This window comes from Blautia difficilis (assembly GCF_014297245.1).
Classification (GTDB): domain Bacteria; phylum Bacillota; class Clostridia; order Lachnospirales; family Lachnospiraceae; genus Blautia_A; species Blautia_A difficilis.
Window position 1 is genome coordinate 1 of sequence record NZ_JACOQG010000003.1, and the last position, 206,219, is coordinate 206,219.

160 protein-coding genes, 1 tRNA gene, 1 other RNA gene, 5 pseudogenes, 3 riboswitches and 2 other annotated features are annotated in these 206,219 nt (G+C 42.2%); of the genes and pseudogenes, 14 read left to right on the forward strand and 153 right to left on the reverse strand.

The features are described 5' to 3' along the window. Nucleotides 1-259: 259 nt before the first annotated feature. From H8Z82_RS03010 to H8Z82_RS03135, 26 genes and pseudogenes are all read right to left on the reverse strand, one after another. Nucleotides 260-586: an HAD family hydrolase gene (locus H8Z82_RS03010; RefSeq protein WP_243176381.1), complete on the reverse strand. Its 327-nt coding sequence runs from the start codon at nt 584-586 to the stop codon at nt 260-262. 191 nt (nt 587-777) lie between these two features. Then, a complete protein-coding gene (locus tag H8Z82_RS03015; RefSeq protein ID WP_207724610.1) occupies nt 778-1,371 on the reverse strand; it encodes an acetyltransferase in 594 nt (197 codons plus the stop codon). After that, on the reverse strand, nt 1,365-2,003 hold the full coding sequence (locus H8Z82_RS03020; protein ID WP_186994192.1) for a sugar transferase: 639 nt from the start codon (nt 2,001-2,003) through the stop codon (nt 1,365-1,367). The genes H8Z82_RS03015 and H8Z82_RS03020 overlap by 7 nt, the downstream gene beginning before the upstream one ends. A gap of 26 nt (nt 2,004-2,029) precedes the next feature. Continuing rightward, nucleotides 2,030-3,313, reverse strand: coding sequence for a DegT/DnrJ/EryC1/StrS family aminotransferase (locus H8Z82_RS03025; RefSeq protein WP_186994193.1), 1,284 nt, complete (start codon nt 3,311-3,313; stop codon nt 2,030-2,032). A 69-nt stretch (nt 3,314-3,382) separates the two neighbouring features. Beyond that, nucleotides 3,383-5,353 (reverse strand): polysaccharide biosynthesis protein, encoded by a 1,971-nt coding sequence (locus H8Z82_RS03030; RefSeq protein WP_243176382.1) that lies wholly within the window; start codon nt 5,351-5,353, stop codon nt 3,383-3,385. Between the two features lie 187 nt (nt 5,354-5,540). Then, the gene (gene loaP / locus H8Z82_RS03035; protein ID WP_243176383.1) at nt 5,541-6,158 is read right to left on the reverse strand and encodes an antiterminator LoaP; all 618 of its coding nucleotides are present in this window, start codon (nt 6,156-6,158) and stop codon (nt 5,541-5,543) included. A gap of 178 nt (nt 6,159-6,336) precedes the next feature. Further along, on the reverse strand, nt 6,337-7,059 hold the full coding sequence (locus H8Z82_RS03040) for a hypothetical protein (protein WP_186994195.1): 723 nt from the start codon (nt 7,057-7,059) through the stop codon (nt 6,337-6,339). Beyond that, nucleotides 7,034-8,440: an AAA family ATPase gene (locus tag H8Z82_RS03045; protein ID WP_186994196.1), complete on the reverse strand. Its 1,407-nt coding sequence runs from the start codon at nt 8,438-8,440 to the stop codon at nt 7,034-7,036. The genes H8Z82_RS03040 and H8Z82_RS03045 overlap by 26 nt, the downstream gene beginning before the upstream one ends. A gap of 169 nt (nt 8,441-8,609) precedes the next feature. Next, on the reverse strand, nt 8,610-10,451 hold the full coding sequence (gene glmS, locus H8Z82_RS03050; RefSeq protein WP_186994197.1) for a glutamine--fructose-6-phosphate transaminase (isomerizing): 1,842 nt from the start codon (nt 10,449-10,451) through the stop codon (nt 8,610-8,612). Between the two features lie 229 nt (nt 10,452-10,680). Continuing rightward, nucleotides 10,681-11,793: an ABC transporter ATP-binding protein gene (locus H8Z82_RS03055; RefSeq protein ID WP_186994198.1), complete on the reverse strand. Its 1,113-nt coding sequence runs from the start codon at nt 11,791-11,793 to the stop codon at nt 10,681-10,683. A gap of 4 nt (nt 11,794-11,797) precedes the next feature. Beyond that, nucleotides 11,798-12,817, reverse strand: coding sequence for a FecCD family ABC transporter permease (locus tag H8Z82_RS03060; RefSeq protein ID WP_186994199.1), 1,020 nt, complete (start codon nt 12,815-12,817; stop codon nt 11,798-11,800). Between the two features lie 19 nt (nt 12,818-12,836). Then, complete coding sequence (locus H8Z82_RS03065; protein ID WP_186994200.1) at nt 12,837-13,985, reverse strand: ABC transporter substrate-binding protein; 1,149 nt, start codon at nt 13,983-13,985, stop codon at nt 12,837-12,839. A 42-nt stretch (nt 13,986-14,027) separates the two neighbouring features. Then, nucleotides 14,028-14,972, reverse strand: coding sequence for a hypothetical protein (locus H8Z82_RS03070; RefSeq protein WP_186994201.1), 945 nt, complete (start codon nt 14,970-14,972; stop codon nt 14,028-14,030). 326 nt (nt 14,973-15,298) lie between these two features. After that, nucleotides 15,299-16,732, reverse strand: a complete 1,434-nt coding sequence (locus H8Z82_RS03075) for a sirohydrochlorin cobaltochelatase (RefSeq protein WP_186994202.1) — start codon at nt 16,730-16,732, stop codon at nt 15,299-15,301. A gap of 201 nt (nt 16,733-16,933) precedes the next feature. Beyond that, nucleotides 16,934-17,109: riboswitch (cobalamin riboswitch) on the reverse strand. Between the two features lie 146 nt (nt 17,110-17,255). Further along, nucleotides 17,256-17,570: pseudogene (hisI, locus tag H8Z82_RS03080) on the reverse strand (phosphoribosyl-AMP cyclohydrolase); the annotation flags it as partial. 62 nt (nt 17,571-17,632) lie between these two features. After that, nucleotides 17,633-18,223, reverse strand: coding sequence for an imidazoleglycerol-phosphate dehydratase HisB (gene hisB / locus H8Z82_RS03085; protein ID WP_186994204.1), 591 nt, complete (start codon nt 18,221-18,223; stop codon nt 17,633-17,635). A 17-nt stretch (nt 18,224-18,240) separates the two neighbouring features. After that, nucleotides 18,241-19,542: a histidinol dehydrogenase gene (gene hisD, locus H8Z82_RS03090; RefSeq protein WP_186994205.1), complete on the reverse strand. Its 1,302-nt coding sequence runs from the start codon at nt 19,540-19,542 to the stop codon at nt 18,241-18,243. Beyond that, on the reverse strand, nt 19,535-20,191 hold the full coding sequence (hisG, locus tag H8Z82_RS03095) for an ATP phosphoribosyltransferase (protein ID WP_019161778.1): 657 nt from the start codon (nt 20,189-20,191) through the stop codon (nt 19,535-19,537). The genes hisD and hisG overlap by 8 nt, the downstream gene beginning before the upstream one ends. Next, complete coding sequence (gene hisZ / locus H8Z82_RS03100) at nt 20,192-21,310, reverse strand: ATP phosphoribosyltransferase regulatory subunit (protein WP_186994206.1); 1,119 nt, start codon at nt 21,308-21,310, stop codon at nt 20,192-20,194. A 194-nt stretch (nt 21,311-21,504) separates the two neighbouring features. Continuing rightward, nucleotides 21,505-22,038, reverse strand: a complete 534-nt coding sequence (locus H8Z82_RS03105; RefSeq protein ID WP_173742359.1) for a Holliday junction resolvase RecU — start codon at nt 22,036-22,038, stop codon at nt 21,505-21,507. Nucleotides 22,039-22,056: 18 nt separating this feature from the next. Next, nucleotides 22,057-22,638 carry a signal peptidase I gene (gene lepB / locus H8Z82_RS03110; RefSeq protein ID WP_186994207.1) on the reverse strand — a complete coding sequence of 194 codons (582 nt, stop codon included), beginning with the start codon at nt 22,636-22,638 and terminating at the stop codon, nt 22,057-22,059. Further along, entirely contained in the window at nt 22,562-23,587 is a 1,026-nt protein-coding gene (locus tag H8Z82_RS03115) for an RluA family pseudouridine synthase (protein WP_186994208.1), read from the reverse strand. The genes lepB (H8Z82_RS03110) and H8Z82_RS03115 overlap by 77 nt, the downstream gene beginning before the upstream one ends. A gap of 83 nt (nt 23,588-23,670) precedes the next feature. Continuing rightward, the gene (locus H8Z82_RS03120) at nt 23,671-24,312 is read right to left on the reverse strand and encodes a hypothetical protein (RefSeq protein WP_186994209.1); all 642 of its coding nucleotides are present in this window, start codon (nt 24,310-24,312) and stop codon (nt 23,671-23,673) included. After that, a complete protein-coding gene (locus tag H8Z82_RS03125) occupies nt 24,309-26,282 on the reverse strand; it encodes a YgiQ family radical SAM protein (RefSeq protein ID WP_186994210.1) in 1,974 nt (657 codons plus the stop codon). The genes H8Z82_RS03120 and H8Z82_RS03125 overlap by 4 nt, the downstream gene beginning before the upstream one ends. Before the next feature lie 55 nt (nt 26,283-26,337). After that, nucleotides 26,338-27,150, reverse strand: coding sequence for a GTP pyrophosphokinase (locus tag H8Z82_RS03130; RefSeq protein WP_019161785.1), 813 nt, complete (start codon nt 27,148-27,150; stop codon nt 26,338-26,340). 909 nt (nt 27,151-28,059) lie between these two features. After that, nucleotides 28,060-29,511 carry an aminoacyl-histidine dipeptidase gene (locus H8Z82_RS03135; protein ID WP_186994211.1) on the reverse strand — a complete coding sequence of 484 codons (1,452 nt, stop codon included), beginning with the start codon at nt 29,509-29,511 and terminating at the stop codon, nt 28,060-28,062. A 76-nt stretch (nt 29,512-29,587) separates the two neighbouring features. Here H8Z82_RS03135 and H8Z82_RS03140 point away from each other — a divergent pair, with 76 nt between their 5' ends. Then, complete coding sequence (locus tag H8Z82_RS03140) at nt 29,588-30,544, forward strand: nucleoside recognition domain-containing protein (protein ID WP_186994212.1); 957 nt, start codon at nt 29,588-29,590, stop codon at nt 30,542-30,544. Here the strand turns inward: H8Z82_RS03140 and H8Z82_RS03145 are convergent. From H8Z82_RS03145 to H8Z82_RS03160, 4 genes are all read right to left on the reverse strand, one after another. Continuing rightward, on the reverse strand, nt 30,541-31,167 hold the full coding sequence (locus tag H8Z82_RS03145; protein ID WP_186994213.1) for an ATPase: 627 nt from the start codon (nt 31,165-31,167) through the stop codon (nt 30,541-30,543). The genes H8Z82_RS03140 and H8Z82_RS03145 overlap by 4 nt on opposite strands. A gap of 21 nt (nt 31,168-31,188) precedes the next feature. Further along, a complete protein-coding gene (gene coaD, locus H8Z82_RS03150) occupies nt 31,189-31,674 on the reverse strand; it encodes a pantetheine-phosphate adenylyltransferase (RefSeq protein WP_026076975.1) in 486 nt (161 codons plus the stop codon). Nucleotides 31,675-31,737: 63 nt separating this feature from the next. Next, nucleotides 31,738-32,289 (reverse strand): 16S rRNA (guanine(966)-N(2))-methyltransferase RsmD, encoded by a 552-nt coding sequence (rsmD, locus tag H8Z82_RS03155; protein ID WP_186994307.1) that lies wholly within the window; start codon nt 32,287-32,289, stop codon nt 31,738-31,740. Then, nucleotides 32,286-32,681: a methylglyoxal synthase gene (locus tag H8Z82_RS03160; RefSeq protein WP_019161792.1), complete on the reverse strand. Its 396-nt coding sequence runs from the start codon at nt 32,679-32,681 to the stop codon at nt 32,286-32,288. The genes rsmD and H8Z82_RS03160 overlap by 4 nt, the downstream gene beginning before the upstream one ends. Before the next feature lie 240 nt (nt 32,682-32,921). Here H8Z82_RS03160 and H8Z82_RS17880 point away from each other — a divergent pair, with 240 nt between their 5' ends. Then, entirely contained in the window at nt 32,922-33,194 is a 273-nt protein-coding gene (locus H8Z82_RS17880; RefSeq protein ID WP_243176384.1) for a small, acid-soluble spore protein, alpha/beta type, read from the forward strand. On the opposite strand, the pseudogene H8Z82_RS03170 reads toward H8Z82_RS17880, so the two are convergent. The 13 genes and pseudogenes from H8Z82_RS03170 to H8Z82_RS03230 form a co-directional block, all read right to left on the reverse strand. Further along, nucleotides 33,142-35,712: pseudogene (locus tag H8Z82_RS03170) on the reverse strand (YfhO family protein); the annotation flags it as partial. The gene H8Z82_RS17880 and the pseudogene H8Z82_RS03170 sit on opposite strands and share 53 nt — an antisense overlap. Nucleotides 35,713-35,875: 163 nt before the next feature. Next, nucleotides 35,876-37,207 (reverse strand): threonine/serine exporter family protein, encoded by a 1,332-nt coding sequence (locus H8Z82_RS03175; RefSeq protein ID WP_019161796.1) that lies wholly within the window; start codon nt 37,205-37,207, stop codon nt 35,876-35,878. A gap of 19 nt (nt 37,208-37,226) precedes the next feature. Then, nucleotides 37,227-38,027, reverse strand: a complete 801-nt coding sequence (locus H8Z82_RS03180; RefSeq protein WP_186994215.1) for a DUF4866 domain-containing protein — start codon at nt 38,025-38,027, stop codon at nt 37,227-37,229. Nucleotides 38,028-38,264: 237 nt separating this feature from the next. Further along, nucleotides 38,265-39,446, reverse strand: a complete 1,182-nt coding sequence (locus H8Z82_RS03185) for an iron-containing alcohol dehydrogenase (RefSeq protein ID WP_019161798.1) — start codon at nt 39,444-39,446, stop codon at nt 38,265-38,267. 354 nt (nt 39,447-39,800) lie between these two features. Continuing rightward, nucleotides 39,801-40,331, reverse strand: a complete 531-nt coding sequence (locus tag H8Z82_RS03190) for an O-acetyl-ADP-ribose deacetylase (protein ID WP_186994216.1) — start codon at nt 40,329-40,331, stop codon at nt 39,801-39,803. Between the two features lie 151 nt (nt 40,332-40,482). Next, on the reverse strand, nt 40,483-42,168 hold the full coding sequence (locus H8Z82_RS03195) for a recombinase family protein (protein WP_186994217.1): 1,686 nt from the start codon (nt 42,166-42,168) through the stop codon (nt 40,483-40,485). A 61-nt stretch (nt 42,169-42,229) separates the two neighbouring features. Continuing rightward, nucleotides 42,230-42,415, reverse strand: a complete 186-nt coding sequence (locus H8Z82_RS03200; RefSeq protein ID WP_019161803.1) for a hypothetical protein — start codon at nt 42,413-42,415, stop codon at nt 42,230-42,232. Nucleotides 42,416-42,705: 290 nt separating this feature from the next. Next, nucleotides 42,706-43,515: a hypothetical protein gene (locus H8Z82_RS03205; protein ID WP_019161804.1), complete on the reverse strand. Its 810-nt coding sequence runs from the start codon at nt 43,513-43,515 to the stop codon at nt 42,706-42,708. 178 nt (nt 43,516-43,693) lie between these two features. Next, a complete protein-coding gene (locus H8Z82_RS03210) occupies nt 43,694-46,645 on the reverse strand; it encodes a response regulator (protein ID WP_186994218.1) in 2,952 nt (983 codons plus the stop codon). A 5-nt stretch (nt 46,646-46,650) separates the two neighbouring features. Beyond that, a complete protein-coding gene (locus tag H8Z82_RS03215) occupies nt 46,651-48,501 on the reverse strand; it encodes an ABC transporter substrate-binding protein (RefSeq protein WP_186994219.1) in 1,851 nt (616 codons plus the stop codon). Beyond that, a complete protein-coding gene (locus H8Z82_RS03220) occupies nt 48,501-50,684 on the reverse strand; it encodes an ATP-binding response regulator (protein WP_186994220.1) in 2,184 nt (727 codons plus the stop codon). Before H8Z82_RS03220 ends, H8Z82_RS03215 begins: the two co-directional genes overlap by 1 nt. Continuing rightward, nucleotides 50,668-51,483 carry a substrate-binding periplasmic protein gene (locus H8Z82_RS03225; RefSeq protein ID WP_186994221.1) on the reverse strand — a complete coding sequence of 272 codons (816 nt, stop codon included), beginning with the start codon at nt 51,481-51,483 and terminating at the stop codon, nt 50,668-50,670. The genes H8Z82_RS03220 and H8Z82_RS03225 overlap by 17 nt, the downstream gene beginning before the upstream one ends. Nucleotides 51,484-51,655: 172 nt before the next feature. Then, a riboswitch (cyclic di-GMP riboswitch) is annotated at nt 51,656-51,749 on the reverse strand. Nucleotides 51,750-51,824: 75 nt separating this feature from the next. Next, a complete protein-coding gene (locus H8Z82_RS03230) occupies nt 51,825-53,168 on the reverse strand; it encodes an MATE family efflux transporter (RefSeq protein WP_186994222.1) in 1,344 nt (447 codons plus the stop codon). Nucleotides 53,169-53,380: 212 nt separating this feature from the next. Between H8Z82_RS03230 and H8Z82_RS03235 the strand changes: the two genes are divergently transcribed. Beyond that, a complete protein-coding gene (locus H8Z82_RS03235) occupies nt 53,381-53,839 on the forward strand; it encodes an Lrp/AsnC family transcriptional regulator (RefSeq protein ID WP_186994223.1) in 459 nt (152 codons plus the stop codon). Between the two features lie 39 nt (nt 53,840-53,878). Here the strand turns inward: H8Z82_RS03235 and H8Z82_RS03240 are convergent, their stop codons facing one another. The 13 genes and pseudogenes from H8Z82_RS03240 to H8Z82_RS03300 form a co-directional block, all read right to left on the reverse strand. Further along, on the reverse strand, nt 53,879-55,177 hold the full coding sequence (locus H8Z82_RS03240) for an SANT/Myb-like DNA-binding domain-containing protein (RefSeq protein WP_186994224.1): 1,299 nt from the start codon (nt 55,175-55,177) through the stop codon (nt 53,879-53,881). Nucleotides 55,178-55,237: 60 nt separating this feature from the next. Continuing rightward, entirely contained in the window at nt 55,238-55,393 is a 156-nt protein-coding gene (locus H8Z82_RS03245) for a hypothetical protein (protein ID WP_019161812.1), read from the reverse strand. A gap of 371 nt (nt 55,394-55,764) precedes the next feature. Next, nucleotides 55,765-58,263: a hybrid sensor histidine kinase/response regulator gene (locus H8Z82_RS03250; RefSeq protein ID WP_186994225.1), complete on the reverse strand. Its 2,499-nt coding sequence runs from the start codon at nt 58,261-58,263 to the stop codon at nt 55,765-55,767. Nucleotides 58,264-58,408: 145 nt separating this feature from the next. Then, nucleotides 58,409-58,663: pseudogene (locus H8Z82_RS03255) on the reverse strand (response regulator); the annotation flags it as partial. Nucleotides 58,664-58,691: 28 nt separating this feature from the next. Then, nucleotides 58,692-60,191, reverse strand: coding sequence for an HD domain-containing phosphohydrolase (locus H8Z82_RS03260; protein ID WP_186994227.1), 1,500 nt, complete (start codon nt 60,189-60,191; stop codon nt 58,692-58,694). Nucleotides 60,192-60,424: 233 nt separating this feature from the next. Beyond that, nucleotides 60,425-63,253 carry a transporter substrate-binding domain-containing protein gene (locus H8Z82_RS03265; RefSeq protein WP_186994228.1) on the reverse strand — a complete coding sequence of 943 codons (2,829 nt, stop codon included), beginning with the start codon at nt 63,251-63,253 and terminating at the stop codon, nt 60,425-60,427. A gap of 104 nt (nt 63,254-63,357) precedes the next feature. Next, entirely contained in the window at nt 63,358-65,502 is a 2,145-nt protein-coding gene (locus H8Z82_RS03270) for an ATP-binding protein (protein ID WP_186994229.1), read from the reverse strand. Nucleotides 65,503-65,648: 146 nt separating this feature from the next. Then, on the reverse strand, nt 65,649-67,493 hold the full coding sequence (locus H8Z82_RS03275) for an ABC transporter substrate-binding protein (RefSeq protein WP_186994230.1): 1,845 nt from the start codon (nt 67,491-67,493) through the stop codon (nt 65,649-65,651). 235 nt (nt 67,494-67,728) lie between these two features. Beyond that, a riboswitch (cyclic di-GMP riboswitch) is annotated at nt 67,729-67,804 on the reverse strand. An 832-nt stretch (nt 67,805-68,636) separates the two neighbouring features. Beyond that, entirely contained in the window at nt 68,637-69,284 is a 648-nt protein-coding gene (locus H8Z82_RS03280) for an esterase (protein WP_186994231.1), read from the reverse strand. Nucleotides 69,285-69,738: 454 nt separating this feature from the next. Beyond that, on the reverse strand, nt 69,739-70,587 hold the full coding sequence (rhaD, locus tag H8Z82_RS03285; protein WP_019161823.1) for a rhamnulose-1-phosphate aldolase: 849 nt from the start codon (nt 70,585-70,587) through the stop codon (nt 69,739-69,741). 305 nt (nt 70,588-70,892) lie between these two features. Then, nucleotides 70,893-71,693, reverse strand: a complete 801-nt coding sequence (gene thiD / locus H8Z82_RS03290) for a bifunctional hydroxymethylpyrimidine kinase/phosphomethylpyrimidine kinase (RefSeq protein WP_019161824.1) — start codon at nt 71,691-71,693, stop codon at nt 70,893-70,895. A 17-nt stretch (nt 71,694-71,710) separates the two neighbouring features. Beyond that, nucleotides 71,711-72,388 carry a thiamine phosphate synthase gene (gene thiE / locus H8Z82_RS03295; protein ID WP_186994232.1) on the reverse strand — a complete coding sequence of 226 codons (678 nt, stop codon included), beginning with the start codon at nt 72,386-72,388 and terminating at the stop codon, nt 71,711-71,713. Nucleotides 72,389-72,401: 13 nt separating this feature from the next. Then, nucleotides 72,402-73,097: a DNA alkylation repair protein gene (locus tag H8Z82_RS03300; protein ID WP_243176385.1), complete on the reverse strand. Its 696-nt coding sequence runs from the start codon at nt 73,095-73,097 to the stop codon at nt 72,402-72,404. Nucleotides 73,098-73,303: 206 nt separating this feature from the next. Between H8Z82_RS03300 and H8Z82_RS03305 the strand changes: the two genes are divergently transcribed. Then, a complete protein-coding gene (locus tag H8Z82_RS03305; protein WP_186994234.1) occupies nt 73,304-73,891 on the forward strand; it encodes a cytidylate kinase-like family protein in 588 nt (195 codons plus the stop codon). Nucleotides 73,892-74,030: 139 nt separating this feature from the next. Here the strand turns inward: H8Z82_RS03305 and H8Z82_RS03310 are convergent, their stop codons facing one another. The 14 genes from H8Z82_RS03310 to H8Z82_RS03375 all read right to left on the reverse strand — a co-directional run bounded on the left by H8Z82_RS03310 (nt 74,031) and on the right by H8Z82_RS03375 (nt 89,327). Next, the gene (locus H8Z82_RS03310; protein WP_186994235.1) at nt 74,031-74,786 is read right to left on the reverse strand and encodes a glucosaminidase domain-containing protein; all 756 of its coding nucleotides are present in this window, start codon (nt 74,784-74,786) and stop codon (nt 74,031-74,033) included. A 1-nt stretch (nt 74,787) separates the two neighbouring features. Next, nucleotides 74,788-75,642: a bifunctional 5,10-methylenetetrahydrofolate dehydrogenase/5,10-methenyltetrahydrofolate cyclohydrolase gene (locus H8Z82_RS03315; RefSeq protein WP_019161829.1), complete on the reverse strand. Its 855-nt coding sequence runs from the start codon at nt 75,640-75,642 to the stop codon at nt 74,788-74,790. A 41-nt stretch (nt 75,643-75,683) separates the two neighbouring features. After that, entirely contained in the window at nt 75,684-76,313 is a 630-nt protein-coding gene (locus tag H8Z82_RS03320; RefSeq protein ID WP_019161830.1) for a cyclodeaminase/cyclohydrolase family protein, read from the reverse strand. Between the two features lie 88 nt (nt 76,314-76,401). Next, a complete protein-coding gene (locus tag H8Z82_RS03325) occupies nt 76,402-77,070 on the reverse strand; it encodes a DUF3786 domain-containing protein (protein WP_186994236.1) in 669 nt (222 codons plus the stop codon). A gap of 120 nt (nt 77,071-77,190) precedes the next feature. Then, a complete protein-coding gene (acsV, locus tag H8Z82_RS03330; RefSeq protein WP_186994237.1) occupies nt 77,191-79,131 on the reverse strand; it encodes a corrinoid activation/regeneration protein AcsV in 1,941 nt (646 codons plus the stop codon). 118 nt (nt 79,132-79,249) lie between these two features. After that, on the reverse strand, nt 79,250-80,035 hold the full coding sequence (gene acsE / locus H8Z82_RS03335) for a carbon monoxide dehydrogenase/acetyl-CoA synthase methytransferase subunit (RefSeq protein ID WP_019161833.1): 786 nt from the start codon (nt 80,033-80,035) through the stop codon (nt 79,250-79,252). A 100-nt stretch (nt 80,036-80,135) separates the two neighbouring features. Next, on the reverse strand, nt 80,136-81,494 hold the full coding sequence (gene acsC / locus H8Z82_RS03340) for an acetyl-CoA decarbonylase/synthase complex subunit gamma (protein ID WP_019161834.1): 1,359 nt from the start codon (nt 81,492-81,494) through the stop codon (nt 80,136-80,138). A 22-nt stretch (nt 81,495-81,516) separates the two neighbouring features. Continuing rightward, nucleotides 81,517-82,461, reverse strand: coding sequence for an acetyl-CoA decarbonylase/synthase complex subunit delta (gene acsD, locus H8Z82_RS03345; RefSeq protein WP_019161835.1), 945 nt, complete (start codon nt 82,459-82,461; stop codon nt 81,517-81,519). A gap of 407 nt (nt 82,462-82,868) precedes the next feature. Continuing rightward, nucleotides 82,869-84,995, reverse strand: coding sequence for an acetyl-CoA decarbonylase/synthase complex subunit alpha/beta (gene acsB / locus H8Z82_RS03350; protein WP_186994238.1), 2,127 nt, complete (start codon nt 84,993-84,995; stop codon nt 82,869-82,871). 26 nt (nt 84,996-85,021) lie between these two features. Beyond that, complete coding sequence (locus H8Z82_RS03355; protein ID WP_019161837.1) at nt 85,022-85,786, reverse strand: ATP-binding protein; 765 nt, start codon at nt 85,784-85,786, stop codon at nt 85,022-85,024. Between the two features lie 43 nt (nt 85,787-85,829). Further along, a complete protein-coding gene (gene cooS / locus H8Z82_RS03360; protein WP_019161838.1) occupies nt 85,830-87,722 on the reverse strand; it encodes an anaerobic carbon-monoxide dehydrogenase catalytic subunit in 1,893 nt (630 codons plus the stop codon). Between the two features lie 176 nt (nt 87,723-87,898). Next, on the reverse strand, nt 87,899-88,669 hold the full coding sequence (locus H8Z82_RS03365; protein ID WP_019161840.1) for an ATP-binding protein: 771 nt from the start codon (nt 88,667-88,669) through the stop codon (nt 87,899-87,901). 66 nt (nt 88,670-88,735) lie between these two features. Continuing rightward, nucleotides 88,736-88,918, reverse strand: a complete 183-nt coding sequence (locus H8Z82_RS03370) for a CooT family nickel-binding protein (protein WP_019161841.1) — start codon at nt 88,916-88,918, stop codon at nt 88,736-88,738. Nucleotides 88,919-88,931: 13 nt separating this feature from the next. Continuing rightward, nucleotides 88,932-89,327, reverse strand: a complete 396-nt coding sequence (locus H8Z82_RS03375) for a hypothetical protein (RefSeq protein WP_019161842.1) — start codon at nt 89,325-89,327, stop codon at nt 88,932-88,934. Nucleotides 89,328-89,664: 337 nt separating this feature from the next. Here H8Z82_RS03375 and H8Z82_RS03380 point away from each other — a divergent pair, with 337 nt between their 5' ends. Continuing rightward, nucleotides 89,665-90,492, forward strand: coding sequence for an aldo/keto reductase (locus tag H8Z82_RS03380; protein ID WP_019161843.1), 828 nt, complete (start codon nt 89,665-89,667; stop codon nt 90,490-90,492). Nucleotides 90,493-90,553: 61 nt separating this feature from the next. On the opposite strand, the gene H8Z82_RS03385 is transcribed toward H8Z82_RS03380, so the two are convergent. From H8Z82_RS03385 to H8Z82_RS03400, 4 genes are read right to left on the reverse strand one after another with little or no spacing between them, the layout of a single operon-like run. Continuing rightward, nucleotides 90,554-91,576 (reverse strand): NAD(P)H-dependent glycerol-3-phosphate dehydrogenase, encoded by a 1,023-nt coding sequence (locus H8Z82_RS03385; protein WP_186994239.1) that lies wholly within the window; start codon nt 91,574-91,576, stop codon nt 90,554-90,556. 34 nt (nt 91,577-91,610) lie between these two features. Further along, a complete protein-coding gene (gene plsY / locus H8Z82_RS03390) occupies nt 91,611-92,261 on the reverse strand; it encodes a glycerol-3-phosphate 1-O-acyltransferase PlsY (RefSeq protein ID WP_019161845.1) in 651 nt (216 codons plus the stop codon). A 2-nt stretch (nt 92,262-92,263) separates the two neighbouring features. Continuing rightward, on the reverse strand, nt 92,264-93,589 hold the full coding sequence (gene der, locus H8Z82_RS03395) for a ribosome biogenesis GTPase Der (RefSeq protein WP_019161846.1): 1,326 nt from the start codon (nt 93,587-93,589) through the stop codon (nt 92,264-92,266). After that, nucleotides 93,552-94,934 (reverse strand): DUF512 domain-containing protein, encoded by a 1,383-nt coding sequence (locus H8Z82_RS03400; RefSeq protein WP_186994240.1) that lies wholly within the window; start codon nt 94,932-94,934, stop codon nt 93,552-93,554. Before H8Z82_RS03400 ends, der begins: the two co-directional genes overlap by 38 nt. A 176-nt stretch (nt 94,935-95,110) precedes the next feature. Here H8Z82_RS03400 and H8Z82_RS03405 point away from each other — a divergent pair, with 176 nt between their 5' ends. Next, nucleotides 95,111-96,280 (forward strand): ribose-phosphate pyrophosphokinase, encoded by a 1,170-nt coding sequence (locus tag H8Z82_RS03405; RefSeq protein WP_019161848.1) that lies wholly within the window; start codon nt 95,111-95,113, stop codon nt 96,278-96,280. Between the two features lie 45 nt (nt 96,281-96,325). Here the strand turns inward: H8Z82_RS03405 and pgeF are convergent, their stop codons facing one another. The 21 genes from pgeF to H8Z82_RS03510 form a co-directional block, all read right to left on the reverse strand. Beyond that, nucleotides 96,326-97,189 carry a peptidoglycan editing factor PgeF gene (gene pgeF / locus H8Z82_RS03410; protein WP_019161849.1) on the reverse strand — a complete coding sequence of 288 codons (864 nt, stop codon included), beginning with the start codon at nt 97,187-97,189 and terminating at the stop codon, nt 96,326-96,328. A gap of 50 nt (nt 97,190-97,239) precedes the next feature. Beyond that, a complete protein-coding gene (locus H8Z82_RS03415) occupies nt 97,240-97,596 on the reverse strand; it encodes a YraN family protein (RefSeq protein WP_019161850.1) in 357 nt (118 codons plus the stop codon). Between the two features lie 49 nt (nt 97,597-97,645). Next, complete coding sequence (locus H8Z82_RS03420; protein ID WP_186994241.1) at nt 97,646-98,401, reverse strand: ribonuclease HII; 756 nt, start codon at nt 98,399-98,401, stop codon at nt 97,646-97,648. Then, nucleotides 98,385-99,242, reverse strand: a complete 858-nt coding sequence (ylqF, locus tag H8Z82_RS03425) for a ribosome biogenesis GTPase YlqF (RefSeq protein WP_019161852.1) — start codon at nt 99,240-99,242, stop codon at nt 98,385-98,387. The genes H8Z82_RS03420 and ylqF overlap by 17 nt, the downstream gene beginning before the upstream one ends. Before the next feature lie 7 nt (nt 99,243-99,249). Further along, entirely contained in the window at nt 99,250-99,852 is a 603-nt protein-coding gene (gene lepB / locus H8Z82_RS03430; RefSeq protein ID WP_186994242.1) for a signal peptidase I, read from the reverse strand. 132 nt (nt 99,853-99,984) lie between these two features. Beyond that, nucleotides 99,985-100,332, reverse strand: a complete 348-nt coding sequence (rplS, locus tag H8Z82_RS03435) for a 50S ribosomal protein L19 (protein ID WP_019161854.1) — start codon at nt 100,330-100,332, stop codon at nt 99,985-99,987. A gap of 125 nt (nt 100,333-100,457) precedes the next feature. Continuing rightward, on the reverse strand, nt 100,458-101,333 hold the full coding sequence (locus H8Z82_RS03440) for a methionyl aminopeptidase (RefSeq protein WP_186994243.1): 876 nt from the start codon (nt 101,331-101,333) through the stop codon (nt 100,458-100,460). A gap of 22 nt (nt 101,334-101,355) precedes the next feature. Next, nucleotides 101,356-102,348 carry an OmpA family protein gene (locus tag H8Z82_RS03445; RefSeq protein WP_186994244.1) on the reverse strand — a complete coding sequence of 331 codons (993 nt, stop codon included), beginning with the start codon at nt 102,346-102,348 and terminating at the stop codon, nt 101,356-101,358. 15 nt (nt 102,349-102,363) lie between these two features. After that, on the reverse strand, nt 102,364-104,016 hold the full coding sequence (locus H8Z82_RS03450; protein WP_186994245.1) for a MotA/TolQ/ExbB proton channel family protein: 1,653 nt from the start codon (nt 104,014-104,016) through the stop codon (nt 102,364-102,366). A gap of 208 nt (nt 104,017-104,224) precedes the next feature. Further along, complete coding sequence (locus tag H8Z82_RS03455; RefSeq protein ID WP_186994246.1) at nt 104,225-104,833, reverse strand: histidine phosphatase family protein; 609 nt, start codon at nt 104,831-104,833, stop codon at nt 104,225-104,227. Continuing rightward, nucleotides 104,833-107,250 carry a phenylalanine--tRNA ligase subunit beta gene (gene pheT / locus H8Z82_RS03460; RefSeq protein ID WP_186994247.1) on the reverse strand — a complete coding sequence of 806 codons (2,418 nt, stop codon included), beginning with the start codon at nt 107,248-107,250 and terminating at the stop codon, nt 104,833-104,835. Before pheT ends, H8Z82_RS03455 begins: the two co-directional genes overlap by 1 nt. A gap of 82 nt (nt 107,251-107,332) precedes the next feature. Further along, nucleotides 107,333-108,352: a phenylalanine--tRNA ligase subunit alpha gene (pheS, locus tag H8Z82_RS03465; RefSeq protein ID WP_026076981.1), complete on the reverse strand. Its 1,020-nt coding sequence runs from the start codon at nt 108,350-108,352 to the stop codon at nt 107,333-107,335. A gap of 228 nt (nt 108,353-108,580) precedes the next feature. Continuing rightward, nucleotides 108,581-108,833 (reverse strand) — a binding site (T-box leader). 41 nt (nt 108,834-108,874) lie between these two features. Beyond that, complete coding sequence (locus tag H8Z82_RS03470) at nt 108,875-109,816, reverse strand: YihY/virulence factor BrkB family protein (protein WP_186994248.1); 942 nt, start codon at nt 109,814-109,816, stop codon at nt 108,875-108,877. A gap of 66 nt (nt 109,817-109,882) precedes the next feature. Further along, nucleotides 109,883-110,944, reverse strand: a complete 1,062-nt coding sequence (locus tag H8Z82_RS03475; RefSeq protein WP_019161862.1) for an aldose epimerase family protein — start codon at nt 110,942-110,944, stop codon at nt 109,883-109,885. A gap of 97 nt (nt 110,945-111,041) precedes the next feature. Next, nucleotides 111,042-111,223: non-coding RNA, 6S RNA (gene ssrS, locus H8Z82_RS03480), on the reverse strand. Nucleotides 111,224-111,279: 56 nt separating this feature from the next. Beyond that, nucleotides 111,280-112,770: a threonine synthase gene (thrC, locus tag H8Z82_RS03485; RefSeq protein WP_186994249.1), complete on the reverse strand. Its 1,491-nt coding sequence runs from the start codon at nt 112,768-112,770 to the stop codon at nt 111,280-111,282. A 182-nt stretch (nt 112,771-112,952) separates the two neighbouring features. Further along, nucleotides 112,953-113,861, reverse strand: coding sequence for a cell wall hydrolase (locus H8Z82_RS03490; RefSeq protein WP_186994250.1), 909 nt, complete (start codon nt 113,859-113,861; stop codon nt 112,953-112,955). A gap of 302 nt (nt 113,862-114,163) precedes the next feature. After that, on the reverse strand, nt 114,164-116,614 hold the full coding sequence (locus tag H8Z82_RS03495; RefSeq protein WP_186994251.1) for a methyltransferase domain-containing protein: 2,451 nt from the start codon (nt 116,612-116,614) through the stop codon (nt 114,164-114,166). 148 nt (nt 116,615-116,762) lie between these two features. Beyond that, nucleotides 116,763-117,488 (reverse strand): pyruvate formate-lyase-activating protein, encoded by a 726-nt coding sequence (gene pflA, locus H8Z82_RS03500; protein WP_019161867.1) that lies wholly within the window; start codon nt 117,486-117,488, stop codon nt 116,763-116,765. A 5-nt stretch (nt 117,489-117,493) separates the two neighbouring features. Continuing rightward, on the reverse strand, nt 117,494-119,749 hold the full coding sequence (pflB, locus tag H8Z82_RS03505; RefSeq protein WP_019161868.1) for a formate C-acetyltransferase: 2,256 nt from the start codon (nt 119,747-119,749) through the stop codon (nt 117,494-117,496). Between the two features lie 275 nt (nt 119,750-120,024). Continuing rightward, nucleotides 120,025-121,680 carry a 2-isopropylmalate synthase gene (locus H8Z82_RS03510; protein WP_186994252.1) on the reverse strand — a complete coding sequence of 552 codons (1,656 nt, stop codon included), beginning with the start codon at nt 121,678-121,680 and terminating at the stop codon, nt 120,025-120,027. An 89-nt stretch (nt 121,681-121,769) separates the two neighbouring features. Further along, nucleotides 121,770-122,028, reverse strand: a binding site (T-box leader). Between the two features lie 146 nt (nt 122,029-122,174). Here H8Z82_RS03510 and H8Z82_RS03515 point away from each other — a divergent pair. Continuing rightward, a tRNA-Pro gene (locus H8Z82_RS03515) sits at nt 122,175-122,248 on the forward strand. A 119-nt stretch (nt 122,249-122,367) separates the two neighbouring features. On the opposite strand, the gene H8Z82_RS03520 is transcribed toward H8Z82_RS03515, so the two are convergent. The 14 genes from H8Z82_RS03520 to H8Z82_RS03585 form a co-directional block, all read right to left on the reverse strand. After that, the gene (locus H8Z82_RS03520) at nt 122,368-123,609 is read right to left on the reverse strand and encodes a DUF1015 domain-containing protein (RefSeq protein ID WP_186994253.1); all 1,242 of its coding nucleotides are present in this window, start codon (nt 123,607-123,609) and stop codon (nt 122,368-122,370) included. Between the two features lie 77 nt (nt 123,610-123,686). After that, nucleotides 123,687-124,274 carry a nucleotidyltransferase family protein gene (locus H8Z82_RS03525; RefSeq protein WP_186994254.1) on the reverse strand — a complete coding sequence of 196 codons (588 nt, stop codon included), beginning with the start codon at nt 124,272-124,274 and terminating at the stop codon, nt 123,687-123,689. Then, a complete protein-coding gene (yqeC, locus tag H8Z82_RS03530) occupies nt 124,271-125,041 on the reverse strand; it encodes a selenium cofactor biosynthesis protein YqeC (RefSeq protein ID WP_186994255.1) in 771 nt (256 codons plus the stop codon). Before yqeC ends, H8Z82_RS03525 begins: the two co-directional genes overlap by 4 nt. Further along, the gene (yqeB, locus tag H8Z82_RS03535; protein WP_186994256.1) at nt 125,031-125,834 is read right to left on the reverse strand and encodes a selenium-dependent molybdenum cofactor biosynthesis protein YqeB; all 804 of its coding nucleotides are present in this window, start codon (nt 125,832-125,834) and stop codon (nt 125,031-125,033) included. Before yqeB ends, yqeC begins: the two co-directional genes overlap by 11 nt. 1 nt (nt 125,835) lies before the next feature. Continuing rightward, nucleotides 125,836-126,435, reverse strand: coding sequence for a histidine phosphatase family protein (locus H8Z82_RS03540; RefSeq protein WP_186994257.1), 600 nt, complete (start codon nt 126,433-126,435; stop codon nt 125,836-125,838). Continuing rightward, complete coding sequence (locus tag H8Z82_RS03545) at nt 126,428-126,808, reverse strand: bifunctional adenosylcobinamide kinase/adenosylcobinamide-phosphate guanylyltransferase (RefSeq protein ID WP_186994258.1); 381 nt, start codon at nt 126,806-126,808, stop codon at nt 126,428-126,430. Before H8Z82_RS03545 ends, H8Z82_RS03540 begins: the two co-directional genes overlap by 8 nt. A 22-nt stretch (nt 126,809-126,830) precedes the next feature. Further along, complete coding sequence (locus H8Z82_RS03550) at nt 126,831-127,604, reverse strand: adenosylcobinamide-GDP ribazoletransferase (RefSeq protein WP_186994259.1); 774 nt, start codon at nt 127,602-127,604, stop codon at nt 126,831-126,833. 19 nt (nt 127,605-127,623) lie between these two features. Next, nucleotides 127,624-128,154 carry a bifunctional adenosylcobinamide kinase/adenosylcobinamide-phosphate guanylyltransferase gene (locus H8Z82_RS03555; protein WP_186994260.1) on the reverse strand — a complete coding sequence of 177 codons (531 nt, stop codon included), beginning with the start codon at nt 128,152-128,154 and terminating at the stop codon, nt 127,624-127,626. After that, the gene (cobT, locus tag H8Z82_RS03560; RefSeq protein ID WP_186994261.1) at nt 128,154-129,218 is read right to left on the reverse strand and encodes a nicotinate-nucleotide--dimethylbenzimidazole phosphoribosyltransferase; all 1,065 of its coding nucleotides are present in this window, start codon (nt 129,216-129,218) and stop codon (nt 128,154-128,156) included. The genes H8Z82_RS03555 and cobT overlap by 1 nt, the downstream gene beginning before the upstream one ends. A 4-nt stretch (nt 129,219-129,222) precedes the next feature. Then, on the reverse strand, nt 129,223-129,651 hold the full coding sequence (locus H8Z82_RS03565; protein WP_019161880.1) for a GtrA family protein: 429 nt from the start codon (nt 129,649-129,651) through the stop codon (nt 129,223-129,225). Continuing rightward, nucleotides 129,652-130,599 carry a glycosyltransferase family 2 protein gene (locus H8Z82_RS03570; RefSeq protein ID WP_186994262.1) on the reverse strand — a complete coding sequence of 316 codons (948 nt, stop codon included), beginning with the start codon at nt 130,597-130,599 and terminating at the stop codon, nt 129,652-129,654. A gap of 60 nt (nt 130,600-130,659) precedes the next feature. Next, nucleotides 130,660-133,410, reverse strand: a complete 2,751-nt coding sequence (locus H8Z82_RS03575) for a YfhO family protein (protein ID WP_186994263.1) — start codon at nt 133,408-133,410, stop codon at nt 130,660-130,662. Between the two features lie 314 nt (nt 133,411-133,724). Beyond that, nucleotides 133,725-137,261 (reverse strand): pyruvate:ferredoxin (flavodoxin) oxidoreductase, encoded by a 3,537-nt coding sequence (gene nifJ, locus H8Z82_RS03580; protein WP_019161883.1) that lies wholly within the window; start codon nt 137,259-137,261, stop codon nt 133,725-133,727. 199 nt (nt 137,262-137,460) lie between these two features. Beyond that, entirely contained in the window at nt 137,461-137,868 is a 408-nt protein-coding gene (locus H8Z82_RS03585) for an RrF2 family transcriptional regulator (protein WP_186994264.1), read from the reverse strand. Nucleotides 137,869-138,087: 219 nt separating this feature from the next. Here H8Z82_RS03585 and H8Z82_RS03590 point away from each other — a divergent pair, with 219 nt between their 5' ends. Next, entirely contained in the window at nt 138,088-139,728 is a 1,641-nt protein-coding gene (locus H8Z82_RS03590) for an ABC-F family ATP-binding cassette domain-containing protein (RefSeq protein ID WP_019161885.1), read from the forward strand. Nucleotides 139,729-139,857: 129 nt separating this feature from the next. On the opposite strand, the gene ybaK is transcribed toward H8Z82_RS03590, so the two are convergent. The 7 genes from ybaK to H8Z82_RS03625 all read right to left on the reverse strand — a co-directional run bounded on the left by ybaK (nt 139,858) and on the right by H8Z82_RS03625 (nt 154,619). Further along, the gene (ybaK, locus tag H8Z82_RS03595; protein WP_186994265.1) at nt 139,858-140,346 is read right to left on the reverse strand and encodes a Cys-tRNA(Pro) deacylase; all 489 of its coding nucleotides are present in this window, start codon (nt 140,344-140,346) and stop codon (nt 139,858-139,860) included. 78 nt (nt 140,347-140,424) lie between these two features. Then, nucleotides 140,425-143,466 carry a putative bifunctional diguanylate cyclase/phosphodiesterase gene (locus tag H8Z82_RS03600; protein WP_243176388.1) on the reverse strand — a complete coding sequence of 1,014 codons (3,042 nt, stop codon included), beginning with the start codon at nt 143,464-143,466 and terminating at the stop codon, nt 140,425-140,427. 83 nt (nt 143,467-143,549) lie between these two features. Continuing rightward, nucleotides 143,550-144,290 (reverse strand): TM7S3/TM198-like domain-containing protein, encoded by a 741-nt coding sequence (locus H8Z82_RS03605; protein WP_186994267.1) that lies wholly within the window; start codon nt 144,288-144,290, stop codon nt 143,550-143,552. A gap of 83 nt (nt 144,291-144,373) precedes the next feature. Then, nucleotides 144,374-145,552, reverse strand: a complete 1,179-nt coding sequence (locus H8Z82_RS03610; RefSeq protein WP_186994268.1) for a transglutaminase domain-containing protein — start codon at nt 145,550-145,552, stop codon at nt 144,374-144,376. 438 nt (nt 145,553-145,990) lie between these two features. Next, nucleotides 145,991-146,845 (reverse strand): RpnC/YadD family protein, encoded by an 855-nt coding sequence (locus H8Z82_RS03615; RefSeq protein ID WP_186994269.1) that lies wholly within the window; start codon nt 146,843-146,845, stop codon nt 145,991-145,993. Nucleotides 146,846-147,149: 304 nt separating this feature from the next. Then, on the reverse strand, nt 147,150-153,437 hold the full coding sequence (locus H8Z82_RS03620; RefSeq protein WP_186994270.1) for a DUF5057 domain-containing protein: 6,288 nt from the start codon (nt 153,435-153,437) through the stop codon (nt 147,150-147,152). 30 nt (nt 153,438-153,467) lie between these two features. Next, nucleotides 153,468-154,619, reverse strand: a complete 1,152-nt coding sequence (locus H8Z82_RS03625; protein ID WP_186994271.1) for an AI-2E family transporter — start codon at nt 154,617-154,619, stop codon at nt 153,468-153,470. A gap of 510 nt (nt 154,620-155,129) precedes the next feature. On the opposite strand from H8Z82_RS03625, the gene H8Z82_RS03630 reads away from it, so the two are divergent. Next, nucleotides 155,130-156,068: a type IV pilin protein gene (locus H8Z82_RS03630; protein WP_186994272.1), complete on the forward strand. Its 939-nt coding sequence runs from the start codon at nt 155,130-155,132 to the stop codon at nt 156,066-156,068. A 79-nt stretch (nt 156,069-156,147) separates the two neighbouring features. Here H8Z82_RS03630 and H8Z82_RS03635 read toward each other — a convergent pair whose 3' ends face one another. The 4 genes from H8Z82_RS03635 to H8Z82_RS03650 form a co-directional block, all read right to left on the reverse strand. Beyond that, nucleotides 156,148-157,203 carry a PLP-dependent aminotransferase family protein gene (locus tag H8Z82_RS03635; protein WP_186994273.1) on the reverse strand — a complete coding sequence of 352 codons (1,056 nt, stop codon included), beginning with the start codon at nt 157,201-157,203 and terminating at the stop codon, nt 156,148-156,150. A 206-nt stretch (nt 157,204-157,409) separates the two neighbouring features. Beyond that, entirely contained in the window at nt 157,410-158,423 is a 1,014-nt protein-coding gene (locus tag H8Z82_RS03640; protein ID WP_186994274.1) for an SGNH/GDSL hydrolase family protein, read from the reverse strand. Between the two features lie 233 nt (nt 158,424-158,656). Continuing rightward, nucleotides 158,657-159,802 carry a lactaldehyde reductase gene (fucO, locus tag H8Z82_RS03645; RefSeq protein ID WP_186994275.1) on the reverse strand — a complete coding sequence of 382 codons (1,146 nt, stop codon included), beginning with the start codon at nt 159,800-159,802 and terminating at the stop codon, nt 158,657-158,659. Nucleotides 159,803-160,001: 199 nt separating this feature from the next. Beyond that, nucleotides 160,002-160,580, reverse strand: a complete 579-nt coding sequence (locus tag H8Z82_RS03650) for a TetR/AcrR family transcriptional regulator (protein ID WP_118246922.1) — start codon at nt 160,578-160,580, stop codon at nt 160,002-160,004. Nucleotides 160,581-160,907: 327 nt separating this feature from the next. Here H8Z82_RS03650 and H8Z82_RS03655 point away from each other — a divergent pair, with 327 nt between their 5' ends. Continuing rightward, nucleotides 160,908-163,634 carry an ATP-binding protein gene (locus H8Z82_RS03655; protein ID WP_186994276.1) on the forward strand — a complete coding sequence of 909 codons (2,727 nt, stop codon included), beginning with the start codon at nt 160,908-160,910 and terminating at the stop codon, nt 163,632-163,634. Between the two features lie 115 nt (nt 163,635-163,749). On the opposite strand, the gene H8Z82_RS03660 is transcribed toward H8Z82_RS03655, so the two are convergent. After that, nucleotides 163,750-165,498, reverse strand: a complete 1,749-nt coding sequence (locus H8Z82_RS03660) for an ABC transporter ATP-binding protein (RefSeq protein WP_119243028.1) — start codon at nt 165,496-165,498, stop codon at nt 163,750-163,752. 247 nt (nt 165,499-165,745) lie between these two features. Between H8Z82_RS03660 and H8Z82_RS03665 the strand changes: the two genes are divergently transcribed. Beyond that, a complete protein-coding gene (locus H8Z82_RS03665) occupies nt 165,746-167,413 on the forward strand; it encodes a flavodoxin family protein (protein ID WP_186994277.1) in 1,668 nt (555 codons plus the stop codon). Here the strand turns inward: H8Z82_RS03665 and H8Z82_RS03670 are convergent. The 11 genes and pseudogenes from H8Z82_RS03670 to H8Z82_RS03720 all read right to left on the reverse strand — a co-directional run bounded on the left by H8Z82_RS03670 (nt 167,312) and on the right by H8Z82_RS03720 (nt 176,776). Then, nucleotides 167,312-167,995, reverse strand: a complete 684-nt coding sequence (locus tag H8Z82_RS03670; RefSeq protein ID WP_186994278.1) for a hypothetical protein — start codon at nt 167,993-167,995, stop codon at nt 167,312-167,314. The two genes, H8Z82_RS03665 and H8Z82_RS03670, sit on opposite strands and share 102 nt — an antisense overlap. A gap of 247 nt (nt 167,996-168,242) precedes the next feature. Beyond that, nucleotides 168,243-169,406 (reverse strand): RNA-guided endonuclease InsQ/TnpB family protein, encoded by a 1,164-nt coding sequence (locus tag H8Z82_RS03675; RefSeq protein ID WP_186994279.1) that lies wholly within the window; start codon nt 169,404-169,406, stop codon nt 168,243-168,245. Beyond that, nucleotides 169,354-169,768: pseudogene (locus H8Z82_RS03680) on the reverse strand (IS607 family transposase). The gene H8Z82_RS03675 and the pseudogene H8Z82_RS03680 overlap by 53 nt, the downstream one beginning before the upstream one ends. Before the next feature lie 88 nt (nt 169,769-169,856). Next, the gene (locus tag H8Z82_RS03685) at nt 169,857-170,123 is read right to left on the reverse strand and encodes a hypothetical protein (RefSeq protein ID WP_186994280.1); all 267 of its coding nucleotides are present in this window, start codon (nt 170,121-170,123) and stop codon (nt 169,857-169,859) included. 17 nt (nt 170,124-170,140) lie between these two features. Continuing rightward, nucleotides 170,141-170,416 carry a hypothetical protein gene (locus tag H8Z82_RS03690; RefSeq protein ID WP_019161905.1) on the reverse strand — a complete coding sequence of 92 codons (276 nt, stop codon included), beginning with the start codon at nt 170,414-170,416 and terminating at the stop codon, nt 170,141-170,143. Between the two features lie 164 nt (nt 170,417-170,580). Next, nucleotides 170,581-171,411, reverse strand: coding sequence for a 3-isopropylmalate dehydrogenase (locus tag H8Z82_RS03695; protein ID WP_207724611.1), 831 nt, complete (start codon nt 171,409-171,411; stop codon nt 170,581-170,583). A gap of 896 nt (nt 171,412-172,307) precedes the next feature. Beyond that, complete coding sequence (locus tag H8Z82_RS03700) at nt 172,308-172,535, reverse strand: hypothetical protein (RefSeq protein WP_019161909.1); 228 nt, start codon at nt 172,533-172,535, stop codon at nt 172,308-172,310. After that, nucleotides 172,528-173,217: a DUF3990 domain-containing protein gene (locus tag H8Z82_RS03705; RefSeq protein WP_186994282.1), complete on the reverse strand. Its 690-nt coding sequence runs from the start codon at nt 173,215-173,217 to the stop codon at nt 172,528-172,530. Before H8Z82_RS03705 ends, H8Z82_RS03700 begins: the two co-directional genes overlap by 8 nt. A gap of 502 nt (nt 173,218-173,719) precedes the next feature. Next, nucleotides 173,720-174,478 (reverse strand): SDR family oxidoreductase, encoded by a 759-nt coding sequence (locus H8Z82_RS03710; protein ID WP_186994283.1) that lies wholly within the window; start codon nt 174,476-174,478, stop codon nt 173,720-173,722. Between the two features lie 14 nt (nt 174,479-174,492). Next, nucleotides 174,493-175,509 carry an aminomethyltransferase family protein gene (locus H8Z82_RS03715; RefSeq protein WP_186994284.1) on the reverse strand — a complete coding sequence of 339 codons (1,017 nt, stop codon included), beginning with the start codon at nt 175,507-175,509 and terminating at the stop codon, nt 174,493-174,495. Between the two features lie 28 nt (nt 175,510-175,537). After that, nucleotides 175,538-176,776: a hypothetical protein gene (locus H8Z82_RS03720; RefSeq protein WP_186994285.1), complete on the reverse strand. Its 1,239-nt coding sequence runs from the start codon at nt 176,774-176,776 to the stop codon at nt 175,538-175,540. Between the two features lie 340 nt (nt 176,777-177,116). On the opposite strand from H8Z82_RS03720, the gene H8Z82_RS03725 reads away from it, so the two are divergent. The 3 genes and pseudogenes from H8Z82_RS03725 to H8Z82_RS03740 all read left to right on the forward strand — a co-directional run bounded on the left by H8Z82_RS03725 (nt 177,117) and on the right by H8Z82_RS03740 (nt 180,667). Continuing rightward, nucleotides 177,117-178,610 carry a helix-turn-helix domain-containing protein gene (locus H8Z82_RS03725; protein ID WP_186994286.1) on the forward strand — a complete coding sequence of 498 codons (1,494 nt, stop codon included), beginning with the start codon at nt 177,117-177,119 and terminating at the stop codon, nt 178,608-178,610. Between the two features lie 395 nt (nt 178,611-179,005). Beyond that, a pseudogene (locus H8Z82_RS17300) lies at nt 179,006-179,790 on the forward strand (cation:dicarboxylate symporter family transporter). A gap of 211 nt (nt 179,791-180,001) precedes the next feature. Continuing rightward, complete coding sequence (locus tag H8Z82_RS03740) at nt 180,002-180,667, forward strand: energy-coupled thiamine transporter ThiT (RefSeq protein ID WP_186994288.1); 666 nt, start codon at nt 180,002-180,004, stop codon at nt 180,665-180,667. A 153-nt stretch (nt 180,668-180,820) separates the two neighbouring features. Here H8Z82_RS03740 and H8Z82_RS03745 read toward each other — a convergent pair whose 3' ends face one another. The 21 genes from H8Z82_RS03745 to H8Z82_RS18030 all read right to left on the reverse strand — a co-directional run bounded on the left by H8Z82_RS03745 (nt 180,821) and on the right by H8Z82_RS18030 (nt 206,214). Next, complete coding sequence (locus tag H8Z82_RS03745; RefSeq protein WP_186994289.1) at nt 180,821-181,258, reverse strand: hypothetical protein; 438 nt, start codon at nt 181,256-181,258, stop codon at nt 180,821-180,823. Nucleotides 181,259-181,395: 137 nt separating this feature from the next. After that, nucleotides 181,396-181,617: a hypothetical protein gene (locus tag H8Z82_RS03750; RefSeq protein WP_186994290.1), complete on the reverse strand. Its 222-nt coding sequence runs from the start codon at nt 181,615-181,617 to the stop codon at nt 181,396-181,398. A 396-nt stretch (nt 181,618-182,013) separates the two neighbouring features. Further along, nucleotides 182,014-183,810 carry a PilW family protein gene (locus H8Z82_RS03755; RefSeq protein ID WP_186994291.1) on the reverse strand — a complete coding sequence of 599 codons (1,797 nt, stop codon included), beginning with the start codon at nt 183,808-183,810 and terminating at the stop codon, nt 182,014-182,016. An 84-nt stretch (nt 183,811-183,894) separates the two neighbouring features. Continuing rightward, entirely contained in the window at nt 183,895-184,536 is a 642-nt protein-coding gene (locus tag H8Z82_RS03760; RefSeq protein WP_186994292.1) for a pilus assembly FimT family protein, read from the reverse strand. Nucleotides 184,537-184,576: 40 nt separating this feature from the next. Then, on the reverse strand, nt 184,577-187,108 hold the full coding sequence (locus tag H8Z82_RS03765) for a hypothetical protein (RefSeq protein ID WP_186994293.1): 2,532 nt from the start codon (nt 187,106-187,108) through the stop codon (nt 184,577-184,579). A 17-nt stretch (nt 187,109-187,125) separates the two neighbouring features. Continuing rightward, a complete protein-coding gene (locus H8Z82_RS03770; RefSeq protein ID WP_207724612.1) occupies nt 187,126-188,607 on the reverse strand; it encodes a type IV pilus modification PilV family protein in 1,482 nt (493 codons plus the stop codon). Nucleotides 188,608-188,753: 146 nt separating this feature from the next. After that, nucleotides 188,754-189,686 (reverse strand): hypothetical protein, encoded by a 933-nt coding sequence (locus tag H8Z82_RS03775; RefSeq protein WP_186994294.1) that lies wholly within the window; start codon nt 189,684-189,686, stop codon nt 188,754-188,756. 15 nt (nt 189,687-189,701) lie between these two features. Next, nucleotides 189,702-191,333 (reverse strand): pilus assembly protein PilM, encoded by a 1,632-nt coding sequence (pilM, locus tag H8Z82_RS03780; RefSeq protein ID WP_186994295.1) that lies wholly within the window; start codon nt 191,331-191,333, stop codon nt 189,702-189,704. 160 nt (nt 191,334-191,493) lie between these two features. Beyond that, nucleotides 191,494-192,231, reverse strand: a complete 738-nt coding sequence (locus tag H8Z82_RS03785; RefSeq protein ID WP_330607834.1) for a prepilin peptidase — start codon at nt 192,229-192,231, stop codon at nt 191,494-191,496. Nucleotides 192,232-192,347: 116 nt separating this feature from the next. Beyond that, nucleotides 192,348-192,821: a type IV pilin protein gene (locus H8Z82_RS03790; protein WP_186994297.1), complete on the reverse strand. Its 474-nt coding sequence runs from the start codon at nt 192,819-192,821 to the stop codon at nt 192,348-192,350. A 90-nt stretch (nt 192,822-192,911) separates the two neighbouring features. Next, complete coding sequence (locus H8Z82_RS03795; RefSeq protein WP_186994298.1) at nt 192,912-193,460, reverse strand: type II secretion system protein; 549 nt, start codon at nt 193,458-193,460, stop codon at nt 192,912-192,914. A 1,315-nt stretch (nt 193,461-194,775) separates the two neighbouring features. Beyond that, the gene (locus H8Z82_RS03800) at nt 194,776-195,990 is read right to left on the reverse strand and encodes a type II secretion system F family protein (RefSeq protein ID WP_186994299.1); all 1,215 of its coding nucleotides are present in this window, start codon (nt 195,988-195,990) and stop codon (nt 194,776-194,778) included. Nucleotides 195,991-196,057: 67 nt separating this feature from the next. Further along, nucleotides 196,058-197,161, reverse strand: a complete 1,104-nt coding sequence (locus tag H8Z82_RS03805; protein ID WP_019161923.1) for a type IV pilus twitching motility protein PilT — start codon at nt 197,159-197,161, stop codon at nt 196,058-196,060. A 49-nt stretch (nt 197,162-197,210) separates the two neighbouring features. Then, nucleotides 197,211-198,905, reverse strand: a complete 1,695-nt coding sequence (locus H8Z82_RS03810) for a GspE/PulE family protein (RefSeq protein ID WP_186994300.1) — start codon at nt 198,903-198,905, stop codon at nt 197,211-197,213. 306 nt (nt 198,906-199,211) lie between these two features. Beyond that, nucleotides 199,212-201,119, reverse strand: a complete 1,908-nt coding sequence (locus H8Z82_RS03815) for a C40 family peptidase (RefSeq protein ID WP_243176386.1) — start codon at nt 201,117-201,119, stop codon at nt 199,212-199,214. 296 nt (nt 201,120-201,415) lie between these two features. Continuing rightward, nucleotides 201,416-201,991 carry a zinc dependent phospholipase C family protein gene (locus H8Z82_RS03820; protein WP_019161927.1) on the reverse strand — a complete coding sequence of 192 codons (576 nt, stop codon included), beginning with the start codon at nt 201,989-201,991 and terminating at the stop codon, nt 201,416-201,418. Between the two features lie 261 nt (nt 201,992-202,252). Further along, complete coding sequence (locus H8Z82_RS03825) at nt 202,253-202,483, reverse strand: hypothetical protein (protein WP_044997246.1); 231 nt, start codon at nt 202,481-202,483, stop codon at nt 202,253-202,255. A 55-nt stretch (nt 202,484-202,538) separates the two neighbouring features. Further along, complete coding sequence (locus tag H8Z82_RS03830) at nt 202,539-202,796, reverse strand: hypothetical protein (RefSeq protein ID WP_186994302.1); 258 nt, start codon at nt 202,794-202,796, stop codon at nt 202,539-202,541. A gap of 224 nt (nt 202,797-203,020) precedes the next feature. Next, nucleotides 203,021-204,433 carry an amidophosphoribosyltransferase gene (locus H8Z82_RS03835; RefSeq protein ID WP_186994303.1) on the reverse strand — a complete coding sequence of 471 codons (1,413 nt, stop codon included), beginning with the start codon at nt 204,431-204,433 and terminating at the stop codon, nt 203,021-203,023. A 338-nt stretch (nt 204,434-204,771) separates the two neighbouring features. Further along, a complete protein-coding gene (locus tag H8Z82_RS03840; protein ID WP_186994304.1) occupies nt 204,772-206,001 on the reverse strand; it encodes a tyrosine-type recombinase/integrase in 1,230 nt (409 codons plus the stop codon). A gap of 99 nt (nt 206,002-206,100) precedes the next feature. Next, entirely contained in the window at nt 206,101-206,214 is a 114-nt protein-coding gene (locus tag H8Z82_RS18030) for an excisionase (protein ID WP_408609999.1), read from the reverse strand. Nucleotides 206,215-206,219 lie beyond the last annotated feature (5 nt).

The window sequence follows — 206,219 nt, forward strand, 5'->3', positions numbered from 1 at the left end:
TGCTTTATCAGTTTCTAACAACCTTGTTTCTTGCCTTTTTCTTCTTTCGACAGGTGATATCACATATAGTTTATGACCATGCTTTGCAAACTCACGCAAAAGATCAGTATAAATATTATGTTCTTCTATTGAACCAAAATCTAACAATGTGAGAAACAAAACATTCATAACAGTATTCTCCTAAAACTTTATTTCTGAAATTTTATTAATTTCATCTAACTGTTTAAAATTAGAATTAGAATATAATCCTTTTTTGTTCTTAAAATATAATCATCTCATTCCTAGTTGTCTTGGTGCCAAAAAAATCCTTATTAGGATTTTCTCCAACATAAACAAGTTGCTCGAAGGGAGTTCTCCAACGATTCTGCATAATACGGAACGCTATATCATTTGGTTTACGAAATTGAGTTCCACCTAACTCATCTGTAATAATAATGTCATCAACCAAATCATCTAAGCCTAATGCAATAATTTTATTATGCTGTCCTTCTGGTCTTCCATCAGTAATAATTCCAACTTTAATGCCCTTCTTTTTTAGGTTTAGAATTAAATTTCTGACGCCATCATACAATTCTATTTCTGGCATTTGCTCTATATAAGCTTTCTTGTATATTTCTCCAATTTCTTCTAAATAGCAATCTATAGCAGGCTTTCCACATTCAAAAAAATGCCATAATCTTTGTACCGCATCACTTTTTCCTAAATATTCGCTAAGGTAACAACTTATTATCTTTAGCCTGGTGGGATTCTACCCTCCCCCATATTTTTTCACTCTACTCATTTTTTCTCCGCAGGAACTCCTATATAAATTCCTATATTTTTAATATTTTTTATAACTACAGCACCTGCACCTATCATACAATCAGCACAAATATTAATATTATTACTAATAGTTGCACCTGCACCTATCCAAGTGCCATTACCAATCGAACAAGTTCCCGCCACATGAGCGCCCACTGAAACATGAATAAAATTGCCCAAGTTACAGTCATGATCTATAGATGCACCTGTATTAATAATGCATCCCCTTCCAATATGTACATCAGAATTAATAACTGTACCAGCCATCACAACAGTTCCTTCACCAATCTCAACGCGTCTACTTATAACTGCATCTGGATGTATTAATGAAACTGTTTTAACCTTATGCATCATCCTTTCACGAATCTTAGCATCTCCGATTGCAATAATCTTATCACCACTAATTCTACTAGCATCTGATGTTTTTCCAACAACTTTAAATCCAGCACATTCCTTTATGCTTTCATTATCATCTAGAAAAACAATTTCTTCATATCCGTTTCTAACTGCAATATCTGCTATAACTTTTCCGTGACCACTTGCGCCAATTATTACAAGCCTTTTCACCATGGAGCCCTCCATGTACATTCTGCTTCTTTCGGTGTCCCCATAAACTCTTCCATAGTTGCAGAAGTCTCTGAACTAATCCCTTCATGTTTCAATACAGATTTGAGCGTATCAATAATTATCATAATATCGCCTACAAAAGTAATATGTGTCGTATACCACACATCCATCGCAAACTTGTCTTCCCAAGACACTGCATTTCTTCCATGGGCCTGCGCATATCCAGTAAGTCCTGGCCTTACGTCATGCCGATGGCGCTGTTCTTCATTGTATCTGTCAAGATATCTCACAAGCAACGGGCGTGGACCAATGATTGCCATATCACCTTTCAAAATATTAATAAGTTCTGGCAATTCGTCTAATGAAGATGCACGTAAAAACTTGCCATATTTATTCAACCGAAATTCGTCAGGAAGAAGATTTCCGTCTTTATCTTTTTTATTGCTCATTGTCCTAAATTTAATTAATTTAAAAATCTTTTCATCTTTTCCAGGGCGTTCCTGTGTAAAGAATGGGTTTCCGCTCATAAACACAGTCCCCAATATTATAAGTACCAAAAGAACTGGTGAAAGAACAATCAGCGCGCATAAACTTAAAATAAAGTCAATCCCTCGTTTAAAATATTTTGCGTACACTTTTGATGCTCCATTTTTTATTTAGTTTATTCAAAGCAAGCACGAATCACAGAAATAATCTCATTCTGCTGCTCTTCTGTCATCTTATTATCACTTGGTAAGCAGACGCCTCTCTGGAAAATATCAGCCCCTACATCCATAACAGTTCCGGTAATATACGCATTTGTTTTGGCTCTCATGGAGCCAACTCTTCCAATGCACTCATGCATTCTGTACATTGGCTGCATATGCATTGGTTTCCAGATAGGTCTTCCTTCAGCATTAATACTGCTAATTGCCTCTAATATTTCAGTAGGGCAGCTTTTACCCTTTTCAGGAATATAGAGTACGTCGCATTCCCCTCTTACCTGTTTGCACATATAGTATGGATTGATGGTAAATGCAGATAACCAATAATTTGGTTCACACCCCTCTACGATAGGATTCATTTCAATTGGAAGGTCTTTTAACCCTTTTGTATATCTCTCATAAATAACTTTTTTCTGAGAGATATGCTCTTCCAAATAGTTATACTGTCCTCGAATTACACCTGCAATTACATTAGACATGCGATAGTTATATCCAACCTCTTCATGCTGGTACCATGTGGCATTTTCTCTTGCTTGTGTACTCCACTTGCGCGCTTTATTAGCAACTTCCAGATCATTTGTCAGTAAACAACCTCCTGAGCTTCCTGTAATAATTTTGTTTCCGTTGTAGCTTACTGCAGCGTAGTCTCCAAAGGATCCGCACTGTTGCCCATCCCAGGTTGCTCCCATGGCTTCAGCGGCATCCTCAATAAGAAGTGCTCCATGTTTCTCACAGATTTCTTTAATTTTTTTGATATCTCCTGAAAATCCATATAACTCTGCTGCCACTACCAGCTTTACTTCTGGATACATTTCGAAAGCTTTTTCCAATGCAACAGGGTCCATATTCCAGGAATCTCGTTCTGTATCTATGAATACAGGGATTCCTCCCTCATATACAACTGGATTCAGTGTCGCATCAAAAGTCATATCACTGCAGAAAACTCTTTTTCCTTCCACAGCACCATGACCAATGGCGGGTTTTCCATACAATTTTTCTCCCGCAAATTTTACGCAAAGATGAAGTGCTGCTGTACAGCAGGATAAAGCTACTGCATATTTCACACCTGCTTTTTCAGCTGCAATTTTCTCTATTTCGTTAATATTTTCTCCAACCGTGGACATCCAGTTTGTGTCATATGCTTCCTGTACATATTTCATTTCTGCACCATTATGCATAGTTGGTGATGCAAGCCATACTTTATTTTTAAATGGTTCAAAGTCTTTTTTTCTGCTAAACATTTTTCCGCCTTTTTGATTTCCTCTTTAATTTTGTTCTATATATCAGATACCAGAATTTCTTTGTTATATTTATTGTGCCGGATGATAAGTATTAACTACTTCCTGCACTTTGTCTCTGACATCCTCCCGATTCTTATAAGCCACCTCCATCAACCCATCCAGCTGTCTAAGAAACGTATCCACATCAAACGGTATTGGACATCCGATATGTATCAAATCATTCTCTGTCTTCTTCAGCCCTTCTTCCGCCATCAGCTTCTCCTCAAACAATTTCTCCCCAGGCCTCAATCCTGTATAGGTCAACTTAATATCCACATCCGGTGTAAACCCAGACAGTCTGATCATATTCCGAGCCAATGTATCAATCTTTACAGGTTCACCCATATCCAACACAAAGATCTCTCCACCCTTAGCATAAGTTCCCGCAAGAAGCACTAAACTCACTGCCTCCGGAATGGTCATGAAGTATCGGATGATGTCCGGATGGGTGACGGTCACCGGGCCGCCTGCTTCTATCTGTTTTTTAAAGAGGGGGATGACCGAGCCGTTGCTTCCCAGTACATTACCGAAGCGTACTGCCACAAATTCTGTCTGGGTGGTTTTTAATGCCTCTACGATTTCCGGTGAGGTGATGACCTCCTTCATTCCGTGTGTGAACAGCTGTGGGATTTCGTAGGCTTTTCCTGCTTTTATCTTGGCGTCAAAGGCCTGGATAACCATTTCGCACAGTCGCTTGGAGGCTCCCATGATGTTGGTGGGGTTTACTGCTTTGTCTGTGCTGATCAGTACGAAGCGCTTGCAGCCATGGGCCATTGCGGCGTAGGCTGTTTTGTAGGTTCCCATGGCGTTGTTTTTGATGGATTCGCAGGGGCTGTCTTCCATTAATGGCACATGCTTGTGTGCTGCTGCATGGTATACGATTTCCGGTCTGTATTTCTCAAAGACCTGAAACATTTTTCTGCTGTCGCGGACAGAGCCGATCAGGGTGTCTAGTTTTAATTCCGGATATTTTTTCTTAAGTTCCAGCTGAATGTCATAGGCGTTGTTTTCATAGACATCAAATAGGATCAGATGCTTGGGCTGGTGGGAGGCAATCTGTCTGGCTAATTCGGATCCGATGGAGCCTACTCCGGTGATGAGGACTACTTTGCCTCTGATATAATCGAATACCTCTTCCATATCAGGACGGATGGGATCTCTCCCCAGCAGGTCTTCGATCTGGACGGTTTTCATCTTGCTGACGGTTACTTCACCAGTATAGAGCTGGTACATTCCGGGCAGGTTCAGTAATTCGCAGGAGGTCTCATTGCAGACCCGGAGAATGTCGCGTTTATCCTCTGGAGCTGCGCTTGGGATGGCTACATATATTTTTGTGATCCCCAATTTGTCTACTGCCTCCAGGATCCGGTCTCTGCCACCGAATACGGGAACATTGTCTATGTATCTGCCCCATTTGTTGGGATTGTCATCAATAAAGCAGGCTACTTTTTCGTTGGTTTCCCGGGCGCTTTTAATATCCCGGAAGATCATCTGGCCTGCTGCCCCTGCTCCTATGAGCATTACTTTCTTCTCATTTATTCCTTTGTTTGTTCTTCCTCTCAGAAGCAGGACAAAGCGATAGGAAAAACGGATTCCCAGGGTCAGGCAGAACTGAATGGAAATGCCGATCAGGTAGTAGGAAACTGGCATCCTCCCTACACAGGTTGCCATTCCTGTGATGTAAACAGCTCCGGTGAGCAGGGTTGCTGCTACTACTCTCAGCAACTCTGAATAGCTGGCAAAGCGCCAGATGCTTTTGTATAGGCGCAGAAACCAGAACACAACAACGCAGAATAGTCCATAGATTAGGATGCTTTTGCCATAGGCCTGTAAATATCTTGCTTCTATTCTGCTGAATTTGCAGTCAAACCGTATCCATAGGGCCAGACAATAGGATAATGCTACTGCCGTAAAATCATAAAGCATCAATAATAGTGTAACTACCTGCCAGTGTTCTAGTTTCCTGGTCTTGTTTTTCATACGTGTATCTTTCTCCTTCATAGTAATTTCACTTTTATATGCAGTTTCGAATAACTATAGCTATACGATATGAAAGTATTAACGAAACTACAAATAAAAATTTTTCTCTTTCTTACGTCTTTCCTTCCTCCCCGCTTATGCGGAATATTTGTTGCCTGAATTGTCTGTTCTCTGAATTTATTGCATGACAAAAGGCACCCCCGCAGGATTAAATTTCCTGCAGGCATGCCTCTGTGTTTTTCTCTTTATTTTTTTCAATAATCTCCAGCCCTACCTTCATATCCACCGTCCTCCCGAACATATCCAGTGACAGCACTGCGATCCGCTTGTGTCTGTCAATTTTCCGGATGGCTCCTTCCATTCCCTGGAGGGGGCCGCTTATGATATGTACCTGGTCACCTTCGATGATTCCCTGGGAGAGTCGTACCAGCTGTTCTTTGTCTCCGCCCATGCGGATGAGCAGCTCCACTTCCTGATCTGTAAGTGGGACGATGGTCTCTCCTGTGCCGATAATTCGGGTCATGCCTATGACATGTTTCAGGTTTTCCATAAGGGGTTCCAGATTTTCGGCAATTAAAAAGACATATCCGGGAAAGAGGATTCTTTCCTGAATATGCCATTGGCCTTGAAATCGTTTTTTCTGTTGATAGTAGGGGATAAAACAGCGCTCTAGAATGCGTCTGTCTATGGTCCGCTGACATTGACAGCGGATGTTTTCTTCGGTGCCTGTGCGCACCTGCATCACATACCACATAAACAGTTTTCCTCCATTTTGGGTATGCTTCGCCATTTCGTCTGCCAGAGGGCAGGCGAATCTTTTGTTCAAGATATGTCCATCCATACCTTTAAACGCGGCAAAGCGACGATTTAAAGAACATAGATTTCAGGATATGGACAGGAATCTTTTCAAAACGATTCCTGTCATTTCATGTTGTATTATAATCATATTTGTATGATAATGCAACCTTTTGTGGGAAATTTGTGAACTTTTGTAGAAATTCTTCTTAAATATTTATAGTTACAGTAGCAGAATATACACTCTCGCTGCTTTTTTCTAAAATGATAACCATCAGAGGATATGGTTTTTCATTGATAATCAGCATTTTGTCTGCAAAGTTTCGGATTTTTTCTATTTCACCTATGTAAGGTTTTAATATTGTCTGCATTTTCAGTTTGACCAGAGGTGGTAATTCTATGGAAGAGTCCTTGAAAATGGATTCAAGAAAATCTGCTACAGCCAGAAATTTTTTACACTCAAAATTTTTTGTAGCAATAGCAACCTCTTCCTGTTCCCGGAAACCATCATCCAGATAATACAACATAAAGCTTTTTTTATGTAATAATGCAGCATGTATTTGTTCAATAAAATCTCTGATTTCTTTAATTGCAGTAAGTGCAGCGCTTTCCTTTGTCAGATCATCACTAAAGGATGAAATATTGGATTTAACATCAAAAACCAGAGATTTTATTTCTTTTCGTTTATCGTCTACAACACAGGCAAGAACATCTGCTTTTTTACATCCTTGTTTGTTTATACAGGGATTTTTGTATTCGTTTGCATATATTCCATATTGAGATTCCTGCAGCTGATAATTAAGGTTAACTACCTCTTTTCCATTGGCATGGATTTCTTCAAATGGAACTGTCATGGATTCTGGTATTTTATAAAGTGTACTCTTTTGTAGTTTTCCTTCTTTATAATCACTCAGTGCAACGTTCATGCTCATTATTAATGATCTCCTGGATTTGAGTAGCTTCATTGTATAGTTTCAATGCGGAATCTGTAAATAGATCAAACTGATATCCAAGTTTATCATTAAAAGGTACTTCTCTTACAACACTTTTGCCATTTTCTTTATTTACAAATTCATATACGCATAGATTATCTGCACATACCAAATCAGATTCCTCCAGATGTAGTTTCTTCAGTGCAGCTTTATCACCGGTTCTCTTTGTATATTCTGCCATGAGGCATAGATTGTTGAGCTTTGATACAAAAGTATCACTATGAGTGCTGATAATAAATTCAAATTTCAGGTTATATAATCTGTTCAGGAAACGTACTAACTCCATTTGTTTTTCAGGATGGAGGCTTGATTCTATTTCATCTATGATCAGTCGTCTGAACCGGTCTCTGGAAGAAGTAATGGCCAGGTACAGCGGAGCTATCTCATTGATCATTGACGAAGCAAGGTACATGGGAACATTTATTTTACTGTCTTTTACAGAATAAACCATATTTCCTTGTTCATTGATACTGATATGCCCTTCAATAATATTGTTCTCATAAAAATGCAGATCATTTTTTAAATATTCTACAAGTTTTGAGCTGTTAAGATCTGGAGGTGTAACTGTTTGAAGAAACCGCAGGAACTTGTACACAGGCTTTGTTAATCCTAAAATACGAGGTTGCTGCTCCTCTGCTACTCCATCAATAAACTGTACGGATATAGAGTCATCTGTTTTATGGGCAAAAAACTCTCTGTATAACAGCATTAGACCAGTTCTGGATGCTGGCATGAAAAGACTTTTGCATGTCAGCAGGTGAAGTAATGCTTCTTCGATATAATAATTGCTGCTGCTTTTATTTCCAATTAATGCCCATATAATCTTTTCTTTTTCCTGCATTTTTTTTAATATTATAACATGTCTATCTTTAGGAACTTTAAAAATGTTTTTAAGGAAATCATTATCCGGATGTTTTGTTCCTACTTCCATCCCTTCAAAATATTGTATAATCTGATATTTTTCGTCTGGGTCAACTTCAATCCGAAGATATATTCGATCAACTGGTATATTTTGCCCTAAGGTATCTATAATAATGCTTTCTTTTATTCTGTCCAGCCTTAAATTAATCCGTTCTGTTAAAGTATCTAGGCTATCTTGAGTAAGAGTATAGATATTACAGTTTGAATCTTGTTCTTCTTTTAAAAACTGCAAATCATTTTCATGGATAATAGTCTCCATTTTTTCATTGATGCCTTCAGCAAGCTGCATCAGGAAGGTTTTTCCACTATTATTAGGGCCTACCAGTAATGTATACTGGTTGATGCAGATTTCAGCATATTCAATTTTGGCAAAATTTTCTACGCCCATATATATACGCATATAATAAGTCTCCCTCATACATCCAAACATTTATTTTTATTATCTATCATTTTACCAGATATTTTATAAAAAATACAGCAAATCTAGCATAATATCATTCAAAAAAATAGAGAGTAATCATCTTATGATTTTTACTCTCTATCTGTTAATCAAGAAATATAAGTCTGAATTACTCCACAGTCACACTCTTAGCCAGGTTTCTTGGCTTGTCTACATCCAGGCCTTTGGCTACGCTGACGTAGTAGCCCAGGAGCTGTAAAGGAATCACTGCCAGTGAGGTGGCGAAGTGTTCGTCTGTTTTGGGGATGTATACGGTGAAGTCTGCGGTGTCTTCGATGTTGTAGTGGCCGAAGGTGGTCAGGCCCATAAGGTAGGCACCGCGGCTTTTGCATTCTACCATGTTGGAGATGGTTTTTTCATACAGGTGGTTCTGGGTCAAGATGCCGATTACCAGGGTTCCCTCCTCAATGAGGGAGATGGTTCCGTGCTTCAGCTCTCCTGCTGCATAGGCCTCTGTATGTACATAGCTGACTTCCTTCATTTTCAGACTGCCTTCCATACTGATGGCATAGTCAATGCCTCGGCCGATGAAAAAGGCATCCTTTGCATTAGCCTGTTTGGCTGCAAACCACTGGATCCGCTCTCTGTCATCCTCCAGGATCTTGCTGATTTTGTCCGGGATGGTCTGTAATTCTGTGATCAGTTCCTGATATTTTTCCTCGTCAAGCTCTCCTCTTACCTTACCGAACTGGATAGCCAGTGCGTAGGCTGCAATCAGCTGGGTGCTGTAGGCCTTGGTGGTGGCTACGGAGATTTCCGGGCCTGCCAGAGTGTAGAATACGTTATCTGCCTCTCTGGCGATGGAGGAACCTACTACGTTGACAATTCCCAGGGTGCGCAGACCGTGTTTTTTGGATTCGCGAAGTGCTGCCAGGCTGTCTGCAGTTTCTCCGGACTGGCTGACAATGATCACCAGGCCGTTAGGGTCCAGAATGGGATTTCTGTAGCGGAATTCGGATGCCAGCTCTACACGTACCGGGATTCTGGCCAGGTCTTCGATTACATACTGAGCTGCCATTCCCACATGATAGGCAGAACCACAGGCTACAATATAAATCTGGCTGATCTTCTGGATATCCTCATCTGTAAGGCCCACCTCTGACAGATCGATAGCTCCGTCTTTTAATACGGAGTTCAGGGTATCCCGGACTGCCTTGGGCTGTTCGTGGATCTCCTTCATCATGAAATGCTCAAAGCCTGCCTTTTCTGCTGCCTCTGCATCCCACTCAATGGTCTTTTTTTCCTTTTGGATCTCATCTCCGTCCAGATTGTAGAAGGTGATGTTACCTTTCTGTACACGGGCCATTTCCATGTTTCCGATATAATATACGTTTCTGGTGTATTTCAGGATGGCCGGCACATCGGAGGCGATGTAGGAGGCTCCCTCCTCCACACCCAGGATCATAGGGCTGTCCTTACGTGCCACATAGATTTCCCCAGGATAGTCCCTGAACATAATAGCCAGTGCGTAGGAGCCGCGGATGCGGACCATAGCGTGGTTGATGGCATCTACCGGTGTGCCCAGATATTTTTTGTAATAATAGTCTACCAGCTTGACTGCTACCTCTGTGTCTGTAGAGGAATAGAACTCATAGCCCTTGCGAATAAGCTTATCCTTCAGCTCCTGGTAGTTCTCGATGATTCCGTTGTGGACAGCTACTACATTGCCATCATCACTCATATGGGGATGGGCGTTGATCTCAGAGGGTTCTCCGTGGGTGGCCCATCTGGTATGTCCGATTCCACAGGTACCGGGTACGGATTCTCCATCGTTGGTTTTCTCTGCCAGAACCTTCAGTCTGCCCTTTGCTTTGATGATTTCTGTATTTTTGTCGCCGTCACGGACTGCTATTCCTGCTGAGTCATAGCCTCTGTACTCCAGTCTGGAGAGACCATGGAGCAGAATTGGCGCTGCCTGACTGTTACCTGTATATCCTACAATTCCACACATTTTTTATTCCTCCCTGTCTAAATTGGAGCGTGTTTGTAAAATCATTCCCACAAATTGTGACGCACATCTTGTGGAAAGCATTTTTCAAACATACTCTAGTCGAATTTATCTCGTTATTCGTATTCTAATTCTACACCGGATCAGATATTTACGATTTGTCCGATGGAAATATCGGAATTTATTCTATCACGTTGAAGTACAAATAGCAAGAAAAAAGCTCCGGAGTCCTTCAGGATTCCCGGAGCTTACCTGTTTCTTTGGCTTTTGCAAGCAGTTTTTTGTTCTTTTCATTCATTGTTCCGAAGTCTGTAAGTGGACAGAGTACTGCCTCACATTCTCCCATGATCTGCAGGGCCTTTTCAAAGTTTTCATCAGAAATGATCTCAAAAGGATTCTCTGCCACTACGGTTCCTGCCAATGCGCTGGCTACCTGATAGTCTGCATCGTTAGTATGAAGTACTCCTGCTGCAAATGGGATTCCTAGACGCTGCAGTCTGCGGTATACGGGGATGCCGCTGCCATTTCCTCCAATGACAAATACCTGTGGTTTACCTGTAGGTGGTTCCATTTCCACACAGCCGAAGGAGGCATTGTAGCTTCCCTTAGTGATTCCGTAGAGTCTGCGGATATATTCGGAAGTGAAAATTTCTTCAGGTGTACCGTATTTTTCTATATATTCTCCGTGTACACAGATCACTTTGTCGGAGATTTTCTGAGCCAGATCCAGTTCATGGAGGGACATGATCACAGTAAGCTGGTTTTCCAGTACCATTTTTTTCAGGATGGTGAGAAGCTCCAGCTTGTGGCGGATGTCCAGGAAGGAAGTGGGTTCATCCAGTACAATGATCTCCGGCTCCTGGCAGATTGCCCTGGCCAGAAGGATCCTCTGACGCTGGCCGTCGCTGATGGCTGTGAAATCCCTGTCCTTCAGATCCCAGGCATGGACGGTCTCCATAGCTGCTCTGACCTTCTCTTTATCTGAGGCAGAAAGAATTCCCAGAGTGCCTGTATAAGGATAACGTCCGGTTGCAACAATATCCTCGCAGGTCATAAGCTCCGGCCGCATGCGTTCCGTGAGAACTACAGCCAGCTTTCTGGATACTTCTTTGTTGGACATGCGGGCCATTTGCTGCTGTTCCAGATAGACAGTACCGCTGATGGTTGCCAGCTGTCTGGTAATACTTTTGAGGATAGTAGATTTGCCGGCACCGTTAGGACCTATGAGTGTAAGGATTTCCCCTTTGTTCAGCTGGATATTGATCTCTCTGATCAGAGGCTTGCCCTCATAGCCTACAGTAAGCTGGTCTGTATGAAAAAAATAGGATTTATTTGTATTTTCCATAGTCTTATATCCTCTTCTGTCTGTGAATCATAATGTAAATAACCACCGGTGCGCCGAACACTGCGGTTACGGAGCTGATGCTGAGCTCTGTAGGTGCAAATACTGTTCTGGCGATCAGGTCACAGAACAGGCAGAATACTGCACCGCCCATAAAGCATGCAGGGATCACTAACAACGGTTTGGCTGTTTTTAGCAGGCTTTTCACAATATGGGGTACTGCAATTCCCACAAAGGAAATAGGGCCTGCAAAAGCTGTGACACAGGCGGACAGCACACTGGATAAAAGGATCAGTCCAATGCGGAAAAGCTTGATATTTACTCCCATATTCTGGGCATAGACTTCCCCCAGCTGATAAGCGCTAATGGGCTTTGACATGAAAAATACGATGATCATGGCCAGGAGCACTACTGCCGCCATAACTTTCACATTTCCCCAGGACATACCGGAGAAGCTTCCCAGTGACCAGTTATGGAGATTGACAATATTGGAGTCATCTGCAAAGGTGACCACAAAATCCGTGATGGCAGAACAGATGTATCCGATCATAACACCGCTGATGACCAGCATGGACATATTGTGGACCTTTTTTGCCACCAGCAGGACAAAGCCCATGGAGATCATGGAGCCGATAAAGGCTGCAACGATCATGGATGCGGATCCCATGGAAATGCCTCTGCTAAGGAAAAAGATCATAAGCATTGCCACTACCAGCTTGGCTCCTGAGGAGATTCCCAGTACAAAGGGGCCGGCTATGGGGTTATTGAAAAAGGTCTGCAGGAGAAATCCAGATACGGACAGGGCTCCTCCCAGGATGATGACAGCCAGGATCCTGGGCAGACGGATTTCCCATATAATATTGTAAGCGGTATCTGTTCCCTGATGCCTGAATATAATATTCAGGATATCTCCCACTGACAGGGGGATGCTGCCGGCATTTACATTCCATATAAAAAGGATTACCAGCAGCACTGCCAGGATAATAAAGGCAAAGCCGTACCGGGCTGTGCGTTTTCTATCGTTCATAGGTTTCTTACTCCTGCAATTATTTAAGTTTATGTATATAGTTTAATTCATCCAGTGAATCATCCTCTGTGGTGAGAATGGTGTGAATGTCCTCGATCATGGTTCCCAGCCCTGTGGTTTCCTGGAAAAGGTTTTTGCCGGTACACCATACATTGCCATCTTTCACTGCTTTGAAGTCTGCCAGCAGCTCACTTTTTGCCAGCAGCTCACTGATAGAGGTCAGTTCTCCGTCAATGGTGCTGTTGTAGATAATATAATCTGCATCCTTTGCCTTGGCGTAAAATTCTTCCATCTGCATGTTCATAGTGGACAGGGCATTGTCACTTTCACCGGTATCAGGTACATAGGTGCCTCCGGCCAGATGGATCATCTCAGATACATAGTCATTGCTTTTGCGCACATTGACTGCACCTGTGGAGTTGATGTAAAAGAAGGCTACGGTTTTGCCTGTGTCCTTGTCATCGGAGGAGAGAACCTTGTCCAGCTTGTCCGTCTGCTCCCTGAAGGCTTTTTCTGCCACATCTTCCTTGCCCAGAAGCACTGCGTAAAGCTTCATCCATTCTGTTCTGCCCAGAGGGTGGGGCTCATAGCTGGAGCGCTCTACCATTACAGGGATGCCGAACTGTTCCAGCTTCTCCTGTACTTCCGGGTTGTGATGAATCATGGTGGACTCAATGGCCAGATCGCAGCCTTCGTTCAGGATCAGTTCGTAATCCGGGGCATTGTATTTGCCTGCGTAGATCATATGGCCGGCTTCCATGGCATCTTTGGCTTCCTGGATATACCAGCCATTTTCCTTGGTGCCTGAAAGACGAATATTGTCGATGCCGTCAATAGCCCGGAAAAGATCCATGGCTGAGGTTGCTACCAGATAAATATTATCCAGTGGCTGCTGCAGTACTGTAATGTTTTTGTCCAGTCCCTCAGGAGCTTCTTTGCCCTCGGGTACCAGCAGGTACTGTCCCTCATCCGCAATGGTGATCAGTGTATATCCGTCGTTATAATAGTCTACACTGAATTCCTGGGCATAGCTAAGTTCCATACTGTGGTCATAGGTCAGACCCGGGAGCTCTGCCGGGGCCTTGTCCTCTGCTGCAGCCTGTACGGTGAAGGTACAGGCACAGAGCAGGGTAATGGCTGTGAATAGGTATAGTAGATATTTTTTCATAATTATTCTGTATTTCTTGCTTTCGTTTATTTTTGATGATTTTTACTTTTCTGCTTCCTTTAATGTAGAGGAATCAAAGTTCAGGGTATAGTCGATCTCATGAGGGGTGCTCATGGCTGTGGTATCGGCAGTTACTGCCAGTTCTGTATCGAAAGCACTTACCGGGATCTCGAAGGTGGAATTGCCGTCCTTGTTTACAGGCTCGTATTTCTGGTCATCCACTATCATATAGTCATAGTTCGGGCTGCTCCATACGATGGTAGCTGTAGCCTTGTCGCCCTTGATGGTGATGGCTGCAGGAGAATCCACGGTGGCTCTGCCGGAACCGCCTGTGAGAGTTACCTCTGCAGTATAGTCTCCGTCCTCAACACCAAGATCTGCTATTTTCTTACCTGCATCCTCTTTTTTGGAATCCTCGGCATCGCTGCTTTCTGCAGAGTCATCCTTTACAGGATCTTTGACGCTGACCTTGTGATCATACCATTTTCCTTTTTCTCCAAGAATGGCAACGTCAAACTCCTCATCAATGGCAGGTACAGGGATATCGAAGCCGTATACTTCTTCTGTCGTTCCGTCACTGTATTTTACAGTATCTGTGGTAGGATCAAGGATTTCGGCTCCGTCTTTGGCAGCATCTTCTGCAGTTCCTGCAAAGAGGTTGACGATCTTTTTGGATACCAGGCTCACATGGATGGTCATTTTGCCGTCTTTTACAGTAAGGGTTCCCTTTTTGTCATTGGCCTCGTTTACATGGAACATGCTGCTGTCTGTATCAAACTCAGCTGTGTAAACCCCATCCTCCAGAGCTGCGGAGTCTGCAGTATCCTTAGCATCACTGTCCTTGGTATCTGCGTCTTTGGCATCTGCATTCTTGCTGTCCGCTGCTTCTGTGGTTTCTTTTGTTTCTGCCAGTACAGGGCTGGTACCGATTAAAGCGGCTGACATGGTCAGCGCAGATAAAAATAATACGAATGAACGTCTTTTCATAATAATGTCTTCCTTTCTGTTACCTGTCTGTTACATAAAATGTCTGGGTAAAATGTATGTTACTGTTCACTTCGTTCCCAGCAACACGCTTCGCGATGCACAGAATTTATGCTAATCGCATAAATTCGCGCGGTATGTCTCGGGTTTTCTGTGACCTTCGCTCACAAAAAACACCTCGCGGGATATTACCAGTGAACAGTAACGAAATGTATCTATTCCAGACTTAATATCTACATAATACATCTGCCCGGAAACTATTGCAAGTATCCGGGCAGATTCTGTTGCCTGTACCGGTTATCCGGCAGGCCTGATTTTATTTAATTTGATTATTCAGCATCTGCTTCTTCTGTTGCTGTTTCATCTGCTGCTGCATTATCTGTTGCAGTTTCATCTGTTGCTTCATTTTCTGATGCAGTTTCATCATCTGCTGCTTCAGCGTTCTCATCTGCAGCTGCATCATCTGTTGCTCCCAGGGAGTCGATTGCTGCTTTTGTATGAGCTACATACAGATCTTCTACTGCTGCAATTCTTCCAAGTCCTTCGATCTGGCAGTCAACACTGTCGAAATCTCCAGATGCTACAAACTGGCTCTTCCAGGAATCTTCATCATCGCCGGCCATATCGTTGTTTGCATGGTCACCTGCAACAACCATCAGAGGACGAATGATTACATTCTTGAATCCTGCTTCTTTTACCTTTTCGATTACTTTATCGCATGCGGTATCTTCCGGTTCACCTTCAACAGTACCGATGAAAGCGTTTGTGAATCCAAGATCATTCATCTGTGTCTGCATCTGGTCGTAGGTTACGTTTGCTGTATGGGAAGTACCATGTCCCATGAATACAAATGCTGTACCAGCATCTGCGGCTGCCTTCATATCATCGAATCCGGCTACCTTGCAAGCTTCATCTGTAATTGCCTGGGCAACTGCTTTTTTGTCATCGTTGATCACAGTAGCGTCATCACCAACCTCACCAAGCATTGGTTCAGCGATTGCTACAGATTCAAATTTATCTTTGTATTCATCAATTGCTTCTGTCATTTCATCATATTCAGCACCATGCATCAGATGAGTAGGCTGTACAACCAGGTTCTTAACGCCGTTAGCTACTGCACGGTCCAGTGCCTGCTGCATGTTGTCGATCACTTCGTTATCTCTTGCCTGTACATGGTTGATGATGATCTGTGCTGTGAAAGCTCTTCTTACAGACCAGTCCGGATATGCTGCTGCCAGAGCATCTTCAATGCCTTTGACATCCTCTGCACGGCTGTCGTTAAAGGAGGTACCAAAGCTTACTACTAAAAGCTCGTTTTCACCGATTTCATCCTGGTTGCGAGGATCATCTTTGGAAGCATCTCCTGTGTCACGTCCGAAGTAGTCAGGATCTGCATTTTCACCTGTTACCAGTTCCTTCTGGGCATCTGTCAGCTTATCCCATGCTTCTTTGGCTGCCTTACAGTCATCATCTGTTGTGTCTGTTCTTTCCTGAACATAGATTTTATCGATCAGTGCGCCAACCTCATCAGCTGCCTTCTGATCATCGGAAGAAGCATCAGCATCTGCGGAAGCGTCATCTGTAGCTTCTGCATCTTCTGCTGCTGTATCCTCTGTAGCTGCTGCGTCATCTGTAGCAGCTGCGTCATCGGCGGATTCTTCTGTAGCTGCGTCCTCTGCAAATGCAACTGTGCCGGTAGCTGCTGTCATAGAGCAAGTCATTGATACTGCTAACAATAAGGCTAACATAGATTTTCTTTTCATGGTGTTTATCCTCTTTTAATAATTAAATATTTCCGGACGGATGTATGCAAAGAAAAACAGCCACATCTCCGCAGCTGTTACTTTTCTCATTATACACGGTTTGTATCGGATTTCGTAAATACCGCATCTAACATAAGGATCCGGCAGGATACGATAAGAACTATGTAAGTCATGAGAACAAAGGTACTGTAAACCGCAGACCTCAAATTCCACGCTAAGGCAGATCTCCTGACTTCGTTCATCGCTGCTTCTCCCTTCCCGGTAAACCAGTGGTTCTGAAAAACAGCTCCCTTACACAGTGACGGTATCGTTCCGGATTCTCACCGGATTCCCTTTTGCACATCCATTAGGATGCAACCTTAACGTTATAACTCTTGCACATATTCAATTCGGATACTCTTTTTTTACCACAAATTTTAAAGATTGTCAAGAATAAGACGAAAATTAGCAAAAATCGTTTTGTATTTTTCAGACATTTTTCCGGATATTGGGAGTATAATGTCGAAAATCTTCAGAAAGCTTACCTTTGGTACAGTGGTTTGAAAAAGCAGGTTCTGTTTCCGGTGTGACAGGCGGCTCCCACCTGCTCCACCCTGGCCAGGATAGTGTCGTTGTCGCAGTCCAGGGTAAGGGATTTCACATATTGGAGATGTCCGGAGGTCAGACCCTTGGTCCACAGTTCATTGCGGCTTCTGCTCCAGTAGGTCATTTTTCCTGTCTCCACAGTGGTATTGTAGGCCTCTTCATTCATATAGGCCAACATCAGTACTTCACCAGTCTCATAGTCCTGTGCTATTACAGGTACCATTCCGTCACTGTTTAACTTAAAGTCTGCCCAGGTGAAGGTTTTTTCCCCGGACTGCTGTACAGGGGTAATTTTTTTATTCATATATGCCTCCTTTATGCCAGACTTCCCTTTGTGGAAAGTACGTCTGTGATCCGTGGGTCATAGGAGGTAGCTGCGTCCAGTGCCTTGGCGAAGCTTTTGAACATGGCTTCTGCCACATGGTGATTGTTGCCGCCGCTTAAGACCTTGATGTGCAGGTTCATGCCGCAGGAATAGGAAATAGCATAGAAAAACTCCTTCACCATTTCTGTAGACATATCTCCGATCCGGTCAGCGGTAAACTCTGCATCCCAGGCAAAATAGGGTCTGCCGGACAGGTCAATGGCACAGAGCACCAGGGATTCATCCATAGGAAGGATGCAGCTTCCGTAGCGTTTTATGCCCTTTTTGTCACCGATTGCCTCTTTTAATGCTGTTCCCAGTACAATTCCGGTGTCCTCAATGGTGTGGTGGTCATCTACCTGCAGATCTCCCTTTACTTTTACGTTCAGGTCAAAAAGTCCGTGTCTGGTAAAGCCGTCCAGCATGTGGTCAAAAAATCCTACGCCTGTCTCAATATGAGAACATCCGGTTCCGTCCAGGCTGATCGTTAATTTAATTTGTGTTTCTTTTGTATTTCTTTCTACCGAAGCTTCTCTGGCCATTGTATGTCTCCTTCTGATTAGTTCTCTTCTTCCTCAAAACGTACTGCAATGGAGTTTGCATGTGCAGTCAGCTGTTCAGATGTTGCAAACTGGACAATATCCTTGTGGATGTCCCTCAGTGCAGCTTTGGAATAATAGACAATGCTGGATTTTTTGATAAAGTCATCTACAGAAAGGGCGGAGAAGAATTTGGCAGTTCCGTTGGTGGGAAGTACGTGGTTTGGTCCTGCAAAATAATCTCCCAGAGGTTCAGAGCTGTATTCTCCGATAAAAATAGCTCCTGCATTCTTAACCTTCATCATATCCTCAAAGGGGTTGGCTGTAACAATCTCCATATGTTCCGGTGCAATTTCATTGGCTGCCTCAATAGCCTCATCCATGTCCTCTGCAATCAGGATGTAGCCGAAATTATCCAGGGACTTCTGGATGATCTCTTTTCTGGAGAGAACTTCTACAAAGCCCTTTACTTCCTGGTCCACCTTATCTGCAAATTCCCGGCTGGTAGTGATCAGGATGGCGCAGGCCAGTTCGTCATGCTCAGCCTGGGAAAGAAGGTCTGCTGCCACATAGCGTGGGTTGGCAGTTTCATCGGCCAATACCAGGATCTCACTTGGACCTGCAATAGAGTCAATGCTTACATAGCCATATACTGCTTTCTTTGCCAAAGCTACGAAAATATTTCCAGGGCCTACAATTTTGTCTACCTTTGGAATGCTTTCTGTACCATAAGCCAGAGCTCCCACTGCCTGGGCTCCGCCTACCTTGTAGATCTCATCTGCTCCGGCCTCTCTTGCTGCTACCAGTGTGGAAGCACATACTTTGCCGTCCTTTCCCGGAGGGGTGGTCATTACAATATGGGGTACTCCTGCAACCTTGGCAGGCACAATATTCATAAGTACAGAGGAAGGATAAACTGCCTTTCCGCCTGGAACATAGACACCTACGCGGTTTAAGGGAGTTACCTTCTGTCCCAGCATGGTTCCGTTTGTGGTACTTGTAAACCAGCTGTTCTGGATCTGTTTTTCATGGTAGGTACGGATATTTACCAGTGCCTTGCGGATCACATCCAGCAGTGCAGGATCAATGGTGTCATAAGCTTCCTTGATCTCTTCTTCTGTAACGCGGATGGTGTCCTTATTGATTTCTACTTTGTCAAACTGCTTTGTATAGGCGAAAAGGGCTTCGTCCCCTTCACTTTTTACCTTTGCCAGAATTTCTGCTACTGCAGATTCAAATTTTCCGTAATTATTAGGGCTTCTTTTCAGCAGATTTCCCAGAATATCTCTGGTAGATTCTTTGGTTAATGTTACTTTACGCATTTTTATTTTCCTCCTGCAGGACTTTACGCAAGTCGTGGATCAGCTTGCGGATTCTCTCATTTTCCATTTTCATGCTTACCTGGTTTACTACCATTCTGGCTGACAGAGGGCATACCTCCTCCAGCACCTTCAGGCCGTTTTCCCTGAGGGTGCTTCCTGTCTCTACAATGTCTACGATCACTTCGGACAGGCCTACGATAGGTGCCAGCTCAATAGAACCATTTAATTTGATAATGTCTACCGTCTGGTGCTTCTTATTATAGAAGTAATCCTTGGCAATGTTTGGGTATTTGGTTGCCACACGGATCAGCTGGTTATTCTCCAGTACCTCTCTGGCGCTTTCCGGACCGCAGACACACATTCTGCATTTGCCAAAGCCCAGATCCATAACCTCATACAGCTTGCGGCCTTCCTCCAGAAGGGTATCCTTTCCCACAATTCCGATGTCAGCTGCACCGTACTCTACATAGGTAGGTACATCCGGACCCTTAGCCAGGAAAAATTTCATTTTCAGTTCTTCGTTTACAAAGATCAGCTTACGGGTATCCTTGTCCCGGATCTCCTCACAGGTAATTCCGGCTTTCTCAAGTACATCCATTGTTTTATTGGCAAGTCTGCCCTTTGTAAGGGCAAATGTCAGGTATCTCATTTATCTGGCCTCCTTTTTCAAGCGTAATGCCACGCTGTGTCCCTCTGTACGGAGCTTCTGGGCTTTTGCAATGGCTTCGGTCCGGTCTGCCGGTCCATATTGGATCACTGACCGTTTTTCTTCTTTTTCGGAAATGATCTTCTGGCTGGAAAGAGCCAGAAGCAGGTTGTCTACCTCAATGGCAAAGCCAATGGATGCGGCAGGTTTTCCAAAATGCTTCATCAGCCCGTTGTAACGTCCACCCTTGATCATAGGCTCTCCGGTTCCATAGGTATAGGCCTGGAAAATAATACCTGTATAATACTGATACTTGCTCAGCATGCCGAAATCAAAGGAAACATATTTTTCATATCCGTAAATCTTCAGAATTTCATAAATCTCACGGAGTCTGGCTACTGCCTCCAGAGCCCTTGCATTGTTGGTCAGCTTTCTGGCTTTATCCAGAACCTCTGTGGAACCAAACATCTGTGGGATCTCCACAAAAGCCTTCGCTATGCTTTCCTTTAATTTCTGTTCTTCTACAAACTCCTCCACACCAAAGGCATTTTTCTGGGAGATCAGGGAACGGAGACGTTCCTCGGCCTCTGCATTAAGCTCTGCCTCCTTCAGAAGGGATTTGAAATAATCCACCTGTCCCACACTGATCTGAAACTCAGTCAGACCTGCAGCCAGCAGGCACTCCACTGTCATTGCCAGAAGCTCTGCATCTGCATCTGCAGATTCATCACCAATACGCTCCACACCCATCTGGGTGGTTTCCTTTAATCTGCCTCTGTAGCTGGAATTATTAATAAAGGTATTGCCTGTATAGCACAAGCTTACCGGCTCCTGGTCCGGTGAAAAGTAAGTGGCACAGGCTCTGGATACGGAAGGGGTAAAGTCCGGTCTCAGCACCAGGGTATTGCCCTCCCTGTCAAAAAATTTATACAGCTCTCTGGATGGAATAGTTCCCACCTCCCGGCTGAAAACCTCAAAATATTCAAAGGTAGGTGTCTCTATATCTTCGTAGCCATACTGATGGAAAACACGGTGGATCCTCTCCTGTACCTTCCTCTTCTGGCTGCATTCGCCATTGTAAATATCCCTTACACCCTCTGGTGTATGAAAAATACGCTCCATTGCGTGGTCCTCCTTGTCTTCCATTCTACTTTAGTATGCTACCATGTTACTACGATGATGCATAAACTAGATAAGATTATACTGGTTTATTCTGAAAATGTCAATCCTGTATTTTGTTATTACTATTTTCTATATTATTATTTTCTTATGGTCAGTCAGTCTGTTACTGTTCACTCCGTTCACAGTAACGTCAATCAGTCTCTGTGATCCAGATCTTTCTGCAGGCCCTCCAGATAGGGAACCAGAAATCCCCCTCTTTTTTCCAGATAATATTCCGGGGATAATTCTTCTCTGCGGAAGCTTTTCCTGCCCCCATCCTCCATCCTCTGCCAGAAAACCATCAGATCCCGCAGGGGCAGATAATAGAAAAGATTTTCATGACTGAAAAAGATAAGAAAAAAGGCCACCCCTCCCTGCTTCTCAAAGCTCTCCATGAACTCTACCTGATGAGAATGGATATTTGCCAGCGGAAAGGTATCCGTACAGCATTCCTTGGCATCAAAGCAGACAGGGATTCCCTGTACTGCTCCAATATAATCCACGGTACTGCGCTGTTCAAAATATGCCAGGGTGATGTGCCTGTTTTCCTTGTCCATGCGGACAGGGGTAATGGGAGTAGGGATTTTCTGGATCAGTGCCAGTCCCTTTTCCCTGTATTGTTCATTTGTCCGGTTTACCAGCTCCTCCAAAGTAGAGCCGCGCAAGCCTCTGCTGTTCCAGGTTGCCAATGGTTTTTCCTCGTGATCTTATGTATTTTTTTCTGCAGGTTTCCCAAGAACCTTCAGGGAAGGATAATAACGGAAAAATGCCTTTCCCACAAGTTCATCCCAGGTTACATAGTTGCTGGTTTTCCAGAGCCGAGAATCCTTGGAATGATTCCGGTTGTCCCCCAGGACAAAATAGCTGTTCTCCGGTACCTGATATGGTCCGAAATCTCCCTTGGGTGTTTCCGGTACAAAGCTGTCATCCAGCGGTGTCCGGGAATCGTTAATATATACCTTTCCATCCAGGATCTGTACCTTTTCCCCGGGCAGACCGATCACCCTCTTGATGTAAAGCTTGCTCTCATCATCGGGATACTTAAAGATCACGATGTCAAATCTTTCCGGATCCCTGAATTTCTTTGTATAGTTATGTCCAAAGAAATCTATATTGATACCATAGGCCAGGCGGAAGCCAAAGATCCTGTCACCGGTCATAATGGTTTTCTCCATAGAAGGTGATGGAATTTTGGCATTGATCAGAACTACATTATTGACCACAGTTACGATCACCACTACTAGGATGATCATCCTGGCATACTCCCACACTAATTTCCAGATTTTCATAATAGCTCCCCTCTAAATGCTCCTCATTTAATATGTTTTCAAACAGCTGTGGTACTTTTGCCAAAAAGGTTTGTCCTGTCTGTGGTATTTCCAGCTTGTATGCATGGAGCAGCTGATTTCTGACTCCAAATTTTGTGTAAGCTCTGTTAAAATCTCTGTCCCCGTATTTGGCATCTCCCAAAAGGGGATGTCCGATACTTCCCAGGTGGGCACGGATTTGATGAGTTCTTCCTGTGATCAGTTCTACTTCCAGCAGGGTTACCCGTCCGTTACTCCCCAAAGGACGGTACCCTGTCTCTATAGGCAGAGAATCCTCAAACTGTTTTTCTGACACTGTCACTTTATTTGTTTTTTTGTTTTTATGCAGATAGCCTTTAATATGTTCCCCTTTTTCAAGTCTGCCCTTTACCAGGCAGAGATAATATTTATGGAGACTTCTGTCATGAAAAATCCCGGAAAGAAACTGAAGACCTGCCAGGCTTTTGCCGGCGCACACCAGCCCACTGGTATTGCGGTCCAGCCTGTTGCACACAGATGGGCGGAAGGTCTTTAACTGTTCCTCAGTAAGCTCTCCCTTTTTCAGCAGATAGCCGGTCACATATTCTACCAGTGAAGGCTGTCCGTCATCTGCAGGCTGGGACAGCATACCTGCAGGTTTGTTGATGATAATAATGTCCTTGTCCTCATATACTACATCCAGATGGCAATAGGCCCTGGGCACCTGGGTATTCCCTGCAAATTTCTCAAAGGTTTCATCACTGAGAAAAAATTTAACAGTATCCCCCTCCAGAAGCTTTTCATTTCCGGTAGCCTTTTTGCCGTTCAGGGTGATATTTTTCTTACGGAGCATTTTGTAAAAAAAGCTTTTGGGTGCTTCCTTCAGCACCTTTGCCAGATATTTGTCAAAGCGCTGTCCGGCTTCGTTTTCCTTTATAATTAATTCTTTCATATATAATAACTTTCTTCTTATACAATTATAATCAATTCTATTATGCTGAATTATATGATGGAAGATCTTCCTGTTTCTGTTTTTTACAGACAAAGTGCAAGGATGGTCTGTCGGATCAGTTCATTTCTGGAAAGCTCAGGATATTTCTCATCCGGAGTAAATTTGATTCCCTCTTCCAGGGTATCCTTATGTGCATTCATAGAATCCAGTCTTTCCAAAAAAGGTCTGAAATCTGTGAAAATCTTTACCGTAGCCTTGTATCCGTTTTTACGAACCACCTTCTGACAATTTTCCTCCATATAGGATGCATGGATCTTTGGGTCACTGCTGTAGGCAACTACTGTATTTCCGCAGACTGCCAGTGCATCAATATAGGCACTTTTTTCATAAAAGGTCATATACATCTCATAGGCCATGTCCAGCTCTCCCTGGTGTTCCCGGATCTGTTCATAAAGCGTTCTGTCCATAGGTCTGCATTTCAGGATCATAATCAGCCCTACCAGAGATTTACAGGCAGGGAGACATCCCACTACCGTAACCACTGTCCAGATGGTCATTCTGGTTTTGAAATAGATCCATGATGTAAAAAAGATAAAAAGAGGTACAGCAAAAAGAATAGCTGTAATGATCAGCTTTCGCTTCTTTTCACTTTGAAAATATCCGAAATCTCCTTTTTTCACTTTTTTTTCTGAGGTATTCTGTCTGCCTTTTGTATTTTGAGTCATCTCCTGCCTCCCCTGTTTTTCTTTTTTTCTGCAGTGTTCTTTCTAGTGTTGGTTTGTGTTCTGACATTGGCTTGTTTCCCACCGCTTCTGTTCTTTCTGTCTGCAGTCTTGGTTTTTCCGGAAGATCTGCGGTTTTTATCAGAACGGCTTTCGGAAGATGTATTTTTACTATGTTCACGGATGGGACGTATCAGACATTTCGGTCCGTAGCCTACCAGATCCATTCTGCCTGCTATTTTCAATCCTTCCAGCACCAGTTCCCTGTTCTCAGGATTTTTGTACTGCATGAGAGCCCTCTGTATGGCTTTCTCATGAGGATTTCTGGGTACATAAACCTTCTCCCCTGTGAGAGGATGGATCCCTGTGTAATACATACAGGTAGAAAGGGTGGATGGGGTTGGATAAAAATCCTGTACCTGCTCCGGTGTAAATCCCAGATCTCTCACATATTCTGCCAGCTTCACAGCTTCCTTCATGGTACAGCCCGGGTGGGAAGACATAAAATAGGGAACTGCGTACTGCTGTTTTCCGGTCTTTTTATTGGCTGCATTATATTCATGAAGAAATTTCTCATAGACGCTGTGGCTGGGCTTTCCCATATATTTCAGCACCTGGTCGGAAACATGTTCCGGTGCCACTCTCAGCTGGCCGCTTACATGATGCTCTACCAGCTCTCTCAGGAAGGTCTTATCCCTGTCTGCCACTACATAATCAAAACGTACTCCAGAACGGATAAATACTTTCTTTACTCCGGAAAGCTTTCGCAGCTTACGGAGAAGTGAAACATAATCCGAATGATCCACGGTAAGGTTTTTGCAGGGTTCAGGGAAAAGACACTGTTTATTTTTGCACACGCCCTTTGTCAGCTGTTTCTGGCAGGAGGTCTGGCGAAAATCTGCAGTAGGACCTCCCACATCATGGATATATCCCTTAAATTCCGGATCCTTTGTCATTCTCTCGGCTTCCCGGATCAGTGACTCATGGCTTCGGGTCTGGAGAATCCGTCCCTGATGAAAGGTAAGAGCACAGAAATTACAGCCTCCGAAGCATCCTCTGTTGCTTGTCAGGCTGAATTTAATCTCCTCCAGAGCAGGAATACCGCCCAGTTTTTCATACATAGGATGAATCCGCTCTGTGTAGGGAAGGGCATATACATCATCCATCTCTGTCTGGGTCAGAGGCTTTGCCGGAGGATTCTGCACAATATAGCCTCTGCTTCCATAAAATTCTGCCAGTGGTCTGGCTGTGAAAGGATCTGTATTTTCATACTGGACAGCAAAACTTTCTGCATAGATTTTCTTATCCTCCTTTACTTCATCAAAGGAAGGAAGCAGAATAGGTTCATACACTCTGTCCAGATCCTTGCATTTAAACACAGTTCCTGGAATATAGGTAATCTCCTCTACAGGAATTCCGCTTTCCAGGGAATCTGCGATCTCCACAATAGAGTGCTCTCCCATTCCATAGGAAATCAGATCAGCACCTGAATCCAGAAGTACGCTGTGTTTAACCTTGTTTTCCCAGTAATCATAGTGGGCAAGCCTGCGCAGGCTTGCTTCAATACCGCCCAGGATAATGGGCGTTTTTTTGTAGGTCTGACGGATCAGATTGCTGTAAACGATCACAGCACGATCCGGTCTCAGCCCCATCTTACCTCCAGGTGAGTAAGAATCCTTCTGTCTGTGCTTTTTGGATACCGTATAATGGTTCACCATGGAATCCATATTTCCGGCAGAAACCAGAAATCCCAGCCTGGGTTCCCCAAAAACCTGGATACTTTCCTTTTTTCTCCAGTCCGGCTGACTGATGATCCCTACCTTATATCCCCTGCTTTCCAATAGCCGGCTGATAATTGCCGTACCGAAAGAAGGATGGTCCACGTAGGCATCCCCTGTCACATAGACAAAGTCTGCCTGTTCCCATCCTCTCTCTTTCATTTCTTTCCTTGTTACGGGTAAAAAATCCTGCATTTATATTTCCTCGTATGTATACTTATGATTTTATCTGATCTGCCCTGAGAACGGTTTATACATGATGATAAACTGCCTGTGCCCTGTAACCCTCAGAAATAATATCCAGCTGCCTATGGAAACGCTCCAGCTGTTGCAGATCCTTGGTACGGAACACTCGCAGGAACTCATCCTGAATCTTCATGATTTCCCGCTTATTAGCAATCTTATACAAGTTCTCAATATTGATCAGAATATCCTTCACCAGATTGGACTGTAGCTGAGATGAATTCTGGGCATCCATAATCTCATTACGCACAGAAGACATCTCCCGGTCCAGGGCGTTGATAGCATCTGCAGCCTTGCTCAGACGCTCTGCCACATGCTCCGGCATATCCCCTTTATATTTATATTGCAGGGAATGCTCAATGGTAGCCCAGAAATTCATAGCCATTGTACGGATCTGAATCTCAGCCTGTAGCTTCTTTGGACCCTTTACCGTATCAACGGTATAATAAATGATCAGATGATAGCTCCGGTATCCACTCTGTTTAATATGCTTCAGATAATTCTTCTCACTCTTTATGGTCATATCGCTGCGCTTCTGGATCAGAGAGGCTACTGTCTCAATATCCTCCTCAAACTGACAGATAATACGCACACCGGCAATATCCTCAACTTCCTCTTCCATGCGTTCCATAGGAATCTGCTTACGCTGCATTTTCTCCAGAATACTGCTGACACTCTTCACCCTGCCCTCAACCTGCTCAATGGGACAGTAGATATCATTTTCCTTGCATTCATCAATAATATGGTTAAATTTCACTTCCAGCTCTCTCACAGCCAGCTCATAAGGGCATAAAATGCTTCTCCATAACTGTATTTCCATCTTAAATCGCTCCTTGCATTTCATACATTTTTTTATTATAACATAGAATTTCAAAAATATCTTCTGAATCTGAATAGTTTATAATTTTTTTCGAAAAGCCTTTGGTACCAGGTGGGGCATTCTGATATATACTATGCAGATTCATGCTAGGATAGAACTATATTTGTTATTTTAACGGACGCAGGAGAAACATAGGGTGGGGGACTCGGTTTCCGGACGCTAAGTGATACTAGGTTTGGGAAAATCAGCTAAATACGTTCAAAATTGGGCCAAACTCGCTTCGCTCAGACAGTGTCCCAATTTTGAACAACGCCGATTTCCCCGAACCAAGTATCACTAAGCAGTTACTGTTCACTCCGTGCCCAGTAACACGCTTCGCGATGCACAGAATTTATGCTAATCGCATAAATTCGCGCGGTATGTCTCGGGTTTTCTGTGACCTTCGCTCACAAAAAACACCTCGCGGGATATTACCAGTGAACAGTAACACTAAGCATCCTCCAAAATCGTCCCCCACCCTATGTTTCTCCTGCTGGCACTTCAAGACGGGAACTGGAAATGTGTGTTTATAGTATTCTCTAATTATTGGCACAGTGCATTTATATTTGCTACTGGCATATTATGCTTCATTGTTTGCACAGCATGAACCTCAGAAACTCTTCTGGCGATTTTTGGAGGGAGCGTAGTAACTCTTAGTTTCGGGAAATACGCGTTATGAGCAAATTGCCGCACTGTTTGAGCGTCAGCGAGTTTGCGCAATTTGCGAATGGTTTTAGCGGATTTTCCGGGACTTAGAGTTACTTGCTCCCGGAAACTGAGCCAGAAGAGTTTCTGCGGTTCATGCGTCCCCATACCCGCAAAAAAGCACCCTGCCATCACCAACATGTGACAGCAGGATGCCCCTTACAATCAGTCTTTCAGTGCCTCCAGCACCTTTATCAGATAGTTCCATACTCTCCGTGTAGAAGAAATACCCAGCTTCTCCTCAGAAGTATGAATATCAATAATATCCGGTCCCAGGGATACACAGTCCAGTCCTTCCATCTTTTTATAGAAGAGTCCGCACTCCAGCCCTGCATGGATTGCCACCACCTTCGGCTTCTCCCCATACATCTGCTTATAAACCTCTACCATTTTATCGCGGAGAGGAGAATCCTTACGGTACTCCCATGCAGGATATGCACCCTTGATCTCATATTCTCCACCCAGAAATTCTGTCAGATATTCCAGTTTATCAGAAAGATTCTTTCCGGCAGCCTCCACAGAACTGCGGATACTGGAGCTTGCAGTTACTTCATCTTCAGAAGTAACTAAAATTCCTATATTAGAGGAAGTCTCCACCAGTCCGGAGATGGTTCCGCTCATCTTCTGAATACCAAAAGGAACATTCATCAGATAGAATACAACCTTTTCCCTGCTGGTGGGATGAAGAACTCTTGCCTCCTGTGCTCCTTCATCTGTAAGGAGTACTGTAATTCCTTCATCTGTTCCGGTATATTCTTCACGCCATGCTTTTTGGAGCTCTGCAGCAAAGGCCTTTACATTCTCCAGTTCCTCAGCTTCGATCAGAAGCTTTGCTTCCGCTTCTCTTGTAATGGCATTATCCTTCTGTCCTCCCTGTACGGAGATCAGTTCATAATCTGTTGTTTTTCTCAGGCTATAGAGGAAAGTTCCCAGTAATTTATTGGCATTGGCACGGTTTTTGTCAATTTCTGCACCTGAGTGCCCGCCCATAAGTCCGGTAATTTTCACTGCAATTTTCTCACCCTTGGCATCAACTCTGGCAACCGGAAGGTGACTGATCCCGGACATTCCGCCTGCGCAGCTGATCCACAGACTTCCCTCAGCTTCAGAATCCAGATTAATGAATCTGCGGCCTTTCAGCACACTACAGTCAAATCCCACTGCTCCCAGCAGGCCGATTTCTTCATCTACAGTGATAAATACTTCCAGAGGCGGATGGGCAATAGTATCACTGTCCAGAATTGCCAGTCCATATGCCACAGCAACACCGTCATCTCCACCCAGGGTAGTTCCGTTTGCAGAGATATAATCGCCCTCTACAGAAAGCTTAAGGGCATCCTTTGTAAAGTCATGGACTACATCCGGACGTTTTTCACAGACCATATCCATATGACCCTGGAGAATTACAGTAGGAGCATTCTCATATCCCGGGGTTCCGGGTTTGTAGATCACCACATTATTCATTTCATCCTGGATATACTTCAGTCCACGATCCTTTGCGAACTGTACCAGATAATCACTGATCTGTTTTGTGTTCCCTGAGCCATGGGGAATCTTGCAGATTTCTTCAAAATAATGAAATACGTTTTTAGGCTCACAGTTTTCTAATATTGCCATAATATTACCTCCAAATTTTCCTGATGTGAATTTTTTATTATTGTACAGCATATGTTTTACAAAAAAAGGTTTGCTTATGAGATCAATTCTACTTACCGCCGGAACCGGGCTCCTCCTTGTGTTTCTACTGCTTCATCCCGGAGAGGGGCTGGCTTCTGCCAGAGCAGGAATGACTTTGTGGCTGAACACTCTGCTTCCTACCCTTCTTCCCTTTATGATTCTGACAGGTGTACTGATCCATACAAAGGGAATCGAAAAAATCCTATCACCTCTGAAACCTGTATTCCGTTTCTTCCTGGGAACAGATGTCTACGGTGGCTATGTTTTTATCCTTGGAATGGTCTGCGGTTATCCAATGGCTGCCAAGCTTGCTTCTGATCTGTATGAGACCGGCAGGATCAGCAGAATAGAGGCACTCTATCTTACAACTTTTTGCAGTAGTGCAAGTCCTGTATTTATCATCACCTATCTGGGACATTTATGCCTGAATAACAGGATTCCTGTTCCTGTACTTTTTTTCATTTTGTTTTCCGGGAATATGGCAGCTATGGTTATTTTTCGGTTTGCAGTTTTCCGGAATCATAAAATTTTTCCTTCCAATGTCACAAAAAAAGCCAAGCCAGACACCTGTTATGAAAAAAAAGAGACATCCGAAGCCGACTCACCGGGAGTCATTCTTGATGTCTCTATTATGAACGGATTTGAAACAATTACCCGCCTGGGCGGTTATATTCTTCTGTTTTCTATTCTCACAGGATGTATCCGATATTACAGACCTTTTCCGGCCCTGATCCAATACATACTTCTGGGAATTACGGAAATCACCACAGGCCTCTCTCTGTTTGCTTCCGCTGATATCCCCTGGACTTTACGCTGTGTCCTGTCTGTCACAGCCACAGGTTTTGGCGGACTGTGCATTCTGGCTCAGACCAGAAGCATTCTCCATAAGGATCTGAGTCTGATCCCTTACCTTTCAGCAAAATGTATCAGTGGATTGCTTTCCGGAATTCTTATGCTTTGCTATCTGAATTAGTTCTCTCCCAAATCGTCTAACAGAACGTCATCATCCTTGTCATTATCATCATGATAAGAACCTGTGATTGCTGCTGCCTGTGCGGTCTGCGGTGCCAGCTCCTGACGGTTGTGGTTTACAACTTCCAGACAGCTCTGCAGAGCATCGATAAAGGATTTATATTTTGCACCGGCATCCTCAAGTGTTGTGTTGAGTACGCTGCCGATATTTGCCATCATATCATCTGTATAAGTGATCGCACTGAGACGAATGCTGTTTGCATCCTGTGTAGCAGAATCCAGAATCTCCTGAGCCTGTTTGTTAGCTGCATTGATGGTATCATTTGCCTGGGCATATGCTTTCTGCATGATCTCATGCTGTGTTACAAGCTCCTGAGCCTTTGCCTGGGCATCTGCAATCAGTGCATCTGCTTTGCTCTGTGCGTCTTCAAGAATGGCATCCTTGTTATTGATGATCTTCTGATAACGTTTGATCTCATCAGGTGTTTTCAGGCGGAGTTCTCTCAAAAGCTCCTCAATTTCTTCTTTATTTACTACGATCTTGGTAGTGGATAATGGCTGGAATTTACAGCTGTCCACATATTCCTCGATCTCACCGATAATCTGTTCAATTCTGCTGCTCATTGTACTCTCTCCTTATTTTCTCTATTTGTCTGCAAGAAGCTTCTTCTTGACTGCATCCGTTATTTCCTTAGGTGCAAATTTACTCAGATCGCCATTAAAATATGCCACTTCTTTCATAATAGTAGAACTTAAATATGCATATTCCAGGCTGGTAGTCAGAAACACTGTGTCAACATCCGGAGCAAGTACACGATTGGTCTGAGCCATCTGAAGTTCATATTCAAAATCAGTTACCGCCCGAAGCCCACGGATGATCACCTGAGCATGGTTTTCTCTGGCGAAATTAACAGAAAGACCCTCAAATGCTTTTATTTCAACATTAGGGATATCTTTTGTCGCCTTTTCTAATATATTAACACGTTCTTCCACAGAAAACAACGGACTTTTTGAAGAATTATGCAAAACGCCCACGATTACTCTGTCAAAAGAGAGGGCTGCACGCTGGATTACATCCAGATGGCCGTAGGTGGCCGGATCAAAGCTGCCCGGATATACTGCTGTCTTCATGTATTTTACACTCACTTTCCTCCGCACAGAATGTATGAAAACCATACATCCTCCGGAGCATATTTACACACGCTCCAGAAATACATGCTTGTTTGTTTTATATTCTTTGGAACGAAGCTGCCTGTATCCAAGAGATTCCAGATAAGCAAAATCTGTGTGCAGATCTGCTTCCACAATAATCAGTGTATTCTCATCCGCAACAGTACTGTCACGCAGATATTCAAGTACCTGACGCTCAAGCTCCTGATTATAAGGGGGATCCATGAAAATAATATCAAAAGCGCCCTTACCCTCAAGAGAACGAAGTGCCTGCAGCACGTCCATGTTCAGCAGTTTACCATTTTCAGCAAGTTTTGTAAATGAAAGATTTTCCCTGATGCAGGAACAGGCTTTGGGATTTTTCTCCACAAACACTGCATAAGAGGATCCCCGGCTCAATGCCTCAATGCCTATTCCTCCGCTTCCGGAAAATAAATCCAGAAACCGGCAGTCCAAAAGCTGGGGCTGTAAAATATTAAATAAGGTTTCCTTGATCCGGTCTGTGGTTGGTCTGGTATCCATTCCCGGAACTGTTTTTAAATTTAATCTTCTGGCTTTCCCTGCGATCACTCTCATTTCAGATTTAGTCTCCAATCCAGGTCTCCACGGGCAAGTCCTAAAATAAGAAGCTCTGCTGTAGCAATGTTGGTAGCTACAGGAATATTATACTGGTCGCATCTTTTGACGATACTCATAATGTCCGGTTCTTTGGGGTCAATCATTACAGGATTGTAGAACAGGATTACCATGTCCAGATCCTGTCTTTCTACCATTTCCATAAACTGTTTATCTCCACCTATGCTGCCGGCTAGGAATTTATGCACATGAAGGCTTGTCGCTTCTTCAATTCTTCGACCAGTGGTACCAGTTGCATAGACTTCATGTTTGGCAAGTATATTCTTATACGCAATGCAAAAATCTTCGATCAGTACTTTTTTGCTGTTATGTGCGATTATACCTAAGTTCATAGTCTCTCCTCTCCGTTTCTTTTATTAATTTCTACATGCATTATAACAAATTACTAAATAGAGTTCAATTAAAACTTCAAAAATATACAAAATTCATGATTTATTAATAAATCAACGATTTTTATAGAGTTTTCCATAGAATTCCACCATATACGAAAACTTCCAGAGTATTATTTCTCCGTCGTCATATACTAACATCGTAACACTAAACAAGCAATAACAACCAAGGAGGAAATGAATATGTCAAACACAAAATCTTCTAACCAGGCAGCTGTACCGGAAGCAAAGGGTGCATTAGACCGTTTCAAATTCGAGGTTGCAAACGAACTGGGTGTACCGCTTACTGATGGCTACAACGGAAACCTCACTTCCAAACAGAACGGCAGTGTTGGCGGATATATGGTGAAGAAAATAGTATCAGAACAACCAGCAATCCCAACACAGAGGCTGTACATCCGGCTTTCATGCCAGGGGAGAAATATTTTAATTCTATCTGATGCTGTCCTTTGCTGATCCTTGCACCCAGAAACATTCTGTTGGCTTTATTTGTCTCCTGTTTTTTGCCATCTACATACAAAGTCCAGCCATTGCTGTAGGGAATAGAAAATACTACTTCTTTATCTTCCTTCAGATTTATACTGCAGGTAATATTTCCTCCATCCACCTTTAGATCTTTCGGTGAATCTTCGCTTCTTTCTTGAGACAGTTCTGTAATCCCATCCATTGCCTGAGTGTAAATATCTATATTGTCTATCTTATATTTGCCTGGGACTGTGAACTCAAGAGTAATCTCATTTAAGGCATCTTCATTATATAGAAGATTTGCTCCATAATTGCTTCTTCCGCTGCCAAAGTTGTTTTTGGAAGAAAGTAATTGCAGTTTCTGTTCTTCTGTTTCACCATTATGAGCATAGTATATCTCTATTTGTCCTGTGGTTATATCTTTTTGTTCCAGGATTGTTCTGTATTTTTCATTAATCCCCCGGTATTTAAGGTTAGAAAAAGCAACGTATGTTTCACAGTTTTTCTTTCCCTTAAAGGTGAGTACACATTTTGCATTTTTGCCGGCCTCAATTACCCCATTTTCCCAGGTCATATTCTGCATATCTTTTATTTCGTAATCAAGTTTATTTACATGGAGCTTTAATTTCTCTGGGTTCATTCCCTTTGCATCATTTTCCTCCAGTACACATCCCTGAAGCATGGCTTCCTGCCGTTCCACAGGATTCATTCGTTCGTATTGTGTAACAGGAATATAACTGTCATAGGTATATACAAGGGGCAGGGAATTTTCATCCTTATAAATATATCTATCTTTCCTGCCTGTTATTTTCATTTCTTTCCTGAAATGATAGGGTGCAATCCCTTCCTTTGATACATAATATTTGACAGAAAATAATTTTAACAGCCAGCTTCTGCCATTTAAATTGTAAACGGCCTGATCCATGAAATTGCTCATATAGATTTCATCAAAAAAATTGCCTAAATCTTCCGGGGCAATAGAAAACTGATATTTTCCCCCATTCAGGTCATTTAAACAGGAGGTGTTGCTGATCATACCCATGTATTTCTGGTCAAAGCGAACCAAGGAACTATCTTCCAGAGATTTCAGGGCTTTTTCTACATTGGTATGGCATTTGGGATATGCCCGCCCTTTATTCACATAAGTAGAAATCACTGATTGGTCTTTAAATCTGTCACGTCCGTTTTCTGCGTAATAAAACCAGATATTACTTCCCACGCTTAAAACAATAAAACACATAGAAAACGCAGCCAAATACCAGCGGTTCTTAGTTAGAAGCTGATATCCTCCGATAAAAGTCAATCCAAGGAGCAGCAGAAGTAATCCGGCTGCCACATTATTGTTCTGATTAACAGTTGGATTAAAAATTAAAAATGCCGCATATATCAGGATGATTGCAACAATCAGCAGTTTTTTCTTTACAGACAGATGAAAGAATTCAGGAAACATTTTTACAAAAATATAGGCCAAAAGCATGGGAACTGCCCATGTCCATCTGTTTGTAGTATATGAGAAACCATTCATGATCCTGCCAAATATTGGAAAACATACCATAACTGTAAGTAATATCACACCCAGTTTAAGACTGAGATATTTCTTTCTCTGCATAAATAATACGATCAACGCAATCACACATATAGAAGCAACACCTATGTAAGAAAAGCGGGTCTTATTATTTCTTCCGATCAAAGAAGCCAGGAGCATCTGATAAAAGCGTTTGCTGTAGAGAATAGGCATATATCTTTCTGCTGTCATTCTGGAGTTCGTAAACATTGTTTTCAGCATAGGAAACAGAATCACTCCAGAAATCATCAGGGACAGAACTGTATAGACAAAAAATCTTCCAAAGACAGGTGTAAATTCCTTTAACCGAAAGCCTTTGAATTTGGTGAAATATCGAAATACTGCATAGATAACTGTAAAAATCCCAAGCATATAAAAGAAATAGAAGTTACTTACTCCTGCCAGAGTCAGAGCTCCAATATAGGTCCATGGCTTTTTTCCATCAAATATTTTGTCCGCTCCAAGCATGATCAATGGTAAATAGATACAGGGATTTATAAAATACGGATGATCCAGTCCTGTCACAATCATCCACTGGGAATAGACATAAATCAGGCTTCCCAATAAAACCGGGATTTTTTCGTTTTTATTATAAAAGCAATACCATGAGAATGTAATTCCTGCCAGATAATATCTGAAGAAGCATAGAAAATCATACAAGTATTCCGTATATCTTACAGGAACAAAGGCAGCACATAGATTTAGCGGATCTCCTATTACATAATAATGTAAGGTTGTCACAATATCTGAGCCAAATCCAATATGCAGATCCCATGTAGGAATTCTTAATCTGTGATGGATCAAAAGTTCTTTTATAATCTGGCGTAAATATTTTCCCCAGTATTCCAGCGTAATATAATGCTGTCGCAGACCATCTCCGTCACGCACAAAAGATTTTCCGTTCTTCCAGAATATGAACAGAATGATCATAAAAATTCCTGTCATTGCCGCAGAGTAAGCTATATAGTATGAACTTTTTCTTTTTAGTTTTTCCACTGAATTCTCCTTTGTTCATGTTCTTTTCCAACGTTAATTCGTTTTTATATCTTACTCTTGCAGTATTACATTGTCAATCAATATAAAAAATTTCTGGTATATTCGTAGCTTATCAAGTACAGTATCTGAACCCCTTGTCTGTCAGAATACGTGCAAAAATCAGTCCCAGCGGCAGTGCGGCAATAATAAGGATTGCAGATGCAAACCAGGATGCAGCTGCTGATAACGACATGATTCCAAGATTGTAAAATCCTCTGTACAAATACAGACCCGGAACCATGATGACGATTGACGGAACTGTTACAGATATCCTGGGATATCCAACTCTATTCTTCAGCAGAGATGCCAGAAGTCCCGCAGTAAGTGCACCAATAAATGCGGCTGCTGCAGGCGGGATATTTGCAAGATCCACCAGTTCCAGTCTTAGGGTATTGGCCACTGCTCCTATCTCGGCTGCTGCAACTGCCAGATGCACCGGGCTGTTAAACATAATGGAGAATCCAAATACTCCGCAAAAGCTGGCAAGGATCCGGAATAAGATCCACTGTTCTGTAGATAATGACAGTTTCATAAAATCTACTGGTTTCAGATGCAGGATCAGGGCCATGATCCACGCTGACATAGTTGCTACCAGAATGACGATCAAAGCATACATCAGACGTTCCATTCCGGAACGCATATCCAGTTTGGCAAGGTCAATACCACTGGTAATGAATGGAAATCCCGGTATGATGAACAGCATGGCACAGATATATCCGGCCTCATGCTGAACAGAAATCCCAAACAGTATTTCTCCAAGTTTGAGCATACCTGCATATGCAAAACACGCCAGGGATACCGAGGATACAATACATAAGAATAATGTAAAATGATGTTTTGTCAGTTTACAGCGCAGGTAGTTTCCGATCCCTGCACCCACAAATGCACAGAACATCTCGATGGGACCGCCTCCCAGCAGAAAGGTAAATCCACAGCATGCGATTGCTGCTGCAAGTCCCAATGCAGGCGGGGAATAGAGACCATGTGTTTTTTCAATATTATCAAGGAAAGTATGCAGTTGTTCTCCTGACATTTGTTTTCCTTCTGTTTCAAAGTTCCGGATAAAGTGTTCCAAACGGTTTAACTTTAAGGTATTTACTCCGGTATTGGTCAGGCACAGTGACTGGGTAAAGCCTTCTTCTCCGTCATAGCATGTATATTCAATAGACATCAGACCAATATCTGCTGTACATGTAATGCCAAGTGCTTCTGCTAATGCGTTCATGGAACTTCTTACTCTCCAGGCACCGGTACCACATGAGAGAAACATAATCCCCACACGTCCGATAATAGATGCTTTCTCTGCAATACTGGCATCTGAAACAGGTATATTTTCTCCATTTTCATCCGTGTATTCATGCCAGGCAACATCCATATGATTTTTTTTGATCACTTCCTGCGGCATTTTACTCACTTCCTTATTTTTAGAGCAGCAGACTGTCATTTCCTGCTTTTTCCATCATTTTTTCTCTGCATGCCAGTACGATTCCGTCAATCTCGTCTAAATGCTGCAGCATTTTTTTCTCAAATTCATGGATAGGAAGAAGAATTCCAATTTCATCATAGGGTTTATCCGGATTCTCTTTCTTCAGACCTGTTTCCTGTCCGTAGTATACCATGGCTCTTGGGGCTTCTTCCTGAATCTTCTGGAAAGCATCCCATACAACGGCATATGCCTGTGCTTCTGTCAGACCCAGTTTACAGGTATCGGGAAGTGCATAAAGAGCCAGGACACCACGTTTACGGTTATCTTTTTCTTCTGTAATGTTCAGACCTTCTGTATAGGTACGGACAAGATCATAACCATCTGCAAGATACAGCGCAGATCTGGGGGCACATTCATGATGTTCATATGTTTCCTTGAATTTTGCATATTCTCTGGCTGAAACCTTTTCCCCGGGAAGAAGTTCTCCGGCTGCATCTGTAAGGAGCACCGGGTTCTCTCCTGCTTTTCCGTGGAATTTCTTCGGGATCAGATAAGCCTCCCTTAACAGGTCAAACATACTTCTGCCGCATAATTCCAACAGCAGTGCACTGATATCACCGTTCTGGTACGCATGAAACAATACCTGCAGGAAATGATCTCTGTCATTATCTGTCAGACGATGGTCGTCATCTATGTGGTCATAAAAAACTCCGCTTAATCGTCCGGATGCTTCCGGCGAAGCCAAAATTTTAGAAAAAATTGTTTCTACTGCTTCTTCTCTTGGCAAAACTGTACTCATAATTAACTTCCCCTTTCCAATCGTGTCAGATTCTTTTTTCGGTTTTCATTATAGTCTTGCTTTTAGTAATGTCAACATAAAAAGAGGGAATTTTCTGATATCAATTTTACATAGATGCAAGCTAAAAATTATATAAAAAATAAGTGTGTGATTTTGATGGCAAAAAGACATTCCATCCTTCTGACAGGACAAAATGTCTTTTCTGTAACTTTTTGTATTTTCTTTATTAATTAAAAATTAAAAATCAACCTCTGTTCCATAATAAGTGCATGTAAGAAGTTTCTCCATATTTGCAGGATCAATTGCCCTTGGGTTAGAACCTGTGCATGCATCACCAACTGCAAGTTCTGCAATTTTGGCAACTTTTTCTTTAAATTCTTCTTCCTGGATTCCAAAGTCTTTCAGTGTTTTTGGAATATTCAATCTTACATTAAACTCGTCAATCTTCTCGCAGAGACTATTGATCAGAGCCTGCTGGCAGGTTCCTTCCAGTCCCATTCTTCTTGCAATCTCAGCATAACGTTCTGCTGCTGCAGGATTTTTTGCATTGTATCTGATCACATAAGGAAGATAAATTGCATTTGCACATCCATGGGGAATATGTCCAGTGGAGAATGCTGCACCTGTCTTATGTGCCATAGAATGAACAATACCAAGTAGAGCATTGGAAAATGCCATTCCTGCCAGACACTGTGCATAGTGCATCTGCTCACGTGCTGCCATGTTCTTATTATAAGATGCCGGCAGATATGCCAGAACCATCTCAATGGCCTGCAGTGCAAGCGGATCTGTATATGGACAGTGGAGTGTAGAAACATATGCTTCAATTGCATGTGTTAATGCATCCATACCTGTATATGCTACCTGTTTTACCGGAAGTCCCTCAACCAGTTCCGGATCAACAATTGCTACGTCCGGAGTGATATTAAAATCTGCCAGAGGATATTTAATTCCTGTATTATAGTCTGTGATTACTGAAAAAGCTGTAACTTCTGTAGCTGTTCCTGATGTAGACGGAATTGCTGCAAATTTTGCTTTCTGTCGTAATTCAGGAAAACCAAATGGTGTGATAATATCTTCAAATTTTGTATTCGGATATTCATAGAATGTCCACATTGCTTTCGCTGCATCAATTGGGGATCCACCGCCCATAGCTACGATCCAGTCCGGCTGGAATTCCTGCATTACTTTTGCGCCTTTCATTACAGTTTCTACTGATGGATCAGGTTCCACACCTTCGATCAGCTGAACTTCCATTCCGCCTTCTTTTAAATAATTAATTGCCTTATCCAGAAATCCCTGACGTTTCATTGAGCCGCCGCCCACAACAAGAACTGCTTTCGTTCCTTTTAAATTCTTTAATTCTTCGAGGCATCCTTTTCCATGATAAATGTCTCTTGGTAATGTAAATCTTGCCATTGCGTTATCTCCTTTATAAATTATGTCTGTTTACATGTTACTGCAGAAGGCACTCATCTCTTCTGTTCGCTTGCATTATATCATTGTTAAATTTATAACGCAATAGTTTTTTATATCTTTTTGTATTTTGGTGTATTTTATTATTTATTCCTATATTATTTACTGTTTTTCTATATATATTTATTGTTTTTTATTATTTTACTTATATTTTATGTTATTAATTTAACATTATATGTCAGAAGATATTATAAGCTTCCTGCAAAACCAGACACTCCGATAAAATTACAGTACCTTCATTTTTAAACAATAAAAAAAGTTCCAGACTTATCATCTGAAACTCTTTTTGACTATTTTTCATTTACATAGTTTCTTTATCCGTTCCACCTCAGCCTCATAAACCGATTCCGTGTGAGAATCAAAAAGCACCCATTCTACTAGGTCAAATTTATCCAGATGATCCTGCAAAAATTTATTTACGGTATTTACCGCTATCTTTGCTGCCAGTTCGACCGGAAATCTGTATACGCCTGTTGATATGGAAGGGAATGCAATAGACCTGATTCCATTCTCACTTGCCAATTTCATGGAGTTAAAATAACAGCTTGAAAAAAGTTCTTCTTCCCTGTTTTTACCACCATTCCATATAGGTCCTACAGTATGGATCACATACTTACAGGGCAGATGATATGCCTTTGTAATCTTTGCTTCTCCAGTCTCACATCCGTGGAGTGTTCGGCATTCGGCAAGCAGCTTTGGACCAGCGGCTCTGTGAATTGCACCGTCTACGCCACCACCTCCGAGAAGCGAATTGTTTGCAGCATTTACGATTGCCTGTACGTCTGTTATTTTTGTTATGTCATTTTTTATTGTCTTTATCAAATACATTTTTCTTACCTGCTTTCTAACTGAAAAATCAGTATTTTTTCCCTTATGCATAATTGTATCATTTGGAAAAATGATTATCAAGGCAATATAAAAGCCACGCCTTTTTCTTTATTTTTTTAGTATTCGCCATATTTTACACCTGCTACATTATTTACATAATAATTCCTGAATGCATAACATACTCATACCCAGTCTCGGTAATATAAGCTTTTTCCTGTCCCAGTGCCGGAATGACAGCATCAGAGCTATGCAGACTTCCGCTTTTAAATACGATCAACACCTCTGCTTTCTTTTCATTTATGGGAGTGATTTCTATCTTATGAATGGTGTTTTCAATCATAGATCTGGTTATATCCTTGGTTTTTACGTAAGAATATTCTTTTGCATAATCTAATATCTTATCCATCTGATCCAGCAATTCTGCTTTAGATAAGGGCTTTGTGTTTTTCAGTTGTTCCAGATCCTCCTTTTTTTTCGCAATCTGTTGTGTAAAAACCTGGTTTCTGCTGAGAAATTCTGCATCTGAAATATAGCCGCCCATATTGTAATCCAACAACTTATCTCTCTTCTGTTCCAGTGCTGTTATTTCATGCTGCAGGCTGTGTATTTTTTCTTCTGTTCCTTCTGATTTGTTAAGCTCTTTCTCATAAAGCTCCAGATATTTGTGCAGTATATTTTTATTGCTTTGAGCCATATCATTATAAACATCCGATATCATTTTAAGTAGGAGCTCCTCTTTTATCGGTTTGGATTTACAGGAAATTGCCCCATGTTTTATACGATGACTGCATACCCATGTCTTTGCATCTTTTTCACGGACAGTTCTGACTTTCAGCCAATATGCAGCCCCATCTTCGGTACAATGGATAAGCCCTGTAAAAAGGTTGTTCTGCTTATAGGAAGTTTTTTTTGATTTAATATTTTTACTTCTTTCTTCCAAAATCCTGTTGGCATTTTCCCACAGTTTTTCATCTACGATTGCCGGGACATGGGTGCCATCGTCTTTATACATTATCCATTCATTTTCAGGCAGAAACTTCTGCTTCTTAGTAAAAAGGTCAACTATTTTTACTTTTCCGCCAACATAATATCCCTTATATTTAGGGTTTCGGATAATATTGGCAATCACATGGCTGTTAATTCTTCCTCCTTTGTAATTTCTGTAACCGCATTCCCATAAAAATTGTTCCAGCGAATGGGTAGACCAGTTTCCCAGGGCATATTTTTCAAAAATAAGCTGAACCATTTTTGCTTCTTCAGGATTTAAAAACAATTTCCCATTTCGTTTGTCCCATCCGTAAATATGGGAATTGCCAAGAACCACACCATTCTGTATGGATCTGGCATGACCAAAACGTACTCGGCTTGAAAGCTTTCTGCTTTCTTCCTGTGCAATACCAGACATGATTGACAGTCTGAGTTCAGAATCCTCATCCAATGTATTGATGTTGTCGTTCTGAAACCATACGGCTGTTCCGCAGTCCAGCAGTTCTCTTGTATATCGTATACTATCTAATACATTTCGGGCAAAACGGGTAATCTCTTTGGTAATGATGAGGTCAATTTTTCCATCCTTTGCATCCTGGAGCATTCTCTGAAATTCTTCTCTGTGGGTTACAGTAATGCCGGAGATTCCTTCATCTATATAACCATCTATAAATTTCCAATTTTTTACCCCCGAAATTAACTGCTCAAAAAAAGTCCACTGATGCTCAATAGAGGTTTTCTGTTCCTCCTTGTCCGTACTGACACGTGCATAATACGCAACCTTCAGTTCCAGATCAAAGATGCTTTTCTGCCGTAATTTCAGTTCCTCGCGGGTTGCATAGATGTCCATTTTGTTCCTTTCCAAGTCAATCGGATATTCGCAATTGAAGCAGGGGACTTACTTGATTCGATTAACTGATTCGTTCATGGTATTGGTATGAACTGTTTATCTGTTCTTCCCTCTTCATGGCTGCAGTGTCAGATGCAAGCAAAGAAAAGATGTCCTTCTGAATACTGCTGTGCAGTTTTTCGGAAATCTGTCCATTATCCAGCATTTTGTCATTAATCATTGTCAGGACAACCTGTTCCAAGGTCATAAGACTACCTCCTTTCCTATATGCTATCCTTTGCAATTTTGAATGGAACTATTCAAAATTTATAATCTGCATTCCCGCAAATAGCGAAGCGGATTGCGAATATCCGCTTGACTTATTTTTGAGTATTCACAAACAATTCTGGAGTGATACCAATATACAGAGAAACTATTATTAAATAATATTATACAAAGAAGGCGTAAATCCGAATATGAATTTACGCCTTCTTTTTTCTGCTCGAGTCAAGCGGATGAAATATCACAGCCAAACCTTTTGGCAATGAATGGGGGGTATTACTGGAATATTAATGAATTATAATTATGCAGAGGTGACTCCACCTGTCCAAACCACTTAGAAGGAGCTTTGTAGTTAACAGGTTTCTTAGTCGTATGATAAGATACGGAAATCTGGTCGCAAGATGTAAGGTTAACTGTGGAGCCATTTTTGATTTTCTTGTTTGTATATTTTCCATTTTTAGAAGAAACCATATTTATGGAATCTAATACATACCCAGGAGCCATTTTAACATATATTTTTTTCTTGCCCTTTATTTGTTTTTCCTGAATATACATATATCCGTTAAAATAAGATGCGTAATTTTTGGATCCAACCGTAAATTTAGAAAACGGAGATTTTTTCTCAGCTACTTTAATCTTACAGGACAGCTTATACTGCTTTCCATTCTGGGTTACCCGGAATGAAATTGTGGAAGAAGCTCCGGCAAGATCAGTCTCATCAAAAGGCATAAGAGTAGAAGAAAGTTCCAGAGCATTTAAACCTTCTCTTTTGGTTGCCCTAATTTTTTTGTTGGAAGATTTGATATTTGTTATTTTGGCATTAGAACTCAGGTTTCTAATGAAGATATAGCATTCCGGAATATCCAAAATAGTTTTCGCTCCACCATTTCCGTTAGGTCCTCCAAAAGCCCCCACTACACGTACTGTTTGTTTGGCTGCACAGGTGGGTACCTTTGCTTTTGTGGCAGCCTGTACCTCAACAACTGAGTTTATTGGTGTGGGAATCCCTGTTGGACAAAAGCCTGCAACAACCAGAGAGGCAACCAGTATCTTTGCAAAACGTTTCATTTTCTTCTTCATGTTCATGATGAAAATCCTCCTTTGTATTCATCTGATTTTGCTTTCGGTTCTACGAAAACATTATATATTGATATAATCAGAATACTACTCATTTTCGGACTTTTCAATGGCCGCTTAGAAATTTCTTAAAAAAATAAAAACCTGCTAAAAAGTTTTTAACTTTTCTTAGCAGGTTTTTGTTTTACTAATCCGTCAGAATATTTTGCAAGGTATTGATCAATTCCTCTATAACTATTGGCTTGGATAAAAATCCATTCATACCACATGCCAGTGCTTTCTTTCTGTCTTCGTCAAAAGCATTGGCAGTCATGGCAAGGATCGTGATTCCCGCCAGTGAAGGATCATCCAGTGAACGGATCTGCTCAGTAGCCTCATATCCATTCATTACAGGCATCTGCACATCCATAAGCACCAGGTCATAATCACCTTGTGTTGAATTCTTAACTTTCTCCACAGCCTCTGCTCCATCTTCCGCTGTATCAACCCGAAAACCATATTCACTAAGGAGCGCTACTGCAATTTCACTGTTCAGTTCATTATCTTCCACAAGCAGTATGCGCCTGCCTCTGAAATCTGAATCTGCTGCCGGAAGAACATTATCCTCTGCCTCAGCCTGCTTCTGGCCGATTGCAGCCATCAGAGTCTCTCTGATATCTGACATAAACATAGGTTTTGCACAGAATGCAGTCACCCCTGCTGCCCTGGCTTCCACTTCAATATCTGACCAGTCATAAGCAGTCAGGATAATGATCGGCGTATCGTCACCAAGACTACGGATCTGACGGGTAACTTCAATGCCGTTCATATCCGGCAAACGCCAGTCGATGATATAAGCGTGGAATGCATCCCCCATTTCCACAGACTGCCGTGCACGGAGAACAGCCTCCTTACCGGAAAGTGTCCATTCCGAACGCATTCCAACCTTTACAAGCATCTTAGTCACACTGTCACAGGTATTAAAATCATCGTCTACGACCAATGCCTTCAGACCTTCCAGTTCTGCGATTTTCTCTATACGGTGACTCTCAGGCTGGATCCGCAATGGCAGACGGATAATAAATTCAGTACCTTTTCCCTGTTCTGTCTGAACCTCAATGGTTCCGCCCATCATATCCACGATGTTTTTGGTAATGGCCATGCCCAGCCCAGTACCCTGAGTCCTGCTTACAGTGGAAGTCCGCTCTCTCTCAAAAGGAGAAAAGATCTTCTGTACAAATTTCTGACTCATGCCGATTCCGTTATCCTTTACCCGGATTTCGTACAGTTCACAGCCTCTCTGCGTCCCCGGATACTCTCTCAGCCGGACAGAAACGGTTCCGCCTGCAGGAGTAAACTTGATCGCATTGGACAAAAGATTCAGCAGTACCTGATTCAGTCGTGTCTTGTCACAATAAACATCCTCATTGGTAACATCCATGACATCCATGTAAAGTTCCAGCTGTTTCGCATGGATCTGTCCGCTGATAATAGTTTTCAGATCATGAAGAACCTCTGACAGACTGACTTCCGTTTCTTCCAGATGAATCTTTCCGCTCTCAATACGGCTCATATCCAGGATATCATTGATCAGTGAGAGCAGATGATTACTGGAGGAAAGAATCTTACCCAGATAATCCCGTACCCTTTCTTTATCATCAATGTTGCTTACAGCCAGTGTGGTAAAACCAATGATCGCATTCATTGGTGTCCGGATATCGTGAGACATATTGGAAAGGAAGGTGCTCTTTGCCTTGTTTGCAGTCTCCGCAGCGCGGACCGCCTCAGAAAGCGCCTGATTCATTTTTCTGTCAGAGGTACGATCTGACATAACCAGGATATATTTCTTTTTCCCGTTTACCTCGCTGCCCATTGCAACATTATGAAACCAGCGGTGTTCTCCTGTTTTCTGATGAACATATTCAAAATCCCATTCCTGCTGCTCATGAACCTGGATTTCTTCCAGATAATTCTTCTCCGGATCTTCAACATCCCCGGGATGCAGTTTTCCCAGGACACAAATATCTTTACGGATCTGTTCTACTGTAATACCCAGCAATTTTTCCACATTGGGACTGACGTAATCTGCTTTATATGTTTTGGCATCCAGCATCAGGAAAACATCATCCACACTCATTGACAGCTTTTGAAACAGCTCGTCCCTGTAAAGGATCTCCGTATCCTTTCTCTTCAGGTTTACCCTGTTTTTCCAGAGAATAATTCCAATAAAAAGACCGGCAATACACACCGCTACTGCACTTACAAGCAGCATCGTGCTACGCTGCAGAACATTCATACTGGCATTAACGATATCAGCCTGGACAAGTCCCAGAAAGATCCAGTCCTGAGGTTTGGATTTCTCATAGACCAGATAGTAATCCTTTCCATCCAGATTTATCAGCATTGCATCTGTATGTCCTTCCTTAAACTCTTCTGAAAGTTTAAGGATCTCTTTTTCAGACATATTGGAATGCTCTCTCAGAATCCCAAAGAAATTATAAACCTCTCCCCATGACTCAGAGGAATGATCCACAACAACACGACCATCCGGATGAACCACATAACTCTGGGCATTTCCATTAAAAGCAGAAATATTCAGCACATTTACGATATCAGAGTTTTCATAGGCAATGGCAATTGCATCATATTCAAAGCCCTGATAATTTCCATGAGGCTTGGGAGTGGCAAAAACAAGGAGCTGGGATTTTCCGGGAACTGTTGCATTGGTTATCACATCATTTCCCTGCCGGATCTCATCTTCAATATTTTCCTGTAATCCCAGATAGCCGGTTTTACCTGTTACCATCTTATAGTTCCCGTCCGCTGACAGGAAATAAAAATCTAAAAAGCCTGCATCTTCCTGTGCTTTCTCTATATACTCACGAATTTCACTTTCATCGGAAGTGTTCTGCAGATATTCTCCCCATATATGGAGATAAGTCAGATTCTTATTTGTCAGCTCACTTAGCATATTATCAGACTGATGAAAAATTTCTGTCAGGTGAGAAACACTTTCCTCATAAACAGTCTTCGATACAAACCCCAAATATTGGAAAACAGTCAAAAGGATTCCAACAAATAGGGCAATAAGAACTGCTGCATTCCATCGTTTTCTCACAACCCGTTTCTTTCTGTTTGTATTATGATTCTTAACATCCATTCTTCTCACCTCAGAGTAATGTAGTCTTCAGGCTCTGCAAGAATGGCATTACCATCTGAAACATATGTTGTCCAGGTATCTTCCACAGAGGTATCCCCTCCGTCAAATGCAATATTTTCCTCTGCCGCATAAGCTTCCATATATTGTGGTGCTGCAAGGCAGGTCACAGTAAAAGCATCCTTGTCCTGAATCTGTTTTCCATTCTTTGTAACTTTACTCAATGTATAACCATCATCCGTTTCCGTGACTTCTACAGAAATACCACTGAACACAGGCAGAGAGCCGCGGTTAAAGGGGATAAAGCCTCCCTGGCAGCCTTCTACGAAGTTTCTGACCGTTTCCTTCAGTTCTGCCCCACTCATTTCGCTGCTGTAAGCGAAAAGCTCGTTTGGCATAATCATGTTGCCCGCCATTTTTTCTGTATAACCGGCCTTCAGTACATTTCCCGTAAAGCTGTTTCCTGTTGCAATCAGCACATCCGTCCCATAAATACCGCGCAAAGTGTTTGCCATAACAGAATAGGCTTCATTGCCTCCGCTGGTATGGAAACGATTGGAATAAGTTTTCTTTGAATCCAACACAATATCCTCAGAAGTGGATTTTTCTTCAAGAAGCTGGGAATTAAATGACTGATAAGCCTGCTCTGCATTATATTCTCCTGAGAGCATCTTAGACACCACATCCCTGGAAATGGAAAAAAAGTCATTTGACGCAATACGGATATACATATGGTTTTCTTCAATCACAGGTTTCACATCCTTCAGATATTCCGTAAGCCGGAAATCCACATCCTGGCTATAGCTTAACAGATCCTGCCCATCATAAATGATCCGGTTCTGCGCATCCTCTGAAAGCATTGTGCTCAGTACCTTCATTGCTTTCTGCCGACGTGTTTCATCCTTTGTCAGGTCACGGTTTAAAGCTATCTGGAAATATGGTGTAGTCATCAGCCACTTTTCGCCGTTCTGCTGAAAGAATGGCAGGAATGTTGTGTTAATGCCCTGATCCTGGAACATTTTTACACCGGCAGAACTGCCGAAATACATGGCAAGCTTACCACTTTTGTACATCTCAACCACATCATCATAATTCATATCCAGATCATCCTGGCTCAGCCCTGTATCCTGAATAAACTGCTCCATACGTTCAAAAGCCTCCGGCCAGACGGTACTGTCCAGACCTTCTCTCTTTGTATTATCAGGGTCACTGTAGATGGTACGCCACTTACGTCCATCCACAGAAGACAGCTCTGATGCAGACAGACCCTGCAGTGTTTCCATACAGGTATAATCATAGTAATAGTCTGCAGTAAACCCACGGATACCCACCTCATCAAATGCCTGGCAGGCAGAAATGAAGCTTTCATAATCCGTTGGAAGAGGAATATCATACTTTTCAAAAAGATCTTTGTTTACTACAAAGCCATGGGCATCTGCACACACAGGAAGCCAGTTTACGCTGCCATCCTGATTTCTGAAACTGTTAAGGTATGTATCATAGACAGCACCTGCAGCATTGGTTGTGGAAAGATCCATCAGACTGTCTTTCAGAGGACTTGCATCATGCAGGGAAAACCTGCAGCAGGTTATAATATCCGGCAATCCGCCATTTTCATTTAGAAAACGATAGAAATCCAGATCATTATTGCCTACTACAAATTCAACGTTGATATCCGAAAGCTGTTCCTGGATGTATGGCGCATATTTTTCATACAGCTTTGTAGTCCATAAATACACGGTGATGGTTTCTGCATCTTCTTTTTCCGCACTTTTCCCGCCACAGCCAGACAGAAGTGACATAACCGTCACCATCACCAAAAGTACAGAAACTAACCTGTTCCATTTTTTCTTTTTCATTATAACTGCTCCCTCTGATTGTGTTTTACTAACTCATTGATTACTTTTACTAATAATTTCCTATCAACAGGCTTGGCAATATGTTCATCCATTCCCGCTTCCTTTGCTCTCATTCTGTCCTCAATGAACGCATTTGCTGTCATTGCAATGATCGGTATCACTTTTGCATCCTCTCTGTCCAGAGAGCGGATCATCTTTGCTGCTTCATATCCATTCATGACAGGCATCATAATATCCATAAGAATGACATCAAATTCTCCAGAACTGCTTTTTCTGAATATGTCAACAGCCTCCTGCCCATTCCATGCTTTGGTCACCACAGTGCCTTCATTCTGAAGCACAAATTCTGCAATCTCCATATTCAGCTCATTATCCTCTGTCAGAAGAACATGGAGCCCCTGGATAGATGTTTCCGTTTTTTCTTCCGTTTCAGTCCTGTCCTTCCTATCTGTGTCAATCCGGAATGGAATCCGGATCACAAATGTAGTCCCTGTGCCTTCTTTACTTTCAAAGGAAATGGTTCCGCCCATTTTCTCTACCAGTTTTTTTGTGATTGGCATTCCCAGTCCTGTTCCGGCGAATTTTGTGCGGCTTCCTGCATGTTCCTGTGCAAATGGTTCAAAAATGCGTTTCTGGAATGCCTCTGTCATTCCAATTCCGGTATCTCTGCAGACAAATTCCAATGTGGTCATTGCTGTCTGTTCCGATGGGATTTCCCGACAGCTGATATAGACATATCCGTTTTCTTTGTTATATTTCACCGCATTGGACAGAATATTCATCAGGATCCGCTTCACATGCACCGGACTTCCGATAAGATTCCAGTGTGTAACTTCTTTTTCTTCCCAAAGGATCCGGATATTCTGCTCTGCAGCCATCTGTTCAATCACACCCAGTATTTCCTCAGAAATACTGTTCAGATTAAATGGGATTTCTTCCAGAATCACTTCATCTGACTCCAGTTTGCTCATGTCCAGAACCTCGTTTATCAGTTCCAACAACAGATGGGATGCCTCTTTGATCTTTGCCCTGCATTCCGTCTGTTTCTTCATATCCTCTGCATAATGGTCTGCCACATCGATCATGCCGCAGATTCCATTGATCGGTGTCCGGATATCATGGCTCATTCGCTGTAGAAACTCGGTTTTTGCCTCATTGGCTGCTTCTGCTTTTTTTGCTGCTCTCAGAAGTTCTGCTTTATATTTTTCATCTTTTTCCTGTTCATGTTTCCGGTGTGCCAGATCCGCTCTGTATCCCCAGAAGCAGAATATACCGAATATGAGTAAATAAAGAAAAACGACAGCTGTTACACTTAGCGGCAGGTTACGGAATACTTCTGTATCCGGAAGATATGCGTAGATATAATAATCACGCTGCTTAAGCATGATTCCATAACATCCGGTTCCTTCCTTCCTCAAATGATAGATATGCTGACTGTCTGTATGCTTTTTCATTGCCTGAACAACTTCGTTGTCGGCTGTATTCTGCCCCAGCAGACTCTCATCATTGCTGGCAACAACAATCCCATCGTCTGCAACAATAACCGTTCCATCTTTCTGGATACTATAACCATTTAAAAGCCCTTGTATCGTCAGTGTATAGTTTCTGGCAAATTCAGGAGGTGTGTAATAGTAGATTGCCACAATACCCGGTGCATCTTTTCTGGCACAGGCTGCAATATCAATATAGGATCCGTCTTCCCTGGTAAACCGTTCCGAATAAGATCTTTCTTCATATCCGGCAAAATCCATGATAATGTCCTTTTGCAGATATGCCGTAATCTCACCGGTCAGAGACTCATCCATGCTGTATTCGCAGTCCGTCTTTCCAACTGCATCCAGCACAAGGATACCATCCACCCAGAGAGTCTGAAGATTTTCTTTTAGGAACTCCTGGCTCAGATGACCGCCGTTTTCTATTTCCATATCGATATTCGTACTCATCTGTCTGGCACTTTCAATCGCACGGAGGAGACTTTTGGATTCCGAAGATTCATTATAATGGGTGTAGGTGGAACACTGCACTTTGACATAATTTACAATCTCTACCATTCTTTTCTCTGCTTCCGCTTTCTCCGCATGAAAGAAATAAAACAGAGAAACTAATGCCACACAGATTCCAATCAGACCACCGAACAGCTGGATTCGTTTTTCTTTTTTCTTTCTCTTAATATCCAAGATCATCCACCTCCAGATACTTCTGGGGATCATCCAGATATTTTTTAATAATTTTCAGGGAGGTGCCATCCTGACGCATTTCTTCCAGCGTCTGATCCATCTGCTCACAGATTCCCCTGTCATCCTCTTTTGCAAAAGCAACACCTATCCCGACGACCATCAGTGGCTCTTCCAGGATACGGAAGCTTGCGTCATAATCTTTCATGTACTGGACAATGGATTCCTCATGTGCAGCAACTGCATCCACATATCCTTTCCCCAGAAAGGTATAGATCAGTTCCCTGTGCCCAAGACTGATCAGATTGCCCAGTTTGGGGATTCTCTCATCTGTCCGGTTCAGAAAGATGCCCTCCGGTTTGGTTGTGGACTGGACGGCAAGGTTCTTTCCCTCCAGGTCACTTAGTTTATAGATATCACTGCTCTCATTTACAGCAACTACCTGGCGGCTTGCTATGTAGGGCCCTGCCCAGCGGTAATCGTCAAGGCGTCCTTCCATGGAAAAGCAGCCCATAATACAGTCAATCTCTCCGCTTTCTACCAGCTCTTTTTTCTTCTCCCAGTTGATCTGGACAACCTCCACCTGATATCCCATTCTTCTGAAAGCTTCTGTAGCCAGTTCCACATCAATTCCTGTGGGGATTCCATCTTCATTCAGATAATTGTATGGCGGATAACTGTCACTGCCCAGGGTGATAACGGGCTTTTCTCTTTCTTTTTTAGTGGTATTTGTGTTTTTGCACCCTGCCAGGGATGCCGCTATAATTCCCACAAGCAGAATGCCTGCAATCACTTTTTTTCCTTTCATCTTGTCTCCATTCCTGCTGTTCTTTTCTATTGTCCCTTAAACCAAATCAGGTAAATCCACTGCGGAGGTTATGAATATCCGCTTGAAGCAAAAAAAAGTTCCTTGTAAAAAATTTTACAGGAACTTTTTCCATAATACCATTTAACATTTACCTTTTATTATTACTGAGGCATGATGCAACCGGCTGGCATGGCCAGATTTCAGTCTGACTTTAGCTCCTTCTGGCTTTGTGTCCCGACTTTTCAACCGGTTTACCAATAAATGCCATAAAAAAATCTTTTTTTATTATAGCACTCATACTATATCATGTCTATAAGAAAATATACCTCTTACCGGGATTATTACCGGGATGGAACTTCTTCATCAACCGGCCATGATTTTCTAAGTGCCCCATAGGAGATCAGAAAATTCGCAAGCCAGCCGGCCGGTACAGCAAGCCAGACAAATGCAATCCCGTAACGCGGCGCAAAGATCAAAGCCACTGACAGACGTATTGCAAGGTTTACCATATTGGCAATAAGAAACGGGCGCATGATTCCAAGCCCACGGAGAACTCCATCTGTTGCCATCTTAATACCCATAAAAATAAAGAAATATCCCAGCCATTTCATATAATCCCCGGACACCTGATATGCCAGAGCAGTTCCATCTTTTCCAAGGAATAAGGAAGAAATTGGGGTGTGCAGTGTTTCAATGACTATGAAAGCAAGGACTGCGAAACACAGGTCCAACACCAGTGCAGCATGGTATCCTTTTTTGATACGTTCAATTTTCTTTGCTCCAAGATTCTGGGAAACATAGGGCGAAACCGCATTGCCAATGGATACAAATATCAGTGAAAAAACATTCTCTACTCTCATGGTTGCCGCATAACCTGCCAGTGCCTGTGTACCGAATGGATTTACAACTGCCTGTACGATCATCATACCAATCGACACTGTAGACTGCTGAAGAACCGATGGTACTGCAATCCGAAGCATGGAATGTAACTCCTGCCTGTCAAACCAGTTGAAACGGCTTTTATATCGACGCATCCGGCTAAAGAAAATCAAAAGCGAAAACACTGCGGAAATTCCCTGCGCAATGAGAGTTGCGAGGGCAGCACCGAACACCCCCAGCCCTAAACCAGCCACCATCCAAAGATCCATAACAATATTCAAAACAGAAGAAAATATCAAAAGCCCCAGCGGAATCTTAGATTCACCGATGGAGTTGAACATTGTTGAAAGGATATTGTACATAAACAGAAAGGGAAATCCCACAAAATAAACACGCAGATACAGTACTGCTTCATCCAGTATGTCAGCAGGTGTTTGTAATAAGCTCATCATAAAATGAGAAAAGCCAAAGCCCAAAAACCCCAGAAGTATACTCAGAATCAGAAAACTAATCAATGATGTTGACACAATTGTTTTCATTTTGCTATAATTTTGGGCTCCAAAATAGCGGCTCACAAGTACACCGGCTCCTACACCGGCACCCAATGCTACACAGATAAAAACATTCGTCAAAGCTGCACAGGCTCCAACTGCCGCAAGTGCAGAGGATCCCACAAACTGACCAACAATGATAGAATCCGCCATATTATATACTTGTTGAAAAAAACTTCCGAGAATCATCGGCATTGCAAAAACAGTCAGTGCTTTAAGAGGGGCATCTGTGATTAAATATTCATCTTTTGACATTCTCATTTTCCTCCATAAATTTCTGCTTTTTATCCGAAATCACAATCGCATTTTCAAAACGTAAGTTTTAGATTTCGTTACGCAACAATTATATGCAGTTACAGTAAATAAGTCAAGCAGCTGTTTACTTTTAGTAATATAAATGATATGATATTTAAGAAAATCTGCTACCAGACGGATATTATTTTATATTATTTTACAGGAGGGAACTTATGTATCTGGACGGTTTAGATGAAATGGATCAGAAAATTATCCGGCTGCTTATAGAAAATGCACGTATCTCCTACTCTGATATTGGTGAAGAAACCGGTATTTCCAGAGTGGCAGTAAAAGCCCGTATCCAGGCTTTGGAGAAAAGAGGCGTAATCGAAGAATATACAACAATTATTAATCCGCAAAAAATCAGTGGGGCTGTATCATGCTATTTTGAAATTGAAACAAAACCGGAGTACCTGTCGCAGGTAACAGATATATTGTACAAAAATGATACAGTTACTCAGATTTACCGTGTCACAGGAAGAGACAAGCTTCATGTACATGCAGTTGCTTCCTCAGGTGATGAAATGGAACAGTTCCTGCACAATGTCATTGATACACTGCCCGGCATTATCAGCTGCAGCTGCAATATAATTTTATCACGCATTAAAGATATTAAAGGTTTGAGACTATAGAGGTATCTCAGAATCACACAGTAAAAATAATCGTGCATTCTATCGTCTGTTTTCTTTGCTTTCATAAAAATGCAGGAAATAAATCAGGTAACATCCTGCTATCAGTCTGAAAATATCGTCTTCTATCTCTTTTTCGCTGCTGTCTAAAGTAATTTTGTTTCTTTCTATCTGAAGCCCCATTGTATCCGCAAGATTCTCAATCTGCTGTCTGTCATATTCTTTTTCATCCAAAAGAACAGAATCCTCATAAACCCTGAATTTCCCGGTTTCATCACATTCCAGTGTCAGATGCAGTTCAGGGAGTTTTCCGGGTTTAAAGGTTATCTCACTATATGTCATAGATTGCCTTACTTTTGTGATCCCCTGTTTCACTGCCAGTATGATCCATTCATCCAATACAGGTCCTTTATACATAGGCAGTCCATATTGCAGATGTAATTGGGCGGCCTTGCTGATGCAGGCATTTCTGGTACGGTTATTCAGACGTTTATAAACATTGCCGCCCTCAACCGGGTAGTATTTCTTCAATATCTTCTCTTCGGCTTTTGTCCATGGATCAATGGTTTTCCTGCTTAATCCCAGAATCATTGCTCTGTATTTGCATGCCTGAAGAGATCTTTCAGGCATGAGAGTATGCACATATCCGGCACCTTTTTCTTCATAATATCGGGTAATGATCGCATCCTCTTCCTGTGTCCACGGAAGTCTGTTATTCTCTGATCTGACATTTAAGTACTTAGCTCTGGACTGACAGGCAGTCAGAGTTCTCCCTTCCAATCGTTCTGCTACTTTCCTGCCTTCCGCTTTGTAATATGTTCTTATAATTTCATCTTCTTCTGCAGTCCATTCTTTTCTTCCCTGTATGCAGAGACCTAATTTGGCAGCTCTTTTACTACATGCCTCTTTGGATCTTCCCTCCAGTCTTTTCTGAACTTCAGCACCTTCTGTCGGATAATAATTCCTCAGAATTTCATCTTCGCTGCTGCTCCATTTTCTGTTTGCCCCGGAATAAGTAAGTCCTAATGCAGCAGCTCTTCCTCTGCAGGATTCTGCAGATCTCTGATTTAAGCGATAACGTACCTTACTGCCCTCCACAGCATAATACTCCCTCAGTATTTTATCCTCTGCTTCTGTCCATAATCTGACATATTTAACATCATTCTGTACGATTGCTGAAGAAGAAATGTTTTTGGATATTTCCATTTTTGATGCCTGGACCCTGCAACTTTTTGCAGTTCTTCCGGATAATCTTTCACAGACCTGATCTCCTTCTGTGGGATAGTACTTTCTTAATATTTCGATTTCATCGGCTGTCCATCTTTTTTTCGTATTTGCCATGTCTTACACCTGTTTTATATATTATGTAAAGCGGACATTCGCAATCCGCTTCGCTACTTCTTACTTTTCGTAACCTTCGCAGAAGAATTTTGCAGTATTGGATGTACTCAGAGTTACAATATCTTTCTGGATATTACCGTGCAGTTTTGGGGAAATCCGTCCATGATCCAGCATCTTGTCATTAATCATTGTCAATACAACCTGTTCCAATGTCATAAGCATGCCTCCTGTTCTATTTGTTATAATGTGCAATTTGACATAGAACTATCCAGCGGTAATATGGTGAATTTTATAAAATTATTATAACTGATTCAAAGATAACTGTTTTTGAGACGAAAAAAGCCAGCTATCACAAAGCAGCAGCGAAAAAAAAGACACCCACAGTTAATTTCGAACCCTGTGAGTGTCCAAAAGCGAAAGGAATAATGATAATATCAAGAAGCCTGAATAAAAAACGCAAAAAAGCCTACCGAATCTTATTTTTTATCTGTCATTATTCCCGCAACCGATACTGCAATAGATGTCCAGGTGATTGCAATTTCAATGAAAAATGCCTGAATAGAACAGGAAATAGAAATACATATTTATTATCCATTTATGCTGTTGTTCTTCCCATTCTGTAAGCTTTCCTGTTTTTCCAATACAGAAAGAATGACCGCTTCCATTTTCTCAATATCAATGGGTTTTGCAATGTGTCCATTCATGCCGGCATCAAATGCTCTTTTCCTGTCTTCTGCAAAGGCATTTGCTGTCATGGCAATGATCGGGATTTCTGCCTTCGTCTTATCATTTAAATGCCGGATACACTGTGCTGCCTGATAGCCATCCATATTTGGCATCTGGATATCCATAAGTATCAGATCATAAGTTCCCGGTGACATCTGCGCTACCTTGTTCACGCACTGAATTCCATCTTCCACACGCTCGATAATAATCCCAGTTTCTTCCAGAATCGTCACTGCAATTTCCGCATTCAGATCATTATCCTCCGCCAGCAGAACATGCTTTCCGCGCAGGTTTTCTCCCATATCAGATTCATCTGCTGTTTCTGTCTTCTCATTGTAATATTTTTGGTCAGCTATTTTATGCATCAGCGTAAACGTAAATACGGTCCCTTTTCCCAGTTCGCTTTCCACTTCAATACTGCCGCCCATCAGATCGACCATTCGCTTCACGATTGGCATTCCAAGACCGGTTCCTCCGACTTTTCCAGTGGTTGTATTATGTTCACGGCTGAATGGTTCAAATAACGTTGGAAGATATTCTTTGCTCATGCCAATACCGGTATCTTTTATCTCAACTTTTACCTTTACATATCCTTCTTTTTCACATGGCAATTCTTCTACTGTGATCGTTACATTCCCACCTCTGGGCGTATATTTCATAGCATTACTGACAAGATTCACATAGATTTCCCTGATTTTCGTACTGTCACACAGGATATTTCTATGTGTAACCTGCATGCTGGCACTTAGATGAATTCCTCTTTCTTCCGCTTCAGATGCAAATGTACTTATGATTTCGTCTACTACCTCGCCGACAATTTCATAATTTTCATCTACTTTCATCTTGCCGCTTTCAATCCGGGCCATATCAAGTACATTATTGATGATGGACAATAGCAGTTTCCCGGATTGTTCAATTTTTTTCTGATAATCCAGTTGCTTCGGTTCTGTCAGCAGCGGTTTCATCAGCTGGTTATATCCCAGGATCACATTCATTGGCGTACGGATGTCATGGGACATATTATTCAGAAATTCCGTTTTAGCTTTATTTGCATTTTCTGCGGCAGCATATGCTTTTTTCAGCTTTTCCTCCTGCATACGCTCTTTTTTTATGAGACTGTCAATATTTCTTGTTCCGACTACAGCCACCCTTGCTCCGTCTTTTTTCTTTACGTATGTCACTCTTACCTGATGATAATTGATCTCCGTTTCCGACTTAAACTCGTATGTCATGGAATAATCCTCTTCCTGTGAACGCAGAGTTTCCAGACCCAGCTGCTTTTCAAATTCTCCGTTAGTGTTATTAGATACCATCGTCTCGGCATAAGAAGGAATTATTTTTGACCATCTGTTATCACATTTTCTGCAAAAATCTGAAATAATCTTTCCATTTTCTTCAGACTCGCGATAAGAAAATACCCGATCTTTATCCAGTTCTACTGCCAGAACAGAAAAATATTCTTTTCCAAGACCTTCGATGATCTCTCTTTGAAGCTCTATCTCCTGTTCTTTTTTAATGATTTCATCTACAGAACGGAAACCGAGGATGATCTTAAAATGATCTTCCTCATTGGATAAACGTACTGCGTTTGCCAAAAAATGTCTGGAACCACTCCCATTTGGTATGGTCTTATAATAAATCTCTATACTGTCCTTCTCTTTTAGTTCTTCCATAAGATACTCCGGCAAAAGTTTTTCCAGATACCCCGGAGCAGAATCTTTAATCAGGATATTTTCAAAAAAATACCGGACTCTCTCTGAATAGCAGTTACTTCCACGAACTAACTTTTGCTTTTCTTCAGGGTCATTGTGCGTAAAGGTATCCCCTTTTACAACTTCAAATGTATCCTGCTTTAAATCGCACAAAAGTATCGTTGGATAATCTCTGGATAAAGCTGATAATATCCGGTTACGTTCGTTCAGAATCTTGTTGCTGTCTTCCAGTTTCTTATGCCGTTCCACGAAAGATGTCATATCTTGGCAGACACTGATAATAGCCAGTTTCCCATCCTCTGTCCGTATGACTTTTCCTTTATCAACCGTCCAGAACCAGGAGCCGTCTTTTCGCGGCATACGATATGTGGTCTCATAGGTTAATCCCTCATAATACTCATCCCCGATATCCTTTATGACCTGTTCTCTGTCATCGGGATGAATCGTATTAATCACTTTTCCGTCAATTGCTTCAACCATTTCTTCCACTGCATCGTAACCAAGCATCCGTGCCATTTCTTCATTGGCATAGTAAACCGGAAACTCATTCTCACAATATCCACCGATCAGTCCCCTGGTTTTCCCCATGATCATAAAATCTGTCAGCATCTCTTTTTGTACCTTGTCTGGTATTATTAACTGTTTCATATTCCTCAACCCTGTATCCTTCAGCTTAATTTTTTGTGCAGATGTAGTAATCTATAGCAATCCTCGTAAATAATGCATTTAAGACAGTTCAGCAGGATTTCACACTCTGATGGGCTGGATTAAGATGCATTATTTTAGAGGATTGCTATAATACCGCCACATAACAGAGGATTCTTCTTCTCTCATGGATTGGTATCTCTTTTGTATCTTTACGGTTCAATGTCCTTATCTGTCTGGTTGCTTCTAATCCATCCATTACCGGCATCATAATATCCATAAAAATAAAATCAAATCTGCCCGGAACTGACTGGGAAACAATATCCACAGCCTCCTCGCCATTTTCTGCCGTAGTCACAACCATCTTTTCATCTTCCAGCAGCATTTTTGCAATTTCCAGATTTAGCTCATTATCCTAAATTTGCATTTTTCTATTTTACAGTATCAAAATATCCAATAATTCCAATATAGCCATCTTTTTTTAATGGAGTCCACAATGTGTGCAGTTTCAGATTATACATTTGTCTTTTGTTTTCAAGCCTTGCTTTTATCTGTAATGAAATTTCTTTATTCTTTATCGAGGTCTGTTCCAACAAATCTATGATATTTTGAATATCTTCTTCACTCACTTCAAACACTTTGAATACATCAATTCCCGAATCATCTCTCTGGTATATTATCTTCTGTTTTTCATTTATTATAGTTAATTGGCCCGAACTTGCATTGTAATCAATCGAATTTATGCCACTGTTCGATTTAAAGAAATCAATTTTCTCCTGCATGACCTTGACAAGACTCTGTGTATAAATCTGGTTCGGTAAGGATTTATCACTGAGTATTTCATTCGAAAGTCTCTGTGCTTCATGATAATATTTATTATCATCCATCTCTTTACCAAGCATTTTTGAAAGCTGAGTACTCAGTTCTTTCAAACACTTAAGGAGGATGGGATTAAACTGACCGCATTGCCCATCCAGGATCATTTGAATCGCTGTATCATGATCAAATGCTTTCTTGTAACACCTTTCACTGGTGAGTGCATCATAAACATCAACAATCGATACCACCTGCGCGGAGATTGGTATTTCTTCACCTTTTAAGCCATCCGGATAGCCCTTTCCGTCCCATCTTTCATGGTGCCACCTGCAGATTTCCCATGCGGTATGTACCAGTGGATGATTTTGCGGAAAGTCCATATCCTTAATTATAGCTGCACCAAGCTCACTATGGGTTTTCATAATCTTAAATTCTTCATCTGTAAGTCTGCCTGGTTTATTCAATATTCCTTCCGGAATACGAATCTTACCAATATCATGAAGGGAAGAAACAGTTGTAATCAAAGCAATATCTGCCTCTGTCAAAGGATAAGCATCTGTTACTTTTACCAGTTGTCTCAGCATCATCTCCGTTGCTGTTTTAATATGCAGGATGTGTTCTCTGCTCTCGCTGTTACGGGATCCCAATATATTACTCATAATCCGGATCATGATATTATTATTTTCTTCTTTTTCGTAAACCTGATTATAAACCACATTTATCAGATGCTTTTGGTTCATATAGAGGCCCAAAGTATTCTGAACTCTTTTCTTTACAATCACAGAATCAAACGGTCGTGTGATATAATCTGTGATTCCCAGCTCATATGCTTTACGCATAGTATCAACAGCATCTTCAGAAGATATCATGATTACAGGAGTTTCAGCAATACACTGGCTTCTTTTCACTATTTTCAAGACTTCAAAACCATTCATCTGTGGCATATTGATATCCAAAAGCATCAGATCAATTCCAATATTTTCTCCTATCATCTGGATTGCCTGATTACCATTTTCAGCTTCCAGATAGTTATAAGCATCTCCAAGAATCTCCTTCAATATGTCCCTGTTTAATTTTGAATCATCTACAATCAGGATTTTTTGTCTTTTATCCATATTTTTTATTACCTTTATCCACTCGTTTTTTATGATGTTCCAAGCACTTGATCCAAGACAGAAAGTTATGTCGCATCACTTAATGCTACAGTCCCTTCTTTATTCTTTCAATCGTCATCTCATATACTTCTGGTACTTTTTCCAATGTCTGTTTTAACTGTATATAACTCTCGCATTGTCATATTTTAGTCCTCCTGTCAATTGTATTCCACTAATTCATGAACCTCTGCTAATCAATTATATACATACCTTATAATCGTTTTTATAACTTCATCAATCACAATCGGCTTTGACAAATGTGCGTTCATTCCTGCATCCAGTGATGCCTGAACATCTTCTGCAAATGAATTAGCTGTCATTGCTATAATAGGAATGTTTTTTCCATCCGGTCTGTCATTCATTGCCCTGATTGCTTTTGTCGCTTCATAACCATTCATTTCAGGCATCATGACATCCATCAGGATTACATCAAATGTACCTTTCGGATGATTTCTGAAAATCTCAACAGCATTCTTTCCATCCACAGCTCTTTCTACATTCATCCCGAACTCTTCCAACTGCACGGCAGCAATCTCTGCATTTAGTTCATTATCCTCTGCAAGAAGGACATTCACACCTGTAAGATTCACCTTTTCAGAAATACCTGTGTCTGACTTATTACATTCCTTATCTGTAATTTCCAAAGGAATATCCACAGTAAATGTGGTTCCCTCATGCTTTTTACTCTGCACGGAAATGGTTCCACCCATCATATCTACATACTTCTTTACGATAGCCATCCCCAGTCCAACTCCATGGTACTGCGTTCTCACACCGGAATCTTCCTGTGCAAATTCCTCAAAAACTTCTTTTGTAAATTCCTCACTCATGCCAATACCAGTATCCGAAATGCGGTAACGCATATTTATATATCCATCCCCGCCCTTTTCCTGACACCGGGCTTCAAATGTAATCGTCCCTCCATCCGGAGTGAATTTCACGGCATTGCTCAGAATATTGACCAGCACATCACGCAGGCGTGCAGGATCCACAAGTACATTTGGAATCTTTGCTTCTTCACGCTGAATCTTAAAGTTGATATCCCTGTTCGTAAGAAAACCTTTTGTAATATCCAATGCAGAATCTGTAATGTTTTTCACATCCGCCGGTACCGGATTGTAATTCACTTTTCCACTTTCGATGCGGGTCAGATCTAATATATCATTGATCAGCGACAGTAAATGCTCTGAGCTTTCGTCAATCTTTTCCAGACAATTTTTCACTTTGTCTGACGGATTGTTTTTCATTGCAATACCGGCAAATCCTATGATTGCATTCATCGGTGTCCTCATATCATGGGACATATGTGACAGAAATGCTGTTTTTGCCTTGTCTGCAGCCTGTGCATGCTCTGCCAATTCCGCCATTTTCTCAGCTTTCTCCTGGGCCGCCTTCTGAGCTTTTTTTCTTGCACTGAGACGCCCCATTGTCACAGCCATAGTAGTCAGCAGCCATCCAAAAATAAGAAGAACCCAAACAGTAACAACAGGATGCAGACGTATCCAGTCAACTAATGTCAGCTCTGTTGCTTTGTATGTGGTATACTGTACTGCAAGATCTTCAACAAGATTTTGGGGCATGGCATACATTGCTTTCGTCAGAATACCAGCCAGCGCATGGTTCTCAGTTGATGAAATTACCATGCGGTAGGTGAATGTAGGCTGTTCCAGCAGAGTATATGTCATGGTGCCCGTAGTGTCACTGTTCACAAACGCCTGTGCCATGTAATAGTAGACGAAGGCAGCATCTACTTTACCCTCACGGACAGCTTCCATCATTTCCTGTCGGGTACTGCACATCAGTTTTTCTGCACCGGGTGCCATTGCATCTTCAATTGAATTAGATGCTGTCTGGTCAACAGTAGCAACAACATTAATTTTTCCATCAAAGTCACGCCGTGTCACCCTTGCCAGTTGCATCGTAATGAAAGGTGCAGTAATCCCCCATTTTTTCGTCTCAGCATAGTTATCTGTTTCCAGGCGCGCATCGATGCTCATATCTGTGGTTTCCTTATTTTTCTGATAAGCAATATACTCATCTCTGGTGGCAGGTGTAAGAAACTCATAGGAAATCCCGGCATAGTCTGCAATTTTCCGGAAGTAATCCGGGATAATACCCTTCATCTCACCATTTTCATTATAAGAATATGGATAACGGGTCGGATCACACAGAACATGCAGCGGGTTGTCCTTGGAATACTGTGAAATAATACTTTTTTCTTTCTCCGTATATTCCAGATTCTTAGTTTCTATGCTTTCATAATTTTTATTAGAAAGTGTCGTTTTCCAGTCACCCTCAACTGCATTCATCTGGTCGATTGCATAATTGATCTCATTCAGCAATTCTGTATTACCTTTTTTAACAATGACATAGAAATCGCTGCTGTCAAATTTATCCACGATACGCTCATTGTTTGTTTTTCTCATAGAAGTGGCAGCAATAGCATCAACATTTCCGCTCTGAAGAGCTTCCTCCATCTCTGCTGTCGTATCAAAATAAAATGGATCATATGTAAATCCTTTATTGCCTGCAAAATCCGCAAACTCTTTATCTCGTGTGCTTCCGTTCAAAAGTGCCACACGCATACCGTTGTAAGTACTGTAATTGCCATCCACAATCGTGCTGTTGTCACTGCGGACGGTCAGAATCCCATTATTGGTTCCGATCGGACGTGAAAAATCAAACTTTTCTTCTCTTTCCGGTGTTTTGCGGGGAGATGTTACCATATCAATCTCGCCATTTTCAAGCATCTGCTGCATATCATCCCAGCTCTTATCATATCCGACATATTCGTAATCTACATCCCAATAACGGGCCATCAGCCGAAGAAAATCATAGCCATACCCGCTGCGGTTGCCTTCTTCATCCATCACATGATAACCATCCATGGCAAAGAAACCGACTTTGACAGTTTCATGCTGCGAACTGTCCTCGGCTGCATATGCAGTCTGGGGAGAAAATATCATACACACGCATACAAAAGCCAGTAATACTGCTACATATTTCTTTGCTCTCGAAATCATATTAAATCTCCTGTCTGTCTGTCAAATATATTTCTCTATACATCTCCTTGTCAACCTCCTGGTTTAATAAAATTGACTGCCGCATCAAATCCATTTGTCACTGTTCAATGACCTGCGGTTCGGTACCCCCCCCCACCAGATTTTATGCTTCTGATCATCTTTTTCAGCACCTTCATCTCAACCGGTTTTGAAACATGCGCATTCATACCGGCTGCCAGAGAATGCTGAATGTCCTCTGAAAATGCATTGGCAGTCATGGCAATGATAGGAATCGTCTTTGCCAGTTTATGGGAACTTCTGCGGATTGCTTTCGTTGCCTCATAACCATTCATAACAGGCATCTGCACATCCATCAGGATCATGTCATAATCCCCTGGAGCAGACTGTTCAAATGCTTTCAAAATCTCTTCGCCATTTTCACAGATAGTACATTCCGCACCTTCAATCTTTAACAGTTCTGTCAGGATCTCTGCGTTCAGCTCATTATCCTCTGCACACAGGAATCTCATTCCCTGAAGGATATTTCCATCCTGCTCATCTGTTTCTTCTTGTGCTGCCAGAGCGGCCGTTCTATCCTCTGCAATTTTCAGATCCATGAGAATCTCAAAACAGCTTCCCTGTCCCAGTTCACTTTCCACATCAATGGTACCTCCCATTGCCTCAACCAGGTTCTTAGTAATCGCCATTCCAAGTCCGGTTCCCTGTATTTTGTTTGTAAGGGAACTTTCCGCACGGGTAAACGCATCAAAAATTGTATCCTTGAAATCTGACGACATTCCCATACCATTGTCACAGACTAAAAAGCGGTACTTTGCATAGACAGATGACTTTGTCTCACATTCTTCTACAAAGAACTGAATTTTCCCACCTTCCTGGGTATACTTCACTGCATTGGAAAGCAGGTTGCTGAAAATCTGCATCAGGTGAACCTGATCCCCATTCACCCACTCATGCTGAATATTTTCTTTTATGATTGTAAGGGTCTGCTGCTTTTCATATATTTGAGAATGAAATATAGTGTCGAGTTCCTGCATAAAATCCAGAATAGAAAAGTCAGAATACTTGAAGACTGTTTTTCCTGCCTCAATCTTACTCATATCCAAAACATCATTAATAATTCCTAACAGATGCTGTGATGAAATATCTATTTTATCTGCATACTCTATAACTTTTGCTTTATTACCTGCATCATGTCTGATCAAAGATGTAATACCAATGATTGCATTCATAGGTGTACGAATATCATGTGACATATTAGACAGGAAATCCGTTTTCGCCTTATTTGCATTTTCAGCTGTCTGTAAAGCCTCTGTTGCAACGTTCTTTGCCTTTTTCAGTTTTTGATTGACTACTTCCATTTCCTTCATTGTTTGTAAATGAAGTTCATTATTTCTTTTTTCATATTCTGCTTTTTGATCTGCAAGACTAAGTCTGGAAATACTGTAGAATAATCCGGCAAAAAGCAAAAATATAAAACCTGCCATGAGTATTGTTGTAAACAACACCGTTTTCTGGTAATCCCTCAGCACATTGTCAACAACTCCCTTTGCCACAATGCATACCAAAATGGTGTTGTTGCTTTCTATCGGGCAATACCCCAGATAATAGGGGTTCTGTTTTCCCAAAAGTGCAACTCCGGATTCTCTGTTATCAAACTTCTTTTTGAACAAATCAGCCTCTTCTTCTGTAATAGCCTGTTCCCCTTTTAAATGTTTTAACAAAGAATAATTACGCAGGTATTTATCACCACCCTGGTTCGTATACGTAATATTTCCGTCATTATCCAGCATGAACAAATATGCTTTCCCATCATAACCTTTCAGTTTTAACATGGAATCCAGTTTCGAATGATCGTACACCGTTCCAATTGCCGTATAAGTTTTCCCATCGATAGTGTATTCCTGACATGGAATCGCAACCAGATAACCGTCTTTTTTCTTCTGATCATAATCAAGACGCACCAGTTTTCCAATATTGTATCCATTCTTTAAGTCCAGCAGAAGTTTACTGGGCATATCAATCCGCATTTTTGTTCCACCTGCTGATATTGCCTGACCATTTTCCTGAAGGAATATAAGGGTACTTTCCGATTCTTTTTCCCATGCTTCAAAGAAACTTTTGTTCACATCCGTTTCAAGAGACAGCTCCCTTTCATGAAGTAAAAATTCCTCAACCAACTGTAGCTGGCTGTAGTATCCACTCACTTGAAGATCATAGGTCTGCTGTATCTGTTCAACAACAGCTCTCATACTGCTTTTTCCATTTTCGCTGATATACTTGCTAGACTTACTTATAAAATACTTTATACAAACTAAGCTTAAAAGAATAATAAGTAGTATAAGCAACAGCCTTGTTATTTTTTTTCTTTTATTTACCGTTTGTTCTATCTCCACTTTTACTGTTCAACCTCTATATAATCTTCCGGTGCTGACGGCTGCTGTCCTTTTGACATTGCTTCGATCCATGCACTTGATAATGTTGTATCTTTAAGCTGCTCAATCTCACATTCCGGATTTATTTTTTTCAAAACAGACATTGTGGTGTCTGTAAGAAGAATCGAGTATTCCTTTTCTTTGTCTATTTTCTTATCATTAACTGTCAAGTCCTTTAACGAAAATCCACTTTCCTCTTGACTGACGATCATTTTCATACCGGATGCAATTGGTAATTCGTATTTATTGGTTACATAAAAATTCTCATCCGCATCGGCGAGATAATTTTCCACGAGTTCATAAACCTGTTTACCATTGATTTTTGCAACATATAATGCTGTATCCGAACTCTTCGCAGTCATCATGCCAACCCGGCTACTGGTGCATTCTCCTTTGTACATAGAAGAAGTGAAATAATAATATGGTGCCAGAGCCAGCTGTGCATCATTTTCTTCTCTGATCGTAGTTAAAATGGAAGATGCTGCATCACGGCTATTTCTATCGTTCAGTGAAATGGAATATTCATTTTCAAAATTCACCGTTGCTTTTTCTTCTGGATCTTTACGATTCATTACACTGCGAAAAGTGTCATAAGCCTGTGTTTCATCCATTTCCCCTGACAGTAATCCGTGAACAGCCTCAAGACTTGCATCAAATGATTTTTGAGCGGAATATCGGATATAAACAGCATTATTTTTAATTTCATCTTCCAGTCCAGGCACATCCTGCATCATGGTTGGAACATCTGTATTCAATGAAATAACACCGCTTCCATCCGCAATCAGCTTTTGCCCCTCTTCTGAAATCATACAATCCAGCACATCCAGCGCAGTATCCAGTTTCTCCCGGTCTTTTTCCAGGTTTTTGTTAAATGCAATGTTTAATGACGGAGTCATGTACACATAGGATTCATCCGATGTCTGTGAAAAGTAAGGAATACGGATCAGCTCCGCATCCATCTGTTTCTGCAGCTGCTGCATAACCGTCGGATGTCCATGAAACATTGCTGATTTTCCCTCCGCAAACATCTGGGTTCCTGTATTGATGTCAATATTGATATCTTCTTTACCAAAGTACGAGTCTTTAAGAAACTGACTGGTTTCTGAAAAAATACGTTTCCATAATGCATCATCAAACTTTACTTCATCCACTGCAGTTTCTGCACCGTTTCGCCATTCAATACCATCCAGGCTTGTAAACTCACCGATTGCCGCCGCCTGGATGATTTCATTATTAGACCAGTCTTCACCAAGATCCATGGAATACGGTTTTATGCCATTATCATAAAACTGCTGACAGGCCTGTACATATTCCGCATAATTTTCTGGGATCTTTACGCCATACTGATCAAACAGTGTTTTGTTGGCAATGATCGTCTGCGGAATACCACAGATTGGCAGCCACTGAATTTCATCCTCCTCATTCTTATAATATTGCACCGCATAAGAATAGTACTTGGAAACAACATCATAAGAAGCAAAATCCATAAGATAAGGCTGTAAGTCCTGTGCATCTGTTCCAGAGAATCGACGTACTGTTATGATATCCGGTAATTCATCATGTTCTTTAAAATAACTGTATAAATCGGTATCATTGTTACCAATAATAAATTCAATATCCTGATCAGGAAACTGTTCATGGATATAGGGTGCAATATTTTTCATCAAACGATTTTCCCACAGATAAACGGTAAGATGATCATCATTTTTAGATACTTCTTTCTTTGACTGTCCACATCCAGACAAGACAGCAGTTGCTACAAGTACACCTGACACCACTGCAATCAGACAATGTTTTGCCTTTTTCATACTTTTGTTTTCCTCATTCTTTCCTGATAAAGTCATTATTGTTACGTCTATGAAATAACACCACAAGAAAGAATCCTGCAAGCAGGATTCTTTCTTGCGATGGGTCGCTTCAGCGACATAATTCCTCTCCGTCGCAGTGCGATCCTGCCCGGAGGGCTTTTTTATGTTATAGGAACATTACGGAGTAATTTCCTATAACATAAAAAACACTGTCAAACAGACAGTGCACCTCATTTCATGCAACTGGCTGCCATTTTAAAGGCCCTGTAGCTTTGCGTCCCAGACTTTCATCTGGTTTGCCGATTTCCTTATTATAGCTTTTAAACTTATGCCAAAAACTGGTTTTATTATACTATAGCGCTCTACTGTACACAAGAAAAACATTACCGTTTTAATGCCCGAAAACAAAAAAAGAACAGCCGATATATACATCGAACCGTTCTCCTACTTCCGAAGTCCACGCAACATTGACATCACTAATACTAATTATCAATTTGGCAAACATACAATTCCATCAAAAAACATATTTGTAAATAAAAAATGAAGATACTTTCGTTTCCGCAAAAGTCATTTTCGATTATATTATTTTCATGATATCACAGTCAATAGTATCTGTCACATAAAAGTCATGAATTTTTTCATATGACTGGTTATAAAAGCATGGAGGAACTATTCAGACTTACTCAAAAAGGTTCCACAATCTGATCCGCAAAGATGAGCAGCAACAGATAGAAACAAGCATCTGGAAACAGATCGACAGCGGCAATGAAAATGACTATATTCACTTTCATCTTCGAAAAGCTGACGGAACTTACCTTTCTGTACTTGACCATGGAAGAATCGTAGAAAGCCAGCAATACGGAAGAGTATTTTATGTATTGTTCATGGATTGGGAAGATATGCATATTCGTTACAGTGATAAATTTTCTGAATAATAAATATTACAAAAAAGAAAATCCGGTTCATATTTTTAATCCGAATAGAATTATTTTATCTACAAAAGGCACCAGCCAGCTTATCGACTGATGCCTTTATATTTTGCATGTGATCAACACTTAAGCAAGCGTCCTCACTTCGATCAGATTTCCATTACGTTCATAGTCCCCTGTGAATAGACTTTCTCGAATCGATCATTTTTCCCATTTAAACACCCTCCGGTTTTAAATTATATTTTTTCTCCTGATTTAATATCCAGGCAAATGCTTTTGCTGTTCTCATATCCGGCTCCCGGTAATGATTACCCGAATTCCATTCCAATGTACAATCTACGCCGCATTTCTTAAGCCAATCATACCCGCTCCGGATGCAGTTTCCGACCTGTGCCATAACCGGATTTCTCGTCTTTTCCTCTTTGTCACCCAGACTCAGATAAACAGTTTTGCTCTTAATTTCATGTTCCCTCATATAATCAATAAATCCAGGAAACCAGACGGACGGAGATATCGCAGCAATTCCTGTAAACACATCGGTTTGGTATGCTGTCCATAAGGAAAACAGTCCTGCCAAAGAATAACCGCCAATATAGTATTTTTTCTTATCTGAACAAAGCGTCAGTATTTTCTCCAGCGTTTTAACTGCTCCTCCACCAAAACCGCCATCCTTAAATACAGCCGGTGCCTTCCACGGCGAAAGCTCATCGTTCCAGTCATCAATTTCCACCGCAATATATTTGAAATCCGCGGAAGTTAACCTATGTATTTCCCTTACCTCGTTTTCTACCCATGAAAGTTCGTGTTTTCCGACAGGTTGGATCAGAACAGTGTCCGATTTTCCAAATTCATATGTTTTCATCCATGCCTCCATCACACTTTAATTGATATCTACAGTATATCATTTTGCAGTATTACAATCAATGCATGAAACGCAATACCTACATGTTTGTCAGCAGGATTATGGTTTTTACTCCGCGGATGAACTGCTCCCCGTCTCTTTTCTGTCTCTTTTTTAAACCTTGTATTTTCAGGGTTTCTGTACTATAATGAAGATCAGAAAGAGATTATTACATCAAAATACTACTATAATTTTCTGTTGAAAAATCAAATCATCTCCCATCAACCTGGAAATTCAGGGAGAGTTGTTCTGATAATATTATGAAAAAGATGATCGAAGCCCAGGAAAGACAGATGTCCAGTGGTTCTCAGGGTGGACAGTACTAATCAGATAAGAACCTCATAGTTGAGGAACTGACGAAAGAAAACCGATGGTGATGATTGAAAAACAACAGTCAAAGCCATCGGTTTTATTTTTAGGCATTTATTTTATTTGTGTCTTTTTCATACAGAAATTCTTCCGGTAATGTAACCTTAAAGTCCCTGGCCAGTGCACGGAAATTATCAGGTGTGATAGTCTGGAGTTTTGTTGGTGACATGGACAAAATCTTTACCAGGATCTCTGCAGATTTCTCTACTGTATGAAGCAGACCAAAGGTAAGATCAAAGTCCTCACCGGAACAGAACATTCCATGATGTGCCCAGATAACAACATCATATTTCTTCATTAACTCAGCTGTCTTTACCGCAATCTCCCGTCCGCCCGGTACCATCCATCCTACTACACCTACACCATCAGGAAATACTACCGGACACTCTGTGGCAGATTCCCACAGTTCTCTGGTAAATACTTTATCATCCAGAGGCAGCACAAAAGTCAGGGCAATAGTATTCGTTGTATGGGCATGATAGATAACACGATGTCTGCCGTTTGTCAGTTTCTTTTTCACCTCATGATTCATCAGATGGGTAGGTAACTCACTGGTAGGCCTGCCGCCTTCTACCAGTCCCCAGCGTACTCTGTAATTAACACCTTTATCATCCAGTTCAATAATAGCCAGGCATACCTCCGGATCCTCGATAATATTTCGGAAATATTTGCCGCTTCCCGTTACCAGGAAAAACTCTCCTGCCAGTCCCGGTACTTCTGTTCCAATAGGTTTCCATTCTCCGCTCTCATTTAGACGGGGACGAATCATCTCAACTTCCTCCGGTTTCAGACGATAACTCAGATTACCACCATTTCTCTCATGCCAGCCCTGCAGGTAGCCATCGTTTGCCATTTTAATAAATCCCCGTACAAATTTTGAATCTAAAATTTTCATGATCGTTTCCTCCGCTCTTCATCCATCATATAATAATTGACCTGTTTTGATGTTGTTGTTTTTTGCCGTTATTTAAATGTGGTTTTGTTTGGTTTTACTAGGTATAAATTGTTTTTTTCTTGCTTACAAGCTTATTATATATGGTTTTATGTGGTTTGTAAAGCATTTATTTTAAAAAACACCTCATAATCCCACATCTATCGCAGAAGCATTTTTTGTGCATAATGCATACTCATATCATTTATATATTATGCAGATTGCGGGAATGAGTTTTTTATAGAAAAAACAGCAGCCACAGGAATTCATCACTGTACGTATTTGCCTGTAATTGCAAAGCCATGATCCATAGGTCCGCTTCCGGCACCCAGATCCAGCATGGCAGACAGAGCACCTGAAATGTAGTCCTTTGCCCGTTCTACAGAGGTTGGCAGATCATAACCCTTAGCCAGATTGGCTGCAATAGCGGAGGAAAGGGTACATCCGGTTCCATGTGTATTGGGATTATCAATACGTTTTCCCTCAAACCAACGATAGCCGTCTTTAAAGTACAGCAGATCATTGGCATCATTTAGCTGATGCCCACCTTTACATAAAACAGCACACTGATACTGCTGTGCAATCTGCCTGGCTGCTTCAATCATATCTTCCCCAGTACAGATTTTCATGCCGGTGAGCACTTCTGCCTCCGGGATATTCGGAGTCAGAACAGCAGCCAGGGGAAATAGCTCCTGTTTTAGAGTATCAACCGCATCCTCACTGATCAGTCTTGCCCCACTGGTTGCTACCATAACAGGGTCTACTACAATATTCCGAGCCTGATACTCTTTCAATTTCCGGGCTATTACAGAAATCAGTTCACGATCTGATACCATTCCGATTTTCACTGCATCAGGAAAAATATCTGTAAACACACTGTCCAGCTCCTGTTCCAGAAACTCCGGTGTTGCATTGAAAATAGCAGATACACCTGTGGTATTCTGAGCTGTCAGTGCAGTAATCGCACTCATGGCATAGACACCGTTTGCCATCATGGTCTTAATATCTGCCTGGATACCGGCACCTCCGCTGGAATCACTTCCTGCAATTGTTAAAGCTGTTTTTCTCATTTTTATCTTTCCTGCCTTTAATTATTCTTCTCTTCTGTTATCTCTGCTGCAAGCATCCTGCAGGTTTCATTTTTCAGGTTTTCTGCTGCTTTTTTAATATCTCTCTGGGCGTAAATAGCACTGATCACCGCAATTCCACAGATGCCGCTTCCTGCCAGTTCTCTTACATTTTCCTCAGTGATGCCGCCAATGGCAATAACCGGAATGGAAACCGCCTTGCAGATATCCTTCAATGTATCAAAAGATATTTCCTTGGCATCTGCCTTGGAATCTGTGTGAAATACAGCTCCTACTCCCAGGTAATCGGCGCCTCGCTCCTGGGCAAGAACTGCCTGCTCTACGGTCTTGGCTGTAACCCCGATAATTTTATTCGGCCCCAGCTTGGCCCGTACATCACCTGCCTCCATATCGCTCTGTCCCACGTGAACACCATCTGCGTTGATGGCAGCAGCAATATCCACATTATCATTTATTACAAAGGGAACCTGATATTCCCTGCAAAGCTTCTGCAGTTCTCTGGCTTCTTCCAGAAAATGTTCTTCATCCAGTTCTTTTTCCCGAAGCTGTAAAAAGGTTACACCGCCTTCCAGACTTTCTTTTACTACGGAATACAGGGTGCGTCCATTTAACCAGTGGCTGTCTGTAATAGCATACAGCTGCAGATTTTTTCTGTCTGCGTTTGTTTTTCTTTCCAAAATAATGATCTCCTTATAATTTTATTTTCAAATTTCTCAGATACTCTTTTTTTTCAGGCGAAATTCTCCTGCTCTCCAGTGCTTTCTGGATTGCTTTATTATGGGTCCATGGCTCCAGGATCTGCTTTTGTATGTAAGGAAGCGTTACCTCATACTGCTTCACCAACGCAATGCTGAAATACCATGCAGCTGCCATTTTTACATAAAATTTTTCAGACTCTATGTTTGCAACAAGTGAAAGCATTTCCGGGTCAAATGCATCATCCAGATAGAAACCAAGTAAAGTCACGATTCCAAATCGGACGGTATATTCATGGTCACTTTGAAGCCATTTTTTTATCCTTTCATATATATAAGGCAAATGTTTTCTGAAGATTTTAGGGGACAGCATATCACAGGTTGCCCAGTTATCTACATAGGGCAAAAAACGCTCCAACTCTGCCAAAAAAGTCTCTATATCTTCAGGATAAAGCAAAGACAACAAAGCACCATGAAGGTTATTTTCTTCATAATAATCATGAGGAAGTTTTTGTATAAATTCTTTTGCTTCCGGCATTTGAAATATTTTTTTGGCATAACTTCGCAGATCTGGGGTGCGTACGCCGATGATCCTGTCACAGGAAATATTGGGCATCAATTTTGCCTGGAATACCCGATAGCCCTCATCCTGTAATTCAAATAATCCACTGGTAATCATACTGTCATTCATATTTATTCCTGCCTTCACAAACATTTATTTCATATTACCTGATACATTATACCTTACTGTCATAAAAATAGCCAGTCCCATTTTTTGTGTATTATATACAAATATTCAGAAATAATCATTTGATATTTATATATTATACTGGAAATTTTCAGATAGTAGTGTTATAATATTCACATGAAAAAAACTTCACAAAGGAGGGTTTGACTATGAGTAAACGTGTGATTACTATCAACAGAATGCTTGGCAGTAATGGTCGACTGATCGGCAGGGCTTTAGCAGATGAGCTGGGATTTGCTTTTTATGATAGAGAGCTGATCGATATTGCTGCAAAAAAAGAAAATATCCCCCACGACCTGCTTGAAAAGGTGGATGAAAAAAGGGGCAGCCAATGGCGTTTTCCTATTGACCATGAACTGCAGCTGGACAGTGAATTTCATTTTGTTCCCATGAATGATGTACTCTTTGATCTGCAGCGTAAGATCATCCTGGAGGCAGCCCAGAAGGAGGATTGTGTCATTGTAGGCAGATGTGCCAATCATATCCTGCAGGATAATTGTCTCAGTGTATTTATTTATGCTCCTTATGATTACCGTGTCCAGACCGTAATAGAACGTACAGGCCGTGAAGAAAAAAGTGTTCAGAAGCTGGTCAAGAAAGTAGACAAGGAACGTCGCACCTACTATGAATATTTTACTGACAGAAAATGGACAGATCTGTCCCAGTATCATCTTTCCATTGACAGCAGTAAATTTGATCAGGATACTATTGTAAAAATGATCAAGCTTGGTCTGTAAATGCCAGCTGACAGCATTTTACATTCCATAGCCAAAATAAAACAGGCAGAAGGAATTTCCGGTAAGGAAATTCCTTCTGCCTGTTTTTATACTTATAATCATTCTTCTGTTGTTTCTATTTATCATAGCATTATGTTTATCACATTTCACTTACAGAAGACAGTATTTTTCTTAATTTACTGCCATAATCCTTTCCTGCTGCCCAACCGCCGCCATAGGGATTTTCCTGAATCCCCAGCCACTCCACATAAGGAGCAGTTTCTCTGGTTACATAGTCAAAGCGCTCATCTACGCATTCCTGATTTAAAGCTTCGGAGGATGCATAAGCCTTCAGATGCTGTACCTGTGCCCGCAGTCCTGTACGGACATCAGGGAAAGAATTTCCCTTCACTCCGTCTCCGGTTGTTCCCAGTCCTGCAAAATTAAACTGGGTAATCTCAGAATCACCACCATAAGACAGCCATCCGGTTTCCAGCATGGATTGTGCAAATACCACCTCACCACGGACATTTTCAGCATTGGCTTCCTCAATGATAATATTACAGAAAGTTTCAATATCCGGTGCCCCACCTGCTCCCAGTGCCTCCGCAGGATAAGGAATACCCTGCTCATTATACAGAGAACACATGGCATTTACTGTTACAGTGGTTCCACCCATAATCGTATAATACCCATAGGTGTTATCTGTGGGATCCTCATTGGAAATCACTGCATCTGAGGATTCTGCCAGATATTCAGGCTTTGATATCTGTCCTTCCCCTGAATGATCCGGTTCCTGACTGTTATCCGATAGTGTCTGATCCTGCCCGGCACTTACGAAAGCAGGTGCCCCGAACATCAGGGCACCTGTCATTGTCATAAGCAGCCAGAAATATTTTCCCGGCACTTTTTTCATCTTATGCGTTTACCTTTCTCATTGCAGCTTCTACTACATGACCAACCAGTACAGAAGTTGTAACACTTCCAACACCGCCAGGTACAGGTGTAATAGCATCTACGATAGGCTCTACTGCTGCGTAGTCAACATCACCACAGAGTTTGCCTTCTGCATTTACGTTGATACCTACATCGATGATTGTCTGGCCTTCTTTTACATATTCAGCACCAACAACACCTGCACGGCCTGCTGCTACAATAATGATATCTGCTTCACGTGCTACAGACGGCATATCTACAGTTCTTGTATGGCAGATTGTAACAGTTGCGTTTTTCTTAACCAGCATCATTGCTGCAGGTTTACCAACAACAAGGCTTCTTCCGATTACTACTGCCTTTTTGCCTGTGCAGTCGATTCCGTAATGATCAAGAATTTCCATACAAGCCTGTGGTGTACATGGCGGGAAACCGATCTTTTTGCCTGTGAATACACCGGACATGGAAAGGTCTGTCATACAGTCAACGTCTTTTTCAGGAGCAAGTGCATTCTCGATCACTGCCTGATCCAGATGTTTTGGAAGCGGACGGAATAATAATACGCCGTGAATGCTGTCATCTTTGTTTACTTTATCGATAGTTGCAAGAAGCTCTTCCTGGGCAACGTCCTCCGGAAGTAAGATTTTCTCACATGCAACACCTAAAGTTTCGCAACGTTTTGTTGCTCCTCTTTCATAGGAGATATCGCTTGGGTTCTCACCAACACGGATGATGCAGAGGGTAGGATTTACTCCTTTTCCCTGAAGCTCTGCTACATTTGCTTTGATTTTTTCGTTTAATGCTGCTGTTACTTCTTTACCTAATAACTGCTTAGCCATTGATTGTTTCCTCCCAAATTGCACTCATTTTTCAAAAACTATTATTTCAGTCTGCCAAGTACGCTGTTAAATGTGTCATCTGCGATCTTTGTATATTTCTCAAGCATGGCATCTGCTTTTCTGTTTAATTCTTCTGCATACTCTCTGTCAGCCATGGATTTTGTGTTGATGTATACATTCAGGCTGGCACCCTGTAATGCTGCCTTACAGAAAGCTGCACCAACACCAGCATCACTGATAGCAAGCTTGGAGCCCTTTGCGCCGAATTCTACGATCAGCTCGATTGCTTCACAGCATTTCTCCATGATTTCCATAGGAACGGAGCAAGCATCTTTTAATACAATCTCCATGACTCTTGCTTTCTCAGCTTTTTCTTCCTCTGTCTCTTTTGGCATTCCATATGCTTTGGATAATGGTTCGAATACTTCAGCATCACGTTCGATCAGACGAAGGAAATCCTTCTGAAGCTGATCACATTTTGCCTTTAATTCATACATTTCTTCTTCTACATCTGCATATTTCTTCTTGCCTACAGTAAGGCTTCCTACCATATTGCCAAGAGCTGTTCCTACAGCACCAACCAGTGCAGATGCACCGCCGCCGCCCGGAACCGGAGCCTTAGATGCCAGAACTTCAACGAATTCTGTACATGTACTTGTTGAAAATCCCATTTTTTTCTCCCTCTTTCTGTTTATATTTATTTATTTGACTCTGATATTTGTGGATTATTCGCAGTTTCCATAATCCTGATATCATTTGTCATTTCTGAACGCATTTCAGATATGCTTTCAGAGAACCAATGATCACATCTCCCATAACTGCCATATCCTCTGCCTGGAAAGAAACAGGAAAATTATCTGAAAAAAGGATCTGTGAGGAAGGTGGAAATTCCTCATCCCCTTCCCAGAGGATCATCTGTATTTTATACTCCGGGAAAATTTCCAGCTCATAGGCAATATCTCCATGTTTCACTGAAACAGCTTTGATATGCTCCATGATCGCTTTAAAATCTCCCAGACGATTTCCATAGGAAAATGCCAGACGTTTGATGCATCTGCCGTCAAACTGCCTTAAATATACTTCTCCCCATGGCATCTCACGGTATGTCTTAAATTTTCCGGAGCTTTCAGATTTCACACCGTTTAAAAGAAAACGGATAGTCAGGATTCTGGCATAGATCATGTCCTCCAGCGGATAAAAGCCCTTATCATCCGGCGTATGTGTTACTTCAAAATCCGGCCATGTAATCTGATACTGTGTTCCAAGAAAAGTTAAAGTCAGTTTTTTTGTTTCTTCATCGTAAGGAATAGACAGTCTGGAAGCAATTTCCTTCGGATCTGCAGCTGCAAACTCCTGAGTATAATGCTCCCATGGCATTCTTTCCTTACTGTCTTTTTCATAATTTAAGTCATTTAAGCTAAAAGCCATTCTAAGTCTCCACAGACAGGACAGACAAAATGTACTTGCCTGCCCTGTTACTTTTTATTCATTCAAGCGCGGCAATCGTTACGGTTCACTCCCGGTAACCTGCCGTATGCCGTATAAATATCAGCGGTTCTGAATCTCTTCCATTACTGTCGGGAACATACTGGTATCTGTATGAGGAATGAAACATGCACCTACAAATTCATCCATATAAATCGGCACTGTAGAAAGTTCCATATATGTCATATTGGAAGCAAGTTCATAAGTCTTCTTCTCTGCCGGTGTTGACAGAAGCATCAGATAGGCACCTGTCAGAGAGGAGTTACCAATGTAGTGGAATTTCTCAATGGGGATATCCGGGAACATACCGATGTTGACTGCATTCTGCATGTTGATACCGCTTCCGATACCGCCTGCAACATATACGTCATCGATCATGCTCACATCGAAATCCAGAGAAGTAAGCATTGTACGGATTGCTGAGAAGATGGCACCTTTGGCACGGATAAAGTTGTCAATATCAACTTCTGTAATCTCAACATCTTTTACAGAACCTGCCTCTTCCTCAAATGCAAGGATATAGCTGCCCATTCCGTATTTGTCATGTTTGATTCTCTTTCCTTCACGGATAAATTTACCCTTGGGGTTGATGATTCCGCAGATATAAAGTTCACTGATCACATCGATGATACCGGATCCACATAAACCTACAGGTTTGGTTCCCGGATCACCTACGATCTTGTAGGTGGGCTCCATAGTCTCTTTGTCAATGGTACATGCTTCGATGGCTCCATCTGTGGCACGCATACCACAGCTAATGTCACCACCTTCAAAGGCAGGACCTGCAGAACATGCACAGCTCATCATAAAGTCTGAGTTTCCAAATACAAGCTCTCCGTTTGTACCAAGGTCGATAAACAGTGAAAACTCCGGCCTGTTCCAGATCTGGCTGACCAGGGTTCCGGCTGTAATATCGCCGCCTACATAGCTTCCGATATTCGGCGCCATAATAATATGAGCGTCTTTATTAATATCAATTCCCACATCAGAAGCAAAGAGGGAATTGGTCTTAAAGAATGCAGGGATATATGGTTCTGTACGTAATGGATCAGAATTAATTCCTGCAAACAGATGATTCATAGTTGTATTAGATGCCACGCACATTCTGTATATGCGGTTTTTCGGGAATTTTGCACTTTTGCACATCTCGTTGATCATCGGATTGATAGTTTCTTTGATCACAGCATCCTGCAGCTTTTGCTGGCCGCCTGGTTTCTGTGATTCTACAATTCGGTTAATAACGTCTGCACCAAAACGGATCTGTCCGTTTCCGGCAGAACTCTTTGCCAGAATCTCACCATTCTCCATATTGATCAGTACAGCGGAAACAGTTGTTGTACCAATATCGATTGCCAGACCACCGATTACTACATCTTCGTCTTTACCGAAGATATCATACACAAACATATCGTCAGAAGTAGCGCGGATCACACATTTTACTGAAAAATTACTCTCTCTCAATACATCCGGAAGTTTTTTCAGAACTGTATAAGGGATTCTGACTCTGCTGATATTCAGATACTTCCGCAGTGCCCTTGTAAGTCTCTCGTTATCCGGCATTGTGTCATCCAGAGACGGAGGATCCATTGTGACATCCACAACTTCCAGACTGTTCTTCAATTCGATGCCTGCAAGCTCTACATCTCTTTTGGCATTTTCAAAAATGGCTATTTCCTCTTTAGAGCTTAAATCAGCTACTTTCATTCTGCTCTTATAGGCAGATGCAATATCAGGTACCAGCACATCCACATCAGCACTGATTTTGCTGCAGCAGGCAAGGCGCCATCCTTCCTGATATTCCTCATCAGAAATATGTAATGTCTTTTTGCTTTCCAGTTCTCCGCTCTTTAACTGGACACGGCATTTTCCGCAGGCTCCGTTTCCGGAACAGGGTGCATCGATGGCCACATTGGCTCCACGAGCTACCTCAAGTAAATTATCCCCCGCATTGGCAAACGCTTCTACCACACTGCCATCTTCGAATGAAAATGTTACCTTAAACATTCGGCAACCACCTTTCTCATAGTCGTTAATAGCCTGTAATAAAACAAGGGCTGAAGACCGAAGCCTTCAGCCCCCATAATTATGTATTCAATTAAATACGCTTTTCAGATAATACTGATTAGATTTCCAGATAGGAATCTGCATACAGTGTATTACCTTTGAATACATCACAGGATTTAATAGTTTCCATCAGACGAAGATCGTTAGGGTTAACGATCGCAGATGTAAGACCATTCATCATAGCCATTGCTACAAGAGCAGAGTCCATGATCGGACGGATATGTTTTGGCATACCGTTACTGTTGTTAGAAAGACCACCTGTGGAGTTCAGTCCCATTTCAGAGAACATTTTGATTGCTTCAAGAACTTCCATCTGTTTTTCCTGCATTCCTTTTACAACCAGGAATAACGGGTCAAACCAGAGATCTTCAGCTTCCATACCAAGAGACATACCTCTTTCAAGCATGTTCTGGCAATGCATCATACGTTCATCATTGTCTGCTGCTACCATACCGGAAGAGCAAAGTGCGATACAGATGGCATCGTTTGCTGCTGCAAGGTCGATGTTTGTGATTCTGTCACCAGCATCAGCAGAGTTAACGATCGGTTTTCCTTTTGCTCTGTTGTATACAGAGATACCAGCTTCAATAGCTTTCTTGTTTGTTGTATCCAGTGCAAGCGGAACATTGTCAAACTCTGACTGAAGGAGCTGTACTGCCCATTTCATCAGATCTTCTCCATCGTTCTCAGCAGGTCCGATGTTTACATCAAGGTAAGTAGCACCAGCATCAAGCTGCTGTTTTGCTCTTTTGATGATCGGCTCTGGATCTCTTTCTGTAAATGCTTTGTTTACTGCAGGTGCAGTAGTGGAAAGTCTTTCTCCGATTGTTACAAATTTTGCCATAACCGTGTTCTCCTTTTTATTTATTTACACAGGATATAACCTGTATGCTTCTTATTAAATGCCAGACCGGATCCATGACCGGTCCGGCATCTCACACCGATTAGATCTGACCGTCTGCCTGCATATCCTTTAAGAATTTAACAAGCTGTACAGCTTCTCTTGGTCCAACGATGATTTCCCATCCAGGAAGTTTTGCTTCAAGGTCACCCTTAAGAACTGCTACCTTACCTGGGATAATAAGCTTTCTGGATTTCACCTTAGGCTCAACATTTTCTTTGATGTAAGAAGAAATGCTGTTGCCGGAGAATTTACCAGCTGCCCAGGATGTCAGTACGGAAAGTCCGCCTGCATCATTGATTACCAGGTTAAGCGGAACACCGGAACGCTCCAGCTCGCCGGATACAACGAAATATGTAAGAGCGAAGTCTACAGTAGTAACTACTACAGAATTCTCATCAGCACCATTTAACGGATAGATGCCTGGCTCAACTTTCATTGGCTTCTGTGGGTCAGTGTAAACGTTCTGACGCAGGCCATATAACGGAAGAGCTTCTGCATATGTCATCTGCTCCATAACGATGATGGAACCATATTTCATTGTAAACATAGATGCTAAAGCTGCCTGTAAGTGAAGGTCACCTTTTGCGATCTTAACAAGGTTTACGATAGATGGATAACCAAATGTTCTGTCCTGATCTTTCAGAGCTGCACGACGAACCTGTACAGTGTTTGCAAAGGTTTCTTTAATGTCAGCGCCTGTTGTATCAAGAACAAGGTTCTTGTTTCCAAGTTTTTCAAGAGCTGCTGTTGTATCATATAATTCATTTAAGTCTTTTCCGGATACACCGAGAACAACACCTGCTTCTGTAGCAACTGCGTTCATTGCTTCATAGTTGGAAGCATCTGCACCGTTTAAGACCGGTTTGCTGTCTTTGCATACTGCAAGAGCGGCTTTAGCAATTTCAGGATCTTTGCATTCAAGAACTAAAGTTCTTCCAAGACCTGCTGCTTTTTCTACAAGTGCTGTATATTTAGCTGCATCTGCACCCTCGCCACAGTTTACATATACAAGTTCAGCATACATTCTTTCACCGATACGGTCATAATCTACCTTCGGGATCTCTGCAAGTTTCGCCTCTACTGTAGCATCATCCATGCATGTGCACAGAGCTACTGCATATCTTGGCTTGCTTACAAATGTTTTTTCATGTCTGAATAATACTGTTTCTCCACCCAGAGTGTGCTCTTCTGCACCAGTACCAATTTTGATTGTCTTCATTGGCGGAGCAGTTGCCTCGGAAAGAGATGCTAAAGCATCCTCAGACATATGCGGACATTGTTCGATTTTCATAGCGCCCTGAGCAACCTTCATAGAGAAAGCCATACATGTTGGGCATCCGCATTCCTTACAGTTTTTCTTTGGTGTTAATTTAAAGATCTGAATACCATTCAGTGCCATTTTATTTGTTCCTCCTATTCAATTACGCAAGTGCTTTGATCATTCTGGAAATAGTTGCAACAGCTTCCGGATGTCTTAAGATGACTGCATCAGATCCGGCTGCAAGGTCAGCAGCAGCTGTCATAACTTCCATATCGATTCCACGCTCTTCTTCCGGTCCCCATTCAGGCATGTCAGCTTCAGAAGCTGTAGCTTCTTTTACGCCCCATGTCTCAGCGGATACCGGTGTAATGATAGGCATCTGCAGCATGTTATCATTCTGAGATAAAGCTGCACCTTTGATACGGTCCATTGTAGATACAACGTACTCATATCCATATCCGGCAGCAGCACTGCCGATATTCATAACGATCTTCTGTGCGTTAACGCCTAACTGAGTAGTTACAACGTTAAGCTGTTTAGCAAGGTTGATATCTACGGCAGATTCTGCACCTACGATCTGATCGTAAGCAAGTCCTGCTGCAGCACCGATTGCTTTGTAGTTTTCTTCTTTTTCAGAAAGGATCAATACATTTCTTCCCTGAAGAGCTTCAGCTACTTTTGGAAGAAGTTCAGCGTCTTTTTCTACGTTCTTGCATCCTTCTACTACTAATGGTGTATCAATGGAATCTGCAACGTCTTTTACAACTGCAATAAGTTCATCAACAGATTTGTTTACACCGTTCGGATCTCCGCCTTCAAGGATAAGCGCTACAAAATCAGCACCTTCCATAGCTGCTGCTTTTTTAGCCATTTCTCCAATTGTGGAAGCTCCGTCATAGTATGCTTTGATACCTTCGGATACAACATTCTCAAGACCCATATCAGAGATCTCCACACCGATTTTAGGTGTGTTTTCTGATGGTGCATCAAAAGAATAAAATGGATAAGTAGAATCTCCGCCGATTGTTACAGTCTTATCTCCGCTGCCAATGGTGACTGTATTAATCTTTGCATTGAATTTCTGAAGTTTCTGATTAAACGGCATTTTTTTGGCCTCCTTAAAAAATTACTGTGTGTATGTATCTTTTCGCAGACTTACACATTATGTCGAATGTAGTATACAACATTATCATACTTATTGACAAGAGCAGGATGTTATGTTTTGTTAAAAATGCAACAATCTTTATACTGCATCTATAAATACAGCAGCTGATCATACATTTATCGCTGACCGGTCATACACTCCGCACATATTACCGGGCAGCATATATTACATCCATACCTTATCTTTACGAAATATAAGTGCTGTACTTTCACAGGATCACAATATTGTCCGTCTTTGAACATAATATACTATGGTTTTTATATATACGCTGTTTAGCGTTTAAACCCGGAGGCTTATATCAAGCCTCCGCATGACTCGCATAAAACCTCCGGGGAAACCACCAGACTTTACATCATCGGATCAAGAGCTAATGCCGGATGGCCTTTTTCTGTAAGGAAACCAACCAGTGTTTCCGGATCAGTAGCAATTGTTTCATCACCGATCATATCTGTAAAGTTGTCAATTCCATAGAGTTCTTTTGCTGTGTTGTTAAGACGTTCAGCAACAAACTCTTTCAGTTCTTTTGGCATCCATACGATACGTTCAATACCACCTTCTGCCTTCATGAACTTCTTGGAGCTGATGAAATGTTTACCATGTCCCATGAAACCAGGTGTCTGAACACCACCACCTGTCATGGATGCCATTTCTGAGAATGTCATTCCAAGAGGTGTCATGCCTGCATACTCACGGTTAGCGATAACAACACCATTGGAGAATGGCTCGATACCGCAGATACACTCGAAGCATCCGCATGATGTCATAGGATCCTGCATGATAGAGTACAGTGTAACGTGCTCTAATGCACCCTGGGAGAATTTCTTAACAGCTTCATCTACATCTTCATAAGAACCAAGGTTCTCATCAATAGGTCTTTCTTTTGTGATTACCTGGCAAGGTCCGTTTGGATCCAGCTCGTTGGTAGCTTTTGCATCCAGCCATGAAACGGCACCGCAAAGTCCAAGTCTCTCAGGTGTAACAACACATACGTGAGACGGGGAGAATGCCTGGCAGAGGATACAGCTGTAATATACATCTACAGATTCGTCTGTCAGAGTATTCAGACGGTCATCACGTTTCTCGAAGATCGGGATAGCAACTTCATGACGGATTCTTGTACACTCAGCAGGATCTGTATAAATAATAACTTCACATTTATCAACAACTGCGTCAAATTCGTTCTTAACCTGTGTATAGAGAACTTCACCGATATGTTTGATCTTGAATCCTGCAGCAAATGCGTCCTTACTGATACGGATTCTCTGCATATCTCTCTGTCCTGTATGGTATACACCTTCAATACAGTTGATGTAGTTATGGAACTTACGCTCGATAACCGGTTCAAAGTCAGGCTGCATGTTCTTGCCGGCAACTTTAACAACATATGCAATGCTGTTCTTGCTGCCAAGTTCCATATCGTCTACTTCCGGACCAACAACAGTAATCTTGTGGTCTTCTACTTCGCTCGGTTCACATGTATGTACAAGCTCTGCACAGTCTACACGGGAACCATCAAATTCAACCTGCATATCTTTACGACGGATGATCTCACCTTCGAATGCAGATGCGAAAGCAACAGGGATATCAATGTTTGTAATTTTGATCTTGATGTCACGAGCTTCCAGAGAAGTTGCATTCCATTTGGAGATGTCTTTCTGGCAGATAAGGCTCTTCGGTACTCTTGCAACATCTTCCTGATTTGTGATAACCGGGAATCCAAGAGCGATAGCGCCTGCACCACAAGCTACGATCACATCATTTAATGGTGCAAATGCATTAACAAATGCAGGTACACGTTTCATTGTGTAATCCATCAGAGTTGCAGCATCACCTGGTTTCACGTTACCGAAGATAAGAGCTGCACGAAGTGCTACAGATACTACATGGATAACTGCTGTAACATCTTTTCCAAGCGGGATAACACGTACGTTAGCACCTGTCTTGTATCCAACTTCCTCTAACTGGTCAATAACGTCACCAACCAGAGTAATCAGGATACCCTGAGACTGATAGGATTTAACAAGGTCTGCTGCTTCCTGAGCGGAAGGAGCTTTTCCAAGGATAACTGCTACACCAGGGATATCGCCTGTTACAAGCGGTACACCAAGTTCACGGATCACTGCATCAGCAAGATGTCCGTAGCAAGGAGCTTCATAAGGAACTGCTCCGTCGATATATTTCAGAACTTCGATAAATTCTGCGCAGAGAGCTGTAGCAACACCTGACATAAATACGTCATTTGTTCTCTTCTCTCTTGTCATAAGAGTTTTTACTACTGCAAGAGCATCTTTTAACTCTGCAAGAGTTCCAACCTTTGTTCCTGTTACTGCATAGTAGCATGGTAAGGAATATGCTGTATCAGGGAAGCTGACTGCTTTGTCAGCGCCGTATTTCTCAATTGCCTGGTTAATGGCACCCTCTGTCAGTCCATAAACCGCGTCATTTCCCGCAAAAACACTTTCAAATAAAGTCACTTTTGTTTACCTCCTAATATATGAGATTATTGACGATCTATTTTTTCTTTTATCTTAATGATCTCATCGGTAACTGTTTTGCTGAAATCATAGGGGGACTTGCCCTGTCTGTCCGCATCAATTACCTCTGTATTGTAATGAATCATTCCTAAAAGATCTTCCTGTGGAATCCGTTCTCTGATAAAGTTCTCATCATCCTCGTTGCGCACTTTATTTGCAACAACCTTTACCTGAGATACTCCCAGATCCTTTGCCAGACGTTTCACATTCTTGTATGTCTGAACGCTTCTTGCACCCGGTTCGATCACTACGATAAATGCGTCAACCCCTTCTGTGGTTCCTCTGCCGAGATGTTCCAGACCGGCTTCCATATCAAGAATTACTACATCTTCTCTTCTCAGTACCAGATTGTTAATAATACGTTTCAGCATTACATGCTCCGGACATACACATCCGCCGCCGCCTGTCTCGACAGTTCCCAGGACAAGGAGCCGTACGCCATTACAGACCTTACCATATTTCTCCGGAATATCGTCTACTTTCGGATTCAGATGATAGAACTGATTTCCTGCTGTAGCACCTGTACGTTCTTCCACCAGCTTACGCATCTTTGAAATCGGTACAATAGAATCCAGAGTTTCTTCATCAAAACCCAAAGCCAGACCAAGATTCGCATCCGGATCCACGTCTGCTGCAAGAACCGGTCTGCCCTCTGCTGCATACAACCTGGCCAGCGTTGCTGCAAAAGTGGTTTTGCCTACGCCGCCTTTTCCTGTAACTGCTATTTTCATTTTACGTCATCCACCTTTTATTTCGTTTTCAGATCACAGCAGATCAGATTCCTAATGCTGTTCTCTTTTCTTCAATTCTCTCGATCATAAGATCAACTAATTTATCAATGTCTTTTTCTACTGTATAAGCAGCACCGGTCCATTTTCTGGTTCCTTCTGTAAGAAGTTCGCACATTTCTGAAGAACCGGAAACATATGGATCAACACCAAGGAATGTATCAATACCGGTACCTACTACATAGTTACCAATGGATACAGCTTTTTCAGACATCCACTCAGGAGCACATCCAACTACAGGAAGCTGATTGATCTGAAGACCTGAATCTTTTGCAAGTTCAGCAGCAAGAATCATCATACGGGAAATATCTACGCATGATCCCATATGGAGTACCGGTGGGATATCAGCCAGTTCACATACACGTTTCAGACCTGCACCGCAGAGATCTTTGGCAGATTTGTCCATAAGACCTGCTTTTGCGGCTGCCTGTGCTGAACATCCTGATGCAATGATAACGATATCGTTGGCGATACATTTCTTCATCAATTCAATATGTGCATAGTCAGGACGGATCCTAGGATTGTTACATCCGACCATAGCAACAGCACCACGGATAACACCGGAAGTGATGCACTCAAGTAATGGTTTGGTTGTTCCTGTCTCATCAACCTGAGAGTTTGTAACACTGTCAAGAACCTTAACGATTGCTTCTACGGAATATCCAACTGTAGCTTTCTGTTTCAGCTGTGGGATATGTACAAGTTCAGGCTTTCTGTTCTTGAAGTTATCAATAGCCATCTTAACGATCGCTTTCGCATTCTCTCCTGCTGTCTCAGCATTGAATCTGATAAATTCAGCATCCGGCATCTGAGCAATCGGAGAAGTTGTGATAAATTTAGTATGGAAGCATTTGCTTAAAGGTCCTAATGCAGGGAAGATACACTGAACGTCTACTACGATTGCTTCGCAGGCACCTGTCAGTACTACATTCTCCTGCTGCAGGAAGTTACCAGCCATCGGAACACCGCGACGCATAGCTACTTCGTTTGAAGTACAGCATACACCGGAAACAGTGATTCCTTTTGCTCCTACAGATTTTGCATAATCGATCATTTCCTTACTGTCTGCATATTCACAGATCATCTCAGAAAGGCTCGGATCATGTCCGTGTACAACGATATTTACGTTCTCTTCAACCATTACACCAAGGTTAGCTTCAGTGTCAATTGGTTTCGGAGTTCCGAATAATACGTCAGAAAACTCTGTTCCCATCATGGAACCGCCCCATCCATCAGCAAGACCGCAGCGGATAGACTGTTTTACAAGAGCTTCCGGAAGAGAAGAACATCCCATATGAGCCATATGTAAAGAAGTAGAAACCTCACGGTCGATCGCACGTGGTGCAATTTCATTTTCAATCAGTTTCTCTTTCTGTCCTGCTGGCATTCTGTCAAGGAATCTCTGATATCCAAATGGTTTACCATATTCCATCAATCCTGTCTCAGCCATTTCATGAGCCAGATCATAGATATCTTTCCCTTCTGTCTCTACGCCCCATTCTTTGGCAATACGGATCAGTTTTTCAGGATCTTTTACCTGATAGTTTCCACCGTCTTTTGCACAATATAATGTGTGGCAGATTTCACGACCGTGATCAGAGTGAGTAGCTGCACCGCCTGCTGTAAATTTCAGGAAGTTTCTTCCTACGATACCATGGGCGTCACATCCACAGACACCTCTTGGTGCTTTAGGGGTAATACGACATGGTCCCATAGAACAGATACGACAGCAGACACCCTGCTCACCGAATTTACAATGTGGAGTCTGGTTCTTTACACGGAACTGCCATGCGTCAGCTCCAACCTTTGCACCTGTCTCCAAAAGTCTGGCAGTAGCCTCTTCAAACTCTTCCACTGTAGTTAATTTGAATTCACTCATTATAGACCTCCTTTAATTCTGGTTTGCGCATTTTATATGCACGTAATATATTTTTAATAATCCCATTGGCAGGAACCCATCCCCACCCATGGGTTATTTTAACATAAAAAAATTCAAAGCAGTAATACGCTGACAGCCCCTGACTGTACATTTCCGCACAGCCAGGAGCATATTTCCTATAAATCCAGTTTGTCAACTATGGCTCTCAGTGCCTTCTTGACAGGATTGTCTTCCGGAAGCATACTTGTAGGACGGCCTTCGCAGTCATATTCATATACTGCTTCATCCTGAGGAACTACTCCCAGGAGTGTAAGTCCCTGTTTCTGGATTTCCTCTTTGATTCCCTCATTCAGTTCTCCCTTGGGAGCTCTGTTGATAATCAATCCTACAGTCTTCGGATGCATATCACATTCTTTGATCAATTCTGCAATTCTGCCAACTGCCTGTACACCTCTCCGTGAACAGTCACTGACAAGGATTGCTGTCTGCATGCTGGGAAGGACACCTCTACTGATATGTTCCATTCCCGCCTCATTATCTACTACAAAGTAAGGATAATTATTCTGATATTTGGCCAGCTGGGTCTGTAAAAGGCCATTTACATAGCAATAACAACCCTTTCCCTGAGTCCTGCCCATTACCAGAAGATCAAAATCATCATCCTCTACCAGGGCATCCTCGAAGCGCATCTCCGCATAATCTGCCTTAGACATTCCCTTTGGGATCGGACTTTCCTTTGCAAGCTCTGCACGAGCGATTTCCTCACGTACGTCGCCCAAAGTAGTTTTAACCTCTACTCCCAGAACCTCATTCAGATTTGAATTTGCATCAGCGTCCACTGCCAGAATCGGTCCCTTACCCATTTCACACAGATATTGGATCAGCATTCCGCATAATGTTGTTTTTCCTACGCCGCCTTTTCCTGCGACGGCAATAACATGTGCCATAAAACCAGGTGCCTCCTAAATTCTTCTTTAATACTTTTAATCAGATTCTGTACTGTTCTCAAAAGCCTAGTCACATTTCAGCTTTACAATACTGTTTGCAAGATCAACCATAAGGATGCTTCCCTCTACAACTCTCTCATCCCCCATAATATCACGGAGAATCAGTTTGTTTCCGTCCACATCGATCCTTGCTACGTTTTTGAAAATAACAGAATCATCACTTTCCTTGAATACTGTTGCTAAACACATATGCTGTCGCCTCCTATTTCATCTCATCTTTAACAAGTGTCAGAGCAAGTCCAAGACGCATATTGCCTTTCTGGAAATCAGACACCGCTTCCTTGATTGTCTTACATGCAGCGTCCATTCCCATCTTTGCCAGATTATCAGCCATCTGATCCAGTTCCTGAGCATGATGCTCATTATGCTGAAGCATGTAGGTTAGCAGTGCAAGTGTTTCATTCTTGCAGTCTCCCTCCTGACAGCTTCCGCAATGTCCTGTCTCACAGCCATGATCTGTATGTGTATGTCCATGGTCATGTCCCTCTCCATGTGAATGCTCATGAGTATGGGTAGTTCCATCTGCATGAGTATGCTCATGGGTATGTCCGTGTCCATGCTGGACAAGATTACCATTCTCATCTTTGATTAAATGCATATAAATGCCCCTTTCTATACTGAAAACTCTCCTGTTCCTCCATTTACGGGCACTTCAGGGCAGTCTTCATGACAATAAATTATCAATTTAATGTCATTATACATCTTTCCGGTAGTTTTAGCAAGATATTTGACGTAAATAATTACTAAAAAATTCTGAATTCAATGCTTATATATGGTCTATTTTACAAAGTGTGTTAACGCTTTAACCAACATGTTATCTTGTTAACAATGTAAAACGCGAAAATATCATAAAAACAATGTACATATTCTATAAATATATGGTATAATTAATCAGATTGTTGTGTTAAGTATATAGAAGAATTGGAGGAATCATTTTGGAAAATACAGTTTTTCTGAATACCAACAGAGAAATGCCTTTATTAGGGCTTGGCGTATATAAGGCAACAGGAGAAAACGAAGCAGAAAATTCGATTATTTCTGCAGTAGAAAGCGGTTATCGATTGATTGATACTGCTTCGGCATACAAAAATGAAGAAAATGTAGGCCGCGGCATTGCCAGATGCGGAGTTTCCAGAGGAGAGCTTTTCGTAACCACTAAGGTCTGGAATACTGCCCAGCGCATCGGAGATATCCAGGGAGCCTTCGACAGAAGTCTGGAGCGGCTGAAACTGGATTATGTGGATCTTTATCTGATACACTGGCCAGTTCCAGGCTGTTACCTGAGCACCTGGAAAGAACTGGAAAAAATCCAGCAGTCCGGCAGGGCGCTTTCCATCGGTGTCAGCAATTTTGAGATCCGCCACCTGGAGGAGCTGGCAAAAATTTCCGATGTTGTTCCTGCAGTGAACCAGATTGAGTGTCACCCTTTATGCTATCCCAAAGAACTGATTGATTACTGCCAGAGCAGAGGCATTCAGATTCAGGCATATGCCCCCCTTGCAAGAGGAGCTTATCTGGATAACGATGTCATGTGTGTCCTGGGTACCAAGTACGGCAGAACTCCTGCACAGATCGGACTTCGCTGGGCAGTACAAAAAGGTATCTCTGTGATCCCCAAATCCAGTCACCCTGACAGGATCCAAAGTAACAGCCAGATTTTTGATTTTACTATTGAGCAGGAAGATATGGATATTCTGGACACTCTCAACCAGGATTTTCACAGTTCCCATATCCCGGAAGACCTTAGAGATGTAATCTTTTAATCTGAACAATTCTATTAAAAAAGTTCCTGAAATCTGTTTTGGATTTCAGGAACTCTTTTATTTATTCTGTTTCATCATTCCAGGGAAGCATAGGAGTCTCAACCTTTTTATCGCGGACCATCAGATCGATCACTGCTTCAGAGGCGGATTTTCCTTCAAACAGTACTTTGTTGACCTCTGCAATGATAGGCATTTCCACTTCATATTTCTCTGCCAGTTCTTTACCGGCTTTTGCGGAATAAACGCCTTCTACGATCATCTGTACCTCAGTCATGGCTTCTTCCATGGAATATCCCTTTCCTATCAGATACCCGGCTTTGCGGTTACGGCTGTGAACACTTGCACAGGTAACAATCAGATCACCGATTCCGGACAGGCCGTAAAAGGTCTCCATTCTGGCACCCATTTTTACTCCAAGCCTTGCAATCTCTGCAATCCCTCTTGTGATCAGAGCTGCCTTTGTGTTATCTCCATATCCAAGTCCATCTGCAGTGCCTGCAGCAAGGGCAATTACATTTTTCAAGGCTGCACCAAGCTCTACACCAAGCATATCCGGTGTTGTATATACACGAAAGACCGGACTCATGAAAATACCCTGGAGGTATTCTGCTGTCTCTCTCCTGCGGGAACTTACCACACAGGTAGTAGGAAGCCCTTTGCCCACTTCCTCCGCATGGCTGGGTCCGGAAAGCACAGATACCTCTGCCCCGGGAAGCTCCTGTTCAATGATCTCGCTGAGAGTCATCAGTGTTTTCTCCTCCACACCCTTTGCAACATTTACAATTCTCTGTCCCTTTTTCATATAAGGAGCCATCCGTTTACAGGTACTCCTGATATAAGGAGAGGGAACTGCAAGAACCGCCACATCTGCATCTCGCAGACTCCGTTCCAGATCTGTGGTAATATCAATTGCCTCTGGTATCTTTACTCCCGGAAGTTTGCTTACATTCTCCCGCTTTTCTCTCAGAACATCAATTTCCTCTCCCAGGGCAGACCATAAGATCACCTCATGCCCATTATTATGAAGAAGTAACGCCAGTGCTGTTCCCCAGCTTCCCGCACCTAATACACTGATTCTAGCCATAAATACACCTCTTTTTCCTTCCCTTACTCAGGAATTATTGATTCTTTTTCTTTTTTCCCAGATAAATCTGACTTTCTGTTCCGTCCAGAAGCCGTTGGATATTCTTTTTATGACGGAAAAGCGCCAGAACTGTCAAAAACGCCATTACCACATAAAGCTCCAGCATGTGGCTCTGATCCATGTGATAATCTCCTCTCTGCCCGAATACTACCATCAAAATAAAGGCAGTCACATAAGCACTGATAGAGCAGAGTGAAACATAATGTGTGGTAAAAAATAATGTAAAAAACACAACGGCACAAATGAGCAGAAGCCGCCAGTCAAAGGCAGCCAGCAGACCTACAGAGGCAGCAATTCCTTTTCCTCCTTTAAAATTAAGGTAAAAAGGAAAATTATGCCCCAGAATACATCCTGCTGCCGCATACAGGCTCAACAGAGGCAGAATCTCTGCATATCTGTCCCCAAACAGCGCCCGGACAATAAGGATCGCAGCCACACATTTCAGACAGTCACAAAGCAGATTCAGGGCTCCCGCTTTTTTGCCCAGGGTACGCATTACATTGGTGGATCCCAGATTACCGCTTCCCTGCTTGCGAATATCTGTATGATAAATCTTTCCCATAATATACGCTGTTTGAAAAAGTCCACACGCATATCCAATCAGTAAACAGATGATACGTTCCATATCTATTCCTTTTCACCCCGTTCGCGGACAATAAATTTCAGCGATGTTCCTGCAAATCCAAAAGCGTCACGGATTTTATTCTCCAGATATCTTGTATATGAAAAATGCATCAGTTCCTTGTCATTGACAAAAATCACAAAGGTAGGCGGTTTGACAGCCACCTGGGTCATGTAGTAGATCTTCAGACGTTTGCCCTTGTCTGAAGGCGGCTGCTGCATAGCCACTGCCTCAGAAAGGATTTCATTGAGAACACCAGTCTGAATACGCAGGGTCTGATTTTCAATAACCGCATCAATAGTCTCAAACATTCTGGAAATTCTGAGCCCTGTTTTTGCAGAAATAAATACAAGCTCCGCATAAGGCATATATGCCAGAACCTCCCGGATACGGTTGGTATGTTTATAAATGGTCTTGTCATTTTTTTCAATAGCATCCCACTTGTTCACTGCAATGATCACACCCTTACCCCGCTCATGGGCAATTCCGGCAATTTTGGCATCCTGCTCGGTAACTCCCTCAGAAGCATCGATCATAACAATGACCACATCTGCCCGCTCCACTGCAGTAACTGTACGGATCACACTGTAACGCTCAATCTCCTCTTTCACCTTACCCTTACGGCGAAGTCCGGCAGTATCAATAAAGATATAATCCTTTCCCTGCCACTTCACTCTGGTATCTACCGCATCTCTGGTAGTACCGGCAATATCTGAAACGATTACCCTGTCCTCGCCCAACAGTTTATTCACCAGCGATGATTTTCCTACATTTGGTTTTCCTACAATGGCAATTTTCGGAATATCCTCATCCTGTTCTGTATCCGCATCCTCTGGGAAATCCTTAATCACTTCATCCAGCATATCTCCCAGACCCATACGGTTCGCCGCAGAAATAGGGATCGGTTCTCCGATTCCCAGATTATAAAACTCGTATACATCCATCATAAATTTCTGTACACTGTCCACCTTATTTACCACAAGTACTACCGGCTTACCGCTTCTGCGGAGCATATCCGCTACCTTGGCATCTGCATCCACCAGTCCCTGATGCACATCTGTGATAAAAATTATTACATCCGCCGTATCAATGGCAATCTGTGCCTGCTCTCTCATCTGAGAAAGGATAATGTCACTGCTGTCCGGCTCAATACCACCGGTATCGATCATGGTAAAGGTTTTGTCCAGCCAGGTTACATCTGCATAAATCCTGTCTCTGGTTACACCCGGTGTATCCTTTACAATGGAAATCTTCTCACCTGCCAGTGCATTAAACAGGGTGGATTTACCTACATTAGGCCTTCCCACTATTGCTACTACTGGTTTGCTCATATATTTGTCTCCTTTTTATTTTTTTATGGTCAGGGGGATTGATCACGCAATCCACAAGATCTGCTCCCGGTTCGTCTACTACCACCAGCTCTGTTCCCAAAGCTTCCCTTATGTCATCCACTGTCAGGTCATCCAGAAAAACATCTTCACCGCTTCTGAGCATATTACAGGGGATCAGGACTTTCTCTCCCAGTTCCCTGTCCTTCAGCTGTTCTCTCAGATCTGTACCGGTGATCAGTCCTGAAACTGTAATTCTTTCACCAAAAAAATCATTCCTGATAGTGTAAACATTTACTTTTATATTAGGAAATTTTTCCTGTATCAGTTTCATATATTGTTGAATAAAGGGAGCCGCAAGCTTTCCTGTTGCCACAGAAGCTGTAAACTCTCTGTTATCCCCCTCCAGTCCAGCCAGTCTCTCCTTCACTTCTGTTTCCAGAAGGCGCATCATACCCACACCGTTTTCCAACTGCAGATATCCGTCATAGCGGGTCTCCTCAGGAAGTTTTTTCCCTGCCAGGATATACCACTCATCTGAAGCGTGGATAAAATGGATTCCATGGCGCTCCATCATGATCTTCTGCCAACGCTCCACCTGTTCGATCAGGTACTCTGCATCTTCCCTGCCAAAGGGCTCCAGCGGATAAAGGCCATCCCTGTATTTTGAAAGTCCCACAGGCACTATCGATACGCTCTGAAGAACCGGTGCATATTCAGAAAGCTTCTCCAGGCTGTATTCCAGTTCATCCCTGTCATTGACCCCCTTGCACAACACGATCTGTCCATTCATGATCACACCGCCCTGGTACAGCTTGTCTACCTTTTTCAGTGCATCTCCGGCAAAACGATTGTGGAGCATCTTACATCTGAGCTCCGGGTTCATGGTCTGAAAAGACACATTGATAGGGGAAAGATGAAACTTTATAATACGATCCAGGTCATATTCGCTCATATTAGTAAGGGTCACATAATTCCCCTGCAAAAAAGAAAGTCTGGAATCATCATCCTTGAAATATAAAGTTTCCCGCATATTGGGCGGCATCTGATCGATAAAGCAGAAAATACAATGGTTGGAACAGGAGCGGTAATCATCCATAAGACTGTTCTCAAATTCTACTCCCAGATCATCCTCATAATCCTTCTCAACCTCAAGCTCCCATTCCTCACCGTTTTTTTTGCGGATCAGAAGCTCTACCATCTCATCATTCATCAGATATCTATAATCAAAAACATCCTCCACCGGCTGGCCATTAATGGATACCAGCATATCCCCTGGTACCAGTTCCAGTTCCTCCCCGATACTTCCGGGCAGTACTCTGGAAATCACATGCATATTTTTTTTCATTAATATTACTCCAATACTACTCCATAAATATCAAAATTGATATACACGATTATACCGCTACATTATCATAACAATTTTATAAGAAAAAATCAATAAATTCCTTGACTGGATTTAGGTCAAATGTTATAAATTATATTGGAATCAAATATTTTTTCAAACTACTTAGGAGGAATATTATGCCAAACATAGAATTATTGGAAAAATCCATGCCTGTAGCACCTATTCGTATTGCTGCCCTTGGCTGCCCGGAGCTTGCCCAGGAGGTAGACAGAAAACTGGTGAAATTCCGTAAGGAACTGATCGCAAAAAAACAGCTCAGTATTATTCCCCAGGGCTACAGCGAGGAATCTTTCATGGTTGAATGTGAGTGTCCCCGTTTCGGAACCGGCGAGGGCAAAGGCTATATTAAGGAATCCGTCCGTGGTACCGACCTTTTCATTATGGTGGATGTTACCAATTACAGTGAAACCTATACTGTATGTGGACATGAGAATCATATGTCACCGGATAATCATTTCCAGGACCTGAAGAGGATCATCTCTGCAGCCACAGGTAAAGCACACCGTATTAATGTTATTATGCCATTTCTCTATGAGGGACGCCAGCACAGACGTACCAAGAGAGAATCCCTGGACTGTGCACTTGCACTGAAGGAATTAAGCGACATGGGTGTATCCAACATCATCACCTTTGATGCCCACGATCCCCGTGTACAGAACTCCATCCCTCTGAATGGATTTGATAATTTCTTCCCTACCTACCAGTTCCTGAAGGCGCTGATCAAAGGCGTGCCGGATCTGAAGGTAGACAATGATCATCTGATGATCATCAGCCCGGATGAGGGCGCTATGTCCCGTGCTGTATATTTTTCAAATATCCTGGGCGTGGATATGGGCATGTTCTACAAGAGAAGAGATTACTCCGTTATTGTTAACGGCAAGAACCCTATTGTTGCCCACGAATTCCTTGGTGACTCTGTTGAGGGCAAGGATGTGGTAGTCATCGATGATATGATTTCCTCCGGCGGAAGTATGCTGGATGTGGCCAAGCAGTTAAAAGAGCGCCATGCAAAACGTGTTTTTGTGTGCACCACCTATGGCCTTTTCACTGACGGACTTGCAAAATTCGATGAATATTACGAAAAAGGCTGGATGGACCGTGTGATCACCACCAACCTGAATTACCGCATTCCGGAACTTCTGGATAGACCTTACTACATTGAAGCAAATATGAGTAAATATCTGGCAAGTATTATGGATATCATCAATCATGATGTATCTGTAGAAAAAGTACGTTCCAGCAATGAGAAAATCATGTCTCTTATGGAAAAGATAAATGCAAAATAAAAATAACGGCAGCAAACATTTTTTTACGGTTTGCTGCCGTTACTTTTATTTCTTCAATCCCAAAAAGGCTCCCAGATTTCCTCTTTTTCCATGAGAGGCTCTGTGGGAAAAAAGCAGTTCCGGATTGCAGCAGGTACAAAGATTCGGCATGGATATATGCTCCGGCCGAATCCCAGACTCCAGAAAGACAATACGATTAGCCTCCCAGAGATTTAACTGGTATTTCCCATCTGCCTTTCCATAGAACAATATATCCCAGTACTTTCTGTCAAAAGCATCCTTCACACGTTCTATTACATCTTCACTTACCTCATAACAATCCTGACAGATGGAAGGCCCCACTGCCGCCAGGATATCTTCAGGATCACATCCGTACTCCTCTGTCATTTTCCTGACTGTCACATTTCCGATTTTCTGGACAGTTCCTCTCCATCCGGAATGGGAAAGCCCCACTACTCTCCGTTTGGGATCTACAAAATACAGGGGAACACAGTCTGCATAAAAGGTGGCCAGTATCAATCCCGGCACATCTGTGATCATACCGTCCACATCTGTATAATCTCTGGGTCCGGTAATTCCCTTTCCTCTGTCTTCAGCTGTAACCTTTCGCACATTGGCTGTATGAGTCTGATCAGAAGTTACAATATCTTCTGCGCAAAAGCCTATGGCAGCAGCCAGTCTGTCATAATTTTCTCTGACTGCCTTTTCCTCATCTCCCCGGGTAAAGCTTAAATTCATAGAGGTGTAAATCCCCTGGCTTACCCCTCCCAATCTGGTACTGAATCCATGAATGATTTCCTCCTGAGAGTCAAGAGCCGGATAGGTCAGATATACTACACCATTCTTATTATGTACCGTCATTTTCTGTGCATTTTTATCATGCCATTTTATTTCAACCATTTTATCCATCTGTTTTTCTCCTAAATTCCGTCCACAGCCGGCAACCGGCAGTATTTCCTTCAACTCCAGCAGTCAAAAGCATTTTTGACCCAGGTAAACTGGTTTCCGTCAATTCCTATCACATCAAAACGGCAGAGCAAATCCACACTATGATATTCCACTGTAAGAAAGTACTCTGCCACCCTGCTGATCACCCGCTGTTTGGCAGGAGTTACAGCAGTCAGTGCGCTTCCCGAAACTGCGGTATTCCGATATTTTACCTCTATAAACACAAGATACCTGCCATCCCTGGCGATCAGATCAATTTCACCTGATCTGCAGCGATAATTCTTGCACAGGATCACAAGTCCCTGCTTCTCCAGATAAGCAGCTGCTGCTGCCTCATAGCAGCCACCTGTTCTTCTCTTATTCTGCATGTAAAACTCCCGGTCTCTTTTTTGTAGGTATCTTTTGTATCAGGCAATATTATACAAAATGAGTAATAAAGGTTCTTCTGTGGATAGGACAGGGACCATATTTTTTCAGAGCCTCAATGTGTACCTGCGCCCCATAGCCTTTGTTGGATGCAAATCCATACTCCGGAAAAACTTTATCATATTCTTCCATCATCCGGTCCCTGGTCACCTTAGCCACAATGCTGGCCGCAGCAATAGACACACTTTTTGCATCCCCTTTAATGATCGGCACCTGGGGAATCTGAATCTCCGGAATCGTAACGGCATCATTCAGCAACAGCTGAGGCATTACCGAAAGCTTTCCCACAGCTTCCCGCATAGCTTCATAGGTTGCCTGAAGGATGTTGATCTGATCAATCCTTTCCGGATCAGCCATTCCAAGGCCTACTGCAACAGCCTCCCGCATGATCACCTCATACAGCTCCTCTCTTTTGGCTGCTGTAAGTTTTTTGGAATCATTCAGATAGAGAATCTGACTATCTGTGGGCAGGATCACCGCAGCAGCCACCACCGGACCTGCCAGAGGTCCTCTTCCTACTTCATCAATCCCGCAAAGCCAGCCCAGATGCTCATATTTATGCTCATAATACTTCATGGCTTCTGTCCGCTGTTTCTCAGCTTCCAGGGCTGCCTCTTTTTTATGGCACTGCTCTATCAGTTTTTTTATGCCGCTTCTGGAATCCTCTTCATACCTTTGGTATAAAGACGGATATTCACTGATATCTGCCGCAGCAAACTCAGCCTTTATTTCACTGATCGTTTTCATTTTTCACCCACTCCAAGGTAATCCGTCCCAGTTTACCGGAACGGAAATCATCAAAAAGAAGAAGTGCTGCTTTTGCATAATCCAGTTCTTCCTGTTTTTTCAGGCATCCTCTGGCTTTTGCAATCTGCTCCAGGACTTCCACAGAAGTTCCCTGCTCTGTGATCTGATATCTCTCTGTGAGAGTTCCCTGATAGTTCTCTCTCAAGTGATCGATCAGCCAAAGGGAAAGTTCCTCCATATTCAAAATATCATCCTTGATAGAACCCACACAGGCAAGGCGCATTCCCACCTGTTGGTCTTCAAATTTGGGCCAAAGAATCCCCGGAGTATCCAGAAGCTCCACTCCCTTATTCAGGCGGATCCACTGTTTTCCTTTGGTAACTCCAGGTTTGTTTCCTGTTTTTGCACAGGCCTTTCCTGCAAAAGTATTAATAAAAGTAGACTTGCCTACATTTGGAATTCCTACCACCATGGCACGGATCGGACGGTTTTTAATCCCGCGTCTCCGGTCTCTCTCTGTTTTCTCTTTACACGCCTCCAGGATCACGTTCTGAATTGCCTTCATGCCGGAACCCTTTCTGGAGTCTATCTTTACCACAAAAAAGCCCTTACTCTGAAAATAAGCCTTCCAGGCCTCATTCTGCCTTTCATCCGCCAGATCCGCTTTATTCAGCAAAATCAGTCGGGCTTTATTTTTTCCAAGTTCATCAATATCCGGGTTTCTGCTAGAAAGAGGCACACGGGCATCAACCAGCTCAATGATCAGATCGATCAGCTTGATATCTTCCTGCATCTGCCTTTTAGCTTTGGTCATATGACCAGGATACCACTGTACGTTCATAACTTACCTAACCTTTCAAAAATCCAATTTTACTTCTGGGGGAAATGGTAAACCACAACTTACCCACAATATATTTTTTCTTTACATTTCCGATATCAGCATACCGGCTGTCTTCACTGTTGTTCCTGTTGTCACCCAGCACAAAATATTCACCGCTTTCCAGCGAAACCGCACTGGAAGCAAGTCCCCCATTGCTGATCTCAGGAAAATCACCGTCATTTTCATAGACAGCACCATTGATCAGGATTTTTCCTCCTGAAATCTGTACTGTCTCGCCGGGAAGCCCGATCACACGGCTGATATGAAGAGCTGCATCGTCACTTCCATTGGTTTTAAAAACAATAATATCACCTCTTTGGGGAGAAGATATTTTATAAATCCCTTTATTGACCAAAAAACGTTCTCCTACAGACAGAGTTGGTTCCATGGCGCTTTCCTGCATAGTGACAGACTGAAACATCATGATTCCCACTACAATGGCAAAAAACAGAGTTACCAGGATTTCAAATATCCATGTGAAAATCCTGCGGGTTCTGGCATTTTCCAGTCTGACCTCCAACTTATCTTCTGCCTTATCCTTAAATCTGGATTCTTTTTTCCAATTTTTCATATTTATTGAAATCTCCTGACCGTTCCCTTGCATTCACAACGATACCACTCTCAGAGGGGCATATATGTTCAGCATCGAAAAAGAGGGACAATACACAAGTTATTGTCCCTTCTTTCAAATTAATTCATGAAATTATTTAACAAGCTCTTTAACCTTAGCAGCTTTACCTACACGGTCTCTTAAGTAGTTCAGTTTCGCACGACGTACTTTACCACGACGGATAACTTCTACTTTAACAACATGTGGGGAATGCAGTGGCCATGTTTTCTCAACGCCTACACCGTTAGAATTCTTTCTTACAGTGAAAGTAGCTCTGTTGCTTCCGCCCTGTTTCTTAAGAACTGTTCCTTCAAAAATCTGAACACGCTCACGGTTACCCTCTTTGATCAGCGCGTGTACTCTTACAGTATCACCAGTTTTGAATTCCGGTACTTCAGCTTTCAGCTGAGCAGCTTCGATGTTTTTGATAATTTCGTTCATTTTATTTTCTCCTATTCTTATATGGATGTTCTTAATACAATTTCTGTAACAGAGGACCATCTTTTTTCACAACAGTTGTGATTATACTATAGAGCAATGCAGTTTGCAAGCCTTTTTTGCAATCTTTACCAACAGATTACTTCACAACCGGTTTCTGTGACCAAAACAGTAACCTCCCACTGTGCGGAGGGAAGTCCGTCCTCTGTACGCACCGTCCATTCATCCAGCTCATCTGTCCAGATTTCATCGCTTCCCATATTAACCATAGGCTCAATTGTAAACATCATACCTGGCACCATGAGAACGCCGGTATTTTCTTCTGATACATAGCTTACCCATGGATCCTCATGGAACTCCACACCTACTCCGTGGCCACCGATCTCCCGTACCACAGAGAAACCATTTTCTACTGCATGCTTATGCACTGCGCTGCCCATATTTCCAATAGGAGTCCATGGCTTTACCATGGAGATACCAATCTCCACACATTCCTTTGTCACCTTTACCAGCTTTTCCTTTTCAGGGCTTACCTTGCCGATGCAGAACATTCTGGAGGAATCAGAATAATATCCGTTATAGATTGTGGATACATCCACATTGATAATATCCCCCTCTTTAAGAATCTCCTCCTCATTGGGAATTCCGTGGCACACTACATCATCAATAGAGGTACACACGCTTTTGGGGAAGCCTTCGTAATCAAGGGGGGCCGGGATTCCTCCATGGCGGACCGTCTCCTCATGGACCCATCTGTTAATTTCCGCCGTAGAAATTCCGAGACGGATATGCTCCTCAACATAATCAAGTACAGCAATGTTGATCTTACAGCTCTCTTTGATCTTTTCAATCTGCTCCGGGGTTTTGATCAGGCTGTGGTCGATCACTGCATGTCCCTCCCGTTTCATTGCCTCCAGCTTCTCATCAAATGCCTCATGGCATTTCTTATATTTTTTACCGCTTCCGCACCAGCACGGATCATTTCTGCCGATTTTTACAGACATATATTTTAACGCTCCTTAGTTTCTATTCATCCGCAGATTTCTGGTCTGTGGATGTTTTTTCTTTTGTTGTATTGCTATCATCTGTTATATTACTTTCATCCGAAGACATGATCTGATTCAGTTCATCGATCATTTCCTCATCTTTTAAGCGGAATTTTACCTCCACTCGTCTGGACGCATCCTTATTTACATTTCCCTGGGCATCCAGAATAGGATTTGCACTGGAATGTCCGTTTACAGTCAGATAGGTCTGAAGATCTGAAATCTGGTTCTCATTCAGGAAATCCTCACGGATCTCAGTAAGGTACTCTGCCACTGCCAGGGAACGTCTCTGGGACAATTCCAGGTTATAGGTATAGTCACCGTCTGTATCTGTATAACCGTCAATAATAATCTCTGCCAGATATTTCTTGTACTCATCCTGCAAAAGAACCTTACAGTAAATGGGAAGAATATTGGAAAGCTCTGCCTTACCTTCGTCTGTCAGTTCTGCCTGGTCATAGTCAAACAGTACGCTGGCATTCAAAGTCAGGGCTCCTGTCTGGGAATCAATATTTACACTAACATTGTTTTTTTCAAATTCTTTCTGTAAGGCTTCGATAACGTCTGCTTTTACACCAATAATATTATCAATCTTCTGCTGCTGTTCGGACAGAAGGGTGGTCTTTTCATCCAGGGCGTTTTTTTGTTTCTTCAGAGTAGCCTGCTGTTTTTTCAGCTTGGCTGCAAGCTCTTCCAGCTGCTTTTTCTGTTTATCCAGCTGTTCATCCTGAGAGCTTAGCTTACTGTCCTTTTCATCCAGCTCATTCTGCTGAGCAAGGATTTCCGCAGTATACTGCTCCTGTAGGGCAATTTTGTCATCTCTTTCCTTAATGCTCTCATTATAGCTTTTCTGTGCCTGAAAAAGAGTGACACACATAATCAGGACGAAAAGAAGCAATACACCGGCCATCATATCAGAATAGGAACGCCAGACATTAAATCCGCCTTCCTCTGATTTTTTCTTTTTGCGCATAGTCTTCTCCTTTTCTTATCTGAATAAACCGAATTTCCCTTTCTGGGGAGTTTTGGAAAGTTCCCTCAGGTTTCTGTTCATTTCTTCCAGGAGAGCTTCCTGTTTTTCTCCCTGCTCCTTCATAAGAGCATATAACCGATCCATAGACTGTCTGTCAGCCATTCTGAAAGCGTTCAGGTTCTGCTGTCCTCCTGTAAGAGAAATATTACCATTTTCCTTTGTAACTGAAATATCTGTCAGAAGTCTGCGCACCTCTTCCATGGTCTGTAAAGTCTTATCCTGGCAGGACGCAAAATCTGCCAGTCTTTTTTCCAGTTCTTCCATTACCTGCCGGTTTGCCTTGAGCACATCTGTACCTGTCTGACTGGCAACAGAAACCTTTTCCATTCCCTGGGAAGCTGTCTCCACATATCTCTGCATGGTCTGGTTGCAGGCTACCCAGAATTTAGCAGAGGTTTTCTCAGCCTCTTTGAGATAATCTGCCACTCTCTGATAGTCCTGCTGCTGCATTTTCTGGATCTCCTGATTATCCTGGGCGATCCTGGAAGCAGTAGACATATAACGTCCCTGGGCATTTCCAAGTTCATTGACCATGTCCTTCATGGTTTCACTCTGTCTCTCATAGGAAGAATTCAGCTGATCGCTCATAGTATGATACAGGTTGGTGGTATATTCTGTATTCTCCTTCTGGGCTTTCTTTAACTGCGCCAGAGCATCATTAAAATCTTTAAACTGCATCTTAAAGGAGCCGTTCATCTCCCGCAGGAAAGAACGGAGAATCTCCTGCATCACATCCTGCTGGCAGCTGGTCACAGATTCTGTCAGCACATCCAGAGATTCATTCATCTTCTGGAAAGTAGGATTAATGGCCTTTTCAAAGCTCTGTGCCATTTCTGCAGAAAGCTGCTCTGCCATCTGTTTCATAGCCTTTACCTGAAGCTTCTGGCTGGCAACCATAAGATTTCTGGATTCATTCTCTGCTGTAGGCAGGACATAAATATGAAATTTCTCCAGAAACGCCTGAAGCTTCTCATTCATATCAGAGAAAACACTCTTCATCCCTGAGGTATAAATAATAGCAAAAGCAATTCCATAGATAGAGGTCAGAAAGGCAACCTTAATACCTGCCACCAGCGAAGACACAGAGTTAGTCATTGTCTCGTAGCTGGAGGGTTCAAAGTTCTTAAGTCCCCATACCAGACCAATAAAGGTTCCCAGAATACCCAGACTTGTAAAAATATCCGGGATCATTTCCAGAATACGCTTATGTACATGAAGATCAATATCATCTTCATTGATATAGTCCTCGATCTCACCAATACCTTCTTTTGCCTGATTCATTCCATCCACAAAGTCATCCAGCCTTCCGTCCAGATATTTGTGATCAAAAATCCCTTTCAGGTAGACAAGGCTTTCATTTTTTACCTTGCCGGGCGTTTTGAAAATGCCTGTCAGCTCCTCTTTTCCTCTGTGAAGGGCCTGTCCGATCCCTTCAACCCTGAACATTCCGCCCAGCATTCCGGCCAGGTAAAGCACTGTCATGATCGCCAGAAACGCAAAGTTATAGATCATGGTACTGACAGAACCCTTACCTGTAAAAACTGTCATTGCAATACATCCTGCCAGCACCGCCAAAAATGCCAGCAGATTTAAAACCTTTTTGCTCATGGTACACCTCCTGTAATCCTCAGTATTTTTTACCAGTAACTGTTCCGCATATACACAGTTACATTTATCATACACAACCGGCATGAAAAATCTGTAATCATCATATCACAACATCATATCAAGAACAAGTAAGACTACACAAAAAAGTCCTGGACAACACCTGCCCAGAACTTCTTTTTCACTCAAAATCTCTCTGTAAATTTTCTGTTTATGCGTATACCTTATCTTCCTCCAGAAGGCAGGCTTTTCCATCCTTTACCTCCACAAGATTAATACTACAGTTAGGCGGTACACAGCCATGCCAGAAATGTGCCTCATCCTGATAAACATTCTGAAGCAGGGCTCTCACAGCACATCCGTGGGAAGAAACCAGAATGGTTTTGTCCTGCAGCACCGGATCTGTTGTTTTTTCTATCCAGAAATCCCGGGTACGCTTCAGGATATCAGCAATATTCTCACCGTTCTCCGGTCTCTCAAAAGCCAGCGGCTTATTGAAAAAAATATCCATCTCCGGACTGATAATATTTCCTCCGGCATCCTTAAACTGTGTTCCCTCCAGAACACCAAAATCAATCTCCTGAATCCTCTTATCAGGAATTACAGGAATTTCTCTGTCTCCCAGCACATAATGTGCAGTCTCCCTGGCTCTGGTCAGAGGACTGGTAAAACAGACATCAAAGGAAACATCCTTCAATGCCTCCCCGGTGCGTTTTGCCAGTTCAATTCCTTCCGGTGCCAGGGGAATATCTACAGCCCCCTGCACCTTTTTTAATTTGTTCCACCGGGTAATTCCATGTCTTAATACATAAATCAGCATTAGCTTCTCAACTCGATTCCAAGTTCTGTCAGTCCATTCAGGATCTTCTTCATTGCTGCTGTGATCTCACTCTCCTCCAGAGTTTTGTCATGATGACGGAACACCAGAGAATATGCCATGGATTTATATCCTTCTTTGATCTGATTACCTTCATATATATCGAAGAGCTGATAGCTTTCCAGGATCTTGCCACCCCTCTGTGTCAGTACATGCTCGATCTGTCCTGCCAGTACAGCTTTCGGAACAACCATACTTAAGTCACGGGTTACAGCAGGATATTTGGCAATTCCTGTATATTTGTGATTAAAGCTTGCAAATTCCAGAACTGTAAGAATGTCGATCACTGCCACATAGGCCTTGTCACCGATTCCGTAAGTATCTGCAACCAGCGGATGAACCTCTCCCAGATAACCTACAACCTTACCGCCATAAATCATATTTGCCTGTCTGCCCGGATGGAGATAGGATTTTTTGCTGTCAGGATCATAATCCACTCTTTCACGCATACCTACCTTTTCAAAGAATTCCTCGCAGACACCCTTCATGTCAAAGAAGTCACCGTTTCCATACATTCCCAGGGTAAAATGCATTCTTTCCTCCGGAAGCTCAGTAAGAGGCAATGCCTTTGGACGGTATACATTTCCCAGTTCATAGAGACGTACATCTTTATTTCTTCTGTTATAGTTTGTTGCCAGAGAACTGAGCATACCATTTAAGGTAGTTGTTCTCATAACACTGTAATCCTCACCCAGTGGATTGCTGATCACAATTCCCCTGCGGAGTTCACTGTCAGCCGGAAGTCTTAATTTATCAAATACCTTCGGGCTTTCAAAGGAATAAGTCATGCCTTCAGAAAAACCACAGTATTCTGCGATATCTCTTGCAACAGCTTCAATACGAAGCTTAAATGGCAGTTTACCTGTTGTAGCTTCCCCATTGGGCAATGTGGTGGGAATTTTGTCATATCCGAAGAATCTGGCAATCTCTTCCGCTACATCAGCCACATAGTGAATATCCTGACGGAAGGTAGGTGCTACGATCTCATTGGTCTTTTCATCATAGGTAAGCTCAACCTTTGCCAGGAATTCAAGCATTTCTTCCGGGGTAAGGCTAGTTCCCAGAAGTGCATTGATCTTCTCTGGTTTAAAAGGTACTCTGGACGGCTCGCTGACTTTATTGCAGACATCCACCATTCCGCCCACAACTTCTCCTGCACCCAGTTCCTCCATGAGCTGGCAGGCTCTGTCAATGGCAGCCTGTGCATTGTTAGGATCCAGACCCTTCTCAAATTTACCGGAAGCATCTGTACGGAGGCCAATCCTTTTGGAAGAAAGACGGATATTAGTGCCGTCAAAGCAAGCTGCCTCAAAGAGAACTGTTTTCACCTCATCTGTGATCATAGAATTCTCTCCGCCCATGATTCCGGCAATTCCTACAGGCTTTTTGCCGTCACAGATCATTAACACCTGATCATCCATGGTACGTTCCTGACCATCCAGGGTAACAAATTTTTCATCTTTTTCTGCACAGCGTACAACGATCTCTCTGCCTTCAATAGTATCCAGATCATAGGCATGCATTGGCTGGCCAAATTCTTCCATAACATAATTGGTGATGTCAACCAGGTTATTGATGGGGCGGATTCCGTTGGAAGCCAGACATCTCTGCATCCATTTTGGGGACGGTCCGATTTTTACATTTTTTACAACTCTTGCACAGTAACGTGGGCAAAGCTCCGGATTCTTCACTGTAACCTTTACATAATCAGATGCCTTTTCTTCATTGCCCTTACATTCTACAACAGGAGGACAGAATTTTTTATCAAAGGTAGCCGCTGCCTCTCTGGCAATTCCAAGAACTCCATAGCAGTCCACACGGTTAGATGTGATCTCATATTCAAAGACAACATCATCCAGGCCAAGTGCCTTTACCGCACTTTCTCCCACTACTGCATCCTCCGGGAAAATATAAATTCCGTACTCCGGTGCATCCGGGTACATCTCTCTGGTACTTCCCAGTTCTTCAATAGAACACATCATACCATAAGAATCCACACCGCGGAGCTTGCCCTTTTTGATCTGGACTCCTCCCGGAGTTTTCTTGCCGTCATGTCCACCTGCTACCCGTCCGCCGTCCAGAACAACGGGAACCTTATCTCCTTCTTTTACATTGGGTGCACCGGTTACAATCTGAACCGTCTCTGTTCCTACATCCACCTGGCAGATGATCAGCTTATCTGCATCCGGATGTCTTTCAATTTTTTTAATCTGTCCGATCACGATTTTGTCCAGGTCTGCATCCAGCTTCTCAAAGCCCTCTACCTTTGTACCTGTCAGGGTCATGGCATCTGTATATTCCTGTGCTGTCACATCAAGATCCGGCACATACATTTTAATCCAAGATAATGAAGTATTCATTTTTCCTAATCCTCTTTCTTATATAAAATAAATAAGCCTATACTTAAGGAGTTTCCACGACGCTTGTCGTGGAAGCCGCTCGCTAGAACTGTTTTATAAAGCGAATGTCGTTTTCGTAGAGCAGACGCATGTCGTCGATTTCGTATTTAAGAAGAGCAATTCGCTCCAGGCCTACACCGAAGGCAAAACCTGTATATTCCTCAGGATCAATTCCGCACATGCTTAATACATTTGGATGTACCATACCACAGCCAAGGATTTCAATCCATCCGGAGCCTTTACAGAAACGGCAGCCTTTACCGCCACACTTGAAGCAGGATACGTCCACCTCAGCACTTGGCTCAGTGAATGGGAAATGATGAGGTCTGAATTTGGTTTTTGTCTCAGGTCCGAAGAGCTCCTGGGCAAATTCCTGAAGAGTTCCCTTCAGATCCGCAAATGTAATATTCTTATCAATAACCAAACCTTCGATCTGATGGAAGGACGGAGAATGCGTAGCATCTACCTCATCTGAACGGAACACACGTCCCGGTGCGATCATACGGATGGGCAGCTTGCCTTTTTCCATAGTACGTGCCTGTACCGGAGAGGTCTGGGAACGAAGCAGAATGGAATCTGTGATAAAGAAAGTATCCTGTTCGTCACGTGCCGGATGGTTTTCCGGAATGTTAAGCTTTGTAAAGTTATAATCAGCATATTCAACTTCCGGACCTTCAACAACCTCATAGCCCATACCTACGAAAATACGCTCAACCTCTTCCAGTGCGATGGTATTGGGATGACGATGTCCGATCTTCGCTTTCTTTGCAGGAAGTGTTACGTCAATAACTTCCTGTTTCATTTTTTCCTCACGGACAGCTTCCTCCAGCTTTGCCTTTGACTCATCCAGGAGAGCTTCTATCTTTGTTCTGGTCTCATTTACCAGCTGTCCGACTTTCGGACGTTCCTCCGGAGCAACATCCTTCATGCTTTTTAAAATAGCAGTCAATTCTCCTTTTTTGCCAAGGTATGCAACACGTACCTCGTTTAACTTATCCAGGCCCTCGGATTCATCAATCCGTTTTTTGGCAGCTTCAGCCAGTTCCTGAAGTTTTTCTTTCATATCCATGATTCTTTTCTCCTTTATAAAAATATTCGTAATTTCCTGATTAAGGGTCGCAGATCCGTAAACAAGAAAGAATCCTGCTTGCAGGATTCTCCGCCTGCGACGGGTCGCTTCAGCGACATAATTCCTCTCCGCCGCAGTGCGATCCTGCCCGGAGGGCTTTGTTATGTTATAGGAACATTACGGAGTAATTTCCTATAACATAACAAAAGCCCCGTCCCTCATATAAGGGACGGAGCATATCCGCGGTACCACCCTGCTTCCTGCTTTATACAGGCTCTCGGTCTGCTTAACGCGCAGCAACGTCATTCCCTACTAAACAATCATATCTGATCACATCATCAATCCTAACAGAACATTCAGGAATGCAGCTCCGGTGGGAAATTCAGGAAATATCTGAACCCGTGGAAGCTTTCAGCCGATGACCTCCACTCTCTGATGGAAAATAAATCCCTAAAAACACCTTCTGTGCCTTTTCATTTATTAACAGTATTACTATGCCACAGTCCGAAAAATATGTCAAGAGTCATTTTCTGCTTTCTCAGTTGATGTTTTCTCATCTGCCGCCTCTTTTGCCTGCTGTCTCCGCTCTCTCTCATGATCGATCATTCCTTTGACAGACCGATGGGCCTTACGGAAATCCTTCTCAAAATATGCATTGATCTCTGCTCCGTACAAAAACAGATTCATGCAGAAATATAACCAGATCATTACCATGATAATCGTGGTCAGATTCCCGTACATATTGGAAAATCCCGGAAAAATCTCAAAATAAAGAGAAAATCCATAGGAAAATATAGACCAGGCCACTGCAATGATCAAAGCTCCGGGAACCTGGCTTTTCAAGGTTGCCTTCCGGTTCGGAAGCACCTTATAAAGCAAAAGAAACACCAGAAAAAGCACTGCAAAAACAAGTTCTGCCCTGGCACCTAATATCCTGCCCAGAACCTTTCCCACAAAAGGAATATACATGGCCGCAAGCTCCTGGATCCGGTTACCAAGCACAAGCATAAGCAGACAGATGATCAGTGCCACCACCAGTGAAAAGGTATAAAAAACCGCATAAATCCTGGTAATCAGCCAGTTACGGGTTTCCTTTACATGATAAATGGTGTTCAGTCCATTGATCAGGGACTGCATACCTTTCCCTGCAGACCACAGTGCTACAAGGGCAGAAATAGGTACAATGGCTGTACTTCTCTTATAAACATCCACTACGATTCCAAGAACAAAACTCTGGATATTCTCAGGAACAAATGCAACAATGGCATCACGCACCATATTATAAGTAACCGGTGTATATCTGACCAGTGTTGTCAGAAAAAGGATACAGGGAATAAAGGAAAGAATCAAAAAATAGGCAGCCTGTGTGGCATATGCTCCTACATGATCCCCTGACACACGATTCATAAATCCAAGCAGAAGTGAAACCACTGATTTCTTCTCTTTCTCCTTCTTCATATATCTCTCCATTCTATTTATATTCAGGGAGATCCTTCTTGCCGTTTACCGGCAAATCACTTCATATTATTCTTTTATGTAAAACCTGTAAGAGGTTTCAGAGTTGTAATGCTCTCCGGCTGCAAGAACAGGAGAATGGAAATCCTCCACATTTACAGCATTTGGCTCTACCTGTGTTTCCAGACAGAAGGCATCTCTCTGATTGTAAACATGTCCGTTTTTACCCTTTTCGTTCTCTACAAAATTAGCTGCATAGAACTGCACACAAGGACAGTCAGAAGTTACATCCATAGCAATTCCGGTTTCTTTGCTGTATGCAGTGGCAATGAGTCTGCGATTGCCCTTAGAATAATTGTCAGTCACATAATTATGGTCATATCCGCCGGTGAATTTCAGCTGTTCAAAATCTGCATTGATCCTCTCTCCCATCTGTCTGGCAGTTCTGAAATCCATAGGAGTACCCTCCACCGGTGCGTATTCTCCCGTAGGAATAGAATGGCTGTCAGCTACAGGTGTATAGTAATTTGCATGAATGGTCAGATACTGATCCATGGCTGAGCCACTTCCCTCTCCGCTCAGGTTAAAATAAGAATGATTGGTCATATTTCCTACTGTAGGTTCATCGCATACGCCCTGATAATGGATTTTTAATTCATTTTCTTCTGTAAATTCATACTTCACAGAGACATCAAATTCTCCCGGAAAACCATTTTCTCCGTCCGGGCTGATACGGTTAAATACAATGCTGTTTTTATCCTGAGAAATCTCAGCCACTTTCCACAGCTTCTTCTCAAAACCATCCGGACCGCTGTGAAGATTATTGTCATTTTCATTCTGTGCAAGTCTTACCTCTCTGTCTCCAAGCATAAACCTTGCACCGGCAATACGGTTACCGCTTCTGCCGATCACTGCTCCGAAAAAGCATCCATTCACCTCATAAGATTCCAGGTCATCATATCCCAGAACTACATCTGTCAGCTTCCCCTCTCTGTCCGGTACACACAGCTTCACCAAAAGAGCCCCAAACTCTGTTACTTCCACAAATGCTCCGGATTCATTTTCCAGATGATAGATCTTAACTGTTTCTCCTGTGGGCAATACACCAAATTTTCTCTCACTTACACTCATTGCCTGCAACCTCCCAATATAATATATAATCACGAAAAGCCTTTTCATTTGCTTTTTTACTGAAAAAAAGAGCCCGGTCACGGCTCTGTCTTTTCTTGAAACTCCCGAAATGTCGTTCCCTTCCCATTGACGCCTAGCCGTAGCTAGGTGGGTATCCTCAATAACATTTCTGTCTTCCGCTGCATAATGACGGCCTGACATCCATGGTACAATGTTGGATTCCCGTTAAAGTCGATGTAGGTTCAAAAAAAGAAGGGGCCTCGAACATTTCAGGATATTTTAGATGATTTTATTATACTCTAGTATATAGTTTTTTTCAACATAAAATGCACAAATTATAAGATTCCAAGAATTTCCTTCACAGCTTTTGGCATATCAGGAGCATCCACCACTCTGTCATGAAGAACAGGAGCTGTACGGATGGTCTCAACTGCCTGCGGAATCTTCACACCGGACAGGATACAAAGCTCATCAGCCAGGGCAAAATCATCCTTGCCCTCTGTATCAACTCCAAGAGCATCCATAACACTTCTGGTAAATTTATAAGGGCTGGCTGTGGAAGCGATCACTGCAGGAAGCTTATCTCCTGTTTCCTTTACATATTTGTCATATACACCGGCAGCAACTGCAGTATGGGTATCTATCACATAATGACTGTTTTTGAAAACTCCGGCGATGGTTGCAGCTGTTTCCTCTTCTGTACAGAAATTTCCGTAGAAATCTCCCAGCTGGGATTTCATTTCCTCTGTAATCGTGTACTCTCCGCCTGCAGATAATGCCTGCATCAGCTCAGCACATTTCTTTGCGTCTGCACCTGCAATACGGTAAATAAGGCGCTCCAGATTACTGGAGATCAGGATATCCATGGAAGGAGAGGTTGTCAGGATAAAGTCACGTTTTCTGTCATAGGTACCTGTACGGAAGAAATCATACAGTACTTTATTATCATTTGACGCACAGATCAGCTTATGTACAGGAAGACCCATCTGCTTTGCATAATATGCAGCAAGGATATTTCCAAAGTTTCCTGTAGGCACTGTGATATTGATCTCCTGTCCGTCCTTGATCTTTCCTTCGCGGACCAGGGATGCATATGCATATACATAATATACGATCTGCGGAACCAGACGTCCGATATTAATAGAGTTTGCCGAAGAGAACTGATAACCTGCCTGATCAAGCTCTGCTTCCAGCTTCTGGTCATTAAACATTTTCTTTACAGCAGTCTGGGCATCATCAAAATTGCCGGTAATTCCCACTACGTAGGTATTATTTCCCTTCTGGGTAACCATCTGCTTCTCCTGAATAGGGCTTACACCATTCTTCGGATAAAAGACAATGATCTTTGTGCCCGGTACATCTGCAAAGCCTGCCATAGCAGCCTTTCCTGTATCCCCTGATGTTGCGGTGAGGATCACGATCTCATTTTTTACATTATTTTTCTTTGCTGCTGTAGTCATAAGATGGGGAAGAATTGATAAAGCCATATCCTTGAATGCAATGGTAGCTCCATGGTACAGCTCCAGGAAATATACTCCGTCTGCCTCATGAAGCGGTGCGATTGTCTTTGTATCAAATTTATCGTCATAGGCTCTGCTGATGCAGTTTTTCAATTCCTCTTCTGTGAAATCTGTAAGGAAACGCTTCATTACCTCATAAGCAGTCTCCTGATAACTCATCTGTGCCAGTTTATCCATAGGGACATCCAGCTTCGGAATCTCTGTAGGCACAAATAAACCGCCATCCTCAGAAAGTCCCTTTAAAATAGCCATGGAAGCTGTTACAGCCTCTTCTTTTCCTCGTGTGCTTTTGTATAATACCTGCATTGTATATCCTGCCTTTCCAAAGTTTTTCGTTTGTCAATTGAACCCATTATAGCATATGCTTTAACAAAATACCATCCTAAATTATATCCCATTTATATGCCATCCATTTCTGTACAGATAGTAATTTTTCACAGAAAAAAAGAAAGACAGCTCTCTCAACGGAAAGTCTGTCTTTTATATCATCAGTTTGTTTTTGCCATCTGGACAATATTGGAAGCTCCCACCTGATCAACAAGCTTGGACTTGTCCCCTTCATCCGGATATGTATAAAATTCATGTACGCCATATTTGAAAAGCTTTTTCAGATCCTTTTCAAACCAGGTAACATTGTGGGATTCTGCCTCGGATTTCTGAATAAAGAAAAGTGCACCTTCAGAATAATCCTTACCTTCCAGTACCTCACGCACTGCTTCTCTGGTATCATCCGTAACCTCAACCTCATAGATTCTTCCATCATAGGTAGGAGAAAACTGCGGAACACCATTTGTGGATTCCCACACTACTTCTGTAACATTATCAGGAAATTCTTCATTCTGCACACGATTCATGATCACATTTGCCACAAGTACCCGTCCCTTAATGTCCTCAGTTCCCGCTTCTGCCTCCACAATACGGAGCAGTGTATCGTAATCCTCATCGGACATAATGGTGGATTTCTGAGCAGAACTGATATATTTCTCATCAAGAGCATTGATCTTGCTCTGCATGGAAGCGCTCACATCAAACTCTGCCACACTGTCATCAATTTTCTTTACACGCTGTCCTACCATAACCTGCTCACAGGAAGTACCGATCCGCTCTACAGACTTCTGTCTGGTAACTGTACTGTTTACCCCGGACATTACGCCTGCGATCCCTGTAGGAAGTATGTCTGATCCTGATTCAACTGACTGGGAGGAAAAAGTCTCATTTTCATTCCCGGAAGCTGCATATACCTGTTTCTTACTGTCATCTCCAATTCTTCCGCCGGCGGCCAGAACAACTGCAGCACAGGTACACGCCGTAACCAGTATAAAGCTTTTAGCAGGATCTCCGGATTTTCTTCTTGTCACTGATCGTCCGGGCTGACCTTGTCTTTTTTGAACTTTCATACCTTTTATTCCTCTTTTTTCTTAATTCCAAAACGCAACATATAGTTGTAACATTTTTGTAATTTATAAGAAAATTATATTTAATAAAGACATTTTTGTCAAGCTTTTTTTACATTCCTGTAATATTTGTAGCCTTTACACAAATGATTATAGCTCCCCTCCCTCTGTACAGTCAATCTTAATCAACCTTGATTTTTCGCGCTTTTTCAAGTTTTCCCATACTTTGTTCGAAAAAAAAGGAATCCTTTTTACAGGATTCCTTATAAAATATTCGAAATATTTTCGTAACTTTTTGGAGCAGTTCAACTGTGTTTTTCCCCGCACACCAGAAACATAGGAGTAGGATTATAAAATTCATCTTTCTTCTGATAAATCCTGCTGCTGATTCCAAGATCGATGGAGAATTTTTCCATTTCAAGACTTCCCAGAGTCTCCAGATCCCAGGCCGGCCGGATATAAGAGCTGATGGGCAGCTGACGCTTGATCTCCTCACATTCCTGCATCATGGCATCTCCCACTGTATGATGGGCATGATTTGCAGGAAGTCCCGAGGTATCCGCAAAATTATCAGCGCCATAATTGGCATCTGCATTCAGAAGGATTCCACCCGGTCTCAAGACCCGGATCCATTCCCTGTATGCACCCGCTGCATCCGGTAAAGTCCATGTGAGATTTCTGGAAATAACCACATCAAAACTGCCGCTTTTAAAATCCAGTTTCTCCCCATCCATAACCTTAAAGGTACAGGAAACCTTTTCCTCCTTAGCCAGCTCCCGGGAATGACGGATCATATCAGGAGTCAGATCTATTCCTGTGACCTCATGTCCCAGTTTAGCCAGAAGAATGGTAAAAAATCCGGCACCGCATCCCACATCCAGGATTCTGAGTTTCCCTTCTGGCAGATACTTAAGAATCTCTCTCATCCATTTATCCGCCATATCGCTGTGAAGCTCGGCCCTTCTCTGCTCCTTAAAGCTGTCACTGCGTTTGGTCCAGTAAGCCGTAATTTTCTCCTTGCGGCTGTCCTCTTCCCTGCTAAAAGATCCATAAGTGATCATAGGTCCATCCTTGATCACCTGAAGGCTTCCAATCTGATAAAGGATCACACCGTTCAGATCGGAATAGCTTTTCTCCAGGATCTTTCCTTCATAATCTTTGGTACAGCCCAGATATTCTCCGGTTTTCACCAGATCTCCCGGCTTTTTAGCAGGATACCACAGACCGGATACAGTTGCAGACTGATACCGTACATTTTCAATTTCCATAGGATAATAGGTACTGTAGCTTCTCAGTCCCTGATAAACTCCCAGGAAACAAAGAATATTCCGCACATCCTTTCCTGTAGATTTCACTTCCTCTGCAGTCCAGCCACCCATCTGTCCCCGTTCGATCAGAACACTGGGAATCCCACAGGAAGCTGCATAATTATAAGCTCCTCCTGAGCCCACATTAGATTTGACCATATAAGGAACATCTGCCTGCTGTGCCATTTTCTGAGATATTTCCCTTACCTGCTGCACAGACTTTCCTGCATAATAAATATAAGGGGTCAGTTCTTCAAAGGAATCTCCGCTGTGCAGATCTATGTAATAATCCGCCACACTCTGCAGCTTTTCTACAACTGCATAAGCCAGACGGTCCATACGGGTCCCTTCCGGATTTCCCGGAAAAACACGGTTAAGATTTTTGTCATCTTCCGGACAGATACTGCCGCTTCGCTCTTCAAATTCCTTTCTGCAGACAGTTTTTACAAGGATCACCCTTCCATTCATTTTCTCCGGCTTCAGCTGGTCCGCAAGCTCTACTGCTGCCTGGATTCCCACATACTCTCCGGCATGGACAGAGGCAGTGATCAGAACTGTTTTTCCGGGATTACTGCCGCAGATCACTGTATAGGGAAGGGCAAATTCTCCCCCTGCCAGCCTCAGAAAACCGCTCTTCTTTGTTCCCGGTTCTGTCCAAAGAGGATCCTTTGCTTTCTGCAAATCTTCCTGTTGTTTTTCTGCGCAGATCATAAACATAGGAGTTGAATGATAATTCAGTTTCTCTTCCTGGCTCCATACTCTCTCCCAGATATTCAGATCTATGGAAACGGATCCAAATCCCATTTCTTTTAAAATATTTCTGTCCCAGACAGGCCGTTCAATGGCAGACAGAGGCATCTGCAGGGCAATCTTCTCCATTCTGTCAATATCAGTACAGAGATAATGATCGTCCAGATTTTCATTCTCTACAATCTTTCTGTCCTCTTCATAGGACCGACGCTTCTCCTCATCATAGAGATAGCCATACCAGTTTGCATCAAAATTCAGGAGCTTTCCACCAGGCTTTAATACCCGATGCCACTCTCTGTATGCACCTTTGGGATCCTTCAGATTCCAGGTAAGGTTTCTGGAAATAACCACATCAAAGGTATTATCTTCAAACTGCAGATTCTGAGCATCCATTTTATGAAAAACAATCTTTTCACAGAGCTTGCCTGCATTCTTTTTTGCAGTGTCCAGCATTTCCTGTGTATAGTCTACAGCTGTAACCTTGTATCCTGCCTCTGCAAGGATTACGGGAAAGAACCCCGGACCTGTACCAATATCCAGGATTTTCAGCTTTTCTTTCTTTTTCTCAGGAAACTGTCTTTTCAGGGTTTTCAGCCACGCTTCCTTCTGTATTCCATTTAATTCTTTATGATTCACCTCAGAGTATCCCTCTGCACGGGTACTCCAGTAGCTTTCAATTTCTGACAGCAGCTTATCCAATTTCTGTATCCTCCGTTTGTAATGATGTCAGGCTGATATGTGTCAAAATTCCCACAACATAATATTTTAACAAATACAAGTCTCCTCAACAAGCCCCCCGGGGGGACAAAAAAGGCTGTCCGAAGACAGCCTTTTGCATAATTACGCTTTATATTGCCCCTAAAATTTTGCGGGCATTATCGATTCTTTCCTGTGTGGGCGGTTTTACACCTTCAAGGGGATACGGAATTCCCAGTTTTTCCCACTTAAACGTTCCGAGAGTGTGATAAGGAAGTACCTCCACACGCTCTACATTTTTAAGTGTATGGATAAAATCTGCCAGTCTGTGGAGATATTCATCCTTGTCGCTTCCGCCCGGCACAAGCACATGTCTGATCCATACAGGTTTCCCCATATCAGATAATTCCTGTGCCATGGCAAGGATATTCCGGTTGGTATGTCCTGTAAGCTTTATGTGTTCCTTTTCATCGATCTGCTTGATGTCCAGAAGCACCAGATCTGTATATTTCATCAGCTCCAGCCATTTGGAATGCCAGGGCTCCTTTTCTGTATAGGGATTGGCGCTGGTATCCAGGGTTGTATGGATTCCTGCCTGCTTCGCTTTACGGAAAAGCTCTGTGAGAAAATCCATCTGCAGCAGTGGTTCTCCTCCGCTGACTGTGATCCCGCCTTTGTTTCCCCAATAGCCTTTGTAACGCAGTGCCTTATTCAGCAGTTCATCTGCTGTAGTGACCTGTCCCTCTTTCATATTCCAGGTATCTGGATTATGACAAAACTGACAGCGCATGGCACAGCCGCTGAGAAAGATCACATACCGTACTCCGGGTCCGTCCACAGAACCAAAACTTTCCAGGGAATGTACATATCCTTCCATAAGTTTTACATCCTGTCGTGGCAGGTTCTTGCGATTACGTCAAGCTGCTGTTCTCTGGTCAGGTCAATAAACTTAACTGCATAACCGGAAACACGGATTGTGAAGTTTGCATACTCTTCTTTTTCCGGATGTTCCATAGCATCGATAAGCTTTTCTTTTCCAAATACGTTTACATTGAGGTGATGTGCACCCTGGTCAAAATATCCGTCCAGTACGTGTACAAGATTCTCTGTACGCTCTTCCTCAGTATGTCCCAGTGCATCAGGATTGATCGTCTGAGTATTGGAGATTCCGTCCAGTGCATCCTCATAGTCAAGTTTTGCAACAGAGTTCAGGGATGCCAGAAGGCCATTCTGCTCTGCACCGTAGGATGGGTTTGCACCAGGTGCCAGAGGCTCTCCTGCTTTTCTTCCATCCGGAAGGGAACCTGTAGCTTTACCATAAACAACGTTAGAAGTAATGGTAAGGATAGAGGTGGTTGGTTTGGAATCACGATAGGTATGGATGTGTTTCAGCTTCTCAAGGAAGGTAGAAAGCAGAGTAGTAGCAATCTCATCTGCTCTGTCATCATCATTACCATAGCGTGGGAAGTCACCCTCTACCTGGAAGTCTGTGGTGATTCCGTCTTCATCACGGATTGCTTTTACCTTTGCATATTTGATAGCAGAAAGGGAATCAACCACATGAGAGAAGCCTGCAATACCGGTTGCAAAGGAACGGTCAACCTTTGTATCGATCAGAGCCATCTCTGCTGCCTCATAATAATATTTATCATGCATGTAATGGATCATATTCAGTGTTCCAACATACAGATGAGCCAGCCAGTCCATCATCTTATCATATTTTGCAACTACTTCGTCATAGTCAAGGTATTCGGAAGTAATAGGCTGATAGTTTGGTCCAACCTGCTGTTTTGTCTTCTCATCCACACCACCGTTGATCGCATAAAGAAGGCATTTTGCAAGGTTTGCACGAGCACCAAAGAACTGCATCTCTTTACCGGTCTCAGTAGCAGATACACAGCAGCAGATGCTGTAGTCATCTCCCCATACAGGGCGCATAACATCATCGTTCTCATACTGGATAGAGCTTGTGAGAACAGAAATATCAGCTGCATATTTCTTGAAGTTCTCAGGCAGTCTTGAGGAATAAAGTACAGTAAGGTTTGGTTCCGGAGCAGGACCCATATCCTCCAGTGTATGAAGGAAACGGAAGTCATTCTTTGTTACCATGGTACGTCCGTCCTGTCCCATACCTGCTACTTCCAGAGTTGCCCATACAGGGTCACCGGAGAATAACTGATTGTAAGATGGGATACGTGCAAATTTAACCATACGGAATTTCATTACCATGTGGTCTACAAGCTCCTGAGCTTCTTTTTCAGTAAGTGTACCGTTTTCCAGATCTCTCTCAATATAGATATCAAGGAAGGTAGAAATACGTCCAACACTCATTGCAGCACCGTTCTGAGTCTTGATCGCTGCCAGATATCCGAAATACAGCCACTGGAAAGCTTCTCTTGCATCCTTTGCAGGCTGGGAAATGTCATAGCCGTAAGCTTCTGCCATAACCTTCATGCCCTTCAGTGCACGGATCTGGTCTGCGATTTCTTCACGAAGCTGGAAATCATAGCGTCTCATACCCTGACGGTCGCAGGCTGCAAAATCTTTTTCCTTGCCTTCGATCAGGGCATCGATTCCATACAGCGCCACTCGTCTGTAGTCACCTACAATACGTCCACGTCCATAGGTATCCGGAAGACCTGTCAGGATCTTGTTGTGACGGGCAAGCTTCATCTCTGGTGTATAGATATCAAATACTCCCTGATTGTGAGTTTTGAATTCATAGTTATAGAAAACATCTTTGATCTTGTCACTTACGTGATAGCCATAAGTTTCGCACGCCTTTTCAGCCATTTTAATTCCGCCGTATGGCATAAAAGCACGTTTCAGAGGTTTGTCTGTCTGAAGACCAACAACCTTCTCCAGATCCTTTGTTTCCTCATCAATATATCCAGGTCCGTACGCAGTCAGAGAAGTAACAACCTCTGTCTCCATATCCAGGACACCGCCCTTTGCACGCTCCTCTTTCTGAAGTGCCTGCAGTTTGTCCCAAAGCTTATTAGTAGCTTCTGTAGGCTCTTCAAGGAAGGAAGCATCTCCTTCATATGGAGTGTAGTTCATACTGATAAAGTTACGAACATCAATTTTCTCCTTCCAACGATTACCCTTAAAGCCATTCCACTGTTCATAGTTTCTCATTATCTTACCTCTTTCTTTTAATATTTCCGCGCAATTCTCACGTAAAGTGAGATAATAAGATTTCTTTTGATTTGTGTTATCCACGCCGATAGTATACGGGACATCCTGGTCTTATGTCAATTGATTTGACCTATGATTTTATTTTTATACAATTTACTGCAAAAAGCAGAAATGACTGTACCTTTATCTGTACAGTCATTCCCGTTTTTTAACTTTTCTATTATTATGATATCCGCGAATTGCTCTGCTGCAAAGCAGCTCCTGCAATTCTGATATTAGCGATTGTTGATAGCAGTTACCAGGGCGTCAATGGAGGCACGGATGATATCAGGATCCACTCCTGCTCCCCATGCCAGGGTTCCGTCCGGTTTCTTGATTCCCACATAGGCGATAGCTTTGGAACTGGAACTGCACTCCAGCGCATGCTCCTGATAGGTTTCCAGAGAATACTCCAGATCATAGGCTTTCTTCAGAGCATTGCTTACTGCGTCCAGACGTCCGTTTCCACAGGCTTCTGTAACAATGGTCTCACCCTGGAAGGTTGAGGTTACATGTGTGGTAATTCCTCCATCCTTCTGCTGGAAATGTACCTCATTGATACGGTATGGCTCAACCACATTCTCGAAGGTTGACTTAAACAGACCAAAGATTTCATCCGGATGCAGCTCTTTGTGCTTATGATCAGATACTGCCTTGGTGGCATAACCCATAGCCTCACGCATTTTCGGAGGAAGGTTCAGGCCGTATTTGGTCTCCAGAATATAACCAACACCGCCCTTTCCGGACTGGCTGTTAATACGGATGACATCTGCATCGTAGTTTCTGCCCACATCTGTAGGATCGATGGGCAGATACGGTACATTCCAGTGATCCGGATCTTTGTCATCTCTCCAGTGCATACCTTTGGCAATGGCATCCTGATGGGATCCTGAAAATGCTGCAAATACCAGAGCACCACTGTACGGGCTTCTCTCTGTAACCTTCATGCCGGTGCACTCCTCATATACTTCACAGATATGAGGCATGTCAGAGAAATCAAGCTTAGGATCCACTCCCTGGGAATACATATTCATGCCAAGTGTTACAATATCCACGTTACCGGTACGCTCACCGTTTCCAAATAAAGTTCCCTCGATCCTGTCTGCGCCTGCCAGCAGTCCCATCTCAGAATCTGCTACGCCACATCCTCTGTCATTGTGCGGATGCAGAGATACGATCACGTTTTCACGATATTTCAGATTGTCACACATATATTCCACCTGGCTGGCATATACATGAGGCATGGAATGCTCTACTGTAACAGGCAGGTTGATAATACATTTATTATCTGCTGTAGGCTGCCATACATCCAGAACTGCGTTACATACCTCCAGGGCATATTCCGGCTCTGTTCCGGTAAAGCTCTCCGGGCTGTATTCAAACTGGAAATTGCCTTCTGTCTCATCTGCCAGCTTTTTCAGAAGTGCAGCGCCATCCACTGCAATCTTCAAAATCTCTTCCTTTGTTTTCTTAAATACCTGTTCTCTCTGGGCAACAGAGGTAGAATTGTACACATGTACGATTGCTTTCGGAGCACCTTTGACTGCCTCGAAGGTTTTACGGATAATATGCTCTCTGGCCTGGGTCAATACCTGGATGGTCACATCCTCAGGAATAAGATCCTGCTCGATCAGAGTGCGCAGAAATTCATATTCTGTCTCAGAGGCTGCCGGAAAACCAACCTCTATCTCTTTAAAACCAATTTTCACAAGAAGCTTAAAAAACTCTATTTTCTGTTCCAGGCTCATGGGAATGACCAGTGCCTGGTTACCATCACGCAGATCAACGGAACACCAGATAGGAGCTTTCTCCACATATTCCTTCTCTGCCCATTTCATAGATTTCACCGGGGGCATAAAATACTGTCTCTGATACTTGCTTGCTTTCATCATTTTCTTTATCCTCCACTTTCTTATGTCTTAAAAATAGCTAGGCGGTCTGTTTCGCAGGAACTAAAAAAGCCTCCCGCCCTGCATGATCTGCAAGAGACGGAAGACATCAAAATCTTACGCGGTACCACTCTTTATTTATGAACTACGTCATCACTCACCGGATACAGGATCTGAGATCCTTATATCCTCTCCCTTTAACGGTGGACACCGTCTGCGCCTACTCTCCTGTATAAAGATTTCAGGCAGCTGCTCAAAGGCGAGTTCCACAATTTCCATCCGCTGCTTCTCACCGGCCAGCAGCTCTCTGGGCTCAGGTTACTGTGTACTATTCCTCATCTATGCATTTCGCTTATTTTTGTTGAGTAATACGTTAACATCAAAAAGAGTTTTTGTCAAGACCCCTTCCCGAATTTATCCGAATTTGCCAAAATTTTGCTCAAATTTAAAAAAACACTTGCAATCTGTTTATACTTTTGTTACAATAGCAAATGTTGCGGGGTATGGCGTAGCTTGGTAGCGCGCACGGCTGGGGGCCGTGAGGTCGCAGGTTCAAATCCTGTTGCCCCGACTAAATGTAGTAAAATTAAGGGTTTCCGAGTTTGCGGAAGCTCTTTTTTTATTCCGTTGTTACTGTTCCGTATGATTTCAAAAGAAGAAGCCCCGTACCGAGGGCTTCTTCTTTTAAAATTATAACTTATGTATAAACAATCCGCTGCGAAGTTTTGGCTCGAACCAGGTGCTTTTTGGTGGCATAAGTCTGCTTTCGTCTGCAATCTTCATCAGATCTTCCATGGAGGTTGGATACATGACAAAGGCAACGCCTCCGGTCTTATCTGCCATCTGTGCCAGCTCTGCTGCCTTGTGACTTCCGCCTACAAAGGAAATACGCTGGTCTGTGCGCGGATCCTGAATACCCAGGATCGGATTCAGCACTTTGTCTTGAAGAATGGAGACATCCAGCTGGGTCACTACATCCTTGCCCTCATATACATCCGGCCATGCTTTCAGATGATACCACTGGCCGTCTACATACATACCCATACAGTGCTTTTCCACAGGCTTACAGGGAAAGCCCGGCATAAGCATCAATTCAAAATTAAATTTCAGGGCTGCCAGAAAGGCCTTAACTGTCAGTCCATTCAGGTCATGGACAACTCTGTTGTAAGGAAGAATACAAAGCTGGTCATAAGGAAATACTACTGACAGGAAATAATTAAATTCCTCTTCCCCTGTATATCCGGGATTCTGTTCTCTTCTCTTCCGTCCAACCTTCACTGCAGATGCAGCTCTGTGATGTCCGTCCGCAATGTACAGAGAATCAATTCCTGCAAATTCCTCATGGATTTTCCCGATCACCTCTGCATCATCAATTACCCATACTCTGTGTGTGATCTCATCCTCTTCTGTGAAATCACAGGCAGCCGGATGGCTCTTTTTCCAGTCCTCCATAAGATCCAGCAGAGACTGGGGATATCTGCAGGCCAGAAAAATAGGGCCAGTGTTGGCATTACAGCTGTCTACGTGGCGGATTCTGTCCTGTTCCTTGTCCTCTCTGGTCAGCTCATGCTTTTTGACCACTCCGTTCATGTAATCGTCAATAGAACTGCAGCCTACAATTCCTGTCTGGGTTCTGCCTTTTCTTACCTGCTCGTAAATATAATAGCAGGGATTCTCATCCTGGACCAAAATCCCTTCCTTCTCCAGGTTGTCCAGATTCTCTCTGGCTTTTGCATAAACCCTTTCATCATACAGATCAATGGATGGCTCCAGATCCATCTCCGGTCTGTCCACATGGAGAAAAGAAAGGGGATTTTTCTCCCCGATTGCCCTGGCTTCTTCTCTGTTTACCACATCGTATGGCAGGGCTGCCACTGCCCTGGCTTTGTCAGCTGCAGGGCGAAGGGCCTTAAATGATCGAAATACTGCCATAATACCTAACTCCTCTCTTGTACTTTCCTGAATCTCTGATTCATTCTCAGAATTTTTTCTCTTTGTCCGTTATTTTATCATACTTTATAATCAATATCCAGCAATTCCTGTTCTGCTGCCACCTGATATATTTCCACATCATCCGGATGGGACAAAACAACCTTTTTTCCGCCTTTGTCACCGGTCAGCAGTCCAAGCTCTCCAAAATATTTTTTCCTGAAAATGCAGGGATTGCCCATATGAGTTCCGTCAGAAACACAGACAATCCCTTTTTCTCCTCTTATACAGGCATGAATAAGCCCGCCTATCGTCTGGCCGGACAGCCAGGGCTGATCTGCCACACAAAAAAGGGCTGCATCTGCCTCCTGATTTGCCTCCAGACCGATTTTTACCGAGGAAGAAATCCCCCTTTCAGGAGCCAGGTTATGATAGACTCTAAATCCATATTTTTCTGCCTGTTCAGCAATAAAATCATATTGGGTCACTACAGAGATTTCCAGACAGGATTCCGGTTCCCCGGACAGCTGTTCCCAGTTTTTCTGCACATCATATAAAGTATCCAGAATATAGCAGAACATAGGCTTTCCCTGAATTTCATACAGCAGCTTATTAGAGCCGAAACGGCGGCTGTTTCCAGCCGCCAGCATAATGATCCCGATCTTCATATCTGCACTGTCCCTCCAAAGCTTCTCAGACTTCCGGCTGAAGCAATCATCTTTTGTTCCCTGAATTTTCTCAGGAGATTTTCCGGGTTCCTGCCAGACTTCAGAGTGTCAGTTTTATTCAGATACACCCGGTACTCCCTGTTTCCCACATTTTTCTTCAGCCCCTCAGCAGAAGACCCTATTCTTACAATGTCCTCTTCTGTAATCTCATCTGTCTCAGATTTTCCCAAAAAACCTGCAGTCAGTTCCTGGCGGAAAGCACACTGTTCTATACTTTTTCCCAGACAATCCAGACCAATGACACCGATTACCAGATCTGCACATTCCGGGATCACAGGTTCCCATTCTGCAGGGATCTTAACAGGTCTGTGTCTGGAACCGTCTGCCTCAACAAGTATCACATCACAAAAACAAGTCAGCTGCCTTATGGCAGCTTCCGATATGGCAGAATATTTTCCGGTTTCAGGCTCATAACCTGCTGCGATCACAGAATGATGGTTTGCCAGAAGCTCCCGGCATTTGCCCTGTACCTTTGGATCCAAAGCTTCCTCTCCTTTGCCAACCCTGACAAAGGGGCTGTCCGGTTCATATGCCATGTGTGTGGTGGTGGTGATCATAACCTTTTTACCGGCTGTCACCAGCTCCTTTTCCAAACAATGGATCAAGCTGGTCTTACCGCCTCCGCCAACCACAGCAATCACAGAATGGTCTCTTGGATCAATCCTAAGCAAATCCAGGAGTCCACCCTGAAGTTCTTTATTTTCCATAAGGAAGCACTCCCTCTGACAACAGGATTTCCAGCACACTGCCGGCAATACACCGTGCCTTGTCGGAAATCGTATAACAGTTTTTCTTCTGCTCCTTACGGGGATCAATATCTGCGATCTTCATTCCTTCCGGAATCCTGGCACCATCCCGGATGATTCCTCTCAACACTCCTGTAAGGCTGGCTTTTACAGGTACCTCTCCGATCCAGCCCAGGATCTGATCCTTTTCCACAATATCTGCAATCTGGGACTGACAGCGGATCACTCCCCCTGCAGGAGCATGGATCACTCTTTCCCTTCCATAGCCTGCGATCACTCCCGGAATCCCGGTATTTGGCAGGGCACTTCCTTCCCGGATGATCCTGCCCAGATTATGGCCGCGCATGGTTTCTACCACATAGTCCACATCCTCCCCTGCAGAGAATCCCGGTCCCAGGGCAATGGTAAGGTCAGCCATGGATCTGTCCGTTCCCAGATTCCGTTTTGCAAGGATACCATCGATCAGGGCTGCAGGTCTGTATTCCCTGAGGATTTTTCCCTGGGGATCGACCATAAGAGGAATCTCCCCTGCTCTCCAGATTTCCTGACATTGCCGGAAGGAATCCACCTTTCTGGCTGTCACACCTTCTACAGTAGCAGTCCCGTCATACACTGCCTCGCAGAAAGCCACCTCTCTCCGGATTGCTGTAGGCCTGTGGCATTCCAGCACCAGAACCCTGTATCCGCTGACAAAAAGCCTGTGAATAATACCGCTGGCAAGGTCACCCCCGCCTCTTACTGCCAGAAAATCCATATCAACCCTCCATAACCGATGATTTCAGCATCAGTTCTTTTCTGTTCTTCTGCCACAGATTCTCGTCCAGTTCTACCTCATATCCGCCGCCATTTTTCACATGCCACTCATAAAAGGATCTGGGAATCTGAGCATATTCCTCCATAATATTCATGATAGTACCGCCATGAATCACCAGCGCAGCCTGAGAAATTCCCCTGCGGATACATCTGGTAACAGCCTTATCAAAGCCTGTCAGATTTCTCCTTTTGGCTTCCTCTCTGCTCTCTCCTCCGGGGAAGGGCAGCAGTCCCTTACTGTCCACCCATGCCTGATAATCAGCATTTCCATCCAGTTCCTTATAATTTTTATTCTCAAATTCCCCAAAATCGCATTCGGACAGCTCTTCAATAATATGTACCGGCTCTTCCGGAAAAAGAATCGCCGCAGTCTGCACACAGCGTTTCAGAGGGCTGACGTAAATAGCCTCCGGCCCGGGATAATCCATTTTTCGGAGAACCTCTATTCCTTCCGGACAAAGAGGCTCATCTGTTACACCAATATATCTGGCATTCTTATTTCCCTCTGTCATTCCATGACGGATCAGCCATAATTTAATCATTCTTAATCACCATTCCAATCCCGCAGGCCACCCGCGTAACCTTGTGACTGTAGGCAGCCAGTCTGGTACAGACCCGGCCTACTGCTTCTCTGTATTTTCTGTCAAAGGCATCTATGGGAACCACTCCATATCCTACCTCCTGAGAAACCAGAACCACCTTCGGATTCTTACGGATCAGGGCTTCTGCCAGATCAGACACTTCCCTGCCTGCTTTTATCTCTCTGCGGATAAACTCATGAAAATTCAGGACTCCTTCTGCAGCAAACACTTCCTCTCCGGACAGACTGCTGCCCTCTCCCCAGATCAAATCCGGATATTCTTTTTTGGCATATTCTGTTTTTCCCTGATATGCACCACCTATAATCATTTCCATACTCTATGCACCCACATCCTCTTTAGAAATTAGAAATCACAGCCAGTACCACAGCCATTCCCACCTCACAGAGGCAAAGGAAAAAGCCAGATAGATCTCCTGTGGTTCCTCCGAAATATTTCATTGCCATATGATGATAATACCAGAATACCAGCAAAGCTGCCACAAAGGCTGCCAGCCCCCATACAGGGTGGATCCACATCATCCCTGCCAGAAGAAGTACCAGATAAAAGATCAATACATTTCTGGATACCACATCCGAAGAATTTCTGGAAAACTGCGCTACTGTGCCATCTGCTTTTGCCTTCGGAAAGGTGATCACGCCAATTCCTGACAGACACCTGGAAACCATAAATCCAAGACTGAGGATTCCTATGGCATGAAGATTTTCCCTTCCATAAAGCTGACTGAAAGCCCCCAGCCAGGTAAGAAAATACACGGCTGCAGTGATCACTGCAAAAGCCCCTGCATGGGAGTCTTTTAGGATTTCCAGTCTCCGGCTCCGTTCCTGCCAGGAGCTGAGGGCATCAGAGGTATCCAGAAGTCCATCCACATGGATCCCACCGGTCACCAGTACCGGTATCAGTACCAACACTACTGTTACAAATCCCGGTTCATATCCAAACCGCAGTCCCAGCCAGGTCACCGCCATTGTCAATATACCGATCACAGTGCCGATAAAAGGGAAGAAACAAAACATATATTTCATATTTTCCTTTGTCCAGTCAGCTCTGGGCATGGGAATTTTGGAAAACATGGCAAATGCCACCTTAAAATTATTCCACAGGGATTTCATATATAAAACTCCTCAATTATTATTTATTATTATCCATCTTCTTTAGGTATACCGGAATCCCGTATACCACTTCTACTGCCTCATCTGCCATTTTTGCCACAGCCTGATTAATCTCCCCCAGATATTTCAGATAGATATTCATCTCTTCCTCAAATGTAACCCCATCTGAAAAAATCTCATTGGTCACGATCACCACATGCCTGGCCATTTCCTTCAGCCTTTGTACTCCAGCCAGAATCTCTTCTACCGTCTTCTGATGGGCACCATTTTCCTCAAACATTTCATTTGCCGTAAGGTTGGACATACATTCCAGTAATACCACACTGTCCTCGGAAATCTTTACATCCTTCAGCCCTGTATAGCATTCCACTGTATCAAAGCCCTTGCCTGCCCGCATTTTCCGATGACGTTCAATCCTTTTAAAGCTCTCCTGGTCAAAAGGGTGCATGGTAGCGATATAGATCCGCTTCGCCTCCCCCAGAGAAAGGACACGGTCTTCTGCAAAAGCAGATTTCCCGCTTCCGCTGCCCCCTGTAACAAGAATCAACATTATTTTAACTCCTCATACTGCTCCACATGAATATCCTCAAAGGTACTCATGGAGTGATAAACCGCTGCAGCCATATCCAATACCGGAAACAGAGTTACTGCACCGGTTCCCTCTCCCAGACACATATCTGCGTGAAGGATTGCTTCCTTTCCTATAGACTCCAGGATCAGATGAGCAGCCGGTTCCTTTGATACATGGGAAGCCAGAATATAATCTCCTGCTGTAGGACAAAGCTTCATAGCGATCAGGGCTGCCACACAGGAAATAAAACCATCCATCAGCACAGGCATATGAAGGGCAGCACCACCCAAGAACACACCTGTCATTCCTGCAATATCCAGTCCGCCTACCTTGGCCAATACATCCACAGGATCTGCAGGATCCGGGCGGTTCAGCTCAATGGCTTTTTTAATGGCAACTACCTTTCGGTTCAGACCTTCACTGGTAAGACCTGCCCCTCTGCCTGTCATGGTTTCTACAGGCTGATCCAGGAGCACAGAAGCCACAGCACTGCTGGTAGTAGTATTTCCGATTCCCATCTCACCGGTAGCCAGGATCTGATATCCTTCAGCTTTCAGCTCTGCCGCTGCCGTTACACCGGCCATGATCCCCCGGATAGCTTCCTCTCTGGTCATAGCCGGACCCTTGGTCATATTATGGGTTCCCTTCATAACTTTCAGGTCTGTACGGACCTTTGTATCTGTCACCATCCCGGTATCCACAGGATAGACCAGCACATTACACTGCCTGCACATGGCACAGACGCTGGTATCACCCTTAAGGAAATTTTCAGCCACAATCGCCGTAACCTCCTGGCCTGTCTGGGTCACTCCCTCTTCTACAACTCCGTTATCCGCACACATGGCAACCAGTGCTCTCCTGGAAAAATCAATATCCGGATTTCCTGTAATCCCCGCAATCTGGACCAGAAGTGTCTCCAGCTTTCCCAGAGAATGGAGGGGTTTTGCAATACTGTCCCAGCGCTTCTGAGCAGTCTCCATTGCTTTCTCATCAAGAGGTGTGATCGCCGCAAGCGTTTCCTCCAGTGTACTATAATTTTTCATATCTTTAATTCTCCTTAAAATTCTTTTTTCCTGTGGTAAAAACAAAGAATTTGCTGAACACATAATTCAGGATCAGCACAATAAACTGTGTGGCAAATTTGCCCACCATATCATTCATTCCCAGCTTTGCTACCAGCAGCCAGACGCCTCCCACCTCAATGACCATGGTCATAAGACGGGCACTGATAAACTTGCAGAAGGGCCGGATGTGGTCTGCCAGAGTTTCACATTTATCCTGGAAAACAAACCTTGAATTCACCACATAAGCAAAAAGGATCGCCAGTATAATGGAAATCACATTGGCAATATTCAGACCAACCCTCAGCTTTCTTAAAACATAAAAACTGATCAGATTTACCAGTGTAGTACATCCGCCAAAAAACACATAGCGCACCACTGAGCTTGCATATAATTTTTTTATCAACTGTTTCATTTATTTTCTACGCTCCAAATCTTCTTCACTTCCATGGATGATCTTTGACACAATATAACGGGGACGATGCTTCACTTCCTCATAAATTTTGGCAATATAATATCCGATGATCCCAAGACTGATCATTACCGCACTTCCTATAAGCAAAAGCACCAGAAGCAGGGTAGTATATCCCTCTACTGCCCGTCCTCCAAAATATTGCACCAGAGAATAGATCATCAAAGCCAAGGAACACAGAAAGCAGATCAATCCCCCTACTGTGACAAACTGCAGAGGAACTGTAGTAAATGCCACAATATTGGTAAACGCATATTTCACCAGAGACCAGGGAGACCATTTGGAGACCCCTGCCTCTCTCTCCTGTACCTCAAATCTGACACTGGTAGTCTTAAATCCTACCCAGGAGGAAGTAGCCCTGAAAAACATATTTCTCTCAGGCATAGACAAAATGCTGTCCACCGCCTTTCGGTCCATCATCTTAAAATCCGAGGCATCCTTCATATTCACCTTTGTTGCCTTGGTCATAATGCCATAGAAAAATTCTGCACACTTTTTATGGACAGCGCCCTCTTTTCCTCTGTCTGATTTGACGCCCTCGATCACTTCATATCCATCCTGCCACAAGCGGTACATTTGTACCAGTGTTGCCGGAGGATGCTGTAAATCACAGTCCATCACAGCGATCACATCACCGGAGGCCTGGGCCAGTCCTGCAAAAACAGCTGCCTCCTTGCCAAAGTTTCTGGAAAAATGAACTCCTGTTACATTCGGGTCCTTTTTCCCGGCCTTTTTAATCTCCGCCCAGGTACCATCTGCGGAACCATCGTTTACTACCACCAGCTCGTAAGGAATCTCTGCCTCTGTGAGAACCTCCCTCAATACCCGGCAGGTCTTTCCCACCATCAGTTCCTCATTATATGCCGGAAGCACTACTGATAATCTTTTCATCTTATCTCCTCGTCTGTCTTTCAAAAATTATTATACATCAAACCTATTAAATGTCTATTCTTACCTGCAGGTTTTCTTTTTGCGGCTTCTATATACCAATATGAAATATAAAAGGAGCCCCGCCAGGGTAAGTACTGCTCCGGTTTTTATATAGGGAGTACAATAAATAAGCTGTATTGTATGATGTCCCTCTTCCAGTTCCACTGCCATATACATGGTATTGGCCTTCTTAAGCTCTGCCTTTTTCCCGTCCACATAAGCAGTAAAGCCTTTGCTGTAAGGAATTGCCAAAACCAATGCCCTTTTGCCTGAAACTGTAATCTCTCCGGTGATCTGGTTCTCTTCCTGGTTTATATTCTGAAGAGTTTCTGCCCCAAGCTCCTGTGTCTTTTCCTGGATTCCCTGTACAGGCTGGCACACAACCCGAAACTTATCATAAGTATAAATTCCTGTATTTTCAAAGGTAAGTGTGATCACCTTTCTGTTGGTTCTGGAATATCCCAGATTGCACAGGAAATTATGGCGTCCGCTGTATGCATTGTATTTATCTGTAAAAATCTTAATACTTTTTTGCACATCACCGGAGGCTACTGACATTGCCGCTTCCTTTGTCTCCTTCCAATAACGCCACATACTGTCCTTATTCCAGACTTTATTTTTTTCATAATCAGACAGGCTGTTCCATTGTTTTTTGCCGATCAGCTGTCTGGGAGAAAGGCTGTCATAATCCAGATTATCTGCAACAAGATAAGTTTCACATTCTGTCAGTCCGTTAAAGACCAGCTTCAGGCTGGCACCCTCACGGGTTACATAAATTTTACCGTCAGATACCGTACATCCCTCTCCCGGTTCTATTCTGTAATCCATAGATTCATCGTCAAAATAAGTAGAAGCTTTTGGCAGGGAACTATCCTCCAGCACAACTCCGTCCAAAAGAGCCTGCTGCTTCTTCACAACATCCATTTTTTCATATTCAGACCTGGGAATGTAGCTGTCATAGGTATACCCCAGAGGCAGTGTGCTGTCTCCTGTATATGCCCTGCACTCCTTGTTTCCCTTACCTGCAGAACCTTTTTCCCGGTTATATCCATAGGGCAGATATTTGTAATTATTGCCGCTGATCACAAAATATTTCACTGCAGCCAGACGGTCAAGGATTGTCCTGCTGTCCAGATTCTCATAATGCTGCTCCCAGGGCGTATTCAGATACATCTCATTAAAAAACTGACTGATACTTCCGTTAGCCAGACTGAAATAATAGGCTGTGCTGTTGGTACCCATATACATGGACGTATTATCATAAGGAAGAGCACCATACTGGTCGTATCTGTACACCCCTTGGTCTCCGGTATTCAATACTGCCTTATCTGTATTGGATTCCAGCTTGTCCATTACATCCTCTTCCCCTGCAAACTCAGACAGATAATCCTTTTCATAGGAATACTGATAGGACACGTTCAGCAAAATACTGACCACCAAAAGTCCGGAAAGCATGCCGCACATATATTTCCCCTGAAGGAAAATATTGCCAAAGGAGGTAACTGTAAACACAGCCAGAACCAGAACGATCACTGCCGCCATATTTCTCTGCGTCCGGGCTGACTGTGCAAATAAAGCCAGCACACAGTACACCACAGTCATGACAAAGATTTTTTTCTTCTCCCTTATCTTAAGGGTAAAAAGCTCCGGATAGGCTTTCACAAAGATATATGCAATCATCATTCCATAGGCCCAGATCCAGCGATTGGACACATAGGAAAAGCCATTGAGCACATGCCCGGCAAACGGGATCAGCAAAAACAGATTCAGTATAATAAATCCAAGCTTCAGATCCAGGTACTTTCTTTTCCTGGAAAACAGCACAAATACTCCTGCCATGGCAACTGCCGAATAACCGGCAACTCCCCACTGGATCATATTTTCACCGATCAGATCACCCAAATATTTTTCATAATAAATCTTATCATATAAAAGGGGCACATAATTTTCCACCTGGAAGCGTTCTGTGCCAAAGAGTGTCATGACAACCGGCAGAAAAATTACAGCCGCGATCATCAGCGCCACTCCATAATAACCTACAAACTTTACAAACCACTGTAAAACATCCCTGACACTTCTCTTCTGAAAAATCCCAAAATAGCGGAAAGCAGCATAGAGAAGCATAAAAATACAGATCATATAAAAGAAATAAAAGTTTGACATCGCCGAAATAGCCGTTGCCCAGATAAAAAGCCATGGCTTCTCTTTTTTGTAAATCTTATCAATGCCCATCAGCACCAGGGGCAGATAAATCATAGGATTGGAAAAGTAAGGGTGCTTCATGGCTGCATAAATGGTCCATCCTGCAAATATATAGATCAAAGTCCCCATAAAAGTAGCCTGCTTTGGGTTCTTATGATAAAAACAAAAAATACTAAATGAAATCCCCGCCAGATAAATCCTCAGGAAAATAAGAACCTCATACAGAATCTCCGTCTTATCCGCAGGTACAAACACAGACAGCAAGGTCAGCGGATCGCCGATCACATAATAATGTAAGGTAGTAAGAATATCCGAGCCATAACCGATATTCATATCCCACATAGGGACAGACAGCTTATGCTCAATAAAAATTCTGTGCAGGATTTCCCTCAGATACCTGCCATAATAGGCCAGGGAATTCAGATGCTGGGGAATCCCGTCATGACTCCACACCAAAGACTTCCCATTCCCTGCGAACTGATAATAGATAAAAAAAGAAATAACCCCAAATACAAGCGTATATAATAAGTAGAAATCCTTCTTACTATCCCTGCTCACAAATCTCCTCATAACCACTCCTTTATATTCTATCATTCTAAACCGAGTTATAAAGTTCTCACTGATTATAGACAAATATCCAATACTTGTCAAATTTATAGCCAACATTATTTTATTGTTTAATCAGCCAGTATCCAGTCAGGAAATGAAATAACTTCAGTGGTTCCGAGACTGAGCCCCAGAAGTTATTTCATTTCCTGACGTCCCTTATAAAAAGAGCCGCGATACAAAAGTACCGCGGCCCACATATATCGTCTGGACACCATAAACAGCTCAATCTGTTTATTTTATATTATTGTTTATCAATCGTTCAAAAAGCGGAAAGATTATTCAGCGCTGTGAAGAGCGATCAGCTTCTGCAGATATTCAAATCTAGCCTTAGCCTCAGCCTCATTCTTAGCAAACAGTCTTGCAGCCTTCTCAGGATTCTGACGTTTCAGAGAGTTGTAACGAACCTCACCGTCAAGGAATGCCTGATACTCTTCCATGCTTGGAGCCTTGGAATCAAGTGAGAACTTGTTTCCTTCTGCTGCAGGATTGAATCTGAAGTTGTGCCAGTATCCAACCTTAACTGCTAATTCTTCCTCTGTCTGAGCTTTTGCCATACCTTTCTTAATACCATGGTTGATACATGGAGCATAAGCGATAATCAGAGATGGTCCCGGATAAGCCTCAGCCTCTGCAATAGCTTTTACAGTCTGGTTGAAGTCAGCACCCATGGAGATCTGAGCAACGTATACATAGCCATAGCTCATAGCGATGGAAGCCATATCTTTCTTCTTAGTCTCTTTACCGCCGGCAGCGAACTGAGCGATAGCACCTGTAGGTGTAGATTTAGAAGACTGTCCACCTGTGTTAGAATAAACCTCTGTATCGAATACCATAACGTTGATGTCACGTCCGCTAGCCAGAACATGGTCAACACCACCGAATCCGATATCGTAAGCCCATCCGTCACCACCGAAGATCCACTGGGATTTCTTAGCCAGGAAGTCTTTCTGAGCAAGGATTTCTTTTGCTTTGTCGCATCCGCAAGCTTCAAGAGCAGCAACAAGTTTGTCTGTAGCAGCGCCGTTTGTAGCACCTACAGAGAATGTATCCAGCCATTCCTGACCAGCTGCTTTCACGTCTTCGTTTGTTCCGTTAGCAACAACGTCTTCTACTTTTGCTTTTAAGCCATCACGGATTGCTCTCTGAGCAAGAAGCATACCATAACCAAACTCAGCGTTATCTTCGAACAGAGAGTTAGACCATGCAGGACCCTGTCCTTTAGCGTTTACTGTGTATGGTGTAGATGGTGAGGAGTTACCCCAGATAGAAGAACATCCTGTTGCGTTTGCGATGTACATTCTGTCACCGAACAGCTGAGTGATCAGTTTAGCGTATGGTGTTTCACCACATCCTGCACAAGCTCCTGAGAACTCAAGCAGAGGCTGTTTGAACTGGCTGCCTTTAACAGTTGCTTCTTTGAATTTAGCGATAACATCTTCTTTAACCGGCAGTTTCACTGTGTAGTCAAAGTATTTCTGCTCGTTTTCGCTTGCTTCAAGGTTTTCCATAGCAAGTGCTTTCGCACCCTTCTTACCTGGGCAAACGTTTACACAAGAACCACATCCTGTACAGTCAAGTGCGGATACGGACATTGTGAATTTGTATTCTTTCATACCTGTAAGGTCTAATGTCTTCATGCCTTCCGGAGCATTAGCTGCTTCTTCAGCTGTCAGAGCTACAGGACGGATAACTGCATGTGGGCAGACATAAGCACATCTGTTACACTGGATACAGTTTTCCGGATTCCATACAGGAACGTTAACTGCGATACCACGTTTCTCATATGCAGCAGAGCCTGATGGTGTAGTACCGTCTACATAATCCTTGAATGCAGATACAGGTAAGGAGTTACCTTCCTGAGCATTAACTTTAGCCTGGATATTGTTAACGAAATCAATAACATCCTGACGTCCTTCTGTTGCATGAGTCATATGAAGACCTTCGTCCTCAGCATCTTTCCAGCTTTCCGGAACTGTGATCTCAACAACCTGTTTAGCACCTGCATCGATAGCTGCCCAGTTCTTCTGTACCACATCATCACCCTTACGTCCGTATGTTGCCTTAGCAGCAGCCTTCATAAGGTCGATTGCCTGCTCTTCCGGAATGATTCCTGTAAGTTTGAAGAATGCAGACTGAAGGATTGTGTTGATACGTGTTGGTCCCATGCCTGTTTCAATACCGATCTTAACACCGTCGATTGTGTAGAATTTGATATTGTGGTTAGCGATGAAAGCTTTTACCTGTCCTGGTAAATGTTTCTCAAGACCTTCCATATCCCAAGCACAGTTAAGGAGGAATGTACCACCGTCAACAAGTTCCTGAACCATGTTGTATTTGTTTACGTAGGATGGATTGTGGCATGCTACGAAGTTTGCTTTGTGGATCAGGTATGTGGATTTGATCGGTTTCTTACCGAAACGTAAGTGGGACATTGTAACACCACCGGACTTCTTGGAGTCATAATCAAAGTAAGCCTGTGCGTACATGTCTGTATTGTCACCGATGATCTTGATGGAGTTCTTGTTTGCACCTACTGTACCATCAGCTCCCAGACCCCAGAATTTACAGTTTGTTGTTCCTTCTGGTGTTGTTACGATCGGAGCACCTGTCTCAAGGGAAAGGTTAGTAACATCATCAACGATACCGATTGTGAATTTCTCTTTTGAAGTGTTCTCATAAACAGCTACGATCTGTGCAGGTGTAGTATCTTTGGAACCTAAACCATAACGTCCGGAGAATACTTTTACGCCGCCGAATTTGCTGTCTTTTAATGCTGCTACAACGTCAAGGTACAGTGGCTCGCCAAGTGCACCCGGCTCTTTAGTTCTGTCAAGAACTGTGATCTGTTTTACAGATTCCGGAATTGCATCGATGAGTGCCTGTGCGCAGAATGGTCTGTAAAGACGAACTTTAACAACACCGACTTTCTTTCCTGCTGCTGCAAGGTAGTCGATTGTCTCCTCGATTGTATCGTTTACAGATCCCATAGCAACGATTACGTGTTCTGCATCAGCAGCTCCGTAGTAGTTGAATAATTTATAATCTGTACCGATCTTAGCGTTAACTTTGTCCATGTATTCCTGAACTACTGCCGGAAGAGCATCGTAGTATGGGTTACATGCTTCTCTTGCCTGGAAGAAGATATCAGGGTTCTGAGCGGAACCTCTCTGGCATGGGTGATTTGGGTTAAGGGCATGGTTACGGAATTCCGCGATTGCTTCCAGATCTGCCATATCCTTAAGATCTTCATAATCCCATGTCTCGATCTTCTGGATCTCGTGAGATGTACGGAATCCATCGAAGAAGTTGATGAACGGAACTTTACCTTTGATTGCTGCAAGGTGAGCAACAGGTGTTAAGTCCATAACTTCCTGTACAGAAGATTCGCAGAGCATTGCGCATCCGGTCTGACGACAGGCCATAACGTCGGAGTGATCACCAAAGATTGAAAGTGCGTGGGAAGCAAGTGCACGTGCAGATACGTTGAATACTGCAGGTAACTGCTCACCGGCGATTTTGTAAAGGTTCGGGATCATAAGTAACAGACCCTGAGATGCTGTATATGTTGTTGTTAAAGCACCTGCTGCCAGAGATCCGTGTACAGCACCTGCTGCACCAGCCTCAGACTGCATTTCAGTTACCTGAACTTCCTGTCCGAAAATGTTCTTTCTTCCCTGGGTTGCCCATTCATCTGTTGCTTCCGCCATAACAGATGAAGGAGTGATCGGGTAAATAGCGGCTACATCTGAGTATGCATATGAAGCATGAGCAGCTGCATGGTTACCATCCATGGTTTTCATCTTTCTTGCCATAGTTTGTTTTTCCTCCTTAAAGGTATGATGAAAATTGTATTATTTTTAAGGCAAAATAATTTATGCCCTAAATTTCACAGTAAATTATAACATAATCTTTAGGAAATGTGCAATTGGTTTTGGAAGTTTTTGTATCTTATGAGGTACAATTGTGTTACTGTTCACATAACACTATCCCATAAAACAAAAAAGAAGAGGCTTACGCCTCCTCCAGAATCTGCAGTAAGGTTTTTCTCTTAAGCATGGCAACCAACTGGGACTGGATGTCTGCCAACTCTCTGTGCACCAGACAGGGAATTCCGTCCTGCCCGTCACGCACGCAGTCATACCGAGGATCCAGGCACTCAATAATAAACATTCCCGGATCTATGGCCTGATATACATCATATAAGGTCAGTTCATCTGCACCTCTGTCCAGGGAATAGCCTCCATGAACACCGCGGTAGCCTTTCACAATCTTCGCTTTCTGCAATTTCTTAAGTATTTTATAAGCAAAGGGGGCTGTAATTGCTTCCTTCTCACAGATCTCAGGCACACTGAGCCTGCTCTCCCCCTGCAACGCACGGATCACACGTACTGCATAATCACATTCTCTGGTAATAAACATTATATATCCTCTCTGCTCTCAGCATTTCATTATTTTCAAACCTTATTATACCAATGCAGATTTTTTTTGTAAATAAAAGAAAACAAAAAATCAAAAAACTGTTGCAAATTTCCTATTTTAATGTAAAATGGTAAACGGCTGTGCTGGTAAAACAGATACAGGCATTTTTATTATATAAAAGAACACAATCACAGTATTTCAATGAAAAAGAGGTAAACTATGATTTCAGCAAACAATATTACTTTACGTGTGGGCAAGAAAGCCCTTTTTGAAGACGTAAATATCAAATTTACAGAAGGAAACTGCTATGGTCTCATCGGAGCCAACGGAGCAGGTAAATCTACTTTCCTTAAAATCCTCTCCGGACAGCTGGAGCCTACCAAGGGTGATATCGTAATCACACCGGGACAGCGTCTCTCCTTCCTGCAGCAGGACCACTTCAAATATGATTCCTATACAGTTCTGGACACCGTTATCATGGGTAACCAGAGACTTTATGAGATCATGAAGGAAAAAGATGCGATCTATGCAAAAGAGGACTTCACAGACGAGGACGGCATCCGCGCCAGTGAGCTGGAGGGCGAATTTGCAGAGATGAACGGATGGGAAGCAGAATCCGATGCAGCTACTCTCCTGAATGGTCTTGGTATTGAGACAGAATTTCATTATTCACAGATGGCTGACCTGACAGGAAGCCAGAAGGTAAAGGTACTTCTTGCCCAGGCACTTTTCGGCAACCCGGACATCCTGCTTCTGGATGAGCCTACCAACCATCTGGATCTGCCTGCCATTGAATGGCTTGAAGAATTCCTGATCAACTTTGACAATACAGTCATCGTAGTCTCCCATGACCGTTATTTCCTGAATAAAGTCTGTACCCATACCGCTGATATCGACTATGGCAAGATCCAGCTTTATGCAGGTAATTATGACTTCTGGTTTGAGTCCAGCCAGCTGCTGGTAAAACAGATGAAGGAAGCCAACAAGAAAAAGGAAGAAAAGATCAAGGAACTCCAGGAGTTCATCTCCCGTTTCAGCGCCAACGCTTCCAAATCCAAACAGGCTACCTCCCGTAAGCGTGCCCTGGAGAAAATCCAGCTGGATGATATGCGTCCGTCCAGCCGTAAATATCCATATATCGACTTCCGTCCAAACCGCGAGATCGGTAACGAAGTACTTATGGTAGAGGGACTTTCCAAAACCATCGACGGAGTAAAGGTTCTGGACAATATCTCCTTCACACTGGGCCGAGAAGATAAGGTTGCTTTTGTAGGTGCCAATGAGCAGGCCATTACAACCTTCTTCAAGATCATCACCGGCGAAATGGAACCGGATGAAGGCAATTATAAATGGGGCGTAACCACCACACAGGCTTATTTCCCCAAAGACAACACTGCAGAGTTTGATAACGACCTGACTATTACAGACTGGCTGACCCAGTACTCAGAGATCAAGGATGCCACCTATGTACGAGGCTTCCTGGGACGTATGCTCTTCCCGGGCGAGGACGGTGTGAAACGTGTCCGCGTACTTTCCGGTGGTGAGAAGGTTCGCTGCCTCCTCTCCAAAATGATGATCTCCGGTGCCAACATCCTGATTCTGGATGAGCCAACCAACCATCTGGATATGGAGAGCATTACCGCACTGAACAACGGACTGATCAAATTCCCGGGTGTGATCCTTTTCACCTCCCATGACCACCAGTTCGTACAGACCACAGCCAACCGTATTATGGAGATCCTTCCAAACGGAACCATGATCGACAAGATCACAACCTACGATGAATATCTGGCAAGTGATGAAATGGCCAAGAAACGTCACGTATTCGAAATCAATGAGGAAGATGCTTCCGATAACTAAAGATAACTAAAATCACAAAAAAGGTTCGCACCGGAGTTATGAACTCTTCTGCGAACCTTTTCTTATATCTTATATATTCTGATTTAGCCCTTTCCCTCAGAAACCAGCTTTACTGTCAGCCTCCGGCACTCAGTCCTCCGACTTCATGGTAATATCTGCCAGTTTTCCCCCGGTAACCTTCAGAAGTTCCTCCAGCGGCACCTTCAGGGTAAGTCCGATCCGGCCGCCACTGACATAAATCTCACTGAAATTACCTGCTGATGCGTCAAATACCACAGGATATGGCTTCTTCATACCCAAAGGGCTGCAGCCACCTCTCACATAGCCTGTGATCTTGGTGATATCCTTTACATGGATCATGTCCACTGTCTTCTCACCTACCGCTCTGGCAGCAGCCTTTCTGTCTACTTCTTTTTCAATGGGGACTACAAACACAAAATAGCCGCCGCTTTTGCCCTCCATCACCAGAGTTTTAAAAGACTGGTCATAAGGTGCCCCTATCTTATCGGCACTGTGAAGTCCGTCTATAAATTCATCACATTCATAGGTAAAGGTCTCATACTTCACCTTCTGTCTGTCCAGCATTCTCATTGCATTTGTCTTAGCTTCCTTTGCCATTCCCTGTCATTCCTTTCTGTTGTCATACGTACTCTGCCGCTTACCTATATGGCAAAACGCAGCCGGCGCTTATCAATATTATTGAGTTGTATATCCGGAATCCGGCACAGCCTTCATCTGCTGCATATCATCGATCAGGCGATGATACCCCTCAATGGTGACGATCCTATCTGTCTCAGAGGTTTTAATTCCCACACAACGCACATTTACCCAACCTCTCTCCGAATGCTTCCATGGATAAGAAGCCTCCACAGTCTGGCCTGTGGTAATAATTGTCTCCAACACATTATGAATATAATGGAGATAATCCGGATGGATATTCTCAAACCAGTTCTTATAGCACTGTGCAGGTGATGCATTCTTGTCCGCCTCAATAAGGCTGTGCATATTGTCATCTGCCAGCATAACAGCCTGTCCGGAATCTTTATTGATCTTGATGCTCCACAAGCCCATAAGTGTAGCGGAAAGAATATTATGATCCAGTGTTTTCTCTACATATCTGTGAAGTCTCTCTATCATGTCCGTTTTTTCTTTCTGACAGAACAAAACATTCTCCAAAAGCTTTGCTGCCTTTTTCAGCAGAAACAGATCATCCCTGCAATAGTCTGCATCATCCACGGAGATCAGCCCCACAACCTTATGATTCTGAGCACAGATGCTGCAGAGCATACAATTATAAATATCCTGAAGCATAAATCCATTCCAGAGGATCTGGTCCTTTTCCTTCAGTTCTTCTGCACTTCTGATAAACACAGCATGCTTTTCCTCCAGGAGCTTCGCCCAGGGACGCATATTGTCCCCTCCGGACAGCTTAAGGAAACGCTTCTTGTCCATCACACCCTTGTCATGATAAGAACAAACATCCTGCCAGATATCCATGCCGGAATCATACAAAAACAGACAAACCCGGCTGCTCTGATAAAAATGTCCCGTAAAGTCCAGAATTTCCTGGATCAGTTCCGACTGTTGCTTCTTTGTGACAGCCAGTTCATACAGCTCCAGAGTCTGGTTCAGCCCATACAGTTCATCCTTCAGTCTGCGGTCCTGCTGTCGATTCTCCTCTTCCACAGGCCAGGCAACTACCATTACTGCCGGTCTGCCGTTATATGTCATCGCCTTTTCACGCACACGGAGGAGACGGCCGTATTTCTCATACAGCATTTTCTCAGTCAGATAACTGCCGTTTTCCTCTTTCTCCATACTGTTGCCTGAAATTTTCCTTACATCTCCTGCAAATATCTGACTGTATTTACTTCCAAAATAATTATAAACGCCGGTCAGCTTCTTTGCTGCAGAATTCATGAAATATATTTCCTGGCTTTCCGTATCCACCAGATACACAATTTCCTCCAGCTGATCCAGGATTTTGCGGTACTCAAACTGTTCTGAAATTGCAGTCTGGCCTGTACACTCTTTATGCAGTCTTTCCTTTTCATTATACTCTGTCAGGCGTCGGATCAGCTGCATATAAGCATCGTTGGGAACTAGACAGGTATACTCAAACTCCTGTGCCGACATAGGTCTGCCAAAAAGGAAACCCTGGATCAACTCAGGAAAAAGCGTATCCAGACAATGAAGCTCCTCCTCGTCCTCTACACCCTCACAGCAGACCCGGATCCGGGCACTGTGGGTAAGCTCCAGCATATTGCTGAGAAGCCGGTAATTATAAGCACTCTTCTGAATCTGACGGATAAAACAGCGGTCGATCTTGACCTCATCCACCTCCAGACTCTTGAGATAGCTCAGGGAAGAATATCCGGTTCCAAAATCGTCAATGGAAACATGCATTTCCTTATTACGCCAATTAGAGAATATATTATTAAAATAATTATAATCCTGCAGCTGCATACTCTCTGTAACTTCCACTGTGATATTTCTGCCCGGAAGCCCTGCCTCTCTGGCAGCTTCCACCACATCATTTACAATAGAAGCCTCTCTCAGCTGCACATAGGAAGCGTTGATACTGATACTGAAATCCTCCTGCAGTTTCCTCCATCTGGCACACTGGACAAATGCCTGCTGCATCACCCACTTACCTACAGGAATGATCATACCGCTCTGCTCCAGGATCGGAATAAACACAACCGGAGACATAAAACCAAATTTCCTGGAATGATAGCGCAGCAATGCCTCCGCACCGTGAAGTTTATATTCATTGGATGTCACCTGAGGCTGATAATAAAGCTCAAATCCCTCAAAATTGTTCCGGATGCTGTCTCTCATCTCCTGCTGAAGTTCAATCCTGGACAAGGTCTTGTTATAATCCTCCGAAGAGAAATACTCCATACGGTTTTTGCCCGCTTCTTTGGCACGACCCAGAGCATTTTCCGCATAGCTGACCAATATATTTACATCTTTTTCCTTTTCAAAAGGATAGCTGACAATTCCTGCCGAAAAGCTACACAGTGCCGCTGTTTTCTCCTTCACCAGAGCATAGAAATCCTCTGCATCCCTCCTATTGTATCCCACAAGATCCACTGCAAAATGATCCCCATCCAACCTGTAAACTGTGTTTCTCTCACCTTTCAGGCTCTCCAGAATCTCCGCACTGCGGACCAGAACACGGTTGCCATACTCACGGCCCATCCGTTGATTCACATCCCTGAAGCCGTCAATTCCCAAAACCATCAGATGTCCACGGTATCCCCGGGCAATCTTACTGTTCAGATCATCCAGCATTTTATTGTAATTCAGCAGTCCGGTAAGCATATCAACCTTCTCAGCCAGAACACGCCTGGAGAGACAGCCCATCATCACAAAGGACTGATGCTTATGGTTCTTCAGCACCTTACCTCTGGCATTGATCCAATTCTTTTTGCCATAGCTGTCCAGATAGCGGAAGTCAAAATCCATGGTCTCTTCATTGCCATCTGCAACATTTCCCAGCTGTCGCAGAATCATCTTACAGTCATTGGGATAAGCCACAGCCCGCAGATCATCTATGGTATATGTATAAACATCATCTCCCACACTCTCACGGGCAATATTCAGTTCTCGTGCAAAATGAAATTTCTTCTCCCTGATATCCCACAGGAAGAAAAAATCACTTGTAGACTCATTCAGGAACAACAGCATTTTATAATAATCCTGTATCTGTTTCCTGTCGTCTGCATATGTCATGTAAAACAACGTACGGATTATGCCCCTTAAAATAATCCGCGTCCTCCTTCTTCAAAACTCATCTCTACGATAACGGGCTGTGACTATCTGTCACTCGTATTTTTTCCTCTGCGTCTCTGACTATACGCTTTTTCTCCTTCATTTTCCATATCCATAGAATCTCCAGTTTTTTCCGGATATTCTGATTCCACCCTGTTCTCTGGTTCTGCATTCTCATCCTCGCTATGAGGTTTATTGATAGCAAACTGGATCAGCATTCCCAGAAGAGCAAAGCCTGCACTAAGTCCAATCCCATATGGAAACTCATCCAGCCCTCCCAGTCTGCCCAGGGAAATCCCTGCGATCAGACCACCGATCAGGCTTGTGGCCACGATCAGCACCTCCCTGCAGTACTTCACTGCCAGGGTGCCAAGTGCGATCCCGATGAGAATACAGGCAAAAAATGCTGCCGAACTGGTAGGATGAATAAAATAAATACTCAGTGCCCAGCCAATACCGGCTGCCAACAGGAATACACCTGCTTTATAAATCAAAAATGCAATTACTGCAAATATGATTCCCGTCACTATAACTGCCGCTCCCCAGACAGTCTTATCCTGAATATCCATAGACCGGACACAGATAAAGGCCAGTACAGCTCCCACAAAGAAGCCTCCCACCATCATCCAGAACCGGATCAGGCGGTAACCAAACACACAGTTCAGAATACCCAGTACCAGAAGTACTCCGAAAATTATGGTATAAAACTGTGTAAACATATCAGAACCCATCAGCCTTCCGCCCAGCTGAGGCATACTGCTGAAAATATCTGTAAAATAAGTCATATTCTGTCACTCCTTTTCAGTCATCTCCGGAAACTGCCAATATACTTTTGCTCTGCATGTCCCGGACTTTCTCAAAACATCTATCAAAACATATAATACATGGTATACATTCCGTCTATGACACCATAATGATAGGAAATCTCCTGCAGGCCATGTACTGTCATATAATATCTGGCAATCTCCTGTATTTTCTCCTCTGTGATCAGATCCTCATAAGCTGCCTCATAGGCATCTGCATTGCTGAACTTAAATCTGACCACAGCTGCATTGTTGTCTATTCTGAGCCTGCACAGAGCATATACAGATTCTCTGTCATAGCTGTCAAAGCAGGCACCGTTCATCACGTAGAAATTTTTGTCCCAGGCTGTACATGCCGGAACCTGAAATTCCTCCGATGGTGTATAATTTTTCTCATATTCCTGAGGAAAAGGACAAAGATAATCATAGATCGTGGTCTTGTGCTCAGCCAGTGAAGCCGCATCTCCTTCCAGAAACTCAGGCTGGTCTCCATTGGTGGCATCCACATAATAGTACTGACCGTCCAGCTCTACAATATTCCAGGCATGTCCCTGGGTGCTGCCTGCTGCATCCCCCTCCACATAGATACAGGGAATCTCCAGACGCTCCAGCAGATACTGGACTGCACCTGCATAACCGGCACACACTGCCTTTTTTTTCCAGAAAACTCCGGCAATGCTCTGGTCATCATCCGAAATCTCATAAGCTGTATGATCAATAATATACGTATAAGCTGTCATTACCTTCTGGTAATCATCCGCACCCTCCGGGATCTGGGCAGCCATCTCCTGATAAGCAGCCTCCATTGCCTGGGTGATCTCCCGGCACTGCTCCTCTGTGTAAGTATAGCCCGGGGAAAATCTGCAGTAATCCCTGCCCTCATAAGTGGTCTTGAACACCTTTTCCCTGTTATGTATCCAGAAAATCTCCGGATGATCCTTCAGCACTGCATGATAAACTCTGTCGATCTGGTCATCTCCGCCCAGAGACAGGTAGAAATTCTCCTCATGGGCCCGAACCCCCTTCAGGATCTCACGATAGCCCCGCTTCTCATCATCGTCCAGCAGATTAAAATAATATTCTTGGTGTCCCTGGTCTGTGGTCTCCACCTCCTGCTTCTTCAGCCTGCGCACCTCCACAGGATCACGCACAGCACTCTCCCAGGTCATTACAGAACCGGCAGCCAAAGCCACCACAAGCACCGCCAGAAACAGACGAAACACCGGAAAACGACGCTTCTTCATCTCGTTTATCCCTTCTCACAGCTTTCCTTAAGCTTAACACAGAATCCATTAATTTACAATAAAATATCGTAACTGTTCAGTACCTTCACAGTTACGAGTCAAAATCCAGTCAAGCGGATATTCGCAATCCGCTTCGCTACTTGCTCATAACCGAATAACTGCTCCGCAGTTTATCAGAAGGAGCTTGCACTCCTCCTGATACAAGCAAGTCCCCACCCACTGCTTATTGCTTTTCGCAATTGAAGCAGGGGACTTACTTGATTCGGTTAAAAATCGCCTTCGGCGATGGGATTTTGACTTGTATGTCTCGGGATTTTGGCATATTCATGCCAAAACACCTCGCGGGATAGTAGACTGCTGAATAGTTACAAAATATCTTTATTCGAAATTATCTACGAAACCTGGAGCTGATTTTTGATGAAATTTATTATATAAACTTTACAGCCATTCTTTAATTGTTTTTTCTGTTTCACCAAGGATTCTTGCTATTCTTTCTATGGATTCTCCTTCCTGCGCAAGCGAAATGGCTATGCTTTTTGCCTTTCTTAATTCACCCTGCCTTTCATAAATTGCCTGCAGTTTCTGTTCTTCTTCCTCTTTGTCATACTCAAATATACTCATGGCAATAACCTCCGCGCGGTTGACTCTGAGAAAATCCGCCAGGATTCCTTTCTGAATACATTCATCCACTGCTTCTTTTACAGCGGTATCCAGGCTCATAGTCTCCGCATTTTTACGTACTTTTTCTACATATTGCGCATATTCTCCAAGAATCCTGCACTGCTCCATCAATTTCCTGTTGCAGTCCCTGTTGATATTGATCGTAACTACCTTTAACTCCAGATTAGGATCTCCCTGCTGATTTTCATAGGATTCTGACAGACAGTTCGTCCATCTGTCCGGCATTTTCCGCTTTCCATTATAGAATACAATAAAATTCGGTGCCGGTAATTTCAGCAATATGGATGAATACAGGGATTTCCTGTCCACTAATTTCTGATATTCACTGGATATATAAAATAAATCCCTCAACGGCATATTGGGATTGTAGGTTGACTGGTGTTCATACAGAAAAAGATTCGTATCAATGATAAACGCCAGATCATTCTTCATTCCCATATAGATTGCATTTTCCAGTGTAACAATCTCCAGCTTCGTTTCATCTGTATACGCTGTTCCATTGATCGCATTATACAGAGAAAATAGGTTTCTTCTGTCAGAAAACAGTTTTCGGAATACTGTATCCTTGTAATTACGGTTTGCAGTGACTTTTTTGTTCTTTCTTTTTGTCATAGACAATACCTCCTGTGTCAGCAGGAGTGTAAGAACACACTGCTCTTTTCCAAATTGTTCAGAACTCCTGCTTTTTTAATTGAATTGGAATTAAAAGCATGGATTTCTGAAATGAATTTAGAATATAAGACGGCAAAATGCCCTGAAACTTAAGAGAAATATGCTTTGATTTTATACTAGCATGCTTCTCTGATAGGTTCAAGGCATTTTTGTAAAAATTGTCAGATGCCAAAAGCCCCGAACTGGGGTAGCTGTGCTGTACCAGTCTGAGGCTTTCAGAATTTGGAGTTATAAAGTTTTTACATCAATCCAGATCAAAAAGCTGGCGTTGACAGATGTTTATTTGCGCAACGGATTGTGCTTCTTTTTCTGTGCCGTAGTAAATGTATTTGCATGAAATTTTAGCATACAGGGTAACCTTTCCCTTATACCCTGCACTTGTTTTTAAATACTTCTCATAGTCTGGCAGATCATTTAGAGTAAAATTATATACCTTTCCGCTGTTGACATAGATGCATCCGTTGGAATCTTTCGTTAATGAATCCTTATTACCAGCCTCATATACCGGAACATCTATCGGCACCACATTTGTGTTTTCTCCTCCAATTCCTTCAAATTTTGTACCGTTATCAGACTCTATGTACAGTTGAAGTTTTAAGTCTTTTGTGTTTGTTCCGGCAAAGGAAGTACCAACCAGATTGGAATCTGTCACTTTCAAATGGAATTCAAGTGGTTTGTTTTTAATAAGCTCCTGGGATTCATTGAAATTAACATTGTCGAGTGTGTAATAAACAGTCTTTTCCTGCGCAGCATTTCTGTCTGACTGCTTTACAAACATCAATTCCGGATTAACTGCCTGTGCATTATATGCGGCTATGATAGTATTGACAAACAACTTCTTTTCCATAAGATTACCATTATCAGTGACAGGCTTATGCCCTACACCTGTATAAATTATATTTTTATAGCTATAGATATAATAATTATTTCTGACATCATTGGGTGAATGAGCATAATATCCATTTCCGGTTTTATTATCTTTATCGCCAAGGCAATACCACACTACAAGATCACCTGAATCATCCTCATCTGCATTTTCTTCCAATGCCAATTGGTAATATTGGAAATGTGTGGGGGCAACGGTTATTTTTTTATCAATTTTATATGGATATTCTGTTATTGCACCTTCATTTACCTGAGATGCTGTAGTTGTTACTTCCGTACTTCCGGTTTCTCGTGTTGTATTTGCAATTCTTAATTTTCCATTGGTGAATCCCTGCGTTTCTGAATATGTTTTTTCTTTGTTTTTGTTCAGATAATATGCCATATCACTGGAATTCTTAGAAATAGCATTCCAATCTGTAGACTGTGCATTTGTATCTAATTCTTTTGCCTGTTTTAATATATCAGAAGTTGACTGCGGGGCAGTGATGCCGTACCTATCCATACCTGAAGCTCTGCGAAGTGTCTGGTTAAAAAAGTATGCCCAACCTTTCCACGTAGAATCACCACTAATACCTCCATTCTGCGCAGTTCTATCATACACAGAGGATGACGTATTATCATGAGCCAAAATCACACTCTTTCCTGTATTTGCAAATTCCAGGATTCTCTGAGCGCCATTCTCTGAAAAGTTTGTAGGATTATTTCCTCCATAACTACTTCCATAACCAGCACCATCGCAAAATCCAATGATCAACATGTTATATTGATTCAGATAGGTTGCATTTGCAGAATACTGGGTTTCATATTGTCCTACAGTAATTGTACTAATCTTAACATTAAAATCTTTTACTTTATTAAACAGTTTTTGAAACGTAGTATCTGTAGCCAAATTCCATGTACATTCGACACTATTATTTGGAATAATTTGCAATACATTAATTGTATTTTTAGTTGAAGTTATATTTTGTCTTTTTGTATATCCAATCTCAGACGTTCGGATCTCGCTGTTATTATTGTTGGTGACTACCAGTTTCCACGGCATTAGTTTGATATATTCCTGCGGGATTTTTCTTGAAACTGTATACGTTGTATTAAGGGAAAGTTGATATATCCCATTCTCCTTTTTTATAACATTTCCATTTTGCATGACTGCAATATCATCCAGCTTCTCAGATTTTGAGAAATTACCATCACAGTTCAGATCAATATACAATTCACAATTATATTCTGCATTAGCAGGTGAAGCCTGCGCCTCGTCAATAATCTGAAACTGAAAAGTCATATTTTCTCCAGTAAGAAATTCATTCGATGGGCCATCCCCTGTTCCAATTGCAGAAGGAGGGTAACTGCTCAATTCAATCTTTGGTTTTGGAAGTTCCGCATAGAAATTTATATCCTCATCTGCTGTAATCTCTCCCTCTTTGTATACATTATCAAATCCTTTTACTTCATTAAGGAAATCATAAATATAGGAAGAATTGTCTACCAGAGTTGTAGATATCGTTTTTTTATTCTCACCATAAATATTTCCTGCAACTACTACCGGATACCCGCTTTTTGCAAAATTCACCAGTTTATTTTTTATTTCTTTTGTAATATCATTTCCGGAACCACGAACAGAGCCAATAGTAGTACCTGTAGTTGAATCTGTTTCCCCCACCGTAGCGGCTTTCTTTTGACTTCCATTCGTGACATAATCATGATTCATCAAACCCTGTAATTCATAGCGTGCCAATTTATTTCCACCAACATGATAATAAAGCACCTCATCATCTGGTCGGAAATTACCATCATAAACCAAATCCTTATCATCATCCCCCAGATAGATCATGTCATACTTTGTATTTAAGTCATCAATATGTCCGACAAATTCAGATGTTGTCATAGTGGTTATTTCTACATTTGCCTGTTTATTATGAAAAATGGGGAGAAATTTTCTGGCACTGGCAAATTTGTCTATATAATTGATATTATCAGCAAATGTACTCTCAAAAATCAATTTCATAGATTTTACGTTGGAATATGTCTTTTCAAATTTAATCGTTGCACTTTCTCTATCTATCTCCTTACTGTCAAAATTTCCTGGTATTTGAGCTATCTTATTATTGTTCTCATCATATAATTCCAATATATATTTATATATTGCACCATTCTTGCCAGTTGGTCTAGCTCTGTAAATAAACCCATCAACGTCTTCTGGATTCGTAAAGGATATTTCCAGATAATGCTTACCTTTATGATTATAGTTATTATCACTAGAAGTATATGCCGAATGCCATATTGATTCTTCATCGTTCAGCACATTCGCCGCAGGTTCTCCTGTATGATTACAACAACTTATCACTGTCATTTCATGTCCAAGCCATCCTAATACCTGTGAACTCGTAATCTCGCCCTGACTGCGGGCTGGCTGAAGTTCCAGTACCCTGATTTTTCCGGTAGGCAGATCATTTCTTTTCAGTCTGTAATTTATAATATACTCAATGGCTCTGGCCTGGCTGATTTTGGTACTTAGAGGAGTATTCTCTTTTTCCCCCTGATTTTCTGTGTTATCCTTATTTGTCGAGTTTTCTTTTATTTTTCTGTATTTATTCTCCTTTTCTATATACTTCAGAATTTCTTCAAAACCTTCCATCAGACTATTATCACCATCCGAAAAACTGTCGGACTCTTCCTTATAAGCGGGATTAAAATTTTTATCAAATGATACATTCAACAGACTACCTGGATCCTGACCATCAGATAAGAAACTATTTTTAAAGAAATATACATTGCAATTCACGTAATGACCATCCGTATCGCTATCATTCATGATTGATGCAAAACTACTCTTAAAAGTTTCATTATTCTGTAATTTTGTCTGATTAATAATACATGGTTTTTTCTTTGATTTCTGAGGGGAAACTATGTCAAGAATCTTTTGGTAGGAAGATTCATTTAATCCGGTTCCATTTAAATAAATCAGATTATAATCTTCCAGCTTTGTTTTCCCGGAATCAGAATCTGCATCTCCTGCCGAAAACGACTCATCAGAACTACTTTCTACCTCCGGCATGGCCTCATTTTCTGTGCCATCCTTAAAACTGTCTTCCTGATCATCCTCATTGTCGGTACTGTCACTAAATTCCTTTTCGATAGACACCAGCTCAACACCAGCTTCGCTGACCATTGGATCTACTTCTGAAGTATCTCCTTCATTCTGAGCTGCTACCTGATTTTCTATCTGGGTTTCGTTTGCATTCTGAGTGTCGGTATTCTGATCATCAGAGGTGTTATCTGTCTGCACATCATCCGACTGGTTATCTTCTGTCTGAGAGTTATCTGCCTGTACATCATCTGAGTTTGCGCTATCATCTACTGATGAATGATCAGGATCAGTGCTATCGCCGTCACCAGTTGTTTCCGTAGCATCGCTGTCACCGGATGCCGTTTCCTCAGCGCTTCCATATATCGCATTAAAATCATCTGCCGTTATGGTAGTTACCTCAATTTTAAAGGCATCAAACTGTTTCCTCTCATCACTTCCCTCTTCACCCGGTTCCAGATGGAACACATACTGTTTAAACCAGTCATGGTTTGTATATCCCCCCTGATAATACATATGGTCTACTTCCACAGTCTGTTCTGGGGCAGTATCATCAGGTACGAAGTCGTAATTTCCTGTGCCCGGAGTTAATTTATACTCTGCATCGGAAATATAATGAGTTGCTTTTTTTCCGTTTTCTGCCAGAATATACGGATTATTCTCATCCGCATAGGAAGGAGAATACCAGCCATAATATTTATAGGCATGGGAATCTCCTGCTGCCGCAGTTTCATCCTTTTTACAGCAAAAATAGACTTTATCTACCTTATAATAGTAATTGTATCCCAAATCCTCCGGGAGCTGACGGATATCACTGTATGCTACAGGCTGACGCTGGGTTACAATAGATATCGGGTATTTAACAGCATTGTTGACACTTTCACCCTTGTTCCATAACCAGAACCAGTACTGTCCATCCTGAATCGTGATATTACAGTATTGAGTTTTATTGTTTATTAAAATCGGACTTTCGGCAAGCTTTTGCTCAAGATTAAAAGAAGGATCTTGGTTTTTATCAACATTAATTGCTTTAGCTTTAATCGTATTCAAATCGCTGATTAATTTGTATTGATAAAACGGGTACTGATCTATGGTAATACCATAATATACCAGAGGGTCTTCAGATGTATTTGTTTTGTCTATCGTTGTATCAGAACCAGTGTTTTCACCTGATGATGGAGTATATGGAATCAAAGGTGTTTTTATACTATTTGCGCCATTATTGTCTGTCTGCTTTGTTGCTTCATTATCTGTGACAGATTCCTCTTCCGGATTTAAAGTCTCATTACCGTTCTGATTATTACTATCAGTTGAATCTAAATCACTTTCTCCTGCATTTAATTCTTCAGAAGAAAATTCACCATCGGAAAATCCCGCATCTGCTGCTCCTGAATCTATCTGAGGTTCACTCTCAGCAGCATCCGGCTGATTTTGTCCGGTTGTATTGTCTTCTGCACTGCTTTGCTCTGTTCCATTTTCTTCATCTAAAAATGTAAATTCATCAACACCTGCCGAAAAGGCATTTTCAGCAGATGTATTATCCTGAATAAGCTGTTCCTCTCCAGCTAAATTGACAGGATTTTCTCCGGGAAAAGTATAATGCTTGTTGGAAATATTATTTGCAATTTCAGTAGTCAGGTCACTGTAAACATTTTCGTAATATCCATATCTGCCATTTTCATAATTGTATTCCGAAAGAATTGTTTCCTTTCCCTGACCAGAAGAATTTGTCAGTGCATTATTTACAGTAGTATTCTCTACTTCGGAAAACTCCAGAAAATAAGGTGCATTTGCTCCGTCACTGTCAGCATAGTAAAAATTCTGAATATTTTCTCTGTACTTGGCATTTGGATTATCTGCATCTCCTGTGTCTGTGGCATTTGCCTTTTCACGAATCGGATAATACTGCTGTTCCTTCTTAGTATAGTTACCGGTGCCGGCTGGGTTTTCCTGATAGTTTCCCTTTATATTTTTTGTATATGTTGTAGGTTCATTAGTGTCTGGATCTATAAATTGTTTGATTTCTTTCCATGAGTTTGAATCCTTTTCTTCCTGGGTAAGAAAATATTTCTCCTGATAGGCACTATAAGAAAGGGGATAATCTGCCGATTTTCCTGTACTTGAACCCTCTTGATAACACACATCTTGAATCTGCTTGATTCCGGTACTGCTACTGCCATCCTGATTCAGTTTTACATTCATGGCAAATTCTTTGCGAAGTTCCAGTGTGGGAAGCTTGGACAACCCCTCATCCAGTGATTGGAACTTCATGGTCTGTTCCTTACCATCACTGTCTGTATATTTATATTCATACAATTTCACATAGGGTTCCTGCCCTGACACATAGTAGCCGATCTCCGCCTCATTTGTATTGTCCACAATCTCCAGGATCTTAAATGGCTTCTCCTCAGAGGTATCCTTTACAATCTGCTCGATTCCGGGCATCATGGCATAGGAAGCCTGGACGGAGACACTTGTCTGCAGCAATGCACCTGCACCCAGGACTCCGGCCAGGGACAGGGCGATGCCGGAGGCAATTAATTTTTTATGCCTGATCTTCATCTGTATATTCTCCACTTCTTGATGTAAACGTTATAAGGTTACCATCTGTTTCTTGTCCAGGCGGGCATACACCCACTCTCGGAAAAGGGTATAGATCACGGACACTGTCGGGATAAAGATCAGCATACCCACAAGTCCCATCAGGCTGCCGCCCAGGGTAACAGCCACCAGCACCCATATAGACGGAAGTCCCACAGAACCTCCCACCACATGAGGATAGATCAGATTTCCCTCGATCTGCTGAAGGATCAGGAAAAGTCCCAGGAACAGTACTGCCTGCATGGGGCTTACCATAAGGATCAGGAAAAAGGAAATCCAGCATCCGATAATTCCTCCAAACAATGGGATCAACGCTGTAAAACCAATCAGCACTCCCACCAGCATGGCATAAGGGAATCGGAGAATGGACATAGAAACAAAAAACATGCTTCCCAGAATCACAGCCTCAATACACTGTCCTGTAATAAAGCTGGAGAAAATCCGGTTGGACAGATTCCATACATGTGCCATGTAGCGTACCGGCTTTTCCGGTAAGAGAGCATACAGAGCCTTTTTCACCTGGCAAAGGAGCTTTTCCTTGGAAAGAAGTACATAGCAGGCAAATACAAAGCCAATGGATATATTCATAGCTGTGCTCAGCAGTCCCATGGTAATGGATACTGTGGAAGAAACAAAATTATCGACGCCGTTTTTCAGTACTCCAAGCATAGAATTAATAATCTTGCCCGGCTCAATGTCCAGAGACTGGGTCCACTTTATGATCTCCGGATTATTTCCAAAGGTAGTATCAATCCACTTCTGGATCACCGGTATATTCTCCTCTATCTTTTTGGCAATACTCACCAGAGTTGCACCCAGCTCCGGCACTACTACCAGCATAACAATGATAAGCACACAGACCAGGAAACAGATGGAAAGCACCAGGCTTACCGGTCTGGCAAGCTTCATGGCTGCCTTTTTCTGCTGCTTTACAGCCTTTCCAAAGAGATGCTTTTCAATAAATTTCATAGGCACATTCAGAATAAAGGCAATTCCGCATCCCAGAATAAACGGAAAGAGGAAGCCCAGAAGTACCTTAGCTGTGCCGATCACAATGTCCAGATGCTGGACACCCAGATACAAAAGTACGGCAAAAGCAATGAGATATCGTATTTTTTTCATGTTTTCCTTGTCTAACTGCATTTTATGTTTTTCCCTCTCTATTACGCAATGATATGTTTTTCTTTCTTATGATTCATACCCTCTCTTGATTCATACCCTCTCTGAGTTCTCATACAGCCTCCCATAACTTCCTTATAAAAAAAGTACAGGAGCTTCTGTCTTTTAGAAAACTCCTGCTTAAAATGAATAATGAAAATAAAAGCATGACTTTTCCGAAAGAACAGATCTGGAATCTGTATAGAAAATAAAGGATTGGATTTGAAGAAATAAGAAAATATGCTTTTGCTTATATTAACACGGTTCGTCAGGCGTTACAAGGAATTTTTTTCGGAAATATTGGTCAAGCGGATATTCGCAATTGAAACAGAGGACTTACTTGATTCGGTTAAAAAATTTCAATTGCACAGGAGCTTGTTCTGTGTTATTATCTCAACATAATTGCAAAAAATGTCTTGCATCTAACTTAACCATTCACAAATTGCTTCCTTGTGAGACAATTTTGTAGTTCTTAAAAATTAGTAAGGTGAATCTATGCATAATAAAAATAAAGGTTTTACCCTGGTAGAGCTGATTGTGGTGATTTCGGTTCTGGCAGTTCTGGTTGGAATCCTGGCACCGGCTTATACGAAATATGTAGAGCGAAGCCGTGAGTCTGTGGATCTGACCAATGTTCGTGCAGCATATGATGAAATAGTGGCTGAAGTCACTCTGGAGGGAATAAGTACCACTACAATAAAGAAATCTGTACCACTGAAACAGAAAATCGAAGACTGGCAGTCCTCCAAAACTGTCTCCATCGCAGGCTATTCCCAGACTGTAGGAAAACCGGACACAGTAAACTGGAAAGGCGTTCCCAAAGCAGGCGGAAGCTGTGAGATCTATTTTGATGAGGATGGAAACGTTGTGTTTGACTGGGGAGGGGAGAATGCTGGGAAGGCGTATCCCTTTAATACTGAGGATAATCCAAGAAACCCTCTTGAAAATTCCGGATTGCTTGACAATGAATTAAATAAGAGGAACTTTGAAATTGATTCCAATGCAAAAAAGTCTAAAACCGAAGATTCATATTTGGTTAGTAAAATAAAAGAAAATATTAATCCTGACAGCCTGTTAAATAAAGGAACTTGGGCTTATTATAAAAATTCTGATATCCCAAATAACTATTATCTCTTTTGGACTTCTGTAGACACCAATAAAGTTGAAGCAGGCAAGAATATTCCTGTTATTATCAGTACAGCAGACGACAAGTATTATATTTCTAAAACAGTAACAGCTTATCGTAAACCAATAAACAACTATCAAGGAGCCCCTGGCTATATAGCAATTGCAGAACGTGAAACAGCATACGATGGATATAAGCGCTATATTACTAATGCTCCAAAATACGACTCTTTAGAAGCTGCCTACGATGCATACGAACAGCTAATTGCCAAAGACTATCCAGACTACAAAAACACACTCCCCAAATAGCAACTCAACCACAAAAGCCACAGACCGGTTTTGACGCCAGTCTGTGGCTTAATTAGATTTTTAAAATGCTTTAAGATGTTTAATAGTTTTCAAAGGCCTCTACGATTTTCTGCATATCATCCGTGTTAAAGCGCTCATCACAGCTGACAGACATGATATGGGAATATATATATTTGGCACCTGGATAGTCTTCAACCTTTACGAAAGGTGGTACAGGCCAATATACCTTAGGCGGAATGTGTCTGTCTGCCAGATGCTTGATAAGGGCGTCCCGGTTTTCCACGAAGAAAGGGAAAAACATAGGACAGATATCATCTGAAAGATAAGGAAATACCGGGCGGATATCGACGCGTTCCGGCAGGTGTTCCAGAAGGTAACGGTAATTTTCCTGGCGTTTACGGATCGCATCCCGGAATGGATAATGAAGTATTGTTTTAAGGGAAGCTTCATCCCCTTCCTGGATGTCGAAAATTTCACGAAGCATAAATTCCGCTTTCCAGAAAACATCATTACCTTCTTTATTGTAGTCCTCATTTCCGGTATGCTCGTAAGTCTCTCGAGATTGAAGAGCCTGATCTCTAAGGGAAAACTGTTCTTTATTGATGGGAATAGGCTTTACGCCAAAGGTGCCCTTTCGCTTGATGGCAAGACCACCGGAGGCAACACCCATCCATTTTCGGAGACTGACGGCAATATAGTCAGCATCCGGACAGGCCGGCAGTGGAGAAAATGCTGTATGGGTGGTATCCACTATTACAGAAACGCCACTGGCTTTACATTTTTTGACAAAATCCTCATTATAGGTAGGATAGCCGTAGTATCCACAGACAAGGAGAACACTGATCTGAGGGATCATCTCTTCCTCAAATACAGGGGAAAGATTTTTGTCAAAATCATAATAATGAATTTCATATCCTGCTTTTACAAAGCAGCCCAGAACTGTTTCGCAGTCATAGGAAGGCAGATATGCCACACGCTTTTGATCTGTTAACATCAGATCCCTCAGACAGTAATAAATGGCACAACGACCGGACATTAGATGAGCGGTGTCCCCGGGATCAGGACAGGTATGCTCCACATAGTTGTTTGGCTCAGAGCCAACGGGTTGATAGGGGAAAAAGCCTCCAATTTCCATAGTAAAAACCTCCTTTAATTAAATTTATATATTATACCTAATATTTCGAAATATTTAACAAAAATGAAAGTAATGACTTTACAAATCCATTATAACATGAATATTATAAAATATAAAGTAAAGTATCTACTTTACTTAAAGATATTTTTACCCTCTTGATTGGGTAACAAAAAAGAGGCTGCCTATTCAGACAGCCCCTTGGGGGATTATGAAACCCAGCCGGTAGCTTTTACAATATAATCATAGATCTTGCGGTAAGTAGCCGTATTATAATGCTGTCCGTCAGCAGCATAATAGCCTACTTTCTGTAAATGGCCAAAGCAGTCCAGATAATTATCCGGGAAATTATTTCTCAGTGCATCATTAAAGGGACGGATCGTAGCATTACTTACGTTGTAAGCACCCACACCAATCACCGGATTGATGGACATAAGATAAATATTTGCCCTGGGATGGCTGGCAATAAAGGAACGATAATATGTCAGATAGTTTGCCTGCTGATACAGATAATCGTTCAGTCCGAAGCCAAATACAACCGTTGATTCCGGGTAAGAGGCCAGATAAGATTCCAGCATTGGTCCGGCAGTGGATTTGAGCCAGTTGTATCCCATGGATACTTTTCCGATATAAATAGCATTTCCGATTCTGCAGTCACGCATAGAAGCTACGCGACAGTCCCCCAGGATGATCAGGCGGGATTTCGAAGTCTGTTTTACCTTGGTAACAGAGCCGTCAGAAGATACATAGCGGCTTCCAATCCATTTCTTCTTACTCATAGCTCCGGTTTTCTTTCCGAAGTAGTAACGTTTTCCATTAATCATCTGCCAGCCGTGCAATAGCTGTCCACTGGTTTTGGAAAGGTAGTAGGTTTTACCTTTAACCTTTTGTAAGCCTGTGAGAAGCTGACCTTCTTTTCCCTTCACTTCGGAAAGATAATATCTTTCGCCTTTGTAGTCTTTCCAGCCTGTTTCTACATAGCCATGGGCGTCAAAGCTGTAGCATTTGCCTTTTACTTTTAACCAGCGGGATTTTGGATAGCGACCGTCAGTATAGACATATTTGCGTCCTTGGGTATCCCTCTTCCAGGTTCCTTCTTTTGCCTGTTTTACAGAGGTCAGCAGATTGGTGGCAGCAGATACTGTCACACTGGCAGACATGATGAAAAGGCACAGGAGTAAAAGTGCGAACAGACCTTTTTTTCTGAATTTTTTCTTTTTCATTAGTTTGTCCTCCTTTTGATACAAGCAAGTTACCGCCCACTGCTTATTGCTTTTCACAACGGAAGTGAGGACTTACTTGATTCGCTTAAATACAAGTTTACTTTATCACAAACAAAAGGTCACAGCAACCCAAATAAAAAAAGAAACAATAAGAAAAAGCCACAGAGCTGGATGGTTCCAGTCTGTGGCCTTAATGGCTGCTTTTTGCTTTTTTATTTTGCAAAAGTGATTCATTACATAATCTTGCGGAACAGATCTTTCAGATCTTCTACGCTTGCATCTTTTGGATTTCCTGGTGCGCATGCGTCTGCGTGTGCAGATTCTGCCAGGAACTGAAGATCTTCTTCTTTGATTGCTTCCAGTTTAGTCGGGATTCCTACATCAACAGAAAGCTTCTTAACAGCCTCGATTGCTGCTTTTCTGTACTCTTCCTGAGACATTTCATCTACACCTTTGACACCCATTGCTCTGGCGATCTCACGATATTTCTCCCCTGTGCATTCCTGGTTGTATTCCATAACGATCGGAAGCATCATTGCGCAGGCAACACCGTGTGGTGTGTCATAAACAGCGCCAAGTGTATGAGCCATGGAGTGAGCGATTCCAAGACCTACGTTAGAGAATCCCATACCTGCAATGTACTGGCCAAGAGCCATTCCTTCACGGCCTTCTTTTGTGTTTTCAACAGCACCGCGGAGAGATTTTGAGATTAGCTCAATTGCTTTTAAATGGAACATATCTGTCATTTCCCATGCAGCTTTTGTTGTATACCCTTCGATTGCATGAGTCAGAGCATCCATACCTGTAGAAGCTGTCAGTCCTTTTGGCATAGAAGACATCATTTCAGGATCAATGATTGCGATGATCGGCATATCATGTGGGTCAACACATACGAATTTACGTTTTCTTTCTACATCTGTGATAACGTAATTGATGGTTACCTCTGCTGCTGTACCTGCTGTTGTGGGAACTGCAATGATCGGTACGCAAGGTTTCTTGGTAGGAGCTGTACCTTCCAGACTTCTTACATCTTCGAATTCAGGGTTTGCAATGATGATACCGATTGCTTTGGAAGTATCCATGGAAGAACCGCCGCCGATTGCGATCAGATAATCTGCACCTGAATCCTTGAATGCCTGAACACCGTGCTGTACGTTCTCAATTGTAGGGTTCGGTTTGATGTCTGAATACAGTTCATATGCAAGTCCGTTTTTCTCAAGAATATCTGTAACTTTGCTTGTTACATGGAATTTTACAAGGTCAGGGTCAGAGCAAACGAAAGCTTTCTTAAAGCCATGTGCTTTTGCTTCGTTTGCGATTTCCTCGATTGCACCTGCTCCGTGATAAGATGTCTGATTTAAGTTAATTCTGTTTGCCATAATGCTTTCCATTCCTTTCAGTATTTTACATTTTGATATTCTTTACAGATAAGTTTCCGCAACGCTCATCTTTGTTATTATTCTAACAATGTAAATTCAAAAAAGAAAGTTACACTTTCGCTCAAATGTAACTTTCTCACTAAGTTTGTGCAATAAATACGAAAATAATCAGGTGAAATTGTGCACTAATCTGTTATGTTTATGACAATATTTCCAGTTCTTCAAACAACTGAGAGAGTTTCCCAGGCATCCCATCAACTAAAATTTTCGCCAGTCCCTCCGGTGCACACTCCAATTCCCCCAGCACCCATTTTACAGTCATATAAATAGAACTCTGGCAGTACATTTCCAGAATACAATGTATGGTCTCATCCGGAATTTTTCCTGTTTTCTCACGGATCAGATTTTCATAGAAAGCCAGGATCAGTTCAAAATCATGCTGGCGCAGACTGTTCTGCCTATCATATTTAAAGGCCGCTGCAAAGAAAATGTGCTCTTCCTGAATATAGGTAAACTTCTTTACCAGTGCATCATAAACTGTTTTTCCCATTCCCATATGCTCAAAGGATTTTGCCAGGAGTTTATCAAAATACCAGTTGATCAGATCAAATTTATCCATGAAATTCCGGTAAAAAGTCTGCCTGGTAAGGCCACAGTTTTCTGTAATCTGTTTTACCGTAATGTTGTCTACAGTTGTTGTCTTCATACACTCTTTCATGGACTGCGCAAGACGATATTTTGTTTTTTCCCCTTTAACATTTTCTGCTGTCAGTTCCATAGATTTTCCTTTCACAGGTAATTTTGTTTATTATAGTCTTTTGTATTTTGTCACAGTCAATGCCAGGCATACAAGCACCACTACAAACCGTGCTATTTTCCAGCAATATAAATATGTATTATTATACCACTTGCTCATCACCCGACAGGGGGTGCGACCCCGCCTGGCTCCTATTCCCAAGTATATGATTTCAGTGTAGCAAACGACAGATGGGATGTCAACCAATGCGCAAACTTTATGCTAATCGCATAAATTCGCCCATTATCATTGCTATTTTTTGGTAAAAAGGGTATACTTTTAAGCACTAAACACCAGGAGTATAAAATTATGAACACACACTCATCCGGATATTACAGCATAGACAAAGACTATAATATCCTAAGCTATAACGACACTGCCAAACAACTGTACCCCAATCTCCAGCCGGGAGTGAAATGCTATAAGGCACTTATGGGGCTTGATTCCCCATGCCCGCCCTGCCCTGTAGCACTGGGGATACAGGGACCAAAGACTTACCTGGATCCGATCCGCCATATTTATGAGACAGTTGATGCAGTGGAGACGGTACAGCCCGACGGCAGCAGAGGACATGCACTTGTATTCAGCACAGTAGCCGAAGGAGAACGCCTGTCAAAGTCCATTCCCACAGGCGAGAACTCTCTCCGTCTGCTGGGTGCCATCAACCTGCTTGCTTCTGACTACATGTCTGTTTATGGCGTAAACCGGGAAACCGGGAAAATCTCCGTATATCGTTCCAGATTTACTAATGTTTTTGCGGATATTAAAGATAATTCAGACTATAAGCTGTCATTTGATTTTCTCATCCAGAAATATATTCATCCGGATGAGCGTTCCTATGTGTCCAGACACCTGAATTATGAAACCCTGCTGGAAAGACTTTCTCAGGAAGCCTCTTTCAAATTCCATTTCAGGGTTGTCACAGATATTGTCCATTACTATTATCTGCTCATTGCCAGAAACGGAAACGCCGATGATTATCGGGATTTCGTAATTGCAGTGGCCTGTGAAGACAATGATGTGACAGCACGCAAAATCTATGAAAATCAGCTCCACTCTCTTCTGGCATCCATTACCCATGCTGCCGGCTACTTTCATCTCGACCTTACAGATGATAAGATTCTGAAGATCGGAGGCACCTCTGCCCTGGCCTATAAGATGGATGCTGACGCTTCCATTGACCATTTTATTGCAGAGACTGCTGTTTTTATACCGGTATTAAAGGACAGAAACGATTTTATCAACGCATTTTGCCGCAGTTCCCTGATGAAAAGCTACGAGGACGGTCAGGTAGAGGTCACCAGAGTTTCCCGCTGTCTCTACGATGACAATATAACCAGGCTTTCCAAATATGTGACAAGACTGCTGCTCAATCCTTCCAATAACCATCTGGAAGCAATCCTCTACGGTGAGGATGTCACCAGAACACAGGAAGCCTATGAGACACAGGTAAGTATTGTCCAGACACTGAGCAGTAACTACCTGAACGTATACCTGATCAACCCCAGAGAAAAAACTCTCTCTGTGATCAAGCAGGAAGACCACGATGTCCCTGATCTGGACAAAAAACACAACAATACATACCCCTATGATCTTTTCCTCTCAGACTATATCCGGCAGCGTGTATATCCGGATGACCGTACAATGCTGGAAGAATCACTGGAACTGGGTAATGTAATGAGTGTTTTGTCCGGTCAGTCCGAATACAAAGGAAATTACCGGATAAATGACAGGGATGGTATCCATTACTATCAGTTCCGCTTTATCAAAAACGAAGACTCCGGTATCATTGTTCTGGGATTTTTGAATGTGGACGATGTGGTGGAATCAGAAATCAGGCACCAGAAGCTTCTCAAAGAAGCTCTTGATACTGCCGAACGTGCCAATGCAGAGAAGTCCAATTTCCTTTCCCGTATGTCCCACGATATGCGTACTCCGCTGAATGGGATCATTGGTCTGCTGGAAATTGATAAAAAGCACGAAAATGATATCGGATTCCTGAAAAGTAATCGTGAAAAAGCATTCATTTCAGCCAGTCATCTGCTCTCTCTTATCAATGATGTACTGGATATGTCCAAGATTGAGGAGGGCGGACTTGTACTCAACCATGAACCTTTTGATCTGATCAAATATGAAAAAGAGACACAGATGCTGATTGATATGCAGGCACAGAAAAACGGCATTGATTTCACCGTTCATATCGCACCGGAGATATACGAACATCCCTTTGTATACGGCAGCCCTCTGCACCTCCGTCGTGCCATGATGAATATTTACAGTAACTGTATCAAATACAACAGAGAGAATGGGGCGATCCATACGGAGATCCATGCTCTCCCTTCCCATGATCATAAGCTGGTCTGCAGATGGACGATCTCTGATACGGGAATCGGCATCAGCAAAGAATATCTGGAGAAGATCTTTGAACCCTTTACTCAGGAGAATACGGATGCCCGAAGTGTATATCATGGCACCGGACTGGGTATGAGCATTGCCAAAGCGCTATTTGAACAGATGGGTGGTACCATTGAGATTTCCAGTACTCCGGGTATCGGAAGTACTTTTGTGATCACTCTGCCATTTGAAAAGGCAGAAGAAACGGATATCTCTTCTGAGCCAGAAGCTGAGCGAAACTCCATTCAGGGCATAAAGATCCTGCTGGCGGAGGATAATGAAATAAACAGAGAAGTGGCACAGGTACTCCTTGAAGAGGAAGGTGCTGTGGTAACTGCAGTATCCAATGGCAGGGAAGCTGTAAAACTTTTCTCCCTTCACCCTGAGGGGACATTTGATGTGATACTTATGGATATTATGATGCCTCTGATGAACGGATACGAAGCCACACGCCAGATCCGGAAGCTTGACAGGACGGATGCTTCTTTCATTCCCATCATCGCACTGACCGCTAATGCTTTTGCAGAGGATGTACGCCATGCACTGGACTGTGGTATGAACGCACATCTGGCCAAACCACTGGATGTGAAAAAAATGATCCATACGATTGCCCTGTGTTACTGTGAACGGAGTGAACAGTAACTGCCCTGTATCTGTAAAGAAATATTTTTTCTAGAAACCAGAAAGCCACAGGCTGGTTGGGCTCCAGTCTGTGGCTCAGTTATTCCCGACAGGGGGTGCGACCCCGCCTGGTATCCTATAAGCCGGCTTTACACAGCTTTGCGTAAACGCCATCTTTATCCATCAGTTCCTGATGTGTTCCCTCTTCTGCAATTCCATCCTCTGTAAGGACAAGGATTCTTCTGGCATTGCGAATTGTAGAAAGTCTGTGAGCAATTACAAAAGTAGTTCTGTCCTTTGCAAGACGCTCCAGCGATTCCTGAACCACCTTCTCACTCTCATTATCCAGCGCAGATGTTGCCTCATCAAAAATCAGAATAGGCGGATTCTTCAGAAAAGCTCTGGCAATGGAAAGACGCTGTTTCTGTCCTCCAGAGAGCTTCACTCCACGCTGCCCAATATCTGTACCATAATTATCCGGCATTTCCATAATAAAATCATGAGCATTTGCCAGCTTAGCCGCCCTGATAACATCCTCGTCTGTAGCATCCGGACGTCCATAGCGAATATTTTCCATAATATTTCCGGCAAACAGATACACATCCTGCTGCACGATTCCTATGTGATCACGCAGATCCTTCAGTTTGATCTTACGGATATCTTTTCCATCCAGATAGATTGCTCCTGATGACACATCATAAAATCTGGGGATCAGACTGCAAAGAGTAGTCTTTCCGGCGCCTGAGGTACCTACAAGAGCAACATAGTCACCAGACTTTACTTCCAGATTCACATTAGAAAGCACCTTCTCATTATGGTCTTCATAATGGAATGATACATTCTCAAAACGAATATCTCCATCCACATGTTCCAGAGGCACAGCATCCGGTGCATCTTCAATATCCGGTGCAATGGACATCATTTCCAGGAAACGATCATAACCGCTGTAACCATTCTGAAACTGTTCAGTAAAATTCACCAGCTTCGTAACGGGCTCAGTAAAATTATTGATATACAAAAGAAATGTCACAAGGTCTGTAGCGCTTAAATTTCCAGATGCCAGGAACACAGCACCAGAAACAAGTGCTGTTACCGTGATCAATGTAGTAAAGGCATCCATTCCTGCATGATAGCCTGCCATATAGCGGTAAGTCACACGCTTAGAATCCACGAAACGCTCATTTCCTTTACGGAACTTCTCAATCTCACGCTTCTCATTTCCAAAGGATTTTACCACCCTGATTCCGGAAAGGCTATCCTCGATCTGACTATTGATCTCACCCATGCGCACACGATTCTCTTTAAATGCACTTTTCATTTTCTTATTGTAGATCAGCGCGTAGATCAACATGATGATCACAACAGCAAAACACAGCAACGCCATCTGCGGCTTTACATTCAAGAGAATGATCAGCGCTCCGAAAAGCTTGATCACAGAGATCAGAATATCCTCCGGTCCATGATGAAGAAGCTCTGTAATGTCAAAAAGGTCACTTGTAATACGGGAAAGCAGCTGTCCCACTTTCTGGTTATCGTAGAATGCAAAAGAAAGCTTCTGATAATGGCTGAAGATCTCATTTCGCATATCGTGCTCAATATAAGCACCCATCATGTGACCATAATAGGTGATAAAATAGCGGCTTCCCAGCTGCACCAGGATCAGCAGCAACATTCCCACACCTATTTTCAGAATGATAGTCTTAGCTTCCACCGCTGATAACTCGCTTACCGAATTCATAATATAGCGGACCATCAATGGAATAACAAGGGTAACTGCCGCCCCTAGAAATGCAAAAAACAGATCTGCAAAAAATAACCCCCTATATGGTTTGTAATAGCCAGCAAGCATCTTCAGCTTGCCAGGCTGTTTTTTCTCTTGTTTCATGTGATTCTCCTCTGCTTTTACTGCTATATTTTTATTAGCCAGCAGCAAAAATTTTCATACAGAATTTATTATAAACCGACTGGGAGTGTTTTGTCAAAATGCTTCTGCAAATATTTTCTCCAGTATTATTTTCCCGACAGGGGGTGCGACCTCGCCAGGTTGCCTACCCCCTCTGGTTCTGTTGACAATCCACATATGAAAGGGTACACTTTCATTATCAGAAAATAAAGGAATGGAGGACATAGAGATGAAGATACTTCTGATCAACGGAAGTCCAAAAGGCAAAAGAAGTAATTCATTAAAGCTTGCATACAGCTTTATTAAGGGATTAGAAAACGGATGTACGAGTAATAAAGAAGAATTATCTGTTGATGAACTGCATATAGCCTCAATGAATATAGGTGCGTGTAAGGGATGCTTTGCATGCTGGCAGAAAACACCCGGGAGATGCTGTATAAATGATGATATGCAAACAGTCATTAAAAAACTGATTCGTGCTGATCTAATTTTATGGTCTTTTCCACTGTACTATTTTAATGTTCCCGGTATGTTAAAGAATTTGATCGATCGTCAGCTTCCTATGAGTCTTCCTTTTATGAGTTCAAGGCAGGACGGATACGGAAGCGGCAGTCATGATGCCAGATATGATATGGAAGGCAAGAGACACGTATTAATCTCTACCTGTGGCTTTTATTCTGCCGACGAAAATTATGACAGTGTATTGCGGATGTTTGACCATTTCCTTGGCAGGGGAAATTATACGACCATTTTTTGCGGTCAGGGAGAATTGTTTCGTGTAAAGGAATTGTCAGTGAGAACAAATAAATATCTTGCTGCAGTAACATGTGCAGGCTCTGAATATGCAATGACAGGAGCAATATCGAAAGAAACAGATGCTGTACTCCATACACTTTTATATCCCAGAGATATATTTGAAAAAATGGCAGATGCCAGCTGGGGTATTAACAAAAGGACCGGCGAGAAAGAACCTGAGGATCTTATATTTACCCGGCAAATGGCCGCTCTTTACAATAAAGACGCCTATGACGGAAAAGAACGCGTACTTGAGATACATTTTACCGATTTGGATCATACGTATCAGATTCGGCTTAACAAGACCGGAAGCCAGATTTTTACAGACGGAAGCCTTTCTCCGACTACTCGCATCGATACACCTTTTTCTGTATGGTCAGCTATTTCTCGTGGAGAAATTGGTGGCGCAGAAGCATTGGGAAAACAGATGTATACGGTATCCGGTGATTTCTCCTTAATGATCAATTGGGATAAATTCTTTGGAAGCACATCTACAGTCAAAAATCCTGAGAAAAAATCTCCAAACATGATTGAGAAGAAAAATCCTTCTATGATGACAATGCTTATACCATGGATTGCCTTTTGGATTGCTGTTTCTATTGCTCCTAAAGTGGGGGCTTTGATAACTCTTATCGTAGTGGCAGGCATACCGTTTATTATGAGAAATCATGAATTTGTGATCTGGGATCAACTCTCTATGATAGCCGTTGCTGTACTTTCCGCAGCAGCAAATGTAACCGGGGATGGAGATATTCCTACAAATATAGGATATCTTGTGTTTGGATTGTTCTGGCTGCTTTCATGCCTGACAAAAGAACCTTTATGCGCTGCTTATGTAAAATACAATTATGGTGGTGAAAGTGCACATAAAAACCCTCTCTTCATGAAGACAAATTATATTCTTGCAGCGGCATGGGGATTGTTATATGTACTGACAGCAGTCTGGACCTTTCTGCTTAGAAGAGCCGGGTTTGGAAATCTGCTTATCATTGTAAACAATTTAATTCCAATCTTGATGGGATTTTTTACAATGTGGTTTGAAAAATGGTATCCCGCAAAGATGGCAAGAGGCAAGAGAAAAGAAGAAAGCTCTGTACCGTAAAAACATCATAAAGAAAAAAGCCACAGACTGGTTGGTGCCAGTCTGTGACTCTTTGTCTTCACTAATTCTACAGATTAAATGCCTGATTGGCCATCTCCACTCATATTCCATTTTTTTGTTCACAGCCCAGAAAGGCTCCAGTTTCTCTAAAACATTCAACGCTTCTTCCGGACTCAGTGAGAGTATTACAGGTTTGATACAATCCCCGATTTCTGAGTTGTAGAAATAAGTTCTGTCACGATCATCTTCTATTTGCGTAACTTTATGGTTACATATAATCAATGGAGGCTCTATATAAGCCCGAAGCTGATAACCAGAAAATACAGCGCCCTTGTGTTTTCCGGGAAAGTCTATATTTTCCGCTTCATAAACTGCATACTTTTCCTTTTTGGCTATACATTTTCCAAAATATGGATTTTCAACATAATAAAATTTTCTTATCTCTTCTGAAAATGCCTTGTAAAAATCTTCATTTACATTTTCAAGAATCAGTCTTGAATTCTCCTTATACTCTCTATTTTCAACATCATAAGCAAGAAATTTCACCGATTTCCCATCAATATATCCATTTTCTTCTGTCACTCTGATTTTCCAGTCTCTGGATTCCATGCAGATTGCCATATTATAATCCCTGTATGCAGTCAGCGATGCTATCTTAAAACCGTTACTGAAAACTTATAAAAAGTTATAAACTTCTATGTTCCATTCCTACTTCAACGAGTATGCTTTTGATGATATAAATATCAATCTACTCACAAGTTCCTGTACTCTCCATAGGCGTAAATTCCGGACTAACGTATCCGTACATATTTGCATTAACATTTCAGTGTCAGCTTGCAAATTTTTCTCCATAAGTCTTGAGATTTATAGATGCCTGGAAATCTCTGTCAATCATATTCCCACACGCACATCTATAAACTCTGTCAGATAACTTCAGATCTTTTTTGATGTTTCCACAACAGCTGCAAAGCTTTGAGGATGGATAAAACCGATCAGCCACAATAAGCTGGATCCCTTTATCGCTGCACCTATATTCAAGCTGTTTTCTAAACCAGAAAAATCCCTGTGCCTGAACTGCTTTGGATAAATGTCTGTTTTTCATCATTCCGCTGACATTCAGATCTTCAATACACATAAATCTTGGTTTTCGATTTACGATCTCCGATATGGTCTGATTTAAATAATTTTTACGGATGTTTGTTAATCTGTGATTTCGTTTTAATAAAAGTTTTTCTTTTTTGATTACATTATTTGTTTTACAGTAACTTTCCCCTTTCTTATTTTTCTCGTAAGAACGAGAGATACTACACTGTAATCTGCGTTTCTGTTTTTCTAATTTCTTTACTTTCTGACTCTTATTGATGTTCTTATACTTAGTCCCATCAGAGCAGACAGCCAGATCTTTGATTCCCAGGTCTATGCCGACTCCGTCATCATTAAGTGTTTCCCGGCAGTCAGGAAATTCTACACATACGCTGATCCACCAGTTCAATCCGTCAAAGGATATTCTCGGGTTCATATATTTAGCATTTGTCGGAATCCTTCCATGTTCTGCAAGTCTCACCCAATTCATTTTTTGTTTATTTGCTTTCCTGCTGGAAGAAAAGCCTTCAAATTTAACATGTGTATTACTGAAACGTATCTTAACGTTATCCTGATAGAACTTCGGCATTGATCTCTTTTTTGACTTGAATCTTGGGAACTTTTGCAAACCCCTGAAAAAGTTCTTATAAGCAGTACAGGCATCTTTAATTGCCTGTTTGGTCACATTATTTGAGATATTCAGTAACCATGCATATTCATCAGAATGTCTAAGCTTCGTAAATTCTTTTCTGAGTTCTGCATCTGAAAGGAATCCGCCGCCTTTTTCATAGTTCTCTATTTCCCTGGCCAAAGCCCAGTTATAAGCAAATCTTGAAGCACCTGCGTACTGAAACATCTTAGTTTTCTGTACATTGTTTGGTATCAGCATTACTTTTATGGCTTTTACCATCTGTTTCCTCCTGTATCAGTTCACGGATAAGTTTCTTAGCTTTATTCGCTCGTTTTCCTTGTAATTTACAACTGAATACTGTGATTATCTGAACCAGATCTTCAACAAGTTCCTGCTGTTCGAATTTTTCAGTATTATCAATGATCTCAATCTCACAATTATAAAGTGAAGCGATATATTCTATCAGCTCAAAACCAAATCACAATAATTACCTAGTTGAGTTGTGCATCAGAATAATATCTATAGCCACTTACTGTAGTATGATGCGGATGAAGTTTTCCATTGGCATCCCAATTTCGTAATGTCTGGGCAGATACGCCTATGATTTTTGAAAATTCATGTATAGAATAATATTTACTCAAAGTATCAACGCCTTTCAATAATATTCCGCTCTAATATCTTATAAAACTCAACATATGCTTATATAATTTTATAATTTATATTTAACTGCTAATAACCTTCTCCAAATCCACCAGCTGTGCAAGCGTTTTCTTTCCTTTTCGTGGAGGTTCCAAGATACAAAAGCCAGTCCAGTGCAAAACCTACATCAGCAGACATGGTCATTGTTGTATTTTCCATCTCATAATGAAATCCGGCAGCAAACTTGTCCATACCCAGTGCATCGTAAAAATTTTGTATAAAATTATTCATGATCGTATTTGCTTTCCACGATACCTGATAAGTCATTACCATATTTAATCTGATTTTTTCTCCCATGTATCTATTCCTTTCTTCTATCGGCAATGAAAAAATTCGCTCTCTTCCAGAACATGTTTTGCTGCATATTCAACAGATAGATGTCTGTATTTTTCCATAAACTTAAAGAAATCCCTACGCTCTTCTGTTTTACACATTTTCTGCATTTCATCCACTATTGCTGCTCTGTCTTTTTTCTTATAAGCCCTAAGTATTGTTACTACTTCTCTATAACTCTCTACTTCCGCTATTATTGCCCCAAGCATATAACCTTTATAATATGCTTCGCCTTTATCCCAGACTTTCTCCAGCATATTTCTTTTATCCTTTCCGCTTCCGCCTCCTTCATGTATTTTTTATCTTTCGTTTCTTTATATATTCAATATATTTATCTTTTGTTTTTGCTTTAATCGTTTTGTCATTTGTTCTCTTTACTACTTATCTTATGTAATCTATGGCCTTAATAACATTAATAATACTACGCAGTCCAACATTCATCCACGCAATTCTGCGCTTCTTTCTCATTCATGGAATAATCCTCTGCAATAATCTTTACCACTTCATTACGCGAAATCTGCATTTTTCTGAACCTTCCAATGCAAATTGATATATCCTGTTTTCGCATATTATCTGTAGCGTTTTTTGCCGCTGCCTCTGCTGCTGCCTGTATGTCCGGCTCAAATAAGCGCCGTAGAGCTTCACATTTACACATAGCTTTCTCCTCCTCAAACATGTTCCAGTTTGCGTTTACAATAGCATTCATGATATCTGAATACAGAACTTCATCCTGATATTCCTCATAATGCTCTGCCAGGTTTCTGATCTCTTCCGGATCTGTTATATTACTTCGCAGGCTTTGAAGCCAATAATTTTTCTCTTTTGTAAGTTCATAGATAAGGATCAACTGCATGGGAAAAGGATCTCCGAGTAAATCATAGATTCCCTCTTCTCTCTTCACAGCATAAATCTCCCTGTCTTCTGCAATTGACTGCAGCATTTTCACAGGATAATGATTGCATATAAACGTAATGGTCACCTCCCCAGGAGCAACCTCCCCGGTGCTTCCGGTATCTGCTATATACTTACATGCATATGCATAAACCTTGTAAAAATCATCCACGCTTATGTAATCATCCGGAGCTTTATATTCCAAAAAATTATAGGTACGGAAAATCTGTCCAATATTTTTGTGAATGACAAGGTCCCGGTCTTTCTTGATCAATAAGTCTACACGCATAGGACGGGAACCCAGCAGATATTCCGGCCAGACCTCAAGTTTGCTCCATACTTCATCCAGTTCCACATTCATAGCAGCCCGGAAACCAGCATGCCAGTCAACTGCTGCATTTATCTTTTGTAGGGATATCGTTGTACCTCCTACTTTCAGTATAGCACCTCCTGTTCTAAAATTATACTACTTTTTGAAAAACTTCGGCCGAACGGCCAGAAAATAAGAAAGCAGTATCAGAATGAACTGCCGTAATTTCATAATAGCGCAGAACACATCAGAAAACAAATTAATTTTTTCTAAAAACCAGAAAGCCACAGGCTGGGTGGGGTTCAGTCTGTGGCTCAGTTAGATTTTATACTTTCTTTAGAGAACTTTTAAGACAAATTTCGTTTCTTTATTTTCCCGACAGGGGGTGCGACCCCGCCAGGCTGCTGTCACTGCTTATTTTTTACAATCGGAACAGTGAATTTTTCTAACTTAATTAATCGATTATCGTATACTGCATCATTTCATAGTGTAATTTGCTTTCCTCTACAATATCAAAAGGAAGTTTTCATCTTAATTCCAGATTTTCCAGCTACCTCCTATTGAGAAGATGTTTCATAAATGTTACTATTCTTTTGTGCTTAGCTAACACAAATAATAAGAATAAGGAGGACGTAATATCTATGTGTTTTAATTTCAGTAATTGCTCCGAGTTATTTAATGCAATCTGCAAATATTTCAATCTCGGTTGTTAATCCATAATAACAATATTACCGGCAGAATAATTCTTCTGATATTCTGCTGAAAAAACAGCTCTGAACTTTTCGAAAAAAATCAGAGCTGTTTCATTTTATACTTCTCAATGCTTCGTATACTTAATAGATGGTCTGCCACCAGTAGAGTAATCAATCTGACTGTTGATTTCTCTGTTCTCTACCAGATAGTTCACGACAGAGGGTGCGCCCTCGCCAGGCCCTTACCCAGCGGCTTTAATAGCGGTTTTCGAAGAAACAGTCTGCAATATATTCCGGAGACTCTGCCCAAAGACCGTTTTCCGTGTTCTGCAGTGTCTTATAGGTATTGGAATGATAGAACTGTCCCAATGCCTCTATGAAATCAATCTTCCTTGCTTCTTTAATAATATCAACGACTGCCCGGATCTGAATGAACACGTTCATCGTGATATCTTTCCCATTAAAGGTATATATCTCACTCATACCGATCCCTCCCAACAAATCTCAAATATTCCAGTGCCTTTTGTGTGTGAAATGATACCTGGTTATTTACCTTATTGTATCGAAGTCTGTTTACAGCTTCCTCCGCATTAAGGATTCCCGCAATGTAAAGCTGAACCGTCTCCATGGTATTATCATCCGCCACCGGACCAATCACAACATCGTAGTCATGCTGCAATCTGCCTCTGGATCGGTTCTCTTTGATAAACTCCAACCATTCTATACTCAGGGAATCAAACCTCTTAATTTTCAGTTCCTCATTCTCTGCAAACAAGAACTTCATCACATAATAATCCTTGGAACGATTACGAAGGCTAAGACGGTACGCCCATTCTCTTGCCTGTTCTTCAAGGATCGTTGTATAAAAACCTGTTCCAAAGTCACGCTTGTTGTGTGACTTATTCAACTGAATCTCCGCAAAATCCACGTCCGTTCCATGGAACAGAATCAGGTCGTGCTTATCGTCCTGGATCTCTTTATAAATGAATTCCATAACCTCATCCATTGATACCTGATGCAAATATTCATGCTGAAGAATAATTTTTTCAAAGATCTGATGACGATGAAACAACTCATACGTTGCATCAACTGTCATATGATTCTGCGTGGCATATTCCTCCACCGCTGAAACAGATAGCATCTCTGTATCTGATTGTAAGCTCATGTAAAATCGCCCCCTTTTCTCGATTTGTTCATTCCCGACAGGGGGTGCGACCCCGCCAGGCCCCTAGCTCTTCCAGTTTTTTTCTTTCATTCTGCATCTACATGCTCCTTTCCTTATGATGGAGGAAACAGCATCGTTTCTGCAGAATTTATATGTGCCGTTGTACTGTTTCCACCATATTTATTTTCGCTTCATATGTGGAATCAGATTGACCGAACGGCCTTAGAACTTTCCCAGATATGTGATTTTAGTGTAGCAAATGATAGCCGGTGTGTCAACCAGGGAATGAAGAAAGCCACAGACTGGATGGATGCCAGTCTATGGCTCTGTTAGATCTTTATACTTTCTTTAGAGAACTTTTAAGATAAATTTCGTTTCTTCATTTTCCCGACAGGGGGTGCGACCCCGCCAGGTCTTCTTATCCAACATGCTGCACGATTTCTCTGATTGCAAATGCTGGCAAGAAGCATCATCCAGGTGCCAAACATACAGGGCAGAATATTTACAGACAGGTCCATCCACCATCAACCGTGATAACCGCCCCATTTACATACTTTGATTCATCTGATGCCAGATACAGTGCCGCATTAGCAATGTCTTCTGCACTTCCCATTTCTGGTGCAATTCCCAGAAGTTTTTTGACGTTTCCAAATCCGACCATATTAGGCATTCCCATGGATTTTGATATTTCTGTACTTATTCCTCCCGGTGCTATGTTATTGCATCTGATTTTCTGGCTCATATACTGGAACGTTACATTCCTTGACACCGCTGCTACAGCTGCCTTGGAAGCCGCATACGCCGCTCCTGCTGTATTATGATCTACACCAACAGATGTTATATTAATGATATTTCCACCTTTTTCCTGTTTCAAAAATACCTGAACAGCCTTACGCATTGCATAAATCGGTGCATACCCGTTTATTTTCATTACACGATCCAACATTTCATCTGTCATGTCACCAACTGGGCTCATATCGTCCATAATTCCCGCATTATTTACAAGAATATCCAGATGACCAAACTTTTCAACCGCAAAATCAATCATTTCATTATTTTTATCAACTGATGTAATATCTGCTGAAAAAATCTCTATTTCCCCCGGTTCACCTTTTAGGCTCTCTGCCAGTTCTTCCAAACGTTCTGTTCTTCTTGCTACAGCAACAACTTTTGCACCTTCCTGTACAAAACGGGTAGTTATGGCTTTTCCCATTCCAGAGGATGCACCTGTAACAACTGCTACCTTATTTTCCAATCTCATTAGTAATTCCTCCTTTAAAGAAAATATTTTTCTGTAATTTCCGCATCGTAACCGTTAATCTTAATTTTATCTCCTGGCTTCAATGTATTTTTTCTGGCAAGAATATAACCAATATTTTTATCTTTCACATAACTATATACAAATTTATATACTCTTCCTACTTCTTCTCCATCTACAAGTACGGCCTGTCCAGGGCCTCCCAGATGTCGTCCCTGAATATAAACATCTGCTTCATCTACTGTAAAACCAACCATTTCACGTAACGGAACTTCTTCCTTTATTTTCAGTAAAGCTTCTTTACCGATAAATTCCTTATCCCATCCAATCCCTTTTTCCATTCCAACTTCCAGAGGATTTGTATGACGAAGATCACGCATATAATAAAAACCGGCTTCTGTCGGAAGTGTCCATGCCATAACCTGGAACTCTGTTACTTCCACTGCTCCCATGGCATCTCCTATTTTGTGTAAAAGCTCTTCTATTCTGTCTGCCTGATCTGCTGCAACGTATATCTCGTATCCTTTCTTTTCTCCTGTAAATCCGGCACGATTGATTATGACAGGGAGTTCTTCTATCTGATTCTTTTCAAATGAGAAAAATTTCAGTTCATCTATAGGATTTTTGGTTAGTTTATTGATCATTTCCATAGAATCCGGTCCCTGTACAGCATACATATGATATTGGTCAGTCACATCTTTGTATGTTACCTTTCGATTTCCCTGATGTGATGCCATCCAATGGATCAGATTCCCAGCAAATAATGTTGATACCCAGAATTTCTGCTCTTCCAATCGAAATACTACTACATCATCAATAATTTCTGCATTCTCATCCAGAATTGTTGTATATCGCTCCTTTCCTGTTTTCAATGTTGATATCATCTTTGTGCAAAGAAGATCCAGAAAATCCCGTGCATCCTCTCCCTGAACTTCTACCAACTGATGTGTCCACAGATACCAGCCTACATGCTCACGGACCGCCATATGCTCTCTGCGTTTCATGTCATCATATTTATAAATATTCTTATACATATCCAATCCTCGCTTTTCCCGTAATATCCTAACAGAACTTATCGATTTTCTTTGCTATTCTGATTCTTAATTTGTCTGCCGGAGTGTCATCCTTGATTTCCCACAAAGACCATTGTGCATTCACAAGTGTCTTGGTCATTCCATACCAGTATGCAACATATGCATCTGCCATTCCCGGATTATATACAGTCAAGTTATTACGATCTACAATATACTGAACTTCTTCTTTGTTAAATGCTTCAACCTCATATTTCAATCCCATTGCCTGAAAAAACATTTCCAGATATCCGCCCATCACACGGCCATCTTTTACTGCTTCCGGTGTTCCCATCCATTTACGGATTCCTTCAATTGATGTCATTTCTCCGAACGCAGTTTTTCCTGCAGCTTCACATACACAGTGAAATACGTGTTCCACGGTTTTTTCATCCAGTTTACCCTGGCGAAGCAGATACGATATTGTAGGGAAAATATATCCTGCTGCTGCATTTGAACGTCTCATAAGTCCAGCAACACTATTAGAATCATCTTCCATATTAGTGCCATTCGCAAAAGTATAATTAGTTTCCTCACGAAATACCATTGATTCAGAAACCATATCCTCTTCTTTAGTGTATTTGATCTGATCTTCCGTTGCGATCGGTCCAAAGCATTCCCACTGTTCATGGGATGGCATCGGATATTTTTCACGACTTTCTGCAACAATCCTGCAATGGCAGTCCCCGCAGCCTTTTGCTTCTACCATATGAAATTCAAGCTGTGTTCCTGCTCTCAGTTCTTCTGACCAGGCGCGACTGCTCGCTTCCAGAGACTGTGTAGTTGCACGGCATAGCTCAGAGCCTACAATGTCCCAGTCACATACATCCAGTTCTTTTTCTGCACGATAGGTTCCAAAATCCTGTACACGTCCACACATAAGCAATGCATCATCGCCCGAATCTCCTACAAGTGCTCCGACAAAACTTCCTCTGCAGAACGGATGTACATTATGCTGTGCCATCTGCGGTTTTCCATACTGTTTCATTGTATAATATAATTTCTGGTATGCTGCTTCGCACATTGCCTGTGCCCTTTCTCTGTAGTCTGGCATAAGAATTCTGTATGCCTGCATACAGGCTGCGCTGAATGAGGCATTATATCTCGATAACCAATGCATTGCCTCTTGATAACCTACCAGATGATTCCATGAGGAACACAAAGCCGCATAGTTTGTAAGAGATTTGCTTCCGGAATCTTTTGGAATACGGGGGTCTAATTTTTTACTCATAATCTTTTTCCTTCTTTCCGATCATTTTGAAAAACTATTGTTGTCCATTTCTTTAAGGCAACATAGATTTTCTGATAACATCAGTATATAGGATTTCATTTTCAAACTACAGACTCTGCTAATTGAATTTTCATTCATTATATATATTAATTTGTACTCTCTTTTTTGATTTCAACTTATAGTTAAGCACTTTATAACGGTGTTAAAAATGACACCTTTATTTTATATTTGTGTCATTTTTGATTCTTTTTATCGTTTTTATCCAATTTTACACTTTTCTGTGTCCATTTGCGGTATACTAAATAGTATCAATTTTAACACCATGTAAGGAGGATTTTTCATGAACTTAAATCTGACCATATTAAAAGATTACCTGCCACCAGAGCTGCAAACTCGCCTTTATGGTGAAGCTCAGGATAAACTTGTATGTTCTCGTCCTTTTCTCTGTGAAGCAGACACGTCCTTAATTACAGGGAACACTTATCTTCTCCGTGCAGAACTCCTTCCTTTCATAACACCCGTCAGTGGATGTTCTTTTATCTGTGTCGGATCTCCTGTCCCCTTTAACTGGCAGGAAAGTGGCATTTCTCTGTTACAAATAAATGGTTCTTCCAGTTTTACTTCTGTATTTAATGCAATTTGCCATATATATGATTTTTTTGATCACTGGGATTTTATGCTCCATAAAGAACTTGAAAAGCAGGCCGACTATGAAATTCAGGATATACTCCGGCTTGGCGCCGAACTGTTCAAAAACCAGATTAATGTAATTGATCATTCTCTTTCGATTATTTTTGAAACTGTATGGGAAACTGACTCTCACGGAAAAAGAAAAGTCCATATAGATAATACGCCTCATACCATGCGTCCGAATATGACTGAGTCAATAAAAAATGTCTGTAATTTGGAACGTCGTATTTCCGTCCCTTATATTTCTTCATTGAAAGATAATAATTTTCGCTCTTATTGTAACAACCTGTTTCCTCTTGGATATTTTACCGGCTGTATTTCTATTACAGAAACAGAGCACCCTTTTCGCGACAGTGATTTTTCCCTTGCCGATTATTTTTTCTCTGTTTTCCAGATTGCTTTTGAGAAACACCTTCGCAGCGTGAGTTCAACTAATACTTATGAAAATAACGTTCTTCAAAAACTTCTTCGTCACCAGCCTCTGACTCCTAATGAACAAAAAGAACTGATCTTGTCTGATAACGAAGAATTATATTGTTTTAAACTTCATGAGACCAATAAAACCTCCTGTATGCCAAAAGAATACATGCATGCTGCATTATACTCCTTTGTCCCACAGATTCTGACCTCAACTATTTATCATCAGCGTATTATAGGTTTGCTGAAAATACCTAAACAGGAAGACTCCTCCAGAACTTTTTTATCCTTCAAAGATATGTTGGAACGTATGAATTACTGTGCAGGCATCAGCAATTCTTTTTCCAGACTGGAACAATTGGATGAATGTCTTATCCAAGCCGATTATAGTCTGCAAAACAGTACCCAGACTCTGAATTTTTTTACGAATAATATCGTATCATTCCTGTTACACGAATGTACCACCAGAATTTCCAGGGAATTATTGACTACAGAGGCATTACGTCGTGTAATTTCCTATGATGCCAGAAAAAACACTGAATATCTGCATACTCTTCAGGTCTACCTTGAAAACGAAATGAACATTGCTCCCACAGCCCAAGCCCTTTTTATTCATAGAAGCAGTCTCATTAAACGTTTGAATAAACTGACCGATCTATTGCAGGACAATCTTTCTGATTCGAAAACAAAACTTTATTACAGACTCTGGTTTGAGTTAAAACAATAATTTTTGTATCATCACTCTTTGTGTTTTCTTTAATCTTCTGAGTACCGTTTTTAAGAATCTTTAAATAATAAAAGCTATTTCTTTGTCTTGAACTTTTTCATTGTGGAGTATGGACTGTAAACTCTGGATTTATTCTTGGAAGTACCTCACCTGTTCCTCTCAATCAACTATATCTTATCTGATATATTTTATATTACTGGTATAAATACACTCATATCAAGCGGTTTTGACATACCATGTCTGTTGACGTAAAATATTAATAAGGCTATAATAAGGAAAACATAAAAACGAGGGGATATTAAATACAAAAAACAACAGAAAAATTTCTTCTGCATGCATCAGAAATTGACCGGTTCACATCATTTGCCTTTCTGATCCTGATCGCAGCCGGTTTGATGGTCTCCTGGCTTTTTATATCTTTCTCAGGAAAGAATCACATTTCAGGAAGTGCCATTATGGATCTTTACCAAATGGTACTGAATATTATTCCAGGCAATATTATCTCTCCATTTCAGACAGGAAATGCACTGCAGATCATTTTTCTCGCATGTATATGTGGTGCAGGTACACTGGTGTTAGGGGATTCCGTATCGGGAATGGCAAAAATAGTTTCCCAGATCAATACTTTAATCCAGCTGCTTATGACTTATATCAGCAAGCTTATCCCGCTGTTTGTATTTATCTGCATGATGAATCTGTTTTTATCCGGTAACCTGAAAAATATATCCAGTCTTATTCTACTGCCTCCTCATCAGCCGCTTTTGGAACTAACATTGAAAGCTGCAAGGCACTTGGCATAGATAAAAAGTTAATTAACTTTGGTGTTTCTATCGGACAAATCATTTTTATGCCAAGTGGGGCGATCCAGTTTTTTATTATATCCCTATGTACTGGTCAGAGCTTTGGTACAGAGATAACCATTGTCTGGATCATAACCTCCATTATAACCAGTACGATTCTGGCAATTGCAACACCGCCAATCCCCGGCGGAGGTTTATCCTGTTATACCATTTTATTTGCACAATTAGGAATCCCCTCTGCAGGAATTGCATTAGTGATCAGTATCGATTTACTTATGGATGCATTTTTAACAGCCTGCAATCTTGCATTTCTGCAAACAGAGCTTGTACTTTCTGCAAAAAAACTAAACTTGCTGGATGAAGAAAAACTGCGGAAATAATTTTCCGACAGGGTTCCATTTTACTGTAAAAAGCCACAAGCTGGGTGGGTTCCAGTCTGCACGGCAGGGAGCGCGACTCCAAACGGTTCCCCGTGCTGAGATGAGAACAGGAACAATTGACGAAAAATGAAAAAATCTTTATAATAAATTAGTATCTGAACAACAGATAAAATCAATTACACAAACTTAATAAAAAGAGGGAGGGCATTTTATGTTTGGTTTTATGGTAACTGCTGATGGCGGACTTACAACTGCCGGATATGTAATTACAATTATTGCCGGAATCATTTTGTTTTTCCTGGCGATTTATTTTGCAGGGAAGAATTCAGACAAGAAAAAGCTTACCACAAGACAACTGGTATTCTGTGCCGTAGCTATTGCACTTGCTTTTATTACGTCTTATCTGAAAATCTTCAAACTGCCGTGGGGAGGAAGTGTCACTCTTTGCAGTATGCTTTTTATTGTTCTGATCGCAAACTGGTATGGAGTCGGAACAGGTATTATGGCTGGGTTTGCTTACGGAATCCTGCAGTTTATTCAGGAGCCTTATATACTTTCATTTTTTCAGGTATGCTGTGATTACATACTTGCATTTGCAGCACTTGGACTGGCAGGATTATTTGCAAAACAGAGTCATGGACTTCTGAAAGGATACATAATAGCTGTAATTGCCAGAGGAGCTTTTCATTCTCTGGGCGGTTATCTTTATTGGATGAGCTATATGCCGGACAATTTCCCGAAATCGTTGACAGCCGTATATCCGATCTTATACAATTACAGCTATCTGCTGGCAGAGGGCATTATCACGGTGATCATCATTTCAATACCTGCAGTGTCGAAGGCACTGACCCAGATAAAGCGGACCGCATTGCAGTAGATTGTTTTGCCTGGCAACGAGGATGTATTGTTGCCTGAATCCGGCATTAGATCATCCGGACACCTTCTCGACTGGGAGCGACTCCGACCGGTCTTTTACTGCAAAAAGCCACAGGCTGGGTGGGTGCCAGTCTGTGGCTTTATTGGAGAAATTCTATTTAGTCTCAGTCGGTTTACATTGCAGAAGTTTCTCCAGTTCAGCTACTCTTTTAAGTGCTTCTGTGGTTTCTTTTTGTGCTTTCATTTTTTCTTTTTCGGCTTCATCCCTTGCTTTTTCAGCAGAATCCGCTCTCTGACGTTCTCTTTCTGTATTTTCGCGTTCCTTTTCTGTATTTTTTCGTTCAGCTTCCTGACCTTTTTCATACATGGTCGTATCTCTCTCAAAACCCTTCATATAGCTTAACGACACCTCCCCGTCCCGCTTCACGATATCCACCATTTTCTGGATATCCTTCAGTGTATCATTTACGGCATTTGTCTGGGTTGTGTTCTCCATATACTTTAAAAACTGCCGGAGCTCTTCGGATATGTCATCACCTTTTGTGCCCTTAGTATACAGTACAGTTGTCTGAGCACCATCATCGTATAACATTTCCGGTTCTTCCACACACATATTTCGTATTGTATATTTCACTCTATCGTAACCAAAAGGATCGTAATTACAGATAAAGATTACGTATACTCTCTTTAACTTTCCAAAATCCTCTCCTGATTTCAGACTGCGGCTGTCTATAATGGCATGATAAAAGCGGATCCTCTGCTGAAATGCGTATTCAATCCCCCATAGGATTTCTGTGCGATCACTTTCAGATTTCGAAACTCCTTATTAAACAAAAGTTTCAGAATCTTTCGTGTAAACTTCTCTCCCATTTCAGGATATGTCATCATGGCATTGAAGAGAAAATCATCCAGCAGGTTCAACTCTTCCAGTTTTTTTCTTTCATTCTGCATCTGCATGCTCCTTTCCTTATGTGGAGGAAACAGCATCGTTTCTACAGAATTTATATGTGCCGTTGTACTGTTTCCACCATATTTATTTCCGTTTCATATGTGGAATCAGATTGACCGAACGGCCTTAGAACTTTCCCAGATATGTGATTTTAGTGTAGCAAATGATGGCCGGCGTGTCAACCACGGAATGAAGAAAGCCACAGGCTGGGTGGGTCCAGTCTGTAGCTCAGTTAGATTTTTATACTTCCTTTAGAGAACTTTTAAAACAAATTTTGTTTTTTTATTTTCCCGACAGAGGGTGCGACCCCGCTAGGGCCCCTAGAAAACTTTTAAAACAAATTTCGTTTCTTTATTTTCCCGACAGGGGCGCACGGGTGATACCCCAAACGAGTATACTTACCTATGCACCTCTACCGTTTTCTCTCCTTTAAAACGAATATGGCCTTTATCAAACCCTCCCTGCAACATACCTGGAATTTCCTGAGTTGTTGCCATAACATCATACTTTAGTTCTTTACCTTGTGAAATCACCCAATTCGGAGTTTCAACTTTCCAAGGAAAAGTCTGATAACTAGGACCGCTAATCTCAACACCAGTATTATAATTTTCAATTCTAATATTTTCCGAAGAAAATCTATCATCTCCCACAGCTTCAAGGTTCGATAAATAACTTACAACGGCTTCAGATTCTATATTATATGTCTGTCCCTCTTGAACAATATTGGGTGGACTTGTAATTATTAATTTTTGTTGTACTACTTTAATATTCCTCGTTGCTCTATATATAGTAATATTGTTAGGATTTTTATTTTTCCAAACCTTTAACTCAGCTCCCAATACAAATCCTTTCTCATTTGATCCAACAATCAATTTATCATACGTCGATTCACATGGTTCTACTCTAGTATCAGAATCAGATCCTGGTTCTACTATCGTATATTTAATACTACAATTTTCATCATTTCTATAATCAGGACCTTTATTAATATGTATTAGGGCAGTATTCGCTGACACATATCCACAAGAATATTCTCCACCAGCAGATAAACTATCTGCATTTCCTGAAAATACAATTTCCGCAGTTGGGGTCACTGTTGGTGTCGGGGTTACTGTTGGTGTCGGGGTCACTATTGGTGTCGGAGTCACTGTTGGTGTTGGGGTCACTGTTGGTGTCGGGGTCACTGTTGGTGTTGAGGTCACTGTTGGTGTCGGGGTTACTGTTGGTGTTGGGGTCACTGTTGGTGTCGGGGTCACTGTTGGTGTCGGGGTCACTATTGGTGTCGGAGTCACTGTTGGTGTTGGGGTCACTGTTGGTGTCGGAGTCACTGTTGGTGTCGGGGTCACTGTTGGTGTCGGGGTCACTGTTGGCGTTAGGGTCACTATCGGGGTCGGGGTTTTAGTCGGTGACGGTGGTACATTTATGGAATCAAAAATACTAATCTGATTTCTCAGGCTGACGCTATGTTGGGTCTGGACTTCTTTTGTACCGGTTTTTGACGTCAGGAGAAAACGTACAATGTTGGCTGATCTAGCTTTTGTCAGGTCTGCCCTGAAGTCTGTTACTCCTGATGCAAGTAAATTATTATTATCTGATGCCGGGATTTCCTGCCATTTTCCACCTTCATATTTATAATCATGATATGTAATCTCCTCGGTATCTTTATCCCATCGTATCAAAGACATCGTATCCCCGGGACTGGACTGAATCGCAGGTTCACCTGCCGAAAAATCAGATCCATTGCCGTCTTGCAAATCATCATCTGTTATACCATTACTCTGGGCACTAAAAGTATTATTATTCTCTGACATAACTGCCGGTTCATCCGATTCTTCAGCTAAAGCCATTGTCTGGGCACTGTTCGTATCCTCTTTTGTGGAATATACAGCAAAAACCTTACTGCCAGTACTTGGGGTAGCAGAATCAATATCATCATAATTAATAGCGGAATTATCTCCATAACCATAGTAAAAACCACGGTTTGTATTGATAATCATATCCTCAATCTTGTCGAATGTAGTCTGCGTTTCCATCTGAACCTGGGCACTGTTAGAGGTACTTCGGAATATATTAGAACCGGTAGTCATAAATTTCAGCACAACACCGGAAAAAATAGCAATAATAGCCACAGTTACAATCATTTCTATTAATGTAAATCCCCGATTATTTTTACCATCTCTACCCGATCGCTTCATTTACAATTACCTCCATCTATATTCTCTCAAAACACTTTTTTTATTTCAGGAAATACAGTATTTACACTTTCTTATACTCAATTATCAGCTTGTTTCTCCTGCCGTTATTTTATATTTTCCGGTATCCTGCATCAACGTAATTGTCCTGGTACGTGAACCACCCTTTACTACTATCTTACTGCAAACCTGATCTTCACCCAACTGCATTCCTGACAAATATGAATCATCTCCATTCTGCTTCTTAACTTTAGTTAAAACCGGAAATCCTTCCCAGCCATCTGTCTTCATAAGTGGCAAAAATTTTCCCGTTGCACGATCATAGGTGATTACAATAGCATTAGATTTATTATTATTTCTGTTATCCAGAAATTTCTCCTGCCCACCTACAAAATAGGAAATGCTGGTTTTTGCAGGTGCAATTTTCTCTTCATCCTGATCAGTCTTTATAATATCATCACCATTTTCTTCGATTTTACCTCTATCCAGAATATAACTGATGTAATAGCCATCATTAGGACGATATTCCAGTTTCATGGCTCCCACCAGTCGGCTGGAAGCCTCTATTTTAGTCTTATCCAAGGCAGCTCCAATAGAATTGGCTGCTCTCTGTACACGAAAACCCAGAATAGAATTTAGGGACGGAACAATAATTGCCAGAAGCAATGCAAAAATAGAAAGAACAACAATTAATTCTATCAGTGTAAAACCACTATTTTTTTTCTTCATGCCCTGCTCCTCCTCCCTTCATATGATAATTTTCCAGGCACTATTGTTTTTTCCAGTTCTGATAAAATACATAATCTGAAAGATCCAACACATCTGAGGAATCCTTTCCACTGGTATTGTCATCCGAAGAACTGTTTCCCCGCACATAATCATCTCCATTCCAGAAGAAATCCTGTGGTTTCAGATCAGAATTTTCGCCCATCTGCATCTGGAATACATTTGCCGCCTCAATCGGAGAAGCCTGCAATGACGAACCAGAATTCAAAATAATTTTTCCTTTGGCCATAATGATTCCCTGAAATTGTACTCCTTTTTGAATTTCCACATCACCGGTACAGATTACCAGACGCAATTCTTCCTGAAGATCAGACGTAATCTCTAATGTATTTTTTCCTTCATTATTACACATAATTACCTTAGGCCTTTGTCCTGAATCAGCTTCTGGATATACACATTTTTGTCCATCCTCAGAATCAGGATATTCTTTCTTCAGGTAATCTCTCATTTTCTCTTCATTAACCAAATTATCAAACACACTGCGATTGTATGCTGCTTCATTATGCGAACCACCTGGTGCATTGGAATCCGGTTTCTCACGGTTTAAATAAGTTTCGCCCCAATTGGTTACCATTTTCCTGTTTAAAGCATACCACATCAGTCGATATACTACAGACTTGTTTTTTAACTCAGCAGAAGTATTACTGTCAACAGGATTATATAATTCTCCCTGTCTGATTTCATCCTTGGTTCCATAAGACAAAAGATTGCCATTTGTGATATATCTCACATAAGCTTCTTCATCGTTCACCTTTATACCAGAATTAAAATCACTAAAATAAAAGGAAAAATAATTATCCATATTTGTTTTCATATTACCATTATTCTGATAATAAAACTGCATGTATTTCGATGCATTTGTATCGTTTGTATTTGTGGCATCTGCTGCAAAATTCAAATAAAAATAAGCATAAGTGCCACTTCCAGGAGCCGGATAAAGTACTTTCTGCACTGGATCAGTCTTATTAATTTCAATTCCCAGCCCAGCCAGATCATTCAGAGTTTTACCTCCCCATGCCTGAACCGGCTCATTCCACTTTACCGGAACATGGGCAGATGATAAAATGCTATTTGTTTTATTCTCATCCGTTACCTCTACAGGGTTAGTAAAACCATCAACATCAAACTCATCCCCCAAAATTTCAGACGGTGCAAGATAAGCCAGCTGAGATCCCTTTACTGTAACACTTTCCCCAGTAACCACATCACTATTACTGTTAGTTGATATATAGCTTTTTCCAGATAGTTCCATTTTCTGTACCTTCGAAATATCTAAAGTAGCATTTTTTCCATTAATAATGATAGAACTACTCAGATCTGAGGTAAAATAAGAATCTGGTTCCTGATCTGTATACTGTTTATAATATTCTTCTTTACTATATTCTGAGTTTGTTTTCAGTTCTTCTACTGACGCTTCAGATCCATATCCATAATAGTTCCCCTCAATATCTACATAGGCATTACTTCCCGAAGCAATTGTAAGATCATCTGCTACATAACTTGTTCCAAGAAGCTTAACATTGGCTGACTTGTCAACAGAGGACCCAACTGTAATGCCCCTTGTCCAGAAACCGACTCCGGAATTAATTTTCAGTGAACTGTGATCTACATTTACTTCTGCTCTGCTGACAAATTTTTCTCCTGATTCCACGTTAAGTTGAGCTCCACTCTTAATCCAAATGCTTGTCTTGTGTCCATAATCAGCTTTTGTATTACCATAATTGTTATTAATCTGATTGCAAATAGTATTATCCTGGATCAATCCTGCATAAATATTCCCTCTTAAAGTAATAGCATTGCTGTCATTTGGTGTACCAGTGTTGATAGTATCGGGCGATTCACACACAATACCTCCATTAGCAACCACAACCATACTCATCAAATCAGGCAATGTGGAGGAAGTAGGAAACTGCGCTTTCGGAGTACCCAAACTGATATCCGTCTTTATGATTGATGCCCTGCCCTTTGAATCAACATAAACTATTTTAAGATTTTTCAATATTATTCCACTGTTTTTACTGTCTATATACTCAATATGTGGAGCATTACTGGCTACCATAAGAGTTTCCCTTGATTCGTCAGTAAGAACATTTGATTTATTCAAATATTTTTCATTGTCAAAGATATTCGGATCATATTCTCCAGGAATTTCTGAAATTTTCAATGTTTCCTTAAGATACTTAATAAACAATTCCCTGTATTTATCCTGACGATCTGTATCCTGAGCATTGCCAGAACCACTATCTCTATCATAATTTTCCATAACCTCAGTAAATGCTTTTGACATTGCAGTTCCAACATCTTGCTGAAGACCGACCTTAATTTCCTCCAGTCCTTGCTCTGCAGTATAAAAACTGTCCTTTCCCTTCAAGTCTGTCACCTTCATATAGAAATTAGAAACAGAAATGTAAATGACTAATAGCCCTAAAATCATAACAAAGGAGACTGCAATGATCACAGTAAACAAAGAAAAGCCTTTATTCAATTGTCCTTTTATTCTTTTCTTACTTTCCATTCACTTCTCCTGTATAATCAATCCTCTTTTGCTCCATCTAATGTCACAACCAAATCCTCTTTTGGAAATCCCTTTGCCGCGGCACCAGACTTGTAAACCATTACTTTCGCCTTATAGATACGATCCTTTGCTTCTTTATTGTCCAGAGTATTGGCATCCAGTACTTTTACAGCTCCTGCATTTTTAACTATATGGGGTGGAATATTCAAATCCTGATACAACAAATTTACCTGATTATTAACCTTTTCATTATTGGCAATATTCCAACCCAGATTTGTACGAAGTTTTGTTACTCCAGGATACAAACTGGGATTTGTATACCAGTTTGTATGATTTTTCTGCTTCATAGTATCTTCTGTAACTGTAAGATTCATTTTGTATGCATTTTCCTTTTGGAAGAGATCTGAAATTTCTGTTTTCTGCTTTACCACAAACAAATTCACTGGATAATTGTTCTTATTTTCAAACTCAATCACATCTAAGGGCTTCATACTGCTTGTTGAATTATAGTTTGGATAATAAAAAATACATACATTTTTTAATTCCGAATCTGCCTCTGACCTGAAAATAGAAGATTCTGTTACTTTTATTTTCTGCTGAGGATAATTACTGTTCTCAATAGAAAAATCTTCACTGACATTCACAATTCCGCTGCTTTCCCTTTCCAGTTTTATAACCAGCCTTTTTTCAGAAGTTTGATAAATCTCTTGAATGGCATCCTCTGTCAATGGAAGGTTGTTTTCATCTCTTACATCACTGAATTGTTCACTGAATTCTTTAAAGTATTGATTTTCTTTCAACGTAATCAGCGCATCTGTTTTCGTATTCAGTTTTACAATATTAGGTACTTCATAATCATTTTTCAGATCACTTTGTACACTGCTGGCTTCCTTATATCCAGCGCTCTGGCTTCCATCAAATTTAATCAACGCATCATAGGAATTATTGGAATCCAATCCACTTTTTATATTCGTCAGTTCAAAATAATACTTTGAAGAATCGGTTCCTTTTTTGCGCGGATTAAACTTATAGGTAATTCCACCATCTTTTGAAATTACAGATGCTGTCACAACAGAAACCAGTTCATTATATGTAAGCTCCGAATCAGACTCCCTATTATACAATCTTACAGGTGAATAACTACCATCTGACGCTGGCAATACTTCTTTTACCTGCATTGCTCCACTATTATATTCGCCTAATTGCGGACTCAGAAAAGAAAGCCGCATGGCAGTTCTGCCAGTGGAAATATCTTTATAAACAGGATAATTAAAAGCCAGCGAAACATCTACAAAGTCTTTAGCCTTCACTTCTTCCATAATATTCTGTGCAACTGTAGTAGCTTCCAGATATACGTTGGATTTTTTATTTATCCTGCTTGATGTTACAAAGCTCTGTAAAAATACTGCCGCTGTAATTACAAAAATACTGACTGCCACAATCACTTCAATCAGTGTCATTCCTGCATTAGAATTTTTCTTTTTTGCAGTTTCTATCATGACAGTACTCCTTTCTGCTTAATTCTCGTCTATGGGGATAGCCTTAATTCACATTCATTGCAAAAATTTTAATCAGACACTTCTCCTTTAAAGCACAGATAGACAGTTAGAGGGGCATCCAACATCCCCTCTAACTAATTATGGCTCTATTGCTTCTGTACAGAATTATCTGTCGGATTTTCACTGCCAGTCTCCTGGGAAGCCTGATCTGTTGTCTGACTGTCCGTTTCCTGTGTCTGAGCTTTTTTAGCCTTATTTGTGTTCTTTTTCTTTGATTTTTTTGACTGCTCTATTGTTCCGAAAATATTATCTGTTCCATAAGATACAGATCCTGCATCCGGTTCGGAATAAGTATTTCCCGTTCCAGTCATGGAAAACATATTTACTACAATAGTTCCTGTAAGATTCCCGGTCGTTGAATCAAAAGAAGCACTTACATTATCCAGAGTCATTCGTCCGGTCTGATCTGCTAGATAAGAAACTGCATCCTTCAGGCTGGCATAAGTTCCCGTAAACTGCATGGAATTTTGTGTTCGATAAAGTACAGGATTCTGCGAAATAGCATTCTGATTTGCCACTTCTGCATCAGAAGCATTCTGCAACTCCTGTTCTTCTTGAGTATTTGTGCCCTCTATATCATCAATCTGTGACTGTGTCTGGGCATTCGCCTGTTCAGACAATGTTTCATCTGCTACATTAACCAAATCACCTTCCGTACCTCCATCCAAAGATGCGACAAAAGATTTCTCCCCCAGCCCCACATTGGAAATCTCCATGTCAAGCGTGTTCTCCATATTCTGAGCAAGAACAATCCCATCCTCAGCCTTAACATCGGCAGGAAAATTACTAGAATATTTATTAAGTTCTTCCTCTATAGACTGAGTTTCACTAATATATTTATCCCTGTTTTCAGCTAATGAAAGAAGATCATTAAGTCTTGACTGCAAAGACGAATTTGACATCTGGATATTTTCTGCCTCTTCCATTTGAGGTTTATATCCAAACCAGAAACCACATACAAATAAAAGTACACCCAAAAACATCAGCAGGATTTTTTTTTCACGCATTGATAAATTCATGTCTCATCTGCCTCCTTATTCTGCGCTGGTATCCAAAGGTGCCGGATCTGCATAAGTACATGCCACACTCATAGAAACTGTTCCATCTTCACCCTGATCAATTCCTGTAGTAGTAACTGTAGCCAGACTGTCAAAAGTTCTAAGCTGCATAAGCGTATTTGCTGCTGCAGATTTGCTGGTCACACGCATGGAAAAACTTACCTGACTGCCAGTAGAATTAAAATTATCTATGGTAATGTCTGATGGCATTTTCTGTTCCATCTCCTCAATAAAATCTTTCAATCCCTCATTGGGAGTATTGGTGTATTTATACATATTTTCATAATTTTCATATTTCACTTTAGCCGCATTATATGCATTATAAATATCTTCAATAGAACTTTCCTCTGTGATACGCATATTCAGCCGGTCCTGAACTCTCTGCTGATATATTCGATTTGCAAAGCCGGTTGCTGTCAGCAGAACGCCTGCTATCGCTCCAACCACAAAAACAACAATAGCGCCACTTAAAGTTTCCTTGGTTTCTTTCTTCCTCCGGCCTACTTTCTCCATCAGGTTCAGTCCGGATTTCACAGGATCCATCACTGCAATATAAAGGAAAAGTCCTTCATGCTTGTTTGTATCAGGCACGGAATATCTGGTAATCTTTGTGAGAAGCTCCACCTTCTGCCCCAGTTCCTGAGTCAGAAGTTCTGTCAGCCCCTGTACCTGTCCGCCCAAGCCGCACAGAGCAATACTTTCAAAATTCACATCCCCATTTCTGGAAATATAATAGTCCATAATACGGGAAATATTTCCCACCAGATATCGAAGACTCTCTGTCACTTCACTTTTGACAGTATCAGGCTCCTCCCCGATCTGGCCGTCCAGGGAAGGATAGATCCATTTTTTCTCTGACAGAAGCTGCAGCGCGTCCTGAACCTCCAGCCTGTCCCCAAACTGTGGAAAGCTGCGGATCGTCTCCACTGCACTCTCTATACCATAATTAATATTTCTCTGGAAACTAAGCTTACCGTCCCTGATAATACTGATACCTGTATTCTCCAGCTCCACCTTGATCAGAATATGGGCACCGGAAGTATATTCCTCCTGCATAGTCTGATACACTGCATTTCCGGTATAGGTAATTCCCGCCAGATTCAGACCTGCACTCTGGGCAAACTCATAATAGGCAATGGAAATTGCCTTGGGAGATGCATACACCATCAGCCTGTACTGTCTCTCCTGGTCATCAGCCTTTTTCTGCTCAGCCTCCTCGCCCTTTTTACCCTTCTCTCCGGTAATTCCCAGAATAATATAGGACATCACATATTTTGTCACATCAATAGGAAAATAATCTGTTGCATTTGCTTCAATAATACTCTGAATCCGGCTTTTCTTTACCAACGGGATCTGTACCTCCCTGCTGGCAATCCTGGTAGAACTGGTAACAAACCAAGCCTTCTTTGTGCGGATTCCCCGCTCATTCAGCTGCTGCCTCAAAAGTTCCCCCAGACCTTTGGTATCTCGGATCTGTCCATCCTCCACAGATCCCTGGGGAACAGGTACGCAAAAACACTGAAGCATCCGTCCCTTACGTCCGGAAATCTCCACCTCTCCCACTCTGATCTGTGTACTCTCAGCCTCAATACTCAACAAACGTGCCATCCTAAGTTCCTCCATCCAAGTACTCACTTCAAGAATGCCGTCGACATTCTTGCTACGAAATACGCATCTCTGCAATCCTGCCGGAAGCAATAATATATTTTCAAATGCAAAAATACACTTCATCCAACGGAAATGTATTTTTGCAACTGAAAACAATGTGTCAAAGTCCCAGTAAGCCCAGATACCAGCCAATCCAGCTATTCCCCCACAAAGCCGCCAGCATCACGCCCACAGCCAGGTAAGGCCCCATAGCCAGAACCCGTCCGGCTCCCTGCACTTTAATGCGGATCATATGAACCACCGAACCCACAATACAGCCAACCAGAAAAGCCAGCAAAATCCGCTGCCATCCCAAAATCAGCCCACAGGCAAACATCATCTTCACATCACCGCCGCCAATAGCCGCACCGCCACTGACCAGATAAATCATCCCCAGCACCCCACTGACACAAACCATGCCAATCAAATGCCCAGCCAGACCACTCATCCCATCCAGCCCGGTAGCCACAACGCCCAGCGCAAACAAAAAAACATTGATCCCAAAAGGAATCTCAAAAGTCCTCCAGTCAATCACACTCAACACAATCAGAGCAGACCCCATCAGACAATAAACAAAACTCACAACATTCAGCCCATTCACAACACAAATCACTACATAGAGGATGCCATTGACACCCTCTATGATAGGATATTGCGCCGAAATCTTAGCCTTACAAAACCGGCACTTCCCGCCCAACACGATCCAGGAAACCACCGGAACCATATCAAACCACCGCAGCTTCCCATCACAAACCATGCAGTGCGAAGGCGCCACCACCACCGACTCCCCAAGGGGAAGCCGGTAAATGCAGACATTTAAGAAACTGCCGATGACAATTCCGAATATAAAAACAATCATGTATGGAACGAGTTCCAGGAAAGTTAGCATAGGGTTAATTCCTTTCAAAAGAAAAATATTAGGTCTTATATATAGTTTACTTTGTTTCTGCTTCTTTTTTCTTCTCCTAGTTATGGTTATGGTGTTGCTGGTTTTGTTTCTTCCTTATTGATATATTTTGCAAAATTCGTAGGTCCATAAGTTACAGTCACAGCACCTTCATCAGTAATATTAATAGTTGCTGTAGGATTTCCACCCCATTTAGCAGATTTCAATTTCATATTTTTATAATCTGGGCAAAACTCCCCTAGTGCTTTTACTATATCACCATTTTTGTCACCAGTTACAGCTGGTTCTCCTGTTCCAAGTGCGATAGTAGCACCTTTAATTTCTTTAATTTCATTTTCAGCATCAGCTGCATAAACCTGAACGGCTTTTACCATTTCATCCAAATTTGATGCATCAGCAGATTTTCTTGATTTTTCTACATACTTCGTGTACTGTGGTGCAAGTATACCAACTAAGATTGCCAGAATTGCAATAACAATTACAAGTTCAACTAATGTGAAACCTTTGTTATCTTTTTTCTTTCTGTTAAATAATTTTAACATATTACTATCTCCTTACTTTACAGTTCATCGAGATAGTAACTTTCATTAAGAAAACAAAGAATCATTATGTACTCATCGAAAAGCTAAAAACTATTTACTTGCCGTATCTTTAAGTGTAGTTGGATCATATGAAACTTTTACTGCACCAGTTGATGAAACCTCGCATGTTGCTTTAATAAATGCCCCTTTTCCATCTGATGCATCTTTACCTGTATGCCATGCTTTTGATTTCAATTTTGTAGTAGTCCATTCTGTTGAAGCATACTCTGTTAATGCTTTGTAAACTGCAACTTCCTTTGAATCTGTTGAAGTAGCATCAATTGCCTTTCCACCAACTTTAACAACAGTCTTTGCAGCATCAATTATAATCTCAATTTTTGTATCTGCAATAGCACCATCTGCACCCGCAGTTACAGGAATAATGTCAGAATACGCTTCATCTGCTGTTGCAACCTTAATTGCGGACACAAGATTATCCAAATTGGAAACATCTGCTGCTTTTCTTGATTTCTCAACATACTTCGTATACTGTGGTGCAAGCAAACCAACCAAGATAGCTAGAATCGCAATAACAACAACCAGCTCAACCAGTGTAAATCCCTTATTATCTTTCTTCTTTTCTTTCAGAAATTTAAACATAACTCAATCTCCTTCAAAATTCATTCATTTCTATCGGATAGAGCCATATCATGAGAAAGACCCGGGATGTTCTGGCAGACCTGGCGATAACAGGTGACTGCAGACACAGAGTAACTCACATATTCAACTTTTCGATGAATACATAACTCTCCTGTTGCTTTCACCACGAATGTCACTATCCGATGATTGATTCAACGAGCGAGAACCCCATAGGGCTCTCCACCCCCCCCCTGAAAATTTCGGCCATCCGGAGTATCCAGAGGGGAGGGAGTTATGTTTATAAACTCGTTATTCAGTTTTCAAGTTACATAGCCTGGATAATTAAGTCAAGCGGATATTCGCAATCCGCTTCGCTACTTGCTCATAACCGAATAACTGCTCCGCAGTTTATCAGAAGGAGTTTGCACTCCTCCTGATACAGGCAAGTCCCCACCCACTGCTTATTGCTTTTCGCAATTGAAGCAGGGGACTTACTTGATTCGGTTAAATAATTAAATTTCCAGACAAAAAATTGATCCAAACCAGCCTACATCCACAATCGCCGATACCAGCTCCGAAATATAGATGTAGCCATCTATATTCACAGGAGTCTTAGTTATACCCAGCCTTTAAAAATCTACGTTATCCCCCGAAAGACCCACAGTTTAACAACAATGAGTCTGGGGTTTTCGGGGAATGCTTTTAGCAGATTTACAAATGCCCAGCATAACTGGCTCCGAAGCCGTAGACAAATACATCTATATCCCGGAGCGTCCACCCGACAACCAGATTCTAATTTAATTTGTTATTCTCAGTCTGATTCAGAAAAAACCACTCAATCCCGCTTTTCCAACGCGCCTCCTTTAATCTGAAGAAAAACCTGATTAACATGATTCTAAAAATATATGATGAACACAGCCCCTATGCCAGCTGTGTACCATCCCATCTTACCAGAAACTTTTACCGCGGTTCCCAATCGCCAACATAGCTTATCGGATATACACTATCCTTCACACTGCTTATGCATAACCAATACTGCTCTGCAGTTTGCCGATCATACAGTCGAAGCCACCAACGCACAGCTCCTGTCTGTATCTCTGTGCAGATATATCTGCAGGGGACCTAGTCATACTTGGCGTTTGGGAATCTGCGTTATCACCCCAAAAGTCCAACTGTCTGAGCGTCAGCGAGTTTTGGCTTTTGGGGTGATGCTTTTAGCAGATTTTCAAATGCCTAGCATGACTGTCCCCGAAGCCGTATCTGCACAGAGATACAGACAGGAGCGTCCCCTTATGTGCAAGCACAACAGCCACATCCTCGCAATCCGGGACTTTTATTATAGGTTATCTAATCCATTATACATCGACGCAATCGGCGAAATCACCGCAATCACCAAAGTCCCAATAATCAACGCCATAAACAAAATAATAATCGGCTCCATAGCCGCCAGCACACTCTGGGTAGTCATCTCCACCTCTTCGTCATAATAATCCGCCATCTTCTCCAGCATCTCCTCCACATTACCGGTCTCCTCACCGATCCCGGTCATATGATACACCATAGGAGGAAAAATCCCGGAAGCCTCCAGAGGCTCTGACAAAGGAACACCCTTCATAACCTCCTCACGGGCCTTCAGCATGGCATTGGTATAATGAATATTATTGACAATCTTCGAAGTAGTCTCCAAAGCATCAATAGTAGAAATACCCGACATAAGCAAAGTACTCATAGTTCTGGCAAACTGAGAACAGGCTGTTTTCACTGTAAGCTTCCCAAACAAAGGCATCTTCATCTTGATCCTGTCAATGGTCAGCCGCCCCTGTGTGGTCCTGTAGATCAGCTTATAAGCAGCCACAACCCCAACAATAATCGCCAGTACCACATACCAGTGTGAAGTCATCCACTTACTGCTGTTCATAACAAACATAGTAATCGCCGGCATCTCAATATCCAGATCCGCAAACATATCAATAAAGATAGGGATTACAAACAACAGCATAACTGCGATTACCCCAATGGCTGCGATTACCAGAATAATAGGATAAATAGTAGCCTTCTTAATGGTAGCCTTCAACTTTGCCTCTTTTTCAAAATGCACTGCCATCCTGGAGAAAGCCATCTCCAGACTACCGGACTGCTCACCTGCCTCCACCATATTCACCAGCATAGGAGGAAAAATATCCGGCTGGCTTCTCATGGAATCCGCCAGGGTATTACCCTTTTCCACATTCAGAAGCACCTCAGAGATGGCACGCTTCAGCCATTTATTCTCTGTCTGCTCGCTTAACATCTGCAAGGCTTCCTTCATAGGAACACCTGCCTGGGTAATACTGACAAACTGCCGGCAGAAAACACTCAGATCCCTGGGCTTAACCTTTTTCCCAATAGAGAAGTCAATCTCTTTGTTCAAAGCCCCCTGCTCCCTGACGGAAACAGGAATCAGACCCTCTGCCTTTAGCTGCTCCAATGCTCTCTCTCTGGTCTCAGCCTCCAGGCTTCCCCTTTTCTCTTTGCCTCTTTTATCTACTGCCACGTAGGAAAAACCGGGCATGCTCTCACCTCATTTATCTATAGTCACACAGATCCGGAGATCTGCATCCTTGTTACTTTTTTACAAACTAAAATATCTGTCCGTTAAAGCCTGTATCAAAGCCTGATCCGGCATCCAGATTTACCTTTCTGTTCATGCTTACAGGCTCCTGAGCGTAGGTCACTGCTGTATCTGCATCGATCACCTTCCGCATAAACAGATCATACAGGGCATCATCCATAGTCTGCATTCCGGCTCTTTTGTTGGTCTGCATAATGGATGGAATCTGGTAGGTCTTACTTTCCCTGATCAGGTTTCTCACCGCATTATTGGCAAAAAGCACCTCCAGGGCTGCCACACGGCCGCTGCCATCTGCCTTTTTCAACAGCTGCTGGGATACAATACACTCCAATACAGAAGCCAGCTGGATCCGTACCTGCTGCTGTTGGTTTGGTGGAAATACATCGATGATTCGGTCAATGGTTTTGTCTGCACCAATGGTATGAAGGGTGGAAAATACCAGATGACCGGTTTCTGCCGCTGTAATAGCAGTGGAAATGGTTTCCAGGTCTCGCATCTCTCCTACCAGGATCACATCCGGGTCCTCACGGAGAGCGGCTCTCAGTGCCTGAGCATAGTCTGTGGAATCGCTACCGATCTCCCTCTGGTTTACCACGGATTTGTCATGTCTGTGGAGGTATTCAATAGGATCCTCCAAAGTGATGATGTGGTAAGGATAGGTCCTGTTGATCACATGGATCAGGGAGGCCAGTGTGGTGGATTTACCGCTACCGGTAGGTCCTGTAACCAGTACCAGGCCACGTTTTCTGCTGGTCATTTCCACAACCTCTCTGGGGATTCCCAGATCCTCAGGCTCCGGAATATTGAAAGGCAGGCTTCGCATAACTGCTGCTAGCGTACCTCTCTGCTTAAAAACGTTCACGCGAAAACGACCTACCCCGGAAATGGCGTAGGCAAAGTCTGTCTGTCCGGTTTCCTCTAATTCCTCCCGGTGTCTTTTGTCTATAAGGGGCAGAAGGATGTCCTCCAGCATCTGTGGAGTCAGTCTCTCCCCCATAATAGGTGCCAGCACACCGTCCACACGGTAGCTGGGCGCCCGTCCCGAGGTGAAATGGATATCAGAAGCTCTCTCCTTTACAGACTGTATCAAAATTTCATTTAAGTCATACATGTTTTTTTGTCCTTATATTCAGGTTCCTGCCTGTGAGACAGGCATTCCCTTATTCGTAAGATGCCTTTAGCATCTCCTCAATGGAAGTAGTTCCATCCAGTACATAGCGGATACCATTTTGCCGGAGTGTGCGCATGCCACTTCGTTTGGCTGCCTCCTCCAGCTCCTCTGTGGTACCGTTCTCGGCAATCAGGTTACGGATTTCTTCATTGACCTCCATAATCTCAAATACACCGATTCGTCCGAAAAAGCCCGTATTGTTGCACAGCTTACAGCCTGCAGGCTCATAAATATTAACTTCCTGGTCTGTATTCTGTCTGAGGATACGCTTCTCCTCCTCGCTGGCCGGTCTCATTTTCCGACAGTGAGGGCAAAGCTTACGCACCAGTCGCTGGGCGATTACTCCCACTACAGAATCTGCGATCAGATATCTCTCCACTCCCATGTCTGCCATACGGTTCAGGGTACCCACTGCATTATTGGTATGTAAGGTGGATACTACCAGATGTCCGGTAATAGATGCCTGTACTGCAATCCCTGCTGTCTCCTGGTCACGGATCTCACCGATCATAATAATATCCGGGTCCTGACGGAGAATGGAACGAAGGGCTGAGGCAAAGGTCAGATCCACCTTATTGTTGACCTGGATCTGGTTGATTCCCTCAATATCTGCCTCTACAGGGTCCTCTACTGTAACAATATTGACTTCCTCCCTGTTCAGCTCACTGAGGGCTGTGTACAGGGTGGTGGACTTACCACTTCCGGTAGGCCCTGTAACAAAAATAATTCCAAAGGGGCTTGCCATCATATGGTCAAAACGTGCCATCTCATCCGGAGCAAGTCCCAGTTCCTTCTTATTTCTGGTAAGGTTCAGCTTGGAGGAGATTCGCATAACGATTTTCTCTCCGTGTACAGTAGGAATGGAGGAAATTCGGATATCATACTCCTGTCTGTCTACCACAATAGACATACGACCATCCTGAGGTTTCCTCTTCTCTGAAATGTCCATGCCTCCCATAATCTTAATACGGGTGGAAATAGCAGGCAGAAGGCTGTTATCGTAAACCATCCTCTCAAAAAGTGCACCGTCAATACGGTAGCGGACACGTACCTTGGACTCCAACGCTTCAATATGGATATCACTGGCTCTCTGTCGTACTGCCTGTTCGATCAGGGAACGGACCAGCTGTACAATCGGTGCATCGCTGACATCCGCATCTGCTTCATTTTCCTCAATATTGCCTCGCAGCTGTGCCCTCTCCTGGGTGAAACGTCTGGCAGCATCCATAGTCTCTGACGCACCGTAATGGCGGTCAATGGCAGCCAGAATATCTCTGGTGGTGGCGATGTAAGGCTCCACCTGAAGGTTGGTCACAATGGAAATATCATCAATAGCAGCCATATCCATAGGATCTGCCATAGCCAGATGGAGGATATTGGCATTGTAGGGATCCAGTTCAAAAGGAATACAGGTGTATTTCTTCATCAGATCCACACTGACCAGGTTCCGGACCTCCTTGGGGATGGTCACACCTGTAAGCTGGACTACCTTCAGTCCCAGCTGCATCTGAAGCGCACGGGCGATCATTTCCTCAGTGATAAATCCATTTTCCACCAGGATCTCACCGATCTTTTTGCCGCTTCCCTTCTGAAGCTGCAGGGCTTTTTTCAATTGTTCCTCTGTCAGGACATTCTGCTTTATGAGCAGATCGCCCAGACGCATTCTTTCACGTCTAAGTGCCATTTTTTCAGTCTCTTTTCCGGTATTTTCCCACATTAGCCGCCTGGCAGCTGACTTTCATTTATGGGTAATATCTATACTGCAGATATCTGTAATTACAAGTATAACAAGTTTATACCTAAGGTTAACAAAAATAGTACAATTTGTCAATATTTTTACCACAATTAGCACAGTTATACCTACTGTGAAGTTACTGTGAACGGAGCGAACAGTAACTTAAACACAAAAAGACACTTAGGGAATCCAGAGCTCTTTTTGCTGAATTCCTGATAAGTGTCTTTTATATTTTAGATTATACTCCGTCTGACATTACTTCGCCTTAAATATTGTCACATCACTCTTGGAGAGGTCAATGGTCTTTGGAAGGATGGAGGTCTTTTCCTCCTCTGTGCCGGATGTCAGTGTGGCAGTTCCGTCAGAAATTGTGTTGGATTTAATAGCATCCTGCAGGGTATTGTTTACCTTTACATCTGCAGTAAAGATATCACTGCCTGAACTGATGGCTGTGCTGCTGTTCTGCATTTCCTGAAGCTGTGCCTCTGTAGGATAGAAGGATGGCTGACGGATGTAACGGAAGCTTGCGCTATAGGCCTCGCCTACTGTAACTCCGTTCTTGCTGGAGGAGCAGTGTACTGCGATCCAGTCTCCTGCATCTGTTTTGCCACAAAGAATACCTACGTGGTTATCGCTGCCTGCCTCCGGTCCCTTCTGGAATACCAGGTCTCCAGGCTGTGCATCTGTCTCAGTGACCACATTTGCCTTCTCCCACTGGTCAGAGGTTCCGTCTCCTACTGCTGCCTGCATTGTCTGATCCTGGTAGCCATTGATCACTGCCCAGGTTACAAAACCGCTGCAGTCCAGGCCGTATGCACGGATGGTACCTGTACTCTTGCTGCCTTCTGCAGAAACCTTCTCAGCTGTACCCCAGCTTGGATCAGTGCCAATCTTTGTGGATTTACCGCCCCAGAAATATCCCACCTTACCTACCAGAGAGTAGGCTGAGGAGATTACATTTACACGTTCCTCGGACACATCATCCCCAACGCTCTCACGCACAAAGCCCTTGGCTGCTGTAACTACTGCACAGAGAAGCTCACAGTCTGTCTCCACATATTTTTTCAGAACCTTACGGTCCTTCTTGGAAATCTTATTCTTCTTAATATAGTAATTGATCTTACGGTTGCCGTATGTAACATGGGTAATGTTCTGCTTGTCCCTGACAACCGGGTTCATCTCTGCAAAAATCTTCGCCAGATCATCCTTGCAGGAACCATCCAGGGTAAATTCTGTTTTGCCTGCCTTGCTCTGCTGATAGATGTAGACTGCCAGGATATCCTGCCAGTTTCTCACCAGAAGGCTGTCTGCAGATGTGCTGATTCCGGATCCGGACAGATCGCTGGCATCGGAAAGCTTGTTTTTCTCCTTGTATTCCTTCTCAATGGAGTCCATAACTGCTGAGAAATCGTCGGAGAAGGTGAGATTGTAATTCTTCTTCAGGCTGTCCAGATAGAAATCCTTACCAGCATGGATATTGGATGCATAATATACAGGTGTGCCGGTAATACCTGTAGCTGTGGTGCTGTTATTATCGGAAAAATCGTTTTTCCCGCTGGCTTTATTCTCTTCTTCCTTTTTCTTCTCTGTTTCCAGAGTCTGAATGCGGGCTTCCATCTCAACCAGAAGATTATAGTTGGATACTTCTTTCTTCTCATCTTCAGTCAGAGCTTCATAAGCAGTACGTACGCTCTGCACCAGAGATTTCTTCTCCAAGGTGATTGTCTGAAGGTGAAGCTCATTGATACGGTCGATCACTGCCTTGGCATTGTCTGTGATCAGTGGTGCCGGTGTAGGTGTATTCGGAAGCGGCGTCACAGATGGCGCCGGTGTAGGCGTATCCGGAAGTGGTGTGACGGATGGTGCCGGTGTAGGTGTGTCCGGTGTCACTGTGGGCTCCGGGGCAGGTGTATCCGGCGTTACCGTAGGCTCTGGGGCAGGTGTGTCCGGGGTTACTGTAGGCTCCGGGGTTACAGGATCGGGCTGGGGTTCCGGTGTCGGAGTCTCCGGTGAACCGATATCCACTCCATCATCGCCGGATGAAAAATCATCGGAATAAGCGGTCACTGTCTCCTCTGCTGCCATAACTGAGACCGGTCCTGACAAAGTCATACCGGATGCCAGAGTCAGGCACAGGAACTTCATTAGGTATTTATTCTTCATATATTTAAAAGGCTCCCTTCTTTTCGCGAACATGTCTGTTATTTTCCCCGTTATCTTCGGCATGTGTAAACGGACCAAAGATCCGCTTTCGCTACTTCTTCATGAGCGCAATCAGGTCCGATCACGTTCAACTAATTCGGATTTATTCTAGCATATTCATTTTTGTAAATCAACCTTTGAGGAAAATATATCTTTTAGTTTTATTCAAATTTCATTTTTTCTTCACATTTCTTTCAGATTTTTTCAGATAAAAAAAGACAGCCCGGGCATTCTCTACCCTGAAAGCTGTCTGTTTTTTATGCTGCAAGATATTGCCGTCCTGTACCAAGCTGCACCAGGCCCTGAATCACCTGGAAGCACATGTTCAGGATAAAACGGATATCCTCCTCCACACAGCGGAGCTTGTTCAGATACCGTTCATGGGCTGATTCGATATAATCGATCAGCGTGGCAAAGGTATCAAATCGAATGGCCGGCTGCAGGTATCTGCAGGCCTCTCCTCCCTGTATGCAGGATTTGAGTTCATTTTTCAGCACCTTCTCATAATGATTGTGCTGGGCAAAACTGCCCGTATATGTTTTGTTATGAGGAAAGGTAAAATAATCCGCCATATAGTGAATCACTTCTCCGAAACGCCGCCAGTATACTCTCTCGTTGCTCTGCTCCGGTGTGGTATCAGCCAGCCGGCGCATGCTCTCCTTCACCTGGTCAAAGGTTGTAAAATACTCATGTCGTTTCGTTATAAAGGATGGTTTGATATCTGGAAGGATACTTCCCAGACAGAATGCTTTTCTGTGGGACTGCAGGCTGGAAGCTGCTGACATCTGGTCTGCGAGATATCTTGCAAGTAAAATATGTGATTTTTTACGCAATGTTTTCCTCTTTTCTTTCTGTAAAAGATCTGTCCTGTCATGTATACTGACAGTGACAATCACCTATAACCAACAGAATACACTATAGCAGATATCCATTGCTTATTCAATCCGTTTCGGAAAAATATTTCTAAAATATTTGTGAATTACTCGGTAACTGAATTACCAAAGCATCTGAATTAAGGCGGGATACCGCCTTTTTTCAGGGTGCATCCATGGCACCACTACTGTTTGCTCTTTAGAGCTATACAGCTACTTTTATTATTTCTGGGTCAGATCCATAAACTGGCCCAGCAGTTCCAGATCACTGGCCTTCACTTTCAGATTTGTCTCCAGTCTCTCACCCTCCGGAGTAACAAAGGCGATCTCCAGCACACTATCCTCTCTGATTCCTCTCTGGGATACTGCCCTGCAGAATGCCGGAAACTTGGGATGATTTCTCTTAAAAGTATTCCAGGCACCGGCAGCCTTCATCATATTACCTATATCCATAATTCTTTTGTCCTTTCCTGCTGTCAGGCAGTTTCTCTTTGAATACTGCGTATGGTCAGGATCTGACCATACAGCACAGCTGGGCGAATCTCTCATCTCTGGTGCGCATGCATGCTATGTAATCATCGATCACCCTGCGCACCTGATAGGGAATATCCAGCTTTTCATATCTTTGTTCCAGTTCCAGAAGATCTCTGTTATCCTGACAGATATATTCATCCTCTGTCTCCAGTTTTCTTGCCAGTTCCATGATTTTTTCAGCTTTTTCATCCATAATGTTCTCCTTGCGTTGATTTTCAATCTGTGCGTCCATACTAGTCTCCTTAGTTTCATAGAAAATTGGTAACTGCGCTTGTCCGGAAAAGAATTCCCGGCTGTGAATAAGCGCAGTTATATTGTGTGTATGTGTATTAACATCTATTATTTTATAAAGAGATACTCAGATTGTCAACGAAAACCGTACGACATAATGGTTGATAAATCGACATAGTTCGACTTTTTTCGCTCAAAAAATTCTGTTTTACATTCTCAGATGTCTTATTCCTTACCATTAAAACAATATGTACATACATTGCAGGGTTCAATTCCAATAGCTTCCAGAAGATCATCCAGTCTGTGATAGCGAAGAGTTGTAAAGTTCTGCATCTTGCAGATATCCTGTACCATCTGCTCGTATCTTTCTGTACAGGGGTCTGCATACTCATCCAGAATCTCCTGGGGACAGTTTGGACCTTCTCTTTTCTCAATCACCTGGCGGGCAATCAGTTCCATTTCGGATTTGGAGCGGGAGAAATTCAGGTATTTGCAGCCATACATAATTGGAGGGCAGGCAGGGCGGACATGTACTTCCTTTGCACCGCTTCTATAGAGAAATTCTGTTGTCTCACGGAGCTGAGTTCCACGCACAATGGAATCATCAATAAGAAGAAGTTTTTTGTCCTTGATCAGTTTGCGCACAGGGATCAGCTTCATCCTGGCGATCAGGTTACGCTGGTTCTGGTTGGTAGGCATAAAGGATCTTGGCCAGGTAGGTGTATATTTAATAAATGGTCTTGCATAAGGGATGCCGGATTCATTGGCATAGCCGATGGCATGTGCAATACCGGAGTCCGGAACACCTGCTATAATGTCCGGGTGAACGGAATCGCCGTCTCTTTTCGCAAGCATACTTCCACAGCGGTAACGCATATCTTCTACGTTCACGCCTTCGTAAGATGCTGTTGGGTATCCATAATAAACCCAGAGGAAAGAACAAATCTTCATTTTCTTTCCCGGTTCTACCAGAGTTTTCACACCGTCTGCTGTAACAAAAACGATCTCTCCGGGTCCCAGTTCCTTATAATCTTCATATCCCAGATTAATATAGGCATGGCTTTCAAAAGACAGACAATAAGAACCTTCTTTGTGACCGATCTCAATAGGAGTTCTGCCCATTTTGTCACGGGCTGCATAGATTCCGTCTTTTGTCATAAGAAGCAGTGACATGGAACCATCAATCCGCTCCTGTACATACTGGATTCCTTCTACAAAATTATCTTTTTCGCAGATCATGGCTGCGATCAGCTCTGTTACATTGACAGTTCCGTTGGTCATTTCCTGGAAATGTACCTTGGTGTTATCATACATCCACTGCAAAAGTTCATCATAATTGTTAATCTTTCCCACAAAAGTAAGGGCAAAACTTCCAATCCTGGAATTAAACAGAAGTGGCTGGGGTTCATAATCGGAAATACATCCAATTCCCATGTTTCCCCTCATGGTTCCCACTTCTCCGTCAAATTTCGTACGGAATGGTGTATTCTCAATGTTATGGATGGCGCGGTCAAAGCCCTGCTCTCCATATACAGCCATACCGCCACGGCGGGTACCCAGATGGGAATGATAATCCACTCCGTAAAAAAGTTCCAGTACGCAATCTTCTTTTGATGCTACTCCAAAAAATCCGCTCATAATGCGCTCCTCTCTGTTTCCATAATCTTTATTAGTATAGCATACTGCTTCTGATAATTTCAAGCACTGCAAGAAATCCTATCTATAGCAATCCTTCTGATACAAGCAAGTTCCCACCCACTACTTATTGCTTTTCGCAACCCCCGCAGGAGACTTACTTAATTCGATTAAATCTCACTGAAATCCGGTGTTCCGTACAGGTCGAATGGAGTTGACTGGTAGACGTAGTAATTATCAAAAGTCATACTCTTTTCACCTCTCAAAACGTTGATTTCTCGGTACTTTCCGAGATTTTATACACCAAATATTTTATATAATACCCCATATATACCCCATTTTCAAGCACCGAATTGAATGATTTTTTTAGTTACTGATGAAGAATTGGTTTTCTCTAATCCAATGGTATCTTCCAGTAGTTTCATATCATCAACTTTCTTCTTATCCAAAACACTTGTGTATAAATCCATAGTCATCTGTAAAGAAGCGTGTCCAAGATATGATTGTACTGTCTTTGGTGGGATTCCTGCTTCAAAACAGCGTGTAGCAAATGTGTGTCTAAATGTATGACCTGAGAATTTCTCCATTGCATCCAGTGGATCTTTTGTAAGATTGATTTCGTCTATAATTTTGCCAATTGCTTGAAGATATAACTGAGAGTTTAATGGTGTTCCAAATTTTGTGGTAAATAATAAATCTGGAAGATCAAGCTTTCCTTTATAAGGAGAGTTATCGCATATAATTTTATGAAGTATAATTTGTTCCTGTAAAGCTCCCCTACAGAATGAATTAATAGGCACTGTTCTATAACTTGATTTTGTTTTAGGTGGATCAATATGAAATTCTTTCTGTGTATCTCCATCCAGTTTTTGATATAATAGAGTCTTATTTACCTTGATTTCATTTTTCTCAAAGTCAATATCATCTTCTGTCAGTGCAAATAACTCGCCTGGACGTAATCCAGTATTTATGGCAACCACAAATAGATTGTTATAAAAAGTACCTGCACTACATTCAAAGAAATCTGCCTGATCTTCTCTTGTAAGTGCTTTTGGTTCATTTTGCGGTTTATTAACTGGCAGCCTTACTCCTTTTGCAGGATTCTTTACGAGAAAGTCATCTTCCATAGCTCTATTTAGCATATCAACAAGAAGTATCCTTATTTTATTTAAAGTTTCCCACTGATATCCTTTGGCATGTACTTGATTAATAGTATCAGTTATCATTAACTTTGTAATATCTGTTAATTTCTTATTCCCTAAATATGGCTGAATATGTTTTGTATATACTGTTTCATAGTGTTTTTTAGAATTAATTCTGATAACAGGAATTTTATATACTTTCATCCATTTTTCATACCATTGGTCAAGTGTTGTGCTTGGTTCAACAACATTTCTCATTCTTTCATTGTCTGCGACTGCTAAAGCCAGTTTATTTTTCACTTCTTTCAGTGTAGAGCCATATACTTCCCTTCTCCTTCCAAATCTATCTTCAAATCTGCCTGAATATTTACCATCTTTTCTTTGACGGATTCCCTTGCCTAACTCTTTACCTTTTAAATCTTTTCCCATTGATACATCTCCCTTTTCTATATAAGTAAATGTATAATAGGTTAAAATTTCACATTTATATCCTACCATACACTCTGTTAAATATCAACTTTTCACATATTACAAATAAGTAATACTGTCTAAATATTTTTCAAATGCAACTCTTTTGATGATTGCTTTTTTCCCAATATAAATAACAAAATTACATCTTTCTTCTTTTATTAATTCACGAATTTTAT

What these genes read in the sequence shown, in the direction of transcription:
- H8Z82_RS03275 (WP_186994230.1), bottom strand. Translation starts at nt 67,493, where the DNA reads ATGAAAAAGGCAAAACATTGTCTGATTGCAGTGGTGTCAGGTGTACTT.
- H8Z82_RS03550 (WP_186994259.1), bottom strand. Translation starts at nt 127,604, where the DNA reads ATGAAATCCCTGTGGAATAATTTTAAGGTGGCATTTGCCATGTTTTCC.
- H8Z82_RS03250 (WP_186994225.1), bottom strand. Translation starts at nt 58,263, where the DNA reads ATGAAACAGTTAATAATACCAGACAAGGTACAAAAAGAGATGCTGACA.
- H8Z82_RS03450 (WP_186994245.1), bottom strand. Translation starts at nt 104,016, where the DNA reads ATGAGCAAAAAGGTTTTAAATCTGCTGGCATTTTTGGCGGTGCTGGCA.
- ylqF (WP_019161852.1), bottom strand. Translation starts at nt 99,242, where the DNA reads ATGAACGTACAGTGGTATCCTGGTCATATGACCAAAGCTAAAAGGCAG.
- H8Z82_RS03385 (WP_186994239.1), bottom strand. Translation starts at nt 91,576, where the DNA reads ATGGCTAGAATCAGTGTATTAGGTGCGGGAAGCTGGGGAACAGCACTG.
- H8Z82_RS03830 (WP_186994302.1), bottom strand. Translation starts at nt 202,796, where the DNA reads ATGGACGCACAGATTGAAAATCAACGCAAGGAGAACATTATGGATGAA.
- rsmD (WP_186994307.1), bottom strand. Translation starts at nt 32,289, where the DNA reads ATGAGAGTGATCGCAGGGAAAGCCAGAAGATTAAATTTAAAAACAGTT.
- H8Z82_RS03355 (WP_019161837.1), bottom strand. Translation starts at nt 85,786, where the DNA reads ATGAAAATAGCAGTTACAGGAAAAGGCGGCGTAGGCAAAACCACTTTT.
- H8Z82_RS03765 (WP_186994293.1), bottom strand. Translation starts at nt 187,108, where the DNA reads ATGGAAAGTAAGAAAAGAATAAAAGGACAATTGAATAAAGGCTTTTCT.
- H8Z82_RS03030 (WP_243176382.1), bottom strand. Translation starts at nt 5,353, where the DNA reads ATGAAGGAGAAAGATACACGTATGAAAAACAAGACCAGGAAACTAGAA.
- H8Z82_RS03740 (WP_186994288.1), top strand. Translation starts at nt 180,002, where the DNA reads ATGTTTGGTTTTATGGTAACTGCTGATGGCGGACTTACAACTGCCGGA.
- H8Z82_RS03305 (WP_186994234.1), top strand. Translation starts at nt 73,304, where the DNA reads ATGAGTAAACGTGTGATTACTATCAACAGAATGCTTGGCAGTAATGGT.
- H8Z82_RS03205 (WP_019161804.1), bottom strand. Translation starts at nt 43,515, where the DNA reads ATGAACATGAAGAAGAAAATGAAACGTTTTGCAAAGATACTGGTTGCC.
- H8Z82_RS03440 (WP_186994243.1), bottom strand. Translation starts at nt 101,333, where the DNA reads ATGTCTGTAAAAATCGGCAGAAATGATCCGTGCTGGTGCGGAAGCGGT.
- H8Z82_RS03180 (WP_186994215.1), bottom strand. Translation starts at nt 38,027, where the DNA reads ATGAGTACAGTTTTGCCAAGAGAAGAAGCAGTAGAAACAATTTTTTCT.
- H8Z82_RS03840 (WP_186994304.1), bottom strand. Translation starts at nt 206,001, where the DNA reads ATGGGAAAAGATTTAAAAGGTAAAGAGTTAGGCAAGGGAATCCGTCAA.
- H8Z82_RS03040 (WP_186994195.1), bottom strand. Translation starts at nt 7,059, where the DNA reads ATGAGCATGAACGTTGCACTGAGTGATTATAAAGAAGGAAAACTACAA.
- H8Z82_RS03470 (WP_186994248.1), bottom strand. Translation starts at nt 109,816, where the DNA reads ATGAAGAAGGAGAAAGAGAAGAAATCAGTGGTTTCACTTCTGCTTGGA.
- thrC (WP_186994249.1), bottom strand. Translation starts at nt 112,770, where the DNA reads ATGCAGGTATTATACAAAAGCACACGAGGAAAAGAAGAGGCTGTAACA.
- coaD (WP_026076975.1), bottom strand. Translation starts at nt 31,674, where the DNA reads ATGAAGACAGCAGTATATCCGGGCAGCTTTGATCCGGCCACCTACGGC.
- H8Z82_RS03710 (WP_186994283.1), bottom strand. Translation starts at nt 174,478, where the DNA reads ATGAGATTGGAAAATAAGGTAGCAGTTGTTACAGGTGCATCCTCTGGA.
- hisZ (WP_186994206.1), bottom strand. Translation starts at nt 21,310, where the DNA reads ATGGAGCGTATTTTTCATACACCAGAGGGTGTAAGGGATATTTACAAT.
- thiD (WP_019161824.1), bottom strand. Translation starts at nt 71,693, where the DNA reads ATGAGAAAAACAGCTTTAACAATTGCAGGAAGTGATTCCAGCGGAGGT.
- H8Z82_RS03070 (WP_186994201.1), bottom strand. Translation starts at nt 14,972, where the DNA reads ATGAAAAGACGTTCATTCGTATTATTTTTATCTGCGCTGACCATGTCA.
- H8Z82_RS03455 (WP_186994246.1), bottom strand. Translation starts at nt 104,833, where the DNA reads ATGCTGATTTATGTATTAAGACATGGAATTACCCGGTGGAACAAATTA.
- H8Z82_RS03010 (WP_243176381.1), bottom strand. Translation starts at nt 586, where the DNA reads ATGCCAGAAATAGAATTGTATGATGGCGTCAGAAATTTAATTCTAAAC.
- H8Z82_RS03325 (WP_186994236.1), bottom strand. Translation starts at nt 77,070, where the DNA reads ATGGCTTTTAGCTTAAATGACTTAAATTATGAAAAAGACAGTAAGGAA.
- H8Z82_RS03445 (WP_186994244.1), bottom strand. Translation starts at nt 102,348, where the DNA reads ATGCGCAAAAAGAAAAAATCAGAGGAAGGCGGATTTAATGTCTGGCGT.
- rhaD (WP_019161823.1), bottom strand. Translation starts at nt 70,587, where the DNA reads ATGAAAATTTTAGATTCAAAATTTGTACGGGGATTTATTAAAATGGCA.
- H8Z82_RS03745 (WP_186994289.1), bottom strand. Translation starts at nt 181,258, where the DNA reads ATGTTATACGATGATGGTGCTCAGACAACTGTACTGTATACTAAGGGC.
- H8Z82_RS03545 (WP_186994258.1), bottom strand. Translation starts at nt 126,808, where the DNA reads ATGGAAATGATTATAGGTGGTGCATATCAGGGAAAAACAGAATATGCC.
- nifJ (WP_019161883.1), bottom strand. Translation starts at nt 137,261, where the DNA reads ATGGCAAGAAAGATGAAAACCATGGATGGTAACCATGCAGCTGCTCAT.
- pheT (WP_186994247.1), bottom strand. Translation starts at nt 107,250, where the DNA reads ATGAATACTTCATTATCTTGGATTAAAATGTATGTGCCGGATCTTGAT.
- H8Z82_RS03015 (WP_207724610.1), bottom strand. Translation starts at nt 1,371, where the DNA reads ATGGTGAAAAGGCTTGTAATAATTGGCGCAAGTGGTCACGGAAAAGTT.
- H8Z82_RS03025 (WP_186994193.1), bottom strand. Translation starts at nt 3,313, where the DNA reads ATGTTTAGCAGAAAAAAAGACTTTGAACCATTTAAAAATAAAGTATGG.
- H8Z82_RS03405 (WP_019161848.1), top strand. Translation starts at nt 95,111, where the DNA reads ATGCCAAACATAGAATTATTGGAAAAATCCATGCCTGTAGCACCTATT.
- H8Z82_RS03280 (WP_186994231.1), bottom strand. Translation starts at nt 69,284, where the DNA reads ATGAAAACATATGAATTTGGAAAATCGGACACTGTTCTGATCCAACCT.
- H8Z82_RS03375 (WP_019161842.1), bottom strand. Translation starts at nt 89,327, where the DNA reads ATGCATTTAATCAAAGATGAGAATGGTAATCTTGTCCAGCATGGACAC.
- H8Z82_RS03555 (WP_186994260.1), bottom strand. Translation starts at nt 128,154, where the DNA reads ATGTTGATTCTTGTTACAGGGGGCAGCGGAAGCGGGAAATCTGCTTTT.
- H8Z82_RS03055 (WP_186994198.1), bottom strand. Translation starts at nt 11,793, where the DNA reads ATGGAAAATACAAATAAATCCTATTTTTTTCATACAGACCAGCTTACT.
- H8Z82_RS03115 (WP_186994208.1), bottom strand. Translation starts at nt 23,587, where the DNA reads ATGAAAGAATTAATTATAAAGGAAAACGAAGCCGGACAGCGCTTTGAC.
- H8Z82_RS03490 (WP_186994250.1), bottom strand. Translation starts at nt 113,861, where the DNA reads ATGAAAGTTCAAAAAAGACAAGGTCAGCCCGGACGATCAGTGACAAGA.
- der (WP_019161846.1), bottom strand. Translation starts at nt 93,589, where the DNA reads ATGAGCAAACCAGTAGTAGCAATAGTGGGAAGGCCTAATGTAGGTAAA.
- H8Z82_RS03690 (WP_019161905.1), bottom strand. Translation starts at nt 170,416, where the DNA reads ATGCTGGAGAAAGTCTGGGATAAAGGCGAAGCATATTATAAAGGTTAT.
- H8Z82_RS03420 (WP_186994241.1), bottom strand. Translation starts at nt 98,401, where the DNA reads ATGAAAACGATCAGTGAAATAAAGGCTGAGTTTGCTGCGGCAGATATC.
- pflA (WP_019161867.1), bottom strand. Translation starts at nt 117,488, where the DNA reads ATGGAAGGATATGTACATTCCCTGGAAAGTTTTGGTTCTGTGGACGGA.
- H8Z82_RS03750 (WP_186994290.1), bottom strand. Translation starts at nt 181,617, where the DNA reads ATGCAGAATGAAAGAAAAAAACTGGAAGAGTTGAACCTGCTGGATGAT.
- H8Z82_RS03630 (WP_186994272.1), top strand. Translation starts at nt 155,130, where the DNA reads ATGCATAATAAAAATAAAGGTTTTACCCTGGTAGAGCTGATTGTGGTG.
- H8Z82_RS03575 (WP_186994263.1), bottom strand. Translation starts at nt 133,410, where the DNA reads ATGAGGAGATTTGTGAGCAGGGATAGTAAGAAGGATTTCTACTTATTA.
- H8Z82_RS03725 (WP_186994286.1), top strand. Translation starts at nt 177,117, where the DNA reads ATGAACTTAAATCTGACCATATTAAAAGATTACCTGCCACCAGAGCTG.
- plsY (WP_019161845.1), bottom strand. Translation starts at nt 92,261, where the DNA reads ATGGAACGTATCATCTGTTTACTGATTGGATATGCGTGTGGACTTTTT.
- pflB (WP_019161868.1), bottom strand. Translation starts at nt 119,749, where the DNA reads ATGAGAAACTATGAACAGTGGAATGGCTTTAAGGGTAATCGTTGGAAG.
- H8Z82_RS03520 (WP_186994253.1), bottom strand. Translation starts at nt 123,609, where the DNA reads ATGGCAGTATTTCGATCATTTAAGGCCCTTCGCCCTGCAGCTGACAAA.
- fucO (WP_186994275.1), bottom strand. Translation starts at nt 159,802, where the DNA reads ATGGCAAACAGAATTAACTTAAATCAGACATCTTATCACGGAGCAGGT.
- H8Z82_RS03600 (WP_243176388.1), bottom strand. Translation starts at nt 143,466, where the DNA reads ATGACATATGCAGACGACAGGAAACAGATACAGGATTATTATAAAATG.
- H8Z82_RS03225 (WP_186994221.1), bottom strand. Translation starts at nt 51,483, where the DNA reads ATGAAAGGAAAAAAAGTGATTGCAGGCATTCTGCTTGTGGGAATTATA.
- H8Z82_RS03610 (WP_186994268.1), bottom strand. Translation starts at nt 145,552, where the DNA reads ATGAAGAAGCGTCGTTTTCCGGTGTTTCGTCTGTTTCTGGCGGTGCTT.
- H8Z82_RS03215 (WP_186994219.1), bottom strand. Translation starts at nt 48,501, where the DNA reads ATGAAAAAGAAAAAATGGAACAGGTTAGTTTCTGTACTTTTGGTGATG.
- acsD (WP_019161835.1), bottom strand. Translation starts at nt 82,461, where the DNA reads ATGCCGTTTAATCAGAAACTTCAGAAATTCAATGCAAAGATTAATACA.
- glmS (WP_186994197.1), bottom strand. Translation starts at nt 10,451, where the DNA reads ATGTGTGGAATTGTAGGATATACAGGTAACAGTCAGGCAGCGCCAATT.
- H8Z82_RS03220 (WP_186994220.1), bottom strand. Translation starts at nt 50,684, where the DNA reads ATGATCTTGGATATTAAGAGAAAGAAAAAAGAAAAACGAATCCAGCTG.
- H8Z82_RS03585 (WP_186994264.1), bottom strand. Translation starts at nt 137,868, where the DNA reads ATGTTTATTACCAGAGAATGTGATTATGCAGTACGTGTGATCCGTGCG.
- H8Z82_RS03685 (WP_186994280.1), bottom strand. Translation starts at nt 170,123, where the DNA reads ATGGGAGAAAAAATCAGATTAAATATGGTAATGACTTATCAGGTATCG.
- H8Z82_RS03265 (WP_186994228.1), bottom strand. Translation starts at nt 63,253, where the DNA reads ATGATTTCGAGAGCAAAGAAATATGTAGCAGTATTACTGGCTTTTGTA.
- pgeF (WP_019161849.1), bottom strand. Translation starts at nt 97,189, where the DNA reads ATGGATAAAATGGTTGAAATAAAATGGCATGATAAAAATGCACAGAAA.
- H8Z82_RS03160 (WP_019161792.1), bottom strand. Translation starts at nt 32,681, where the DNA reads ATGAACTTAGGTATAATCGCACATAACAGCAAAAAAGTACTGATCGAA.
- yqeB (WP_186994256.1), bottom strand. Translation starts at nt 125,834, where the DNA reads ATGGATTTTCTGGCAGTAAGAGGCGGGGGTGACCTTGCCAGCGGTATT.
- H8Z82_RS03775 (WP_186994294.1), bottom strand. Translation starts at nt 189,686, where the DNA reads ATGAATTTATCAATGCGTGAAAAAAAAATCCTGCTGATGTTTTTGGGT.
- H8Z82_RS03570 (WP_186994262.1), bottom strand. Translation starts at nt 130,599, where the DNA reads ATGAAAAGATTATCAGTAGTGCTTCCGGCATATAATGAGGAACTGATG.
- H8Z82_RS03310 (WP_186994235.1), bottom strand. Translation starts at nt 74,786, where the DNA reads ATGAAAAAAGTGCCGGGAAAATATTTCTGGCTGCTTATGACAATGACA.
- rplS (WP_019161854.1), bottom strand. Translation starts at nt 100,332, where the DNA reads ATGAACGAAATTATCAAAAACATCGAAGCTGCTCAGCTGAAAGCTGAA.
- H8Z82_RS03230 (WP_186994222.1), bottom strand. Translation starts at nt 53,168, where the DNA reads ATGTCAAAAGATGAATATTTAATCACAGATGCCCCTCTTAAAGCACTG.
- H8Z82_RS03060 (WP_186994199.1), bottom strand. Translation starts at nt 12,817, where the DNA reads ATGAACGATAGAAAACGCACAGCCCGGTACGGCTTTGCCTTTATTATC.
- H8Z82_RS03695 (WP_207724611.1), bottom strand. Translation starts at nt 171,411, where the DNA reads ATGAATGTGGAACTGGATGAAGTATGGAGCAAACTTGAGGTCTGGCCG.
- H8Z82_RS03755 (WP_186994291.1), bottom strand. Translation starts at nt 183,810, where the DNA reads ATGAAGCGATCGGGTAGAGATGGTAAAAATAATCGGGGATTTACATTA.
- H8Z82_RS03720 (WP_186994285.1), bottom strand. Translation starts at nt 176,776, where the DNA reads ATGAGTAAAAAATTAGACCCCCGTATTCCAAAAGATTCCGGAAGCAAA.
- hisG (WP_019161778.1), bottom strand. Translation starts at nt 20,191, where the DNA reads ATGAGATACCTGACATTTGCCCTTACAAAGGGCAGACTTGCCAATAAA.
- H8Z82_RS03245 (WP_019161812.1), bottom strand. Translation starts at nt 55,393, where the DNA reads ATGACATTGGAACAGGTTGTATTGACAATGATTAATGACAAGATGCTG.
- H8Z82_RS03635 (WP_186994273.1), bottom strand. Translation starts at nt 157,203, where the DNA reads ATGGAAATTGGAGGCTTTTTCCCCTATCAACCCGTTGGCTCTGAGCCA.
- H8Z82_RS03190 (WP_186994216.1), bottom strand. Translation starts at nt 40,331, where the DNA reads ATGTATTTGATAAAGACAATAAAAAATGACATAACAAAAATAACAGAC.
- H8Z82_RS03185 (WP_019161798.1), bottom strand. Translation starts at nt 39,446, where the DNA reads ATGGCAAGATTTACATTACCAAGAGACATTTATCATGGAAAAGGATGC.
- pheS (WP_026076981.1), bottom strand. Translation starts at nt 108,352, where the DNA reads ATGAAAGAAAAACTTCAGGAACTGGCTGAAGCTGCCAAAAAACGGATT.
- H8Z82_RS03125 (WP_186994210.1), bottom strand. Translation starts at nt 26,282, where the DNA reads ATGCAGGATTTTTTACCCGTAACAAGGAAAGAAATGAAAGAGAGAGGA.
- H8Z82_RS03200 (WP_019161803.1), bottom strand. Translation starts at nt 42,415, where the DNA reads ATGACCTTGGAACAGGTTGTCCTGACAATGATTAATGACAAAATGCTG.
- H8Z82_RS03075 (WP_186994202.1), bottom strand. Translation starts at nt 16,732, where the DNA reads ATGAAAAGAAAATCTATGTTAGCCTTATTGTTAGCAGTATCAATGACT.
- H8Z82_RS03235 (WP_186994223.1), top strand. Translation starts at nt 53,381, where the DNA reads ATGTATCTGGACGGTTTAGATGAAATGGATCAGAAAATTATCCGGCTG.
- H8Z82_RS03270 (WP_186994229.1), bottom strand. Translation starts at nt 65,502, where the DNA reads ATGAGAGCTGTTGTTGAACAGATACAGCAGACCTATGATCTTCAAGTG.
- H8Z82_RS03760 (WP_186994292.1), bottom strand. Translation starts at nt 184,536, where the DNA reads ATGAAGAAAAAAAATAGTGGTTTTACACTGATAGAATTAATTGTTGTT.
- H8Z82_RS03525 (WP_186994254.1), bottom strand. Translation starts at nt 124,274, where the DNA reads ATGAAGATCGGGATCATTATGCTGGCGGCTGGAAACAGCCGCCGTTTC.
- H8Z82_RS03795 (WP_186994298.1), bottom strand. Translation starts at nt 193,460, where the DNA reads ATGTTTAAATTTCTGAAAGAAAAGAAGAAAGATAATAAGGGATTTACA.
- cooS (WP_019161838.1), bottom strand. Translation starts at nt 87,722, where the DNA reads ATGAGTGAATTCAAATTAACTACAGTGGAAGAGTTTGAAGAGGCTACT.
- H8Z82_RS03625 (WP_186994271.1), bottom strand. Translation starts at nt 154,619, where the DNA reads ATGCAGTTAGACAAGGAAAACATGAAAAAAATACGATATCTCATTGCT.
- H8Z82_RS03605 (WP_186994267.1), bottom strand. Translation starts at nt 144,290, where the DNA reads ATGACTTATTTTACAGATATTTTCAGCAGTATGCCTCAGCTGGGCGGA.
- H8Z82_RS03315 (WP_019161829.1), bottom strand. Translation starts at nt 75,642, where the DNA reads ATGGCTAAGCAGTTATTAGGTAAAGAAGTAACAGCAGCATTAAACGAA.
- H8Z82_RS03715 (WP_186994284.1), bottom strand. Translation starts at nt 175,509, where the DNA reads ATGTATAAGAATATTTATAAATATGATGACATGAAACGCAGAGAGCAT.
- H8Z82_RS03370 (WP_019161841.1), bottom strand. Translation starts at nt 88,918, where the DNA reads ATGTGTTTAGCAACAGTATTCAAGGAAAGTGATGATTCTGTTATTTTC.
- H8Z82_RS03770 (WP_207724612.1), bottom strand. Translation starts at nt 188,607, where the DNA reads ATGATAGAAACTGCAAAAAAGAAAAATTCTAATGCAGGAATGACACTG.
- pilM (WP_186994295.1), bottom strand. Translation starts at nt 191,333, where the DNA reads ATGGCACGTTTGTTGAGTATTGAGGCTGAGAGTACACAGATCAGAGTG.
- H8Z82_RS03835 (WP_186994303.1), bottom strand. Translation starts at nt 204,433, where the DNA reads ATGAGCGGATTTTTTGGAGTAGCATCAAAAGAAGATTGCGTACTGGAA.
- yqeC (WP_186994255.1), bottom strand. Translation starts at nt 125,041, where the DNA reads ATGGAAAATAAAGAACTTCAGGGTGGACTCCTGGATTTGCTTAGGATT.
- H8Z82_RS03565 (WP_019161880.1), bottom strand. Translation starts at nt 129,651, where the DNA reads ATGAAACAGTTGATAAAAAAATTATATGCAAGCTCAGTGGTGCGCTAT.
- H8Z82_RS03590 (WP_019161885.1), top strand. Translation starts at nt 138,088, where the DNA reads ATGATTTCAGCAAACAATATTACTTTACGTGTGGGCAAGAAAGCCCTT.
- H8Z82_RS03660 (WP_119243028.1), bottom strand. Translation starts at nt 165,498, where the DNA reads ATGAAACAAGAGAAAAAACAGCCTGGCAAGCTGAAGATGCTTGCTGGC.
- H8Z82_RS03260 (WP_186994227.1), bottom strand. Translation starts at nt 60,191, where the DNA reads ATGGATAAAAGACAAAAAATCCTGATTGTAGATGATTCAAAATTAAAC.
- H8Z82_RS03365 (WP_019161840.1), bottom strand. Translation starts at nt 88,669, where the DNA reads ATGGCACATGTTATTGCCGTCGCAGGAAAAGGCGGCGTAGGAAAAACA.
- H8Z82_RS03415 (WP_019161850.1), bottom strand. Translation starts at nt 97,596, where the DNA reads ATGCAGAATAAGAGAAGAACAGGTGGCTGCTATGAGGCAGCAGCAGCT.
- H8Z82_RS03640 (WP_186994274.1), bottom strand. Translation starts at nt 158,423, where the DNA reads ATGAAAAAGAAAAAATTCAGAAAAAAAGGTCTGTTCGCACTTTTACTC.
- H8Z82_RS03300 (WP_243176385.1), bottom strand. Translation starts at nt 73,097, where the DNA reads ATGAATGACAGTATGATTACCAGTGGATTATTTGAATTACAGGATGAG.
- H8Z82_RS03130 (WP_019161785.1), bottom strand. Translation starts at nt 27,150, where the DNA reads ATGGAAATACAGTTATGGAGAAGCATTTTATGCCCTTATGAGCTGGCT.
- H8Z82_RS03665 (WP_186994277.1), top strand. Translation starts at nt 165,746, where the DNA reads ATGAAGATACTTCTGATCAACGGAAGTCCAAAAGGCAAAAGAAGTAAT.
- H8Z82_RS03065 (WP_186994200.1), bottom strand. Translation starts at nt 13,985, where the DNA reads ATGAAAAAATATCTACTATACCTATTCACAGCCATTACCCTGCTCTGT.
- H8Z82_RS03135 (WP_186994211.1), bottom strand. Translation starts at nt 29,511, where the DNA reads ATGGCAATATTAGAAAACTGTGAGCCTAAAAACGTATTTCATTATTTT.
- H8Z82_RS03045 (WP_186994196.1), bottom strand. Translation starts at nt 8,440, where the DNA reads ATGCGTATATATATGGGCGTAGAAAATTTTGCCAAAATTGAATATGCT.
- H8Z82_RS03615 (WP_186994269.1), bottom strand. Translation starts at nt 146,845, where the DNA reads ATGACAAAAAGAAAGAACAAAAAAGTCACTGCAAACCGTAATTACAAG.
- hisB (WP_186994204.1), bottom strand. Translation starts at nt 18,223, where the DNA reads ATGGCCAGAGAAGCTTCGGTAGAAAGAAATACAAAAGAAACACAAATT.
- H8Z82_RS03400 (WP_186994240.1), bottom strand. Translation starts at nt 94,934, where the DNA reads ATGAAAAAAAATATGCATGTGATTTCCAGAGTACTGCCCGGAAGTATC.
- H8Z82_RS17880 (WP_243176384.1), top strand. Translation starts at nt 32,922, where the DNA reads ATGTCAAACACAAAATCTTCTAACCAGGCAGCTGTACCGGAAGCAAAG.
- H8Z82_RS03475 (WP_019161862.1), bottom strand. Translation starts at nt 110,944, where the DNA reads ATGAGTGTAAGTGAGAGAAAATTTGGTGTATTGCCCACAGGAGAAACA.
- hisD (WP_186994205.1), bottom strand. Translation starts at nt 19,542, where the DNA reads ATGCGTAAAGTAACATTAACCAAAGAATCTACCAGAGATATTCTGGGA.
- H8Z82_RS03705 (WP_186994282.1), bottom strand. Translation starts at nt 173,217, where the DNA reads ATGAGCTTACAATCAGATACAGAGATGCTATCTGTTTCAGCGGTGGAG.
- ybaK (WP_186994265.1), bottom strand. Translation starts at nt 140,346, where the DNA reads ATGGCAAAGGAAGCTAAGACAAATGCAATGAGAATGCTGGACAGACAG.
- H8Z82_RS03805 (WP_019161923.1), bottom strand. Translation starts at nt 197,161, where the DNA reads ATGTATGACTTAAATGAAATTTTGATACAGTCTGTAAAGGAGAGAGCT.
- H8Z82_RS03145 (WP_186994213.1), bottom strand. Translation starts at nt 31,167, where the DNA reads ATGAGCAGCAGAATTGAACAGATTATCGGTGAGATCGAGGAATATGTG.
- H8Z82_RS03540 (WP_186994257.1), bottom strand. Translation starts at nt 126,435, where the DNA reads ATGATTAAATTATGGCTGATCCGTCATGGAATGACAGAGGGAAATAAG.
- H8Z82_RS03810 (WP_186994300.1), bottom strand. Translation starts at nt 198,905, where the DNA reads ATGGCACTTAGACGTGAAAGAATGCGTCTGGGCGATCTGCTCATAAAG.
- H8Z82_RS03800 (WP_186994299.1), bottom strand. Translation starts at nt 195,990, where the DNA reads ATGCCCGGTTTTTCCTACGTGGCAGTAGATAAAAGAGGCAAAGAGAAA.
- H8Z82_RS03320 (WP_019161830.1), bottom strand. Translation starts at nt 76,313, where the DNA reads ATGGGATTTTCAACAAGTACATGTACAGAATTCGTTGAAGTTCTGGCA.
- H8Z82_RS03140 (WP_186994212.1), top strand. Translation starts at nt 29,588, where the DNA reads ATGAGATCAATTCTACTTACCGCCGGAACCGGGCTCCTCCTTGTGTTT.
- acsV (WP_186994237.1), bottom strand. Translation starts at nt 79,131, where the DNA reads ATGTTTAAGGTAACATTTTCATTCGAAGATGGCAGTGTGGTAGAAGCG.
- H8Z82_RS03655 (WP_186994276.1), top strand. Translation starts at nt 160,908, where the DNA reads ATGAACACACACTCATCCGGATATTACAGCATAGACAAAGACTATAAT.
- H8Z82_RS03240 (WP_186994224.1), bottom strand. Translation starts at nt 55,177, where the DNA reads ATGGCAAATACGAAAAAAAGATGGACAGCCGATGAAATCGAAATATTA.
- acsC (WP_019161834.1), bottom strand. Translation starts at nt 81,494, where the DNA reads ATGGCACTGAATGGTATTCAGATCTTTAAATTAACACCAAAGAAAAAC.
- H8Z82_RS03120 (WP_186994209.1), bottom strand. Translation starts at nt 24,312, where the DNA reads ATGACTCAAAATACAAAAGGCAGACAGAATACCTCAGAAAAAAAAGTG.
- H8Z82_RS03195 (WP_186994217.1), bottom strand. Translation starts at nt 42,168, where the DNA reads ATGGACATCTATGCAACCCGCGAGGAACTGAAATTACGGCAGAAAAGC.
- H8Z82_RS03210 (WP_186994218.1), bottom strand. Translation starts at nt 46,645, where the DNA reads ATGGATGTTAAGAATCATAATACAAACAGAAAGAAACGGGTTGTGAGA.
- H8Z82_RS03675 (WP_186994279.1), bottom strand. Translation starts at nt 169,406, where the DNA reads ATGGTAAAAGCCATAAAAGTAATGCTGATACCAAACAATGTACAGAAA.
- acsE (WP_019161833.1), bottom strand. Translation starts at nt 80,035, where the DNA reads ATGGCAAAATTTGTAACAATCGGAGAAAGACTTTCCACTACTGCACCT.
- H8Z82_RS03790 (WP_186994297.1), bottom strand. Translation starts at nt 192,821, where the DNA reads ATGTTAAAATTATTTAACAGAAAGAAAAAAGATAACAAAGGTTTCACA.
- H8Z82_RS03825 (WP_044997246.1), bottom strand. Translation starts at nt 202,483, where the DNA reads ATGGATATAGGTAATATGATGAAGGCTGCCGGTGCCTGGAATACTTTT.
- H8Z82_RS03650 (WP_118246922.1), bottom strand. Translation starts at nt 160,580, where the DNA reads ATGGAACTGACAGCAGAAAATGTTAAAGGGGAAAAAACAAAATATCGT.
- H8Z82_RS03620 (WP_186994270.1), bottom strand. Translation starts at nt 153,437, where the DNA reads ATGAAGATCAGGCATAAAAAATTAATTGCCTCCGGCATCGCCCTGTCC.
- lepB (WP_186994242.1), bottom strand. Translation starts at nt 99,852, where the DNA reads ATGAAAAATTGGAAAAAAGAATCCAGATTTAAGGATAAGGCAGAAGAT.
- H8Z82_RS03815 (WP_243176386.1), bottom strand. Translation starts at nt 201,119, where the DNA reads ATGAAGAATAAATACCTAATGAAGTTCCTGTGCCTGACTCTGGCATCC.
- cobT (WP_186994261.1), bottom strand. Translation starts at nt 129,218, where the DNA reads ATGAAAAATTATAGTACACTGGAGGAAACGCTTGCGGCGATCACACCT.
- H8Z82_RS03510 (WP_186994252.1), bottom strand. Translation starts at nt 121,680, where the DNA reads ATGATGAAAGCAAGCAAGTATCAGAGACAGTATTTTATGCCCCCGGTG.
- H8Z82_RS03175 (WP_019161796.1), bottom strand. Translation starts at nt 37,207, where the DNA reads ATGCCGCAGGAAGTGATCAAAAAAAATCATATGGATGTTGCCTGGCAT.
- lepB (WP_186994207.1), bottom strand. Translation starts at nt 22,638, where the DNA reads ATGAAAATCTGGAAATTAGTGTGGGAGTATGCCAGGATGATCATCCTA.
- H8Z82_RS03700 (WP_019161909.1), bottom strand. Translation starts at nt 172,535, where the DNA reads ATGAGTGAGATATATACCTTTAATGGGAAAGATATCACGATGAACGTG.
- H8Z82_RS03785 (WP_330607834.1), bottom strand. Translation starts at nt 192,231, where the DNA reads ATGATTGTTTTTATATTCGGAATTGTCATCGGCAGTTTCTTAAATGTC.